Raw genomic sequence first — 230686 nt, 5'->3', positions numbered from 1 at the left:
TGGTATTGTCGCGGGCATGACAGTTTATGCGCAGCATGCCAAACAGAGCGCCCCTTGAACGAGGTTGAAACAAACATAGAAGCGGTAGCCAGGCGTGTTATGGTGCGCTCAATTATTTTGCTTCTTTTTGCACAAGTCGCCGTTCTCAGCCTTTGGTTTTCTGCGGCGTCCGTTTTGCCTGCGCTGGCGGCGGCTAACGGCCTTGAGGTTGCCGACCTTGCCGGGCTTTCTGCTGCCACACAAATCGGCTTTGTAGCTGGGGCGCTTGTTTTGGCGATTTCCGGCTTGCCAGACCGTGTCAGGCCGCAACGTTTGTTTGCTGTTTTTGCTCTTATTGCATCCGCTGCAAACCTTGCATTATTTCTAGTGTCACCAGATGGTTTGTTAGCATTTACTTCACGCCTTGTTGTTGGTTTTGCGCTTGCTGGCGTTTACCCTGTTGGCTTGAAGGTAGCTGTTGGTTGGAGCATCAAGAGACGCGGATTAATTGCAAGCTTACTAGTGGGAGCGCTTGCTCTTGGCTCAGCCTTACCGCATTTGGCTGTCTACTTTGGCGGAGTGGATTGGCGCTTAACATTACTAGTAACGAGTGTTGCCGGTATGATAGGTGGCATTGCAATTTTGTTTTGTGACGTTGGGCCATATCATCAGCAAGCAGCAAAGTTTGACCCGCGTGCAATAATGGCTGCATGGCAGATCAAACCGGTTCGCTATGCTTTCCTTGGCTACTTCGGTCATATGTGGGAGTTGTACGCTTTTTGGGCGTGGGTTGGCGTTGTCGCAGGTGTTGCTGCGACAGGCCATGTTGAAAACCCTCAAGCTTTTGGTTCATTGATTGCGTTTTGGGCTATTGGGCTCGGTGCTGTTGTGTGTGTGCCATCAGGTCTGCTTGCTGACAGATTTGGTAAAGCGCGCATTGCAAATATAGCAATGATAATCAGTGCAGCTAGCGGCATATGTGCAGCTTTAGCTTTTGAGTATTCGCTTATTCTATTTGTGATGGCATTGATTATCTGGGGTATGAGCATCATACCGGACTCGCCTCAATTTTCTGCGCTTGTGGCTGATCATGCGCCGCCTGACAGGATAGGAAGCCTGATGACATTGCAAACGGCACTTGGCTTTGCGCTAACGTCTATAACTGTTCAGTTTACGCCACAATTTGTAGAGGCTTTTAGCTGGCCAATGGCATTTCTCGTTCTGGCGCTAGGGCCCTTGTTTGGCATCTTTTCAATGCGATATTTCAAGCAAAATAAAGACTTAATACAGTGATTTTGGCCTACCCCAATAAAGCCAAACAGAAATAGTCATTTTCATCTATCCATGTTTGCTTAAGACGCCAGCCGTTATTTTGAGCAAGCGCTTCAAACCGCTTAAGCGTAAATTTACGCGAATTTTCAGTATGAATTGTCTCGCCCTTTCGAAAGGAAAAGGTTTGGTTACCAACGCGAACGGCTTGTTCTATTTGGCTAACCAGATGCATTTCAATACGCGAGTCTGATTGATTCCATCTTGCTTCATGTTTAAAGTTATCAAGATCAAAGCATCCACTTATCTCGCGGTTTATCCGTTGTAGAAGATTAAGGTTAAAGGCGGCCGTTACACCTGCCGCATCATCGTATGCGGGAATAAGAACATCTGTGCTTTTGACCAAATCAATACCGATAAGAAACTGAGCATCGGTACCCAGTCCCTTTTTCGCGCCTGAGAGAAAGTCTGCAATCTCGATATCCGATAAATTTCCTATAGTAGAGCCAGGAAAAAAACCAAGGCGATTGTTGCCTGGCAATGTCGCCTTCACTAACGCTTCTGGTGAGGTAAAGTCTGCAACGATAGGCGTAATATTAATGGTTGGATAGTCTGCTGCCAGATGTGTCATTGCTGATTCAAGAAAGTCTGCCGATATGTCAATCGGGATATAATTTTGAGGCGTAACAAGTGCGCTTAACAGCAAGCGTGTTTTGGTGCCAGCACCGGCACCAAACTCTACAACTGAAGCACCTGGCCCTATTGCCTCGCAAATCTCTCCAATATTAGTTTGCAGAATACCGACCTCGGTGCGCGTTGGATAATATTCAGGGAGCTTGGTAATTTGCTCAAACAGCTCCGATCCGCGTGTGTCATAGAGCCAGTAACAAGGTAGTGTTTTTTGAGGTAACGCCAAACCCGCAAGTACACTCTCTGCGAAAGTGGACGCGGTTGTATTATGTTTTCCGGTTGGTGTGGCAGTATCGATGTTTTCGCCGTACATTAAGCGTCCTCTGCTAGCCGCAATCCTGAGAACTGCCAGCGTTTTTCGGGTTGGAAAAAGTTGCGGTAAGATGCGCGCATATGACCAGCAGGCGTTACACATGATCCACCCTTGAGCACCATTTGACCACTCATGAATTTGCCGTTGTATTCACCGACAGCGCCTGCCGCTGGCTTGAAGCCAGGGTAGGAAACAAATGGACTTGCAGTCCACTCCCATACATCACCAAATAAACCGGTTAACGATTTGTCGGTCGTGCCAGAAACTTGGGGTTTTGGCCGCAAGCGGCCTGTGTCAGCAAAGTTACCAGCTATAGCAGATTGCGTGGCGGCATGTTCCCATTCCGCTTCCCGCGGCAGCCGTTTCCCTGCCCAGGTTGCATATGCATCGGCTTCATAAAAGCTAATGTGTGCGACAGGCGCGCTTCGGTCAATAGGTTGAAATCCGCGTAAAGACATGGACCACCACTCGCCGTCCTGCTGTTCCCAGTATAGAGGTGCCTGCCAGTTTTGAGCGCGAACTGTGGCAATACCGTCTGACAACCAAAGAGATGGTTTTTCATATCCGCCATCCGCCATAAAATCCAGCCACTCCCCGTTTGTGACCGCGCGTGAAGCCAATCGGAACGGATGTAAAAAAGTTTCATGCTTTGGTGTTTCACAGTCAAAGGCAAAGTCTGTATCACCGTGGCCAATTTCTATATTGCCCCCTTCAAAAGATACCCATTTAATCGGCGATATATTATCAGGTGAAACACTCAGTGGCTCGCTCATGCGGAAAGTGGGCCGCATGGGGTTTTGGGCAAAGAGGTGCAGAATATCAGTGAGTATCAGCTCCTGATGTTGCTGTTCATGGTTCAAGCCAAGCTCAACAAGGGCCAGTACATCTGGTGCCACATCCGTTTCAAGAAGAGCCACCATGTTGCTATCAACATATGCGCGGTAGTTGCGAACATCGTCAAGGCTTGGGCGTGTCAACATACCTCTGTCTGGGCGAGAAAAGCGTGCACCGACTTCTTCGTAATAAGAATTAAACAGAAAGCTAAAGTCTGCAGCAAAAAGACGGTAAGACGGTGTATGGGGAATAAGTAAAAACGTTTCAAAAAACCAGCTTGTGTGCGCCAAGTGCCACTTTGCAGGGCTGGCGTCCTCCATGGATTGCACAGTCGCGTCAGCGTCGGATAATGAGGCTGTTAGTAAAAGTGATTGTGCGCGCACGGTTTTATAACGGTTGCGCAGTTCTGTATGCGTATCAGCATTGCGCGCCACCTTTATCATTTTGCTCTCCATGATCATTGAGATCTGCGACTGATAGTTTTTTACCGGTTGTGACAATCATTAAATGCAAACTTAACAATTGAATCTGGTTGCCATAGTTCTTTTTTCGCAAAGAATAATTGCAATTTCGCACCAAAAAACGGCATTTTTTGGTAAGCCATCATATAAGCATGCTCTAGCGACGAGCATAAAGTGCTTCTAGTGTATCTTTGTAAACTTCTTTCACGACATGACGGCGCAACTTTAAGCTTGGTGTCATTTGTTCATTTTCAATTGTGAAAGCTTCTGTTGCGAGGGCAAAGCGACGAATTTTCTCGATGTTGGATAGTCGTTTGTTAATACGGCTCACAGCAGCATCAATCGCTTTATGCAGGTCTTTGTCATCTGATAGTTTTTCAAGCCGCGCTGCAGGCTTGTTATTGGCTTTTGCCCAACCAGCCAGCCATTCAGCATCAGGAACCAATAAAGCGACCATATGCGGACGTTTGTCGCCGTATATCATTGCTTGGGCTATCTCGTCTTCAAGTGCAAGTAAGCCTTCTACGCGTTGCGGCGAAACATTGTCACCTTTATCGTTAACGATAATATCTTTCTTTCGGTCCGTTAGCTCAAGATAGCCATCTTCATCAATCTGCCCAATGTCACCGGTGTGCAGCCATCCGTCCACAACGGTTTTGCTCGTTGCTTTCTCGTTGCGCCAATAACCTTTCATGACCATCTCGCCTTTTAGCAATATCTCGCCGTCATCAGCAACTTTAGCTTCAATGTTTTTGAAAATTTTACCTACGGTATGCATCTTGGTTGCCCAGGGCGGGTTTGCAGAAACCACTGGCCCTGCTTCCGTCTGACCATAACCTTGCAAAAGCGGTAAGCCGAGCGCTGCAAAAAAATAACCAACATCTGGTGATAACGGCGCGCCGCCAGATACAAGGGCTTTCAGGCGACCACCAAATTGCTTTTGCACTTTTTTTCTGACTGTTTTGGACAAAAACCAGTCCTGAAGCTTTTCTAGCAAAGACAAAGACTCGCCGTGTTGTAGGCGTTTCACGCCCAGCGCGATTGCTTTGTCAAACATTCTGGCTTTCATGCCGCCTTCGCTTTGCACTGTGCGGGTTATGCGCGTGCGCAGCATTTCAAACAAACGAGGTACCACCACCATAACTGTTGGTTTGGCTTCGGCCATATTAGCAGCAAGCTTTTCTATGCTTTCTGCGTACCAAATTTCGGCACCAATACATAGCGGCCAACAAAGGCCAGCTGTGTGTTCATAAGCGTGACTTAATGGTAGAAATGAGAGAAAGGCGTTTCCGTCCAGACCAAGCCGTTCAATAATGTCAGAAGCACCATCACAATTATGCAACAATGACCCATGATGCAGCATCACGCCTTTTGGTGCGCCGCCGGTTCCACTTGTATATATCAGGCAGGCTATGTCCTCGCGTTGTACATCTGCACAAGCGGCCTTGAAGCTTTCAATATCGGACGACTGTTCATTAATGACAGTGTTCCAGTCATAAACAGTAACATTAAGTTCCTGCTCAATTGAAAATGGTTCCATGACAATGGTGTGCTGGAGTTCGTCACACTCGTGAGCCGCACGCAAAAAGGTCCGTGCCAAGTTTTTTGTGGAAACAATCGCCGCTACCGCCCCACTGTTTTCAACAATGTGCAGATGATCACGCACGGTGTTGGTAGTGTAGGTTGGTACTGAAATTGCGCCAATGGCCATAATAGCAAAATCCGCAACCATCCATTCAGGCCGGTTCTCACTCACAATGACAACCCGGTCACCTTTGCTAACACCCATTTTCTTCAGCGCTGCACCAAGCTGTGTCACTTTGTCGGCTACTTGTTGCCAGGTCTCGGACTGCCACGCATTATCTTTCTTGGCGAACAACAATGGCTTGTCAGGCATTGCAGTTGTTTGGTCAAAGAACATCTGCGTTAAGCTGTTCCATTGCTTCATTGCCATAGTGTGGCTCCCTTATGGATAACTGTGTATCTATACCCGACGATGAGAATCGTCATTGCGTTCATGCCTGTCAAGTTTCATGGCAAAATTAGTCGTTAACGATTTATCCACAATAAAGTTGTCTAATTACGTGTGAATGCGCTTGCGGGCGCGATGAGGCGGTGCCATAGTCGGCGCGTAAAAGGCTAAAGCCTCGCAGATGATAAGGTGTGATGGCACCTATGTGATGTGTGCAATGAGCATGAATGATAGCGACATAACGAATCAAAAAACGCCTTCTAGTGCTGTGTCAGCACCTGCGGAAGACGACTTTGTATTCAGTGCTACCATTTCCCAGCGCCAGACAGCGACAGCACAGCACGAGCGACGTTTGCACCTGCGTGCTTTTGATTATTGGCATGCCTTGAATGCGGATCGAGAATTTCCTCTTTTTGCGGACCTGACGCCTGAAGGCCTAAGCCCATTTAAAGATAATTGCCTATTGCTCGCTTTTACAGAAGCTGGCGCTAGTGTGCGGTTTTGTGGTGCGCGCGTTAAGATGGTTTTGGGCGGTAATGTGGAAATGGGCACGCTACTGCATTCAATTAAGGGTAATGAATTTGCTGCTGCTTTGGCCGACCGGTTTGTTTCTTATGAGGGGCGAACTCAAGCAGCTGAATTTGAGTTTATAGAACGGTCGATTGAATCGCGCGGTATTATGTTGCCGTTTAGTGCGCACGGCGATGGTGCTCAGTTTGTGATGGTTGTTGTTAACCACCGTGAACGGCTGCCAGAAAAAGCGGGCGATAAGCCTGCTGGCAAAGAGCTTGCCCAAGCCCTTGCGGCGGCGGCGAGTACATGCGCAGAAGTTGGTGCTGCTGTTGTGCATCCAGACAACACAAGCAGGCAAGGTCTTTATGCAGCACTTGCTCAAACGTTTGCATTTCATATAGCTGCGTCTCGTGATCCGGTTTCTTATCGTAGATATCTCAGAACGGAAGGTTTGCGGCAGCAAAAGAGAGCGCCGTTTACACCGGCATTAAAACTAACATTCGGCAAAGATTACGACAAAACCCGCATTACGGAATATGCAGCAGCATTATCTTTTGCTGCGCGCAATGAAATTACGCCAGACGGTTTGGTGAATTTTCTGAATAATGTGCCAGGGGGTATAAAGGGGTGTGTTCAGAACGAACGATCTTTGAAAAAGGGTGGTTCACTTGGGCGATCTGTCGAGCCGGTTGAACAACTAATGGCGCGCTTAAAAACGCACCCGGCAGTAGCACTTAATCAGATTAACCTGCGCAATGACTATAGTTTGGTGCTCGTTCGGCGAAAAGAAGACGGCACCGCAGAAGTGGTGGCGCCTGTTTCTTCAAGCGAGCATCAAATTGTGCGTGCCGCACGTGAAATCTTATCAAAAAGAGATGAACCGTGATTAGTGTTTATCAAAAAATATCATGCATCAAATTAGGGGCATACCGTGAGTAAGCAGAATATTGTCGACCATTTGGCCGCCGCATTCACCAAGATGATTAAGGACACCGAAAAGGGTAGTTCCGCAACTGAATTGAAGGCATTTCTCGACGAGTTATACAGCCTTGCTGCGCCTGATGATTTGTTAATGCGTGAACCTAAAGAATTGTTTTCTATAGGCGTTAATCTCTGGCGTGCATCGGAAAAACGTAAACCGGGAACGGCAATTGTGACCGTTGCTGGCCCGCAAGGTACGGAAGCAGGCGCGGATAATACAACGCGCCATTCAACGATCATGATCATAAACGATGATATGCCGTTTCTCGTTGATTCTGTTACGGGTTGTTTGTCATCTTCAATGCATTACCGCATCCATATGATGCATCATCCGATTATTGACTTGCCGCGAGATAAGGCCGGCAAGCGTTCTTATGTCAAAGGTACAGAGCGTGTCCGCGAAAGCTATATGTATGTAGAAGTTAGCGCACAATCGGACCCCAAAGCACTTGAAAATATCAAGACTACACTTGAAAAAACACTTGAAGATGTACGCGCTGCCGTTGGCGATTGGCGTGCTATGTTGGCAAAGATTGACGAAACCGTTGCTTCATTAACGGTGAACCCACCACCAATTGCTGAAGAGCAAGTAGGGGAAACTATCAATTTCCTTCGTTGGCTGGGATCAGATCATTTTACTTTTCTTGGTTTCCGCGAATACCGCTTTGACGGTGACCCCGCAGCATTTGATTTCAACCATGTTGACGGTACTGCCCTTGGCATTTTGCGTGATCCGGACAGATATGTGCTCCGCGGTAAAGATGGCTTGACACCGATGTCCGCAGAAATACGTCACTTCCTTACGCAACCAGACCCTGTCATCATCACAAAAGCTAATGTGAAATCGACTGTGCACCGTGTATCGCACCTTGATTATATTGGCGTTAAAATATTTGACGGTGAAGGTAATGCTATTGGTGAGCGCCGCTTTGTTGGTTTGTTTACATCGCTTTCATACAGTCAGTTTGCACATGATGTGCCTCTTATCCGTAATAAAGTCGCTAACATCCAAAAGCGCGCACGGCTTGGCCATCAATCATTTGCGGGTAAAGCGCTATCGCATATTTTAGAGAATTTCCCGCGCGATGAGCTATTTCAGGTTGAAGAGGACTGGTTATACGACACCGCGCTTGGTGTGCTGCAGTTAACAGAACGCCCTCGCCCTCGCGCCTTCATTCGTCCTGACCAATTTGGTCGTTTTGTCTCTGCGCTTGTGTATGTGCCGCGCGAAAATTACCATTCTGGCCTGCGCACAGCCATCGCAGATATTCTGTGCGAATCGTACAAAGGTGAGGTGTCGGTTTATTATGCCAAGCTCAGTGAGGAAGCACTGGCCCGGTGGCATTTCATTATACGCACAACCCCGGGTGATGTACCCACCATTGAAGAAGCAGATATTCAGCAACAAATTGTTGAAGCGGCGCAAGGCTGGGATGACAGGCTACATCTAAATCTGATTGCTCACTTAGGTGAAGAACAAGGCAATCGCCTGCACCATGATTACAAGGTGCGTTTCACGGCTGCATATCGGGAATTTTTTACGCCTGCGCAAGCAGCTTACGATGTAATTAAGCTGGAAGAAATTGACGGTGAAGATGATCTTCGTGTCGATTTTTATCATCACCTGGCGGACGGTGAAAACCGTTTCCGGCTAAAAATTTATCATGGCTCCACTCTTATTGCGCTGTCGCGGTGTATGCCTGTGCTCGAGAATATCGGGTTCAGTGTACTGTCCGAGCATTCTTATAAAATGGGCGGCGGTTCTCAAAGCCATATTCATGACTTTTCACTGGAGCTTGAAACGCCTTGCCCATTTGAAATGGATCAGATCAAGCCGTTGGTTGAGCACCTTTTCTTGAAAGTGTGGCGCGGGGCCAGCGAAAATGATGGCTTTAACGAACTTGTTCTAACGTCTGCCATGAACTGGAGCGAGATTGTTGTTCTGCGTGCTTACGGCAAATATTTACGTCAGTTGGGCATGGGTTATACGCCAGACTATATTGCTGATACTATGGTTGAGCATTCCGCGATATCTACGCTGTTGCTGGAGTTGTTTACAGCGCAGTTTGACCCTGAATTTAAAGATAAACGTGATGACTGTGCAGATAAGGTGCGTAGTAAGATTACCGTGGCACTCGAGCGTGTGAAGAGCCTGGATCATGATCGTATTTTGCGTGCTTATGTTAATGTGATCAGTGCAACACAGCGCACTAATTATTATCAGGACGGTGTCGTGGAGCGCGTTGATGAGCGTGCGCTGGCGTTTAAAATACGATCTCGCGATGTTGAGGAAGCGCCGCTGCCTAAGCCGTTTGCTGAAATTTGGGTGTATTCACCGCAAGTGGAAGGTGTTCATTTGCGTGGTGGCCCGATTGCACGCGGTGGTCTGCGGTGGTCTGACCGCCGGGAGGATTTCCGCACCGAGGTTCTTGGGCTTGTAAAAGCGCAGCAGGTTAAAAATGCTGTTATCGTACCGCAAGGCTCGAAAGGTGGGTTTTATCCCAAGCAACTACCAACCTCTGGGGACCGCGATGCTTTCTTGAAAGAAGGTGTGGCGTCATATCGATCTTTTATCACCAGCCTGTTGTCACTGACAGATAACCTGAAAGGCGGTAAAACAATTGCGCCGAAGCAAATTGTGCGCAGAGATGGCAATGACCCATATTTGGTTGTGGCTGCAGACAAAGGTACTGCAACATTTTCTGATATTGCTAACGGCATTTCCGAAGGGCGCGACTTTTGGTTAGGTGATGCGTTTGCATCCGGTGGGTCAGCTGGATATGACCATAAAAAAATGGGTATTACCGCCAAGGGTGGCTGGGTCAGTGTGCAGCGCTTGTTCCGTGAGCGCGGTGTGAATGTCCAAAAAGACGAATTTACCGTTATCGGTGTGGGTGACATGGCGGGTGACGTATTCGGAAACGGTATGTTGCTGTCCAAGAAAATTCGTCTGCAAGCAGCCTTCAACCATATGCACATATTTATTGACCCGAACCCGGGTGACACGGGCAAAGCGTGGACCGAGCGGAAACGCTTGTTCGAAACACCAGGCACGACATGGGATGATTACGACAAAAAGCTGATATCAAAGGGTGGCGGTGTTTTCTCACGCGCGGAAAAATCAATTAAACTATCAGCTGAAATCAAGAAATGGCTTGGTACTGAAGAAAATTCTTTGTCTCCTGTTGCGCTTATCAACCGGATACTTAAAGCTGAAGCTGATCTGCTGTGGTTTGGTGGTATTGGTACATATGTGCGCGCGCCTGATGAAACAGACCTGCAAGTTGGTGACCGTGCCAACGATGCGCTGCGCGTGACCTCAGAAGAGCTGCGCGTCAAAGTAATCGGTGAAGGCGGCAATTTGGGAATGACACAGCGCGCTCGTATTGCTTATGCAAGACTTGGTGGCCGCTTGAACACTGACTTCATTGATAACTCTGCAGGCGTTGATTGCTCCGACAAGGAAGTAAACATCAAAATTCTGCTGACGGACGCCATTGCAAAAGGCAGTTTGAAAAAGGAAGACCGCAACGCATTACTTGAAGTAATGACGGATGAAGTTTCTGATATTGTACTTTCTGACAACTATCTGCAGACACAGGCGATTTCGCTCGCGGAAGCAAGTGCCGCCAATGCACGCCAGTATCATCTAGGCCTTATTCGCGCTTTGGAGCGGACCGGTGGATTGAACCGTGAAATTGAATTTTTGCCGTCTGATGAAGGGTTTTCAGAACTTGCCGCAAATGATGAAGGCCTGACGCGACCTGAAATCGCGACACTGATGGCATATGCCAAGATGTCTTTGTTCGATACGCTGGTGAAAAGTGATCTGATAGATGACCCTGTTCTTCAGCCTGAGCTTGAATGGGGTTTCCCGTCAACGCTGCGAGAGCGGTTTGCTACTGAGTTGAGAGACCACCAGCTACGCCGTGAAATCATTGCAACGGTGCTTGCAAATGAAGTTGTAAACTGGGCGGGTTTAACATTTGTATACGAAGTGAAGGAAGAAACGGGCCTTGGTGTTGAAGATATCGTTGCAGCGTTCGTAATTGTTCGCGAAGTGTTTGGCCTGCAAGAGCAGTGGGAAGCCATTAATGCGTTGGACTATAAAGTGCCAGCGTCTGTACAATACGATATGCACCAATCGGTTTCCGATAGCCTTAAGACACAAGTTTTGTGGATGCTGCGTAACCTTGATCAGCCATTTAACGTGAGCGCACTGGTTGAGCGGTTCAAAACGCCGTTTGAGAAGCTGTTTGGCATCAAACAGGAGGTGTTAAGCACACCAGCGCAGGCCGCTTTTGTTGGGCGCCGTGACACACTGAAAGGTGATGGTGTAGACCACGGCCTTGCAACTTTTGTTGCTGCCTTTGAAGTGCTGGCATCTGGCCCAGACATTATTATGGTTGCCGAAGAATGCGGCAAGCCAGTTGATTATGTTGCCGGTGTACATTTTGCTCTTGGTGATTTGCTGAACTTTGACTGGCTTCGCCAACGCGCAGACCGGATTGCATCAGAGGATCACTGGGAAATGCTGGCAACGCGCGCCATCCTAGAGGATTTGGCTGATCAGCAACGCGACCTTGTTCATAAAGTGTGTTCAAAAGCCGATAAAATGACAGTGAAACAAGCAACTGGTGCATGGAGGAAAGAGCAGGCAACACGACTTATTCGTGCGGACCGACTGGCAGAAGACTTGTTGTCATCTGGCGGGTTGAGCGTCGCCAAGCTGAGTTTTGCTGCGCGGCATTTACGGTCTATTCTGCGGTAAGATAATGCCTGGGGGAGCATATGACGGAGAAAAAAGGCAAGCGCCGACTGGATAAAGATACGCTGAATTTAGTGATTGCCGTGAGTGCAGTGCTGATTTCGGCGGCATCTTTTTATGCGGCCTATGTGCAATCTGAGGCCGCTCAAAAACAGGTGCAGGCGGAAACATGGCCGTATTTGCAAATTAGTCACGGTAATTATGATGAAGAACGGCGGTTAAGGAATGTATATTTCAGAATTATTAACTCTGGGGTAGGTCCTGCAAAAGTAAAGACGGTAAATTTGCGATATAAAGGCGAACCAGTTGGTGGTTTTGGTCAACTTTATAGGCTTTGCTGCATGTCTGAAGAAGAAAAGGTATTGGACAAGGCGAGAGGTATTAGCAACGCGATTACAGGTAATCCCCCTCCATTAATTTTAGTGCCAAATGAAGATTTACTATTTTTCTCTGCCATTGAAAATGAAGAGAATAAAGAAGCGTGGTCACGTCTTGATAAAGCCCGTTTTCAGATAACCGCAGACGCTTGTTATTGCTCTTTGTTGGATGAATGTTTTCAAACCAATTTTGTTAATGATCCCGTGTCAGTGAAGGCCTGCACGCCTGAGCGTGCAGGCGAATAAATGCTATCGAGCTTCAATAAAGCTCCCGTTGTTCCAGTCGTCCAGTGTTTGCATAATCTCTTCACGCGTGTTCATCACAAACGGGCCGTAACGTGCAACGGGCTCATGAAGAGGCGCACCGGCAACCAGAATAAAACGTGTACCTGCATCGCCGGAAACTTGTAATATGTCGCCGGATGTAAGCACAGCAAGTGTGCGCGGTGCGACCGTTTTTCCTTCTATGTCAAACAGTGAAGTGACCCCATAAACAAAGGCAGTGTGATCAGTAGGTAATGGTAGTGAAATTGTGCCGTTGTCTGTTAAGGTAACATCTGCAAATAGTGGTTTGACAGCAATCTCTTTCACTGGCCCTTCTGTGCCCAGTAGCGTGCCAGCCACGACCCGTGCGGTGAAGCCATCACCTCTCAACGTAGGGATCGTGTCATATGCCACGTCTTGGTATCGGGGTGCTTTCATCTTGTCTTTGGCCGGTAGATTTACCCAAAGTTGAAACCCGGCAATGTCTGTCCCGGTTGAAGTTGGCATTTCTGAATGCACAATACCACGCCCAGCTGTCATCCATTGTGCTTCACCAGGGCCAATTTCGCCTTTATTTCCCGCAGTGTCGCGGTGTTGCATACTACCGGACAACATATAGGTAACGGTTTCAAATCCGCGGTGAGGATGTTCAGGAAAACCAACGCCTTTGGCATCGGCTTTAATATCCATTTCATCCAGCAACAAAAAAGGGTCTAGTTTGCTCATCCCTTTTCGCCCTATAGAACGATGAACGGTAACACCCTTTCCTTCCGGAACGGCCTGTGCAGGAAATAGTGTTTGAATTGAACGATGTTTCATCGTGTTTCTCCGAGTTTATTATAACATGGAGAAAAGATAGGCACTGGTGCCTTTCGCTGGTAGTGCGGTAGGTTGCAAACCGGTGTTCGCATGTGTGCAACACCGACTTGCAACCTTGGCCGCTCTAGGATGAGCTCGTTAAGCTTGGGTTGTCTTCCTTAAAACCTTTAATGATTACCGCTAAGGTTAAGGCAAAAAGAGCAAGAATGAGAACAGTGCCGCCAGATGCAATTGCTTGAAATGCCCAGCGTTGACCAAACATATTACCAAGCATAAGCGCACCAACCATAATCCATGAACCCGCAATCATACCCCAGCTTATAATCTGCATTTGCCAGCGGTTGATAGCGATGCGAGCAAGAAACAAGCCTACAAGAATATTAAACATACCCTGTAGGTTGCCGTGTGCGTGGGTCATTGTAATGTGGCTTTTGCGGAAGCCTGCGAAAGCGTAGTTTACGTGCGCGGTCGCAGCGCGTGCTGTTGCTACATCAAGCGGTGTTGCAGCTTCTGTCTGTTCTGTGGTTGATTGACTGTCTGCTGCTTTGCGGGCGGCAGATAAAGCGCCAAACGCTTCACGTAGTTCTGTATTGGCAGCAACCTGCGCTTCTTCTTTTTGCAAACCCCGCATCATATATGGGCCGAGCACGATGCTGATGCAGAACAACAGCAAGCCGGAAATGATGTTTTGTTTAACCATGTTTCTATCCTCACATTATCCGCCTATGCGGTATTTTGTTGTCGTAACTGCGGGCGAAACCGCTTGTTGTGAGGATCAGGCTAGTTAGAGCACTGTAGTTGCCCAACTAAATTGACCTGTATTTTTTATGTACTGTTATTCTGACGTCGCGCGAAGCTTGGTGTTTTGCTACGATTGTATGATGAGGGACACCACACACACATCATACCGGTTTGGCGCATTTGTGTTTGAGCCGAACACGCTTGTTTTGAAGCGCGATGCACAGATTATGTCATTAAAGCATCAGTCTGCTGCGGTGCTTGCCTTGTTGGTTGAAAATGCTGGTGACGTGGTAACACGTGATACAATACGTGAGACGATCTGGCATGACCGCACTATCGAGTTTGACCATGGGATCAACGCCTGCATTCGTGACATTCGGCGAGTTCTTGATGATAGCTCGAAGAATCCTCGCTATATCGAGACCTTGCCCAAGGTTGGTTACAGGTTCATTGGTACAGTGGATGCCCTTGATGGCCAGATCAATGTGTCTCGGCGTTCTATAGCTATTCTTCTCGTGGCTCTTGTTGCTGTTATATTTTCAGTGTTTTGGTTTGTGTCAGACACGGTACCCGAGAGTGTACCGTTGCGGCTTGCCGTTATGCCGTTTCACAGCAGTGTTGAGGGGAAAACGCAGACACCTGTTCTTAAAGAAATGTCTGTGCGTGTTGCATCTCAGATTTCCGAAAAACAGAGCGTTGTTGAGGTTGTGTCAGCAGCAGAGCTGTTCGGTGACCCAGAGCGCGCTTTGGGTATGGGTGATGTGTCGCGGTGGCTAGAGGTGGATTATTTAATTGCGGGCACTATCAGCCGCGATGGAAATGGTAATAATATACTAAGCTTGCGCCTTATCCGAACGGACGGATATGTGCATGTATGGACCCGGTCGCATATCATGCGCAAAGATGATGCATCCAAAACCCTTGATACATTAATTACAGTGCTACTCGCGGATATGCCTGCCGCTATCGAGAATACGAAAGCGGCAGAACCTTAATTATACAGAAGCCGCAACTTACATGCTTTCTCTGCCATGTGGCCTGGTTAGATCCAGCCGAGGGCCAGCAGGAATAACACCGGTTGGGTTAATGGTTTTGTGGCTACCGTAGTAGTGCGTTTTGATATGATCCATATGCACAGTTTCAGCAACACCGCTCTGGCTATAGATGTCTCGGGTGTATGCCCAAAGATTCGGATAGTCCTTGATCATACGGATATTACACTTGAAATGGCCGACATAGACGGGGTCAAAGCGCACTAATGTAGTGAACAGGCGAATGTCAGCTTCGGTTAAACCTTTACCTAGCAAGTAACGCTGTTTGCTGAGTATATCCTCTAGCCAATCAAGCGAATCGAACAGGGGTGTTAGTGCTTCTTCATAGGCTGCCTGTGTGGTGGCAAAGCCAGCTTTGTATACACCGTTATTAACAGTGTCATAAATACGAGCATTAATCTCTTCGATGGCTTTATGCTGTGTCTCGGGCCAATAGTCGCCGGGTTTTGTGCCCAATTCATCAAAAGCCGTATTAAGTATGCGGATGATATCAGCACTTTCATTGTTGACGATTGTGCCCGTTTTTTTGTCCCACAATACAGGCACCGTTACGCGCCCAGTATATTGACTATCTGCCTGTGTATAAATTTGATGCATAAATTCGCTTCCAAACAAGGCATCACCTGTGCTGCCGTCCTGCTCATCAAAGGTCCAGCCATTTTCCAGCATTGTCATGCCGACAACCGATACGCTGATCATGCCCTCAAGTCCCTTAAGTGCACGCATAATCAATGTACGGTGCGCCCACGGGCAAGCATATGAAACATAAAGGTGATAGCGGTCAGCTTCTGCTGTAAAGCCGCCTGAGCCCGTTGGCCCAGCAGAGCCATCGGGTGTAATCCAGTTTCTAAACTGGCTTTCTTTGCGCACAAAGCGCCCGCCAGTTGATTTGGTATCATACCACTGATCAACCCATTTACCGTCAACAAGCAAGCCCATTATTCTTCTCCTGAAGTTATTTGTTTCCTTGCCACAAGAGATAGATAGGGAGAACGGTTTGCACTAGTCAGGGAAAGCACAAACCAGTGTTGCAAATATGCGAACAGGGTATCTTGTCAGATATGTTGATTATTTTCTGTATTGGCAAACCAGTCACTCAGAAAATCAACCAGAATACGAACCTTCAAGGGCAAAAGGCGTCGTTCCGGATAAAGTGCATATAAAGACCTTTCGGGGTGGTCCCAATCATCAAGTAATGTAACAACCTTACCGTTATCCAATGCGTCACGCAGGAAGAAGCGCGGCAATGAAACAACAGCAAGCCCGGCTTTTGCAACAGCCAGCTGCATGACACCTGAGTTTGTTGTCATGGCACCTTTCACGCGTACTGAGTGAGTGCCGTGAGCACCGACAAACTTCCATTGTTCACTGGCGGCCACGTTAGCATAGAAAACACAGTTATGATCTTTCAACTCGTCTGGTGAGCGAGGTGTGCCGTGTTGTTCAATATATGCCGGGCTAGCAACAATATGCCCGCGTATGTTGGTAAGCTTTTTAGCTATCAAACTGGTGTCGTTAAGGTTTTGTGCGATGCGTAAGGCTAGATCATAACCTCCACTAATGACATCAACGCGCTCATCTGACAAATGCAGATCAAATGTTAAACCTGGGTGCAATTTCATGAAGGCTGTAAGCGGTGCGCCTAGATTACTGTCTGCGAAACTGCGCGGCGCGGTAATGCGGAGGTGACCTTCCAAATTATCATTTGTGCCTTTAACGGCTTGTTTGGCGTCTTCGACATCTGCGAGGATGGTCAGGCAGCGCGCGTAGAACTGTTCGCCTGAGTCTGTAGGTGTGACACCGCGTGTCGTGCGTGCCAGCAAGCGTATGCCCAGATCACCCTCTAGTGCTTGAATGCGGCGTGATGCAACAGATTTTGTAATGTGTAGCGCTTTGGCTGCCGCGGTCAGGTTTCCTTCCTCAACCGTCCGACAGAAAGTGCGCATGCCAACAAGATCCATAATTCACCTGCTCATTTGAGGGAACACAAAGGAGGCCATTCTGGGCAAATGTTGCAATTTACACAACAAAAAACCAGCCTATAGGCTGGTTTTAATGTCTTTGGCTTATTGCCAGCGCCGCGCGATGTAAAAACTTGCGAGGCCGCCAAACAACAGCATGAAACCAATAGTTAAATGCCAACCAATAAGTCGGAAATCATATTGAGGCATGGAGGCATACAGTTGGTAGTGCCTGTAACCACCCTCAACCGGCTTGATGTATTCGTTGCCTTGGTGTTGTTCAAGCTTTTGAAAGTCGTATGCAATTCTGTCTTTGAGAGGTTTTACGCTAGGTCTGGCACCAAGCTTGATCAACTCAAACACATTGGTTGGCTCTCCTTCAAGTATCACACCTTCGGAGCGATACATGTAGTCGGCTTTTGCGTCTGCTACCATTGAGATTGACATGCCAAGTACACCGCCAGCTATCACTAGCATCACGAGGCCGGCAATAAGCCAACTGCGCATGAAGCGTTGCTGGTTTTGTTGCCGTTGCAGTACAATAGCACGTACATCCTTAATTTCACGCAGCCTGGTTAGCTCTTGCGACCCAACAGTGCGTGCCATTTCTTCGATGTTTAGGTCAAGGGTGTTTACCAGCTTGTTAAACACCTCTTCGGATGGGTAGCTTTTCCCGGTTTCAAGCTTGGATAGGTATGATTGTTCAATATCTGCCTTCGCTGCGGCCTCGGGCTGGGTCCAGCCTGTGGTCTCCCGTTTCTGCCTTATGTAATCGCCAAACTTCATGTTGGTCTCCTTTGTGCCACTTTATGGATTGTGTGACGGTTAGCTTATTGATAACACAAGCCATTCTTTTGAAGTCTTGCTGGGAATGCCAATTGAATATAGGTGAATATTGCTGTGAAAAGTATGAATAATGGTCATTGATTGAGGGTTTAAGCCTTACGCAATAAAAAACCGACCCTAAGGCCGGCTTTAAAACTGTTTGTTAGTATAAATTGCAAAGCAGATTATTTAGGTGCGATCACCATAATCATTTGCCGCCCTTCCATTTTAGGGCGCGCTTCGATTTTGGCTGTTTCTTCCATTTCTTCTGCCACACGGCTCAGCACTTCCATGCCAAGCTGCTGGTGTGCCATTTCACGGCCACGGAAACGGATGGTCATTTTCACTTTGTCACCGTTCTCGATGAACTGATGTACTTTTTTCAGTTTTGTCTGATAGTCGTGCACATCAATGCCCGGACGCATCTTTATCTCTTTGATGTCTTGCGTCTTTTGGTTTTTACGCGCGAGGTTGGCTTTCTTCTGCTGTTCGTATTTGAACTTTCCGAAGTCGAGAACCTTACATACGGGGGGTTCAGCGTTTGGTGATATTTCTACGAGATCAAGCCCACTATCCTTGGCAATTATCATTGCCTGCTCATGTGATACTACGCCGTGGTTTTCACCTTCTGCACCGATCAATCGCACCTGGTTGGCGCTAATACTATTGTTTACGCGCGGTCCTTCCTGTTTAGGTGGTCCCGCAAAATTCCCTCTACGTATGTCTAGTCTCCTGTGACTGTTTCATCAGATTTGGGGTCGAAGCATGAATATTTCAAGCCTCGATCCTTTGTTACTATACCCGTTAACGCGGCTCTTGCAAAGCCGTGAAACGGTTCGTTTATTATGCTCCAGGCATGCGCCCTTCTTTACTTAGCGCAGATATCGCCTCACTAAGGCCAAGTACAGTTTGGTCTTTAGAACCAATGCGGCGAATACTTACCTGTTCATTTTCTGCCTCGCGCTGACCAACAACCACAATGGCAGGTACTTTAGCATGGCTGTGTTCCCGTACTTTGTAGTTGATCTTTTCGTTTCTGAGATCAAGTGAGGCCCGCATTCCTGCTGCTTCAAGTGCTGCGTGTACACGGATCGCATAATCATCGGCATCCGATGTAATGGGCGTTACCACAGCCTGAGTCGGTGCTAGCCACAAAGGTAGACGGCCTGCGTAATGCTCGATCATGATGCCGAGGAAACGCTCCAATGTACCAAGAATAGCGCGGTGTAGCATGACAGGGCGGTATTTTGTCCCGTCCTCACCAACATATGTTGCGTCCAACCGTTCCGGTAGTACGAAATCAGTCTGCAGTGTTCCGCACTGCCATGTACGACCAATAGCGTCTGACAGGTGAAACTCAAGCTTCGGTCCATAAAACGCACCTTCACCTGGCGCATATTCAAAGTCGATGCCGCGAGAACGCAGCGCTTGCTCTAGCGCAGCCTCAGCTTTGTCCCAAATTTCATCGGTACCTGCACGCACATCAGGGCGCGTTGCCAGCAATACCTTAAACTCAGGGAAGCCAAGGTCGCTGTATACACTTGCCAGCAATTCACAAAAGGCAACACTTTCTTCCGTTACCTGATCTTCGCGGCAGAAAATGTGGCCGTCATCCTGTGTCATTTGGCGAACGCGCATCAAGCCATGCAAAGCTCCGTGTGCTTCGTTGCGGTGACAACAACCAAATTCCGCAAACCGGATTGGCAGATCGCGGTAGCTTTTGATGCCTTGCTTGAACACTTGCACATGTGCAGGGCAGTTCATTGGCTTCAAAGCCATCAACTTTGCAGTACCGGAAATGACGGGTGCGTCTTCTTCAGTGTTTGGTGTTTCATCAGGCACAACAAACATGTTTTCTCGGAACTTGGACCAATGGCCTGATTGCTCCCAAAGCTTGCTGTCCAGAAGTTGTGGTGTTTTGATCTCGCTGTACCCGCTGTCACCAAGGCGACCGCGGATGTATTTCTCAAGCTCCAGCCACACCTTGTAGCCTTGTGGGTGCCAGAAAACTGAACCTTGCGCCTCTTCCTGCAAATGGAACAAGCCCATTTCCTTACCGAGCTTACGGTGGTCTCGTTTTGCGGCTTCTTCAAGTCGGTGCAGGTAGGCGCGCAGTTCTTTTTTGTCGCGCCAGCAAGTGCCGTAAATGCGTGTCAGCATTTCGTTTTTGCTGTCGCCGCGCCAATAAGCTCCAGCAACTTTCATCAGTTTGAAAGCGTCACCAAGTTTGCCGGTAGACGGTAAGTGAGGCCCACGGCACAGGTCTTTCCATTCGCCCTGACGGTAAACTGTGATTGTATCGCTTTCTGGCAAATCCCGAATAATCTCGGCTTTGTACTTTTCACCAATAGATGCGAAATGCTTGATCGCCTCGTCGCGGTCCCACTCTTCACGTGTGATGTCTTCGTTGCGCTTCACAATTTCATGCATGCGCGCTTCAATTACCGCGAGATCTTCCTCGGTGAAGGGCTTGTCGCGTGCAAAATCATAGAAGAAACCATCTTCAATGTTGGGACCAATAGTAACCTGTGTGCCGGGAAACAGTTCCTGCACTGCTTCGGCCATAACGTGTGCACAGTCGTGGCGCAGAATATCCAGTGCTTCTTCCTCATCATTTTTAGTGATGATGGCAACGTCGGCGTCGGCGATGATTTCGCGTGACAAATCCCACACATCACCATTCACACGAATGGCAAGTGCGGCCTTGAGTAATCCCGGTCCAATATCGGATGCCAACGTCGTGCCTGTCACCGGACCATCAAATGTGCGTACGCTGCCGTCGGGCAGACGCAGATTGACCGGGTTTTGGGCACTATTGTTATCGCTCATGGTATCCTCTTGATCCGTGATTAAAATTAATGGAACAAGCGGGTTAGCGGTAGCCTGCGCGCAAGTCAAGCAAAGGCTAGGGTTTTCAGCTATTGAGCCTTAAAAACAGGCCTGTTAGGGTCACCCACAAGCCACAATTCAGCAATACGGGAAGCTATATGACACAGCCGTCATTTTTTGAGAGCACTCACGGCACCAGAATCGCTTATCATAAAACAGAAGGTGCAGGCCCTGGTGTTGTGTTTCTTGGTGGCTTCATGAGTGACATGGAAGGCAGTAAAGCGCTGACACTTGAAGCATATTGCAGGCAAATGGGCCGCTCTTTCCTTCGCTTTGATTACATGGGGCACGGCCAATCGTCTGGTGTGTTTGCAGACGGCACCATTGGTTTGTGGACGCAGGATGCGCTTGCAGTACTTGATGCGCTGACACAAGGACCACAAATTCTGGTGGGCTCATCTATGGGTGGATGGGTGTCTTTATTAGCTGCGAAAGCACGCCGAAGCCGTGTGAAGGCATTGGTTGGCATTGCTGCTGCACCTGATTTTACCACCCGTCACTGGGAAGAGTTATCGGCGGAAGACCGGCAAACAATTTCGCGTACGGGTCGGCTGGAAGTGTATTCTGAATACGGCCCGGACCCGTATATTTTTACCCGCGACCTGTTTGATGATGGTTGGAAGAACCGTGTAAACCACGGCCCTATCCATTTGGACATACCTGTGCGTTTAATCCAGGGCACTGAAGATCCTGATGTGCCTTGGCAAACGGCGATAAGTATTGCGGCTAATCTGACAGGCAATGATACGGAAGTAATTCTGGTGCCGGGAGGTGATCACCGTCTGTCCCGGGATGTGGACTTAAAGCGATTGGTGCGTGTTGTTGATGAACTGGCAAGGGATATTGGTTAATGGCTGGCAAATATTCAAAATTGAACCGTACAGATATTTTCAATTTCTTCGATGTGCTGGCGACCGATGACCCAAACCCCGAAGGTGAGCTTGACTATGTTAACCCGTTCACGCTTCTTATTGCGGTTCTTTTATCGGCGCAGGCGACCGATGTTGGCGTAAACAAAGCAACGAAAAACCTGTGGCCTATTGCGGATACGCCGGAGAAGATGTTGGCGTTGGGTCTTGACGGTGTGAAAGAGCACATCAAAACCATTGGGCTTTTTAACACCAAAGCTAAAAATGTAATGAAATGTTGTGAAGATTTGGTGAGCAAGTTTGGGTCGCAAGTGCCGGAAACGCAAGAAGAGCTCGAGTCGCTTGCGGGTGTGGGCCGCAAAACGGCGCTTGTTGTGCGGAACATTGCATTTGGCCATCCAACGTGCGCGGTGGACACACATATTTTCCGTGTGTCAAATCGCACAGGTCTTGCACCGGGCAAGAATGTGCTGCAGGTAGAACGAGCGCTGGAGAAGGTGATTCCCGAGCCATTTCGTATGCATGCGCATCACTGGTTGATCCTGCATGGACGCTATATTTGCAAGGCCCGCAAGCCTGATTGCGGCAAATGCAAAGTAATTAATATCTGCAAATTTAAAGATAAAGTATTGTAAATATTGATGTTATTACGCCCTGATGATTAGGTATATATTGTTTGATAAGAACGCGGTATCGCCTTCTTTCCGGCCAATTTTCGGCACATTGACAGATCATATTCATCTACATCGGATGCGGGGGCACATATGGGTGGATACGTATTCGTGCGGTGAGGTTGTGAGGTCAACCTGACACCGAAAATGCGCGGGGTTTGTTAAAACAACTTCATCCTTTGATCATCCGCATTATGGAGAATTGAACGATGACTTACGGTAAAAAAGCAATTGTATTAACAGCAACTATACTTGGCATGACAATGGGTGCGGCGGCGCAAGATCAACCGAAACCGGTTGATGAAAATGATAAACTGCTCGACCCAATGACACGCGCTGAAATTCAGTGCATTAACCTCAAAAAAGAAGCAGAAAAAGGTTCTGAGGCGGATAAAAAGGCCGCTGAGAAGAAGTGTATGGATGCGATTGCATGGGCAAAAGAAATGGCAGCTAAGAAACCGGCGCCAAAGCCTGTACCTAATCGCGGCTAAATAAAAAATGACTACATGATCATAATGCTGTAGCTCGTTGGTCATGCGTAAATGCCATAAACCATTTTTAAAAAGGGAGGTTCGCCTCCCTTTTTTTGCACACATGGACATCTCGCTCTACATTACACAAAATTCAATTACTGAAGTCTGTATAAACATGGCTTGTGTCCGGGGGATGTTTTGTGAAACGGTTGGCTCTTATTATTATCGGCGGTATTACCCTTGTTGCTGTTATTGCGGTGGCGCGAACGCTAATGTTGTTGCCTGCCAGAGCTCCTATTGCAATGCAGGAAATTTCAGCCCCACCAGAAGTGCGTGACCGTTACGCGCAAAATCTTGCTGCTGCGATTCGTTTTAAAACAATTAGCACAGGTGACGGTGCAGCGCCGGACCATGCCGCCTTTGCTGGTTTTCACGCCTTTCTTCAAGACACATACCCTGCGGCGCATGTGGCCATGAACAGGGAGGTTGTGGCAGATTACTCTCTTATCTACCGATGGCCTGGTAGCGATGCCACAAAGAAACCTATTGCTTTTACAGCACACATGGATGTGGTGCCTGTGCCGGCATTTGGTCTTGCAGATTGGCAGCACGACCCTTTTGCGGGCATCATTGATGATGACGGCGTGATCTGGGGTCGCGGAGCAATGGATGACAAAGGCATGCTGATCGCCTTGATGGAAACTATAGAGAAACTTGCCCAACAAGGTTTTGTGCCAAACCGCGACGTTTACCTGATGTTTGGCCATGATGAAGAAATTGGTGGCGGTGGTGCCAGCGCAATGGCTGCTTTGCTGAAGGCACGCGGGATACAGTTTTCGTGGCTGATTGATGAAGGCTCTGCCATGGTTGAAGGGGCGGTGCCAGGTGTGGAGAGCACCGTTGCGCTTATATCATTGGGCGAAAAAGGCTCCGTTACATTGAAGCTTTCGGCAGAAGATGAAGGAGGCCATTCAAGTGCGCCTAAACGATTCACAGCAGCAAGCCTTGCGGCGCGTGCAGGGTATCTGGTAACGGACAATCCTTATCCACTGGTGTTGGATGAAAATCTGGAACGCTTTTTAATGTCGGTTGCGCCCGAAATGGATTTTGGTGCGCGTGTTGCCATTGCAAATTTGTGGGCTACACGCCCGTTACTGCGCGACCAGTTAGCGGAAAACCCAACCCTTGCAGCCTTCATGCATACAACAACGGCCTTTACCATGATGCAGTCAGGAACAAAGTCCAATATCTTGCCGCAATACGGTGAGGCTATCGTGAATTACCGCATACATCCGCGTGATACTGTTGCCGGTGTGATTGAGCGCGCCAGGCGGATTATTGATGATCCCCGCGTGGTTGTTGAACAGCTTGGTGGCCGTGATGCTACCAGCATGTCATCCACTGACAGTGAGGGTTACACGATGATCGCAGGAACAATTAAAGATGTGTTTGGCCCTATCCCCACTGCACCGACGCTGACTGTTCAAGCGACTGATGGCCGGTTTTATTATGGTGTATCTGATGATGTATACCGCTTTACGCCTTTTGTGTTTCGTCCCGGTGACCTCAAGCGCATTCACGGCACCAACGAAGCCATGCACCGTGATGATCTGGTACGCCAAGTTGCTTTCTTTGAAGCGCTGATCAGCAAAGCGGCGTCCGTACAATGAATGAAACACATCAATCATTTGAGCTACATCCACAACTGGCGCAAGATTCGGCTCACGTAACGATGCTTTCACTCTGTGAGGTACGCTTAATTAATGATGCAAACTATCCGTGGCTGCTTTTGGTGCCGCAAATAGCGGGTATCCGTGAAATTCATCAATTATCTGACGCTAACCAGCAAACATTGATGCACGAAATAACACACGTTTCGAAATGCTGTGAGGCTGTTACAGGTGCGGATAAAATGAATGTGGCGGCGCTTGGTAATATGGTGCCGCAACTTCATGTACATGTAATCGCACGCTTTGAAACAGACGCGGCGTGGCCGGGGCCGGTGTGGGGCGTTGTACCTGCTATACCCTACGAGCAAAGCCGCCTTGATATGTTTGCTGACAAGATCAAAGCGGCTCTGGATTAGGTATAGACTGATTAAAATGCAGTGCCAATTTTTGTCAGTGCATCTGTGGTGTATTTCTTATCAAACCACACACGACCATCCTTGATGGTGACGGCGACATACTTCATCGCGTTGATATCAAACAGTGGATCGCCATCGACAACGATGATGTCCGCCAGTTTACCCGCCTGAATAGTGCCAAGTTCTTTGCCTTTGCCTAAAATCTCAGCACCTGTTTTTGTAGCTGCGGTGATAACACGCGCCGGTGTCATGCCGCTGTCAACAAGCGCTGCCATTTCGCGCCACATTGCTTCTGTGTGGAAGTTTAACGGGCTGGCGGCATCGGTGCCGACACCCATGTAGGCATTGGCTTCAATAAATTGACGGGCATTGATTTTGGAATGACGAATTTCGTCGGGTGTGTCTTTAAAATATGACAATGCGCGAAAATTCTTAAAGCTGCGCTGCATTTCAGCATAGATATCATCAGGGATATCGGCCTGTAATTCGGGCGTGTCTAAACGGCTTGGGTTATCTGTCGTGGCAGGGTACACCCAGATACGATGCGCAATTGTTTGAATAACAGGTATGCGATCTTCTGTGATTTTGCGGAGTAAGTTTTCAGGGTATGGCGGCATTTTAGCACTACCAACATGCTGCATAACATCAACGCCGGCAGCTATTGCGTCCCACATGGCAGGCACTTTATAAAGGTGAGAATGTACTTTGACACCTTTACTATGTGCAGCCTTAACAATGGCTTTTAGATCATCACGGGTTAGCCCGAGCCATGTTTTGATAACGTCTGAACCGCGCTCAATGAGCTCCAGTGTTTTTTCCGCAGCTTCTTCCGGGCTGCTAATAACAATCTGATAACTGTCCGGTACACCGTCCAGCTTTATGCGCGTAATCCATGGGCCTGAGATGACAAGACGCGGACCTGGAATTTCGCCGCGGCGAATACGGTCGCGCGTTTCGAGGATATCAAACGGGCTACCAAGGTCGACGCCAGTGGTAACGCCGGCTCGCATCATGTGCTTGGCTGCAATAGGCATGACTTCTGGAAGGCGTTCGGTGCCGCGCAGAAACTTGTAATACTCGTCGTAGTCCCCGTGCCCGATAAGGTCGAGGTGAATATGCATATCGATCAGCCCGGGCATAATTGTTTTGCCGCGTGTGTCGATAATGGGTGTGCCGTCAGGTACTGTCACTTCATGTGCTGGGCCAGCGGCAATGATCCGGTTACCCTCAACCAGGACAACAGCGTTGTGAACGGGTGGTGCTTCGTAACCATCAATGAGCATGCCGCCGACAAGGGCGTATGTGCCTGTGTTTTCCTGACTGCTTGTTGTGCCAACGCCCGAGAATGCCATTAAAATTAATGACATTATTTGAACTATCCGAAACATAAATCTATCCCCCTTATGGATCACACCTAGTGATCATATGCCCAAATGGAAGCATAACAACTTATGACGGGTTTGCCATCCTTGGTGCGTTTGGATAATTGTATGCACTTACATAAACCAAACGACCATTTTCCGGCGTATCACCAAAACTTATCCCTGCATCATGATATTGTTGCGGCTTGATAATAAGCAACCGGTTAAACCGCATAGGAATTGTCATTATCTCTTCCCATTTACTGGAGTCATTTGTGTTTGCATTGATAACGCCGTCCAGAAACTCTTCCTGACTTTGAAAGCCTAGTTCAGCAAGTTCGTGAGAGTTATAGGGCGCGCGGTCGGTGCCTGTTTCGATGTGATGGTACAGGTGTGTACCGCCCTGACAATGTTCAGGCAATGTCAGGTAAAGAATAACGGTCCAATGCACATTGTCGATGTGCACGCTATCTGTACCTTTTTCACCTTCCAAAGCAAGGCGAAACCTCTGATGTGAAGATGTCATCACAGGCACAACAGGTTCGCCAATCAGCTCGCATATTTTCTGATCAAAACCATTGATGACTTGCCGAAACTCAGAATCGCGCCCCGGATAAACTTGTGGTGTGTCCAGTTTGGGATAATTCTGAGCAAGTGCAGCATTACGCAGAATATTTGGGTCTTTTAAAAAATCATCTACAACAATGACAGACCTAATCACGGTCATTCTCCCTCATCAGGATCAAATACATTAATTATACGTACAAATATAAACCAGTCTGCCGTTTTCTGGACAGTCGCCAAAACTAATGCCTGCATCGTGGTACTGTTGAGGTTTCAAAATAACAAGGCGATTAAAGCGCATGGGAATTGTAGTTAACTCTTCCCATTTGCTGCGGTCATTGGTGTTTTTATCAATAACATTCTTCATGAAAACGTCTTGATCGGAATATCCCATATCCAGCATCTGCTGCTCGTTAAAAGGGGCGTGATCTGAATTTGTCTCAATGTGTCGGAACAGGTGGGTGCCACCTTTGCAGTGTTCTGGAAGTGTTAGATAAAGAATAACGGTCCAGTTCACAGGGTCTATGTGAACGCCGTCCTTTCCTTCGTCGCCTTCCAAGGCAAGGCGAAACTTTGCATGAGAGGCCGTTAACTCTGGCACGATGGGTTCGCCGATAATTTCGCGGATTTTTTGATCAAAACCATTGATAATCTGTGAATAGCGAGAGTTGCGCCCCGGATAGTTGCGTGATCCTTTCTCAGTTGGGTACTCCTGCTTTAACGCAATATCGCGTAGCGCATGCGGATCGTTCAGGAAGTCATCAACAATGATTAGAGATTTTCTCACAGTATCGTGCCTGTTCGTTTATATGTTTCAGCCGTTCGCGTTGTTGTAAAAGCTCAGATACACCAAACGACCATTTTCAGGGCAATCACCAAAACTGAGACCCGCATCATGCCATTGTTGGGGCCGGAACAGCATCATGCGATTGAAGCGCATAGGCACTGTCATTATTTTTCCCCATTTAGACGGGTCGTTGGAGTCTTTGTTGACAGAGTTATCAAGCACTTCTTGCTGTGTGGTGGCACCGCCGTATTTTGAATATTCGTCTCGGTGGTAGGGCGCGCGGTCTGTACCTGTTTCAATGTGATGAAACAAATGTGTGCCGTCTTGACAATGCTCAGGTAGCGTCAGAAATAAAATTGAAGTCCAGTGCACGTTGTCAATATGAACACTATGCGTTCCTTTATCGCCGTCCAGAGCCAGGCGAAATTTGGCATAAGAGGTACCTTCAACTGGCACAAGTGGTTCGCCCACAATCTCGGATATCTTACGATCTAAGCCATTGATGACCTGTCGGTGTTCTGAATTGCGCCCCGGAAATGGCGGTAATTTGTCATACTCTGGATAGTTTTGCTTCAGAGCAAGGTCGCGCAGGGCATGTGGATCCTTCAGAAAGTCGTCAATAATGATCAATGAAGTTACCATGGTGTATTGTGCTCTATTATATGGATGCTGTCTCTATAACTATGAAAGCGTGGGTGGTTTCCGTCAAGGGTGTGCACGTTCCATAATAACGAGCGTGCCTTTTGGTTCGCCTTCATAAGGAATACGCTTTGTCACGACAAAACCTAGCGACTGGTACAAGCGTTGGGGCTTGATGTTCTGTTCATAAACATCAAGCCATATTTTGGGTACGCTGTTGGCGTCAAAACGTTTGATTAAAGCAACCATGAAGGCACGACCAATGCCGCCGCCGGTTGCTTCAATAATTATCCGCCGCCATTCCAGAGTACCGTCTTCTTCTTCATGTAACAGTGCAAAGCCAAGCCTATTTGCGTTGATATCTTCAGCAATGAAATACTGCATCGTTGAATCATTAAGATTAGCAACATGGCCTGCACGATCATTGCCGTGGACAAACCTGCTTTGAGGCAAGGCTTCCAGTTCAAGAATATAATCGACATCTTCCTGTGTTGCTGACCGAAACTGCTGATACATTGTCGTTGACCCTAATGCCGGAAGTGACGCATGCCGGTAAATACCATGGCAAGACCTGCTTCATTTGCGGCATCGATTACCTCTTGATCACGCATGCTGCCGCCAGGCTGAATAACGGCTGTTGCCCCGGCTTCTGCGGCGGCTAGAAGGCCGTCAGCAAATGGAAAGAAAGCGTCAGAAGCTACAACACTTCCGATTGCAAGGCTTTCACTGTCACCGGCCATTTCAGCAGCTTCACCGGCACGTAGTGCGGCAATGCGGCTGCTATCTCTGCGGTTCATTTGACCGGCACCGACACCAACTGTCATGCCGTCACGCACATATACAATTGCGTTTGATTTTACATGTTTGCCAACCTGAAAAGCAAACAGCATATCTGCCATTTCCTGCGTGCTCGGTTTGCGTTGTGTCACTATCTTCAGGTCTTCTTCCATAATACGTCCCGTATCGCGGTTTTGGACAAGGAAACCACCGGCAACTGTTTTAACCATTTGCGCACTTTGCTGTGGGTCAGCCAGACCGCCTGTTGTTAGTAGGCGCAGGTTTTTCTTGGTGCCAAGAAGGGCAATAGCTTCGTCTGTGGCGTCAGGTGCAATAATAACTTCTGTGAATATCTCAATGATTGCTTCAGCAGTTTGAGCGTCCAGTGTGCCATTTAGCGCCACAATACCGCCAAACGCAGATACAGGATCACATTTGAGCGCTTTCTTGTAAGCGTCCAGAAGAGTTGCACCTTTTGCAACACCGCATGGGTTTGCGTGCTTAATGATGGCCACTGTTGGTGTTGCTGGATCAAATTCGCTAACCAACTCAAAAGCTGCGTCAGTGTCATTTAGGTTGTTGTAAGACAATTCCTTGCCTTGGTGTTGTGTAGCCGTGGCAATACCAGGACGATTTTCACCATTACTGTAAAAAGCTGCGGCTTGGTGTGGGTTTTCACCGTAACGACAGACTTGTTTTTTCTCACCGGCAAAAGGTAGGCGGTCAGGGAAGGTTTCATCGTTCTGGTTTGTAAACCACTGCGCAATTGCAGCATCATAAGACCCTGTTCGAGCATATGCTTTCGCTGCAAGATTGCGGCGCGTATCAAGTGTTGTGCCGCCGTGCTCGGTAATTTCGGTGATAACGGCTGCATAGTCTACCGGGTCCGTTATAATGGTAACAAATCCATGGTTTTTTGCTGCAGAGCGCACCATGGCTGGCCCGCCAATGTCGATATTTTCAATACATGCTTCAAAATCTGCGCCGGATTTAACGGTTGCTTCGAATGGATAAAGGTTAATAGCTACTAGATCGATTGGCCCAATGTCGTGTTCGTTCATTGAAGCAACATGACCAGCGTTATCTCGCAGTGCTAATAATCCGCCATGGATGGTTGGGTGCAGGGTTTTAACGCGGCCATCCATCATTTCAGGGAAGCCGGTGTGTTCTGCAACTTCTTTAACGGGCACACCAGCATCGCGAAGCGTCTTTGCAGATCCACCTGTAGATAGTATTTCTGCCCCGGTATCCGCTAGTGCCTTGCCTAGCTCTATTAGCCCGGTTTTGTCAGATACAGAGAGAAGTGCGCGTTTGATCGAAACAGTTGTCATGAGCTAGATTGCCTCTTAATTGATCTACCGCACATTGCATGTTGCGCGGGGCGTTATATGCCTATTTCTGTGAGTGTCCAATTGATTACTAGCGGCCTTTTGCCATCTGCGGTGCTGGAAATGATAATTTGTTTGCTGGCTTGCGGGTTGTCGGGTTGTGACAAATAAAGACTGTCATCAATTTCTGCGGTTAGGCCTTCCACATCGAATATCCATGTTTTACCGCCTCGCGTTTCAAGCGTAATGCGTCCATCTGGTGCTTTCAGTGCAGACACCCCAGCGTGTAGATGAAACCGCAACGTAACAACTTGCCCTTCAAGTTTCTTAAGTTTTCGGCCAGATAATCTGTCGTGGCCATTAAGCCGCCGGCCATCATTCTTAAGCTTTAAGGTGCGCTCGTGCAAAACACCGAAACGCTTCTCGTAGCCATTATGAATTGTCTTGATGGAGACGCTATTTTCTAACGTTTCGCGGGTTGTTTGTATTTCGCTAACACCGGCACCGAGTGTGCCGTCACTCATAATCTTATTACTGTTTTTATCAGCAATGATCAGTGTGGAGTTTGCAGCTGTCGTACGCGCCATTGTGGCAAGGTCTGCCAATGGGCCCCTTGCTGTTGCTGGGCCCATGTTAACGATGATGCGTTCTTGCCCAGAAGAAAGCTCAAAGGCGCTGGTGGCTGCCGCGGTTTTAAATGACAGATGAGGTGCAGGCGGTGTGCCTGTGTCCACAATTAGTGTTGTGGTGTTTGCAACGACACGCTGAACTCCAGTGTGCAGCGCGTTTTCAATGGCTTTGCCTTTTGCTTCACTTGCCGCAAGGATTGCATCTGTGCCGTGACCACCTTCGGCTGACACGCCGCCGATATGTGCAAAAGTACCGTCTCCGTGCCGCATTGCGCGTACAAACGGTGCTAATCTGTCCAATGTCACTTGTACCCACGGTGGCAAGTCAGCGTTTACATCAATGTAGGTGCTGCGTACTAGAATAAGCATTTGCATTGTACGAATAGCGTCAGATGTGTTGCGACTGGCAGGGCCGCCATCTGGTAGTACGAAGGCCTTAATATGCTTTTCTAGTGCACGTTCACCTTTTACGCGCCAGGCTTCACTGTTTGGCAACAATAATCCGCCTAGAGTTAAGGCAGAAGCGCTATATATCTGGGGTAACCCGACAGGTGCATCGCCTGCAGAGCGCGCTAAATGGCGCAGTTGGCGTGCCATCGCGTACAGAACTTTTGAGCGATATACCAGATCGTCTGATGAAAGGATAAGTGGTGCATGCGCCGCCCAATTGATATAGCGCCTTGCTAATGTTTCCGTTTCCCAAACTTCCGGATGCCAGATATTGCATGAGTTTAACCACCAGGCGGTGATGCTTTCTGCTGTGGAACGCGCTTTCGCTTGATCTGCCACATGTGCCAGATCCTGTAGCCAGTGAAAAGAGTGCGCATATTGTTTGAACGCAGGTGTTGCATTGCTGAGGTCGGCCCAGAATGTTTCATTTAGAGGGTGTTGTTCCCCGTCATAAAGCATGTCGCCGCCGAGGATAGCTGACCCAAGCGTGGCATTGCCCGGCGCAGGATCGTCAGGGCTGCCAAGCAATTGCAGTGGCAAGCGCCCCTTAAGGCGTAATTCGTAAAGTGAGGTGCCATAACCCCATTCGCGCAGTTTTTTTAGACTTAAGCGGATAAAGCGGGACACATAACGACGGCGATTATCCCGGCGCAATGTTGAGCGCGACAAAGGTGCTACCGAGACAAAGCTTGCGATTTTATCGATGGCCGCTGCCATGATTATTTACCTTAGGGCTCAAGAACCAATGGGGTTCACTTAATGTTTTATCTTACTCGTTATCCGCACAGCATTTTGATGTTATCGGCGTATGCGTCAGGTCCGCCTTTGAAAGTAGCGCTGCCTGCGACAAGAACATCGGCGCCAGCATCAATCACGCTGCGCACTGTCGAAGCATTAACGCCGCCATCAACCTGCAGGTCTATATCTAGACCAAGAGTATCGATGCGTTTGCGGATTGCTTCAATTTTGCGAAGCTGGCTTTTGATGAATGACTGGCCACCAAAGCCCGGGTTTACAGACATCACCAAGATAAGGTCAAGATCTTCATAGAGGTAGTCAATTGTTGTCTCGGGCGTTGCTGGGTTCAAGGAAATACCAGCTTTGATACCGTGTGCACGAATAGCTTGCAGCGTGCGGTGCGTGTGCTTTCCTGCTTCCACATGAGCGGTGATAATATCTGCACCCGCATTAGCAAAAGCATCGATGTATGGATCTACCGGGTCAATCATCAGGTGTACGTCGAAAACTTTTTGTGTGTGTGGGCGAAGTGCTTTAACCACATCTGGCCCAATGGTGATGTTAGGAACAAAATGACCGTCCATGACATCAATATGAATGTAGTCGGCGCCAGCCGCATCAACGGCGCGCACTTCCTCGCCCAATTTGGCAAAATCGGCAGACAGGATGCTCGGTGCTATTCTAACAGGTTTTTGCATGGCGATTGCTTATCAGGTTGCTCGTGTTGTCGCAAGCCAGATGGTGGTTATTTGGTGTTGTTTTTTACCGTCTAGGTGCGTGTTAATCGCGCAACAAAAAAGCCATCCATTCCGCCTTGGTCCGCATAGTGAGAAGGCAAGCACAGCAGATCGCCCTCTGTAGTGATTAATTCGACCATATCTCCAACCTCTTCTGCCACTATTGGTATGCGTTTTGCGGACGATTCGGCGTCAAGGAAGCGCGTAATTTGCTCTACCCCCTCGCATGCCTCAAGTGAGCAAACACAGTAAACAAGTGTCCCGCCGACCGGCAGAAGTGAGAAGGCATGGGCTAAAATACGTGATTGCAGGTCTGCAAGCTTGGCCACATCTTGAGGCCCTTTAGTCCATAAAACATCAGGATTACGGCGTAGCGTGCCTGTCGCGCTACAAGGTGCGTCCAACAAGATGTGATCAACGGATTGCTGTGGTTCAAATTTGGCGGCGTCCGCGTTTATAACTGTTGCTTCCAGTTTTGTGCGTGACAGGTTTTCAGTTAATCGCCTCAGTCTGTTTTTGGATCTGTCGATTGATACGACGTTACCACCAGCTGCCGCGAGCTGCATGGTTTTACCGCCCGGTGCGGCGCATAAATCAAGCACATACTTGCCTTTAATGTCTCCAAGCAATTTGGCTGGTATGGCGGCTGCCATGTCTTGCACCCACCACTTGCCATCTTCGTATCCGGGAAGTTTTGGAACATCAGCACTATCGAGGCGCAAACTACCTGTTGGCAGTTTTTTTGCGTTCAATGCTTTCGCCCATTCATCAACATTTTCGTCTGGTTTTAGTGTGATATCAAGCGGCGGTGTTGTGGCCAGCGAACAAGCTATCGCACGCATTGTATCCATGCCGTACGTTGCTTCCCAGCCTTTGTGCAACCACTCCGGTAAATTAGTTTCAGGTGTCGCTGCCAACTGTTCTGTCAGCTTTTCCCGTTCCTTGACTGCGCGCCTGAGAACTGCATTGACCAAACCAGCAAACCCTTTTTCTTTGCCGGACAGGTTCTTGATCATATCAACTGTTTCGTTCACTGCTGCATAATCAGCGGTGCGCATAAGTAGAATTTGGGCAAGGCCAGTGACCAATGCGGCCTCTGTCCATTTGGCTTCAAAGGGAATGCCGCGCTCCACCAAGCTGTTCATAAGTGACCGCAGGCCGCCAAGTTGGCGCAAACTGAGCATTACAAGATTAAATGCAAAGGCACGGTCGCGGGCATTAAGCCCGGCTTCCTGCGCCATCTCATTAAGGGATAAATCAAATGGTCTTGCTTTTAAGGTGACCGCCATAAGGCTGCGCACGGCAACAATGCGTGGTGTGTCTAAAGTTTGCTTCTGGTGTGTATTCATGCGCCCTTTGATCATATTCAGGCGCCTATGAAAAGGCATTACTTGCATTGCAGTTGCTGCACACCGTAGATTGTTTGCAAAAAGTGCGAGGAGATAGACGGTAATGCATCAATCGGTAATGATCCGGAGCCAGTATAATGGCCCGCCCAAATCTGCGAATGGTGGTTACGCTAGCGGCCTTGTTGCGTCAGGTTTACTAGCTGAAGGATACAAAGGGCCGGTTGAGGTGTCGTTGCATGTACCGCCGCCGCTTGATCAACCACTGTCGCTTGTGGTGACGGATGCTGTTTCCGTGCTGATGCAGGATGACGTTAAGATTGGTACTGCCAAACCGACTCGGTTTACGCTTGAAGTTCCGGCGCTTCCCAAAAAACCTGTGCTTATCGGAAAACCAGATAACCCTAGTGGTAAATTTGAGCCGTTTGATATCTGTTTTGTTTGCGGTAATGCACGCAGCCACGGTGATGGTTTGTGCCTGCATGCGGAACAGGTTGAAGGTCATGCAGGCCTTGTTGCAGCAAAGTGGGATGTCCACGCTTCTTTTGTTGGTGAAAATGGTAACGTCTTGCCAGAGTTTATATGGTCAGCGCTTGATTGCCCCGGTTATTTCGCATGCGCATACGGTGAGCCTGCACTGTTAGCACGCTTTGCTGTCGAGGTTTTAGCGCCGCTTTCCGGGGAGGATGGTGCGGCCTATGTTTATGGTTGGTCATTAGATGACCCAAGCGGTGAACATGGCCGAAAGCGAAAATGCGGTACGGCAATTGTGAATGCTGCAGGTGAGATTGTTGCCAAGGCAGAAGCGCTTTGGGTGATCGTTGACCCTGCCAAGATTGCGGCGTGATAGTATGACCAATCTCAGCAATATGGTCATCGGTCTTAAACCTTATGCCAAGCGTAGCATTGTTGCGACCTTTGGTCTTGGTATGTCTAGCGGGTTCCCGTTGACATTTGTGATTTCGCTGATGGGCTTGTGGTTGTCTTACAGTGATGTATCCAAAAGTGATGTTGGTCTTTTTGCCTTGATCACCACATTTTACACATGGAAATTCCTGTGGTCACCGGCAATTGACCGCATGCCGCTTGGTATTATCACACGATACTTTGGACAGCGGCGTGGCTGGCTTTTTACCATTCAGGCACTTATGGCTATTGCGTTGGTGGCTATCTCTCGTTTTGATCCGGCAACCCAGCTGTTCGAGGTGGCTGTTATTGCAGCGATTATTGCCTTCCTGTCAGCTAGTCAGGATATCGTTATTGATGCATACCGTATTGAAATCATTGATGACGAAGAACAGGGACACAGCGCTGCCGTTTATGTTTATGGCTACCGCACGGCTAACTTTCTCGCAGCAATTATGGTGCTTGCCGTAGCGGAGTATTATGGTTGGTCGCTAGCCATACTGACGTTGCCTATCATGCTAATCCCCGGCGCTGTGGGCGCATGGATTGTTGGTGAACCGAAGGCGCGCGAAGCGACGAAATACGTAGAACAAGAAAGTGGTGCGAAGCAATATTCACCAATTGTTGCACGTCTGCGTGAAGCTGTTTATCTGCCTTTTAAGGAGTTTACCCGCCGCGAAAACTGGGGATTGGTGCTGCTGTTTATCTTCCTGTTTAAAGCCGGTGATGCTGTAACAGCTATTATGACCGCACCCTTGTTAACGGAAATGCAGTTCACACCAGGCGACTTGTTATATGCCAATAAAACGGTTGGTTTTATTACATTGATGGTTGGTGTTGGTCTCGGCGCAATACTCTTTAAGCAAATAGGGACATTCAAGTCATTGTTTCTGACTGGCTTGCTGATGATGGCTACCAACTTAGTATTTGCATGGTTGTGGTTGGGCGAAGCAACCTTGTGGCGGCTTGCGGTCACCATTGGGATGGAAAATTTTGCGACAGGCCTTGGTACAACGGTGATTATTGCTTATATGGCAAGCCTCTGTAATGCCAATTTTACAGCGACGCAGTATGCACTTATGTCATCACTTGGTAATCAGGCGCGTACGCTCCTTGGTGCACCAAGCGGATATGTTGCTGAAGCTATTGGCTGGGTTGAATTTTTCATCTATGCCACACTTCTGGCATTGCCAGGTCTTATATTGCTGGTGATTTTATGGAAAAAGAACGTTGGAATGGACACCCAAACGGCGATAAACAAGAGCGATTGAGTAGTCATCACGCGGACGCGATACTTTTGTGATGTCATAAAGCAGTCATTCTGGTGTAATGATTTTGACTTGGAAGGCGACTAAAGGATGGTCTCATGAAAAAATACGCAATGATACGCCCGCGGATTGCTGCTGCTCAGGCCATGGCTGGTGCGCCGTCTTATGTTCGCCAAGGTAGCCTTGAAGTGCGCCTTGCACGGTCGCTTAAAGAAATTAAAAGCGCCCAGAAGTTACGCTACAATATTTTCTACGAAGAAATGCACGCCAAGCCTGATTGGCGTATGCGCATGACCAAACGCGATATCGATAACTATGATATTTTCTGTGATCATCTGCTGGTCATTGATCATGACAGACCAAAAGCCAAGCGCATTGTGGGTACATATCGCTTGTTGCGCCAGGAAGTTGCGACAGCACATGACGGGTTTTATTCATCAGGTGAATATAATCTGGCACCACTTATGACGGACAGTTTTGGCGAGCAGATGGGTGAAGGCCGGCAATTGCTGGAACTTGGTCGATCGTGCGTTCACAAAGATTACCGAGCAAACTCTACAATTAACATGTTGTGGAAAGGTATTGCTGAATACCTGAAAGAGCATAACATCGCTTATATGTTTGGTTGTGCAAGTTTTGAAACCACTGACCCTGCCGAATGCAAAGAAGCAATGGCATATTTGTATCACAACTATTTAGTACCGGATGACTTCAAGGTGCGTGCCCTTGATGGCCAGTTTGTTGAAATGAATACTATCGCTGCTGAGGACCTAAATGTGCGTCAGGCACGTCGTTCTTTACCGCCTTTAATTAAGGGGTATTTGCGTATCGGTTGCTTCATCGGTGACGGTGCAGTGATTGATGAGCAGTTCGGTACAACGGATGTGTTTGTGCTTTTACCGGTTGAGAAGATCGCGAAACGTTATTCCAAGCATTATGATCTAAAAACTGAAGCAAACGATACAGATACAGCGATTACTGCGGTTCAGTAGTTGGATATAAACTGTTCGCTTGATCAGGCTTTTCGAAAAACCACAGATAGATTGTTGGCAGGCATTTGAATGATGTCCGGTGTTTGAAAGCCAGCGTCTTTTGCGCAAGTAATTACGTCTTCCAGGTTTCTGATGCCCCAGTCGGTATTGCGTGATTTAAGTGATAAATCAAAATCAGCATTAGATTGTGAGGTGTGTTCGCCGCTGCGTTTATAAGGCCCGTACAGAAACAAGACACCACCCTGAAGACACTTTGCTGCCTTGGCTATAAGGCTCTCTGTTGCTTGCCATGGGGCAATATGGATGAGATTGACAGCCATGATTGTACATATGTCTGGATTAACGGCCACGTCATTAAATTCGTCGGTGATGACATTAAAATGCTGTGCAGGCAGAATGTTGTTATGGCCAGCATAATCGCGCCACGCATCTATGCTGCGTATATGTTTTTCTTCAATGTCTGTTGGTTGCCAGATTATATTGGGTAAGCGCGGAGCAATGTGCACAGCATGTTGCCCCGTACCACTTGCCACCTCAATAAGCGTGCCGCTTAAGTCGCTAACATGCGTTGCCATTGTGTCACCAAGTACGTCACGGTTGCGTTCAGTTGCTGGTGCAAACAACCGTGCGGCATCCATGCTATTAGCCGTTTCCTGCGGTGCTTTGGGATCGAAAAATTTACTCATTTATTGCGCATCTTCTCTCGGAAGCGAGAGAATAGAAAAATGGGTACAACGATTGTTGCACCAAGCAGTACATAACTTAGGCCAGAACCAGAGAACCAGGCCCAAACAGCAGCAACTTGATTTGCAACCCACCCAAAGACATCGCCTGGGCTCCATTGCATTTGATACATAATGACACCGATGACAAAGCTCCAGAAGGCAAGTTTAATAACAGTGCCAAAAGTTATGGGTTTTGATGCCATGAAATATGCTCTCGTTGGTTAACCTGCACCTGTTATGTTAGGTCGTGCAAAGGCTACTATCAAGGGAGTGTTTAGAAACACTGTGGTAAAGCAGTTTATTGTTGAACACTGAGCAGTTGCTGTACACAGTTCTCTGCATCTGTGGCTAAGCCTTTGCGTGTACGGGCATCTGTGTGTTCTGCCCTGAAATGATCACCATTTGCAGGTTCATAAAATGTAACCTGAAACACACACACATCAGTTTCGTATATCATAATCTGGACGTTTTCATCACGGCGCACCAGTGATGGCTGTCCTAAGTAGTTTTGTACGGATGCAGGTGTTTGTCCGTTGATCATGTCAAAATCAACTATTATCGGCGCGGGTGTTGTGGGTTCAGGCGCGGGGTCTTCTTGTGGCAGGCTAATTGGTGTAGGCGTTTGTGGCTCAACTATTTCGGCCGCCGGCGTGGTCACTGGCGGTGTGCTGCATGCCGAGAGCAGTAACAGGCCGCCAAATAATAACTTATTATGCATCAAATATTTGCCTCTTTAGTGCCTGCATCCGGTATGCCCAACTGGTGTACGATATGGGTCATCATTGCTGCACCGACAATCGGTGCGAGTATGTTGAGAAACGGTACCAGAAACATGCCCGCCATAACAGCACCACCAAGAAATATCTTACCGCTGTATGTAAGGCGCATCCGGTTCATGGTTATTCTGTCCAGATGGCGTGCGGTAACCATTTCATAGTATTCTCGCCCCAGAAGATAACCATTTACAGCCATAAACAGTGCGAGAGTTCCAAGCCCTGATGTCATTAGAAACAAAAGCAGGTACGGGATAAGCGCCAGTAAATTTATGATCAACATCAACAATGTTAATTTAGTCGCACTCCATAATGTTTCGCTAATCGAAACGGGTCTGGTGCCAATGCGGTTTGGATAATATTCCTGTTCAACAGCAGTGGAGATTTTATCTGCCAGCAACCCCATGACCATTGTAACTACACCTGGAAACAAAAGGTACGACCCAACAGCGACAACCGACCAGAAACCTGCACTTGATATCCAATCCCCGAATTCATCAAGCCAATCCCAGCCAAAGCTATAACTTTCAGGCCAATAGAGGTTGAGCGCAAATGTCAAAAGGGCAAGCGTTGCCAGTGCCGAGCCCACAGCTGTCAGGAAAACGCTTCGAAACCTAGGGTGTAAAAGTTGCTGCCAGCTACGATTTATTGCCTGTAAAAGCATTGATTGTCCTCGCCTTTATTACTGCCAATGCTGTGTTGTGAAACATGCTTGGCTATTTATATATCTATTATAGATAAGTAACCTAATACCACTTGCAATCCCTGATGTGATTTCTATGGTGCCTGAATACGCCGACAATATAACCATGGCCTAAAAGGGGACGATATGAGCAAGAAAATTCAGGTTCTATGTATGGGCAATGCAATTGTCGATATTATTGCACGTGTTGATGATGCCTTTCTCTCGCGGCATGAACAAGTAAAAGGGGCCATGCTTCTCATTGATGCTGATACATCTGCTCGCCTGTATGATGATATGCCGCCTGCAATTGAACGTTCGGGGGGGTCTGCTGCAAATACTGCAACTGGTGTTGCCTCTTTTGGTGGCCGTGCCGCATATATCGGTAAAGTACATGATGACCAGTTAGGGCGTGTTTTCCAGCATGATATCCGAGCTGCTGGTGTTGCATTTGAGACAATGCCGGCAAGCGAAGGGGCGCCGACTGCTACAAGTATGATTTTGGTCGCACCTGACGCACAGCGTAACATGAATACCTACCTTGGGGCATGCACCAATATATCGGTGGACGATATTGACCCTGATTACGTTGCAGATGCAGAAATTTTGTATGTAGAAGGGTATCTTTGGGACACGCCTCCCATGAAGGCGGCAGTGTTAAAAGCCATGGATGCAGCAATTGCGGGTGGCACAAAAGTGGCCTTGTCACTATCGGATAGTTTCTGTGTTGATCGTTTTCGTGCTGAGTTTCTTGATTTGGTTAAAACCAAGGTCGACATTGTTTTTGCAAATGATGCAGAGATCATGTCTTTGTTTGAGGTAGATACATTTGAAGCTGCTGTTGCAGCGCTGCGGCCTCATGTTAAAATTGCTGCACTGACGCGTGGTGCTGACGGCTCTGTTATTTTAACACCGGATACGGAAGTAAGCGTGCCAGCGTTTGCAACAGAAGTTGAAGATACCACAGGGGCCGGTGACCTTTATGCATCCGGCGTGTTATACGGGTTAACAAATGGCCATAGCTATGAATTGTGCGCACAGCTTGGCAGTCTTGCTGCTGCAGAAGTTATCGCTCATTTGGGTGCACGTTCTGAAGTTAACTTAGGTGAGCTAGCCAAGAAAGAGCTAGACTTATAGGTCTGGACTGCAGGCAACAAAACACCGGTGCATGTGTGCGCTTCTGTTAATTATCTATGACGCATGTCGCTTCATCGCATTTTCATTGCGACGTATTTACCACCTAGGCAATCAAGGGGTCTGCAATCAACGTGTGTGTACGAAGATGCAATTTGGATAGATCACACGTATATGTGTGATATGATTTTATCAACTTTGTGGGCATTGATGTTGATAAAATGTAAAATGAAGAGACAGCTGGCATGACCGACACTGATCCATTAATTGGACGATCGAAACAAACTGTTCTTATGGATATTGTTTGGTTTCTTGGTTTGCTGGTCGTTTTATCTGCGGCTGCTTATTACTTTGTGATTGAGCATGGTTTGCGCAGATATTACATGGGCATGTTAATTTGGAGCCCGGGTCTTGCTGCATTATTAACCTGTAAAATAAGAAATATTTCATTCAAAACCCTTGGATGGAGCTGGGCGGACACACGTTGGTCTACAGCGTCTTATTTCATTCCCGTTATATACGGATTAATTGCTTATGGTATTGTTTGGGTAAGCGGGTTGGGCGGTTTGATTGATCCGCGGTTTATCAAAGAAGTTGCATATTTTCTCGGATTGTCAGGTTGGTCGGAAACCGGCATCGTTATTTTCGGCATTTTCATGTTTGGTACTGTTGGCATGATCTGGCAGATGGCGACAAGCTTGGGCGAAGAGTTGGGCTGGCGCGGTTTTTTGACAATGCATTTAATGCGCCGCCATTCCTTTGGGTTTACTGTGTTGATCAGCGGTCTTATCTGGGCGTTGTGGCATGCGCCAATTATTTTTCTGACCAAATATAATGCTGGCCCTGTGGCGCTAGAGACTCAGTTTTTTAATTTTACACTCATGTGTGTAGGAATGTCTTCTATCCTTACGTATTTAAGGTTGAAAACAGATAGCGTTTGGCCAACTGTGATACTGCACGCTGCTCACAATATATATATCCTAACCATTATGCAGCCTATGACCGTGCAATATAAACATACTTGGCGGTATGCTAATGAGTTTGGTTTTGTGTTGCCGATAGTTGTGTTGGTGGTTGGGTTGGTTTTCTGGCGCTTGGCAGTACGTGAGAAATTGGATAAGATTATACCAGCAAATGCAGCCTAGCTGCCTGACCTTTACGGACATGTGAGCAAAGTTTTGAAGACACATACTCAATCAAAAAACGACACGAAAGCAGCTGATACGGACGACGCACCATTACCTGTGGAAGAAGATAAAGCTGTAACCAGTAAAGCGGTAATATCAGGTGATCAAAAAGAGTATGGTGGTCGCAGTGGCCCGGAACCAACACGTTACGGTGATTGGGAAAAGAATGGAATCATTTCAGATTTCTAGCTGTACTCTGGTTTCTCTGCGTTAATTGGTTCTGACTGTAGCTAATTTGTTGCAGCGTCCAGAGCGTCTGGATTTTCAGCATCATCTTGTGATGAAATACCGGCTTTCGCTAGGAGGTCTCTGAAATCAAGTAAAGTTTGTTCGGCCTGATTGCGATTTAGACCCTTTATTAATCCATCGGTGAAGCCTGTTTGGCGCATGTAAACACGTACCTGGTGTTCTGCTGCTGTTCGGCATGAACCAGAAGTGAAATACCCGTCTGCAAGCATTGCCAGTATTTTGCGTGATTTTTCCTGCAGGCTGATATTCAATTGATGGATTTTCTTCAGGATCTGCGTGTTGTCCAAAATAATTTGGCAGAACTGGTCAAGCTTTTCTGCAATTTTTCGCCGATGCATTTCTGTCAGTTCTGCGGACATGACACGTTTTTGCAAATGTACGAGGTCAGACATGCGCTTAATCGGGTTTTGGTCAAGTCCGATAAAGATCGATTCGTATTCAGGTCGGGACAAAATAGGTAGAACATAATTCGCGACTGTACGCTTATTGCTGTTGCCTACAGTAACGGCTTCAAGGTCCATCAATTGATTGATCTGTGTAATGGGTTGCTGGTTTTCACTCAGCATTTGCGAAATGGATTGGCTGTTAATCATGCGCCCTGCGCGCGCTTTTACACTTTCCATTACATGATCAAGGGTGTTCAGGTCTTTGTTATGCAGCGTTTCCAGAACATTGCGAAGGTCATGAAGCGCTTTAAGTTGTCCGATAAGGCCATGCTTATTAATTTGTTTCGGCTGCTCGATTTCCTTCTTTAGGCGTTCAACCAATACATGGGCACAGCGTGGCAGTGTGTTCTCCGATAGAAAGCCGTTAAGGCGAAGCACGTCTTCGCTAAAGCGCGGTGAATGTTCATCCTCGCCCATAAGGTTTAACTCGCCGCACTGAAAGTAAGCGAGTTCAATCATGAATGCTCCGCGGTCTTCTTTTTCCCCCATTAGCTGGTAGAGCACTTGTTCATGCTCTAAAAATTCAGCGATCATTTGATCCAGAATTTCCATTACCCAGTCGGGCCTGTTGGCGGTTAGAAATATGATAATACGTCCAAGCTTGTCACTAAGTGTGGCAGCGGGCCGCAGATATTCAACAATGGCACAGGTCAGCAAAAAACGGCAGTTTGATTTACCGTCAAGTGCAGTGATTAGGGGTTTAAGGCGTCCGGTTTCAAGGGAAGGTACCGAATCTTTGGTCGACTTCATAATATCAATTGAAGCGTCAATTACCTTGTAGATTTTGTGCATGCGCTTTTGGATTGATTCTTGTTCGGTATCAAACGAAACGGCAGTTTTCTGCACGGCATTTTGAAGGAGTGTGCCAGCGTTATAAAGGCGGTAATAATGGTCTAGTGAATGCAATAATTCAGTTGGGGTAATGCGCCATTCTGCCAGAGAATTATGCATTAGTTCCCATATTGAGCGACGTCCGTCCGAACTATACAAATCATCGGGTGTTAAACACGGAGAAATGGTACCTGATTGATCATACTTTGATTTGCGCCGGTTACTGCCTCGCGCGTATATTTCAACGGAAGAAAAGTCGTTTTCCGCTTTGTCGAAGGTTTCTTTGACAACGCGGATTCCAGTATACTGACGCGTTTTCCAAAAGCTTTCCGCAAGCTTGGTTGCTGCTTCACGGTCGTCTTTAACTTCAACGATGGTCCAGTTGCTGCCTCGGCGCCCCAGTATCTCATAATGTATGTTGATGCCGTGTGCCAATGCCATCCCCAATTATTCATCTTGCTCACCGCCTCGGTGTAGCGGCTTGATCACTTCAGAGTATTTTCTCTCCATAATCGTTAAGAAACGGTGTTTTTTTAATAAAAATCAATCTATGCAGATATCGCAGCACCCCTTGGGGCGATAGAGCCCAGAAAGATATCGGCGTGAAGTTTATAATCGTTAATGGCAGGTTTTTGGGGTTTGGGCTTTTTATCGCTTTTCTATCCAGCTTTGGTCAAACCTATTTCATTGGCGTGTATAAGCCTGCGATTATTAATGCCTACAGCCTTACTAATAGCGAGTTTGGCTTCTATTATTTGATTATCACGCTTGGCAGTGCCGTTGGGCTAAACCAGCTCGGTCACTTAGTTGATAAAATAGCTCTGGGTACATATGCAGGCACGCTTGTTGTTTTAATGGCTGCAGCATGTTTTTTGGTTTATGCCGCGCCGGTTTTCTGGGTTTTTGTGCCAGCATTGCTGTTGGTGCGATTGCTTGGTCAAGGCCTGCTTACCCACGCCGCAATGACAAGCATGTCTCGTTACTTTGAGCAGAAAAGAGGATTGGCGGTTGCCGTTGCAGGTTTAGGTTTTCCCTTCGGGCAGGCGGTATTGCCGCCGCTGGCAGTTTGGTTGATGGTTTCGTTTTCTTGGCAGCAGACTTGGTTGGTTTTTGCTGGTGGTTTGCTGGTTGTTGCGTTGCCACTTGTTCTTTTATTACTTGGTGGCCATGCCGTGCGGCATCGTGCGTGGCAGACTGATCAAACCGCCAGCTCAGAGGTGGGTACAGTTGATCCGGTAACTCACGCACGGCGCAGAGACGTGCTGCGCGACAAGAGGTTTTATCTGATGCTGCCTGCGCTGATTGCTGGACCGTTTTGGGTTACTGGTGCGTTCTTTTTTGCCAGCGATGTTGCTGCATTTAAGGCATTTGATGTGGCTAGCTATACGGCTTTTTACAGTTTTTATGCATTAGGTTCAGTTGCTGCACCATTTGTTGGCGGCGTACTGGTTGATCGGTACGGTGGACGTAAGCTGCTGGCAATGTATCCGCCAATATTTGGCTTTGGGTTGCTCTTCATACTCCCAAACTGGGGTGGTTTGGGTGTGGCGGGGTTCATGGCATTACTTGGTCTTGGCTCAGGTGTTACATTGCCGATTAATAATGCTGTTTGGGCTGAGCTGTATGGCACGCGTTATCTGGGCGAGATAAAGGCATTGTCTACATCGCTAGTGGTTGTTTCAACGGCGCTGGCGCCGCTCATGCTTGGAGTGTTGCTGGATACAGGCGTTCTCCTGCAACATATAATGCTTGGGGGCAGTTTTTATTGTTTTGCAACCATGTTTCTTGTGTTGCCTGTCACGCGGACACCTAATCAAATTTAGGTGGCACTTTCTAACACACCGCGGTCAACTCTGTTGCTCTCGCATGTAAGCGATAGCTTCATCCATGGACTGGGACAGGGGCACGTCCCTGTATCCAAGTTCTTTGATCGCCTTATCATAGTTCACGGTATAACTTTGGCAGGCAAAATAGGCCTCTTCGGGTGTAATCTGTGGTCGGCGACCTGTCACTTTTGACACCAACCCGAGTATACTTGCAGCTGTTTTAAGCATAAGCGCTGATTTTGGTTTAGGTGGTGCCGGTTTGCCGAGCTTTTCAGCTGCCATGCTCAGGAATTCATGAAAGCTGGAATAAGGGCCGCCAAGGATATAATTTTGCCCAGTTTTTCCTTTTTTATAAGCAGCTAAAATGCCCTCGGCAACAGCACGACCGTTGGCAAAGTTACCGTTGCCAGGCGGTACGGCGGGAAGTGTGCCGTCTTCAATCATCTTGATCATTCGGATCCAGTTTTGGTTATCGTAACGGCCTACAATATCCGTCGGGTTAACGATAACGGCATCCAGCCCGCGATCTACGGCTTCTTTAACTTTACGTTCCGCATAAGATTTTGTGTGAATGTAACCAACCCAGCTGGTTGCGCCCAGTCTTGGTGTGTCATCTGTAATGGTTTCTTTGTGTTCGCCGTAAGCAACAATGGAGGACACATGCACCATACGTTTTACTTGTTTGTCTAACACCACCTGAAGAAGTGCAGACGTGCCGTCTACATTTGCGAGATATTGTTGTTCGGCTTCCTTGGACCATGTGCTTGTGTCTGCTGCGACATGGAATACACAATCAACATCATTAGGTATCGCTGATGCAATTGTCGAGGGATCTCGTAGGCGCATTAATGCAAACTTTACATCATTGCCCAGCAGTTTTTCAGCGTGGGCTATGTCGCGTACACCAGCGATAATATCCCAACCGTCTTCTTTCAGAACATCAATCAGATGCCGACCGACAAAACCTGTTGCACCGGTCACAAATCCTAAAGGCATTTTCACTCCTCATTGATACGAACACTTGCCAAACACAGCTATTGTAGATAGATCACTAACGAATCGCGAGACTAAATATTGAAGGATATTAAAAATGGCGACTGGAAAGACAATCTCATTGAAGAAGAGCCTGTTGGCAGCCAGCCTTTTAGCAACCATTGGATTTGGAACTGTTCATGCTGCAACGCCTCCTGGTGTTGAAGACATGCTTAAATCAGCTGCTGAAGAAAATCGCGCTACCTTTGATATAGTTTTGCGGTTGGCGTTGGATACATGGCCTGATGCACGGTTGGATATTTTGCAAACAGCAAGTGCTGTGCGCAGTGAATGGCTAGAGGCACCTCAAATAGAAGAGATAGCTGTTGCTGAAGCCGCTGCAGTGGAGGCAGAGCGGAAATCTCGTGCGCGAGGTATCCTCTATTATTTGGACCCCTCACTCTGGAACGCACAAGCACAGGTCGGTGCAACAAGCAGCACTGGTGACACGGACGAACAAGCAGTGTCTGCAGGTCTTCAGTTTAATCGCGCATTTGGTGAGCGTTGGGAACATAATCTAAATTTGGATTTTGATTTTGCGCGCAGCAATGGTTTTACAACACGCCGCAGACTTTTGACGCGTTTTGAGACATTGTACAAACCATGGAAGCAGTTTTATGTGCTTAACTATCTGGAAATAGACCTTAACCGCTTTTCCGGATTTGATTACCGAATCCTGGATAATGTCGCTATTGGTGCGCAACTGTTTAAAAATGATCGTCAATCATTGCGCCTTGAAGGCGGACCTGGTGTGCGCCTTAATAAATTTGAGGATACGGGCGCTACAGAAACAGAGTTCCTTGGCCGAATTTCCAGTACATATGACCTGAAACTAACGGACAACATAAACTTTAATGATCGTGCGTCTGTTATCTTTGGTACCGGTTCAATTACGTTTGATAATCGTGCAGCTGTCTCTGCTCAAATTAACACGAGCTTATCTGCCCGTTTGGCATTTCAAGTACAGTACGACTCTGACGCGCCGCTTGGTTCAGCCGCATGGGATACCCTTACACGCGCAACCCTCGTTTACGCGTTTTAGTTTAGCGTCAGAGACCTATAATATGTGCAGCGATACACCGGGTGTGTGGGTGTATTCTATGCTCGGCTAGATAAATACCTTGCCATGTGCCAAGCCGCATGACGCCAGCCATTATTGGAATTGAAAGTGATGTGTCTGTAAGCGCAGTTTTTATGTGCGCAGGCATATCGTCTAATCCTTCAGCGGTATGGCGATATAGGTTGCGGCTTTGCGGAGCAAGCCGGTCCAGTGCATCAATCAGATCATCACGCACATCAGGGTCAGCGTTTTCCTGAATAGTTAATGATGCCGAGGTGTGCTGCACCAGCAAGGTCAATAATCCGTCGTTAATACCGCTTATCGACACAAAAGAAGAAACGGCGCCTGTAATTTCATATAACCCCGTGCCATGTGTGTTGCATGTTATGGTTTCATGTTGCTGGTGCATGTTAGCGTATGGGGATATTTTGTATGACAGCATCTGGTTTGGGCTGATGCAAATCAATGTGAAGCAACCCGTTTTCCATAAAGGCATCGGTCACTTCCATTGCTTCAGCCAAAACAAATTTGCGTACAAATTGTCTTGCTGCGATGCCGCGGTGAAGAAATTCTTTATCAGTGGTGCCGTCGTTTTGTTTGCCGCGAATGATCAACTGGCTGGCTTCCAGGCTGATCGAAACATCGTTGCGTGTGAAACCTGCGACAGCGAGTGTGATGCGAATTAATTCATCACTAATATGCTCAATGTTATATGGGGGGTAGCCATCACCTGCATTCTTGGCAACATTATCCAGCATATGTTCAAGCTGATCAAAGCCAAGTAGAAATGGACTGTTAAATACAGATACACGCGACATAGTTACATCTCCTGATAGAGCATGCTTAGCAGTAGGTAATCGATACAGTCATCGATTAAGGCCTCATATGAGCGCCTCATTGTATTTTGATTGAGAAAGAAACTTATTTCAAGTTTCCTGAAGCAATATAGGTTTTAGTTATAGTGGAAAAACGGCGATTTAGCTTCCCGGTAGATCGCCTTCTTGCTTTTCAGGAGGTCTGATCCAACAGGATGTACCGCGATCTAAAAGTTCGTCACATATTTGTTTGGCTTCAGCAAAGCTTGCCAGCGGCCCCGCATTTAGTCTGAAGTAAAACCCTGATGGCCCGTCCGTTTGTGTTCCAAAATCTACCTCTGACCGCCGTGGTGGAATGTTTGATAGAATGTCGGTATTGCGCTCCAGCAATAGTGACCACCCCTGCATTAGGCGGTTAATTGTGCGGTATGCGCCGATTTGCAATGCCCAGCCTTGCCTTTCGACTAAAGGAGGCACTTCACTAAGGCCGTATTTTTCAGGCGTTGCATTTGCTGTGGATGCATGAGTTTCTTCTTCCTGTTGTGCATCATCCGCGCTCTCGTTCGAAACAGACTCTTGCGGTGGCGAGATTGTTGTCAGACGAACAGCTGCCGCTTCATGCTGGATTGTGTTGTCGAACTGCATGTTGGCAGCTTCTTCTGTTGTCCATTCCGGATTGACGGTACCTGTTACTAGCGCCTGCATGCGCTGCTTTTCCTCGAGACTGGTAAGTGTGCGATAAAAAGTGAATGTTTCATTGATGCTTGCAGGGTCGAGATCAAGGCGAGCCATCGTATAGGCCTGTTCTTCCTTACCAGCTAATAGATATGCCAATGAAAGATTTTGTCTGTCGCGCGCGCTGCTGTTTCCTGTAGCAATGATGGGTTCCAGAATATTAATAGCTGCATCAGGCATGTTGTTAGCGGCTAAAATAAGTGCTTTGTTAGACAGGCTGGTGAGGTCGGTTGCATTATTCAATAGTTGCAATGCACCGGTGCTGTTGCCTGTTGCAGCAAGTGCAACGGCACGACCTGATGTCGGTCTGGGGTCGTTACTCATTGTGCTCTCTGCTGCATTAAACCCTTCAAGAGCAGCATCAAAATTACCTGATGCCAGTGATGCCTTGCCGTAACTATAAAGCATTTCGCCAGATGTGTTTTCGATACCTTGATGTGCGATAAAGTCTGCAAGCAGTTTTTGTGCGGCATTCAAGTTTCCCAACGCTAACAAACTGTTGGCCAAACCGGTAATCGCTTCAGGTGTACGTGTTGTACTGGCAATATGACGGTAAAGCGGAATGGCGGCTTCATGGTCGCCTTTTCGAGCCATATCATTTGCAATTGTTAATAACCCGCCTGGCGTTTGTGCTGTTGGTGAATTTTTTGCAACAGCAACACTTTCTGGTAAACTGCCGCCGTAGGCGCATGCTGTAAGTGCGACGGTGCTGCAACATGTGAAAAGAACTCTAATAAAACGTGAGGTCGTCATAGGATTGCCTGATTGTTTTTATTCTATAAAGTACGGCATGCCTGTGCCGTGTTCATTAGTGATTGTAAGGCAGTCCGGTGAAGGAAGATTTAAATATCAGGCTGTGTTTTAGACGAGTTTGTGTAAAATTTTATCGGAGTTGGCTGCGAAAGAGGACACCTTTGATCGTATTGAAATGATGATTGTTTTGAACATATATAGAGCGGCGTTTTTTGCCCTATTTTTTAGTTTTTCTGTTGTTGCCCAAACCAGCCAACCGATAGAAAACAGTACTGCGGCTGACGAATTATCAGTTAATGATGCGCTTGAAGATATCCGCAACGGTGATATTGAAAAAGGCATGGGCATTCTTGAAAGCCTTGGCCGGCAGGCAAACCCAACAGCATTGTTTCATTTAGCAGAAATGGCTCGTATTGGTATTGGTCGTGATAAATCAATTCCGATAGCGACGATGTATTACCGCATGTCAGGCCAGCTTGGTAACGAAGCGGCTGCATTGAAGTTGGCCAACATTCTTTATTTTGATGGTACGGGAAGCGAGGCTGAGCTCGCCGAGGCAGTATCTGTGTGGCAGACCTATGCGCTGAAGGGTAACCCTGAAGCTGCTTACGTTTTGGGTACATTATATTGGAACGGCGAGGTAGGAAGTGCCCCCGATCCTGTACGTGGATATGGTTTGGTATGGCGCGCTGCTCAAACGGGCTATAACCCTGCTGAACAAGCAGAACTAAGTATGCGTGCACAGATGAACGGTGCGGCGCGTAGTGCCGGTGAGGCGTACGGCAAAGCACTTGAGACTGAAGGCTTTGGTGGTGGTCAGCTAGCACTTGAATTGTTAATTGACGGTTATTCCGGTGATACTGATGGTGAGGGCGGGCAAAATCCTGCTGAAAAACCTGAAGACTGGGCTAAGGTTTGGCGGCTTGAGGTTGGTTTTGCGATGGACGATGCTGGTGCTTCAGAATTGCTTGAGCGTATTCGCCGTGAAGAAGCTGCGACAGTAAAAGATCTATACGGCGAAGTCATTAAATCACCTAACCGCGTTGGCATGTATCGGTTGGTTTTCGGACCAGTTAATACGATGAATGATGCTGTTAGTATGTGTGTCGTTCTCAAGCGTGCTGGCCATGACTGTTTTGCTCAACCCCCTACAGCTGATGACGTGCCGTCAGAGAGTTGATTTTGGCCATCGCTTCTAATTAGCCAATAACCTTAGCTTTGTATGTGGTTGCACGTTAATTTTTGTGACGGCAAATACAGCCCTGTTCTTTGTAAGCTTGCTCCAAATAATCAAAAATTGCTTTCTCCATTATTGATTGTTGGCTCACCCCCATGCTGGCAGCAAGTAATCTTAAATCTTTATCTGTAGATGTGGATAAGCGCACAGATTTATGTTTGCGTCTGATCCTTTTAGTTGGCTTCAGCACAACCTTTTTTCCCACAGATTCATTTATCTTCTTGGCAACCTTAGGTGTTTTTGGTGCTGATTGGGTGGTTACCTCATGTGGGATAAACTGAATGCGATTTGAGGTCTGCAAGGTATCTGGCTTGGCCATTATTGGTCTTGCTGTCCCTTTGCGCGCAAGCAGAGAAGCGTCGAGAGATGCCATCGTCATAAGGTTCTCCTTTCTATGCGTATATTACTGCGCGCCGGCAGCGATGTGATGTGTTTGTATATTGCCCGTTTGGCGGTTGCCAAAGGCGCTGCGCTGTATCTGTGCGCTTTTGAACTGGCTTTTTACAGGCAGCCTTTTAATGCGTGCATCAAGGTATTGCCAAAGCGTTGTCACCTCGCCAGCAGACCGCCCTGATGAGTTTGCTTCCATAACAGTTCGACCATCAATCATGCTGGCAGCAAAATCTTGACGATTATGCAGGATTGTTGGTGCAACAGTGCCGTGCTGTGACAAAGCGATAGCGGCCTCACCGGTCAGGCGGGCACGCGCTGTTGCGCCGTTAACAACAAACACTAGTGGTTTGCCTGCGCGCTCAACTAAATCAACTGTTTTCCCGGCGGCGCGCAAGTCGTGAGGACTTGGGCGTGTTGGAATAATCACGAGATCAGATTTTTGTACAACTGTTTGAATTGAGCGCGTGATGGCGGGCGGTGTGTCAATAAAAACGAGACGAAAGCCCTGGTCTCGTAAAATACTTAAGTCAGTATCGAGCGTTGCCATTGTTGCTTGTGCAAATGCGGGGTCATCGCTTTCGCGTGCATTCCACCAGTCTGACAAACTGCCTTGCGGGTCTGTGTCTATCAGTGCGACAGGTTCGCCGCTTTGACGTGCTGCTTCCACAGCGAGATGGCCCGTGATTGTGGTTTTGCCTGAACCACCTTTTTGCGAGGAAACTGCGATAACACGCATGCCTGAATCTCCTGATAATATGGTGTTAATTCCGTGTCAGATTAAAGTTGTGTACAAACGGAAAATTACACTCACTGTTACAGGCATACGTGAAAATCCATTTAATAAAAATGAACAAGTTGTTGTTAATAAACAGAAAAAAATAGTAAAAAGTTGTAATAATTTTAGTAAATATTTTGAGTTTCTAAAGAAGGTTAATATTTTCACGTGTTGACCATGCGCGCCCTTAGTCAATTAGTTTAGTGATTGGTTATATCCTTGAATACACTATAGATAAGTTATAATATATCATAAAAATATTGGAATATTATGACTCAAATTATAGTTGAGAAATAGCGATGGTATTTGAAACTCAGAGTGGGGCTGATACTATCAAAGCCCTTTCCAAACAAGTAACACGTCGTAATATACTGCAGTGTTTCTTTGCTGCCGGTGCGATGACAATTGTTGCTCCACAATTTCTCAATGCAGCGGCTAAAGGGTATGATACAAAAGATGCTGTTGCAATGGGTCCATTTGTTAGCATTGACCGTAATGGGCAAATTGAAATTGGCGCACCCTCACCTGAGATTGGAACAGGCCTTCATACATCCTTGCCAATGATATTGGCTGAAGAAATGGACGCAGATTGGCAAAAGGTTACTGTCAAGCAGATGGCCTTGTTTATGGTCAGTCGTGATGACGATACGCCAACCTGGCAATATATCAAGCAAGGCGGTGGGGGTAGTGCGACTTTATCGGGAAGCATAGAAATATTAAAGCGGGTTGGAGTAGAGATTAAGGATCGTTTGGTACGTGCTGCAGCAGGAAAGTGGTCGATTTCGCCTGAATTGCTTACCACTAATAACGGTCGTGTCTATGATAATGCTGGTGCGCGCAGCATTGGCTACGGCGAGCTTGTTGAAAGTGCTGCGGCGCTTGGCGCATCTGAGAGTGTGAAGCCCTTTAAGGCCCGCGAAGATTATAATATTCGCGGTAGTGAGCATATACAGAAGAACCTCGATGCACTTGTGCGTGGGCATGCAAAATTTGGCATTGATGCTGAAATACCTAATATGGTCCATTCTGTGATTCAGCGTTGCCCATATGTGGAAGGATACGTGGTATCTTTTGATGACACTGAAGCACGCAAAGTTTCAGGTATTGTTGATATACTTGAATTGCCAAGACCAGACCCTGAAAAGCCTTATACATACTTGGAAGCGGGTGTTGCTGTTGTCGCTACGAATCTATGGTCTGCACTTAAGGCTCGGAATTTATTAAGAATCGAATGGAGGCCTAGTGGGTTGAGTGACGAGTCCACTGTGCGTTACCAGTCTGATTTTTCGAGTAACTTGAATGGTAGTGAATCGATGATAGAGCGGGTTTTGGAGGGGGACTCGTTGGCAGTAATTGCTAAAAGTTCCAAGACTATGACAGCTGAATACACGATGCCTTTATTGTCTCATGCGACCATGGAACCGCAGAATGCGGTTGCGTATTGGAAAGGTGACAGTCTGGATATGATCCTTTCTACGCAATCGCCGGGTAACACTCTAAATGCAGTTCGGCGGTTAACTGGTTTAAGGGTCGAAGATATTCATATTCGTTTGTTGCGGGCAGGAGGGAGTTTTGGCCGACGACTCATGGCTGACGCTGCTTGCGAAGCGGTTGTTCTTTCTCAAAAGATTAAAAGACCAGTAAAAGTTACATGGACGCGTGAGGATGACATGACTCACGATTATTACCGTCCTACAAATAGGCAAAGGGTTACTGTTGGCTTGGACGAATCAAATAAAATTACCGCCTGGAATAACGAATTTGCTTCTGTCACCAGCGATTATCGACAAACCTGGTCGAGGCCTGGCGGTGAGTGGCGTGACGATATTTGGGCCGACCATCCGCCGCGGCACCTTGTGGAAAATTTTCGCCTTTCACATGCGTTGGTGAAATCGCGCATTCCTCGTGGGCCTTGGCGTGGGCCGATGCCCACGAGGAATGCTTTCGTTATTGAAAGCATGCTAAATGAAATTGCTCACACAACTGGTCAAGATTCAATTGCGATTCGCAGAGCACTTTATAGTCCAGCTCGTCCCTTACCCTACAATCATTGGGGGAATCATAATGGTGAGTGGCATACAGGTAATATGTTGGGTGTGTTAGAGGCGGTTGCTACGATGTCAAAGTGGGGACAGGTTTCCGGGGTCAATCAAGGGCGAGGTATTGCTAGTCATTTTACGTTTGGATCCTATTGCGCAGTTGTTGTCGACGTTACATTTGAAAATGGCAACTTGATAATTAATCACGTCTTTGCCGCAGTAGACTGTGGTGAGGCTGTGAATCCAAGCGGTATTAAAGCACAGATAGAAGGGGGTATCATTGACGGGTTTTCCACGGCTTTAAACTTAGAGATTACACTTGTAGATGGCTTACGAGAGCAAAAAAACTTTGATTCATACCAATTGATGAGCATGGCACAATCGCCACCTAAAATAGATGTAGTGATTGTCAACCCTAACGATGGTCGATTAGCAGGGGTGGGTGAAGTAGCCACACCACCAGCCATACCTGCATTGACCGAAGCAATTTTTCAGGCAACTGGCAAACGTATTCGGCAGCTTCCTGTTAGGAACCAGTTAGCTGCCTAGTTGCGGGTAATTAATGACGACCTTTGTCCCACCACCAGAAGGGTGTTAGTTCCTTCTTGACTGGCCATACTTGGTTCAATGTATCACCCTCGTAAAGGTCACCATTTTTCATCACGTGTGTGATGGTGTTTGTATTTTTGATGTCTACAAGCGGGTTAGCGTCCAATATAACCATGTCGGCTAGTTTGCCGGCTTCGATAGATCCAAGGTCTTGGGCAACGCCAATGATTTTTGCACCGTCTATGGTGGCTGCTCGTAATATTTCGGCAGGTGTCATGCCTCCCATACCAAGGCCCCACATTTCCCAGTGATAACCAAGGCCTTGCAATTCACCGTGTCCGCCAACACCCACAAGCCCTCCTGCACGTTGCAGAGTGGCTGCCGCACCAGCGATATGATCAACGGAAAACTCATCATCACGGACCCAGTTATTGCGTCTGCGCGTCATTTCATCGAGTCGGTTATGCGGGTAAAAGCGATTAAGTTTCTTATCATTGTGCACCTCGGTGCGTGTGAAGAAATAATTTACCATCGATACGCCGTTATATTGCACAACCAGTGTCGGCGTGTACGCGGTTTGCGTTTTCGCATAAAGTTCAATCACATCTTTATACATCGGAGCGATTGTCAGTGTGTGCTCATTACCGTGCATTCCGTCAATGGCGTGGGTTACATCCAGTCGCATATCACCGCCGCCTTCGGTGGTTGGCATAAGGCCAAGCTCTTTGGACGCCTTTACAACCCACTGACGCTGTTTACGATTACCGGCAAGGTAAGATTTGATGTTTTTGGTTTTGTAATGGTCTGAGTAGCGCTTCAGATACGCGAGTACCTGTTCGTAGGATTGAAAATCATTGTTACCAAAAATACCAGGCCCTGTCATGAAAGCGCGCTGGCCAAGAGATTGGCCTGTTTCTACCATGTCGCTGTATGTGAAGTAGTCTTTGTAATTTGTCTGTACATCAAGACCAGTAGTTACGCCGTAAGCAAGGTTTGCGACCAGGCTCCAGTTTTGTGGCTCCAGTACGTCTCCGGTGCGGAATTCCCAGTGGGCGTGTGTATCAACAAACCCAGGTATGATGTATTTACCTGACACATTCATAATTTCGGTGTTGTCAGGAATATCAAGCGAACCTTTGTCCCCCATGGCGACAATACGATTATTTCGAACAAGAACATCTTGATTCTCTTGAACGATACTCATGGCATCAGTTGTTGTGCCGGCCATTGAAATGACATTACCGCCTGATAGTAAAATTGTACCTTCCGGAGTGGCGCGATCTGTTGTCACAGTGATCACGCGTCTGGTAACAGCCTCATTGTCTTCTAAAAACTCAGGAGCTTTTTCTGCCTTTTCTTTATTGTCCAAATCTTCTTTGTCGCCCGCTGGCGTCTCTTCTTCCGCAGAGTCTTTGACGTCTTTATCTTCTTTGCGGAAAGGTAGACTGGAAAGTGGGCGCGTATAAACAGAGGAACCAATAGCCCATGTAACTGTCTTGCCCTCGTCTGCCCAATCAAAGAAGTCTGCGCCGGTGCTTGTGATTTGAACGGCCGGCACTATGCCACCTTTTAGTGATGTGCTTGGTGTTTTGCTGCCGCTGGCGGGTACGGGTAATGCCCAGACTTGTTTGTTAACAAATGCGAGTGCAGTTTTACCGTCAGGGCTGATCCGGATATCTTCTGCGGTTGGCGGTTCACCAAACAAGCGATTGCCGCGCGGTGCAGAAACAATCAGATGTTCTTGCCTGTCAGTACCGTCTAGTCGAACGGAAGATAAAACTTTGCCATCATATAGGTAAATGCGTGATGGGTCGTTTGTGAAGTGGGGTGAGCGTGCACCATTTGCAGACATTATTGTGGTTGTGTCACCGCCGCCGGCTGGTAACCAGACAAGATCAAGCGGGATACCTAGGCCCGTAAACTCGCTGAAAGTTTGATGACGTTGATACTCATTGCCACGCATGGCGATAATACGCTTTCCGTCTGGTGAAAATGCAAGGTCGGTATAAAAAGCTGGATGTTCAGTTAAGCGTTCTGGCTTTCCGCGCCCATTTGAGCGCATGCGCCATATATGACCACCATTATCCATCGACCATGTGACATAAGCAATCCACCGCCCATCAGGTGACCATACTGGCTGGTATTCCCATGCGTCGCTTTTTGTCAGGCGCTTTGGCTCTGTGCCGTCTTCGTTGTTGGCGATATAGATTTTTGTAAGTACGGATGATGCGATTTTTTTGCCATCAGGTGAATGTTTGGGGCTATGGATAATTCTTGCTGTTACGGGCCCTTCACTAACTTTGTAGGGTGAGTTTAAATCGGGGCCAATGTCGAGATCAATTGATGCATTGAAGGGGATAATGCGCATGCTGCCGTCAGCGAGATTAACACGTTGTATTTTGCCACCAGTGTGAATAATGAGTGCGCCGCCGTCGGGCGTAAAAGTATAGTTGGGATAAAAATCGCGGCTAGGTAGACGGCCAATTTCCTGTGCATCACGCTGAATAGGCCATACCAACATTTTGTCAGTACCGCTTACTAAATCTTTTACACGAATACCTGTTTCTGTTTCACGCCGCGACAGATAAACAAGAGTACGGCCGTCTGGAGATATGGCTGGGCGTATGCCGCCACCTTCGCCTTGTGTTAGTGTTATAATGTCCCCTGTTTTGGTATCGAATCTTGCGATTTGACCAGCTGGGAAGTTTGCACGGCCTTCTGGTCGCTTGGTGTAATATATATATTGCCCGTCTGGTGAGAAGGTTGCGCCAACGCCGGCCGCTGCATTGTCTTTGTTGTTGCCGGTTAATGTTATGCCGCTGCCACCATCAATATGATGCATGCGAAACTCAACTTTTTGACCGCCGCGTGTCATAACCACATATTGACTGTCAGGAGACCAGGTTGGTGATACCAAGCGTGAATAACTATTTTTGGATAGTTTGCGTGCGCCAGTGCTGTCTCGCTTCATCACCCATAGGTTATCATTACCGTCGCGGTCACTGATGAAGGTGATCCATTGTCCGTCTGGTGATACACGTGGCTGACTATCATAGCCCAAGCCATTTGATATGCGTTTGGCAGTGCCACCGGCTATTGGTATTTCATATAGATCACCCAATAGTTCAAATACGATTGCATTACCATCGGGGGTAACATCAAGAGAGACCCATGTTCCTTCGTCAGTTTCAAAAGCAAGCTTCTCGGTAGACCCTTCGAGGGGAAGGTCAGGTTTTTTTGCTGTACTGTCCTTAAGGCTGAGTGCGGGTATACTCGTTGAGATACTTGCCAGCGCAAATGCAAATGCTGCCGCAAATGTTCGGTATTTTAGTGAAGTAGAATTTGCTGTGCGATTTTTCTTACCGTCAATGGTGTGTTCCATTGAAACCTCCCCCTGATATTGTTGCTTTTCAGCGTATGGTGCTGGGTCTTAGTTTGCACTGACATTCGCATAACCGCCAAGAAGAATAATGATTAATAAAATATGATCCGAAAGTCGTAGTCAGGACTGGTGCGTATTTGTGCCGTCGTACTTTTCATGTGTTTGATTATGTGCTGCTATCATGTTTGATGTATGTTTTGACTAAAGAGCATGAGGAGTTTGTATGACTGCAAATAGTAATTCTGGGCCTGGTTATCAAAAACATCCAGATTACAGGGTGGATATTTTGCCTCTTAAAGATACAGTTCGTTTTTTTGTTGGAAGCAAGGCGATAGCCGAGACACAGAAGGCCTTGATAATAGAAGAAACCGGGATAGCGCCTGTATATTATATTCCTTTATCAGATCTTATATCTGGGTATTTTCTCAAAAACTCACATGAGACCTATTGTCCGTTTAAAGGGGTCGCGCGTTATTGGGATATATGCATAGACGGTAATATTATTGGGCAAGCTGCATGGGGTTATGATAAACCCTATGATGAAGTTGCCATTCTCTCTGATTATGTGGCTTTTTATCGCGATAAAGTAAGCATTGTTGTTGACTAAAGCTATGACTGCGCAGCTCTTTTACATCGGATAGCAATAGCCATGCTGGCTGCTAGTACTGCAAGCCAGGTATATGACACGGCGGGCATTTGCAGAGAGAAGTCGACAAGCGCGTGCAGGCCAAGCTGTATTGTTACTGAGATGCCGAGGGCAATGAAACTACGGTGCTGGGCACCGTACTTAAGTGCGCCGGATAGCGTAAAAATAGGCATTATACAGGCTAATACAAGAATGATGGCTGCTGGTATGCCAGCTGTCAGTGCGATTTCAAGATAGTCGCTATGTGCACGGTCAAAATATACGATAACGTCTGGGCCCCTGTACGCCTGAAACACCTCATCGAATGTGCCAAGGCCAAAGCCTGTAAGCGGACTGTCCATAATAGCATTGATCATATAGGGATATGCTTTGAAGCGCATATCAAGTGTTGCATCTGCTTGTAACCGTTGATCCAGAATTTCGCCGCTCAAGGTGAAAATGCTACCACTCAATACAATAAAGCCAATCACGATTAATCCTGCTTTTAAGGTGCCGCCTCCTTCTTGCTTGTAACGGTTAGGGCTTAGTAAAAGCAAAATGAATACGCCAGCAACGGCAGCACTAAACCCGGCACGTGAACTTGTAAGCAATAACGCACTTGCAGTCAGAAAAATAGCTAGTGGTAACCACCAAGCTTTGACCATCATTGTTTCAAGTATATGACGATAAAGTTCGCGACCTGTGCGACCTTCTGCTAGCTCATCCTGTGCCCAGAAAAAAGCGTAGGCAATAAGGCATTGCAATCCAATGGCAGCGTAGCTTGCAAAACTGTTCCTATTCACAAACGTGCTAGTGAGAGAATTTAGATTTGCCCATTTTTTAAACCAGAGAATCGTATCGTTACCAGAAACATATATGATAAAGCCGTATGCCGCATAAATGGCAATTATAATGCCTATGTTTTTCAGAATGTTTACGGCTTTATCCCTGCGTGAACAAAAAGAAAATACACACAAGAAAAATACCAAATGCGATAGAAAATAGATTGTATTGGAGACGGTCAGGGCAGGGTTAACCGAAATACTCTCTGTAGATGCAAGACCTGCGATTGAAGCCCCAGCTGCAGTATAGAAGTATGCTTGAATAAAACCCCACACTACGAACAGCATTGCTAAGCTTGCTGGCAAGCTAATAGCTAATGGCCAACTGGGCGTTTGGTTGCGGTATGATCGTACAATACAACCACATGCGATAAGGCCAACGACAATAACCCATGTCCATTGCCATGTGGGCCTTGCGCTAGCGAAAGGTAGCGCAGATAAAGCAAGAAGCATGTATATTAAAAACCGCATAGTTTTCCCTACAGCAGCAATTGGCTAAGGCTATTATTTGTACATGGAAGCACAGTGTATTTTATATCCTTAAGTCCATATGCCTCTTGTATCTACAATAATTTTCTCTGCTCGTTTACCTGAAGGTAGGCGTTTAAACTCGAGGTGGTCGACGAGTAAAACTAAAATGTCTGCGCGTTCGACTGCATCCATAAGTGTTGTAAGTTGCAGGCCTGTTTTACTTAATTCTTCTGGCAGGATATCAATATTTGGTTCAACAGCCAAAATGTCACAATCAAGTTCTGATGATAATTGCGTTGTAATATCAAGAGCAGGGCTGGAACGCAGATCATCAATATCAGCTTTAAAAGAAAGCCCCAGGCAGGCAACTGTTGGGTTTTTAAAGCGAGCTGCTGCACGCTTTACTTTATCAACAACTGTTCGAGGTTTACTGTCATTTACTTCCCGTGCGGTGCGGATTAATTTTGCTGTGTCGGGAACAGCATCTACAATAAACCAAGGGTCGACGGCGATACAGTGGCCACCAACCCCTGGACCGGGTTGCAATATATTGACACGTGGATGACGGTTGGCCAATCGGATCAGGTCCCAAACATCTATGTCTAACTTGTCGGAGATAAGCGATAATTCGTTTGCGAATGCAATATTGACATCGCGAAAAGCATTTTCGCTTAATTTAGCCATTTCTGCAGTACGCGCATTTGTAAGGTAGCATTCACCTTTAAGGAAGGTTTCATACAAATCCTGTGCATGTTCTGCGCATTCTTCAGTAATACCACCAATAATGCGGTCATTCTGTACCAGTTCTATCAACACGCGACCGGGCAAAACGCGTTCTGGGCAATGCGCTGCATAGTATGCTGTTCCGGCACCACCGGCAGCTTTGAGGTCTGGACGTGCTTCTTCAAGCCATGCAACCATTTTGTCGGTTGCTCCAGGTGGCACTGTCGACTCGAGCACTATCAAGTTGCCATTTTTAACATAGGGAGCGATGGATTTAATTGCTGCCTCAACGAAACTAAGGTCTGCAGCATGGTTGTCTTTGAACGGTGTGGGGACGGCGATAATAAAAGCATCTGCTTCAGCAGGGGTTGTTTGCGCTTTTAAGTTACCGTTCGAGACAACACCTTGCAGCAAACCATCCAAATCCACCTCTACAATATGAGCTTTGCCGGAGTTAATGGTTTTAACGGCCGCATCATTTACATCAACGCCAGTCACCTGCGTGCCGGTTTTGGCAAAAACGGCCGCTGTTGGCAGGCCAATATAACCAAGCCCAACGACACAAACACTATTAAAGATATGCATTAACTACTACTTTCAAAATTTGTTGGGCGGCGGTGCCGTCACCGTATGGGTTATGTGCTTCTGTCATGGTTTTATAGTGATCGTGGTCATCCAGCAATCGGGTTGTTTCAGTAATAATAGTATCCTGGTTAGTGCCAACAAGCTTGACAGTGCCTGCAGTTACGGCTTCCGGACGTTCTGTGGTGTCGCGCATTACAAGTACGGGCTTGCCAAGGGAAGGTGCCTCTTCTTGCACACCGCCAGAATCGGTCAATATCAGGTAGCTACGGTTCATAAGATACACAAAAGCCGCATAATCTTGCGGTGTAATAAGGTGGATGTTTGGGTGTGCAGAGAGATACTTGTGCACAGGCCCTTTAACATTTGGATTAAGGTGCACGGGGTAGAGAATTTCAACATCATCGCGCTGGGCAATTTTCGCTAGTGCAGCGCATATATTTTCAAAGCCACCGCCAAAACTTTCACGGCGATGACCTGTTACGAGAATGAGTTTCCTATTTGAGTCCAGGAAAGAAAAGTGTTTATCAAATTCAGCAACAGTTCCTTGGTTCCCAAGTATGCGGTCGCGTGCCATGAACAAAGCGTCAACTACGGTATTACCTGTTACCGTAACTTTGTTAGGGTCAATATTCTCTTTAAGAAGATTATCGCGAGAGCCGGTGGTTGGCGCAAAACAATGCGCAGATAAGTTGTCAGTAATCAACCTGTTGGCTTCTTCAGGCCACGGTGAGTAAAGGTTATGTGTGCGCAAACCTGCTTCTACATGCCCTATGGGGATTTGCTGGTAATAGGCTGCCAGAGAGGCTGACATTGTGGTGTTTGTATCGCCGTGAACCATCACGAGATCAGGCTTTTCGGCTTCGAAAACATGTGTGAGCCCAGTTAAAATGCGCGCGGTCACGTCGGCCAGTCCTTGCGCCTCTTTCATGATGTTTAAATCATGATCAACATGGACATCAAAAAAGCCAAGTACTTGGTCAAGCATACCTCTGTGTTGTGCCGTTATGCACACTTTGTTTTCAATGCCTGACGCCGCTTCAAATGCATGCACCACCGGCACCATCTTGATTGCCTCTGGGCGTGTGCCAAAAACCTGAAGAACTCTCATAAATGTATCAACCCTCTATAATGATTAAGACATACACCAGAGACATCGGCACAGGCAATGTCAGGATTTTAATTTCAATGAAAAATGGTGGCGCCGCCGGTAGTTTTAATTAGCTGCTCGGCAAAGACAAATGATTTAGTGTTATGGAAATGGTGGAGCCGAGGGGGATCGAACCCCTGACCTCTACGCTGCCAGCGTAGCGCTCTCCCAGCTGAGCTACGGCCCCGCACCTGAGACTAGGTACTCTTATCAAGTTGCGATCAATACGTGCAAGCCTGAATCTAACTTAACGCATATACGCGGCAAACATAAGCTCACCGCGTATGACAATCGCTAGGTATCTTTATCAGTTAACGATGTATCGACAATTGCGGCAACGTCATCATCATCGTCATCATCAAGGCTGATGCTGTCAACGTCATCGTCGTCATCGTCCAGATCGATCGAGTCGTCTGTCAAATCATCTTCAGTTTCATCCTCAGCCTTCTTTTCTGGCTCAGGTGTAGCAACAATTGGTTGCTTCGTTTTCAGAATCGGTTCCGGAATCCACTCATTGCCACAGGCAATGCAGGTTACAGGATTGTTGTTTCCAAGGTCATAAAAGCGTTCGCCGCATTTTGGGCAGGTTTGCTTAGTACCCCATTCAGGATTAGCCACGTTTCTCTCCTTGCATTTTCATGCGGTTTGCAGCAAAGAATTTGGCGCATCACTTGCCATGATCGTGCGCGCCTGTCAAAGCTTTACTGTGCAAATTTATCACTAAATGGAAACTTCACCTTGACCAACCTTATTTCTAGCCGTGCCAATACCATGAATGGTCAGGCGTCTGTGCCGGGCGACAAGTCCGTTTCGCACCGCTCATTGATGCTGTCAGCTCTTGCTGTAGGTCGCAGTGAAGTGCGCGGCCTTCTCGAAGGAGAAGATGTGCTAGCAACTGCAGCTGCTATGCGTGCTTTTGGCGCAACTGTGAACAGACTGGATGCCGGCCATTACGAGGTTTACGGTATTGGTGTTGGTGGCTTAATGCCTCCGAGTGCTGTTATTGAAATGGGTAACTCAGGTACATCGACGCGGCTTCTGATGGGGTTGATTGCGAGCCACAATATAACAGTGAGGTTAGCTGGTGATGCGTCGTTGTCCGGTCGACCAATGGGGCGTGTTATAACGCCGCTAGAGCAGGTTGGTGCTGTTGTTGAGGCGTGCGAGGGTAAATATTTGCCGCTGACTATAACGGGTACAGCGGATCCTATGCCGCTTGATTACACACCGCCCATGGCGAGCGCTCAAGTGAAATCTGCTGTGATGCTTGCTGGTCTTAACACGCCAGGCCATACCATCGTGCGTGAAAAAACACCGACACGTGATCATACGGAGCGCATGCTATCAGCAATGGGTGCCGATGTTCGAGTTGTGAATGAAGATGGCTACCGTGTTGTAACGCTTGTTGGACAACCAGAACTAAACCCAATTAACATTCATGTGCCGGGAGATATTTCTTCAGCGGCATTTTTGCTTGCTGCTGCTACTATGGTGCCTGGGTCTAATGTAAAGCTGTTAGGTGTAGGCATTAATCCACTACGCACAGGTATCGTTGGCGCATTAAGGGCCATGCGTGCCAATATTTCCATTGAAAATGAACGTATGCTTGGTGGTGAACCTGTTGCAGATATTCATGTGGTATACTCGCCGCTACAATCTGTAAGTGAAATACCTATTGAGCCATCAACCATGATTGATGAGTTTCCAGTATTATTTTGCGCTGCCGCTACAGCAGTTGGTAGCAGTGCGTTTACTGGCTTGTCAGAGCTGCGCGTTAAAGAATCAGACCGCATTGCAGTCATGGCAAAAGGATTATTGGCAAATGGTGTGCATGTTGAGGAGTTGCCAGACGGGTTGGTTGTTCATGGTCAGGGCGGACTTGTGCCTGGTGGCAGTACAGTCCAGACCCACCTAGACCACCGAATCGCCATGAGCTTTGCAGTACTCGGCCAAATGGCTGAAACACCTATTACTATTGATGATGCTAGCCCGATCCAAACAAGTTTTCCGAATTTCATCGAGCTTATGATCAGCTTGGGCGCCGGCCTTTCGCTTGGTTAACTGTTAGTTCAAGCTAAGCTGTATCGCGGTTAAACTGTGCGAAGGTGAACTTATGTTCACCGGGGCCTTCGATGCCGATTTCCTTTGAGCCATAAAAAGTTTCACGCCTTTCCATAAAAACAGCATGCCCATCAAGCGCTTTAATGACAGAATCCAAATCGCTCACTTCGAGGAACATCATGGCAGTTGTGTCGCCGTTTGGCAGCATGTTTTCATCATCATTGCGAATGCTCACAATGCTTTGGAACATGATTTGGGATTTGCCATTTTCCATAATCACGAACCCTAGCGGTGTTGTCGGGTCAGTTGGATCCTCGCTTACTTCGTTCGTCCGGTGAAATCCGATTTTTTCAAAAAATACAGCGCTAGCTTCCACATCATTCACAGGCAACACAGCGGTTATAGTTGTAATGTCGGGTATAATGTTAGTCACAGCAGCCTCTTTAAAGTTTCGTTGCAGGATGTTCTTTGTTTGTTCTCTTTAGTATATTATGTCAAACGAGTCTATCACTTATCAATGCAGGGTATTTATATGAGAGTGTTTTTGGTTAGATTATCTGGCAAACAAGGGCATCTTATGAACAATGAATTGCTGGAAGCACATGTAAAATATTTGCATATACTAAGCGAAGCAGGTCATTTGCGTTTTTGTGGACCATGTCTAGATGATTCTGCGGTCATGATACTATCTGCAAACGACATGGATGCTGTACGTGGATTGGTGGAAAATGATCCCTTCTCAGGAGTAAATTATTACGCTGAAAGAAAAGTGATTGAGGTTCAGGAAGCGACGCCAGGGAATGACTTCTTACTGGGGTGGTCGCAGGACAAAATGGCCATTACAGCGACACCTTCAAACTAAAAATTAAAATAATCTAGCTAATGCCTGTGAGACTTTTTAAAAGACACTAGGTTTGAACTTACAGGTGATTCGCGTTGATTATTGCAATTGATGGCCCTGCTGCGGCAGGTAAAGGCACATTGGCACGCCGTTTAGCTGATTATTTTAACTATGCATATTTAGATACAGGTGGTTTGTATCGCGCTGTAGGGTTGTCGATGTTGCGAGCTGATGTTTCACCAGAAGATGAGGTGGCGGCTAGTAAGGCCTCTCTATCTCTCAATTCTGCACTTTTCACGGATACTGCTTTGCGGGATGAAGCAACCGGTACAGCTGCGTCCAAGGTAGCAGCAATGCCTCAGGTTCGCGCTAACCTGTTGGAGTTTCAGCGTAAATTCTCACAATTACCGCCTGACGGCAAGCGTGGCGCTGTTCTTGATGGGCGTGATATAGGCACAGTTGTATGTCCAAACGCAGACATCAAGTTTTTTGTAACAGCTAACCCGCAAGAGCGTGCGCGCCGTCGCTATACAGAAATTACAGCGCGCGGTGAAACCGCTGATTACAACGAAATATTGGCCGATGTACAGGCACGTGATGCGCGTGATATGGGCAGAAAAGATGCACCATTGGTCGCGGCTGCAGATGCGCACTTGCTAGATACCACCGAATTAGATATAGACGCCGTGTTTTTAAGGGCCGTTGCTCTCATAGAAGAGAAGCAAAAGCCCCAATAACCGAAGATACTGCTGATGCAGCCCCATGCTGGCTTGGAAACAGGATAGCATGCTGGCTTGGTTTTTGTCGTATTTGAGGCTTTCGGACCACAGAAAAAAGCGGAATGGTTCCGCTTTTGAGAAACCCGGAAGAAGACCGTCGGAGCCAACCGACAGGCACGAATAAAAAGAGATTTGAAAGGACACTACATGTCTGAAGCGGCAACTATGCCAGGCCTCTCTGATTTTGAGGCGCTTCTTAATGAAACAATGCCAGCGGACACCGGCTTTGAAGGTCAGGTTGTTAAAGGTACTGTTGTTTCTGTCGAAAATGATTTTGCAATTATCGATATCGGTCTTAAAGCCGAAGGTCGTGTGCCGCTGCGTGAGTTTGCGGCTGCAGGTCAAAAAGCTGAAATCGCTGTTGGCGATGAAGTTGAAGTTTTTGTGGATCGCGTTGAAAACGCCCTCGGTGAAGCCATTCTGTCGCGCGACAAAGCGCGCCGCGAAGAAGCGTGGACTGATCTTGAGAAAGCCTTTGAAGGCGATGCACGTGTAGACGGTGTTATCTTTGGCCGTGTTAAAGGTGGCTTTACAGTTGACCTTAACGGTGCTGTTGCGTTCCTGCCTGGTTCGCAGGTTGATATCCGCCCTATCCGTGATGTAACACCTTTGATGAACATCAAGCAGCCATTCCAGGTGCTGAAGATGGACCGTCGTCGTGGCAACATTGTTGTATCACGCCGTGCTATCCTCGAAGAAGATCGTGCTGGTCAGCGTGCAGAGCTGATGAACCAGATCAAAGAAGGTGATGCAGTTGATGGTGTCGTTAAAAACATCACTGATTACGGTGCCTTTGTTGACCTCGGTGGTATTGACGGCCTGTTGCACGTTACAGACATTTCATGGCGCCGGGTTAACCACCCAAGTGAAGTACTGACGATCGGTGAAACTGTTAAAGTTCAGATTGTGCGTATTAATCCTGAAACACAGCGCATTAGCCTTGGTATGAAGCAACTTGCGGACGATCCGTGGGATGCAATTGAGGCGAAATACCCAATGGGTGCCAAGTTCAGCGGTAAAGTAACCAACATCACTGATTACGGTGCTTTTGTTGAGCTTGAAAACGGTGTTGAAGGCCTTGTTCACGTTAGTGAGATGAGCTGGGTTAAGAAAAATGTTCACCCTGGCAAGATCGTTTCAACAAGCCAAGACGTTGAAGTTATGGTTCTTGAGGTTGATCCTTCCAAGCGTCGTATCTCTCTTGGTCTGAAACAGTGTGGTGAAAACCCATGGGAAGCATTTGCTGCCAAGTACCCACAGAACACAGAGATCGAAGGCGAAGTGAAAAATATCACTGAGTTTGGTCTGTTTATCGGTCTCGAAGGCGATGTGGATGGCATGGTTCACCTGTCTGATCTTGATTGGGACCGTTCTGGCGAAGACGCTATTCAGGACTACAAAAAAGGCGACATGGTAAAAGCTGTTGTTCTTGATGTAGATATGAAGAAAGAGCGTATTAGCCTTGGTATCAAGCAACTTGGCGGCGATCCGTTCACTGATGTTTCAAGCAAGAAACGTGGTGAGCAAGTAACCTGTGTTGTTAAGGTTGTTAACGAAAACGGTATCGAGGTTGAAGTTGGCGACACGGGTGTAACAGCCTTTATCCGTCGCAGTGACCTTGCACGTGATCGCGGTGACCAACGCCCAGAGCGTTTTGCTGAAGGCGACAAAGTTGACGCGATGGTAACTGGCGTTGATAAGTCTAGCCGTAAGCTGAACCTGTCTATTAAGGCACTTGAAGTTGCTGAAGAAAAAGCAGCAGTTGAGCAGTATGGTTCTGCAGATGCTGGTGCAAGCCTTGGTGATATTCTTGGTGCTGCGCTTGAGAAAGCCAAAGAAGACAAATAGTCTTCACACAATAAAATAGTAAAAGGCCGTTCCCGCTTATGGGTGCGGCCTTTTTTATGCGGTCGCAGACAGAACATCACGGGTTTACCCGTGGATATCTATTGGCCGATTCGCAGTAATGGTTGTTTGGCTTATGATAAAGTGATCATCGTATGCTGTGTATTTCAGGTGAGAGAATCACCCTGAAACAGGTTCTGATGTTTCATGCTTTTTCCAGCCCAACGCGTCAAAAACCTATAATTTGACGTCTTTTAGCGCTTACGTTTTGCTAATTTCACACGAAAGTGTAGGTTGATATGCGAAAAAGCCCATAAAACCCCTTTTCATAGAAAGGCTTATCTTGACGATTGCGCTATGTAATGGCACGCTTTCATCAAATATTAAGGGTGACTTTGTTAAGAGTGGGGTCAATTAAGCACCTGACGGGAGGACGTTTATGATCAAGTCCGAGTTGATTGCGAAAATTGCGGAAGCAAATCCGCATTTGTATTACCGCGATGTTGAACGCATTGTTTCAAAGATTTTTGATGAGATAACGACAGCTTTATCCAATGGGGATAGAGTTGAATTGCGTGGTTTTGGCGCATTCTCAGTTAAGGATCGTCCAGCACGAATTGGACGCAATCCAAGGACTGGTGAAAAAGTAGAGGTTGCAGACAAGCGTGTACCCTATTTCAAAACCGGTAAAGATTTACGTGAACGCTTGAATAAGTAATAATATGACTATTTGTAAGCTGAGAGGCTGAACGCGATTGTTCAGCCTTCATTCGTTTCAGCTTTATTTTTGCCTAAGGTTATTACGGCTTAATGTTTACAACATTGTGGATATTTGTGCGGCGATTACTGTGGGGCGTGCTCGCGCTTTTTTTAATCCTGTTCGCGGTGAATAACAGAGAAAGCGTTGTTCTGTCACTGGAGCCGCTTGGCTTTGTTGGTCCTATGCCTCTGTTTGTTTTGCTATTCATCGGCGTGTTTATTGGTCTTATTAGTGCTGCGGGTGTGACGGGTTGGTTACGATTACAAGGATTTGCCCGCCGCCGCAAAGCTGAAAGGCGCGCTGATCATTTGGAAGAGCAAGTTACAGCTTTAAGTGAAGATGCACACCAGCACCGTGCTAATAAAGCACATGCTGCGGCAACAGACGCAGTAAGCATTGGCGATAAATAATAGTCTTGTTATTTGCTAGGCTGTGGCGTTAGAAAGCAGGCGTAGCTGAATTGCGCCAGCCTTGGCCTTCGTGAAAGATATCCCATGACCTCTTTTATTCCACCTCATGAACGTATTTTCTGCGCACTTGATACGGTAGATGTTGGTGAAGCTGTATCTCTGGCAGATAAACTTAGGGGTGTTGTTGGCGGTATTAAGTTAGGTCTGGAATTCTTTTGTGCAAACGGAGCGGATGGTTATAAGCGCGTGCATGAAATGGGGTTACCTATTTTTCTGGATCTGAAATTTCATGATATCCCAAATACTGTTGCAGGAGCCATTCGCGCTGTGGCGCCCCTCGCCCCGCATATTCTCACTATCCATACGCAAGGTGGGCCTGAGATGATGCGCCGTGCATCGGAAACAGCGCGCGAAGAAGCTGGTAAATTAGGCATTTCTCCCCCTGCCGTTGTTGGCGTAACAATTCTGACTAGCCTTGATGAAACTGACTTGGATGCTATTGGGGTTTCTGACAGCGTGCCCGGTCAAGTTGGCCGTTTGGCTGCTCTTGCTACGAAATGTGGCTTGGACGGGATGGTTTGTAGTCCTAAAGAAATTGAATTGGCACGTTCGGTCACCAATGCAGATTTTAAACTGATTGTTCCAGGCATTCGCCCGGCAGGGGCAGCTATCGGCGATCAAAAGCGGGTTATGACACCTATAGAAGCGGTAAACGCTGGTGCGGATGTCCTTGTTATTGGGCGGCCAATTACGCAGGCTGTTGATCCAGCCGCTGCTGCACAGGCGATTGCTACACAACTTAGCCTTTAAACAATGATTGCCGGAATTCTTCGGTTTGGATTTGTCCCTTTAGAAGATTTGCAGCTGCAGTAAACTGTGTGTTGTCGTTCATAGCCACCGACATTGTCATTGCCCCTTGTAGTACGCTAATTGTAAAAGTGGCGAGAGCATCAATGTCTTTCGTCATACCTTTTGGGTTCAAGGCGGTGCGTGCCCAGGCTGACAAATCAGTAAAATATACGTTTACTTCATGTGCTACCTTGTCCGGTAATGTATCTGCTTCAGAGCCCAGTACACAACAAAGGCACACGCTGTCACTGCCTGTAAGGGCTGTTTCATATAGAGTTATCAGTTTTTCAATGGCTTCCACCATTGTGTATGAAGTTGGCTCACCCAAGTAATTAAGAATTTTATCCCTATAGCGGTTAACAACCGCCTCGCCTAAATCAGCTTTCTGGGGGAAGTGATAATGAACGCTTGCGCTTTTAATACCCACTTGCGTTGCAATGTCGCGGAAGCTGATGGCATCAAAACCGCCACGGCGCATGTGCATTTCTGCCACATCAAGGATTTCAATCGCTTTGGGTGCATATGTTGTACTTGTCATAATGTTTATTGTCTATCAGATGATAGGCTCTTGACAAGATATATATTTTAAAGTTAAGAACTTTTCATATACCTACTGATAGGTAAATGAAAAGGATGTAGCATGAAAGTATATGAATATAAGGGTTTTCCTAATCCAGCCCGTGTGCGGTTGGCTTTGGCTGAAAAGGGTTTGGTTGATGATGTTGAGTTCATTCACGTTGATGTGCCAGCAGGTGCAAGCCGTTCGCCAGAGTTTCTAGCAATTAATCCATCAGGTGCAGTGCCTGTGCTGGTTTTAAATGACGGTACAGTTATTTCTGAGTCTGCCGCTATTACTGAATACCTTGATCATTTGAGCGGCGAACCAACGTTGACCGGCTTAAATCCAAAGGAGCGTGGTATAATTCATATGATGCAGCGCAAGGTTGAAGACGGTTTGTTGGAAGCGGTAGCTGCATATTTCCATCATGCAACACCAGGTTTGGGTCCTGAAATGGAAACATATCAAAATGCAGAATGGGGACAGAAGCGCCGTGAAGTAGCAATGAAAACAATACAGTGGATGAATGCTGTACTTGAAGAGCAGGATTATCTCGCGGCAGACCGACTAACAGTTGCCGATATAACGGCGTATGCAGGGTTTGCCTTTGCTGATTTTGCCGAAATTGCCATTCCTGAAGAATGTTCGCATGTAATAGCTTGGCGTAACAGAATATCGTCCCGCGCAACTACAAGCATACTTGCGTAGAACTTAGTTGGTGAGCTTATAATAACTGAAGCTATAAGCCCACCAACATATTGCTTATCTGGAGTTTTGAACAATGGATTTAAATGCTGACTTTTTTGTTCGTGTGGCAATGCACACAGAAGATATTCCCTGGCAAGCGTCACCGATGAAAGGTGTTGATCGCCGCATGTTAGACCGATTGGGTGGTGAGGTTGCGCGTGCCACAACAATTGTTAGGTACGTTCCCGGCAGTCATTTTTCACCGCATGTGCATACTGGCGGAGAAGAGTTTATTGTTCTCGACGGTGTATTTCAGGATGAACACGGGGACTTTCCTGTTGGGTCTTATGTCCGAAACCCACCGACCTCTAAACACAAACCGGGATCTGAACCTGGCTGCACAATCTTTGTTAAGTTGTGGCAGTTTGATATGGAAGACCGCATTCATGTTAACATCAACATGAATAATACTGTTGCCAAAGCATCTAAAGACCGTGTGGGTGTATCGACCATTTCATTATTTCATGATGTCCGCGAACACGTACACATGGAAATGTGGAAGCCTGAAGTTTCAAACATGATAGAAACTCAAGGCGGTGCAGAAGTATTGGTTCTGGATGGTTCTTTTTCTGAATCTGGTGAAATTTTTACGAAGCACAGCTGGCTACGAGTACCTGATAATTACCCTCTTCATCTTGTCGCAGGTAAAGAAGGTGCAAAAATTTGGATCAAAACGGGCCATCTACGACATGTTGCTAGGCCCAGCTCTTAATTATTACGGAAACGTAATGAAAAGAGGCTATCGTAATCCCTTGCGAATCATAAGTTTGAGGCCAGACCACACATCATCAACGGCACATACTTTCACATCAACAAGGCCAAGAGGTAACGCAATTTCTCTAATGACACCTTCGGTCATAGTTGTAGGTACTTTCGATGCTTTCTTTGGCCAGGAAATCCAAACCATGCCATCGCGTGCCATGGCGTTTATCATGGTATGTATCGTGCTTGCAAACACGTCACGCTCGTAAAAAAAGGCATGAGTGAAATCTATATTTGACTTGGAAGCCTCTGTTACACATGTTGGCAATGGGCCTAGAAGCTTGGGAAGGTGTGTTGGTGCGTTAATAAAATGTACCCGCATGCCATCCTTGATGCCCAATTTCTTGATTAGAGGCGTACCTGAATACCCAGCCATATTTACCTCCTTAAAAATGAGCGTGCACCATTATTGGTGCTTAACTTAGCAGTATTATAAAAAGTTTTGTTGCCTGCCAGAAGTAATTGCCTGCGCGGGCAACTCCTTGTAACTTTGCCAAGTAAATTCAGCGAAGAGAAAAATATATGGCTCATGGCACTCATGATTATGAAGATGATCCGCGTAATGCCGAGATAAAAATCAACATTAACGGCGAATTATTTTCCAGAGATAACGCCAGAATATCCGTATTTGATAGCGGGTTCATTTTAGGGGATGGTGTTTGGGAAGGCTTGAGAGTGCATGCAGGTGTCGTTGTATTCTTGGGCAGACATCTAAAGCGGCTTTATGACGGCGCTAAAGCTTTAGATATGGCAATGTCGCTTTCTAAAGAGCAACTGGCTGAGCGTATTTATCAAACTATCGATGCTAATAACATGTCTGAAGGTGGACATATAAGGTTAATGGTAACGCGCGGTGTAAAAGCCACGCCTTATCAAGATCCACGCGTTACAATTGGTGACCCAACCATCGTTATTATCCCTGAGTTCAAGCTGCCGGTGCAGCAGACCCTTGATGAAGGTATAAAGCTGTTCACCGTTCATGTGCGACGCGGGTATCCTGATGTACAAGATCAAAAATTGAACTCGCATTCCAAAATAAATTGTATTCTTGCATGTATTCAAGCCACAAAAGCAGGCGCGGATGAAGCTCTCATGCTGGACCCGCACGGCTTTGTTGCTACCTGTAATTCAACGCATTTCTTTATTGTTAAAAACGGCGAAGTATGGACGTCAACCGGGCAGTTTTGTCTGGGCGGCGTAACGCGGGGTCTTGTGATTGAGGCGGCACGCAGTGCGGGCATACCGGTTTATGAGAAAAACTTTAGTCTGACAGATGTTTACAGCGCGGATGAAGCGTTTGTTACGGGAACATACGCTGGGCTTTCGCCAGTGCGCGAAATTGATGGCCGGATTATTGGCTGCGATTCGCATGGTACACCAAGTATCCTGGGCGGTATGCCTGGCCCAATGGTGAAAAAGCTGCGCGATGCGTACACAGCGCAAATAGACGGCGCAATTGAAGAAGGGCGTTCTGTTTGAGCAAGAAAAACGATATTTGCCGCATTGCGATGTGGTCTGGTCCGCGCAACATTTCCACAGCCTTGATGCGTGCCTTTGAAAACCGGCAAGACTGTACTGTAGTTGATGAGCCTTTCTATGCTTATTATCTGCATGAAACGCAGCTGGAGCACCCGGGGCGTGACAAAGTACTTGCAAGCCAACCCGCTGCTGCACAGGCTGTTATTGATCAATTGATGGCCCCCCTTGAGGGCGGTGTGCACGTTCAGTACCAAAAACAAATGAGCCATCATATTCTGGCTGAAACACCGCTTGGTTGGTTGAGTGGGGTGCATCATTGTTTCTTGCTGCGGGAACCTGCCGCCATGATTGCCAGTTATGTTAAAAGCCGGGCGGAAGTTTGCCTTGATGATATGGGTATTCTTCAACTTGAAAAACTGTATAACTATGTTGCAGATAAAACGGAAGTTACGCCGCTAGTGATCGATAGCGATGACCTGCTTAATAATCCGGCAAATATGCTCTCTGCCATATGTGAACGCATAGGTATTCCTTATACAGAGGCTATGCTGTCATGGCCGGCTGGCCCGCGTGATACAGATGGCGCCTGGGCTCCGTGGTGGTACAAGAACGTTGAAAAATCGACAAAATTTGAAATACGCAAGCCGTTTAACGGTAAGCTTCCAGCAGAATTACAGCGCATCGCAGACGCTGCACAACCAGCTTACGAGCGTCTTTCAGCACATAAGCTGATGGTGAGTTAGATAAGCTGTCTTCATGTGGAATTTACAGGTCATCCTTATTTAACAATTAAGGATATAGAAAGCTGCGGGAAGAGACCGTGGAGCCTGTATACTCAGATCACATTTCTTTAGATAAAAAGTCTGCCAAAAGATCAAATGTCAGACGAATACGCCGGCTGGTATAAAGCTCGCGGTGTGCAGTAAGCCATATGGGGAAAAGCATAGGGTCGCGGTTCGGTAAAACGCGCTCCATATCATGTGTAGTGTCACCTACATTGTTAGACATAACAATAATACCGAGGCCGTTGCGTGCCATCTCCCACGCAACCAAACCACTAGCGGAACCCACGCGGAAATTCTTTTTGCTAAGCTTAAGGCCCATTTGGTTTAATGCATCTATCATACGGGTGTTGTCGCCAAACCCTATGAAGTCATGATCTGATAGGTCATCCTCGGTTTCTGGTCGTCCGTATTTGTCGAGATATTGCTTTGATGCATAAAATGCCCCGGCTCCGTCTCCAATCAGTTTCGCTATCAGGTCAGGTTGTTCAGGTCGAACATGCCTGACAGCGATATCTGCCTCCCGCAATTGCAAATCCCGAATATCATTTGTCGCAACCACATTGATTTCTATGAGAGGCGCTGTTTCACGTAATTGCTTCAAGGCAGGCGGTAGAATATAGGCAGACATTATATCAGACGCAGTAATGTTGACCTTACCTTCGATAGTCTGAGACTGGCCAGATGCCGTAAGAGACATGCGACTGGCAGCCTCGTACATCGCACGAACATGTTCTGACAATTCAATACCGGACGGTGTTAGCACCAGAGACTTACCAATCCGCTCGAATAGAACCACATCCAGCGCTTCCTCCAGCGCACTGACCTGCCTGCCAAGTGTTGGCTGGGTCAAGCCAAGTTGACGAGCTGCAGCGGAAAGTGAGCCTTCCTCGACCGTAGCCAAAAAAGCGCGCGCTTGATTCCAATCAAATGATACGGAGCTCCAATTCATGCATTTTTGTATATCAAATGATGAAATTTAAGCAATTTATATTGGTAATGTGTTTATGTATTCCTAAAGAAAAGGAGAATAAGAATGCAAAATGCGGCAGTTTTTTGGGATAAAGTATCAGAGAAATATGCGAAAGCACCAATCTCTGATGAAGAGGCTTACCTCTATACACTGAATAAAACACGAGGGTATCTGAAAGCAACAGACCATGTTCTGGAAGTAGGCTGTGGGACAGGATCAACGGCACTATTGTTAGCGGAAAATGTCCGTGAGATTACCGCCAGTGATTTATCGGGTAAGATGATAGAAATTGGCCGAGCGCAAGTATTGCGTCAGGGCGTCTCTAACGTGAATTTTATTCAGGCGGATGTGTTGGATGCTGATCTTGTTACAGAGTCATACGACGCCGTTCTAGCCCATAATATGTTGCACCTTCTGGAGGACGCACCGGCAGCTCTTCAAGCGATTAAGGATCACCTCAAGCCTGATGGGCTTTTTATCTCCAAAACTGTTTGTAGTTTTGGGCAAGGTACGCCGATGAAATGGCGCTTATTGAAAATTCTCCTGCCAATAATGCAATTCCTGGGTAAAGCTCCTTATGTGAACTTTATGAAAGCAAAAGACTGGGAAACAATGATAGCAGATGCAGGGTTTAAAATTATTGAAAGTGGTAATTTCCCGAAAAAAGCACTGAGTCGCTACATTGTTGCGCGCAAAACGTAATAAGTCGCATCTCTCGGCTTTATAAAAGTGTGATGGAATGGCTGCCACGTAAAGAAAGCTTGTTTGTTATCAATTCTTCGCTTTTACTTGATGAAAGAGGAGAGTGTGGATGCCTAAACGTGCGATGCGGAAAGCATATCAAGTTGCAGTTCTTTTCATTTTTGTTGTTTTCCCGCCGCTTTCGCAGGCCGAAGATAAAAAGGTGACACTGCTTTTTACTAACGATGTGGAAAGTGCCTATGACCCTATTCCGGCTTTTTGGCTTGATGATCTGGATCGCATCGGCGGCATAGCCGAGATGACAACCCTGATTAATGAAATCCGCACTACTAATCCTCGTACATTTTTATTTGATTCCGGCGATATTTTTACAGGGGCGCTGGCCAAGGAAACGCAAGGTGCGCTCGCTTTCGATCTGATGGCCCTTATGGGGTATGATGCTTTGGGTATTGGCAACCATGAGTTTGAATATGGTGTCGAGGTATTTGGTTGGCAGAAGAACCGCGCGCCTTTTCCGGTCCTAAGCGCCAATATGTTTTACAAGGGCACAGACCATCCTTTTGCACAGGCACACACGATTATAGAACGTGATGGTGTTCGTATTGGTGTCGTTGCTATTATGGGACGTGATGCCGTTTCTGCCATTATTCCGGCGTTCATTGCGCCTCTTGATGTCACTGATGAGGCCGTCGCCGTGCAAAAGTCGGTTGATGCGATCCGTGATGAAGTGGACATCGTGGTTTTGCTCACGCATCAGGGAAAAACTGCGCCAATGCAAACAGATGCAGAAACGGACCCGCGTACCCAGCGTGATATCGATGCAGATATCCGCCTTGCAGGTGCCGTCACCGGTGTTGATGTGATGTTTTCAGGCCATGCAGATGCGGGCACACCAAAACCGGTTATTCATCCCGAAACCGGCACCATCATTATGCAAACATATGGCCAAGCAACACATCTTGGTTTTTTAGAGCTCACACTCGACTCGTCCGGAGCTATTCAAGCCCACGATGGGAAGCTTATTCCCGTGGATGCCAACCGGTATGCCCCAGACCCGGTAGTGCGAGAGAGAATCGCAGCAGCACGTGCCAGATTTCCGGCCTTGTTTGAAGTGATTGGCCGTTCAGACACCTATATGAACCGGAAATATATGGAAGAATCGACGCTCGGGAACTTGTTCGCAGACATTTTCCGAGAGAAGGCAGGCACTGATATTGCTTTCATCCACCCGGGCAGTTTGCGCAAAGATCTGCCCGCGGGTGATATTCGCCGCGTTGATGTTCTAGATGTCTATCCCTTTATTGATCATGTTTTGACAATGGAGTTGAATGGACGCCAGATCCGGGATTTGATTGAGCAATCCCTGACCTTCGAGCGTGGATTGCTGGAAATATCTGGTTTTGAGGTGACCTATGACCTTTCAAAGCCTGAGTATCAGCGGGTTCTATCCATTACGCGTGGTGGCAAACCCATCTTGCCAACGGATATTTTGAGTGCTGGCGCTCCTACAATCATTGCCAACGGTGCCGATTTATTCACTACCTTTACCGAGGCTGAGAAAACCGGCAATGCGGGTTTGATTTCAGAGATTCTGCTCGATTATTTTAGTGCCCAGGAACAGGTTGTTGCACCGTCACTGGGGCGGCAAAAAGACCTGACGCCCAAATAGGTTAAAAATTACGCTGAATCTGCTTGCAAAGCGCAGAAAACCACCCTATACACCCCCATTCGCGAGCGATCCGGCTGATATAAGGGCTGCCGAGGTTGCTCAAACTGATAACTCTTTACGCAATGTGAGGAAGCAAAATGCCCAAAATGAAGACTAAATCGAGCGTTAAAAAACGCTTTAAACTCACTGCCTCTGGTAAAGTTAAATCAGGCCAAGCTGGTAAACAGCACGGCATGATCAAACGTACCAATAAGCAAATCCGTAACCAGCGTGGAACAACTGTAATGAGCGAGCCTGATGCACGTATCATTAAACAGTTTATGCCGTACGGCTAAGTCCCACAGAATCTGAAGGTTAAGGAGAAATAAAATGGCACGAGTTAAACGCGGTGTAACTTCACACGCTCGTCACAAGAAGGTTCTTGAGGAAGCTAAGGGCTACCGGGGCCGTCGTAAGAATACAATCAAGGTTGCACGTCAGGCAGTTGAAAAAGCTGGTCAGTACGCATACCGCGACCGTAAAGCACGCAAACGGAATTTCCGTGCACTTTGGATTCAGCGCATCAATGCTGGTACCCGTGCACTTGGTTTGCCGTATGGTCAGTTCATGCATGGTTTGAAGCTTGCTGGTATCGAGCTTGACCGTAAAGTGTTGAGCGACCTTGCTGTGCGCGAACCATCTGCTTTTGAGGCGATCGTGGATCAGGCTAAGGCCGCCCTCGCCAAATAAAGCTGGTGCAACGCACTAAGTGACATTGAAGGGGGCCTGGCCGTTGGTTAGGCTCCCTTTGTTTGTTTATAGTTTTAATTTTGATCACAAAACCTGAGGAACATCATGCAAGAACAGATTGCATCCTTAAAGGCAGACATTAGTCAGCAAATCTCTGCAGCCGGTGATATGGCCGCGCTGGAAGATGTGCGTGTGGCAACACTTGGTAAAAAAGGCAGTGTATCCGGCCTGATGAAGGGCTTGGGTGGCATGTCGCCAGACGAGCGTAAAGTTGCGGGTCCGCTTTTAAACAGCCTTAAGGTAGACGTGGCAGACGAAATTGCGGCACGTAAATCTGTGTTGGAGGCTGCAGCCCTTGAAGAGCGCCTTGCGAGTGAACGTGTTGATGTTTCATTGCCTGTAATGGCTCATCCTTCCGGCAGCATCCATCCGGTTAGTCAGGTCATGGATGAAATTGCTGAAATTTTTGCAAGCCTTGGTTTTGATGTGGCTGAGGGGCCGGATCTGGAAACAGACTTTCATAATTTTACCGCTCTCAATATTCCTGCCGAACACCCTGCAAGACAGGATCATGACACATTCTATTTGAAGCCGGATGCGAACGGTGATCGCAAAGTGCTGCGCACACACACAAGCCCGGTGCAGATCAGAACGATGCTAAATGAAACGCCGCCTATTCGGATTATTGCACCTGGCCGCACGTACCGTTCCGATTCGGATGCGACCCATACACCGATGTTCCATCAGGTAGAAGGTCTGGTTATTGATAAAGACACGCACCTTGGTCATCTGAAGGGGACGCTTGAAGCATTTCTTAAAGCCTTCTTTGAAGTAGACAATGTGACACTGCGCCTGCGCCCTAGTTATTTCCCGTTTACGGAACCTTCCATGGAAGTGGATGTGCAGTGCAGTTTTGATGGCGGCAATGTTAAAATTGGTGACGGTAACGACTGGCTGGAGATTTTGGGCTCTGGCATGGTTAACCCGCGTGTGCTTGAGCACTGTAACCTTGACCCAACAGTTTATCAGGGCTTTGCATTTGGTTGCGGGATCGATCGTTTGGCGATGCTGAAATACGGCATGAATGATCTACGAGCTTTCTTTGATAGTGATCTGCGGTGGCTACGCCATTACGGTTTTAGAGCACTTGATCTGCCAACACTTGCTGGAGGGTTCAGCCGATGAAATTTGCAGTAAGCTGGCTCAAAGACTATCTGGAAACAGAAGCGAGCCTTGATGACATTGTTAAAACGTTAAACGCTGTCGGCCTCGAGGTTGAGGGTGTTGAAAGTCCTGCTGAAAAGCTTGCGCCGTTTAAAGTTGCTGAAGTTCTAAGCGCTGAAAAACACCCTGACGCTGACAAGCTGAAAGTATGCAAGGTGTCAGATGGCACCACTGAAATGCAGATTGTTTGCGGCGCACCGAATGCACGCACGGGTATCAAGGTTGTGCTCGGTCAACCGGGCGATTATGTGCCAGGCGTAGATTTTACGCTGAAGAAAGCAAAAATCCGCGGTGTCGAATCAAATGGCATGATGTGCTCATACAAAGAGCTTGAACTTGGTGATGATCATGACGGCATTATTGAATTAGATACCGATGCACCTGTTGGCGCGTCGTTTGTCGATTATGCCAAACTTGATGATCCGGTTATAGAGATTGCCATTACGCCAAACCGCCAAGACTGTCTTGGTGTATACGGAATTGCACGCGATCTGGCTGCAGCTGGTCTTGGTGCGCTGAAACCACTTGATACTTCAGTTGTAGAGGGAACATTCGACAGCGATGTCAGCGTGTCCATCGACCTGAGCGCTGATAAAGCGCATGCGTGCCCGTTGTTTATTGGCCGCAAGTTCAGCGGTGTTAAGAATGGCCCAAGCCCGCAGTGGCTTCAGGACCGTTTGCAGGCGATTGGTTTGCGTCCAATCTCGGCGCTAGTTGATATCACAAACTATGTTTCATACGACCTTGGTCGCCCATTGCATGTTTATGATGCTGCCAAGTTAAACGGTAATATTGTTGTCCGCACAGCTAAGCAAGGTGAAACCTTCCTAGCATTAGACGCTAAAGAGTATACCTGTGCTGGCGGTGAAACCGTTATTGCTGATGACAAGGATGTGCTTGGTTTTGCTGGTGTGATTGGCGGCGAAGATAGTGGCTGTACCGAAGAAACAACAGATGTTGTGCTTGAGGTTGCTTTGTTTGATCCTATTCGCACAACGATTACAGGCCGTGAGCAAGGCATTATAACGGATGCCCGTTACCGGTTTGAGCGCGGTGTTGACAGTCAGTTTGCCGAAAGAGGCATGGAAATCGCCAGTCGGATGATTGTTGATCTTTGCGGCGGGACGCCAAGCCGACCTTTCTCAGCGGGTGCAGTGCCTGTATGGGATAAAACTGTTTCTTTCCGACCTGAGCGTGTGCGCACATTGGGCGGCCTTGATCTGTCAGCAGACGAGTGTGTTGTTATCCTTGAAAAACTTGGTTTTCGGGTGGAGGGCAGCGCACCGTTCACTGTACATGTGCCTAGCTGGCGTGTTGATGTTGACGGTGAAGCAGACATTGTTGAAGAAGTGCTACGTATTCATGGATACGACGATATCCCCTCTGTTCAGTTGCCAGTGATAGATCATAAAGCTGGCACCACACTGAGTGCCCGCCAGAAAAAGTCACGTGCCGTAAAGCGTGTGCTTGCCTCAGTAGGGTTGCACGAGACCATGACATGGTCGTTTATGCGCCGTGATCATGCCGTTTTGTTTGAGGGTGGCGATGAAAGCCTTGTGGTTGATAATCCGATCTCAAGTGAACTGGATTGCATGCGTCCAAGTATTTTGCCGAATCTTGTTTCGGCTGTGCAGCGCAACAAAGACCGCGGCGCCTCAGGTTCAGCGCTATTTGAAGTAGGCCCTGCTTACCGTGATGACAGCGAAAAAGGCCAACAGTTGATTGCTGCTGGTGTGCGGGCTGGTGCACGGCATGAGCGCCACTGGGCATCGCCGCAACAATCAGTTGATGTGTTTGATGTTAAGCGTGATGCGCTTGCGGCTCTCGACGCTGCGGGTGCGCCGATATCTAATTTGCAAGTGTTTGCCGAAGCGCCGGGTTATTATCACCCTGGTCGTTCCGGTACACTGCGCTTGGGCCCCAAAAATATACTTGCCGCGTTTGGTGAATTGCATCCGGGTGTATTGCGCAACATGGATATAGATGCTGCTGTGGCTGGTTTTGAAGTAATGCTGGAAAACATTCCGGCTCAAAAGAAAAAAAGTGCCAACAAAGGTGCGCTTAATCTGTCAAACCTACAATCTGTAGAACGTGATTTTGCTTTCCTTCTGTCAACGGACAAAGCTGTTTCTGATTTGATTCGTGCCGTAAAAGGTGCGGACAAAACGCATGTTGAAGCTGTTTCCGTATTTGATGTATACGAAGGAAAAGGTGTACCTGAAGGGCATCGCTCAATTGCGGTTTCTGTTATTTTGAAACCGGTTGGTGAAACATTCTCGGATAAAGACATTGAGCAGCTATCTGAGAAGATTTGTGCTGCAGCGCAGAAAGCCGTGAATGCTGAGCTTCGCAGTTAACCAATAGTTATTAATTTCACGGTACAAGTAATGTTGGCCTGAGCACGGTAAAATACTGCCTGCTCGGGCTGCATATATCTGAGATATTGCACTTATAGTTAGTACAGGGTTCGGCATTGTCGGTAAAAAAGTCAAAAAAAGCATCAGCTAAAATGCCAATGGGGCTGCGCTTGAAGGCGTGGTGGGAAGGTTATGATCCTGATGAGATCAAAGACCGTATCGCTGCGCGTACATCTGTTGAAGAACCAGCACAAGCAGAAGAAACTAAATCCACTGATCAACTGACATCGGATAATATTGATCCGTGGGATGAAGAAACGGTTGATATTGCCCAATACATTTGGGGTAAGGGGTTTTGTGGCCCGGGCGGTCCTGAGTATATTGTAGCGCTTTCCAAACTTCTTGCTCTCAGCCCTGAAATGTCAATGTTGCAGCTGGGCGCCAGTATAGGTGGTCCGGCACGCGTTCTTGCAGACCGTTTTGGTGTCTGGATGACCGGGTATGAAGAATCTGCAACGCTGGTTGAAAAAGGCAATAAGCTGTCGAAGATGAACGGTCTCGAGAGAAAAGCCATTTTGAGCCAATATGATCCGGAAAATGTTGAAAGTTTTGATCGAAAATTTGACCGCGCTCTTTCGAAGGAGGCGCTTTTTACCATTCAGGATAAAAGTAACGTTATTGCTAAGGTGGAAGACAAACTGAAACCGGGTGGTTTGTTTTTAATGACTGAATATGTATTGGGTTCCGATGCTGCATTAGGTAGGGATCGATACAAAGAATGGGTGGTGGGCGAGCGTACGCACCCCTATCCTGTTTTAGCTGATGAACTGGTGGGAATGGTCAAAAAGAATAATTTGCAGGTTCGTGTGTCTGAAGACATCACGGTGCAATATATTGATATGATTACGCAGGCTTGGGCTGGTGCCGACGAAGTGGCGGCTAAACTTGCCAAGCAGGAAGATGGCACCCAGAAAATTCAGATACTGATGCGTGAGGCAGAATTTTGGACGCGGCGTAAGAAACTGCTTGAGCTTGGTGACTTAAAACTATGGCGTATCGTAGCGAACAAAAAATCTGGTGGCCCCTCCATGATGTCTGATTGGTAATAGCATAATTACTATTTTGCCAACTGACGTTTCCGGCCTTTCGTTTGTGTCACAGTGATGCCGGTTAATATTAAAGCTCCCCCTATTACATGCAACAGACCGAGCGTTTCACCAAATATGGTCCAGGCGAGTATAGCGGCGAACACCGGCTGAATAAGCAGCCCAACAGCACCGTATGCTGCCGGCACATGAGCAAGGCCATATATAATCAGGCTTTGCCCCATTACATGGCTGATCAATGCCAAGCCGACAAGTGGTCCCCACCCTGCTAGTGATTCAGGGATAAATGGACCCTCACTTAGTAATGCTGCCGGTAGTAATAAAAGGGCAGTGACAACGGCTGAGCCTAACATCAGTATGTGTGTTGGTACCTGGCTGCGTATTTTGGCTGCCGTGATTAAGTAACCGGTAAGTGCTAAGGCAGTTACAATACCCAGAATGTCGCCAACCAGATAATCAGGACGATAAGTAGCGTTTTGCCCCACCAGAAAACCTGCGCCAACAAGCGCAAGTGTAAGCCCCATCAGAAAACGGCGACTGAAGCGTTCACCAAAAAATAAAAAACCTGCGACAGCTGTCAAAACGGATGCCAAATTTGCCAAAAGCGTAGCATTAGCTACGGATGTTTCGGCAACTGACCAGTGCCAGAAAAACAAATCGGCAGCGAACCAGACACCAACCATTGTTATCTGAATCCAGACTTTCATCGTTATGGGCTTAGGCTGTGTTTTTTGGCGGCCGCGTGCAACAAGCGCTATAACCATAAATGCAGGAATGCTGATCATCACCCGCCAAAAGCCAGCAGATGTTGGTGCAACAGGTGCCAGTCGCATAAATATGGCTGCAAAACCGATGGCCATACCACCTACAAGAATGGCGATAATACCTGAATATGAACTGTGATTGCTCATGTGTTTCTCTTAAGTTTTCGTGGTTCTTGTTCTTAAGATTGTATAATTGACGAAGTGCAATATCATATCCGATACTGACTTAAAATATTTCATCTGCAAGTTAGGTGAATAGTCATAAAAGAGGATCTGTTACATGACTGATGACCTGATTTTTCCCGTAGATGCCAAAACTGCGGCTAATACATTATGTGATGCTGCATCATACAAGCAAATGTATGACAAGTCTGTCGCTGATCCAGATGGTTTTTGGCGCGAGCATGGGCGGCGCATTGACTGGATCAAACCATACACCAAAGTGAAGAACACAAGTTTTTCTGGAGATGTATCTATTCGTTGGTTTGAGGATGGTACACTGAACGCGTGCGTTAACTGTGTTGATCGTCACTTGCCAACAAAGGCAACTGATACAGCTTTGATATGGGAAGGGGATGATCCTGACCAATCTCAAGCTATCACCTATAACGATCTGTATGAAGCTGTGTGCAAGTTGGCTAATGGGATGCGGTCTCTTGGCATCAAGAAAGGTGACCGTGTTACCATCTATATGCCAATGGTGTTAGAGGCTGTGTATGCCATGCTTGCTTGTGCACGGATTGGTGCGGTGCACAGTGTTGTTTTTGGTGGTTTTTCCCCTGACGCGCTTGCCGGGCGAATTCTTGATTGTAAATCTGATTACATCATAACCGCAGATGAAGGTGTGCGCGGCGGCAAAGCAATTCCGCTAAAGGCAAATGTTGATGCGGCGTTGGCGCGTTGCCCTGATGTAAAAAGCGTGATTGTCGTTGAGAGAACAGGCGGCAAGGTCGATTGGGTTAATGGACGTGATGTTTGGTACCATGGCCTTGTTGCGGATCAACCGCATGACTGCCAGCCTGAAGAGATGGCGGCGGAAGACCCGTTATTTATTCTCTATACTTCAGGCTCAACGGGGCAGCCCAAAGGCGTGATGCATACCACTGGCGGTTATATGGTTTGGGCGTCCATGACCCACGAGTATGTGTTTGATTACAAGCAAGGCGAGACATATTGGTGCACTGCTGATGTGGGATGGGTCACTGGACATAGCTATATAGTTTATGGCCCGCTTGCCAACGGCGCGACATCACTCGTATTTGAAGGTGTACCTACTTACCCTGATGCGGGTCGTTTTTGGCAAGTATGCGAAAAGCATAAGGTCAATATATTTTATACAGCACCTACAGCACTGCGCGCACTTATGCGTTTGGGTGACGAACCCGTTAAAGCACATGATCGGTCCTCTATACGATTACTCGGTTCTGTTGGTGAGCCAATCAACCCTGAGGCATGGCTTTGGTATCACCGCGTTGTGGGAGAAGAGCGGTGTCCTATTGTTGATACATGGTGGCAAACCGAAACCGGCGGTGTGATGATTAGCCCGCTTCCGGGCGCAACTGACCTGAAGCCAGGCTCTGCCTCAAAGCCTTTCTTTGGGGTTCAGCCAGCTTTGGTTGATGCTGATGGTCGTTTTCTGGAAGGTGCAACATCTGGCAATTTGGTGATTAAAGATAGCTGGCCCGGGCAAATGCGCACGGTTTACGGTGACCATGAACGATTTATACAAACATATTTTTCTGCTTACGACGGTTTGTATTTTACGGGTGATGGGTGTCGCCGTGATGAAGATGGTTATTATTGGATAACAGGTCGTGTGGACGATGTTATCAATGTGTCAGGACACCGTATTGGTACCGCAGAAATCGAGTCTGCGCTGGTTGCGCACACAGGTGTATCCGAAGCAGCGGTTGTTGGTTATCCGCATGACATAAAAGGGCAAGGGATATACGCTTATGTGACGCCGCCTGAAGGTGTGGAGTTTAGTGAAGGTCTGCGCGCAGAGCTTGTTGCGTGGGTTCGCAAGGAAATTGGTCCTGTTGCCACACCTGATCTCATCCAGTTTGCCCCTGGCTTGCCTAAAACACGCTCAGGTAAAATCATGAGGCGGATTTTACGTAAAATTGCTGAGAATGAATTTGGTAATTTGGGTGATACATCAACTTTGGCAGAACCTGCTGTTGTTGATGATTTGATCGATAATCGCCTCAACAGGTAATATCTTATGATATCATTATATTCTGCAGCCACACCGAACGGCTATAAGGCATCAATCGCGCTTGAAGAGATGGGGCTTGAGTATAAGCTTCATGCTTTTGATTTGGGCGCTAATACTCAAAAAGAAGAATGGTTTCTTGGTATTAATCCCAACGGTCGCATCCCAGCAATTGTTGATCATGATAACAGTGATTTTGCTGTTTTTGAATCGGGTGCCATTTTACTTTATCTCGCAGAGAAAACTGGGGAGCTTATCCCGCATGAAGCGAAGGCGCGGTCTGTTGCGCAGCAATGGTTAATGTTCCAAATGGGCGGTGTTGGGCCAATGCAGGGGCAAGCACATGTTTTCTTTCGGTACTTTCCCGAAAAAATACCAAGCGTCATTGAGCGGTATCAGAATGAAACACGCCGACTGTATAGCGTACTAAATCGTCGTCTCAGTGAAAGCCCGTATCTGGCGGGGGATGCTTTCAGTATTGCTGATATTGCAAATTGGACATGGGTGCGCAGTTATGAGTGGGCCGGTGTTTCGCTGGAAGGATTAGATCATTTGAAGCGTTGGCTTGATGCCATTGCTGAACGTCCGGCTGTGAAGCGTGGCCTGTTGCAGCCTGTTCGCTCCGAACAGCGTGAGAAAGTCGTTAAAGCTGGTCAAAGTATGCTACAGCGTTAACTTGGTTTTGACTTTGATTCAGTTTTGTACAGTTTTATCGTCAATTTATCGGACTAAAGGTGGTTTATATGATGCGGCAACGCTTGACGTTTAGCGTAATTTTAATTTTGTTAACGACATGGTTTCCCGTTGCTGTTTTCGCCCAGCAAGATACAGACGCTGCTATTGAAGCAGCGTTGGCGAACTCTTTTCGCAAAGATAACGACCCAAAACGCGATAGCATGCGTCATCCGGGTGAGTTTTTCCGTTTTTTAGGTATTAAACCTTCAATGACTGTGGCTGAAGTTAATCCCGGCGGTGGCTGGTATAGCCGTATTTTGGCACCTTTCTTACGCCGAAATGGTCTTTATGTGGGTTTGGAACATCACCCTGATCAATATGCAAATTTTACCAACTTTGCAGCATCACTGCGTGCATACCCCAACAAAGTGGACCAGGACCGGGACATGTATGGTGACCGTGCAATCGCTACTTGGATACCTGCACGAAATGGCTTGCCCGTACCAGCCGAATCTGTAGATGCAGTGATTGCGGTGCGTGCATTACATAATTGGGTGCGTGCAAACTTCTTCGATAGTGCCGCGGACCAGGTGTGGCAGATACTGAAGCCTGGCGGTGTTTTTGGTGTGGTGCAACATCGTGCAGATGATGACGCTCAAGGGGATGCGCTTACGACAACAAGAAGTGGTCGCTGGAAGCAGGTGGAGTTGGTGAAGGCTATCGAATCTCATGGTTTTCGCTTGGTCGCGGTATCAGAAATGAATGCCAACGCCAAAGACACAAAAGATTATATTCACGGCGTATGGACGCTACCGCCGCGTTTCGCGCTGGGTGATGAAGACCGCGCTAAATATGCTGCTATTGGTGAGTCAGACCGTATGACACTTAAGTTTGAGAAAGTGGCACGGTAAAACCATTTCAACAACGTGCTTATCTTTTAAATCTTCCCATTGCCGAAAAATGACACGATAGTTTCAGTTGCGAGCTGCAGGTTTTCTGTATGCGAGCGCCCAGACCGTTTGCGAGGCGCGAGGTCATGGTTACCATCTGGTGCGATTGATACCGAAATATTCTTGGGTAATGAAAGTGTTTTCACCAATGCGTTTCCGCCAAAAGGGTCGCGCTCACCTTGCACTATTAATGTGGGAAGCGTGATACTGGGTAGATGATCAGTGCGTAATTTTTCAGGGCGGCCCGGTGGGTGAAATGGATAACCAAGGCATAAAACGCCGTCTATATGGGCATTGCCATTTGCTGCTATCATGCTGGCCATACGCCCACCCATTGATTTGCCGCCTATGATTAGCTTTTTGGGAGTATTCAGGGCGCTTATGGTATTCTCAAATGCTTCTAGCAATATAGGTGCGCGGTCGGGTGGTCGCTTTTTACCAGAAACCCGTCTCTCGGTCATATAAGGAAACTCAAACCTTACTACTTCAAAACCAACACTGCTCAGCCTCTCTACTATATCATTCATAAACGGACTATCCATGGGCGCGCCGGCCCCGTGTGCTAGTAGAAGTGTCGCGATATCGGGCTTTCCCTGTCTTAAAAAGTTCATCAATGTGTCCGATTTTCTTAAAGATTTACGCGGTGTATAGACATGGCTGCCTATCGATATTGTGACTTGCATGTACTGTCGTAGCAAGCCTATCTATGAAGATCACGTGAAGGGTGGTTAATGAAAACAATTTATTTTCTGCGTCATGCCAAATCCGATTGGAGCGATAGTACACTTAGCGATCATGCGCGTCCGCTAAACGCGCGCGGTCGGCGTGCTGCCGCTAAAATGGGTGTGTTAATGCAGCGCCTTGGTGTCGCGCCGGATCTGGTTTTATGCTCCACCGCCGAACGTGCAAAAGAGACCTTGGAGCGCGTTATGTCGGCTGGCGGGTTTGACTGGACTGTGAAGCATGAGCGTGGTTTGTACGGGGCTAGTGCCGATTCTATATTGAGCATTGTTCGTACTCAGGACTGCGAACATGAAAACCTTATGTTTGTAGGCCATAATCCGGGCTTTGAAGATATTATTTTAGGTTTAAGTGGTGCTGAAGAAACGGTAGGTGACTTGTTGCGGATAAAACGTAAGTATCCTACGGCGGCATTTTCAGTCATTGATTTTGATGTTGATACTTTTGCTCAAATTGGTCTGGGTGGTGGTTGCCTGACTCAGTTTATAAAACCTAAAGACAAAACCATAGTTTAGTTTTCGATTCACATTTCCTGTTATAGGATAACGCCTATTGTACTAGCTTATGTGCTGCGAACTTTGCTTATTTGCACACAATTAGCTATAATCACTTGTGTTGCGATTGATAGTGCAGAAGGCGGCCATGACTAAGGCATTATTGTTAACATTATTGATGTTTGTTTCAGCTTCTACTACTGGGGCTTGGGCAGATGTGACCAAAATTATTCTCCATCCATCAGACCTTATTCGGCGCGGCAATGACCATATCAAAAGTGGACATATATCCGAGGCCCGCCAAGCTTATGAAAGAGCATTAAAATCGAATCTTACCAATGCGCAACAAGCTAATGCCCATAATGGGTTATGTATTGCCAACATTCGTGAAGAAATTTGGGAAGACGCTATTATTCACTGTGATAAAGCGATTGACCTTGCCCCGCATAACTGGCGTTATTACAATAATAGAGGTAATGCTTATCTTGGTCTTGGACAGTATCAGGATGCAATGAAGGAATACGAAAAAGGGCTGCAGTTTGCGCCTAAATCGAGAACAATAAGAAAAAATATCGCACTAGCTCAGTCTCGCAGAAACCGCGACTCAGTCGACCAGCATGACAAATAGCGGTGTGATTAACGACAAACAGGATATATTTTTACCGCACATGTGTGTTGGATAAAAATATGACGGAGAATAAATTCGTGCGGGCGTTCATACGTTTTATCGGCCTTTTTGCATTTGTTTTAATAAGTGCCTGTGATGCTGCGGATCGGTTACCTTCTTCGCCGGGCGCACTTGTTGGTACACGTGCTTTTATCAAAATGCATGGTCAGGATGTTATTGCTGAAGTAACCGGCATTGAGGATAAGTTGGTTACAACAGAATTTCGTGACTGGCGCGGCGGACTTATTCGTGAAGTAAGCCTGTACCGCGGGTTGTTTCCTGTTGGCGGTGTTGATCAGGGGCTGCGCTACGAAACAACCATTGATGATAGTGTTCTGGAAGATATTTTTCCGCTGAAAGTTGGCAAAACGACAGGCGTTAAGGGCACGATGTTTTATGTTGAAGGCGGCCAATCAGCCGACTTCTGGACACACATAGAGGTTGTCGGCGAAAAGACCATCGACCTTAAAGGTGGCCCACAGCGAACACTTGTTATCGAAATGGATTGGGAATTTGAATGGAACGGCGTTAAGAGACGCAAGAAAGACACCATTTATTTTGACCCTGAACGTTCTATGGTGCTGAAATCTGTAGTACGCGCAGAAAATTATCAGAATTACTGGGTGGTATTTTCTGTTGAAGAACCTGAGCGTCCGGATGCGCCTGCAAGCCGTCAGCAACAACGCCGTTCTGGTACTGTAATGATCTAGCTATAAAACTGTAGAGTGTTACGCGCTGTATATGCTGCCGCTCCTGATGGTATGCGCTACTGGTCGTAATGTCTGTCCTACACAAGGGCCTCGCACACATATACCGCTTTCCGGATTAAACAGGGCACCATGTGTGCGGCATATAAGATATTTGCCAGAAGCGTCCAAAAAACGATGGCCAAACATATTGAGCGGTGTACCCGCATGAGGGCAATGATTGAGAAAAACACCAACGATATCGCCTGTTTTCTGAATCAGAATGCTCGTACGCAGGTCGCCTTCAGTGTATATTAGTTCCTTGCCACCGTGGTCTGGTAAATGATCTATATCAACAAGATGCGTACCTGTTTCGGGCCCTGCGGGTAACTCCGAAAGTTCAATTGGTTTTATGTTCGGTATTGTCACGCGAAACGAGCCATATTGTATATATGTTGGAACGCCTGTTCGCTTAGGGGCATAACTGATAGCCTGCTTTGACGTACAAGGGCGATTTCAGCAAGAGCGGGTTCGGCTTTTATTGCAGCAAGTGTAACTGGTGAAGCCGCGGTTTCTATTGCGGACAGATCAACCAGGCAAAAGCGTTCGGTTGCGTCCTCTGGGTCAGGGTAAGACGCTCTTGCAACAATGCAAAGTCCTACAACAGCTCGCTCTTTGCCTGAGTGGTAAAAGAAAACTTTATCCCCCACTTCCATGGCGCGCATGTTTTTCTGTGCCTGGAAATTGCGAACACCGTCCCACGGTTCCGAAGTGACGCCTAATTGATCTTGCCACGACCAATCCCCAGGTTCTGATTTAACCAGCCAATAATGCATCGATCTTAGCTTTCTTCACCCCACGCACCAATGGCGCGTTTCCAGGGCTGAATTTCCACACGGTCAAAAAGGCCTGCAGTGGTGTATGGGTCATTGTCAGCGAATAGCTGGACGGCTGCTTCACTTGCTGCATCTATAACGATTAGGCTGCCTAAAGGCTCAGGCTCTTCTCCGCTCGACATTATAGGGCCAGCAATTTTTACACGGTCACCTGCAGATTTCAGATATTCTACATGTGCCGGGCGTGTTGCCATTCGCAGGTCCACACTGTCGGGTTTGTCATGGCATAATATAGCGAATAGCATTTGTGTCTCCTAAGAGTTTTCGTCGGTAAAAGGCCGCGCCAGCAAATTATTCATGATGTCGCGTGCGTGTTTGCCTTCTTTCAAAATACGATACACAGCCTTGGTAATTGGCATATCGAGGTTTTCACGCTCGGCTATTTGATAGACAATCTCAACGGTATGAGCGCCCTCTGCAACAGAATTTCGTTCTGCCATAATATCAGCAAGTGTCTGGCCTTCGCCAATAGCTTTACCCAGCGACATATTGCGAGATTGTGTACTGGAACAAGTTAAAATAAGGTCACCAAGCCCGGATAAACCCATCAAAGTTTCGCGCCGCGCACCGAAAAATGCCCCGAAGCGCATCATTTCAGCAAGGCCGCGTGTAATAACAGCAGCCCGTGCGTTTTCGCCTGTTTCAAGGCCGGCTGCTATTCCTGTAGCGATAGCAAGCACATTTTTGATAGCGCCACCAATTTGGGCACCGATTATATCGTCGCTCAGATATGGTCTGAATGTTGGTAAACCAATGGCATTGACAAGTTCTTGGCCTACTTTCTCGTCTTCAGTTGCAAGTGTTATTGCGCAAGGTAGGCCGCGGGCAACCTCAATCGCAAAAGTTGGCCCAGAAAGGACGCCAACAGGATGTTCTTGTGTCACTTCCTTGATGGCTTGGCTCATGAGCTGACCGGTTTGCACCTCAATACCTTTGGAGCAGATAACGAGCGGCACACCTTTCTTGAGGTGAGGAACCAGCGAAGCGGCCATGCTGCGGAGGTGCTGTGCGGGCGTTACGAGCAAAACTGCGTCACAAACGGCCATATCACTAAGGTTTTGCGTTGCCTTGAGGTTCTTGCTCAATTCGACCTGTGGCAGATAAACAGTATTTACGTGTGTTTCATTGATGGCAGACACCACTTCAGGTTCGCGTGCCCACAGTAGCGTATTACGTCCAGCTTCAACCGCTGCTGCTGCAAGGGCCGTTCCCCATGCGCCTGCACCTAGAACCCCAATGTTTTGCAAAGACCATCTCCTAATGTGTGCATGGTAATTTGCCCTTAGTCCGGCATGACTGCAAGCTTCTTGTCATGATGTTTTATGCTTTAGTGCCCTTTCGCCCTGAACCAATTTTAGGCTTGGCCTCACCGTCAAGGGGCCACCTTGGACGCGGAGAAACATCATGGTCATCAATGTGCGGGTTGTCTAAAAAGCGTTCCATGCCGGCCCATGCTATCATGGCGCCGTTGTCCGTGCACAAAGCAAGTGGCGGCGCATGAAAGGACATATTGTTGTTAGTTGCAACGCCTTCAATCACCCCGCGTAAGTACTGGTTTGCAGCAACGCCGCCAGCAACCACCAGTGGCAGACGCGTTTCGCCTGCTTCTTCCCGGAATATGGTAATGCCGCGCTGCAAGCGATCCTCAATGCAGCGGCCAATCGCCGTTTGAAATGCTGCACATATGTCGGCACGATCATCAACAAACAAACTGCCGCGCTCTGTCACACATGCTTCTGCCGTGCGTCTCACCGCAGTTTTCAAGCCAGAAAAGGAAAAATCGCAGCCCGGTTTGCCCAGTAAAGGCGTTGGCAATGGAAAACGCTGCGGGTTACCGTTTCTTGCTGCCTTTTCAACTGCTGGCCCACCTGGATACGGCAGGCCAAGAAGCTTGGCTGTCTTGTCAAAGGCTTCACCGGCCGCGTCATCAATGGTGCTGCCGAGGCGCGTGTAATCACCAACACCGCGTGCCATCAGGATTTGGCAGTGCCCACCAGACATCAACAATAACAAGTACGGGAAGGCAATATCTTCAACTAGCCGTGGTGTAAGGGCGTGCCCTTCCAGGTGGTTAATTGCGATAAATGGTTTGTTTGCAGCTGCTGCAATTGCTTTGGCTGTCATGACACCGACCATAAGCCCGCCAACCAATCCAGGGCCAGTTGTTGCAGCGATGGCAGAGAGATCATGAATGGCCATGTTGGCATCAGAGAGTGTTTGCTCAATAAGGTTATCAAGGTTTGATATATGTTGCCGCGCTGCGATTTCAGGGACAACGCCGCCGTATTCAGCATGATCATCTATCTGTGACAGGATTTTGTGCGCCAGAATTTTTTTACGTTGATCCACGACTGCCACAGCGGTTTCGTCGCAGCTTGTTTCAATACCAAGAACGAAGCATTGCCTAGATTTGTGCGGTGTATCTACCATGCGCTTCTTACAAGTTCCTCGTCTCTATCATAATGAGCTGCGCCGTAACCGTATTTACGGGTATCCTCTATCGGTGACCACATATTTATCTATATATCTATTGTAATCCGGCCTTTACAGTGATGCTTCTATACGCCAATTAACCAATTGAGAAGGTGATAATTGTATCATCTCACGAAGAAGAGGCTGCGGTGAAAAAGAAACTACGCATTGGTACACGAGGAAGCCCGCTTGCGTTAGCGCAAGCGACAGATGTGCGTGCCCGGTTGATTCAGGCCCATGACAGCCTATTGGCTGATGATATTGAGATCGTGGTGATAAAGACCAGTGGTGACCGCATCCTGGACAAGCATTTGATGACTGCTGGCGGGAAAGGCCTGTTCACCAAGGAAATTGAAGAAGCGTTGTTGGCTGGTAATATTGATTGTGCGGTTCATTCCAGTAAGGATATGCCAACCTCGTTGCCTGAAGGGCTTGAGCTAGCAGTGTTCCTGGAGCGGGAGGACCCGAGAGACGCCTTTATTAGTCAAAAATTTCCAGACTTTATGAGTTTGCCCCAAGGCGCTGTTTTGGGAACAGCTTCACTGCGGCGGCGTGCGCAAGCACTAAGGCTGCGCCCTGACCTGAGTGTTGTTACTTTTCGCGGCAACGTGCAAACACGCCTGCGTAAAATTGAAGACGGTGAGGCTGATGCAACATTTTTAGCTTTGGCGGGGTTAAACCGCTTGAGCATGCCGCACGTAGCAAATGCAAAGCTATCGCTTGATGATTTTTTGCCTGCGCCTGCGCAAGGGGCGGTTACTATTGAGATAAGGTCGGATGATACGGCAATGGCCAACTTGCTGGCACCATTACATCATGCAGCAACGGCATTGGCTGTGATGGCGGAACGTGCTTTTCTGGCACGCTTGGATGGTTCGTGCCGAACACCAGTGGCAGCGTATGCGGCATTGGAAGATGGTGCATTGGTTATGAACGCAATGTTGTTGTCGATTAATGGTCAGCAAACATTTGAGGCAAACGGTAAGGCAAATACATGCAAAGAGGAAGCAGTTGCGCTGGGTTTGGCGTTGGGTGATAAAATAAAGGAAGATGCAGGGTCTGCATTTTTTGAGACGTTAGCTCGAGAAGTAGAGGCGGAATTCGAATGACAACAATACTTGTAACAAGACCGATTGATGAAGCAACATTGACTGCTGAAAAGCTAGAAGCGATGGGGCACAGTGTTATTATTGCGCCGATGTTACAGGTAGAAGCTGTCTCTTTTGAAATTCCTGATGAAAACAGAAGCCTGATTATAACCAGCAAAAACGCTGCCCGATTAGGGTTGGTTAATATTGGCAACAAGGCTCGCCCTATATTTGCTGTGGGCGAAAAAACGGCAGATGAGATACGCGCGCTTGGTTTCACTAATGTCACCGTCGGGCCTGGTACAGCAAGGCAGATGATTCCGATGTTGCTGGAATGCGGTATCAGTGAAAAGCGTAAATACACACACCTATGTGGTAGTAATTTAGCATACAATATTGCAGCAGTTTTGCGCGATGAAGGTTTGGATGCCGATCATACAGTCACATATCAAACACAGCCTGCACGGAGTGTTAGCATTGGTGTGCAGGAAGCGCTTGATGCTGGAGAAATTGACGTAGCCCTCTTTTATTCTCCGCGTACAGCCACCACATTTGAAGAAGTTGTAGCTGATCATGGTCGATCAGATTGGCTGCGACAAATGAAAGCGGTTTGTTTGTCGACGCGCGTAGCAGACAATTTGCTTGGGCCATGGAAGTCTAAAGAATATGCGATTATTCCTACTGAGAAAGCCGTTCTCAGTATTGTGGGCAACTAATACGCACTATTTGCTTATGGAGACATATGCCAGTGACAGCGAAAAAAAATGATGAGGACCGTGTCGAAAACGGTGATGTTATTGATGCTGAAATCATTGCCGAACAAGAAGCCGAAGTACCGAAAGACAATATGAAAGCTGTTGAAGCGACACCGCAGGTCACCAAGGGTGGTAAGGCTGGTTGGATTACCGCGCTTATTTTGCTGGCATTTATAGGCGGTATATTTGCCGCTCCCCACGCCCGAAGAGCTCTTGTTGATGCCGGTATCTTGCAGCCGCGCACCGGTCAGAGTGATGGTTTAGATGCTGAAGCGTATAGGCAAGAGCTTGCCAATCTTGAGCAACAAATTGCTGCTGGGGAACAAAGGTTTGTGCGCCATCAGGAGATGATTGCACAGCTTCTAGAGCGTGCAGATGCTGCTGTGTCTGCACAAACGAAACTTGAACAGGATATCGCCCTTGTTGCTGGCCAGGGCGTAGGGCCTACAAGCGGTCAGGCAACAAACGATGAAATCACTGCGCTGAAAGCTGAAATATCGCGACTAAGCAATGAAACAGCGCGTCTTGCGACATTGGCAGGAACGGCCAGTCCTGAGGTATCTGTGGTCAATGGTCGGTTAGCGCTGGCCCAAGCAGAGACAAGCCAGTTAAAAAGTCAGGTTGCTGCAATGGAAGTTGTTATTGCCGGGCTGCAGGCTGGTGCGCTGGATACGACACCGCGCGGCAGGCTTTTAGTTGTACTTGGGCGTCTCAAGGGACAAGCACAATCCGGACTTTCCTTTGATGCAGAGCTGAATAGCCTCCAGCTTGATCTAGCGTCTCTTCCTGCGCTTGACCAACAACTTGTCGGTGCAGATTTCGCTATTCTTAATAATAATGCAGATGGTGTGTTGAGTTTTCAGGAACTGAGCAAGCGCTTTAATGAAACGGCACGTGGTATAAAGCTGGCGCAAGAAAAAGCAGAAGGTGGCTTCTTGGCAAACCTGTTTACCGTTCGGCGTACTGATGACAATGCAACAGGCATTGACGCTGCACTGCTTGATGCTGAGCGCAGGCTTGTTGTGCGCGATGTTACTGGGGCAATACAAACTTTGTCGGCTCTTGAGGGTGCTGCAAAAGAGGCTGCGGCACAGTGGATCATTGAAGCGCAAGCACATGCTGACACGCTTGCGGCACTTGACCGAACGCTACGCACTATTGCTGGGCGTTCAACTTTTTCCACGACTGGAGACCAAGAGTGATCCGGCTCAGTATTTGGTTTGTTTTTATTCTGGTTTTGGCAGCTTTAGCGGCTTGGCTTGCTGATCATCCTGGCTTGGTCACCATTCAGTTTCAGGCTTTTGCTGTCGACACGAGTTTTGCTGCACTTGTTCTGGCGCTTTCTGGTGTGGCTGCATTGACGGCTCTAATGGTTTGGTTTGTGGGTTGGGTCCGTCGTGATATGCCTATTTGGGGCAGCAACAATATTATCAAACGCCAACGTCGCGGTTTCAAAATTCTTAACCAGTCATTGGTTGCCCTGTCTGCGGGTGATCACAAATTGGCCTTGCAGCTAGTGCAGCAAGCTGAAGTATTATTACCGCCACAGCCTATGGTACATCTTATTGCTGCCGAGGCTGCAACGCGTGATGGTGATCATGCGGCTGCCGCAAAAAGATATGCCGCTTTGGAAAATACAGATGATGGTCGCTTGCTTGGCTTGCGCGGTTTGTTAACGGAGGCAAAACGTACAGGGCGGGATAGCGAGGCTTTGCGAATAGCGCGTGTTGCATTTACTGAAAATCGCAAAAGCCCATGGGTTTTGAAAACGCTGTTCGCACTGGAGGTTGCTGCTGGTAATTGGGCTGAGGCAGAAACGGCTCTTGAGAAAGTAGCACGGGAAAAATTACTGAACGCAGAAACTATTCAACGGCACCGTGGTGCGGTTGCTTACGCGGAGGCAACGGAGTTGAAAATGAAAGGCGATCGACCTGCGGCGACTAAGGCATTAAAACGTGCCCTTAAGTATCGCCCTGGTTTTGCACCGGCTGTTGTTGCGCTCGCACGGCTAGAGATGTCTTCAGGCAATATGTCTAAGGCAAGCAAGATTATAACGGAAGCATGGTCCAAAGCCCCGCATGCAACACTTGCTGCTGCATATAAAGAGTTGGATACTGCTGAAGCCGCGACAGATTGGCTTAAACGTGTGCGCACACTTATTAAAGCACAGCCAGATCATGCAGAATCTCTGTTGCTTTTGGTTGATGGCTTAATGGATGCCGGGGAATATACTGCTGCCAAGCCAGTGTTGGAACGGTTGCTTAAGGAGGCACCATCGCGTGCTGCATGGCAATATCGTTTGGCTTTGGCTCATGTGCTTAAAGAAGACCCTGATCCCATTGAAACAGCGCTTAAGCATGCACCAGAAAGTGCCGCGTGGCGATGCGGCCAGTGTGGACATAAACCGATGGGCTGGGCACCACTGTGTGAAGATTGTGATATGTTTGACAGTCTTGTGTGGTCAAATGAACAAATGGTCACAGGGCCGAGAAAAAGTTTCGACCCCGATGGCACGATTGCCATGCTAACCGACAGTAGCGTTCTGTAACCATGCGTTAAGTTGTTTGAATGTAGTATTGGTATATTATCTCCAATAGGCTGAGCTATAATATATGGCGTACATTATCGAATATGAGCCAAACGGCGTTTATGTAAGATTTAGTGGAAACTGTAGTTTTGCCGAAGTTTTACAGGCCACTCATGACTTTTGGCAAATGCCAGCTTTTGAACGCATGGACTATGAGATATTTGATTATCTTGCTGTTACCGAGCTCGAAATTTCAGAATATGACGCCATTGAAATGGCTGTGCGTGATGAAGTAGCAAGCAAAATCACGCGGCGTAGCAAAATTGTCGTTATTGCTACTTTACCAGCAATTATAGAACAAACAGAAATTTATCAGCATACGATGAAGGATAGAAGCATTGATGTGTTGGTGACAGATAACCTGGTGCATGCACGTGAGTGGATCAATGCTTGATGTATAAGCAAACGATACCATTGTTTCTGTGACAGCAATAATTCTGTTTATTGAGCCATAAATGCTTCGATGTCGGCAATAGTGCGCGGTGCACCAACTGACATATTCACATAGCTGTTTTCTTGCACGAGAATATCGTCTTCGATGCGCACACCAATGCCTTCATATTTCTCAATGTTTTCACGGACCATTGCCTGTGCGGTTTCAGACATTTCTTTAAATACATCGCTGTTAAATACATCGTCTTTGCGAACATATAAACCCGGCTCAACGGTGATTACCATATTAGGGCGCAGCTCCAAGTCGGTCTCCCACGTATCATGCACATCTAGACCAATTGTGTGGCTAAGGCCGTGTAGATAATATAGCTCAACTTGATCTCTTTCGTTTTTCTCAATAAGGCCAAGCGCCAAAAGGTGTTTACCCATCGTTTGATTGGCAATGGCTTCCAGTTCTTGCGCGATAATACCTTGTTTTACACTGGCTATAGCTTGTGTTTGGCCATCCAGAACAGCGTTGTATATTGCAGCTTGTGCTTCACTGAATTTGCCGGAAGCGGGGTAAGTGCGTGTGGTGTCTGCCGCATAATAGTTTAACTCAGCACCGACATCAGTGAGCAGAAGTTGATCTCTTTTAATGATATCATTGTTTTCATCATAATGTAGGACGGTGGCATTATTACCGCTTGCTACAATAGACGGGTAGCTTGGGCAACATGCGCCTTTATCCCTAAAGGTAAATTCAATTGTTGCCTCAACCTGATACTCATGGTTGGCGGTAACTACACGTTTCATGGCTTCTTTTTGTGCCTCAACAGTGATGTCAATAGCATCCTGTAGCTGCTTAAGTTCCCAGGGGCTTTTGATCTCGCGCATATCGTTGATAACGGGTGTTATATTTCGTACAGCGATGTCCGGGAAATTTTGTTTCACTTTTTCGGCGTATACAAGTGCCGGTGTCGAGGTGCTATCAGTGTCGCGGTATCGACCAAGGCTTAGCCAGATTGTTGCTTCTGTATTTCTAACGGCACGGTAAAATGAAGGGAAACGTGCAGGCGCGTAACGGTCAGCATCCCATGCACGACCATTCATTAAGGCTGAAAGAAAATCGGGCATTTCTGCCGCTGATATAACCAGATCAACGCCGGTTGCTTCTTTGATGGTGTCGAAGTCAGAAATGCGCCCAATCCATGTTTCAAAGGTTGGGTCAGCTTCTTGTGCGAAAATTACAGTCGTAACTTTGCTGCCGTCTTTAACAAGGGCAAAGCTTGTTTGGCGTTTGGTTGAGCCAGTAAAATAATTGATCTCATTGCTTTGACGGAAAGGCCATTGAATATCATTGCTACGGTTCTTTTCTTCTCCCGAAAACAGCAGAGTAACCGCGTTGTCAGGCATTGCTGCTGCCAGCGTTTGATACCGTAGGGCAAGTTCGTCTTTTGGGATATTATCTGATGCAGATATGGACCATGCCGTGGTTAAAATTAAAACAACCAATAGACTGAAAATGCGCGACATAAGTGCCTCCCTGACTGCGGACAAAAGACCATATGTGTATAAGGATGTAAATACGGCTTTTGTTTTTAGTGATTTGCAGCCTAACTTGATGTTAGCAGGAAGCGATATGATCAAAATCACTGACAATATACTTATTAATGAGGCTTCGCTTCAGTTTAGCTTCGTGCGGGCCAGCGGGCCTGGTGGTCAGAATGTGAACAAGGTGGCAACTGCGGCACAGCTACGTTTTGATGCGCGAAATTCAGCGGTAATTGATGATGCGATGTTCAGCGGCTTGTTAGTATTGCCGGGCAGCGCATGACTAACACAGGCGAGGTGGTGATTACCGCAAGTCGGTTCCGTACGCAGGCTGAAAACAAAGAAGATGCTGTTGCAAGACTGGTTGATCTGCTGCGCAAGGCTGCGATCAGGCCAAAATACCGTGTTGGCACACGCCCTACACGCGCATCGAAAGAGCGCCGACTGACATCCAAGAAAGTGGTGAGTAACCGCAAGAAAACACGCGGTAAGGTCTCGCGTGATGATTGATTCTATATGATATAGATTGCCTAAACGTGGAAGCTTTCGCCGCAACCACAGCGGCCTTTTTCATTGGGGTTGGTGAATTTGAAACCAGTTGAAAACATGGTGTCTTCCCAGTCCATCTGCGTTCCCAGCAAAAATAATAAGGATTTGCGGTCAACGTAAACCTTCACGCCCTTGTCCTCGACCAGTTCGCATTCGCTGTCTTCTTCGGTGAGATAGTCAACAGTGTAACCCATACCTGAGCAACCATGTGTTTCCGTGCCTAGTTTGATACCGATGGCGTCTTCGTTTTTGGCAAGCAGCGCACGAATATGTTCGGCAGCTTTATCGCTGATTTCAATAGCAGATTTCATCACATATCTCCTTTACAGCAACCCAAGTTCAAGCCGCGCTTCGTCAGACATTTTTGACATGTCCCAAGGTGGCTCCCAAACGAGGTCAACCTCAACACCATTAACACCGTCAACACTTGCGGCTTTCATCTCCACTTCGCCGGGCATGGATTCAGCAACAGGGCAGTGCGGTGTCGTTAGGGTCATCTCGATTCTTACAGAGTAATCATCTGCAACATTTACCGCGTAAATAAGACCAAGTTCATATATATTAACTGGAATTTCCGGGTCGTAAATTTCCTGCAATGCAGAAACAATGTTGCCTTGCAGTTCTTCCGGACTTTCCGGCGCATTACCTGCAGGTTTTGCTTTTGTCTCTGCCGCGTCTGTTTCTTCGTTTTTAGCTTCAAGAAACTTATCAAGAAAATAAGCGCCCTTTTGCGGACTCACCACAGGGCGTTCCGATGTGCGCGGCATATTTTCTGCCGGTATTGAACTTTCAGGTGTGCTTGGTGTTGTTACATCAAGCATGTCTCGTTTGTTATCAGTCATCCGAAAATATCCATTACTTTCGCCAAGCCTTCAATCAGCCTGTCGACATCTTGTTCGTCATTGTATAGCCCAAAACTTGCGCGTGCAGTACCCGGTATATTGAAGCGGTCCATGACAGGTTGAGCACAGTGATGTCCGGCGCGCACGGCAATACCCTGACGGTCTAGGATAGTGCCAATATCATGTGGGTGTGCATGTTCCATCACAAAACTGATAATTGCACTCTTGCCTGGCGCTGTACCAATCATGCGTACGCTATTGGAATTGCGTAATTTATCTTCTGCGTATGCTAGCAAGCGTGCTTCGTGTGCCGCGATACGGTCAAGCCCAATCGCTGTTACGTATTCGAGCGCATGATGAAAGGCAATGCCCCCAGAGATGTTGGGCGTGCCTGCTTCAAACTTGTGCGGTAGGTCATTGTATGTGGTTTTTTCAAATGACACTGTTGAGATCATGTCGCCGCCGCCTTGCCACGGGGGCATGCTGTCCAGCAAAGATTCCTTGCCGTATATGACCCCAATACCTGTTGGACCATAAACCTTGTGTGCAGAAAATGCATAGAAGTCTGCGCCCAGATCCTGCACATCAATCTTCATGTGCGGCGCTGCCTGGCAACCATCAATCAACACTTTTGCGCCTACAGCATGTGCTTTTGCAATGATTTCTTTAACAGGCAGCAACGTGCCAATAGAGTTGGAAATATGTGCAACAGCAACCATTTTGGTGCGTTCACTGAGCAGCCCATCGTACGCTGCCATGTCTACGCTACCGTCATCCAGTAGCGGAATAACCTTGATGATTGCGCCTTTTTCTTCGGCAAGCATTTGCCATGGTACGATGTTGGAGTGATGCTCCAGCTCAGCTAAAATTATTTCATCACCTGAGGCAATGTTTTGACGGCCCCATGTTTGAGCAACTAAATTAATGCCTTCTGTGGCACCGCGCACAAAGATGCATTCACGCGCACGCTCGGCATTGATGAAGGCTCGCACGGTTTCACGCGTGCGTTCATAGGCTTCGGTTGAGTCCTGACTGTATTTATATACGCCGCGATGAATATTAGCGTAATAATGCTCAAACAGTTCTTTTTCTGCGTCAATAACAACGCGTGGTTTTTGTGCGCTGGCCGCCGAGTCCAGAAACGTAAATGGTTTACCGTAAACGGGCTCGTTCAGAATCGGGAAGTCTTTACGCAGCGCAGCTACATCAAGCGGTGCAGGATCTGCGCTCACGGCGAGGTTCAATGATGTTGGCGTCGCATTCATGCAGCGCTCTCCGTTGCACTATTAACACGGGCTTGCATCCATGCACTTATACGGTCGCGTACTGCATCACCTAAATCTTCTCCCGGTATACGCAGCAAAGCGTGGTCGGTGAAAGCCTCGACAAGCATTTGCCGTGCTGTCACGGGATCGATACCGCGTGATGTCAGGTAGAACAATGCTTTTGCATCTAGCTCACCAATTGTTGCGCCGTGGCTACATTTCACGTCATCTGCAAAAATCTCTAGCTCAGGTTTTGCATTTGCTTCTGCTGTTCGGTCAAGCAGCAGCGCTTTGAATGACTGATCTGCAATAGTTTTTTGCGCATCCTTTGCGACGACAATTTTGCCTTGAAAGGCGGTTTTGCCGCGCGCCTCTGCAACCGTGCGGAATATCTGGTCACTGGTTGTGTTTGGCATGCGGTGGTCAACATGTGCGACCATATCGTGGCTTTGCCCTGTAGCGGCTAAAGCGACACCATCAATGTTGGCAGTTGCTTCGTCTACGAGCAAACGCACATGTGCCTCAAATCGCGCAACAAGGCCACCAAGTGAGATATTACATGTATCGTAGCGGCCTTCAGCGCCAACACTCACAAATGTTTTTGCTGTGTGGACGGCATTGCTACCCTCTTCCTGTAGCCGAATATGTTTAAGCACAGCACCTTCGGTTACGCGTGCCTGCATTATTGTATTAACCCAATAAGCACTATCATCACCGATAAAGCGTTCAAGAACGGTAAGTTTTGCGCCTTCTCCAAGTTCAATGAGATGGCGTGTGTGCGTCGCAGCTTCTGCTGCACCAGACATTACGTTTATGATCTCAACGGGTTCGTCGATTTCAACACCTGCTGGAATATTTAAAACCAAACCATCGCGCATCAATGCAGTGTTCAGTGCAGCAATGCCGTCGTTACCATGAACGAGGTCGCTGGCGCGGTCAGGATTTGCCATTAAGTGATTGGCTAGCGGGCGAATAGATGCCGCCTGCCACAAATCACCCAGATCGCTTAAATCTTCGCGGTATTGGCCATTTGTAAATACTAGCCGCGCCGCCGTTTTACAGATTGTTGCAGGTATGGTTGCATCACTGTGTGGCTTTGCTGCCTGTTCAAATATATTCTTGCGCAATGTTTTCAGGTCGCTGTAGCGCCAGTCTTCGCTTCGTGCAGAAGGAAAACCAGTTTCAGCGAATTTTTTAAATGCACGCGTACGTACATCATCCAGGCTTGGTATCATGCCGGTTAATGCTGATAGCTGATTACGGTATGTATCACTTAGAATGTCTGACACGTCAGAATTGCTCCTGTTTCTTGAGAAAAGGTGTTTCGACTGATTACATAGATTGCTCTATGCAACGTCGGCGTAGCCTTTTTCTTCAAGTTCTGCGGCGAGCTCTTTGCCGCCAGACTTAACTATTTTTCCATCAATCATTACATGCACGACATCAGGCTGCACATAATCAAGCAAGCGCTGATAATGGGTGATAAGCAGAATGGCTGTGTCATTGCTCCGTTGTGCATTAATGCCTTCAGCAACAGTTTTCAGCGCGTCAATATCCAACCCTGAATCTGTCTCATCAAGTACAGCAAGTTTGGGGTCCAAAACGGCCATTTGCACCATTTCATTGCGCTTTTTCTCACCGCCTGAGAAACCTACGTTCACGAATCGCTTGAGCATGTCGGCGCTCATTTTAAGGTCTGCTGCTTTCGCGCGTACCAACTTCATAAAATCTGCTGCAGAGATATCTTCTTCGCCGCGGTAACGGCGCACACCGTTTAAAGCAGTACGCATGAAGTTAAGATTGGATACGCCAGGAATTTCAACTGGATATTGAAAACCAAGGAACAGGCCTTCGCCTACGCGCTCGTGTGGTTCCAGTTCAAGGATATCCTTGCCTGCGAAAGTTATGGTGCCTTCTGTAACTTCATAGTCGTCGCGACCGGCGATTGTATTGGCAAGCGTTGACTTGCCTGCACCGTTTAGACCCATAATCGCATGCACTTCGCCTGCGTTGATCTCCAGATCCAAGCCTTTGAGGATTTCTTTGTTGTCCACGCTTACGCGCAGATCTTTTACACTTAACATTGAATTTACTGACATGATGTTTGGCCCATTTATCCCACACTACCTTCAAGAGAAAGACCGAGAAGCTTCTGTGCTTCTACGGCAAACTCCATTGGCAGATGTTGCATTACTTCTTTACAAAATCCGTTCACGATCATGGCGACGGCTTCTTCTTCGTCTAGTCCGCGTGCGCGGCAGTAAAATAGTTGATCTTCCGAAATTTTTGATGTGGTGGCTTCGTGCTCAATTTGAGCGCTCGGGTTTTTCACCTCGATATAAGGTACAGTGTGCGCTCCCGATGTGGACGACACGAGCAACGAGTCGCATTGTGTATAATTTCGCACACCTTCTGCCCCGGGCAATACTTTCACTAACCCGCGGTAACAGTTCTGCGAACGACCAGCCGATATACCTTTTGATATAATCGTGGAACGCGTGTTCGGCGCCATATGGATCATCTTGGTACCGGTATCAGCCTGTTGCAGGTTGTTGGTCACGGCAACAGAGTAAAACTCGCCAACAGACCCTTCGCCAGCGAGAACGCAGCTTGGGTATTTCCATGTTACTGCCGAGCCTGTTTCAACCTGTGTCCAGGAAACTTTAGAGTTTTTACCTTTACACAAGGCGCGTTTGGTCACGAAGTTGTAGATACCGCCTTTACCGTCTTTGTCACCGGGGTACCAGTTTTGAACGGTAGAATATTTAATCTCTGCATCATCAAGCGTGATCAGCTCGACAACCGCGGCATGTAATTGATTTTCGTCCCGCATGGGGGCTGTGCACCCTTCAAGGTAGGATACATATGAACCTTCATCCGCAACAATAAGTGTGCGTTCAAATTGACCAGTGTTTTCCGCGTTAATACGGAAATAGGTTGAAAGTTCCATCGGGCACCGCACACCCTTTGGGATGTATACAAATGTACCGTCTGAAAACACAGCGCAGTTCAGGGCGGCAAAGTAATTATCGCGTTGCGGTACAACGGTACCCAAGTATTTTTTAACCAGGTCGGGATACTCGTGTACAGCTTCCGAAATGGACATGAATATCACGCCGGCTTTCTTCAACTCTTCACGGAACGTGGTAGCAACTGACACACTGTCAAACACAGCATCAACGGCTACCTTGCGTGCACCTTCAACACCGGCGAGCACTTCCTGCTCGCGCAATGGAATACCCAGCTTTTCGTACATACGAAGCAGCTCCGGGTCTACCTCATCCAAACTCTTTGGTTTGTCCTGGCTTTTAGGTGCCGCATAAAAATATATGTCATTATAGTCGATATCTGGATAATTGACTTTGGCCCAGTCAGGTTCTTCCATTTTCAACCAAGCACGATACGCCTTTAGCCGCCACTCAAGCAGCCATTCCGGCTCTTTCTTTTTGGCGGAAATAAACCGCACGATGTCTTCGGACAAGCCTTTGGGGGCCATGTCCATTTCTACATCGGTAACAAACCCGTATTTATATTCGCCGGTTATTTCAGCGACTTGGTCTTGGGTTTCCTGAGTGCCTGCCATAGAGGTGGCTCCTTAATCGTATTAGTTACCAGCGGCTTTGAGCGCACGCGCTTCAAACCGAGCTGCAATTTCATCGCCCGAAACCGGAACGATAAGGGAGGTGAGCTTTACGTCGCTCAAGGCACCGCGAACAGCGCCGTTAATTACTTGCCATTTGGGGCGCATTGCGCAGATATCGACATAGGTGCAATCAATATCTTCTGGTTCGCTGCAATGAGTGAGAGCAATGGGACCATCTATCGCTTCAATAATATCGGCGACTGAAATTTCATCTGATATTCTTGCTAAAGCAAACCCACCCTTAAGGCCGCGATGTGACACCAAAAGGCCACCACGTCCCAGCGCATTCAATATCTTTGATACTGTAGGCAATGGTATATTAGTGCTTGTAGACAAATCTTGCGCACTAATGAGGTTATCGCTACCCGCGATTTCACACATTAGTACAACGCCGTAGTCGGCAAGATTGGTCAATCGTATCATCGGGAGCGGCCCTTTTTCCCCAAGACTTTAATATATGACTAATTCAGTCATGATTACATATGGGAAGTGGTTAGTCTGAGTCAACCATGTAATAGTATGAAGAGTGCGAGAATGTCTTCGAATTCGGCTTCTATGGCCTTTTTTTATACATTTTGCACGCAAATTATGTTGAGGTGCGACAGATTGTGCAAACAGTAGCATTCAAAGCTTGGCCATATTTCTCGCTAGAACCCGACCATGCGTTCGTGTATGGGGTTAAGGCATGATGGAACACAGTTCAAAGTTGTTTGGTAAAGCTTGCTTTATTCGTGCTTTTGAGGGCGCTCTTGCACGTGCGTATGACGCAGGCGAAGTCCCGGGTTTGGTGCATTTATGTACGGGTGCTGAGGTCGCGGAAGTGGCGCTGGCAGATGCACTTGACCCTGCCGTTGACCAGGTCACAGGCTCGCACCGCAGTCACGGCCTTGTACTTGCAATGGGGGCCGATCCGCTGGCTGTTGCAAAGGAAATTTTGGGACGTATTGGTGGCCTGTCTGATGGCTTGGCCGGAACACAGCATTTGATCGCACCTGAGAATGGTTTCCTTACGTCAAATGGTATTGTCGGCGCTCAGGTACCATTAGCAGCTGGTGCGGCACTAACTGCCAAGGTAAAGGGTGCGGGCGGTGTAGGTGTTGCGGTGTTCGGTGATGGAGCCGCTAACCAGGGCGCTGTGTTGGAAAGTATGAATTTGGCAGTCGCACTAGAATTGCCGGTTTTGTTCGTTATGGAAAATAATGGATTTGGGCAATCCACTGCCAGCACGTATGCGAGTGGAAGTACCAGTTTCACACAGCGCGCAGCCAGTTTTGGCTTAGTGGCCATGCAAGCTGATGGTTTCAATCATATAGAGAGCCAGCAAGTTTTTGCGCAGGCAGTGAAGAAAGCCCGCAAGAACACGCCGGTTTTTGTTGAGATCTCGGTACCGCGTCTGGACGGTCATTATTACGGTGATGATATTTCTTATATGCCAGAAGCTCACATGAAAGATACCTATGATGATCCGTTGCATGTCATGCGCCAATTTCTGGAGGAATCGGGTACTTCGGCTTCTGTTCTTGAGTCTATTATGCTGAAACAACAGGCGCGAGCGGTACAGGTTGTGGCTGAGGCTTCATCGGCGATAAAAACTGGACCACTTGAAATCAAGGCGTGGCATCAAAGTTTGGAAGCAGTACGTGGTTAGCTGTCAAACAACCATTAGCGAAGCGATTAACCAGGCGTTGCATGTTGAAATGGCTGCAGATGATAAGGTTATTTGTATTGGTGAAGACATTGCCGGCGGCGCAGGTGTTGATGGCAGCGAAGGTATTGGCGGTGTGTTTGGTGTTACGATGGGCTTAGCGCAAAAGTTTGGCCGAGCGCGCGTTATCGATACACCTATTTCAGAAACCAGCTTTGTTGGCATGGCTATCGGTGCCTCAATGACAGGCTTAAAGCCGGTCGTTGAGATAATGTTTTGTGACTTTATCGGCGTTTGTTTTGATCAAATCCTTAACCAGGCAGCAAAAGTAAGATTCCTCTCAAATGGCCGCATTAACATGCCGCTTGTAATCCGCACCACAATGGGAGCTGGTGATGGCTCAGGCGCAATGCATAGTGCAAGTTTGCATGGCTTGCTTGCAAGTGTGCCGGGTTTAACTGTTGCTTGCCCTTCAAATGCGGCTGATGCTGCAGGTCTGTTGCGTGCCGGGCTGCGTTCACCTGATCCGATGATTTTGCTGGAGCATAAAGGGCTTTACGGCAAATCAAGTGATGCTGTTGATGAATGGCCTGTCGCGGTAATTGGTGAAGGCCGCTTTGTAAGTCGCGGCGACGATATTACGATAGTTGCTGTTGGTGCGATGGTACGCGTTGCTGAAGCGGCCGCGAAGAAGCTCGCCTTGGAAGGTATTAATGTCGAAATAATCGACCCGCGCACAATTAATCCGTTGGATTTGAAAATAATAATTTCCAGTGTTGAAAAAACGGGCCGTCTTATTGTTGTTGATGAAGGGCCGAATTACATTGGCTTTGCAGATGGTGTTATATCTGCTGTTACACAATCTTGTTTTGATGTTCTTAATGCCGCACCACGTTCAATATGTCCGCTTTCCACACCTGTTCCGTATGCGGCAATGGCGGAGGCCGCGTGGTTACCATCGCTTGACCAGATTATCGAGGCTGCAAATACTATGATGAGTGAAAACTATGGCAAATGATACGGGCGGCAATACTGTTAAAGTGTGGGATGGTGGCCTCAGGTTGTTTCATTGGGCTCTCGTCGTCGCATTTTGCCTGTCAACCTATTCTGCATTTCAAAGCAAGTTTGGTATCTACGGTGACATGCATACCTATAGCGGCATATCTATTCTTGTTTTAATTCTGTGGCGATTTTTATGGGGTTTTATCGGTAGTGAGAGCGCGCGATTTTTGCGTTTCTTGCGTGGACCCAAGCAAATTAAAAATTATGTCCAGTCACAAGTGGATGAACAGTATGCAGGACATAACCCGATTGGGGGTGTTTCAGTAATTTTTGCTTTGTTGTTGCTAGGGGCGCAAGCTTTGCTGGGTCTATATGCCTCTGACGGCATGTTGTTTTCAGGGCCGTTTGCCTACCGTATTGAATACGCGGATACTATTACAGATATTCATGAGATAATGGGTTATACCTTGATGGGGTGGGTAGGGCTTCATTTGCTTGCCATTGCGTATCATTATTTAGCGCTGAAGAGTAACTTGGTTAAACCCATGATAACAGGGCGAAAAACGCTAGAAGCTGGTGTTTCTGCACCAACAATAGCATCACCTGCAAAAGCTATTGTTTGTTTCTTGGTTGCAAGTGCGGCGGTCTATTGGTGGGTGCTGAGTTAAGATACTAACCCAGCCGAGAAGAGGTAACAGCTGTAAAAAAAGAGGCACTCAATAGCCTCTTTTTAAAGATGATTATCAAAGTCTGTAGTACGCGCTCTTAGTCTTTATATTTATCGTGGCAGGATTTGCAGTTTCCAGTTGCCTTTTGGAACGCTGCGCCGAACTGACCCATGTCACCGGTTTCGGCAACCTTGGCGAGCGCAGCTGTATCTGCTTCAAAAGTATCCATTTTGCTTGAGAAATCAGCCCAGTTTTCCCATATGGCATCTTTTGCTTCGGTATGGCCGCTCATCCCGCGTGTATCTTTTTCAAATGTCGCTTTTGCCATCGAAGCTGAGCTTGCCATTATTGCAGCGAGCTTTGGCAGGTGGCCTTCATGAGATGCTTCGCCTTTCAAGATTTGGACAATATTTGCGAGGGCATACTTCACATGTTCCATATTATCATGTCGGTACTGCGACTCGGCAAAACGTTTTTGTTTACCGCTTTGTGCCGATACTGTTGTGCTGGCAAAAGATGCACCAACCATGAGTGCGATTAATGCAGTTTTAGAGAGAGTTGAAAAAGTCACGCAGGTCTCCATCGCTGATATGAAAATTATTAGCAACAAGTTTAACGCGCCCGGCGTGATGTTCAAGCGCGTTGATGATCACAAATTGAAAACGAGCAAAAATATACCTGATTCCATCAAAAAGTGATGAAACTTACAGCATGTTTTTCAATTTTGGGGCAGGCCCAATCAATTACATAATAGGTGGGCGTGGATTCGGGCGACGGTCACGGCGTGGTGGTTGCGCCTGATAGGCTTCTGCACAGTGTCGGGCACAATACGGCATACCTGATTCTGACGGTTTGCCGCAAAAATGAAAATCAGCGTCGCCGGGGTGCCCGATTGGCCACTTGCACATGCGGTCTGTCAGCTCAAGCAATGTAACAAGTTTCTTGTCGCTTTTCTTTGCGACAGGCTTTGGTGCAACCTTTTTCTTGGTTTTGTCAGTTTTCACTGGTGAAGGGCGTGACTTCAGCCCAAGACGGTGTGCTTTGCCGATAACGGCGTTACGGGTGACACCTTCGGCCAACTCTTTTGCGATTTGACTGGCGCTTAGCCCGTCATCCCAAAGTTTTTTGAGTTTTTCGATGCGCTCTTCCGTCCAAGCCATAGGTCCGTCCTTTGAATTTTTGTCGTTTTTCGACTTATCACTATATCTGATTCGACGTACGAGTCGAGATTCGCACTTCTTATATCGCTTTGCGCCCCCTCTTGCCAAGACCTCATGTCTCACCATATGAAGGAACTTGTTAAAAGTGATAGAGCTTCGGAGTAATAAACAGTGGTAGACCATTCGGTAATGGAAGAGACGGCAGATATGAATACTGGAAAATACCCGCCTCTGGGTGGTCGCACTATTGGCCGCGTTAACTGGGTTGGCTTGCAAACGCTTTACCTAAAGGAAACCCGGCGCTTCATGAAGGTTTGGGCGCAAACGCTCGCAGCACCTGCCGTTACGACGATTTTGTTCATGGTAATATTCTCGCTGGCGCTGGGCGGCCGTGGTCGCATGGTTGCTGATATGCCGTATGGTCAGTTCCTTGCTCCGGGCCTGATTGTTATGGCGATTTTGCAGAATGCTTTTGCCAATACGTCCTCGTCTATCCTGATTGCCAAGGTGCAAGGCAATATTATTGACACCTTGATGCCGCCTTTGTCTGCCCTGGAGCTTACAATCGGTTTCGTGATGGGTGGTGTTACGCGAGGTATCGTGGTCGGGCTTTCTGTTGGTATGGCTTTCGCTTTTATGCCCGGTATAAGTATGTCAGTTGCTCACCTTTGGGCTGTGCTCTATTTTGCCCTTGCTGCCAGTATGATGCTATCCCTTATGGGCGTGCTTACTGGTGTGTGGGCAGAGAAGTTTGATCATTCTGCTGCTGTTACCAATTTTGTGATTGCGCCGCTTAGTTTATTATCGGGCACGTTTTACTCGGTAGAGCGATTGAGTGAAGGCTGGCAGATATTCTCCAGTATCAATCCATTTTTCTATCTAATTGATGGTTTTCGCTACGGTTTTATTGATCGTGCAGACAGTAGTTTGCTTGTTGGCATCAGTTTTACGCTTGCAATCAATATTGTGCTTATGTTCGCCGTTTATCAGGTTTTCAAAAAAGGATACCGGCTGAAAGCGTAAGCTTAATCTGAAGGTTTTCTTCAATAAGTAAAAAACCATAATTTTGCCGCCTAAAATGCTTCACTAGCATTGACACTTGGCTGGCACAGCGGCATGCTCCTGTGCCAAGAAAGCCGGTGCGTTAAGCGTACCGGCTGACGTGTTTAATTGGGCACAAATATGCCCCGCCACTGCTTTTACTTCAAGGAGACCTGCCGTGATAACGCCTTTGATGCCAACATATGCCCGTAATCCCATTGCGTTTGAGCGCGGTGAAGGCATGTATCTGTATGATACAAACGGCAAGCAGTATCTGGATTTCTATTCCGGTATTGGTGTTATGTGTATGGGACATAGTCACCCAACACTTGTGAAAGCTCTACAAGATCAAGGCGCGAAACTGTGGCACACAGCGAACGGCTTCACTATTCCCGAAGGTGAACGCTTGGCTGAGCGTTTGATTGCCAACTGCTCGGCAGATACGGTTTTCTTTGGTAATTCAGGTGCTGAAGCTATTGAATGCGCCATTAAAATGGTGCGCAAGTATCATCATGACAAAGGCAATGCGGGCAAGTACCGCATCATAACAATGGCATCTGCTTTTCATGGACGTACGCTAGCGGGTATTGCTGCTGCTGGTCAGGAAAAGCTAACCAAAGGATTTGAGCCATTACCGGAAGGTTTTGACGTTGTACCGTTTAATGACATTGACGCAGTTAAAGCGGCGATTGGCCCTGAAACAGGCGGCATCATGGTTGAGCCTGTGCAGGGCGAAGGTGGCATACGACCAATTCCTGTTGAAACAATGCAAGCACTACGCACCATCTGTGATGAGCATGGGCTTCTACTGGCCGTTGACGAAATTCAGTGTGGCATGGGACGTACTGGTAAATTATTTGCCTATGAATGGTCAGGTATTGAGCCAGACATTATTACGGCAGCCAAAGGTATTGGTGGTGGTTTTCCGCTGGGTGCTTGCCTTGCCACTGAAGAAGCGGCCTCTGGCATGATTGTTGGCACGCATGGCTCCACATATGGCGGTAACCCACTTGCTATGGCCGTCGGTAATGCGGTGCTTGATGAAATGTTAAAGCCTGGTTTTCTTGAACATGTCGAAGAAATGGGCAGCATGTTGCACGGTCGTTTGGCAGCGTTGCAGCAGCGTCATAGCGATCTCATCACCGAAGTGCGCGGCCAAGGCCTGATGGCAGGTATTCGTGTGCCAAGCATTCCGACACGCGACATTGTGCTTGATTTGATTGACCGCGGTATGTGTCCAGCGGTTGCAGGAGACATGGTTGTACGCATGCTGCCTCCGTTAATTTTGAACGAAGATCACATTGATGAGGCGATGAATAAACTGGATGCAACATTGACGTACTTCAAAGAAAAAACTGCAGATAGCTAGTTAGATAAATGCTTTTCTGTCAGTAGGGATATGACCCGATGAATGCCGGACTGACCAACCATTTTCTAGACCTCAAAGATATGCCGTCTGAAATTTTATGGCATATTTTGGACATTGCTAAAGTGTGGAAAGATGCGCGCCGCGGTTTACCGTCTGGTGTACTGGATGAAGGCGCGCCGCTTGCCGGTCATACGCTTGCAATGATTTTTGAAAAATCATCAACACGAACGCGTATCAGTTTTGAAATGGCGATGCGTCAATTGGGTGGTACTAGCCTTGTGTTGCAGGGAAACACCATGCAGCTTGGTCGCGGCGAAACAATTGAAGATACGGCAAAGGTTATCAGTGGCTATGTTGATGCGGTTATGGTCCGGGCGGATCACCATAATACAGCTGTCGAGTTGGCTTCAAAGGGCAGTGTGCCGGTAATCAATGCGTTAACTGATCGCTCCCACCCATGCCAATTGATGGCAGACATGTTGACGATTAAGGAACATTTTGGCTCCATTCAGGGCCGAAAAATGGCGTGGATGGGTGACGGCAACAATGTGGCAACATCATTGATGGAAGCTGCGGTTAAATATGATTTTCCCCTGACACTTGCTTGTCCAGGAGAATATAGCCCGAACGCAGAGGTTTTGGCATGGGCGCGTGAACATGGTGGTGATGTGTCAGTTACAATTGACCCATTCGCAGCAACGAAAGGCGCACACGTTGTATTCACCGATACATGGATATCAATGGGTGACGACGACAAAGATGCTCGTATGGATGCACTTGCTCCGTTTCAAGTTAATGATGCTTTGATGCAGTTTGCCGAACCGAATGCCATTTTCTTGCACTGTTTGCCGGCGCACCGCGGTGAAGAGGTGACAGCATCGGTTATTGATGGACCACAATCTTTGGTTTGGGCTGCGGCAGAAAATCGACTTCATGCACAGAAGGCTATTCTTGGTTGGTGCCTGGGTAAGATATAGAACATTAAAATATAGTGCGGAAACGTTTGATCTGTTTTATAGCCTCTGCAAATTAAATATGCCGAGTGTGAAATGACCGATACTGAAAAAACCACCCCTATCGTTACACCTGACCCTGATAGCAGTCGTGACAATGAAGTACGTCCCTTTCAAATTGAAGGTATGGATGTGCGTGGTCGCGCCGTTAGGCTCGGTACAATGGTCGACCAGATATTAAAAGCACATGCGTATCCTGATCCTGTCGCGAAGATATTGGGGGAATTGTTGACGCTTACGGCCATGCTCGGTTCGATTATGAAGTTTGATGGCATTGTGACTGTGCAAACTAAGTCAAGTGGGCCAGTATCGATGATGGTGGCTGATTACGAACGCCGCGAAGACGGTATTGGTCGTTTGCGCGGCTATGCAGACATCGATGCAGATAAGCTTGCTACTTATGGTAAAAATCCGAGCTTTAAGGGAATGATTGGGTCAAAATCAGGTTATCTTGCCCTTACCATTGATCAGGGTGAAGAGATGGAGCGCTATCAGGGCATTGTTGATCTGACAGGGGGCAGTGTTGCGGAAGTGGCGCGCAACTATTTCATGAATTCCGAGCAAACGCCAACCGAGCTGCGCCTGATTTGTGACCGCGATAATGTGACCGGTTTTTGGCGAGCAGGGGGCATTATGGTGCAACACCTAGCGCGCGGTGAAGAAGGTCAGGAACGTATTCTGGATCGTGAGACCCAAGAACAATGGGACCGCGCCAGTATTTTGATGCAAAGTGTCAAAACGGATGAAATGCTCGACCCTCTTCTTGATCTCGATACGTTGCTGTACCGTTTGTATAATGAAGACGGTGTGCGCGTTTTCGATCCGTCACGCGTGATGCATACGTGCCGTTGTTCTCGCGAGCGATTGCAAACTGTGCTCACTCAATTTGATGATACGGAACTATCAGAGATGGTGATTAACGGTTCTATTGATGTGAACTGTCAGTTTTGCAATACCACATACCAGTTTACACCAGATGAAGTGAAAACAGCTGCTGCAAATAACTAGGCTATAGTGAGCATCTCAGTGCTGATGCTCACAAATGATTTCACTGTGTTTTTAGTATAGCGTGCCGCAATTCGGTTTATTAACTTTACCACCAGTGCGGTGGTCAACAACCAGTACACCTTCTTTCATCACGGCGGTAACGCCTGATATAATGGCATTGATATCTGTCAGAGGGTCACCTGAAACGGCTATGAAATCAGCTGTATATCCAACCTTAATGCGACCAAGATCATTATCTTGCCCCAGAAGCATTGCACCATTTAGCGTAGCACTTTTGATGGCTTCAGCATTGCTCATACCTGCGGCGATAAAAGCACGCAGCTCGCATGTATTTTCGCCGAACCCGGTGAGAACAGCATCTGATCCCATCGCAATTGTTACACCAGCATGGTTCGCGCGGCGTACCGTTTCAATGTTGCGACCAACAAAGACACGTAGATTGGCACGCACATTACTGTCATAACCGTATTCTTCGCTATGCTGTGCATAGTAACGATTATGATCAATTGTTGGCACATAAATAATGTCTGCAGCCTTCATCGCTTTAATATGGTTTTCCGTTAGACCAACTGGATGATCAAGTGATGTAACGCCTGCGGTAATAGCCGCATCAACCGCTTCAATGCCGTAGCTATGTACCGTAATGCGTTTGCCGGCTGCTTTTGCCACATCGGCTGCTGCTTTAATTGCAGCTGCTGAATAATAAGCACGGCTGGTCAGGTCATCTGCGCTGCCTGTTGTGCCAAAGATTTTAATCCAATCGGCACCACTTTCTATGCGCTTTTCTGCGGCAGCCTTCAAAAATTCTGGTGTTGTTTTGTCAGTCCCTTCGGGTGAAGGGTCATTGGCAGGATGAATGCCTGGTCCAGAGGTGAAAATACGCGGACCTCTTACGGCGCCTGCATTAATTGCATCACGCAGTTCAAAGTCAATACCACCGCCAGCGTTTAAGTCGCGCACACTCGTGACACCTGTTTCAAGTGTTAGTAATGCATTTCTTTTGGCTGCAGCTACGCGCTGTTCGCGTGTTGTTGCGCCGAGCTCACCCCATGCATTACCTTTTGGTGCTTCAGGTAGCCCATATGTGATGTGCGTATGTGCATCAATCAATCCGGGGAGCGCGATGAGTGAACCCATATCCACAAGATTCCCATTGCTGCTGCGATCAAGATTGTTACCAACCGCTTTGATGATGCCGCTTTCAACAGCGATATCTCGTGCTAACAGAGCTTCGCCAGTACCGTCGATTATTTTAGTGAACCGGTAGATTGTGGTTTCTGCCGAAACCGGCATTGTCACTATTAAAATGCTTAAAATTACCTGTAAAATAAAATTCTGCCGCACTGTATACCTCCCCATAGTCGTCTATCATTGCCCAAGCTTTATTAGACATCATGTCTTTCAGCATCTGTCCAGTATTTCGCAGTAACAATGTGGTAATGTGCAGTTTCGTCGCAGGGAATGGTATATGAGTTCAGCGTGCTTATATAAAGAGCATGATTTTTTGTAATTTTTGCCGAGGAGTAAACTCATGGCAGACAGCAAAGAGAAAAATAATACGACGAAAACAATCGAGCATCATAATCCTGCAGGGTTCGGTGATAGGTTTGCTTACGCTTTTGTGAAAATGCTGCGGTTTGTGGCGGACACCTTTTTTGCCAAGCGTTACGGACACCGTGCGGTTGTGCTAGAAACAGTGGCCGCTGTTCCAGGTATGGTTGGTGGTTTGCTGCAGCACTTGCGCGCACTGCGCCGCATTCGTGATGATGCAGGTTTCATCCGCGAATTACTGGACGAAGCAGAAAATGAGCGGATGCATTTGATGACGTTCGTGCAAATCGCTAACCCAACAATGTTTGAACGGTTTGTGGTTATGTTGACGCAGGCGGTTTTCTATAACGTTTATTTTTTCCTGTACCTGCTGTCACCGAAAATGGCGCACCGTATTGTAGGTTACTTTGAGGAAGAAGCAGTTATTAGCTATACTCAGTATTTGAACGAAATTGACGCTGGCAGACAGGAAAATGTACCTGCACCGCAACTTGCCATCGATTACTGGGGCTTGAAACCAAATGCAACATTACGCGATGTGGTTATTGCTGTGCGTGCGGATGAAGCTGGCCACCGTGATCGCAATCATTTGTTTGCTGATACAATACAAAAAGGTGAACAACCGATCGGCGCAAACCCTGTTGTGGCAACAAAGTAAACTGCTAAAACTGCATCAACGAAAGTCAATAGTATGACAACCGAAACTATGCCGGAAATGGGCTCTGTTCCTGAAGTTATGATCGATACACTGGTGCGCAGGTTTTACGGTGAAATACAAAAGCACCCTGACCTTGGGCCAATATTTAAAAAAGCAATTCCTGGGGATTGGGAACCACATCTTAAAACTATGGTTTCCTTCTGGTCATCTGTGATGAACACAACGGGGCGATACAAGGGACAACCTGTGCCCAAGCATGTTGCGCTTAAGGGTGTTGAACAAGAACATTTTGATCAATGGTTGGCGTTATTTGAGGATACTGCAATTAAAACATGCGGTGCTGATTATGCAGCCATGTTTATGGTGCGTGCGAAGCGCATTGCACAAAGTTTGAAGTTTGCCATGTTTGGTTTACCAAGCCTTCCAAACCGCATTCAGTCACCAAGCGGCTTTGTTACAACAGGCAAAGGTTAGATGAATACCTTTGTGAAAACCCTGCCAGAAGGTGTGCAGCCATACAACAAAACGCCTTTGTTTTCCGAGCTGACAGTTCCCAAAGGGTTGCTGAAGGATCACAATACTAAAAGCGGCGTTTGGGGTGTTATTAATGTTGTATCCGGTAACTTGAGATACACCGTACCATCGCTTGAAAAGCACATTGATCTGTCGGCGGGGGATACGGCTATCGTTGTGCCAGAGCAGCTGCATCATGTAACGCCGCTGGGTGCTGTTTCCTTTTATGTAGAGTTCTGGCGTTAGATAAGTTCAAGCTTGTCAGGCTTGTTAATGTAAGCCGACGCCTTGCCAGCGCTTAACGATGTTTGTGTCTATATCAAACAGGTCCAGCACGCGTGCTACCGTGTGATTGATAATATCATCAACTGTTTCAGGGCGATTATAAAAGCCAGGCATTGGCGGTACAATGAGCGCGCCCATTTGAGCGGCCTCCAACATCAGTTTGCAATGACCAACATGTAGCGGCGTTTCACGCGGCATAACCACAAGCTTGCGGTTTTCTTTCAGGGTTACGTCCGCCGCGCGCGTCAGCAGGTCGTCTGCATAGGAATTGACGATGCCGGATAAATTTTTCATCGCGCATGCAGCCACAATCATACCATCAGTTTTGAAAGAGCCGCTGGCGATACTGGCACCAATATTAGTAATTTTGTGGACTTCATCAGCCAGTGCCTCAACAGCGTCAGCACTGTAGTCAGTTTCCAGTCCGATATTCATACGGCCTGTTTTTGTCATCACAAGGTGTGTTTCAATCCCGTCGATGGCCTTAAGAATTTCGAGCAAACGAATGCCGTATATAACACCGCTTGCTCCTGCTATTCCGACAACTAACCGCACAGTTATCCTCCTTATGAATACTGCTGCAATTGTTTACGATAGTTTAGCCTGTTTGGATACTGCCTTATGTGCTTTTAGTTCGCTGAGAACCTGCTTATCTAGTGGACTGAGCGCCCAAAATTTAATCATTACACAAAATAACCCAATGGCGCTTATGACGGTACCGCCAACAATATAACCGTTTGCTACGGGCACTAAATTTTGTGCTGTGAATAATAGGGCGGTGATGATCAAGGCAAACGTAATTGGGCGCAAATAATGCACCGTAATTACACGGATATTCATATGTTTTTTTAGACTAAATAAGCGCATGGTGTTCAGGCATAACATTGCGACAAAAAAACCTGCGGCTGCACCGGGTGCTCCCCACCAAACCGCAAGCCCTGCAACAGCTATGGCTTCAATGAGCAGTGTCATGGCTACCAGCCGCGGTGGAACACTGGGTTTAGCGTAAATAAGCGGTGTTTCCGTCAGTGCAAAACTGCCGTCAATTAGCTCTGCGAACAACAAGATAACCAGAACAAGGGCACTGGTAAAAAACACGTCATTAAATAGACCTAAAATATGCCCTGCGAACATAGCAAAAGGAACGGTAAGAGCGAGCTGTAGCATAAATACCCACCGGCATATGCCAGCTAGTTTTGCACCAATACGATCCGGCTTCTTTGCATGGTGCAATTTAGCGATGACAGGGGCCATCATTGGCTCAAACAGTTTATGAATTTTATGAGGCACCGTAACGATTTGCTGCGCCATATAGTAAGCACCTGTTATTTGGTGTCCCGCAAGTAATGAGAGAATAAGGATGTCGAGGCGACGAAACATTATAACGCCGATATCAGTGACGCCCGCTTGCCAGCTTCTTTTGATGATTAGATACAGGTTTTTCCTGTTTACAGGCGCTCTCATAAGAGTAGGTAAATCATAAGCATGGTGCAGGCCAAAGCTAATGCCGATTGCTGCCGCTATACATGAAAAACCATATGCAGCAACCAAGCCTGTACCAGTAGCGTTAATACCATAATAGTACAGAAGACTTACAGTCAGGAAGGCCCATGGCTCCATCACACAGCGCGCAATCACTTCCCACCGGATGATGCGTTTAAAACGAATAGCTGTACCGCCTATCTCGGCAAAAGCTATTGCAGGCACCGCAAAATACAATGCAAAAGGCATCGTGATGTCAGGGAAAAGAAAAGGCCACGCAGCGGCGAAAAGTAATGACATAACGCAGGCGACAATGAATGTCGTGATGATCGCTTCTTTAACGGTTGATGTTAAATGTGTTGCTCTATTTGAAGGCTCACTGAGAAAATCAAGTAGCTTGCGCTTAAGGCCTATGACGGCGATTGCTGCTAATATTTCGGTTATAGCCGCCACTTGACCCAGTACACCAAGAGCTGCCGCACCGTATAGTTGGCCTGCAACAATCATCAAGATCAGCCGTGCCAGCATACGCCCGCCGAAGCCACCAAGTGAAGCAAGTGCACCGCGTAGAATGTCCTTGATGTCATCAATAGGGTTCATAACAGTGGCAGCAGCGCTTCTATATTGATCATCGTTTATTCATTAGTATTAAACATGTGCTGTTTTTAATAGCAAATAAGATACAAATGTTTCTTTCGCATAAAGCTATTAAATTACCCGCCTTGCTTGCTCGTTCAAGCGGTCTATATCCATTGAAATTAGAAACCATCTTGCAGAGCATATATACCTATGTGTCTGTGGTGTGATGTTGAGGTCTGTTTTATGTATATTGCCGGTGTATTGATTGTTGCCGCTTTAGTCGTGTTTTGGATAGTCACGCGGTTTTACCTTCGCGGTGTTAGCTTAACTCGTTTTGATGCGCCAATACCGGTTAGTTTTGACGCTGAAAAGCCTTCGGCAGCCATGATTGGTGTTAATAAATACCTGAAAGAAAACTTCACGATGGGCGAGCGCCTGTCTGTCAAGCGCGAGCGTTTTGACCAAGGTGGTTTGGTGAGGGATTTTGGCTGTACTTTTCGTAGCCAGGTTGCTGTGTTTGACGGCGTTGAAGTACCAGGCGAATGGACTTTGGTTGAAGGGTATGCACCGAACAAGCGGTTACTGTATTTGCACGGCGGCGCTTTTACTGTTGGTAGCCCTTTAAGTCACAGACCTATAACTGCTAATCTTGCTAAAAAAACCGGTTGTGCCGTGTTTACACCGGACTACCGCCTGATGCCTGAAAACCCGCGTATGGCGAGCATTGTCGATAGTCGTGCAGCATATCAGTGGTTGGTAGAGAACGGACCTGCATCCTCCGAACCAGCAGAAAAAATTGCTGTTGCTGGTGATTCTGCAGGCGGAAACCTTACACTGTGTTTGTCAAACTGGACGAGAGATAACGGCGTGCGTTTGCCGGATGCTGTCATAGGCATTTCGCCTGCGACGGACACGTCTGCAACCAGCCCAAGTATTCGAACAAACTTCGATACTGACGTGATGCTAAAACCGCTTATTGCGCCGCTTTTAAAGTTGCCACATTGGTTACTGTTATGGGGAAGCTGGAAAGTAAACGGTATTCGGCCTGCCTCAAAATTGATTTCACCGGTGCGAGATAACCTTGCTGGCCTACCACCTACGCTTATACACGCTAGTACAGCAGAAATGTTGTACGATGATGCCAAGCGGTATGTGAACAAAGCAACCGTTCAGGGTTCGCCAGTGAAAATACAAAGTTGGCCTCATATGTGCCATGTCTGGCATATTTTTGATGAAATGCTGCCTGAAGCGAATGTAGCGCTTGATGAGATAGCTGCCTTTATGTGTAAGCACGGCGTTAGTAACGATGTTAGCAAGAGTACTGCCTGATTAAGTTTGCATATAAATTGTGAGCTGTTTTAGCCGGTAACTGATTTTTCACTGTGTATTTTAATACTCTCAATGTTAACTAAAGCGCATGCTTTAATAGAGTGGGGGAGTGCTCGAAAATGCGCGGTATAAAATCACATGGTTTAAATACGATGCTTGTATTGGTGGCATCATGGATGCTGGCTAGTTGTAGCGCTGAAGAAAACACTCAGGAACAAACCGAGCAAAGCGCACTTAAAACCGCACCGCGTCAAGCAGAACCCTCAGCAATTGTTTTGTCTGATGCATATAAAACAGAGATTGCATCCCTTGCCGGTCGTGCCGTTGTTGCAAATGCTTTTGAAGATATTGTTCAACAAGACGCGCAAAATATAAAAGACCTTATTGAACTTACCGAAATTCCTGCACCGCCATTTGAAGAGCAAGTCCGTGCACGGCGATTTGCCGAGATGCTGCGCGCTGCGGGGTTGGTCGATGTATCGATTGATGATGTTGGCAATGTTATTGGTCGCAGACCAGGCTCTGAAGGGGCACGCGTTGTGGCCATAGCCGCACACTTGGATACCGTGTTTCCAGCAGATACCGATGTGACTGTGCGTATCGAGGGGAATACTTACCATGCGCCTGGCATCGGTGACAACACGCGTGGCTTAGTGATGATGCTGAGTTTGCTGCGCACTATGCAGACGCTAAATTTAACCACGCATGATGATATTTTATTTGTTGGTAGCGTTGGTGAAGAAGGTCTTGGTGATCTGAGGGGAGTGAAGCATCTATTTCGCGCAGGTGGACCTCAGATTGATGCCTTCATTGCCATTGATGGTGGTAGTGCAAACCGCTTGATATACGGCGGCGTTGGATCGCATCGTTACCGTGTTACGGTCAATGGTCCGGGTGGGCATTCCTGGGGTGCATTTGGTTTAGCAAATCCTCATCAGGCGTTGGGGCGTATCATTAACAATTTCGTTACTAACGCACCGGATGTTACGAACTTTGGCCCGAAAACCAGCTACAGTATTGGTCGTATTGGTGGTGGCACTTCAATTAACTCAATCCCGTTTAGTTCCTGGATGGAAGTTGATATGCGGTCTGGTAACCAAGAAAAACTGGATGATATTGACGTTGTATTTCAACAGGCCATTCAAGCAGGCTTAATGGAAGAAAATACCGCGCGAAAGAGTGGTCCAGAATTAACTGTCGAAATCAAGCAGGTAGGCAAACGTCCGGCAGGTATGGGTAACCCTAATGCCGCACTGGTGCAGCGCACGATGGCTGCAATGAACGCCCTTGGTATTGAAGCGCGCCCTGCCATTTCTTCAACTGACTCTAATATACCAATTTCACTGGGTATTCCGGCCGTCACCATTAGTAGAGGGGGGCGCGCAGAACGCGCTCATTCACCGGATGAACGCTGGCATAACGAGGACAGCCATGTCGCTATCCAAATTGGATTATTAACGTTGTTGTCCGAGGCGGGCTTTCCAATAACCTGCAATGATTGTGAACCTAAAGCTCCTGAATGAAACTTTTCCATTGTTGCTCTAAGGCGACCATATCATAGCCCATAATTTTTTTCGGATTATCGCCAAAGTAGACTTTTAGGTATTGGTTCAATCCATATGTTTCAATTAAAAATTCGGTGAAAGACCCTTCCTGCAAGTAAGCTAGACGTCTGAGGGTGTTGTCTTTAGTTGTGTTTCGTACATATTCTGCATCAGCTAGAGGCACGAGGTCTCTTTCCTTCATTAATTTGGCGACAGTGATATGCAATCCTTCACCAAAATTTGGGTAAGAGGGGCGCAATCCTAGTTTATGCTGAATAAATACTGCTAATCCATCGTCAAAAAAGCGCCCTCCGAACATTATGTCTTTGTTGTCCCGGTATGCGCTCTTTGCGAAAATATGAGTTAATTCGTGAGTTACCGCCAGACTACAGTTTTTTGTTTCACAACTACCACTGAGCAGGTTTTCTATCCTGCTTTGAGGCAAATAAATCTTGTGCCCTTCCTGATACGGAAATCTGAATTCGTTAGACACAATGATGTTTATTTCTTTGTCTTTATATACCGACCCATAGATTTCTGCATTATTCAAATATGTAATTACTCTTCTTTTGGCATGTTCAATATCTCTGACCAATAGGTTCAATTGTTCCTGGTCTAGATCCTCATTTGCGTCTAGCACTACTCCTGAATTTGGTTGCTGGTTAGTCTCAGCTTCGGCCGAACTAAGACCTAAAACGCTAATAATTAACACCTTCATCATTGCAGAAAATGAGAAAGATGATGTCGTATGGTAATTCATTATTTATACTCCCCAAATATGTACTTACTCCAACGTTGTTATATTGTCTGAGAGCAGACCCTCTCGCATAACGTCAATTTCCTATTAGCCAATAGTAGTTACTGTCAAAACATAAGCCCATACGGGGAATATAATCTCGTAAAAAATGGCCATTCTCCCTGGTAAGCAGCCATTTCTTGTCTCACTTTATGTGTCACATTACACAGATGTTATACATCCAAATTCGCAACGTTCAGGGCGTTTTCCTGAATGAAATTACGGCGCTCTTCTACCACGTCACCCATCAGCTTGGAGAATATCTCGTCAGCGGTATCAGCCTCTGTTACTTTAACTTGCAATAGTGAACGCACTTCCGGGTCCAATGTTGTTTCCCACAATTGACCCGGGTTCATTTCACCCAAGCCTTTATAGCGCTGTGTCGCCTGACCCTTGCGCCCGAATGACAACAATAATGCCAGCATTTCAAGTGGTCCACCAACGGTATACGCATCGTCTTTACGGGTTACGGTGACAGGTTCAGTGAATAGCTCACGTATTTCATCCATGCGTTTATGGAGTTTCCGCGCTTCTTGGCTTTCCATCAACTGTGCATCAATTTTATGCATATCGATTACACCGCGGAGTTCCTGAGCAAAACTATAACCACCGTCTTCGGTTGCTGTGCCGCTCCAGCCGCCCATTTCAAGAGTATGCGCCAGTGCATTCAGTTTTTCTGAAACCGTATCAGCAACCTTTTGCCTTGCAGCATTATCTTCGGTCAGTTTCACATCAAGGCCGTTAAACAGACCAAGCATCTCGATAAGGTTTTTGTTATAGCGTGTTGGGATACTACCAATTATCGCTTTAACCGCGCGTGCTTCTTCTGCCAAATGTTTAATGGCGGGACCAGCGTGTTGGCCACCGGCGCCGTCAGTAACCACAACATCGTTGGTGCCCATATCGAGCAGGTAGTCATCAAGCGCTTTATCGTCTTTCAGATATACCTCAGATTTGCCGCGTCCCACTTTATACAAGGGTGGTTGGGCAATATATAAATGCCCTGCCTCAACAATTTCAGGCATTTGACGATAAAAGAAAGTCAGTAGCAAGGTGCGAATATGTGCACCGTCCACGTCAGCATCGGTCATGATGATGATTTTATGATAGCGCAGTTTTTCCATATTGAAGTCTTCGCGCCCAATACCAGTGCCAAGTGCTGTTATCAGTGTGCCAATTTCATTGGATGCCAACATACGATCAAATCGTGCGCGCTCCACATTCAGGATTTTACCACGCAGTGGTAAGATAGCCTGATTCTTACGGTTTCGGCCCTGTTTGGCTGATCCGCCTGCACTATCGCCCTCCACGATAAATAGTTCGGAAAGCGCCGGGTCACGTTCCTGGCAATCCGCAAGTTTGCCTGGTAGGGACGCAATATCCAATACGCCTTTGCGCCGTGTAAGCTCGCGTGCTTTACGTGCTGCTTCACGCGCAGATGCAGCATCGATGATTTTCATAATCACCGCTTTTGCTTCCGCAGGGTGTTCACCAAACCATTCACCAAGCTTTTCGTTTACGAGCCCTTCTACTGCAGGGCGAATCTCGCTTGAGACCAGCTTGTCTTTGGTTTGGCTGGAAAATTTGGGATCAGGTGCCTTAACGGATACTACCGCGGTTAATCCTTCGCGCGCATCATCACCAGACAGGCTGACTTTTGCTTTTTTCGCCAAACCGCTTTCATTGACATAGGTGTTAATTGTTCTCGTGAGCGATGCCCTAAACGCTGCCAGGTGTGTACCACCATCGCGCTGCGGAATGTTGTTGGTAAAACATAATACATTCTCGTGGTAGCTATCATTCCATTGAAGAGACACCTCGACGCCGACGCCGTCTTTCTCGCCGGTAATGGTGATTGGATCACCTATCTGGCTTGTTTTGTTGCGGTCCAGATATTGAACAAAAGACGTGATACCTCCTTCGTAAAACAGATCCATATCCTCAACGTCGGCATGGCGGTTATCTTTCAGATAGATATGTACACCTGAGTTCAAAAATGCCAGTTCACGATAACGGTGTACAAGTTTATCGAAGTCAAACTCGACAAACTGGAATGTGTCCAGTGACGGCATAAAGGTAACTTCTGTGCCCTTTTTACTGTTTGCATCACCTACAACTACAAGATCATCAACTGGTTCGCCTTTTTCAAAGCGCATAAAGTGTTCTTTGCCATTGCGCCAAATGCGTAGCTCTAACCAGTCAGACAAAGCATTCACAACAGATACACCTACACCATGCAAACCACCGGATACCTTATAGCTATTTTGGTCAAACTTACCGCCTGCGTGCAATTGTGTCATGATAACTTGCGCTGCAGAAACACCTTCTTCCTCGTGAATATCAACGGGAATACCGCGACCGTTATCAGTCACAGAGCAGCTTCCATCAGGATTCAGTGTCATGGTCACCAGATCACAGTGGCCGGCCAATGCTTCGTCGATTGCGTTATCTGACACTTCAAAAACCATATGGTGCAGGCCGGACCCATCTTCGGTGTCACCGATGTACATGCCTGGGCGCTTGCGTACAGCGTCCAGTCCTTTCAAGACCTTAATGGAATCCGCACCGTATTCTTCTTCGTTTTCTGGGAGCGTTTCAGGTGTGTCGGTCATGGTATTCTTCTTTCTCGTCGATCCTAAAGTGATGGTCGCATGTGCGATTCTATTGTAGTGAGGGCTGGACCTTGCCGTCACTAACATCAAAAAATTCAGCTTTGCCTTTCAGGCTCTCAAACAAACTCATATCGGTTCCTGTCAGCCAACATTGGCTGCCCAGTGCACCGAGAATATCAAACAAAGCGCTGCGTCGCTCATTGTCTAAATGCGCTGCGACTTCATCAAGCAGTAATAATGGCGCTTGTCTTTTAAGCGCAGTTTGAAGGTGTGCATTTGCGATGATTAAGCCCACCAATAGCGCTTTTTGTTCGCCTGTTGAACACAGGTCGGCGCGCATTGATTTGGGTTTATGTGTCACAATGAAGTCAGTTTTATGGATACCGGTGCTTGTCCGGCCTGATCTACAGTCAAGGACGCGCTCATGTGCTAAACGCTCACGGTATTGTACTTCAACCTCAACAGGGGCCAAACCATCTGCAAGCAAACCCTCCAGCCAGCCATCAATGGCAAGCATGGCTTTGGGAAATGGTGTTTCTGCGGCATCTTCGATTTGCCCTGCAATCTGGCCAGCAAACTCGAGCCGTGCAACTGCGGCAGCCACACCGTGCTCTGCCATGCGCGCCTCAAGAGCTGATAGCCATACCGCATCTGCATGAACACCTTGATCGCTTAGCAGGCGATTGCGCTCACGCATCGTGCGTTCAAACGCGCCGATTTGTCGGCTATGATCAGGGTATAAACCCATGGTTAAGCGATCAAGAAACTTACGCCGGGATGAAGGGCCTTCGATGAACAGGCGGTCCATTTGCGGCGTAAGCCAACCAATGCTCCAACGTTCGCCGAGGCAATTAGTATTGTTGGCAATCTCACCATCAATTTTAACAATTCGTCTGCTGTGTGGTTTTTTATCGGTACTGTCAGCGTCTGTTGTTGATGCCTCAATACCTGTGCCAACCTTGATATCTTCACAGATATCGTCCTGTTCCAGCGCTAATTGCAGAGCAACAGACCAATTATCTTTGTTGTGGCGGCTGATATCATCAAGGCCTGCACCTCTAAGCCCCCGGCCAGGTGCTGCATAACTAATTGCTTCAAGAATGTTGGTTTTGCCAACGCCGTTTTCCCCAGTTAATACCACCATATTCGAACTGCGTTGCAGCTTGAGGGATAACGTCTTGTATGATCTGTAGTTTGTTAACATGACACGTGAAACCGAGACGCGGGTGTGCCCCTGCAAATCTGGCACTGAAGCAGGTATCGCAGCAGATTCCTGATGTGCAGAGATTGAGGTGCTAATCATTTGTTTATTTGTCTCAGTATTGTCTGTGTTCAATCGCTGGATATTCGATTAGGCCAATTCAAAATATGACCGCCTCGGTCCTTTGGCAGGTTTCATACAGTGCGTTACATAAAGTAACGCACTGTATGAAAGACTAACCATTTACCCTACTAAACACGCATTGGCATCAGAACGTAAAGAGCAGCTTCATCCATCAAGTCTTTGATCACTGTTGGTGATGATGGGTCTGCCAGATACGCTTGGACCATGTCGCCTTCAACTTGCGCCAGAATGTCCATCAAATAACGGCTATTAAAGCCAATTTCAAATGAGTCTGATGTGTAAGACGCCGCTAATTCTTCGCGCGCCGTGCCACTGTCAGGGCTGTTAACAGATAGCTTTAACATATTCTCCGAAAGTGATAGTTTTACTGATCGTGTTTTATCAGAGCTGATCGTTGATACGCGGTCAACAGCCTGAGAGAACAGACGACAATCCATTTCCAGAACTTTGTCGTTACCTACTGGTATAACCCGGCTGTAATCAGGGAAAGTACCATCAATCAGCTTAGACGTTATGATCGCAGAAGCGAAGCTAAAGCGAATTTTGGTGTCGGAAAGCGCGATTGCAACATCGCCTTCATACTCATCGATAAGCTTACGCACCTCTGTAACGGTTTTACGCGGCACAATGATGCCAGGCATGCCAGTTGCGCCATCAGGAACACTTTGCTCGACTTGTGCGAGGCGGTGGCCATCTGTTGCAACGGCCCGCAACGTGTCACCACTTTCGCTGTTCGCGACATGTAGGTAGATACCGTTCAGGTAATAACGTGTTTCCTCGGTCGAGATAGCGAAGCGCGCCTTGTCGATCAGGCGTTTCAGCTCTTCTGCAGCAATAGCAAACCGATGTGGCATGTCGCTTTCGCTCATGATGGGAAAATCTTCCTTGTCGAGACAAGCCAGCGTAAACTTGGAGCGCCCGGCCCGCACAACCAGTCTGTCACCGTCCTCGAGGTTGAGCTCAACTTCAGCGCCGTCAGGTAGCTTACGTGCGATATCGAACAATGTGTGAGCAGGAACTGTTGTTGCTCCGGGTTGAGTAACGCCAGCTTCGGTGCGCTCGATGATTGCAATATCAAGGTCGGTGGCTGTCATGGATATGCCATCACCTTCTGCTTCGATCATGACGTTAGATAGAATGGGAATTGTGTTCCGCCGCTCAACAACTGATTGAACATGTCCTAGAGCTTTAAGAAGGGAATTGCGTTCTATTGTAAATTTCATGAAATTTATCTTCTTGTCTGACCGTGTGTAAATTTAACGGCCTCCTCTCAGTGTCAGAATATGTAGGTGAAACCAGTAAGGTTTCATCGCTTGAACGCTTATGCGCACACTGTCTGACACTCCCCAGAAAAGGCCTGTGTCAACAATAGCGGCTTTCCCTTGAAAACCAAAACAAAAAGCACCGAATCGGTGCTTTTTTTTAATCTTGAAATCTATATTTTCTGCCGAGTCGCAACTGTTCCTAAAAAGGCGGTGTTATTATACTGTTTTAGCCGGTTATCCTTCCAGTAAACGTGTCAGGCGTGTGATGTCTTCGTCAAGTTGACTGTCAGATTTGCATAGGTCATCAATCTTGCGCACGGCATGCATAACCGTAGTGTGGTCTCGCCCGCCAAATCGCCTGCCAATCTCAGGCAGGCTGCGGCTTGTAAGCTGCTTACATAAATACATTGCTGTTTGCCGTGGGCGCGCAATCATGCGGCTGCGGCGCTGTGACAGCATTTCAGAAAGGCGCAGATTATAGTATTCAGCTACTGTGCGCTGTATTTCATCAATGGTTACCTTGCGATCATTGGCGCGAATAAGGTCTTGCAGCACGTCACGTGTCATATCCATTGTGATAGGGCGCCCAACAAGTGTTGCATAGGCCATGACACGATTTAATGCGCCCTCAAGCTCACGAACATTCGAAATGATCCGGCGCGCTAAAAATTCAAGAACATCAACAGGCACATCAACATTTGGTGCACTTTCAGATTTGGATTGGAGAATACCAAGGCGGAGCTCATAATCTGTAGGATGAATATCTGCTACCAGTCCCCAGCCAAGGCGGGAAATAATACGTTCTTCAATGCCCTCAAGGTCTGTTGGTGATCGGTCTGCGGTGATCACAACCTGGCAACGGTTATCAATAAGCGTATTGAAGGTATGGAAAAACTCTTCCTGAGTACTGTTTTTATTGGCGATGAATTGCACATCATCCACCATAAGCAGATTTACGTTGCGAAATTTCTGTTTGAAAGCGTGTGTGTCTTTAAAACGAAGGGCCGAGATAAACTCGAACATAAACTTTTCAGCGGAAACATAAGCAACACGTTTTTCAGGAGTGCGGCGTTTAACTTCCCAAGCAATTGCATGCATCAGATGTGTTTTACCAAGGCCAACCCCGCCATGCAGGAACAGTGGGTTGAAAGATACATCGTCAGATTCTGCAATACGTTTGGCAGCGGCGTATGCCAGCTCGTTTGATTTGCCAACTACAAAGCTTTCAAATGTATACTTTGGATCAAGAGCCGCTTGTTCATCAACATTTTCAACGCCGGATAGTGAAGGTTGGTCGTCAGTTTTGCCTGCGCGCACGACAGTTTGTGAAGGGATTGCAGGTGTAGCGCCTTTGGCAGCCAAACGGATGCTCAAACTTTTGACGCGCGAGTCTTCTGCATAGAAGAAATCTTTGAGGCGTGGGCCATAGTTGCGCTGAATCCAATCGCGGACAAACTTCGTTGGTGCCGTTAATTCCACAGTGCCTCCATCAACACCGCGGTATCCTAACTGACCAATCCATGTTGTATAAGCCTGCTGCCCAAATTCTTTCTTGAATTTGCTGCACACCCGATTCCAAGGAGTTTCTCCTTGCATATCCATGTCTGCTTCAAGCCCCTTTGTTGGCCCCATTCTATCTTCCTCCCAATCCGACATCGGAAAATATTCTCCTTTTCGCCTTCAGGCGGTTATTCGTCGGCTATACATTGCAATCAGCCCCCTGAATACAATGTTACATCGTTCGCAAAAGAAAGCAGCAAGCCACGATACGGCAAAACTCTATACGAGCGCATAAAGGGCGCGGCCCGTCTTCAGCAATATGTTGTTTTCGGTGGCGCTTTTCCAGCATGACTTCATGCCTGAAAAGCTTATGGACGCCCCCCTGTGAGGGAGTTTGATTGCCCATGCGACCCACCGCGGTCAGGCAGTCAGATTACATAGAGCATGGGGATGCAGCAACTGAATCTATCGCTTGACAGAAATCAGTTAAATCTCTCTATGGCGTGAATCGAAAGAGGACACAATATGTGGTTTCTTGCGATCAAGGCACAAGATATGTGCTCTTTTTGTTCGCATTGATGACAATAACAAAAAAGCCGCCCTGTAGAAAAGGCGGCTTTGGAAACATGTTTTGACCGGTAATTGGATACCGAATCGCAATATTTGATTATGCGATTGCTTTAACGTTTTTCGTCAAACGAGAAACTTTACGTGATGCTGTTTTCTTGTGCATAACGCCTTTTGTAACACCGCGCATAATCTCAGGCTGAGCAGCTTTTAATGCGTCTGTTGCTTGTGTTTTATCACCAGCCGTTATTGCTTCTTCAACTTTACGAATGAATGTACGGATACGGCTTACGCGTGCTTTATTTACCGTAGCTTTGCGTTCGTTACCACGAATACGTTTTTTGGCTTGTACAGAGTTTGCCATTTTTTTTACCTTTGTTCAGCGACACCCATCATCAATTCAGTATCGAAGCAGCAGGGTGTAACCGCTTTTCCTGTGTGTTCGTTCAGTCTCAGGCAACATAGGCCGAAACCGATAATAAATTCGAGGTCGCGTCTATAACGCTGTAAAACCTCTGCGTCAATAGCCAAAAGTCTTTTGAGGCCCCGTCTTTCGCTGTTTAGCGATTCTTAAACTGTGGTTGTCGTTTCTCGATAAAGGCTGTCATACCCTCTTTTTGGTCGTCTGTTGCAAAAAGTGAATGGAAAACCCTGCGTTCAAACAGCAAACCTTCGGCAAGTGTTGTTTCAAGTGCACGATTTGTTGCTTCTTTGGCTAGGGATACTGACGGTGTTGATAATTCGGCAATTGTACTGGCAATTTCCATCACTGTGTCTATCAAATCTTCAGTTGGTGCGATTCGGCTTACCAATCCTGCGCGTTCTGCCTCTTCAGCATCCATCATACGCCCTGTCAGCATCATATCCATTGCTTTAGATTTTCCGACAATGCGCGTTAATCGCTGTGAGCCGCCAATGCCCGGTATAATCCCAAGCTTGATCTCTGGTTGGCCAAACTTTGCATTTTCTGCGGCAATGATGAAATCGCATGCCATGGCAATTTCACACCCGCCACCCAGTGCATAACCGGAAACAGCGGCAATAACAGGTGTGCGTACAGTGGCAAACACACGGTTTATTTCAGCAAATAGATCCTCTGCCAAAACATCAGCATAGGTTTTAACGGACATTTCCTTGATGTCAGCACCAGCAGCGAAAGCTTTTTCACTGCCCGTTACAACGACAGCGCCAATATCGGTATCTGCATCCAAGTCCAGTAAAGCATCACCTAGTTCTTTGATAAGCTTGCTGTTTAATGCGTTTAATGCTTCTGGGCGATTAAGAGTTATCAGCCCAACACCTTCTTGTTTATCAAGTAGGATGGTTTCAAAAGTCATTTGAGTGCCTTGTTTTTGACCACGTTGCCTAGACTCCTAATCGGGTCTGGCGCATTTGAAAAGTAAATTATCGCAACTGAGCTGTGTACATCCACATATGGTTATTGAAGCGGTTCAAGGCGCAAGATAAAGATTGCCTCAGAAGTACGTGTATCAGGTGCAGTGAGAGAAAGTTTGCTTTCGTTGCGTGTGCAAGTCAATTCTGTACCGCGCAACACACACTCCCATCCCAGTTCCTTTAACGCGTCACTATAGCGGGAAAATGCGGTTGCCGCCGGAACACTGATGTATAACCCCACCTCGGCTACAGTGCCGCTCGCTGTATCAAAAACAACAGGTTCGCCGTCGATTTTTGATACTATGTTCAGATGTGGAACATCAGGGAAACCGTCAATGAAAGCATCTTCAGCTAATGCTGGGCTCCAAATGCTAACGAACATAGCGCTCATGACAAGCGCTACCGCATACAGCACGCGCCGCATTTGTTGTTTCAAGATCATTATGTCTGACAGTCCGGGCAAAAAAATGATGACCTGTTTGATTGAACGATACGGTGGATAATAGCGTGGCATCCATCAGATGTACATGCCTCACCTTCTCGGCCATATGCTTGAAAGCGATGTTGAAAGTATCCAAGCTCTCCTGAAACTTGTGCATAATCTTTTAACGTCGACCCACCTGCCTCAATTGCTTCCGAAAGAACATCTCGAATGATAGGCACCAGAGAGTGTGCTTCTTCATTTGTAAGGCTGTCTGCTCGCCGTTCAGGGTGAATGCCAGCGCGCCAAAGCACTTCACAAACATATATATTACCAAGGCCAGCCACCAGTTTTTGGTCAAGTAGTGTTGTTTTGATCGGTGATTTACGCCGCGACAACATATCTGTCAGATAATCCGCGTGAAATGCGTTACCAAGTGGTTCCGGGCCGATGTCTTTTATCAGAGGGTGGTCGTTGATTGTATCTCGTTCGCTGAAAACGATAAGCCCGAATCGGCGCGCATCATTGAAAATAATAGAATCGTCATTCTCCGTTAAGAAGGTCAGATGATCATGTTTTTGCCGCGGCGGTATGGTTGTTCCTGATTGATGGATGTTTACCTTCCCTGACATGCCGAGATGCAGAATGGCAACAAGCCCATCTTCACATTCAATCAGAATGTATTTTGATCGTCGCGTCAGCCTTGTTACCCGATTGCCCGAAAACCGTTTGCTAAAGTCAGATGGGATATCCACGCGCAGTTTCGGAACCCAGGCGTGTGCTTCCTTGATAACTTGGCCTTCCATAACAGGCGCCATGCCACGGCGAACGGTCTCGACTTCAGGTAATTCGGGCATATTGTCGCGCTTTCTTCTTGTATTACAAAGTGGCTGGTATCATGCAGCTGTCTCAGCTATGGTCCGGCCTCCATAACCAGAGTTGATCGATACCACATATGGGTATGCTGACAAGGTGATAATGAGCGAATATGCCAGAATCAAATCAACATAACGATAAGACAGAAACGATAGGTGAGCCAAGCAAGCAAACGCACTTTGGCTACAAAACCGTCAATGAAAATGACAAGGCAAACTTGGTAAAAGGTGTCTTCAACTCCGTTGCTGATCAGTATGATGTGATGAACGATGTCATGAGTGTCGGCGTGCACCGATTATGGAAAGATTCGTTGATTGACAGTATCAACCCCCGACCAGGCATGCGTCTGCTTGATGTGGCTGGTGGAACGGGAGATATCGCTTTTCGTTTTCTGGATGCTGCAGCGGGTGGGCACGTAACAGTATGTGATATCAACGCGGAGATGCTGCGTGTAGGCGCTGGACGCGCCGAGAAGAAGGGATATGACGCTGCAACAGAATTTGTGTGCGGCGATGCCATGCAGTTACCGTTCCCTGATCGTTCGATGGATGTATATACAATTGCCTTTGGTATTCGTAACGTAACACGCGTTGAAGACGCACTTGCGGATGCTTACCGCGTGCTTAAGCCGGGCGGTACATTCTACTGTCTTGAGTTCAGCCCAGAGGTCGTACCTGTTTTGCAGCAGGCTTACGATGCTTATAGTTTTAAATTTATTCCGAAAATGGGTGAAGTTGTCGCGAGTGATCGTGATAGTTATCAATATCTTGTCGAATCGATTCGCCGATTCCCTGCGCCTCAAAAATTTGATGCAATGATTAAGGTCGCTGGATTCTCGCGTACGCGGTGGCGCACTATGTCTGCTGGCGTTGTTGCAATCCATTCCGGTACTCGGATTTAAAGGGCGGTACTGTGCAGGTTCTTGGTCACCTTCTTCAATTGTACCTTATGGCAATCGGCTTGCGCCGGTTTGGTGCCATACGCGCGCTGGACCGTATTGAGCTTGTCCCTGCGTGGGGACCGCGCTTACTACGCGCTATCACGTTTTATATCCCGCGTCGTCGTGGGCTACCTGATTCTGACGGAGAGCGTCTGGCAATGGCGCTGGCGAAAATGGGGCCAGCTTACATCAAAGTTGGTCAAACGTTGGCTACGCGTCCAGATTTGGTCGGTCGCCCAATCGCAGAAGGTTTGGCAACACTGCAAGATCGCCTGCCGCCTTTTTCTTACGACAAAGCCAGAGCAACAATTGAAGATGAGCTTGGCCAGAGTATGGACACTTTGTTCGATAGCTTTGAGCAGGAAGCTGTTGCTGCCGCGTCAATTGCGCAAGTTCACCGCGCTATCTTGAAGGACGGAAAAAAAGTAGCTGTTAAGGTCCTGCGCCCTGATATCGAAGAGCGGTTTACCCGTGACCTCAGTCTTTTTGAATGGCTCGCGCGCACAGCTGAAAACAATAGTGTTGAAGCTAGAAGACTGCGTTTAAACCAGGTTGTTGTGAAGGTGCGTGAAACCTCTTTGCGTGAAATGGACTTGCGCCTTGAAGCCGCCGCTGCCGCTGAGCTGGCTGACAATATGAACGGTGAGCCGGGTTACAGATTGCCGACGATTGAATGGGATATGACTGCGCGCCGCGTTATGATGCTTGAATGGGTTGACGGCATCCGTGTGGCGGACCGTGCCGCGCTCGCCGAAGCAGGGCACAATCTTGAAGCGCTTGGTTCCACTGTTATTCAGGTTTTTCTCAAGCAGGCTCTGCGTGATGGTTTCTTTCATGCAGATTTGCATCAAGGTAATCTGATTGTAGAGCCCAACGGCACTATCTGCGCCATTGATTTTGGCATCATGGGTCGATTGACCAAGATGGAGCGCAGGTTTCTGGCTGAAATATTGTTTGGCTTTATACGCCGTGATTATGAGCGCGTGGCTGATGTGCATTTTGATGCGGGTTATGTTCCTCGCGGTGAAAGCCGTGAAGAGTTTGCCCAAGCGATGCGCTCCATTGCTGACCCCATTATGGATTTGCCAGTTGAAGAAATATCAGCAGGCAAGCTGCTTGCGCAGCTTTTTGCAACAACGGAACGTTTCAATATGCAAACGCAGCCACAGCTTCTGTTGTTACAGCGTACAATGGTGATGGCAGAAGGCATGGCGCTGCACCTCTATCCGCGATCAAATATGTGGCAGATATCCGAGCCGGTTATTGAGCATTGGGTGCGCGCTAACTTGTCTCCGGAAATTCAGCTTGCAGATGCACTCAATCAGTTGCCGCGCTTGATTGAACGGTTGCCGTCGCGCATTGAACGCTGGCTTGCCGATGAAGAAGAGCCCACTGGGCCACCACCCTTTGAAGCTGCACCTGTTCAGCGAAACGGTCGTGTCTGGCCGTTTGCCTTTGGCCTTGTTGTCGGGGCGTTATTGCTCAAAATTCTCACCTATTAAGGCCTGTATTCTTTGCAATTCTTATGGCTTCAAATCTGACTAATTTGCATAAAACCTCAATAGTCGTCACACTCACCTCGCCTTAATGGCAGTATCGTTAACATAAGGGGAGAGATGTTATGGATAAGTTAGAACCATATTTTGCCCCGCTAGGGCGTGTGCTTCTGGCGGTGATATTCATTGTTGCAGGCGCGAGCAAGATAGCTAGCGGCGGTGCAGGGATGGTCGAATATATGGAATCGGTAGGCGTGCCGGGTTTTTTATTCTGGCCAGCAGCTATCTTTGAAGTCGCGGCAGGGCTGATGGTACTGGTTGGTTACAAAACCAAGTTGGTTGGTTTTCTGCTGGCTGGTTTCTGTATTATTACAGGTGCGTTGTTCCATTATGTACCGGCTGATCAGACCCAAATGACCATGATGATGAAAAATTTTGCCATGGCCGGCGGTTTTCTAATGCTTGCGCGCTTTGGCGCAGGTGAATTCAGCATGGATAACCGCGCATCTGCCGCGGTATCAGAGTGAAATAGTAGAGTATTGTGCCTGCAATCGTCTGTTCACTTCAGTGAGAGGATGTTTGCAGGCAGCGTCAAAGCCACCTATATGTCATGTTCCAAGAGTTAAGAGGCTTTGCGCACTATGTTAAACGGCAAACGAATATTACTCATTATTGGTGGCGGGGTTGCGGCCTATAAATCGCTTGATCTGGCGAGACGCCTGATGGAGCGAGGAGCAAGTGTACGTGGTGTGCTGACGGCTGGTGGTCAGCAATTTATCACCCCGCTTAGTGTGGCAAGCCTAACTGGTGATGAATGTTATACGGATCTGTTTTCTCTTAAAGATGAAGCAGAGATGGGCCATATCCGCTTGTCACGCGAAGCGGACCTGGTGTTGATTGCACCAGCGACTGCAGATTTGATGGCGAAAATGGCGAACGGTCTTGCCAATGATCTAGCGAGCACGATTTTGTTGGCAACCGACAAGCAGGTTATGATCGCACCTGCCATGAACGCTGAAATGTGGGCTCACAAAGCAACACAGCGCAATATTGAAACATTGAAACGTGACGGCGTTCTAATGGTGGGACCAGAAGCTGGCATGCTCGCATGCGGAGAGGTTGGCCCTGGTCGCTTGGCTGAAGTGCCTGACATGGTCGCGGCTGTTGAGGGCTATTTCTCGGGTGGTGTGCGGCCCCTGTCTGGCAAGAAGATTGTCCTAACCGCTGGCCCAACGCATGAGCCGATAGACCCTGTGCGCTACATTGCCAACCGCTCGTCTGGAAAGCAGGGATTTGCGCTGGCTGGCGCGTTGGCTGAACTGGGGGCGGAAGTTACACTTGTGGCTGGACCAGTCACACTTGAAACCCCTATTGGTGTAGCGCGGGTTGATGTGGAAACAGCGGTTCAGATGGAGTCTGCAGTTAAGAGCGCACTACCTGCAGATGTTGGTGTTTTTGTCGCTGCTGTTGCGGACTGGCGCATGTCAGATGGATGCAAAGGTGAGAAGCTGAAAAAATCCAAGGATGGTATCCCAGCACTTAATTTGTGTGAGAATCCGGACATACTAAAAGGCGTTTCATCCATGACAGACGGCAGACCAGGCCTGGTGGTTGGCTTTGCCGCAGAAACCGAAAATGTTGTTGAGTACGCCAAAGCCAAACGTCTGCGCAAAGGCTGTGATATTATCGTCGCAAATGATGTATCGGACGCTACTGGCATCATGGGTGGCAGCGATAATCAGGTGCATATTATTGACGACAACGAAGTTGAAAGCTGGCCGTCTATGAGCAAAGATGAAGTTGCTAAGGCGCTTGCAAAAATGATTGCCGCAAAGCTTGATAGTTAACTCATTATCCGAAAAGAAAGACACTTCTATGACTTCAGTAACGATCAACGTGAAACGTTTGGATCACGGTGCAGACCTGCCTTTGCCAAAGTATGAAACAGCACAAAGTGCAGGCATGGATTTGTATGCGGCGCTTGCTGATGGTGAGCAAATTACACTCGGTTCGCTTGAGCGTGCAATGATCCCAACTGGCCTTGCGATGGCGTTGCCTGCTGGTTACGAGGCGCAGGTGCGCCCGCGTTCTGGCCTTGCTGCTAAAAATGGTGTGACGGTTCTCAATACGCCCGGCACAATTGATGCTGATTACCGCGGTGAAGTGAAGGTAATTCTTGTGAACCTGTCGAATGAACCGTTCACGATCGAGCGTGGTATGCGTATCGCACAGATGGTCATTGCACCAGTTACGCAAGGCGAATGGGTGGTTGTTGATGATCTGGATGAAACGGCACGTGGTGCAGGTGGTTTTGGTTCAACGGGTACTCGTTAAATAGCATAATGTTGGAGAGAAAAATGAATAGTCCTCGAGTGTGTGTAAAATGTAAAAATACTCGCTTCTATTCAGATAAAGTGGGAATGACGGGCAGTTTTTTTTCTCGATTCTTTAATATCCAGAATAAGCAATTTACAGCTGTCACATGCACTAAATGCCAGCACACGGAATTTTATCGTGGCGAGAGTAGTACACTGGGTAATATCGCAGATTTCTTCGGTAACTAGGATACTTGGGTTTGGAATTCACTGACGAACAGTTAGAGCGCTATAGCCGCCACATCATTCTGCGGGATGTTGGTGGTGCGGGGCAGATGCAACTTCTTGCCGCAAGGGTTCTGGTTGTTGGTGCGGGCGGTCTCGGTGCGCCAATGCTGCAATATCTGGCCGCAGCAGGTGTTGGCACCATTGGTGTCGTTGACGATGATGATGTTGACCTATCTAACCTTCAGCGCCAAATTATTCACACAACAGATACTATTGGCACGCCCAAGGCAGATAGCGCTGCAAGCGCAATTGATGCGCTTAACCCGGATGTGAAAGTACAGTTGCATAAAGTACGACTAGACAATGCCAATGCTGCGCAGATCATTGCAGATTATGATGTTGTTGCAGACGGCACAGATAATTTCAAAACCCGGCATATCATTAGTGACACATGTGTTGCTTTGAAAAAGACGCTGGTGTCAGCTGCGCTCGGGCCATTTGAAGGGCAGCTTGCCACGTTTAAACCACACGCTGGTGAAGGGTTGCCGTGTTACCGGTGTTTTTTGCCGGAAGAACCACCAGAAGATATGCAGCGTACCTGCTCTGATATTGGCATTTTAGGTGCTGTTGCAGGTGTTGTTGGCACAATGCAGGCGTTGGAAGTCATTAAGGAAATTCTGAACATAGGCGATAGCCTAGCGGGTAAGATGTTAATGATTGATGCCTTGAGTATGAGCACACGTGCTATTGGCTTGCCGCAAGACCCGAACTGTTCCGCATGTGCGCAGGGGAATAAAACATGACAGCGAACCGCCGTCCCATGACCTTGATGGTGATCACCAATGATGCAGAGCGTATTCATATGGCCTTGATGACAGGCGCGACAGCGGCAGCGGTTGGCCGACCGGTAACGTACTTTTTCTCCAAAAGCGGTGTGCAGTTCCTGCAGACAGGTGCTTGGGAAACTTTGTTATCACCTGGCGGTATTACTGCGCCGGAGATGGATGCGGCATTGCTGGAAAAAGGTATTGCTGACAGCGACATGCTGATTGATGGTTTGTCTGCGCTTGATGTGCGATTTGTCGCTTGTGAAACTGCGTTGGCAGAACAGGGCGTAGACGTGTCAACACTGGTTCAGCGTCCTGCCGTAGAAATTTCAGGTTTAGCTGATATTCTGGAAAAAGGTGCTGGCGGCGACTTTTTGACTTTTTAACGCTTTAGCTTTTCAAAGCATAATTAACGGCTGCTGCAGCATGAATGGCAGTGGTGTCTAGCAGTGGCAGGTTTGTATGGTCTTGCTTGATAAGCATACCGATTTCCGTGCAGCCAAGAATGACAGCTTCTGCACCTAAGGTTTCCAGTTCTTTGATAACAGCCAGATAATCACTGCGTGATGTATCAAGGATGTTACCCAGACATAGCTCATTATATATGACATCATGGATAAGTGTTCGACCAAGAGCATCCGGTGTTAATACTTTCAGGTCAAATTCCTGTTCTAGTCGTCCTTTATAAAAATCTTTCTCCATGGTGAAAGCGGTGCCAAGTAAGCCCACGGTTGTGAAGCCGTGCCGTTTGATTTCTTCTGCGGTTGCGTCTGCAATATGCAATAGCGGCAAGCCTGATTTTGTCTGAACGATATCAGCAACAATATGCATTGTATTAGTGGCTATGATTATAAAATGTGCTCCGGCAGCCTTTAGTCGCTTACCGGCGTCTGCCAGCAGGTCACCCGCAGCAGCCCAGTCTCCTGCAGTTTGCAGAGCCTCAACCTCATGGAAATCGACACTTACCATCACAATTTTTGCACTATGTAAGCCGCCCAGTTCCTCTGCGACACCTTGATTTATTGCTTCATAATATAGTGCTGTTGATTCCCAGCTCATGCCGCCAATAATGCCAATGGTTTTCATTTTGTTGATCTCGATTGTGGGCTAATCATGCTGTGTGTTTAGTCGTTGATATTTATTTGTGACCAAGTCACGACGTACTATGCGTGCTTGAAGCATTTGTTGCCAGAATGCTTTTGTAAGATCAGGGTTTTCTGCAGCAAACTGGTATGAAAACACCAGATAATAGAGGTTTTCCTGAATAGGCGTTGCATCTCTATAGATGCCTTTATACTGCTCTGGCTCATTCCTTAGAATAGCATCTGCTGCGTTACCGGGAGCGGCCACTGCGTCTACTCTTTTATAAAGAAGCAAACTTAGTAACTCTCGCGTTGTGCTGGTTTCAATAATGTTAAAATTGCGGTTTTTTAAGACACGCCCAATCGAATACCCCAAGGGTGTTGCAATCATCAAGCCTGGATCTAGTAGCTGGTAGCCATCCCATATTGGTTGCTCACCCAAGTGATAAAGATAGTATCCGGAAGATGTTAAATGAAAACTATCGTCGGGCTGTGCGCCTTTCATAGGAAATCTTGCAATGTCTTTTCTGTCTTCACTAAAAGATGCGATAACACTGTCAATACGGCCAGCCTTTAGAAGCGCCAGACAGCGGTTCCAGGAGAATCGAAAGTATTGAACAGTGACACCTAAGTTTTCTGCCATGGTATCTAGCAACTCAATATCTACGCCGGGAAAGGTGAGGGGTTTTTGCGGACCATCACCTGTATAAGCAGGAAAGAGCTCTGTGTCCTGATAGCAAAAACGAAGATTTGTGCCTGTGTGTGTTTTCGATAATGGTGCTGTTTGTGTGACGGCGTCCTGTGCACGAGCTAGATGCAAATCCCACATACTGAGCATTGCTGCCGCCAAAGAGAAGAAAATAGCAGATACTATTTTTTCGATGATAAGCTTAACCCTTTTTCTGTGACTACATTTATCATGGATGACAACATCAATACTTAGAGCGTTTGCGTGCAATTGGATATGTGCCAAGCAGGTTAACATGTTTTGTGTGAAAGCGTAGCTCTTCCATGGCGCGTGCTACATTTTCCATGCCTTCATGTCCTTCAATATCAGCGTAAAATTCGCTTACTTTAAAGCTATCCGATTCGTAGTAACTCTCCAGCTTGGTCATGTTGACACTGTTGGTAGCAAACCCGCCAAGGGCTTTATATAGTGCTGCCGGTATGTTGCGGACCTCAAATGTGAAACTCGTCATTACGCTGTCATTATATGTATCCTGATGTAATGCTTCTTGCGAGAGAACAACAAACCGTGTGGTGTTGTTGCCTTCATCCTGTAAGTCACGTTTGATAATTTTCAGGTCGTACACTTCAGCGGCTAGTTCACTTGCGATACCTGCGATTGTGTTGTCGCCCAAGTCCGCAACATACCGCGCTGAACCAGCTGTGTCGGCAAAGGGTTCGCGTACCAAGCCCATGGCGCGCAGGTTTTTGCGGCATTGTCCCAGCGCTTGTACATGACTTGTTACGCGCTTCAGTGTTGTGTCGTCGGCATTGTGTGTCGCCAGAAGACAATGCCTGATGGTTTCAAAATGTTCACCAATAATAAACAGGCCACTGCCTGGTAGTAGTATGTGAATGTCTGCAACGCGCCCTGCGGTGGAGTTTTCGATTGGTATCATGGCAAGCTTTGCATTGCCTTTTTGCACTGCTGCTAATGCATCCTCAAAACTGGGGCATGGTAAGACATGCATATCAGGATAAACTGCACGGCAAGCCATATGCGAATACGCACCAAGCTCGCCCTGAAATGCGATGGTATTTTCGCTGGTGTCAGATGTATCTTCTGAAGAAAGCATGTCTTGTTGGTTTGGCATGGTGAGTCTCAGTTATGTAAGCCGTGTGCATATATGCGTTTTGCGCACATGATTCGTAGCTGGTTTATTCACGAATCTTGTGCCAATTGGTTGCCGCCAAGTCAACGCAGCATGCCAAAATAGGCTAGTTTGAGGTATGTGCGCTTATATGCCGCGGTAAAAATAAGTGATTTTTAACGTTCTTTCGTTAAAAGCGGTAAATCTCGACTTGAATTTTTAGTACATCAGCGGCTATTGTCGCGCGCAAACGAAGAGGGTGTGTTATCAACATACTTTCATCATCAGTATCCAGCCGGTCCATATTTCGGGTGTGGCCGCCTGCAAGGAGAACGAACAGTGGATTCCTTTGAGTGGAATAAAGTTTTAGCGGCTGTATTTGCATCCGTACTGTTTATCATGGTTATCGGTATTGTTGCCGAGCAGCCGTTTCATCAAGAACATGTAAAGCCAGCCTTTAGCATTGAAGTAGCCACAGCTGATGCTGCTGATGTTGTTGTTGAAGAAGGGCCGAGCTTTGCGGAGTTGATGGCAGGCGCTGATGCAGCACGCGGTGCGCGTCAGTGGGCCAAATGCCGTGCATGCCATACTGTTGAGAAAGATGGCCGCAATGGTACAGGACCAAACCTTTATGGTATCGTTGGTCGTACAATTGCTGCATTGGATGATTTCAATTATTCAAATGCGCTGCGTGGCATCCAGACATCAGTCTGGACATACGAGTCACTTGATGAGTGGCTGCTAAGCCCTAAATCTTTCGCAAACGGCACGTCGATGTCATTTGCAGGTTTACGCAAACCTGAACAGCGTGCTGACCTGATCGCGTATCTCTCAACATTCACTGATGCGCCTGTTCCGCTTCCTGTGGTTGAGGCGGTTGAACAAGTTGAAGACGTAGAATAATAGGTCGTCGCTAAAAACTAATTCAAAGAAGCGGGCTTAGGCTCGCTTTTTTTTGTATATAAATTATGCTCTAGAGGCGTTTAAAGCCGAGGAATGGAGTTTCCGCTCCATCGTCTTCGATCCACTTAATCACATCATCAACTGGATCAACTGTTACAGCCATATTGGTGGCGTTTGGGTGTAGCAGATGAATATTGTCGATCATGAAGCCCACATGACCGGGGAAAAAAGCAAGATCACCGCGCTGGGGTGAGTCAGTAGCGCTCAACCCTTCACCCAGACTTTTGAACTGACTACCACTATCTCGTAAAATTCTGTGGCCACAAGCAGACAGGCTTAGTTGAATTAAGCCAGAGCAATCAATGCCCATTTTCGTGCGGCCACCCCACAAATAAGGCGTGCCAATGAATGTTTCGGCAATGGCAAGCGGATCCGTCGAAAATCCACCCAGCGGCGAAATATGTTTATGATAGATATACCCACCGGTTGCCAGCGCGCCAAAGCGTGGGTTTGTTTTTTGCGCGGGACCAACAGTTATGTAGCTTCCCATGGGTAAGGGCAACATTGGTTCTGATTTAAGATTAGGCTCACGGTAAACATGGCTCATAGGAGCAGATACGCGGTGTGTAGGTGGTGCATGTCCTTCTGCTACAACTTGTTCCGCGACCCAGCCTGTGTACCCGTCAGTGATAGAAGCAATTTTTATCCAGCCATTATCTTGAGATAATATCTCGACAGGTTCCCCGAACAGAAGCTCACTGACGGTCTCTGCGTCCGGTGCAGGTGCACACTTTATTGGTGCCCAAGGCACCGCACACTGGCCGTGGATGTTGACACAATTATATAGAGATGGGTTTGATGAAACTTCGGCGCATGGATCCTGCAACGCAGGAAGACCATATTCTTTTAAGGTTGTCATCACTGCAAGGGTCATATGGTCCTCGATCAAGGTTTGGTTTTGTTTAATCGTCTGGCGGTACGATTTTATCGGCAGCGACAATTTGGTCCGAAAGTTCACTTAGAAATACAGCGCCTTTCACTGTACGTTGAATTAGGATGCTGCGTTTGTCTTTTTCATCCTTCTTACGTTTTATTAAACCCATTCGGCCCATGGTATCAAGTGCGCGCGTGATAACAGGTTTAGATACATTTAGGTCTGCAGCGATGGCGCGTACTGTATGTGGTGGCTCAGTCATATATACCGTTAGCAAGATCGACATTTGACGCGATGTCAGATCAGGGTCGTTAGAGCGCACACAGGCACGATGTGCTTCGCGCCAGACCTTCAGCATTCGCGGATTTGTTTTTTCGCTCACACCTGATTCCCTGTATCCATATGAGTTCAGGGTTTCTGTCTAGCAAACGTTCCTTAAAACTGTCCTAACGTGGCAGCCATTTATATATCTAAATACCGCTTAATCGCAGCATAGGTTGCGCGTACCCCTTGTGCGTCACCACCAACTGGCCTGCCTGCGCGTTTCCTGTCGCTCCAGGCGAATACATCGAAGTGTACCCAAGGGGTGTCTTTTTCTATAAACCTTTGTAGATAAAGTGCGGCAGTTATTGAACCACCAAGCGGGCTATTGCTGATATTACAAATATCTGCAACGCGGCTGTCCAGGCTTTCATCGTATGGGGCCCATAACGGCATCCGCCACAGAGGGTCTGCTGTTGTTTTAGACTCGGTATCCAGGCAATTCCAAACATCGTCGTTGTTGGTGTATGTGGCTGGCAGGTCTGCGCCGAGTGCGACACGCGCTGCCCCTGTCAGGGTTGCAAAATCAATAATGAGCGACGGGTTTTCTTCACAAGCAAGTGCAAGGGCATCGCACAAAACAACGCGGCCTTCAGCATCTGTATTGCCGATTTCAACAGATAAGCCTTTGCGAGTCATGATAATATCGCTTGGGCGGTATGCATCGCCAGCTATGGCATTTTCAACGGCAGGTATGAGAACGCGTAAATTCACATCCAAGTCATTTTCGATGATAAGCTGCGCTAAACCAAGTGCATGTGCGGCACCGCCCATATCTTTCTTCATCAAGCGCATACCTGCACCGGGTTTGATATCAAGCCCGCCGGTGTCGAAACAAACACCTTTGCCAACAATGGTTAGGCGTGGTGCATTTTCATTGCCCCAGCTTAGATCAATCAGTCTGGGTTCGCGGCCCTCAGCGGCGGCACGCCCCACTGCGTGGATGGCCGGGAAGTTTTCATCCAACAGGTCGTCACCAACAATAGTACTTATTGTACCACCGTTGGCTTCAGCCAGCATCTCGGCTGCTTCCTGTAGCTCAGAAGGGCCCATATCTTCAGCTGGGGTGTTAACCAGGTCGCGTACAAGCGCCATTGCATTTGCTGTGCGCAGGGCATTATCGACACTGCCTTGATCCGTCATTATAAGTGTACGCACCTTTGGTGCAGAGTCCGCTGACTTATAGCGATCGAACACATAGTGCGCCATGCACCAACCAAGTGCTGCCGCTTGTTGTATGTTTTGGTCAATATCTGCGGGTAGAACGTATTGCCCTTCCGGTAGTTGATCAACAATCGCAGCGAGCCACCAAATCGAGTTCGAAACAGGCATCTCTGTACCGCAGCCCACATAGACATGAGAAATTGCACCTTCGACGTTTGCAATTATCGCCGATGTGTTGCCTTTTCCGGTAAACCCAGTGGATTGAATCCACGTTTTTTCACGCGTAGGTAAACCCATTAACCATGTATCAAATGATGTGGTTGTTATGGGGGTTATATTAATCGTCGCAGTATCCGACGGTGTGCTGAGGCAGTTTTCCAGTAAAGGCAAAAGGACTTCCTTGGATGGGGGTGTGTTGGTTTCTGGATAATCTTCGAAAAGTAACGAAGATTTATTCCGGAGCGATGGTGACCTTCAGGCCGTCAAGGCTGTCATCTACTTCAATTTGGCAGGAAAGGCGTGATGCGCCGGTTTGGAAGTGATCGCTGTCTTCCAGTAGATACTGCTCATCTTCTTCCATTTCAGGCAGGCGTTCAAAGTCATCGCTATCAACAAAAACATGACAAGTACAGCAACTGCAACAGCCGCCACAGACTGCGGCAAGATCATCAAAATCTGCATTGCGAATGTTTTCCATTAACGACAAACCAACCTCGGCTTCAATAGCTGAGGCTTTGCCGGCGAGGTCAGTGACTGTAATTTTTACCATGAGCAGTGTTCCGCTTGTTTTGTGTTCTAAGAATATTGTTTGTTGGTAATACGCTTCATATGTCTCTGTAGATTGGCTTGACGTCAAGAGGGGAGCGGGCAAAATACGCTAAAATAAAACAAAATATGCTGTCATGAGTGTTATCTCGTAAAAAAAGACCAGCCCTGAGGCTGGCCTGTAGGTTACTTGCATCAGCAAGCAACGAGGGGTTATTGCGTTAAAAACTTACTCAGCGGCTTTGAATTGAGCTGTTTCAGTAGATTCGCCCATAGCAGTTGTTGAAGAGTTGCCGCCAGTAATGGCTTCAGCAACAGCGTCAAAATAACCGGTACCAACTTCACGCTGGTGACGGGTAGCTGTGTAACCTTGGTTTTCGTTGCCGAATTCAGCTTGCTGGAGTTCTGAGTATGCCGCCATACCGCGGTCACGGTAACCAGTTGCCAATTCAAACATGCCATGGTTGAGGCTATGGAAGCCAGCAAGTGTAACAAACTGGTATTTGTAGCCCATCGCACCGAGTTCACGCTGGAACTTGGCAATTGTGTCTTTATCCAGATTTGCCTCCCAGTTGAAGGATGGTGAACAGTTATAAGCCATCATTTTGCCTGGGAATTCTCTTTGGATTGCTTCAGCAAAGCGCTTGGCATCATCAAGGTTAGGTGTTGATGTTTCCCACCAGAGCAAGTCAGCATGCTTGGCAAATGACAGACCGCGTTTGATACAGTGATCAACGCCAGCGTTAAGGTGGTAAAAGCCTTCAGATGTTCGGTTGTCCCGGTCAATGATAAATTCATGGTCACGCTCATCAACGTCAGATGTAATCAATTTTGCTGACTCTGCATCTGTGCGGGCAATAATCAATGACGGCACGCCAGCAATATCAGCAGCCAATCGTGCAGCTTGCAGGTTCTGCTCGTGAGCCTGTGTTGGAATAAGCACCTTACCGCCCAAGTGTCCGCATTTTTTCTCGGCTGCCAATTGATCTTCAAAATGAACACCAGCTGCGCCAGCCTCAATGAATGCTTTCATGATCTCAAAGCTGTTTAGTTTGCCACCAAACCCTGCTTCAGCATCTGCAACAATCGGTGCAAACCAATCGCGCTTTGCACCGCCTTCGGCACACTCGATTTGATCAGCGCGCTGTAGGGTGCGATTGATACGTTTAGCGAGTTCCGGCGCAGCATTTGCTGGGTAAAGACTTTGATCTGGGTACATACTGGATGCAGTATTGCTGTCAGCGGCTACTTGCCACCCTGACAGATAGATCGCCTTCAGGCCTGCACGTACCATTTGCATGGCTTGGTTGCCTGTCATCGCACCAAGCGAGTGTACGTAGTCTTCTGTATGTAACAAGTCCCATAATTTGCGGGATCCACGATCAGCAAGTGTGTGCTGAACTTGAACGGAACCGCGCAAGCGTTCAACATCTTCAACTGTGTAGTTACGTTCGATATATTTGAAACGATCTTTTGGTGTGTTTGGAATTAAATCTTCAAATGTTTTTGTCATGGGAGGTCTCCTTAATAGTAAGTGCGGGCATGTGTCGCCCAATGATTATTGTTAGGGATTATTGAATAAGTGCGTACGCAGGTGTGGTTAGAAACTCTTTGCAGTCAGGCGCAAAAATCAGATCCAGAAAGAGATTGGATGCTTCAGGCAGACGATTTGCTCCGAATTGCTCTTTGCCAAAGTCAGTCTTAAGCAAACGCATTTCGTCTTCAAATAAGGCTCTGACCAGATCAGGTGTGATCGTGCGGCCATCATCCAGTTTGGCACCATGCTTGAGTTGTTGCCAGATTTGTGCGCGGCTAATTTCTGCGGTGGCAGCATCTTCCATCAAATTATATAGTGGAACAGCTCCGCGACCTGTCAGCCATGCGCCAATATATTGAATGCCGACACGAATGTTTTCGCGAATACCGTCCTCGGTTGTTGTTCCAGTGTGCGGCGCCAGTAAATCTTCACGAGTGATGGTTATATCTGTTCGCGTGCGGTGGATCTGGTTTTGCTGCGGCATCAATTTATCGAAAACATCAAGTGCAACAGGTACAAGGGCTGGGTGAGCAACCCATGTGCCATCATGCCCGTTTGATGCTTCGCGGTCCTTATCAGCGCGCACCTTTTCAAATGCAGCCTCGTTGGCGGCCTCGTCACCCTTGATTGGTATTTGTGCTGCCATACCGCCCATTGCATGAGCTCCCCGACGGTGACATGTTTGTATGAGTAAAAGCGAATATGCTTTCAGGAAGGCTGTTCCCATACCAACTTGGCCTCTGTCGGGGAGTAGGTAGTTGGCGTTACCGCCAATACGTTTGATATAGCTGAAGATGTAATCCCAGCGGCCGCAATTCAGGCCAACAATGTGATCTTTCATTGCGTATAGAATTTCATCCATTTCGAAAGCAGCAGGTAGCGTCTCAATGAGGATAGTTGCTTTGAAGCTACCGTGAGGAACGCCGAGCGCTGCTTCTGTGAAAGTGAAAACATCATCCCAAAGCTGTGCTTCTTGATGGCTTTCAATTTTGGGTAGGTAAAAATAAGCGCCAGTGCCGCGCTCTATTAGAGCGCGCGCGTTGTGGAATGCATACAGGCCGAAATCAAATAAGCCTGCGGAAACAGGTTCGCCGTCCAGTTTGGCGTGTGCCTCTAGCATGTGCCAGCCGCGCGGGCGTATTTTCAATACTGCTGTTTTTTCGCCTAACTTATAGTCTTTACCTGTGCGCGGGTCAGTAAAGGCAAGTGAACCACGGGCATAGTCAAACATGTTAACTTGACCCTGTAGCATGTTGTCCAGCGTTGGTGAAGAAGCGTCTTCAAAGTCCGCCATGAAAACATTTGCGCCTGAGTTCAGGGCATTGATCATCATTTTACGATCAACAGGCCCTGTAATTTCAACACGGCGATCTTTCAAATCATCTGGCGTGCCGAGGATGCTCCAGTCGCTGCTGCGAATATATTGTGTCTCACGTAAAAAGTCAGGCAGTTCACCTTTATCAAATCGGGTTTGCCGTTCCATGCGGGCATTCAGCAACGCTTCCCGTCGGTGGCCAAAGTTAGCTTGAAGTGTAGCAACAAATGCTAGTGCATCCTCGCTTAGAATATGTGCAAACTTTGGTGCTGTGGTGCAGGTTAACTCTAGCTGCGAGATTGGCGTTTGTATTTTTGCAGTTGCGGACATTGTGAAACCTCAGTCAAGCGTCGTGATTTGAGATCAGCGACATTTTATTGCGTTATCTGAGGCATGTATTTCACATTTATTGCTATGATAAAAACACTATTGATACAAAAAAAGTCCTATTGTATGTTTTTGTAAATGTCATAATGTCAATTTGTAAAGTTTGTAAAAATGGATAACGCAGCAAAAAAGATATTTGCCGGACCACGTATAAGGCGGCTAAGGCGTGAGCGCGGCTTGTCACAATCACAGATGTCATCTGAGTTAGGGTTTTCCACCAGTTACATCAATTTGGTCGAACGAAATCAACGGCCTGTGTCAGCACAGTTTCTGCTGCGCCTTGCTGAAGTTTACGATATTGAACTTGCAGCGTTTGCTGGTACTGACGAAGCGCGCGCATTTGCTGACCTTAGCGAGATCATGGCCGACCCAATGTTTAAGGGCTTGAGCTTGGCGCGTAGTGATTTGCAGGAAATGGCAGATGCTGCACCGCGTGCGGTGGATGCGTTTGCAATGCTTTATAAAAATTTCCAGCAGGCCAAGCAAAATGCAACAGAGCTATCTAGTCAATTTGCTGAACGTGATGGTATGGAGCTGGATGCCGTATTTCCTGTTGATGAAGTGCGTGACTTTATTCACGAACGCAAAAATTATTTTGCTGAACTTGATGAAGCGGCGGAAAGCCTCCATGAAGAAGTGGGTTTGGCTAGAGACGATGCTTTTATGATCTTGTCAGGCCGCCTAGATGAAGAACATGGCATTCGTGTGCGTATAATGCCGCATGAGGTTATGCCTGACACTTTGCGGCATTTTGATTTGCACCGTCGTCAACTATTGATCAGTGAAATGTTAGATGCCAGTGCGCGTACCTTTCAGCTTGCTGTTCAGCTTGCTCAGCTGGAATTTAGACCGCTCATTAAACGCATTAGCGAAAGCCATAACTTCCAAACCGAAGAAGCACGGCGTCTAGTGCGCATCAGTTTATCCAATTATTTTGCAGGTGCATTGTTGATGCCTTACTCGCGGTTTTTAGGCGACGCAAAAACACTGAAATATGACATTGAACATTTGGGGCGTCGTTACAGCACCAGCTTCGAGCAGGTTTCGCACCGGTTGACAACGTTGCAGCGACCGGGAGAGCGCGGCGTACCTTTCTTTTTTATACGCGTAGACAAAGCAGGTAATATCTCCAAGCGATTTTCTGCAGGGCGTTTTCACTTCTCTCGCTTTGGTGGTACGTGCCCTTTGTGGCAAGTGCACGACACTTTTACTACGCCTGGACGCATTGCAACCCAAATCATTCAGATGCCAGATAGCACAACTTATTTTTCGGTCGCGCGAACCGTTAAGCGTGTTGGCGCGTTATATGGACAGCCGGATCAGCAGTTGGCGATTGGCCTTGGGTGTGACATTGCGTATGCGCGCGAGCTTGTTTACGCCAAAGGCCATAACCTGAGTGAGCCGGAAGCAACACCAGTGGGGCCAAATTGCCGTTTGTGTGAACGACCGGCATGCCCGCAGCGGGCCAACCCGCCGTTAACGCGTAATTTGGTTCTGGATGAGCGATCGCGCGGCGTATCTGCGTATCGCTTCAGTCAGGAGTAGCATCCTGCACATTGGTGTTTCATAAACTGGTTTAATATGAGGCAATACAATGAACACCAAATTTTTCTATATAGTAATGGCAGTAGTTGGCATGGTCGTGCCTTGGTACTTTTTTGGTAGCTTTATCGCGGAAAATGGCCTTTATGCTGGCGATTTCGTTGCGGCAGCAATGATAAACGGTGCTGCCGCAGGTGGTGTGATGGATTTGGTCATTTCATCGGTCATTTTTTGGGTTTGGTCGTATACTGACGCACAGCAAAAGGGTGTTGTTGGTTGGTGGGTGCTTATCCCGCTTAATTTATTTATCGGTCTGTCACTTGCGCTGCCGCTTTATCTAATCATGCGCCATAACACGATGAAAGCAAGCGCTTCAGTAACAGCGTAATGTTTTACTAAGTCTATTACCTGTACCGCTAGTGCGGTGCAGGTATGGTCACCAAACTAAAGCCCTTCTCCCAATCACCTTGTGAAAACGCGATATGGTTGTTGTCTGGTTTCAGGCTCAAAAAATAATGATAAGCTGCGCTGGTTTGTGTGAGTTGTAGCGGCTTCTGACCTTCTTTTAATCCGCCTACGGGCATCATATATATTTGTGAATATCCGTCATCGATTTGACCTGTGTAAATGATGTGGTGGCCGTCCGGTGAGTAAATCGGTGCTGACTGGCTCATGCTATCGTGTGTGAGGCGCTTTAGGTTGTTGCCATCATAGTCCATTTGATAGATATCACGTGGTGCTTTTTCGTCAGGGCGATTTGCAAATAAAATATGTTTGCTATCTGCAGACCAGCTGGCGTTTGATGATTGTCCCGGCAGGTTTTCCGTTAAAACGCGCACGTTATTACCATGCGTGTCAGCAAGATAAATTTTGTTAGTGCGTTCGTCATTGTTAAAGGCCGAGAACATAACCATGGTTCCGTCCGGTGACCAGTTTGCTGCTACTTCATTGTCATCGCTATCATAAAATACACGGTCATCGCTGCCGTCTGCATTCATAATGCGGAGTGATAAAGATGCCATATCAACACCAGATGAATAGATGATTTTGCTACCGTCTGGCGAAAAATTTGGTTCAATATCCCAAGTATCTAGCCGGTTCGTCAAATTAACCTCGGCACCGTTTTGATGGCGCAAAAGTATGTCGGGTAGTTTGTTGTTGCGGTATGTATAGAAAGCTGCAGTTTTGCCGTCCGGTGTAAATGAAAACCCAAAATCCTTGTTTGCTGGCGGCTCTTCTGCAGACGCAAAAGGAATAGCGAGCATAACTGTAGCAGCCACCCCGATAGTTTTGATTCTCTGAACATATGAAAACAACATGTGTATACCTTTTCGAGACAGGTTTCTTTGTAGCTAAGATAATTTGATAAGCGTGTATACGTCTGAATACTATACGACATGTTGTTTTCGCTGATTGAACTGACGTGACAGCAAACCAGCTGAATTTATTCTGTTGTGCATAGGTGTTGCGGCAATCAGTGCTGCAAGTAAGTTATAAATACATTGCTCTTCTGTTAGTATAAACATATAGCGTGATCCATGCTTCATTGGGATTAAAGAGGGGCCGTATTATCATGAGTATTAGCGTTCTGGATTTGTTTAATATTGGGATTGGACCTTCAAGCTCTCATACCGTGGGTCCGATGCGTGCCGCTAAAATATTTGTGGATGATTTGGCAAAAAAAGAAATGCTCTCAGCCGTTACGCGGTTGCAGACACGTCTGTACGGCTCTCTCGGCGCAACAGGGCGTGGTCACGGTTCTGACAGGGCTATTATCCTCGGTTTAATGGGTGAGGTGCCGCGTACAGTTGATGTGGAGCGTATTCCGGATATTGTTAATGAAACATATGCCACCAAAAAGTTAACATTGCCATCCGGCCAGAGTATCCCGTTTGTTGATGGTAAGGATTTGCAACTACTGCCCCGTAAACGCTTGCCTTTCCACCCAAATGGTATGGATTTTACGGCATTTGATGCGCAAGGCAATGTGCTGGAAGAAGCGGTGTTTTATTCCATTGGTGGTGGTTTTATTATCAGTGAAAAAGAAGCGGCCAATGATAGCTTCAACGAACACAAGGTTAAGGTGCCGTATCCTTTTTCAAGCGGTGCTGAGTTGTTGGCCTTGTGCGGTGATAATAGCAAAACCATCAGTCAAATTATGATGGAAAACGAATGCGCGTTTCGGACTGAATCAGAAGTCAGGTCGGCACTTCTGGATATTTGGTCGGTGATGGAAGAATGCGTTGCTCGCGGATGTAGTCAAGGCGGTGAGATGCCTGGCCTTAATGTTAAAAGGCGCGCAGCAAAACTATATAGTCAGCTTGCTCATCGCCCCGAAATGGCGCTGACTGATCCTTTGACCATTATGGATTGGGTCAATTTGTATGCGCTCGCTGTTAACGAAGAAAATGCCGTTGGCGGTCGTGTTGTGACAGCACCGACAAACGGTGCCGCAGGTATTATTCCTGCTGTACTGCATTATTACACACGGTTTGTGCCAGGGGCTAATGATGATGGTGTTGTACGGTTTTTGTTAACCGCTGGTGCTGTTGGTATGTTGTTTAAGTTAAATGCTTCAATTTCCGGCGCTGAGGTTGGATGCCAAGGTGAGGTTGGCTCTGCGTGTTCAATGGCCGCTGCAGGCTTGACTGAAGTGCTTGGAGGCACACCTGCACAGGTAGAAAATGCTGCCGAAATTGGTATGGAGCATAACCTGGGCTTGACGTGCGACCCTGTGGGTGGGCTGGTACAAGTACCTTGTATTGAGCGCAACGCTATGGCGTCAGTAAAAGCGATTAATGCGTCGCGGCTTGCCTTGCGAGGTGATGGTGATCATTTTGTGTCACTTGATAAAGTCATTCGGACTATGCGGATAACCGGCCGTGATATGAAAACAAAATATAAGGAAACGGCAAAAGGTGGTCTTGCTGTAACAGTGCCTATTGCAGCGACAGTGGTTGATTGCTGAGTGTGGCTGACAGAGTTGACTTGAAAGCTCTGCATTTAACGGCAACCTAAAGTTAACATTTTAATTACTTTTCATTCGTATTTATTCCTTGGGGTCAGGACGAGGAATACAGTTATGCGGGGCGACCATCCTATAGTTTCAAATGAAGTTAATCCTTTTGAACAAGCGTTAAATCAAGCAATTGACGCTGTTGTTAGCATTGACGAGCACAACCATATTACATTTTTCAATGCGGCAGCGGAACAGCTGTGGGGCTATACTCATGCTGAAGTGCTGGGCAAAAATGTTAAAATGCTTGTGCCTGCGGAAATTCAATCAAATCACGATTCGTATGTGAATGCTCACAGGGAAACCGGTGAAGATAAGATTGTTGGCACCAGCCGTGAGGTTGAAGTGCCGCGCAAGGATGGCACACGTATTTGGGCAAGCCTAGCGCTATCTAAGGTTGTTGTTGAAGGTAAAACGACATACACAGCATTTGTGAGAGATATCTCTCAGCAAAAACGCGCACAAGAGATTGTGAGCCAAACGCTAGAGCAGGCTATCGATGCGGTGGTTACTATTGATCAGGAAAACCACATTACTTTCTACAACTCGGCTGCCGAAAAGCTTTGGGGCTATAGCCGCGCTGAAGTTATGGGTCAGAATGTTAAAATGTTGGTGCCACAGGCTATTCAGGCTGATCATGACCAATATGTAAATTCTAATCGTAGAACTGGCCAAGACAAGATTGTTGGTAAGTCGCGCGATGTTGAGGTTGAACGCAAGGACGGGTCAAAGTTTTGGGCTAATTTATCACTCTCCAAAGTGAAAGTTGGCACTGAAATTATATATACGGCATTTGTGAAAGACATAACGGAACAGCGCCGGGCACAGGACATTGTAAATCAAACACTCGAACAGGCGCTCGACGCTGTTGTCACAATTGACGAAGAAAATTGTATAACATTTTATAATTCTGCTGCCGAGAAGCTCTGGGGCTACAGCCGCGCTGAAGTTATGGGTCAGAATGTTAAAATGCTTGTACCCAAGGCTATTCAGGCCCCTCATGATAGTTATGTGAATGCCAACCGTGAGACCCATGAAGACAAAATTGTCGGAACAAGCCGCGAAGTAGAGGTTTGGCGCAAGGACGGCACGATGCGATGGGGTAAACTATCTCTTTCGCGTGTAGAGCTGGGTGACAGCACAATATATACGGCGTTCGTTCAGGATGTAACGGAAGAAGTTGAGCAACGATCATATGTCCAGATGTTGTCGTTGGTTGCTAATGAAACCGACAATTCGGTTATCATAACCGACAAGGACGGTTTGATTGAATATGTAAACCCGGGTTTCCAACGTATGACCAATTATACATTTGATGAGGTCAAAGGAAGGAAGCCTGGCGAGGTACTTCAGGGCAAACTGACCAACTATGAAACAGTGAACCGGATAAGAGCTAAACTAGACGCTCGAGAACCTTTTTATGAAGAAGTATTAAATTATACCAAAGAAGGCGAACCATACTGGATTTCGTTGTCCATCAATCCGATTTTTGATGACAGCGGTAATTTGGAGCGCTTCATTTCTGTGCAAGCCAACATCACTGAAACCAAAGTATCAGCGCTTGAATTTACTGCACGGATTGAAGGGATTGAGCGTTCTAACATTGTTTTAGAGTGGGATGCGTACGGTAGTTTTGCCAAAGCAAATGATTTAGGTAATCAGATCATGTCGCAATATGGTTTAGAAGGCGTGCCCTTGAACGCTATTGTTAATGAAGCCGACCACAAAGCGTTGCAGGCAGGCGACTTCATGTCGCGTGAGATCGTTGTTACAGGCAGCAATGACAAGAAGCTTTATTTGTCAGGTAGTTTGCAATCAATCACTGACTATCAGGGTCAACTAAGTTCAATTGTGTTGTATGCTAACGACGTAACCGAGCGCCGCAATGCAATTGAGGAAACCAGTAATCTGATGAGGACTGTTCTTGATCGTATTAACGGTACAGCCAAGTCTATTGAAGGAATTGCGAGACAAACCAATCTTCTTTCACTGAATGCAACGATTGAGGCTGCGCGCGCTGGTGATGCAGGGCGTGGCTTTGCGGTTGTTGCTGGGGAGGTTCGCAACCTTGCAACGGGATCATCTGATTCAGCAACAGAAATTGCTAGCTTGATCGAAGATACACGTACGCAAATCGAGGCCTTGGAAAGCAAGACAGGGTAGTTTTACATTGTTGATCTCTTGCGGTTTTGCGGAGGCATTTAGTCAGGTAACCTGATATTGTTTGATGTGATCATGCTGAAGGACATTCGCCTCTTGCATTCGAATGTCCTTTTCGGCAAAAAATGTGCATGATCAGAACACACAGCACATACCCTGCCATATACACGTTGGTTAAAGAGATTCCGTGCGGCGAGGTAGCCAGTTACAAAATGGTGTCCAGCCTTGTGAAAGGATCAACGGCACGTATTGTTGGTTCTGCTATGGCAGCCGTACCAAGCGATGCGGGTGTTCCGTGGCACAGAGTTATCAACTCTGCGGGAAAAATCAGTGTACGCGAAGGGTCACAGCGGCAACGAGACCGACTTGATGCAGAAGGTGTGGCCTTTACAAAGGGCGGCAAGGTTGATTGGAAGAATCATCGTTGGAACGGCCCCAGCGAAACTTGGCTTGAGAGTGCAGGGCTTGATTTTATCGACTTTCTAACAATACAAAGCAATTGGCCTGGATAAGCCGTTGCTTATCTAACTTTCGACTTCTGATGCGTTTTCGGTGTTTCCGGTTAATACAGCTTCATCTCTCTTTGGAACAGCAATCAAATTGCGGATATCTTCCACAACCAAAACCAAAGCAGGCAGCACGAACATCATCATAAAGCTTGAGAACACTAAGCCTGTTGCCAGACTAACGGCCATGGGAATGAGGAACTGCGCCTGAGGGCTAGACTCTGACAATATTGGCAACAGACCGAGCGCTGTTGTGATTGTCGTTAAGGCAACTGGACGAAACCGGCGTATGGTTGCCCGCACAACAGCTTGCATTGCCGTAGTGTTTGCTGCCGCGCTTTCAATATTAAACCTGTCCACAAGCACTACTGATGAATTCACCACAACACCGGCAAGAGCTACAACGCCGAAAAGCGAAACGAACGACAGATCATACCCAAGCAGCAGGTGCCCAAATACTGCACCAGCCAACCCAAGCGGGATTGAAATGAGAATAATAAGAGGTTGAATGTAGCTTTTTAACTGGGTTGCCACGAGTGCATATATGATAATGATAGCGAGAATAAAGCCTTGCAAAAGCGAAGCAAAATCCTCGCTTTGTTCCCGTGAAGCACCGTCTTGTTGCCAGCGCAAACCTGGATACTCAGCTGTTAGCTCGGGTAAAATTTGATTTTCGATTATGGCATTAACCGTATTGGGTGTTGTCAGGCTTTCGTCAACATCACCAGTTACAGTCAGGACGCGCCGTCCGTTAACACGTTGGATTGATGTTGGGCTGCGACCTTCCTTGATATCTGCCACAATAGATAGAGGCACTCCGCTACCATCCGGTAAGCGAATGCGCAGTGTGTTGAGGGCTGAAAGCTGTTGTCGTGCGGCAAGTGGATAGCGAATAAAAACCTTAATTTCTTCACGCCCACGCTGAATACGTTGCACTTCTTCACCGAAATAGGCTTGGCGCATTTGTCGTGCCAAGTCACTTGGGCTTAGACCTGCAGCTATGCCTGTATCTTTTATAGTAAATTCATATTGTCGCTTGCCAAGATCAAGGCCTGAATCAATTTGCGCAACACCGTCAATAGCACTGAGGCGATCTGCCAGTTTTGTCGCAGCTGCAAACAATTGATCTTCATCGCTGTGTGATAGCTCAAAGCCTATATCGTCGCTTTGCGGCCCAATCGTGGAATTGAATGTCAGCGTTTCAGCACCGGGAACGGCACCAACGGCTGTTTGCCATCGCCGTTGAATTTCAGCGGCGGAAAGAGATCTTTCATCTGTATCGGACAGTTCTACAGAAATTTGTGCCAGATGCGTAGAAACATTGCTGGATGATGTGGAGCCAGGGCCTTGTGCAGATGTATAACTGGCCCCAACAGTTACCGCGATAGCTTCAATTACATCTTCGCCAGTTTCGTTTTGTATATCGGCCTGTACTTGCAGAAGTGCGTTTTCCATCTGTATCGCGGCTTCTTCTGTGGCGGCAAACGGCGCACCTTCGGGTAGGGCCAATCTGGCGGATATTTGTGACCCTTCGATATTCGGAAAGAATACAACTCTTACGAGGCCGTTATTGATCATGGACACGGCAATTACAATGATGGCGATGGCTACTGTTAGTGTAACATAACGGAAGCGACCAGACTGATATGTCAGGCGTTGCACTGTGTTTTCGGCAAACCGGTCCAACCCGCGTGAAATACTGACTTGCAGTTTTCGCAGCAAACCCTTGGACCAGCGTTTTTCATTAGAGAGGTGGGCAGGCAGTATCAAAAATGCCTCTATGAGAGACACGGCGAGGATTGCAATAACTGCGACAGGGATAGGACGCGTAATTTTCGCAAAGGTACCTGTTTGAAACAGCAATGGCGCAAATGCGACCATGGTTGTCAGAACACCGACAAGGACAGGCGCATATATATTGCGCACGCCTTCAAAAGCGGCACGCTTGCCCTTAAAGCCAGCTTGTTGCTCGGAATATATGTTTTCACCAACAACAATGGCGTCATCAACAACAATACCAATAACAACAATAAGGGCAAACAGTGTCACCATGTTCAGTGATATGCCGACGGAGCCAAAAATAAGAAAGCCGCCCAAGAAGCTGATCGGGATGCCCATCGCAACCCAAAAGGCTAGTTTCAAGTCAAGTGTGAGGACAAGCATGAGGAAAACAAGGGCAAAACCAAGCAAGGCGTTGCCAGTAAGAAGGCTAATGCGATCAGCAAGTACGCGCGTTTGATCACGGAATACAGAAACATCAAGACCTTCAGGTAACTTTGTTGCTCCAAGAAATCTCATAACCTCTCGTTTGACAGCTAGAATGTCGGCACTTTCATTGCGCAGGATATCAAGAATGATGGCAGGTTGGCCGTTATATTCGTTGCGTATTTCATCATCTGTAAAACCGTCAATAATGGTCGCTATATCTTTAAGCCGAATGACTTGCCCGTCATTGTTGGAGCGAATGACAATGTCTTTAAATTCATCGCCGATGCGCGCGCGCGCGTCAGTGCGCAATAAGATTTGGCCACCCGAAGACTTGATTGTGCCGGCAGAAAGTTCAAGCGAAGACTGACGAACAGCTGCGGCAACTTCATTGAAAGATAAGCTGTATTGCTGGAGTGTCTCTTCGCTGATTTCAATGCCTATTTCACGCGCTCTCGCGCCGCGCATGGTGACACCGGATACAACATTTAATGTTAACAGATCACGTTCTAGCTGCTCGCTGATACGACGCATTTCTTCTTCGCCAACCTGTCCTGTGAGGACAAGGGACACAACGTTTGAGAGTGACTGTGATACAGTGACTACGGGCTGTTCGGCATTGCCAGGTGGAAAATCAATCAGGCTATCTATTGCTGCCTGTACCTCATCCTTGATTTGGTAAGGGTCGAGGAAGTCTTCCAGCTCCAGCACAACGCTTGCGCGATTTTCGAACGCATAAGAGCGAACCCGCTCCACACCGTTAATACCAAGTACGCTTTCTTCTATGCGGCGGCTTAGTGCATCCTCAACTTCCAGTGGCGTGGCGCCGGGGTAGGCCACAGAAACGGTTATGGTACCAACGTCTACCGTCGGGAAAACTTCTGACCGCATTGTTACAGCTGTCATCAATCCGCCAAAGATAAAAAAGACCATTAGTAAATTGGTCATCACCGAGTTGTTTAGAAACTGTGCGGCAAGCGACATGATCCCGCGCGTGTCAGCAGGTATTTGATGAGATGTTTCGGTAGCCCCTTCTTTAATTTCAGACATTATTTGTCCTCGAAAGGTTGGCTGGCATCAACACGAACAGCGCGTATTTTTACTGGCCGCGTTGCGAAACTCGTCGGTACTTGAGACGTCACAATGCCGTCCTTTACGTCGAAACTTTTCACAACCGCCGTATCATTTGTCAGGTCAACAATAGTCACTGGTACATTTTCAAGCTTGTCGTTGCTCACGCGCCAAACACTGGTCCTTGTTGCAAGCGCAGTGGTCGGTAGTTGAAAAACATCGCCTACTTTATCGCCTTCAATTTTGACGGATACAAATGTGCCGGGTGTTAAATTTTCGACTGGTAAATCAAGTATTAGCGGTAACAGGCGAGTTTGCGGGTCTAACGATGCGCCTATGCTGACAACAGTTGACATAAAGGGCGCTGCTGAACTGTTTGATACCGTGACAGATACCGGCTTGTTAGCTGTGATGTTCAATTGGTCAATGAAATATGGTTCGATAGTTGTGCGTATGCGTAAACTCTCAGGCACGTAGTATGTCCCGAATTGTCCACCCGCGACCACAAATTGCCCTTCTTCAATACCACTCTCCACAATGCGCGCGGTATTTTTTGCAGAGATTTTCGTGCGGTCGAGGTTTGTTTTTGCTTGCCTTACGTTTGCTTTTGCTGCGGCAAGGCGGGCGCGAATTGCAGCAATTTGGGGCTCCTTGGCAACGAGTGCAGGCGCAGGTTGGTCTGGATATACGCGTTGCCAATCTTTAATGAAGTTATCTGCGTCAGCAACCGCCTGAGTGAGATCAGCTTCTGTACTGGCAACTTCAGCTGCGGCACGTTCAAGAGCAATTTCATAGTCAGTTTTATCAAGAGAAAACAATACGTCTCCAGCCGTGATTGTACCGCCGGGCAATAAGTCAGGATGCACGCTAGTGACGCGGCCATTCACTTCTGGGCTGATTGTTACGTTAGCGCGCGCTTCAACTACGCCAGAGATCGTTTGTGATGCTTTATGATTAGTTGGAGAAGGTCTTAATACATCAACCACTAATTGCTCAGCGGCTGATGATAGTGCTGGGCCTTTGGCTGCTTTGAAATTCAGTAAGGCTGTTATTGCCAGCATGCCGCCAACGACAACAAGAACAAAAATAATCTGAAGGAATCCTGCTGCAGTTTCTTTATTTTCTGCTGTACCCAATTTTTTAAACACGCGGTTCATAACCAGCTTTCTATTCTTGATTTTTTGCTTTTTGGAAAAGCAAAGCGCAGTTGCGTAACACAGGTTAATCTTATGTTTTGACCAATGTTTATTCGTAATTAAATAGTGCTTAGTTTAAATTTTCTACGCAAAGGCTAAGAAAAGCACACAGATCGCCCTGAAAAAAGACCTTAGGCATAGTATTCCAAATACCATTCAACGAATTTTTTTATGCCAGTTTCAACGGTTGTGTCTGGTTTGTAGCCTGTTGCCATATAAAGAGTATCTACAGAAGCTGAAGTGTCTGGTACATCGCCAGGCTGTATAGGTTTCATGTGTTTAATGGCTTTTTTGCCGAGACAATCTTCCAGCACCTCAATATAGCGAAGTAACTCAACAGGTTGGCCGTTGCCGATATTATGGATACGCCAAGGAACCTTTGATGTTGCGCTGCCTGGCTCATTGCTGCGCCATTCGGTGTTTGATGTTGCCGGAGCATCCAGCACAGCAACAACGCCGCGCACAATGTCATCAACAAAAGTGAAGTCCCTTATATGATGGCCGTTATTAAATACATTGATGGGCTCGCCGGCCAAGATCGCTTTCGTAAATAGGAACAAAGCCATATCAGGTCGCCCCCATGGACCATAAACTGTGAAGAAGCGAAGACCTGTTGTTGGGATGTCAAACAGACTTGAATAGCTATGCGCCATTAGTTCATTTGCACGTTTTGTTGCACCGTACAATGCAACAGGATGGTCCGCTGGATTTTGTACATCAAATGGCATGTTGGTGTTTGCGCCGTACACGGAGCTGCTGGAAGCATAGACCAGGTGTTTGATACCGTTGTGGCGACAGCCTTCAAGTATTGCTAGAAATCCCGTAATGTTGCTGTCGATGTAATCGAACGGTGCATCAAGCGAATGACGTACGCCAGCTTGAGCGGCCAGATGGACGACACCATCGAACTTCTGTTTGGCAAAAAGAGCTTCCATCGCGGGGCGGTCGCTAACATCAGTTTTGGTGAAGGTGAATTCACCTGTTTTTTCAGCGTGTTTGGATGCTTCAGGGTATTTGGTAACGCCTAGTTCGCCAGTTGCAAATTTTTTAATTTCACTAAGCCGTGCTTCTTTGAGCGACACATCGTAATAATTATTCATATTATCGAGGCCTACAACATTATCACCGCGCGCTAGTAGATAGTGACACACATGACTGCCGATAAAGCCTGCCGCGCCTGTGACCAATACCTTCATGAAGTAAACCTCTTTGAATATGATGCGCCGTCACTTCTCGGCGCTTATTTTTTCTTTGGGAACAATACATTTACCTACGTATCATTCATATACGTCAGTTTGTTTGCAGAATCTAATAGATACATGAAGGTATGTTACAGGTTAGTTGAATGGCGTGTTTGTGCTTTTGCTATGTCTCTGGTATGACAACGCCAAGTATTCGGCACCTTAGTCGTTTCGCTCAGTTCTGTGATGTATTTGTTTATTATGCGACTTTTAAAACAACTTTTCAAAAAAGAGAAACTACCGGCACGCTCTTATTATGTACCGGAAGGTGAGCTTGTCTATGCTATTGGTGATGTGCACGGACGGTTCGATCTACTAGAGCAGCTTATTGGCATGATGGAATCGGATTGGCAGAGCCGCTCTGATATAAGCAAATGTCATGTTGTTTTTCTTGGTGATTATGTGGACCGGGGGTTTCAGTCCAAAGAAGTTATTGAGTGCCTCGTATCAATAGATTTGGATTGGGCTACTGTTGTATGCCTGCAAGGTAATCATGAAGCCATGATGTTTGATTTTATCAAAAACCCTTCCGAGAATGAAGGGTGGCTTCACTTTGGTGGATTGGCGACCCTTGCAAGTTATGGTGTTCGTATTCGGGAAAATGAAATAGGAGACCGTGATTTAGTGCGTGCAGCGTCAGAATTTGATGATGCATTACCGGAGTCGCACAAGAGTTTTATTAAATCGCTGCCCCTCCAGCACCAAATAGGGGATTATTTGTTCGTGCATGCTGGCTTGCGGCCTGAAGTTGCTCTCACCGAGCAAGATACAGCTGATATGCTGTTTATACGCCATGAATTTACCGAGTCAGATTATGACTTTGGTGTGAAGGTTGTGCATGGTCATACAGGCGTTCAAAACCCTACTTTGAAGCACAACCGTATTGCGGTTGACACAACGGCTTATGCCACAGGTCGGCTAACTGCAGCGGTCCTTGTTGATGACAAAGTAGATTTTCTAACTACTTAAAATTGCCGGATAGGTTGTGTGGTAAGTACGCCACAGTAGCCAACATAATATTATAATTAGACTTTTCTTGGTAAATCGCTTATGCATTTATTTAAATTTAGATGTATTTAAGTATTGATATTAATCACGTCGCAATTGAAACAATGTTTCAGGCGTTACCTAAACTTCGAGGTTACGAAAATGAAATTTCGCACTCTATCATCAATGACAGCCATATTAGCATCCATGGGTGTTAGTTATGCTGTGTCTGCACAAAGTTCAGAACAGGTAGTGTCTGTATATGAACGCCAGCGTCCTGACTATTCTGTTAAGGGTGGCCGTTCTGGTAGCTTCTTGTTTAAGCCTACACTTGATGTAGCGGGCAGTTTTGATACGAACATTTTTGCACAAGAATCTAATGAAACTGATGATTTCATTGCGCGCATCAAGCCTGGTTTTGACCTCTCGTCTGATTGGAACAATAACTCGTTATCATTCTTCGGTAATGCAGATTTCGGTCGTTACTTTGATAATACACGTGAGAATTACGAAGACATTTGGCTTGGTGCAAGTGGTCGAATAGATATTTCGCGTGGTACGAGCCTTTCAGCTAATATTGGTTACACGGATCTGCACGAGGATCGTGGTTCTCCTGATGCGCTTGGACAACAAGCTAACCAGACAACATATTCGACGTTTACGGCAGGTGTAGGTTTCTTGCGTGATGAAGCGCTGGTATCATTTGCTGCTAATGCAAAATATGAAGATTCTAACTATGATGATGTTGGTCTTGTTGGTGGTGGTACACTGAACAATGATGACCGGGATCGTCAGCGTTATTCTGGTGATGTACGCATTGGTTACGAAATTGATGAGTTTTATGAGGCATTTCTTCGTGTTTCTGCAAACCGTGTTGAATATGATAATTCGCAGGAAGATGGTGGGCCACAACGTAACTCTGATGGTTATGAAATTGTTGCTGGTGCCGCGTTCGATTTGACAGGAACATCACAAGGTGAAGTTTTTGCTGGATATATCAATCAGGAATACGACTCTGATTCACTCAGCGATATTGGTGATTTCACGTTTGGTGCGTCTTTGCTTTGGAACCCAACAGGCCTAACATCTGTGCGCGGTGCAATTAGCCGGACGGTAACAGAAACCATTGTGGCAGACCTGGACCCAACAGGGGCGCCAGCGCAAGCTTCCGGTATTCTTGGTACGGTGTTTGATTTGCAATTAGAGCATGAACTTCAGCGTAATGTTCTTCTCAAAGGTACAGCAACCTATATCAAGCAGGATTTCCAAAATACTGTACGTGATGATGATCTGTTTAATGCTTCGCTTGGTGCCAGTTATTTGATTAACCGTAACTTCAGCTTTGATGCGACATATACATTCAATTACCGTGATACAACAACGTTGCGTCAAGACTTTAAACGGCATATCTTTATGCTCGGCCTTAAAGCCAAGTGGTAATTGACGGTTACTAGCGCGTTTGGTTGCGCGTAGTAACAAATGGAACGGTGTAGTGAGTTCATGTTAATGCGCAAAACAATAGCTATTTTAGCGGCGGTATTCCTCTTGGGGAATAGCGCCGTTTTCGCTCAAGGTGGCAATACTTCTGGTGATGCGGATTTGCCTGCTGAAGTGCTGCGCTATCAGCTTGGTTCGGGTGACCAAGTGCGCGTTGTTGTTTACGGCGAAGAAGATTTGTCTGGTGAGTTTGAGCTGGATGGAACGGGTATTGTAGCAATGCCGCTTATCGGACCTGTAAACATTGGCGGCAAGGACTTAACTGATGCTGAGTCGTTGATTTCGGAAAAGTTGGCAGATGGCTTTTTGGTAAACCCGCGCGTGAGTATAGAAATACTTAACTATCGCCCTTTCTATATTTTAGGCGAGGTTAACGAACCTGGTAGCTATCCGTATGTCAGTGGTATGACCGTGCTTAATGCCATCGCGCTTGCGTCAGGCTTTACGTACCGTGCGAGCGAAAGTAAGATTGAAGTTACCCGTAAGATTAATGGTGAAGAAAAGAAATTCAGGATTGATATTACCGCAGCAGTATTGCCAGGTGATATTTTGAGAATACCAGAACGTTTTTTCTAAGATTTCCTTTCAGCTATATAGTAAGTGCGCGGTAGATTTTGTGGACACTGAGCAATCAGATATAGTGGTCACGCAGAAAGCGGTAGAACTAAATGTACGATCAAAATTATCCTCGTAAAGGCGAATTAGCCCACGATACTGAACATCATGCGATGGCTCCTGATGAAGATGGTATGATTGACTTGCGTGCCTTGATGCTTGTTCTATTGCGGCGCAAATGGATCATTATTAATACTCTTCTATTTTGTTCTGTTTTCTCTTTGCTTATATTGTTCCAATTAACGCCGCGATACACTGCTTCGGCGATGCTGGCGCTTGAAACACGTCAAAACCAAGTTGTCGATGTGCAATCTGTTTTGTCAGGGGCAGGTACAGACGTTGCAGCGATAAAAACAGAAATTGACGTCATGACTTCGCGGCGATTAGTCGGGAAGGCTGTTGATACATTAGGCCTTGTAAGAGACCCTGAATTTAATAGCGTGTTGAATCCAGAGCGTGGTTTATTGTCGTATTTAAACCCTGTTACGTATCTTCCTGAAAGCTGGCAGCGGTCAATTTTGGGCGATGTTGAGCAAATCAATGAGGCAGAGCGTATTTCAACCGAGCGTGCACGGGTAATTGATGCCGTTACTAGTAGATTATCTGTTTCCAATCCAGCACGTTCATACACAATCTCATTATCCTTCGAGTCAGTTGATGCAAAGAAGGCTGCGCGTATCGCAAATGGTATCGCTAACCTGTACTTAACAGATCAGTTAGAGGCTAAATTTGAAGCTACACAACGGGCAAATGAGTGGCTAAATGAGCGCATTTTTGATTTGCGAGAAAATGTTCGCAGTTCAGAAAATGCAGCGCAGTCATTCCGCGAACAAAACCAATTGATACAAACTGGAAATGCTGGGCTGGTTGCAGACCAACAGTTGGCTCAGTTAAATACACGCCTTATTGACGCGCGCACAGATCTTGCGCGCGTGCAAGCACGCTACAGCCAACTAAGTGATATTTCTGACCCGAATAATGCGGATTACGCGGGTCTTGCCGAAGTGCTTGACTCTGCGCTTATTCAACGCCTACGTGAACAACAATCAGAAGTGTTACGTCGCCGCGCTGAGCTTGCAACGCGGTACGGTCCGCGTCATCCACGTATGATCAATGTGGAAGCCGAAATTTCTGATATCGCTGATAATATCCGTTTGGAAATACGCAAGGTTGTTAACGGTATTCAAAGTGAAGTAAGCGTTGCCGAGGCCAGAGTTCAAGCTCTTGAAACAAGCATGGATAAACTGAAAGTTGAAAATGTTACGGTTAACAGGGCTCAAGTTCAGTTAAGAGAGTTAGAACGTGAGGCAGAGGCCAACCGTGTCTTGCTGGAAACATTCTTGGCGCGTTTCAAGGAAACAACCAATCAACAAGATATTCAACAAGCGGATGCACGCATAATATCGAGCGCAGATGTGCCTGTTGTAGCGTCTTTCCCTAAGAAAAAACTTATCTTTATCTTGGTTATTATGGCGTCTCTCGGTCTTGGGGTTGGGTTAGCATTTCTGCTTGAAACACTCGACAACGGCTTTCGAACGCTCGAGCAAATTAAAGCCGAATTGGGTTTGCGCGGTGTGGGTATTGTGCCGATGCTTGTGGCCAATAAACTCAAAGGTATATCGGTCGAAGACTATCTTATTGAGAAGCCGTCCTCATCCTTTGCTGAAGCGCATAGAAATGTACATGCTTCGCTTCTATATTCAGGCCCGCGTCAAAGTACACCGCAGGTTATTATGCTGACGTCATCTGTCCCGGGTGAAGGAAAGTCAACATTTGCACTATGTTATGCACGCCTTATGGCAAAGTCTGGTCAGAAGGTGCTGTTGATTGAAGCTGACTTGCGGCGCCCTGTTATGCGTGCACGCTTGAATTTATCCGATGATCAAGCTGATTTGGTATCTGTGCTTGAAGGCAAAGAACTCGGTGGACAACAGTTACATAAAGATGAAGCCTCGGGTTTGCATGTTTTAGCGGCAACGCATCACAATGATCCGCAAAAGCTGTTTTCCAGTGATAAATTCACAGGGCTTATTACATGGGCACGTGATAATCATGATCTGGTTGTGCTTGATACACCCCCAGTTATGGCTGTATCAGATTCTATCGTTCTATCGCATCATGTTGATGCAGTTCTATATGCGGTTCAGTGGGAAACAACGCCCAAGAAATCTGTGGAAGCCGGCATTGCTCAGCTAAAAGAAGTGGGTGCACCGCTTGCTGGCGCGGTTGTGACGCAAGTGAATATCAAGCGCCACCAGAGTTATGGATATGGTGACCAAGGATATTATTACGGCAGTAAAAGCGGTTACTATACTAATTGATGAAGGCTGGTAACCCGACTTCAATTGCTGCAAAAATTATAGCGGAACATGACGTTGAGCTTATTTTCTTTATGCAGCGTCGCGGAACGCGCGATGGTTTAAGTGATGCTCTTATAGAGAATCCAAAAGTACCACTCGCAACAGTCCGTGTGCGTTCTGGTACCAGGCAACCCATAGAGATACCATTTGATAGTCCACGCGTAGGTACACGTAGTTATCGTATTGTGTTCGAGGCAAACGCTGTAAGTGATGAGGCTACAACTGTATGGGTTGATGATCTGGCGCTAATTGAGTGGCAAACCCCATTTTATTCAAGCAAAAACGCAGGGGAAGTTACTGTTCCTATTGAAACCTCTCATATTCAAGTGGAAGCTCGGGTGCAGTAGGGTAATGAATTAACAATGCGCTATAGTAATATTTGTCCGGCATCTGCAAGCTCTTCCAACTGAATTTGATCAATACCTAAAAGTGTGATCGTGCCATGAACGCTAATGTTTAAGGTAGTTCCTTCATCGTTGTAGGTTGCGCTTGCCATGATGTTTGATAGAGAAAGGCCATCAATGTCGGATAAATCAAGCTTGTCTTGATCTTCTTTTGAGATACCAAAATCAGAGATTTCATCTCGGCCAAAATATTTACCAAACGAAAAGATATCGCTTCCTTGTCCACCAGTCATAAAATCATTGCCAGAACCACCAATGATCAGGTCATCGCCGCTGCCGCCATCAATTGTGTCGTTTTCATCATAATAATTATTTGATGTATCAGACGAACCTCCATTTAAAATATCATGTCCGCCTAAGCCGTATATCTTATCGTTACCGCGACTTCCTTCTATGATATCTGCAAAGTTTGCTCCGACAGCTAGATCATTACCTGGCCCTGCGTAGATGACGTTGCTATTTGAATGATGCGTTAAATCTGGATCAAATGGCGCTGCGACAACTTCACCTAATTCAAACTTGCCATTATCTTCAACCAAACCATCATGCCACCCGGCGCCAATAATAGTGTCATGACCATAGCCGCCAACCAGAAGGTCATCTCCGTCTTGTTTCAGGTTGTTTATCACATGGTGACTTGCGTGGTGGCCAAAGAAAGACACTGTTTGATTAATGTCGCCGTCAGAGAAACCGCCACCAACAATCAGGTCATTACCGCTGAAACCACGAATGATGTCTCCGCTACCACCTCCGACAATGAATTCATCCCCATTACTACCATTCAGTATGTCCCCCCACTGGGAGCCATTGACAAACCCACTATTGTTCTGAAGGAAAATTTTCAGGATATTGAACCAAATCATTTTATATCTCCTCGTTGTCGTTTTGCTTTTTAAGTTTTCTTTTAAGTACGAGATAGGACGGCGCGTATGCGAATATGGTTCACTAGATGTGTAAAAAACTGGATTTTGGGGTAAGCCCTATGTGCGAGGGCGACGTTGTAGGTTCTTGCATTGAGCGATATTTGACAATCAGACAGCAGGTATAAGATAAATTTGGCGTGTATCTCGTCTGATTGGGTTAGCTGTGATCTGACGGTTTTAAACGGGATTTGCCCATGATGAATGGTAAATCAGTTAAGCACACCTCTGGCTAGCACAGAGTGGTGATTTAAATGTAGTTCTCAAGGAAGGTAAGTGGCGGAGTCGGACGGATTCGAACCCTCGAGGGCGTTGCCACCCAACACGCTTTCCAGGCGTGCGCCTTAAACCACTCGGCCACGACTCCATACCACAAATGTGATTCTCAATTATGCCGAATGGCATGTCTTGAGCGCCCGCACTATAGCTATGTTTGGTTTGATGGCAAGCCTAATGATTGAGGTGCCGTGCCCTCAAGAAAAAGAGTGTCAGCACTCCTATTCTTAAGGGCTATATTGAGGGTTTGCTTATCTATGCACGAATTGTTGCAAGGAAACTTTCAACCTGATGGCGTAAATCAGTTGATTGCTGTGTAAGGATTTGTGCCGCTGACAGCACCTCTGTTGCCGCAGAGCCAGTTGTCGTTGCGCCTTGGTTCACAGCATGAATGTTTGAGGTCACCTCTTCCGTACCTGTTGATACCTCAGATACATTGCGTGCAATTTCTTGCGTAGACGCGTCTTGTTCTTCAACAGCAGATGCAATCGATACAGACGTTGATTCGATATCGCTAATGATATTTTTGATGTCATCCATGGCGTTTACGGCGAGATTGGTTGCTCGTTGCATACCATCAACTTGTTCACTGATTTCCTGGGTCGCCTTGGCCGTTTGGTTGGCCAGTGATTTCACTTCGCTAGCAACAACAGCAAAACCTTTTCCTGCATCGCCGGCCCGGGCGGCTTCAATAGTGGCATTAAGCGCAAGCAGGTTCGTCTGTTCAGCGATATCATTAATTAATTTAACAACGTCACCGATTTTCTGTGCAGCGTCTACAAGTTCAGCAACATCTTTACCGGCATTATCAGTGCGAGATACGGCATCGCGTGCGGCAGCACTAGACTGATTAGTTTGGCCAGTGATTTCTCTTACTGAGCTCGAAAGCTCCTCGGCAGCGCTTGCAACCATTTGTGCATTAGAGCTTGCTTGCTGCGCCGCATTAGACACAACATCTGATTTCTGTGATGTATCGGCTGCCGTGTCTGACAGCCCGCGCGCCGCATTTTCCATCTCGGAAGCTGAATTCGAAACACCTTCAACAACGGCCATGACAGATGCTTCGAATTTATCTGCCAGCTCAAGCATTGCTTGACGGCGTTCCTGTCGCGCTTCTTCAGCACGCTGTTCTTCCACTATGCGGCGTTCTTCTTCTTCTTCGCGTTTTTGTGCTTCAGCTTCTTCTGCACGTTCGCGTTCTTCTTCCTCGCGCTCGCGTTGCTGAGCTTCCATTGCCTGACGTTCAATGGCGTTTTCTTTAAACACTTGTACAGATTTAGCCATATCGCCAACTTCATCGTCGCGGTCCGTATTTGGTATTTCTGCATCCAAGTTGCCGCCTGCAAGTACGATCATTGTATCTGATAATTGGTTAACAGGTCTCACTACGCGGAGCATTACAACCCACAGTGCCAGTCCGCCAATAGCAAGTGATAACACCATCAGTGTTGCTGCAGTGATAACGCTGGAGTTTGCTGTTGATACCGCACGGTCATTGAGTTCTTTGGCAAGACTATCGGCGCGGCGAACCATCATTGAAACGGGTTCGTTAGATTCGCGTGCAAGTGTAATCCATTCGTCCGGGCTCATGCCGTAATCTACGGTTTCCTCACCATCCTCTTCGGCATAGACAGATGTGTCATAAAGGTCGAAACGGGCAGTTTCAAATTCAGTAAAGAATATGTCTTGAATTTTACTTAGCTGCTGGGAAATTTCCGCTGTCGCAGAGGCAGACATAGCAACATATTTTACCTGCTCCCATGCGCCTTGACCAATGCCTGTATATCGTTGGCTTGTGCTTGCTTTAATGTCGCCAATTGGTTCCATTGAAGCAATGTTTTCACTTAAGGAAGCGGCTTCACGGCTAGCATACTCAAGCATCACCCATAATTGCGTTTTCAGCCGATTAACTGTGCTAATGCGGTCATTACCAAAATCATAGTTGGACTCTATTTCACCACGTATTTCTGCGGTCACGTCGATTAGGTCAGTAACAGAGCTTGTCGCTTTGCCAGCGTTGGACACATCGTTATCTGTACCATCATCCTCTAGGTCAGAATCAGTTGTGGCATGTTGTTCGGTGTATGCCGCATATGAGGTTTTCAGTTTGTTAACGGCTTTTTTGAAATCAACAGAAGCCTGACCATGTTTGCTTTCATTATCAGTTTTGAAGTCAAACTCAGGTAAATTTGCGAGCCCTAGAACAATATTGTCATAAGCATCAGCGACAACATTCCTGTTAATTTCAATTTGTGTAATCTGCTGGCTTGGCACTGATGTTTTGTAGCCGTAACTTAGGCTGGTAAAAAGCCGTTCATCTGCTAGTGCAAGTTTGAATTGCACCATATTATCGACCAAATCATTGAGCTCAAGCGCGCGATTGGCTTTATTTTTTGCATCTAATGCTTGAAAAACCTGAGAAGCACTAAGGACAATAACTACAATCATCAATAAAGTTGTTACGGCGAGCAGCAAATTCCTGATGCTAAACAGTCGCATTTTTGCTGTGTCTTCTTGTGTAGTCATTGTTAAATGTTCCCCTATCGTGCCGTCATTTGAGAATCGCATAAAATTTACCAAAAGATTTATCGCATAGGGCGGTTAACGAATCTTAAAAGCGCTGAAGAAACTGCGGAATGTTTTAATTTTTTTTGATGGTCTGAGCACCGTCCACAGTTAAATGGAGCGACAAAACTGTTTAAATACAGCTGGTTGGTTGTATTTATGAAGCTAAAGAGCGTTTGGTGCGCTTTTTCTCTTTTGTTTCGGATAAAGAATGATAAATGGGCAAGATACGCGTAAGTATACGTCAATTGGACATGTCGAATGAAAATTGAAGCCTACGATGTAGTGGTGTTGGGTGCGGGTGCCGCTGGTTTAATGTGCGCATCCACCGCTGCGGCGCGTGGTAAAACTGTTTTGTTGATTGAACGAAACAAGAAACCGGGTGCAAAGATCCTGATTTCAGGTGGCGGAAGATGTAATTTCACCAATGAAGCTGTTACGGCTTCGGCGTATATCTCCGAGAATCCTCATTTTGCCAAGTCAGCACTTAGTCGTTATACGCAGTGGGATTTTATGAATCTTATCGCATCGTATGGTTTGACATGGCATGAAAAAACATTAGGGCAGCTTTTTTGCGATCAAGGCGCTAAAGCGATTTTGCAGGTTTTGCTGGATGAGTGCGCCAAGGTTGGTGTTTCAGTGAGTTTAGAAACCGAAGTTTCAAATGTTGAAAAAACAGACCGGGGGTTTTTGCTTTCAGTAGGTCAGAAGGCGATAGAGGCACATCAGCTTGTTGTTGCTACAGGCGGTGCTTCCATTCCCAAGATGGGGGCAACCGATTTTGGCTATAAGCTTGCGCGGCAATTTGGTTTGCGCATTGTTGAGCCGCGTCCTGCGCTTGTACCACTTACCTTCGGCGAGAGCGATGTTCAGGCAATGAAAGAATTGGCAGGCGTTGCAGTGGATACGCATGTTGCCGTTGCCGATAATAAAGAACATCCATCATTTCGTGAAAACAGCTTGTTTACACACCGTGGCCTCAGTGGTCCGGCGATTTTGCAGGTATCCTCATACTGGTGCCCGAGTGATGTAATTAAGGTCAATTTATTACCTGATGAAACTGATGTGAAGTCTTGGTTGATATCAGCAAGAGATACATATGCATCATCTACACTAAAAACGGTGTTGTCAGAAAAGCTACCAAGTCGCTTAGCGGAGCAGGTCACGAGTGATTGGCCTGGGAAAATGGCGGAATTATCGAACGCGAGCCTGGACAATGTGGCAAGACGCGTTGGAGATTGGCGTTTGAAACCAGTGGGTACTGAAGGTTTTGGCAAAGCGGAGGTAACCAAGGGCGGTGTTGCCACTGACGCTTTGTCATCAAAAACTATGGAAGTTAAAAAAGTGCCGGGGCTTTACTTTATTGGTGAATGCGTCGATGTCACTGGTTGGTTAGGTGGCTATAACTTTCAGTGGGCGTGGGCTAGCGGACATGCTGCTGGCCAGGCCGTTTGATCTGCAATTGTTAGTAAATGCTGCCGTACTGATTATATTGGTTTGGCTTTTTTTATTGAGGATGAAATGATGCGAACCTGTTCGAACGATGTAACGCATTACGTTGACATAGTATTTCCCGGTGAAACAAATCACCATGATACTTTGTTTGGTGGTACAGCGCTTTCTCATATGGATAAGGTTGCATTTGTTGCTGCGACCCGTTTTGGACGGCGTAGTTTTGTCACAGCATCGTGCGAGCGCATTGACTTCAATGAGGCTGCCGCTAGAGGAAACATCATTGATTTTGCAGCAAAAGTTGTACGTGCGGGTACACGTTCGCTTTCGGTTGAAGTTGATATGTTCGCTGAAGACCTGCTTAGTGGAGAAAAAGTACATTGCACAACTGGTGCCTTCAACATGGTATCACCAGACAAGCAGGCGGCAGCATTACCTTCACTTGATAAGGCTGTGGTAACCGAGTCGTCGGATGATATTTTATGTCGCTGTATCGAAATGGTGTTTGCTGATCAAACCAATCATTATGGAACGTTATTTGGCGGCAACGCTTTGGCTATGATGGGGAAAGCAGCTTTCATAACAGCAACACGCTACGCCCGAAAAGTTTTTGTTATGGCAGGGTGTCAAAGAACAGACTTTGTAGCATCAGCCAATGAAGGCGAGATAATAGACTTGTCTGGTCGTGTTAAATATAAGGGCAGAACCTCGCTAGTGTGCGAGGTGACGATCCATGCGGAAGATCTTTACTCTGGTGATCGCCGCTTGTGCGGTAAAAGCGATTTTATCATGGTGGCCGTTGATAGTGATAACAGACCTATCACTATCTAGCGGTTTGTTATCTTGCTGTCGTTCTATGTGGCAAGGCTTCAATTTCCGGCTAATGGGTCCCCGTCAACAATAATGGGCTTGTTCGAGGTTTCGCTACCGGCACCTTCGGCAAATTTTTTCAACATAAGATCAGGGCCAGCCAAAATAAGGAGGCCAAGTTGATCTGAACCTGACCATTTTACCTCAACAGCAAATTCACCGAGTTCATCAATTTCTAGAAGCAGTCGTTCACCGAGTTCAAGCGAAGCATCGGTTGATATGAGTGTACCTGCCAGCGAAACATCGCGCACCTTGCATGTGAACTCTTTATCGTCGTCTGTGGTCAGGCGGCCTGTCCATAAAACCGGAAGCCTGTCATCACCTCTTTTGTTGTCCGCTGTATTTTCAGTCACGTGCTTAATTCCTTTGAAGTGATTTTCGATTCAGTAAAGGCTAGCGGATTTTTATCTTGTGTAAAAGCAGCATATAATGGCATTTGACTGTAAAAGTGAATTTGAGAGCTGCAAAGCTGGTTTTGATGGCAAGGTATAGGGTGTTGATGTGAAAGTTTCAGATCGTATTCGCTCCATTTTTTTCAACATTGTTTTTTACCCCTTTACTCTAATTTTTTGCGGATTGGTGGTTGCACCACTTTGTTTTGCAAAGACGGATGCACCTGTGCGCCGAGGTGTTTACTGGTTCTCTGCGGGTTCTGTGTGGATTGCACGCATTTTTGCAGGTATTCGCCATGAACATAGATTTACTGAGCGTTTACCTAAAGATGGTGCACTTATCATTGCCGCGGCGCACCAAAGCAATATGGATCCCATGCTGACATATTTACTACGTAGTGATGTGACCGCGCTGGCGAAAAAAGAGCTGTTTTCCTTGCCTTTTATTGGCTCTATTTTGACCAAGATTAAAGTCATAAAAATTGACCGTAAGTCCAAAACTGCACACAAAGGAATGCAGTCTGTCGCAGACCATATGCGTGAATATGAAAGACCTTTGATTGTTTATCCGCAAGCGACACGCGTTGCGATCGGAACATCCAAGCGGCTGAAAAGCGGTGCATATTATCTGTATAAAGATGCAGGCCTGAAAGTGTATCCGGTTGCGACAAATACGGGTGTTTTTTGGACGCGTGGGTTTTGGCATCGGGCTGGTACCGCAGTTTTTCAGATTGGCGAACCCCTCCCTGAAGGTTTGTCAAAAGAAGACTTTATGAAGCGCATCCACGAAGAAGTCGTAGTTAAAAGTAATGATTTGATCCGTGATGCAGGATACGGGCACCTTTTACAGGATGATGCCGACGCATTGCGTCATTCGATATAGTTTTTATTATCATTTTACGATTTCAGATAAGTTTTCTCCCGAAAACGTGAAGAAAATCTCGTCTGCTCAGGGCTTGTAGTTACATCTTTCGTGCTTAAACTAAGAGTAGCGAGGAGACAGCCCATGCCGCAGCTCGAAGAAAGCCCATCTACAATTGAAACAATTGCTGACAGATTGCGTACGCACCATCAGCAATATAATGACCTATCAGGTATCTCGCTTAAGAAGATTGGTGGCTTGTTGAAGCAAACAGTCGCGGTACTGTTTCCTCATCATGCGGCGGCAGACGAGCTTAGTGCAACACTGGAAGAACGTCTCACAGCGCTTGAAGACGCATTTCATGATTTGGTTGAACCACTTTGCCGAAATCAGGAAGACATTGATTGCACTGTGTTGCTGGTCAAAGGGTTTATGTCTGATCTTGTGAAGATTGCGGACGCATGCCACGCGGATGCACGCGCCCTAATGCAGGGAGACCCTGCTGCGCAGTCTATTGAAGAAGTTATCCTTTGTTATCCCGGTTTTTTTGCTGTGGTTGCTTACCGCATTGCGCATGCCTTGTCGGACCGAAGCGTGCCGTTACTGCCGCGCATGATCACAGAATATGCGCACCAAAAAACCGGCATTGATATTCACCCTGGCGCTCAAATTGGCCGGTCTTTGTTTATTGATCACGGCACTGGTGTAGTGATTGGGCAAACAACAGTTATCGGTGATAATGTTAAAATTTACCAAGGGGTAACACTTGGCGCCCTTCGTGTTGATCGGGAACACCGTGCCAAAAAACGCCATCCCACCATTGAAGACAATGTTGTGATCTATGCGGGTGCAACTATCCTTGGCGGTGACACTATTATCGGTAAAAATTCAGTTATTGGCGGCAATGTCTGGATAACACGCTCGATTCCGGCATGGTCACGCGTTATGTTCAAGCCTGCTGATACAGACGAAATCGTGCCCATACAAGCACGCCAACAAGCACTGCTGAGAAAATAGAATAAAAAAACGTACATCTTGGCGGATGGCGTTGCGGTCGTTAGAATGCGTTAGACGCAATAGTGTCGTCTGTTTTCAACACAGGCATGACATCAACATAGAAAGAATATCTCCATGAAAGCATCCTCAATTTTGGAAACCATTGGTGGTACACCGCATGTGCGTTTGGCGCGTATGTTCCCGGACCATGAAGTATGGATCAAGCAGGAGCGCACAAACCCTGGCGGTTCGATCAAGGACCGTATTGCGCTAGCGATGGTAAACACTGCTGAAGATGATGGTTCATTGAAGCCGGACGGTGTCATTATCGAGCCGACATCGGGTAATACTGGTATAGGCCTTGCCATGGTTGCTGCAGTTAAGGGTTACAGGCTAATTCTTGTAATGCCTGAATCAATGTCGATTGAACGTCGCCGTATCATGTTGGCATATGGTGCTGAATTTGTTTTAACACCGCGTGAACTCGGCATGAAGGGCGCTCTGGCAAAAGCAACGGAATTAGTTGAAAATACTGAAGGTGCATGGATGCCGCAGCAGTTCGACAACCCAGCAAATGCTGCTGTTCATAGGGAGACAACCGGACCGGAAATTCTTGCTGATTTTTCTGAAAACGGCGGTCTTGATTATATGATAACAGGCGTTGGTACAGGTGGTCACATTACCGGATGTGCAGAAGTGCTTAAGAAGGCGTGGCCTTCTTTTAAGGTTTTGGCTGTAGAGCCTACTCTATCGCCGGTACTGTCAGGCGGCGCGCCCGGGCCACACCCTATTCAAGGTATTGGCGCAGGCTTTATGCCAGGTGTTATGGATATGTCACTAGTTGACGGTGTAATACAGGTTGATGCGGAGCCAGCTAAAGAAATGGCACGCCGTGCCGCACGCGAAGAAGCAATGCTGATTGGTATATCTTCGGGTGCAACGCTTGCTGCAATCGCTCAGCATCTTGAAGGGTCGCCTAAAGGCATGCGCGTGTTGGGTTTCTGTTACGATACCGGAGAGAGGTATCTTTCAGTACCGGATTTCCTGCCTGAGTAATATACCATAACATTAATGAACAATGAGTGGCAGGGCTTCGATGAAGTGCTGCCATTTTTCATAGTGGCAAACCGCTAGTTTATTGTTTCACAATGCCGGAACACTTGGAATTACGATAAGTAGGTAATATTGATTATTCTTCGTCTTCGTCTATCTCAGACTGAACTGCGCCAGTTTCCAGGCGCACGATAAGTGCGATATGGTCACCGCGTATTGCCAGTTCTTTGTATGAACCACGTGGCAGAGGAATGCCTTGGTCAATACAATGGTTCAAAACGGCAGGCCCTAGTTCTCGCGATTCGAAAACTATTTCTGCCGAACCATCAGCTGGTTGTATTACCGCGGTTACTTCACCCTCGCTATCAAGCCGTGCGAAGATATTTTTCAGAGGGACATCAGCATTTGTCCCGTTTGTTTCCATAACAGGACGCAAGGCTAGAAACAGCTCTTCGTCAGAAAATACAATGCTACGCGATTCCAAAATCATGGGACTGGCGTGCTCCTTAATGCTTTAACACTAACTAATTTAAGCAGAATTCCAAGAAATGCAAAGAGGTTTTGTTTTACGATGTAGTAGCAGCCTTGTTTGCTGCCACTCGTTCTCGCCATGCACGAATAACAGCGTTGGCAACTGTGGCAAGCGGAATAGCGAAGAAAACACCCCACAATCCCCATATGCCGCCAAAAACCAGAATGGCCAGTATGATGGCATTTGGGTGTAGTTTGACGACTTCTGAAAACAATAATGGTGCAAGAACGTTACCATCTAGAGCTTGCAACACCAAATACACGATGACAGCACCAAGAGTTTCACTGGTTAAACCCCATTGAAAAACAGCAACAAACGCGACAGGCAGCGTCACAACAGCTGCACCAAAATATGGAATGACAACGCTTAGGCCTGTCGCGACCGCCAGTAAAGTTGCGTAGCGCAAGCCAATAAGCTGGTAAGCAATGAAAGCTGCAATAGCAACAATCAGAATTTCGTATACCTTACCGCGGGCATAATCACCGGCGCGTTCTACCACTTCACGCCAGACTTGATGCACCATTGTGCGGTCTGTTGGCAAAAAGCCGCTGATCCAGCTCAGAATTTCTTCCTTATCTTTAAGAAAGAAGAACACCATGACCGGTACAAGCACTGTGTACACGACAATCGAAATCGCGCCGGTAATACCAGACAGTGAGTATTGTAATAGTTGAGGGCCAAGATTGGCGACCTCGTTACCAAGGTTTGAAAACCAGGAGCGCACCTGATCTTCTGAAATCAGGTCAGGAAAACGGTCCTGCATGCTCAACAATGCCTGCTGAAGGCTGCTAACGATGGCAGGGGTGTCATTTATAAACTGCGTCACCTGATTGAAAAGAGGCGGTACGACAGCAAGCAATAGTGTGAGCGAGAGTAAGATAAATCCGATGTATACGCTGAGAAAAGCTACAAGCGGGCGTGCGCCTCTGCGTGTGAGCCAATCAATCGGACCGTCTAGCAGAAACGCGATAACAAGCGCAGCTATTGCTGGCGCAAGCATGCGACCAAAGAAAGTAACCAGTATAATAAGACTGAACAGAATGCCGACGAGCAGTACAAATTGCGCATCTGAAAATGTGCGCCTGAACCAGTCCGTTACCATGTTCATGTCAGTTCCTCTAGTCGTGTTGGCTGTGTATAGTTGATTATAATAGCATGCTTAAATCATGACTAATACTGGTGAATAAGGCATTTGTGTGGGCTATCCGGTTGAGACACCGCCATCAACAATGAAGTTTGCACCGGTTACATTTGCGGCCTCGTCACTTGCAAGGTAAAGCACTGTTTTTGCAACATCTGCAGGATCTGCCGGCCCTGAATGCGGCAAACCGCCTGCAAATTTACTCATGTCGCCGTCTATGTCAGCAAGTGCGCGCTCAAACATCGGTGTTTGCATTGGACCGGGGGACACGCAGTTAATACGAATGCCAATATCGCTGTAATCTAATGCGGCGCTTTTGCTCATGCCGACAACTGCATGTTTGCTCATGCCGTATGGCGCCATCCACGGCGCGCCTGATTTAGATAGTATTGATGCAATATTGATAATTGAACCTGCTTTGGCATTAATCATGGGGGCTAGCTCATATTGCATTGCATGCCAAACGCCCATGACGTTTGTGCGCCATACATCTTCAATGATTTCGGGCGCGTGGTCAGTAAACAGTGCTGCAGGGTGGCTTATACCAGCACTATTAACGGCAATATCTATAGTGGACCGCTTGGTAACAACATGATCGATAAATGATCTCATATCATCTGCAAGCCTAACGTCATTTCGCTTAAATATTGCACAGCCTTTGAGGGGCAATGTTTCGTTTTCAACACGCTCGCCGCCGATTGCGTCCAGTCCGCAGAAGAAAACATGCGCACCCTCAGCCGTAAAAGCTTTTACAACCGCTTCACCCAAGCCGGATGTGCCGCCTGTCACTACTACTGTTTTATTTTCAAATCGCACGGTGTTTCCTCAACGCTGCTATGGCTCATCATATAAGCAAAAGCCAGGCAAAAAACGAGCGTAAATATATGCAGTCTTCAGCTGCAGAGACTGCAAAAAAGCATACAGTTGAAAAAAGACTAAAGCTTTAGTGGCTATGATCGTGCTTAAGGATAAAGCGCGGTACGAGCGTTGCAAAAAAATTACGTGCGCCTGTGTGAACAAGAATTGGTACAAGTGCTCCAAGCCATAAAACAAACAGCGCGCTGATGTTCTCAGGCATTGGTAGTGCAACAGGTAAAATATTATCAATCAAGGTTACACCGAACCACAATACCAAGGTCCATGGCGCTGTTTGTTGTAGGCGCCGGTATGCTGAAGCAAGGTCAGCGTTCATTTTGCCGTATATGGCAAATCCGGCCATCAGCAAAAGCGCGATCGGCGCAATCAGTGTGCCAACAGATGCCATATAGTCAAACATATGTCCCATAGTATGGGCATGGTAACCCGCTGCCTGCAGTGTTGGACCATGGTCGTAATAGTGGGATGCGATTAGCCCGGCGACAAATAAAATGCCCAGGCCGGTCCCAATACGGTGGAATGTTATTGTGGACGCTTGCGGTGCATGTTCATGATCGCCGATCGGGTGCAAGACAACGTGCAGCAATGATCCTGCCGCAAATGCTTGCCAGTATCCAGCTAGCGGCACATCATACCACTCGCCTGCAAAGATAACCATCAAGTAGGCCACAACTGTCATAACACCCATGGCTGCAAGTACAGAAATGCCGCCAATAGTTGTTAAAACAGGACGCAGAAGCCACCATACGGCGATGGCAACACCTACTCGGTGCAGTAACACTCCGGTTGCGAGAAATGAGCCATGAACACTGTCTTTAGCGACAGCGAGCAATGCACCGTCACTTGCTGCGTGGATAATAAGTGCAAGTGTCGCAACAAGCATAACAATACGGTGTGTGATCTCTTCTGTTTTATGGAACAAAAATTCTGATGCCCACGGCAGAATAAAACCAGTAAAAGCGACCAATAGGCCCCAACCACCGACACGCTCGAGCGATTCGGGTAATAAGGTCAGTGTAACAAGGCCAAGAACTGTCATTAAAACAAAACCGTCAATACCGCCTTTAAGGGCAGGCATACGGCTAACTAACCGCGCCAACAAGGGTGCAGCAAGCAGTACAAGAACCGACAATGCGAGTACAATGTCCAAAACGTTTGTGCTCTATCTTTCTTTGTCCATAGACAGGTTATAATATCACAATATGTGCGTTTAAGGCAAATTTACAAGTAGCACAAGGTTTGTTCCAATGATTTGGTACGAACACGGGGCATTGATTGCATAATCGATATTTATATGTATGTGCCGGCGAGTATTATCGGCGTTGCTCCCATGCCGAGTTTGAAGCGTGCAATGCCTGCTTGTGGTCCGGTGTCCAGCCCGCCCAGATCAAGCCATTGGATACCACGCTCCATGAGTGTCTGTGCACCTGAATATAGAACCTGATTTTGCGCATTAATGGTGCGCGCGCGTTCACCCGCCCATCCAATGTGATATGTTGCGCTATTGCCGTGTATTAAGAATAATGCGCCTGCAATTTTGTTGCCGTTTTCAATTGCTGTTACGGAGATGATATTTGGATCTTTTGCATTCAGCAGTTTTCCCGCTTCAGCATAAGCTTCGATAAAACCTGTGGGTAGCGCGAGATAATTTCTGTTCTGGCGTTGGTCCTTTTCTCTCTCAAGCAGCCAATTGTAATGTTTGGCTTTTGCACCGCCTATACTGATCGACAGGTTTTCTTTCTCGGCTTTTTTTAGTTGATTACGCCAATTGCCATCCAGCTTTTGGCGGAACGCATTTTCCGTTTGCCCGAGGTCAAGCCATACAGTGCTGGCACCTGTCATAATGCGGTGAAAACCTGCACTACGTAATAGCTTTTTGTTTAGAGCGTCATCATGCAACTCAGGCATGATGCTCAGGAAGTTCCAGCGCCAATTTGAAAACTGTTTTTTTAGAAATTTTAATGTTTCAATCTTTAGCGACTCAGGTGCGGCGTCATCATGCCACAAAGGGCCGCGCAGTGCTGATGTTACATGAACAAAGCGCATAAAGGTGCGATGAAGAAAATAACCTTTCAGCACAGGCTCACTATCCTGTTTAACAATAATTTCTTCAATGTTTGCACCGAAAGCCTGCATCGCTGCGGCATAAAATGCGTGTTGCTGCAGCGGTAGTGGCTTGTTCGAGTTTACAGGAGTGAGCTGATGATTTGCCGCTAATAGAAACGGCTGCCGTTCAATTTGAAAACTTGGTGAGGACATATCTCGCATCATTTTACGCAGAAAATATATGATGCCTTGCATCAATTCTGTCTGTTGTTACCATTGGCTTATGGCATTTGGACGAGAAAAACTGGAAACAGTCAAGGGGCATCGTATTGCGCCGCCGCGCCTCACACTTGGTGCGGCATGGGCAGCAGTGAAATACTTCCTGCTACCCATGATTATTGTGCTTGGGTCTATTGACCTCGCGCTATATCTCTTTTTCAGAGATGTTCTGGATAGTTGTTACGGGCTTCTTTGCCTGCTTTAGCTATCGACAGACACCAATTCCACGATGAAGATCAGTGTTGCATACGGCGGGATACCGCTAGGCGTGCCGCGCTCACCATAGCCCAAGTCATATGGCAGGAAGAATTCGTATTTACCGCCTTCTTTCATCAACTGAACACCTTCGGTCCAACCTTTGATCACACCGTTTAGCGGGAATTGAATTGTTTCCCCGCGTTTATAGCTCGAATCAAATTCTTCGCCGTTTGTAAGTTTACCTGAATAGTGAACAGTTACATTTGAAGTTGCTGTTGGTGATTGGCCTGTACCTTCTTCGATGACACGGTACTGCAAACCAGAATCGGTTACCTTGATGTCATCATTTTTCAGATTTTCTGCTAGATAATCAAGCTGTGACTGGCGAAATGCTTGTTGTTGAGCTTCAGCTTCGGCCTGTTGTTCTTTTGCAAGTTCTTCAGCTTCTTGCTGGTTCATAACGTTCAATAGTTCAAGCTCGAAAACAAGTGTACTATTACCGGGAATAACACCGCCACCAGCACCATCAGCACCGTAAGCAATTTCAGACGGGATGGTTACTTCCCATTTATCACCAACCTGCATAAGGGTTAGGGCTTCGGTGAAGCCGGGAATCAAACGACCGGCAGGGAAAGTAGCTGGTTCGCCGCGCGCAATGCTCGAGTCAAACTCACGACCGTCAATGAAACGTCCCGCATAATGGACAGTTACAAAATCTTCAACCGTTGGCGAAGCGCCGTCGCCTTTATTGATGACGAGGTACTGAAGGCCAGAATCGGTAACGACAACACCGTCCTTTGCCTTATTGGTTTCCAGATAAGACAGATTGTCTTGTGTATATTTGTCGGTCATCGATTCAGTTTCTTTCACATTAGGTGTTTCTGTGGGTGTTACAGCCGTGCCTTCGATAGTTTGCCCATCTTCTGTTTTGTTTTCTTCGGCTGGTTTGTCGCTACAAGCGGCAAGCAGTAATGTGCCCATCAGCGCAGCGGTGCGAATATAAAGTTTCATAAGGCCTGTCCTCGTTGATATTGGCCGGGACACTAACCGCTGCCGCGTGTCAGGGAAAGTGAAAAACCTATGATGAACCCTTCGAATCGCTAGTTTTTAGTAAATATTGTCGTTAGAAATAGCTTTTGATGACAAGAGGCAGCATTTACATGAGTCAATCAGACGAATCTATCCGAAAAGAAATTCTGACGCAGATAGCAAATGCCCGCAGTGTAGCGCCGCGTGAAATTGCTATTGCTCTGGCAGAAAAGGACACTGATTGGCGTACTTATTTGCCGCGTATTCGCAGCATGGCAACACTGCTTAGCCACGAAAACCAGCTTGTTTTTGTGCGTAAGAAAAAAGTTGTATCCCCTGAAGGGTTGCGCGGCGTATATCGGTTGGCGATACCCGACCAATACGCACGGGATGAATAATGACGGATAGTAAAGAGCCGTTACTGGATCAAAGTGTTCTGGACAGTTTGCTTGGCAGTGTTGAGCCGGCGGCAATGCCAGTGTTGATGCAATCGCTCGAGCGAGAAATTGGTGATTCTGAAGCCGGCATTCTTGAAACTGCAGGCAAGCTGGATTGGGCGCTGCTTGAGGTGAAAGCGCATGCACTTAAAAGCGCAACAGCCAGTTTTGGTGCAATGCGTCTTAGTGCGCTGTTACTTCTAATGGAAGAAAATGCCCGGGAAACACAGGATGCAGTGGTTCTTTCGCAGCAATGTTCAGATTTAACGGCGCTTGTTTGTGAAACGAGAGAAGTGTTTGGTTGGTCTAAATGATCGGGATACTGCGTTAAAAGCGAGTCGTTTGACCAATCTCGGCACGTACTTCAGCAAGCCCCCATGCTTTTTCGCTGCTGGTGGCCAAGATCGTAGGATGACATGCGATAAACTTTGCAGCATCCATTTTGGTCTTGTTAAGCATTTTATCTCGTTCGGCAACTTTCAGTTTATCAAGTTTGGTTAGAACGAGTTGATAGTTCACTGCTGCTTCGTCCAGCATTGTCATAATTTCGCGGTCATTTTCTTTAAGGCCATGCCTGCTGTCTATAAGCAGCATGATACGTCGCAGGTTAGGGCGGCCACGTAAGTATGTTTTTACAAGCCGCGTCCATGCCTGTACACGCTTGCGCTCAATTTTGGCATAGCCATAACCAGGCAGATCAACCAGATAGGCAGGCTGATCCGTTTCTGAGCCCATTTCAAAGTAATTCAGCTCCTGCGTGCGCCCTGGTGTGTTTGATGTGCGCGCCAGTGTCTTGCGGCCAGTAAGCGCATTCACAAGGCTGGACTTGCCAACGTTTGATCGTCCGGCAAACGCAACCTCAGGCCTGTCTGCAGCAGGTAGTGTTTCCAGTGACACGGCGCCCATAACAAAAGTAACAGGCCCGGCAAACAAAAGCCTACCGCGCTCCAGGTCATCTTTGTCATACAGGTCTTCAGACACAGGCTTTTCCTAAGTTAAGCACATCAAGTAGAAGTGCGTGCTTCTTCACGGCGCATGATGAGCCATTGCTGTCCAATCGACAGGATGTTGTTCCACGTCCAGTATAGAACGAGGCCTGCGCTGAACTGCGCCATGACAAAGGTGAATATAAGCGGCAGCATGTTCATGATTTTTTGCTGCATCGGGTCCATGGTTGCTTGCTGCGGATTAAGTTTCTGCATCAGATACATGGAGACACCCATCATAATAGGCAGAATGCCAATAGCAATTACGCTAGGCGGGTCCCATGGTATCAAACCAAACGCATTTAGCGGTGTCAGTGGGTCTGCAACTGACAAATCCTTGATCCAACCAACAAAGGGTTGGTGACGCATTTCAATGGTGACATAAAGCACTTTATATAAGGCAAAGAATATAAACATTTGCGGAATAAGCGGCAAGCACCCGGCCATTGGGTTGATACCTTCATTTTTATAAAGGGCCATCATCTCTTGCTGCATTTTGGCTTTGTCGTCGCCGTGGCGTTCTTGCAGTGCTTTAATCTTTGGTTGTGCCTTTTTCATATGGCTCATGGATACATATGATTTGTTGGCAAGTGGGAACAGGAACAGTTTCAGGATCACTGTCATTAACAAGATCGCAACACCGAAATTACCAGTTAACAGGAAGAGGTAATGGATGGCTGCAAAAATTGGCTTGGTAAGGAACCAGAACCAGCCCCAGTCAATTGTGCGATCAAACAGATTGATATTATATTGCTCAGCATAATCATCAATGGCGCCAACAATTTTTGCCCCGGCATAAAGCTGGCTGGTTGATGTTGATTGACCGCCAGCAGGTGCAACCTGCCAGTTTTCTGCATACTCAACGCGGTACGTCACGCCGTTATTGTCCACCCGGCGGATCATGCGAGCGCGGTTAAGGGCAGTGTTTTGATCCGGAATCATTGTGGTCATCCAGAACTTGTCTGTAATGCCCATCCAGCCGCCGACACTACTGAGTGTCTCAAAATCACCGTCATCTTCGAGGTCGCCGTAGTCAATTTCTTCAAGAGTGCCGTTAAACACACCGATCGGTCCTTCATGAAGAATGTAGAGGCCATCAGTTTTTGGTTCGCCTTGGCGGTCAATCGCACCGTATGGGGCAACCTCAATTGGGCTTCCACTATTATTGATGACAGACTGTCGAACAGAAAACATAAACTGTTCGTCAACGCTGATATCAAGATTGAATATCACATTCTCCGGGTTGGTCCACGACAGTGTAACAGGTGTTTCTGGTGTCAGCGTGTTGCCAGATGAACTCCAGACGGTTGCATCATTAGGTGTGAAAGACGCGTCTTTGCCTTTGGCGAACCAACCGTATCTAACAAAGTATGATTTCTGTTCCTCAAGGGGGACAAGCAAACGAATGCTGGGCGAATCAGCATCTTGACTGACGCGATGGTTTTTCAATAGCAAATCATCAAGCCTTGCACCGCGTAGTGAAATAGAGCCGCTTAGCTCGGATGTTTCGAGAGCAATAGAACCGGCATCTTCGTATGTCACGGTTGCAGGCGTGTTTTGAACGATGGATGGCTGCGTTATGGACGGCGCATCCGCACGTGGTGCAATTGTGTCTTCTGCCAATGCACGTTGTTGTTGCTCATATTGGCGCTGCGCTTCAAGCTTTGGCCCTGCATAAAGGTACTGATAGCTCATCAAAATAAACAGCGACAGCACTGCAAACAAAATAAAGTTTTTATTTTCACCCATGAGATCAAATACCCTGACACTATACTCGGCGACAATCGCTCGTTTCGATAGCTTTGTTAATTGTTAGTCTTCTTTAATTAATAGTCTGGCGACACCTGCTTGTCGGCTTTTGGTGCATCGTTCTTAATTGTGTTGCTGCCTTTTGGCACAGGATCATATCCAAATCCACCCCAAGGATGGCACTTTGCTATCCGTTTTGCTGCAAGCCAGCCTCCTTTTAGGCCTCCATGCAGCGAAATCGCCTCAAGGGTATAATGGCTGCAGGTAGGCTGAAAACGACATCGCGGCCCTAAAAGTGGTGAAATAACAAGCTGATAAAACCGTACAAAAGCGGAAAGTAAGACCGCAAGCAGTGATTTGCTTCGGTCTTTTTTTAACTTTTGTTCTTCAGTGTTTTCCGCCAACGCGGTTTCCTTCGGATGTTACGCAGCATGTGGTTTTATGGTTCTAACTACTCTTTTGGCGTTTGTTCGATTTCTTTAAGTCGGTACCCGAGGCCAATTTGGCAAGTGCCCACGTCATATCAGCACACATTTTTTTAAATGGGTAGTGCACGGCAGTATTGCGTCCAATTAATACGAACGACCAACCATTGGGGGCATGTTCAGGAAAGCTGGCTCTTGCTGCTTCTTTTAGTCGCCGCCTTGCTTTAGAGCGCATGACAGCATTCCCTACTTTTTTGGAGACGGTGAATCCGACTTTTGCGGGTGTTGAATCGTCTGATTGATGCGTTGTTCCATGATCAGCTTGCAAAATAAAGCTGGGCGTAACCCATTTGCGGCCGGTATTTGCAACGCTAAGGTATTCAGGGCGTTGTGTGATTCGGCCGATTTTGCTTGTTGCCAAAGTTTTTGGTTTGCTGACCATTCAATTGCATTCCATACAAAAAGCCGACCGGAGCATATCACGGTCGGCGTTCTGTATTTTCAAGCAGAGAATCAGTCTCTGCATAAAGGCGGGCTTGTCTTATGCAGACAGGCGTTTACGACCGCGTGCGCGGCGTGCAGCCAAAATCTTGCGACCACCAACAGTTGCTTTGCGTGCACGAAAACCGTGACGGCGCTTGCGAACGAGCTCACTTGGTTGGAATGTGCGTTTCACTTTATTTACTCCAGCTATGCGCCGCTTTTCTAATGCTCAGCTTCGGAAATCTGTATATCCGCAGCGATCAAAGGTGCTTTCACACGGGCGCTTCAAATTCGAACGCGGTGTATACCGACTAGTTACGAGCAAGTCAACTGTCCAAAACAGATAGTTTTGTCTGGTTTTTTGCTCAGTGATGCAACTTGTTTTACCAGATATGAAAATTGGTATCAAATGCAACCATTCCTTATGGTTAAGCTTGGCAAATCGTGAAATTTAAAATCAAAGCAGTGCCTTGATTATTGTTTACTTGCTTTTCGCTCAGGAATAGTTTTGAACACTGAGTTATGCCAGATCATTACAGACCCATTACGGCTAGTCTCCGGTCACGTCTACTGTTCCTCACAGTTATATTTGTGATGGTGATTTCCGGCTTTGTTTATCTGCCGTCCATTGCAAACTTTCGTCAGGACTTTTTGCAAACGCGTCTGGCAAATGCGCAAATTGCTGCGCTCGCTCTCGAAGAGCGCGGTGATGCACCCGTTAGCCCGATGCTGGAAGAGCGTCTTTTAAACGAAGCAGGCGTTATTGCTGTTATCATGCGCGGTGAAGACAAAAGCTTGTTACTTGGGTTTAACGTTATGCCTGAGGAAGTGGACGAATCGTACGATTTACGTAACCCGTCACTCGGTATGCTTATTATTGATGCGTACCAGACACTCAATTTTGGTGGCACACGGGTTATTCGTGTTGTAGGGCGAGCCAAGTCACCGCAAATTCGCTGGTTAGAGATCACTATTGATGAGGCAGACCTTTATAGTGAACTAACGAAATATTCGAATAATGCGCTCATACTTGCAATCATTGTCTCACTCTTTACTGGCATATTGGTGTATTTGGCGTTGCACTGGATGTTGGTGCGCCCGATGCGCCGTATAAAAGACAGCATTGTTTCCTTCCGGCGCCGCCCTGAAGTGGTAAAAAAGATTCGCTATTCTAAAGGCCGCTCGGATGAAATTGGTCTGGTGCAGCGTGAATTAACCCGTATGCAGGATGAAGTACGTCAGGCTTTGAAACAAAAAAGCAACCTGGCGGCGTTGGGCGAAGCTGTAGCGAAAATCAATCACGATTTGCGCAATGTTCTGACAACGGCGCAGCTTGCATCTGACGTGTTGCAAAATGTTGACCACCCACGCGTGCAAAAGGTTTCCCGCCGTTTGATGACAGCAGTAAGCCGGGCTATTGCGCTTTGTGAGGCGACAATCAGGCATGGTAAGGCTGAAGAAGCACCGCTTGAGAAAAGCGAAGTGTGTTTGCGTGATCTGGTTTTTGATGTTGGGTCATCGCTTGGTTTGCTGGATGGTGGTACTTTCCGTTTCGAGTGTAATATCGATGAAGATTTTATGATCTATGTTGATCCCGAGCAATATCACCGGGTATTGCTTAATTTGTGCCGCAATGCTGGTGAGGTACAAGGGCCAGATGGGTGGATTGAGGTGACGGCAACAAAAGATGAAGCCCAAACCAGTCATATTCATGTTTGTGACCATGGGCCCGGTATTCCTGAAACGGTGAGACCTCATTTGTTTAAGGCATTTTCATCCAGCAAGGCAGGCGGTACAGGTCTTGGGCTTGCTGCAGCACGTGATATCGTTTTAGCGCATGGTGGCCAAATCGGTCTGGAAAGCACAGGACCTGAGGGGACATGCTTTATGATGTGCCTGCCTGACCGTGATGAAGACGAGTAGGCTAAAAGTAGGATCATAAAATGACACGTTATGAAGCGATGCCTGGACCAACTGATTCGCTGACGGATATTGCAGGTCTGCAAGTTGGCAATGCTCATGATGAAAAGGTGCGCAGCGGGGTTACAGTTGTTTTGCCAGATACACCTGTGACGATGGGCGTGGATGTACGTGGTGGCGGGCCAGGTACGCGTGATACGGAAGCGCTTGACCCCACATGTCTGGTAGAGAAAATGCATGGTCTTGTGTTGTCGGGTGGGTCCGTGTTTGGTCTTGCCGCAGCTGACGGTGTTGCTAGTTTTTTGTCACATAAAGGTATCGGATTGCCTATTAGCCCGGCGGCTGTGCCAGTGGTGCCAGCTGCTATATTGTTTGATCTGCGTAATGGCGGTGACAAGAACTGGGGGACGGAGCCACCATACCGTGCTCTTGGTATAGCTGCTGCAGAAGATGCGTCTGACACAATGACAGCTGGCCGCACGGGGGCGGGTTACGGTGCTACAGCTGGTGCTTATAGTGGCGGCCTTGGAACAGCGAGTCTTGTTTTGCCAAATGGTCTCATGGTTGCTGCTATCGTTGCAGTGAACAGCTTTGGCGGCCCGGTAGTGCGCACTGCTGCTGAGCACGGTGTCGTCGAGATGCCTAAGATGGGTATTTCGGGCACCAATACCACTATCGCGGCTGTTGCAACCAATGCCCCTCTTAACAAGGCCGAATGTACACGTTTTGCGATGATGGCTCAGGACGGGCTTGCGCGGGCTCTAAGGCCTATCCATACACCGTTTGATGGGGATACGGTTTTTGCTTTGTCTACAGCAGATTGTGAAACAGATCTGGAAGCGGGCACTTTGATGGCGCTACTGGGTACGCTTGGCTCTGATTGTATCGTAAGAGCCATTGAAAAAGCGATTGCTGCCACCAATTAAGTTAACGCTTTCCTCTTGCGCTAATCTTTATGATGAGTTGTTCATGGTGTCCGGCTTGATACGGTTAAGCCTTTGGCGTTCAGCTATTACGATTTGATCAAAAGCTTTTTTGGCTTCATGTGCGTTGCTTACTGGTGACGTGGCATTGAGAGAAGCGCTGTATATGATTTCGTTGAGGGTGCTAACCGTTTGGCTAAACCGTGTAAGCGCTAATTGCGCTTCCAACCATAGGTGTGTGCCATTAACATTAGTTTCACGCACTGACGCTTCATAAGTTGATAAAGCTTTGTTGTAAGCCTCCTGAGCCGTGTTGATAGCGACGGTGATATCAGCAAGGCGTGCTTGGGCATCTGCTGCTGAGGCAAGTGCTGGCTCTGGTTTTGGTTTAGGTGCGTTTGAGATGCTAGCCTGTTCCACCACACGTACGCGCTCTGATGCATCCGGAATTTTATCTGACAGATTCGGCCAGTCACCAGACATGCTGCACGCTGAGATACACGCCGTTAAAGCGGCAATAAGAAGCAAACGTGTTGGCTGTTCAATCATTACATAATATCTCAAAGTCATTGGTTTATCGGGATTTGTGCTGCCTGAATTGCAGGCAAGCTAGCGACCTTTTATGGCATAAACAAGAAAAAGCGATTTCCCACTTGCAATCGTCAGGCAATCTGATTAGGTTCCGCCGCACGCCGCAAGATATTGTATCATATGCAATGCGGCGCATGTTTTGGCGAATGCACCGGTAGCTCAGCTGGATAGAGCACTAGACTACGAATCTAGGGGCCGGGGGTTCGAATCCTCCCCGGTGCGCCATTATCAAATTTCTGCTGCAGGCTCTATCAAAAGCGCGATATCGAATACCCGCTATAAAACATTCATAACTAGCTAATAGTCTCGATAAAGTGACGGAGTATATATGCTTCGAAGGGTCATAAACTCGTTGAACATTTAGCGATGCATAAAGATTATATCTTCCGATTAATGTATCTGACACTGGAAAGAAAATGGCTACTACCTTGCATCTGAATTTGCTAAAAGAGGCTAATGGCATCATTGAATAATTATAAATGTGATTGACTGTAATAATTACTAATAGATTTCTGATATGGTTGTTATCGAGATAAACTTCGAGCGTTATCCTGGTGCTGTGTATATATTTTGATGTAAGTGACCACACTTGGTAATGTTAGTTGATTGAAAGACTTTTAAAATAAGAAGGCTATAAAATTGTATCGTTTGTTTATTCTTCCTATTGCCTCGCTTATCTTTATTTTTACATCTCCCTCACTAAGTAGTGAGACAAACGACCAACCTAACATTATTTTTATATTGGTTGATGATCTTGGATGGGGAGATGTTGGATATCATGGCGGAGATATATATACACCCAACATCGATTCAATTGCTCAAAAAAGTATCAAACTTGAAAGACATTATGTACACCCATATTGCCTACCTACGCGTCTGGCTTTTTTTACGGGTGATTATCCGGGACGTACCAATAATTCCAAACCAGTAGATCAGTTTACCGGTAATCTGCCAGAGAGATCATTACCGAGATCATTGTCCAGCTTAGGCTATGAAACGTTCATTGTTGGAAAATGGCATTTAGGTAATGATAAATCTAGGGGGCCATTGCAGTATGGTTTTTCTCATTCATATGGTGCGTTTGATGCTCACGCTGATCCCTACTTTCATGATACGGCTAGTGGTCAACACGTTTGGCATCGAAACGATATCATCACCAAGGAAGAGGGACATGCAACCGATTTACTGACTGACGAGGCTTTGCGAGTTGTCACAGGTAAGCGACATAACCCGTACTTCCTTTATTTAGCATATACCGCTCCTCATTGGCCGCTTGATGCTCCCCAAAACTGGAAAGAATTTTATGCGCAAACGAACATTAAAAATGCTGATTATGCAAGCATGGTCAGCCATTTGGATGAAAATATTGGTCGACTTTTCGTTCGTATTCAAGAAACTCAAAATGAGAGAGATACAATTGTTATATTCTCTTCGGACAATGGCGCTGAGGCACGAAGTGCCTATACCGACAATGTTTACGACGGTGTATATGGAAAGCGGTATGGGGTTCAAACAGCGTTTGGTAGTAATGGCCTTCTTAAGGGCGCAAAAGGTTCTGTTTATGAGGGTGGTGTGCGTGTTCCGGCATTTGTGTGGTGGGAAGGATTGGAAAAACCTCGCACAATCAATACACCTTTACAAATAGAAGACTGGTTTCCAACAATCTTGGATATCGCGGGTGCTTCTATCCAATATCATGGACCGGGAAAAAACATTCGCGATATTCTAACCGGGGTAGTAAGTAGTAGTTGGAATAGAGAATTTTATACGCGATCTACTTGGCCACATCCAATGTGGGCACTGCGTGATGGTCCATTGAAGATGGTCGTCTCACTCAAACCCAACAAACCCTGGCTTCAATCGTTGGCTAAAGCTGTATTGCCAAAATCCCAAGAATGGCGGATAAATAAATGGTTTGGCAACTACGATATTGCGGATTCCTCTCGCCTGAAATTTGAATTTTATAATGTTCAGCTGGACCCTTCCGAGGAAAATGATATTTCTGAAGCTGTCTCTTATGACCAGAAACAAAAGTTTATAACAAAATTGAATGCATATAGATCAGGTGACACAAACCTAAATACGGAATTATGTATTCCCGCACCTCCGGTCCCCTGATTTTGGGGTAACATGATGGCTAGCTAACAATTCGGGTGATGTTAGATTGGCCGCGTTATTGAGGTGTTATTGTAACCAAACCTTATTGCGCTAGGCGATAGCTGTTGAAGGCTTAAGCCATGGTAAATGCGCCACTTCCCTTTTAAAGGTTAGTCATCACTGGACATGATAAGTTTGCAGATCCATTTTGATACACATCAATAATGCGGCGGTGGTGGTTCATCGCCACCAGCGCCTTGCCATTCACCCAACTCAACAATGCGACCCTCAAGGCGTTCAATAGTACGTTGCAACTGTTCAATGGTTTGCCATTGCTTTGTAACTGTCTCATTGAGGCTATCAATTGTGTCTTGCTGGAAGGCATATTTTACTTCCAGATCATCGACGCGGTTTATAACGTGGTCATCGGGCATACAGTCTTTTCTCATCTTATATTAAGGGAAGGCATCAATTCTATTTTTGCGTTGTGATGTTGACGCAGATCAGGACTTTTTCAACCTTAGCCTTTGCATCAAATAATGGCATGTAAAGCGCAATTGCTTCCAGATGGAGGCGTTCGGGTGCAAACGCAGGCGAGGTAGTTAATACCGCACTTTTAGTTTCCAGAACACGTGCACAGGCTTGATAAATGCGCGATATGGCTTGCGTGTTTTTCATCTCGCGCACATCTTTACCGGCTAATTCCCCGTAGAAGTTAGCAACATATCCACCGATAAGACGTACCCGCAGAGCCCAGTCATTGTCTGCATGTTCAACATCAAGAATTACCAAATGTTCAAGGTAACGTTTCATTTCTACAGGATTGATGTCCTGTCGCATTATTTTATGTGTAGGGCCACCTTTTTCGCGCCACATGGACATGAAGAAATCGACCATTTTGTTTCGGCCATCAATGGCCTCACCTGTTAGTAGCTGGAAATCGCCAAAGGAAATCTGTTGTGCCGTTACCTGATTTTTGCCATTCAGCATCTGTACCTCTTTAGGTGCTCTCACATCTTCATTAATAGCAAATGACGGGCGAGAATACCATGAGGATATATTTTAATATATAATAGTCGAATCAGTTTCGAATCAGTATTTTGATTCGTTTTGATTCGTTTTATTATTGCTTCCACCAAGTATATCGCGCAAACCAAGGGCTGCAAAAATAGATAGATTCAGTACCTGTGATAACGCCCCGCTTGCTACAAACAGACCGGCAAGTATCGCCTGAGATGCATCTACATACGAAAGCAGTGTCAGACCGACCCCTGCAAAAAGCAGGTCAGCATTGGGCAGGAAAGGGATGCGGGTCAATACATATTGTGCGGTGAGAAATAGTAACCACACATCTAGGCTCACGTAAGGCATCACCACAGTCCACTGGCCTACTTGCAAGGCTACAACAGCTATCAAGCGTGTTAAGTGAATGCCAAACACAGCACGTAGATCATCTGCCTCAGCATAAAATATTTTACCTCGCAACATAACTGCGAGCGGAAACAACACAGCGCTTAGTCCGAATGCGATAGCGACATACCTTGAATAAGATGGGTCTGCGCCTGTAATGAGTTCTAGCTGCCCTGTTGCGAAAAACAATGTTAAGAGTATGAGGGTCAAGGCATTGGATGAAAGCGCTGATAAAATGTTACTATCTTTGACAGTAGCCAGCGTACGGCGCTTGCTTTGGTTAAGGTTTTTACTGCCCCACAATGCTATGTATGCCTCGCCAGAGTAGCTGACAAATGCATAGTTGTAGATACGCATGCGTAAAAAGACATCGAACCGCAGGTTAACCGCTTTCCCCCACATGCGCCGATAGACGGTCCATTCAGCGACCGGGAACGCAAAATACATCATGATAAAAAAGACATAAAACCACGGCGTGGAAGGCAGGGACTGTGTAACTTCCTGCCAGCCAATATCTGTAATGCGTATGGCAAGATAGTAGCAAACCGCCAGTATGAAGACTGCTTGCAGGGCACGACCTGTTGCATGTGCTAGCGGATGAGCGGTGATTGATACCGCTTTTTCTTTCAATGATGAAAGTGTCATGCCAATGATTTAGTCAACTTGCGAGGCAATGAAAAGCAGTCATTACTCAGCAGCAGAAACCGTGGGCCGCATGCTACGCTTGACGTGCCCACTTTCTGTCGTGCCAGCGTATGCTGTCATAACATCTGAATACTGCTCGAAAAGTCTGCTCAGTACAGCGTCCCAAGTGTAATCTTGGGCGCGGTGAAGGCTGGCTGCAGCCATTTGTGCTTTTAGTGTGGGGGTTTCGATAATATTTTGCAGGTGGTCTGCGAAAATAGCAGGCTCAAGTTTTTCTGCCAGAAAACCGTTTTCATTGTGGCTTACCAGCGAACGGCTACCGGTGGCATTTGCGCAAACGGCAGGTAACCCGCAAGCCATTGCTTCAAGTGTAACGTTGCCAAACGTTTCGGTTATGCTGGCGTTGAAGAATATGTCTGAACTGGCATAGGCACGCGCTAAAGCGTCTCCGTTAAGATAGCCGGTAAAAATTGCGTCAGGTAATCTGTTGGTGAATCTTTCGCGCTCCGGACCATCGCCTACAATAAGTGCCTTAAATTTGATGCCACGTTTTGCGAGCAGGTCCAGCGTGTCTGCAAAAACACCAAGGCCTTTTTCCAATACTAATCGCCCAACAAAGGCAATAACGGCCTCACTATCAGCGATATCTAGCTTTCGTCGCCATTCGATATCGCGCCGCTTGGGATTGAACAGCTCTGTGTCAACACCGCGGCTCCATATGCCAATATTGTGTGCCATGTTCTGGGCCTGAAGTTCTTCAGCCATGCACGGGGAAGGGACATATATCTGTTCGCAGCGGTGGTAAAATCGGCGCATATATGCGGTCACATGTTTCTCGAGCCACGCCATTTTATAATAACGCGGGTATGTATCAAAACGAGTGTGGAACGATGCAACTGCAGGTACATTGTTTTCTTCAGCCCACTTCAGTGCGCCGCGCCCAAGAATGTCTGGGGCAGCGAGGTGGATCATGTCGGGTGCAAAGTCGATCAATTTCTGGCGGATACGCTTGGGTAAACCTAAGGCAATACGATATTCCCCGCGTCCAGGCAGTGGCACGGAAGGAACAGAAACAAGCGTCCCTTGATGTTGGAAAGCTGCTTTTTCTGCCGTGGGGGCAAAAACCAAAACTTCGATGCCACGCTTTTCCAGATATCCAACAAGTTTATTGAGCGCGCGTACGGGACCATCCATGACATAGTTGTAGTTGCCTGAAAACAGTGCAATCCGACGCGGTTTATACTGTGCTACATCGTAGGGCATATCGTTCCTCAATCACAGCATCTGCTGTTTTATACAGTGCTATCCCTCGGCACTGAGTCGTATGTTTACGAGTCTTATTTGCTCGCTCAATTTTATTTATCAATGCTGATACAAGCTGTTTTTGACATTTTGATGGCTAAATTGAGCCCAAAAGTCATTTCAACTTTACATTACTATTATTTATACACGCATTTCGGGAATAATGCACTCTTTGGGTACAGTTTTAAGTGTTGTGTATTTTGCGGCTTGACCAGCAATACTTATATGCTTATTAATATTGATAACGGTTCTTAATATTAAGTGAGCAAGCCACGATCATGTATGTATGTTTGTGTAACGGTTATACCGATAGTGAAATTAAAACAGCAGTACGAGAAAACGGTGTGAAGTCTGCTGATGAAGCATATGTTTCGCTAGGAAACGGATTTTGCTGCGGCGCTTGCCGTGATTGCGCCGTTGATATTGTGAACAAGGAGCTGCCACACCAGCGTGTGCTTGCTGCTGAATAGATAGAGTTATAGCCGAATCAAAAAAGCCCTGCATTTTGCAGGGCTTTTTGTTTGTGTGGTAATCGACATGCTTTAGTCGGCGGAAGCAGACTGTAACTGGACGTAATTTTGCAGCCCCATACGTTCTACGAGAGACAGCTGTGTTTCAAGCCAGTCAACATGTTCTTCTTCTGATTCCAGAATGCTGGACAACAAGTCACGTGAAACATAATCACGAACGCTTTCGCTATGCTCAATGGCATCTCTAAGGTCTTTGTGTGCGATATGCTCCATTTTCAGGTCGCATTGCAGAATTTCTTCGACATTTTCGCCGATCATCAATTTACCCAGGTCTTGCAAGTTTGGCAGACCCTCGAGAAACAAAATACGCTCAATCAACTGGTCGGCATGTTTCATTTCGTCGATTGATTCTTCGTATTCTTTATCACCAAGTTTCGTCATGCCCCAGTCCTTGAGCATACGAGAATGGAGGAAATATTGATTGATTGCCGTAAGTTCATTTTTCAGAATCACGTTCAAATGGGCAATAACCTTCTTGTCGCCTTTCATGGCAATCTCCTGTCGAAAATAAACAAAACTACGGTGCGAATTTGACCTCACTATAGCAAGCTGAGGGAGTGGCTGCAAATTGTTTCGGTTGTTGCTAATCCCTATTAATATAAGGTTTTTTCGGGATTTTCATGCAATTGAAAGTGCGTTGCAACTGCATGAAAAATCATGAGTGTTTCACTGCAATATGTGCACTTGAGAAAGCTATAAGATATGCGACATTTTTGCGTATCATGCTTAGGCGTTTTACAAGTATGATCAGCTTGCTTATAAGGCCGCTTGAAAGTTACCCATGGCTTGAAAACCGTTTATTGTTGAGAGACACTTACGATGGCAAATACCGCCTCCACATACCTTGTTGCTGCACTTTATAAATTTGTTGCATTGGAAAACTTTGCTGAGTACCAGCAGCCGATTCAGAATGTATGCACGGAAAACGATGTTAAGGGCACGATCCTCCTTGCCGGTGAAGGCATTAATGGCACCATTGCGGGTCCAGAGGAAGGTTTGCGGACTGTTCTGGCTTATCTGCGCTCTATTCCGGCTTTTGAAGGGCTTGATCATAAGGAATCGTGGGCGAGCGAGCCACCTTTTCCGCGCATGAAGGTTCGGTTGAAAAAAGAGATTGTAACCATGGGTGTGCCCGGCATAGACCCTAATCAAGTGGTTGGTACCTACGTTAAACCGCAAGACTGGAATGCGTTGATCTCTGACCCTGATGTGGTTGTGGTTGATACGCGTAATGATTACGAAGTGGCTATTGGCACATTTAACAGGGCGATTGATCCGGAGACAAAGTCTTTTCGGGAGTTTCCTGATTGGGTCAAAAACACGGATACACTTAAAGGCCAAAAGAAGGTTGCCATGTTTTGCACGGGTGGCATCCGGTGCGAAAAATCAACGGCATATCTAAAAGAACAAGGTTTTGACGAAGTGTATCATCTTCAAGGTGGTATTCTGAAGTATCTGGAAGAAGTGCCCGAGGAAGAAAGTCTATGGCACGGTGAATGTTTCGTCTTTGATGATCGGGTGTCTGTTGGCCACGGGTTGAGGGAAGGGCCGTATGACATGTGTCATGCATGCCGCCGCCCTATCAGCGAAGAAGACAAACAATCTTCTGATTATACACAAGGTATTTCTTGTCCGCATTGTTATGACGAGACAAGCGAGGAGCAGAAAACGCGCTTCGCGGAACGCCAAAAGCAAATTGCGCTGGCGAAAGAGCGAGGTGAATTACATATCGGCGTTAGCGCACCGCCGCGCCTGAAAACAACCGATGAGTAAAACCAAAGGAAACGCAGTACAGGCTTCGGGATACATTGAAGGCAGATAGTTTTGATTGTTGATAAACCAGTTTTATATAGTTTCAGACGCTGTCCATATGCGATGCGGGCACGAATGGCTATTGCTGTTGCCGATCAAAAAGTGCTGCTGCGGGAAGTTGTTCTCAGAGACAAGCCTGCCTCAATGCTTGAAGTGTCCGGCAAGGGAACAGTTCCCGTTCTGGTGTTGCAGGATGGTATGATCATTGATGAAAGCCTTGATGTAATGACATGGGCCTTGCAAAGGCATGACCCTGAAGAGTGGTTGCGGCCAGAGGTGGGCACATTCACTGACATGCAAAGCCTTATTGCCGAATGCGATGGCCCGTTTAAGCATCACCTTGATCGTTTTAAATATACTACACGTTATGAAGATGTTGATCCTGATGTACACCGCACTGAGGCTGGTAAATTTCTGAGCGGCCTTGATCGGCGATTGGCAGGAAGCAAGTATTTGTATGGCGGCAAGCGCAGCGTGGCTGATATTGCTATTTTCCCCTTTGTTCGTCAGTTTGCTGGTGCGGCCGGTTCTTGGTTTTGTAATGACAAGTTTCCAAATTTGACGCCATGGCTTGAAGGTCATGTCACCTCCGACTTCTTCAAAAGTATCATGAAAAAGTATCCGCAGTGGCAGCAAGGTGATGTTGAACCTGTTTTTCCGGAATAATCTCGGTTCTTCGTATCAAAACATATACCTGAAATGAGAAATCCCGCGCCGTATAGGGGCGCGGTCAACTCTTCTTCATTTAGGGAGTAATGTCGTGACTAGGGCGTTTAATGTCGATTGCCTTTCATTCTTTGCTATGTGGTGAGGGCATGTAATGATACGCCCTTGCGATTAGAGGTGCGATGCTTGCGGTAAGCTGATCAGTCGCCGCTTAAATAACGAACTAAAGGAAAATCAATGGCTTCAGGTAAAACAACAGTGAAATGGGTAGATGGTATGACGTTTTTGGGCGAATCGCCTTCTGGTCATTCAGTTGTTATGGATGCTGGTGCTGAAAGTGGTGGCAACGACAAGGGTATCCGCCCCATGGAAATGCTGCTTTTGGGCATGGGTGGTTGTTCCAGCATTGATGTGATGATGATCCTGAAGAAAGCCCGACAGGATGTTGCCAATTGCTGGGTTGAGCTGGAGGGAGAACGCGCGGACGATCACCCGAAGTATTTCAATAAAATCCACGCCAAGTTCTTTGTGAAGGGCAATAACATTGACCCCAAGCATGTTGAACGCGCCATTCAGCTTTCTATGGACAAATATTGCTCCGCCTCAGTGCAAATGGGCGCACTTGCCGCGATCACAACAGACTTTGAAGTGATCGAAGCTTAGCTAGGTTATTTTGCGATTATAGCGGTTGCTGCTTCCAGCCAAGCCTTGGCGGCGCCTTCCACCAGTGGGCTGATTTTGGCCCACACGTCTGCGTGGTAGGCATTTAACCATGTGAGTTCACTGTCTGTAAGTAGGCTTGTATCTACAAGTGAGCGCTCGATCGGTGCATGGGTCAAGGTCTCGAACCCCATCATGTGACGACCGGGCTCGCCGGCGTCTTTGCCTTCAAGCGCCTTTACCAGCACAAGGTTTTCAATGCGAATACCGTATTCGCCGGCTTTATAGTAGCCAGGCTCGTTCGACAGGATCATGCCTGGCTCAAGTGGCACATCAGATGATCCCTTGGCGATACGCTGCGGGCCTTCGTGTACGGCGAGAAACGCACCAACACCGTGGCCTGTGCCGTGGTCATAATCAAGCCCTGCATCCCATAGCGGTCGGCGGGCAATGGCGTCCAGCGCTGCGCCTGATGTACCCTTCGGAAACTTGGTTGTTGATAGGGCAATATGCCCTTTTAAAACGCGTGTGAAATTCTCGCGCATTTCCTGTGTGGGTGTGCCAACCGGAATGGTGCGTGTGATGTCTGTTGTGCCATCGAAATACTGGCCGCCGCTGTCGACCAGATACAGACTGTTCATATCCAGTGTGCGGTTGCTGTTTTCATCAACGCGGTAATGACAGTGTGCGCCGTTTGGACCGGATGCGGAGATGGTATCAAAACTGTTGTCTTGCAACAGTGCGCGTTTTTGCCTGAATGACCATAATTTGGCGACAGCTTTAAGTTCGTCAACATTGCCAGTGTCAGCTTCAACGGAAAGCCAATGCAGGAACTCGGTAATGGCCGCGCCGTCGCGGATGTGTGCATCGCGGCTGCCTTGTTGTTCGGTTGAGTTTTTAACGGCCTTCGGCAAAATGCATGGGTCTTGGCCCTCAACAAGAGTTGCACCGCTTTTTGTCAGCGTATCAAAAATCTTTGCGTTGTTTGTCGCACGGTCTACTAGTATTGATGCGCCTTCGGTACCTAGGTTTGCCAAATGGCCATAGAAGTTTTCACGTGGTTCGATGCTCACGTGGTTACCAAGCTTGGTACGCAGTGTTTCATCAACTTTGCGCGCATCAATAAAAAGCGTGGCGCTCTCGTCCTTGCGCATTACGGCAAAGGCATGTGCAACTGGTGTATTATCCACATCTGCTGCACGTACGTTGAAGGCCCACGCAACACTATCCAGCATACTGATGACGGCAGCATCCGCTCCCTCAGCCTCAAGTGACTGTGCAACATCAGCGCGTTTTTCTGCAGCGCTACGACCTGCATATTGATCATCCAGCACATATGCCGGTGACAACGGTGCCTCGGGTTGATCCTGCCAAACAGAATCGATTGGATTTGTGTCGGTTGCTACAAGTGTTAATCCGGCTTTTTTAAGGGCAGCTTCTGCGGTTTCTACCCATGCTACTGTCGCAAGTTCCGGGTCATATCCAATTTTCCCGTTTTTTGGTGCATTGTCAGCAACCCATTTCAGCAAAGAGTATTCCTGGAAATGATGGTGCGCAAACACATCACCGTCAACTTGATCAGCGACTTGCAGTGTATAGCGCCCGTCAACAAAAATGGCACCTTTGCCCATCAGTACTACGGCGTTGCCGGCGCTGCCTTCAAATCCTGTGACCCATGAGAGGCGCTGTGCATAACTGCCAACATATTCACTCATATGCTCATCAGTTAACGGTATGATGAAACCATCAAGGTTTCTGCTGGACAGTTCTGTGCGCAAGGCTTTTACGTGAGCGGGATTTGTTGTCATGTGAGCTTTCCGTTTACTGATCTGATGGAGGCTTGTGAATTATTTCTCCGTATGTTGCAGGCGCGCACGTGAATTGCAAGAGCCACCTGTCAATTGTTGTGCTTTACAGGACGTGTTCAAGCTTTTACCTGTTGGTCGGAAAACAAACAAAGAGATACGGCGTACTATGTGTGCGCTGTTCTGATATTTGGGACAAGTATGTCAAAAGCACCTAAAGATATCACACCGCCAATTGCCAAGTGTGTAACGCATCGTTTTAGTCATCATGGTGACACGGTTGAGGATCCATACCATTGGCTGAAAGACCCTGGATACCCTGAGGTTACCAACGGGGATGTTTTGGCATATCTTAATGCTGAGAATAGTTATTACGATTCCGTAACGAAAAAAGATAATGCGGCAACAGAAACCATATTCAACGAGATAAAGGGCCGGTTGAAAGAGGATGAAGAAGGTGTGCCTTGGCAGGACGGGCCTTATGATCTTAGGTGGGCTTTTAAAACCGGAACGCAGTATCGTTGCTGGTACTACCGTCCGCGTTGCGCAACAGCTTTTGATGATAAGCCATGGCGTATATTGCTGGATGAAAATCAAGCGGCAGAAGGGCTGGATTTTTTCAAGCTCGGTGCGCTTAGTATCAGCCCTGACGGTCGGTATCTGGCAACAAGCGCAGACATCAATGGGTCTGAGCGTTTTACGATAACCATAAAAGACCTGAACACTGGTGAAGTGTTGGTTGATGGTATTGAAGAGACGTCCGGAGAAGTGGTGTGGGCCGCTGATAGTAATAGGTTTTACTATGTTAAGGTCTCTCTAGAATGGAGACCCTACCTTGTGATAGGTCAGTCATTAAGTGGCAAAACATCAAATGTTTATGAAGAGCAGGATAACAGCTTCTTTGTCCACATAAGTGCAACTACGTCAAAGGAATACCTGATTATTCGTAGTGCTGATCACGTAACAGCAGAAAACCATATACTTTCACTGTCTAATGCGAACGATAAACCAAACTGCATATGCCCGCGGCGGATAAAACATGATTATAGTATCGACCATGCCGGTGATCGTTTTATGGTTCGGTCCAATAAAAACCATATCAATTACAGCGTCTTTACGTGCAGCAAGAGCACGGATGAAAATAGTTGGGTAGAACAACTAAAAGGAGATAACCACCGGTATTTAAGAGGGTTGCAAGCGTTTGATACGTTTACGGCGGTTGAAGACCGTATTGATGGTTTGGACCAGATCACGCTTCTCTTTAATGACGGATCGCATGTCAATATACCAATGCAAGAACCAGTTTATGAAGTTGGCTTAGACAATAATCCTGAAGCTAATCAACAGTTCATTCGCCTTGGTTTCTCCAGCTTGCTGACACCGCCTACAGTTATGGATGTTCCAGTTTCGGTTGCTGGAAACACCAGCAAGCCAATAGTGCGCAAGGTGCAAGACATCCCTTCTGGCTATGATAGCACCAAATATAAATCAGAGCGGCTCATGGTGCCCGCGCGCGATGGTACATTGGTGCCGGTAAGTTTGGTGTATGCCGCAGATTGGCAAAAAAATGAAGGAAAGCCCGTTCATCTATACGGGTACGGTGCATATGGCATTGGCATGAGCCCGGGTTTTTCTGCTGCGCGGTTGTCGTTGCTTGATCGTGGTTTCGCCTATGCAATTGCGCATATTCGTGGCGGCGATGAATTAGGCCAAGGATGGTATGAAGCCGGTAAGCTTGAAATGCGCACCAACACCTTTAATGACTTTGTTGATGTTGCCCGCCATCTAACAAACGAAGGTTATGCCTCGTCTGGTGGTATCAGTATTTCTGGTGGCAGTGCTGGTGGTGAATTAATGGGTGCGGTTCTTAATCAGGCGCCTACGCTTTTCAAGGCGGCGGTATTGCATGTGCCTTTTGTCGATGTGCTCAATACAATGCTTGATGCTGAATTGCCGTTAACACCTATTGAATGGCCTGAATGGGGAAACCCGATTGAAGATGCTGCAGCATATAACAATATTAAAAGCTATTGTCCGTACACCAACATTGAAGCAAAGGCGTATCCACCGATGCTCGTCACAGGCGGATTAAATGACCCGCGCGTAACATATTGGGAGCCTGCGAAATGGACCGCAAAAATGCGAGCGACAAAAAGCGATGATAACCTGCTTATCATGAGGATAAATATGGGTGCAGGGCATGGTGGCAAGTCAGGTCGTTTTGAACGTTACCGGGAAGTTGCAGAGGAATATATGTTCTTGTTGAATTGCTTCAATACCGCGCCTTAGCTAGTTGCGTTTTTGTATAGATGCGCAAGGGTTGGTGCAAAATTGGCAATGTCATAACCAGCAACCCCGGCACTATTGATAATTGTTTCAACAGGCGCACTGCCTGTATAGGCTTGTGAAAGCGCCCATAGCGTGCACGAGCGTGTGCCTGATCGACAAAAAGCCAGTACTTTAGCATCCTTGTTTTCGTCAGTGTCTTTAAGCGCGTATGATAATTGCTCAATCGCATCCAGTGTTAATTCGCCGCCCACAACAGGAATGTGTGCCCACTTTATTCCTTTTGCTTCTGCAACAGCCGCCAGCGATGCATTTGTGGGCTGACTGCCTTCTTCTCCGTCCGGACGGTTGTTAATAATGAGCGTGTAGCCTTGATCAACTGCATCTGCAATATCATCAGCGCTGATTTGGGGTGCAACAGACAGTGTGGGTGTGACAGGACGAAAATCGCTCATATAAAGCTCCTTGCTTTGATGAACACAGTGTCAGACATCACGGCGCTAATGTCAAAGGGGTGCGTTGGAATAATAGTGCCACGCCAATAAAGCTACGGCGCTGCGATATGGACGCCATCGCTCACCAATGGCCTGCGTTTCTTTCTCTGTTGGGCGGTCGTCCAGTCCTATGATGCGCCCAACGCCAACACGCACAGCCAAATCACCCACTGGCCAAACATCTGTCCGCCCCAATGAGAACATCATGTACATATGTGCGCTCCAGACACCTAACCCCTTAACAGCGGTAATGGCTGCAATGGCATCATCATCGGACATGTCTGGTAGTGCAGTTATATCGAGAATACCATTTTCGGTGGTTTCGCAAAGGGACCTGACATAAGCAATTTTCTGCCTTGATAAACCAGCATTTCGTAAGGCTTCATCGTTGACACTATTGAATTTGAGAGGTTGTGGGTCGCCGCCCACTAGGTCATTAACGCGCTCAGAAATGGTGGCAGCTGCTTTCACAGATAGTTGTTGGCCAATAATAACACGCAAAAAAACAGCAAATGATTGCTCATTAACCCGTTCATTTGGGTATCCAACATGTTTGATGGCAGCGGCTATATGGCTATCTGCTGTAGCAAGTGTGTCTAATTGTTTTTTTATATCAGAGTTTCTGAGCTGGAAGTTCATTCTGTGCCCTCGGTTTAAAGCTGACAGATAATATAATCTGCCTGGCATCTTTGCTATCACGCAGCCCCAATTACACCAACAAAACTACACATTGATGTCCGGTTTTAGCGATTATTCTAATACGCACTGAAGGTACCCGCGACGCCCCATGCCACCAGCATCAGGAGCAACGAAATTGCAGACGCACTTAACAGGATAAGGTGCAATTTCACCACAGGCTCTATAAGCCCTTGAGGTAATTTATCTTTGCGGGAAAAGGATACCGTAAACATAGGCACTGTGAGAACTGCCATCAGGCCGATATTCAAGGCAACACGCCACGAACTTATCAACCATGCCTTGTCTTGCTCATACAAGACATGTGGCCACGCAGTTAATTCCATATATAGCCCCAGTGAAACTAATGCCGTACCCATGATCGTGAATACAGCCATATTACGCCACGCGCGATCTTTCATGGTAAAACGATAAATGCCGCCTGAGGCAAGAGTGAGTAATATCCATGGCAATAGCTGCTCGAAGGCAGATGCCACACCCAATATATCAATACGTCGATATGGATCGTTATTCTTAATTACGTACCCACCCAGCTTGAACGGGCTGAAAATTAAGGCGTCTTTACTATCATGAAACGGATCAGCAGATTCGTACATGTACGGTCCGGTTGTTCGGTAAATACGAGTTGTGCCATCTGTTGCGGTTAAGTGTATGCCTGAACTGTCGAACCCGCCGATTGTAAACCAATCAGACGTCATTTGGTCAAGACGCTCCCTCAGCCACGCTGGTGCTGTGTCTGCCCGTATGTAACGACCAGACAATGTGCTGGGTGATGGCGGTAGTGCAAGTGTTTGGCTTGGTGTAACTGGAGGGAAAAGGTTTGTAGCCACTCGCTCGCTCACAGTTTTTGCAAGGTGACTTGCGCATGTTTGTTTGGAATCCAAGCTCACAGCCAGAAACGCAGAGCCCTCTCGGGGGAATGCTGTGAATGCCGTATTGTCACCGCACCAGCTGTTCAAGCTTGACAGTATCGTTCTGCCTCCGAAACGGTGTGCACTGAAACCAATCATAGAAATGTTTGCGTTCGGGTGGAGGCGGTGTCCACTCGCCTCATCATGCCATGCGTTATACCGGCTACGCGGCACATACGTCTTGTCGTTGATGGTAGAGTTGCTCACTAACAATTGAGCGAGTGTTGTTGCAGCCTCTTCACTAAATGACACGAGCACGGGCATATGCTTGCCTGAAAGTTTAGCATACTGAATGGTTGCATCCGAAGGTGATAAACCAAAGGGGATGGTGAAATGTTGTTTCACCAAAAAAGGAAACGGCCTTGCAACAGCTGCTTCAAGAGTGTGGACAAGCACGGCCCATCCCACCGGGTCATGTGCACTAAGTTGATCAGCACTACGCTGTTTTATAATAAACTTTTTAAGGTGATGTGCCTTTATTAAATCTGGCTTTGGACCACTTTGCAGGACCGAAGGAGGTGTTGCAAAACCGGCTGTTTCTTGCAGAAGGTGGCGAACCGTTACTGCTCGTTCAAACGGATTAGCCTCAACAATTTCAGGGATAATACCGGACACTGGAGTGTCGAGCTCAACGGCGCCTTCAGCAATTAGTCGCTGCGTGATAGCGGCCACCAATAGCTTGGTTAACCCTGCAGACTTGATTTGTTGGTTTGCATTATCTCCCGGTCGCAATACAGAGATGTTTGGACCATTGATCATGATGATGCGACTTTTTGGTCCGAGATCGTTCACCATTGCTTCAACTGTTGCTGGATTTAGTGCAATTGACTGTGCATAAACACCTGTAGGCAATGCGTAACAGGCAATCATAAAGGATATGACAGCCAATAGCTTGGTGTGTATGTGCCGTGCCTTCATATTCAAATATTTAAGCCGAGTGATAACACAGTCCTTTATTATTCGTTGCGACACAGTAAAGTCTTCGCTTATCAAGTCACATGTAGACTATTGAAAGCAATATAAGCATCAAGGGGAAAAGGCATGAACGAGGCAAAATTTGTTGAACATGTCGATTTTATTCGACGAGAACCTGACGAAATGTTGGCGCGCTCTGCCGACTTTCTGGATTTGATGAAATGCCGCCGGACAGTACGGGAATTTTCTGATACGCCGGTACCGCGTGCTGTTATTGAAAATGCAATCTTGACCGCAGGGCGGGCGCCTTCGGGCGCCAACAAGCAACCTTGGCACTTTGCTGCTATTTCCAGCCCTGAGCTGAAAACACGCATGCGCGCCGCCGCTGAAGAAGAAGAGCAAGAATTTTACGGAGGACGTGCAACAGAGTCGTGGCTTCAGGACCTGCAGCCCTTTGGTACTGACGAACATAAACCATTCCTCGAGGTTGCGCCTTGGTTGATTGCTGTTTTCCGTCGTTCTTATGACGTGGATGAAACCACAGGTGAGCGCCTGAAAAATTACTATGTTCATGAAAGTGCCGGTTTGGCTGCTGGTTTTCTGATCGCGGCACTGCATAATGCAGGCTTGGCAACGCTTACGCATACGCCGTCCCCGATGGGTTTTCTCAATGAATTATGTGACAGGCCGAAACATGAACATGCAACAATGTTGATTGTAGCAGGTTATCCTGCAGACAATGTTACTGTGCCGGATATTGATAAAAAGCCACTCGAAGATATTTCAAGCTGGCTTTAAGGTTTAAGCCTAAAACTGGCGTGTGATACCAAACCCAACAATAAACTGTGTTGGTGAACCAGTGGCTCCGCTCACGAGCGGACTGTCTTTTGCATCGCCAAACAATCGTCCAACAGATACGAGGCTAAGCACACGTACTCGTTCGTTCAACCGGTATGCACCAACAAGGTTGCCTGATAATTCTGAAAAACCGCTTGATGCTGTAAATACAGGCAACCCAGCCTCTGATTGCTCTGCGTCTTGTGCTGTAACACCAAATTGGCGTTGGGTAGACTTGCGGGTTAACCAGCGCCCACGTACACCAGCAATAGCAACAAAGTTGCCGGTTTTGTAAAAGCCATGCCCAGCGGTAAATCGAACTGAACCACCCAGATCTTCAGAAGTAGCATGGCGATAGTCGATCGAAACCAAACCGCTTTTTGTCTGGTATCTGGCAAAAGCGCCAACTTCAAACGTGGTATCAATTTCTCGCAGACCACGTAGGATGCGGTTTCGGCTTTCTGGACGTCCAAATCTGAGATTTAACAAAGGGCCAGCTTCAAAGGGGCCATTCTTAAGAGCGGCATATGTCAACAGGCTGCCGTTTAGGCGCCAGCGCTCTTTGTAGCGAATATCAATGATGGGGATGACACGCAGGCGGTAATTATCTGAGCCGATATAGTCCGGTGTTAAACCAATACCGATACCAAGCTTTGTATTAAAACCACTTTCTCGTAGATCACCGGGCCAGATCAGATCAATGCCTTGCTGCATAAATTCCACAGCCGCATCAAAACGGTCGCCAATATTGAATTGAGCATGTGCAGCGGGAGCAGCCGTCAACAACATAGTGATAGCTATAGCAAAGATGTTCAACAAACGGCGCACAGTCATTAAATAGAACTGTGTTTTGTTCGCAATTTTTTCAAAAAACCAATATCCCATTTCTAATATTTGTCTCCTGAAAGTGGTAAAAGCAAGGCAATAAATTCATTAATGACCAAGTTTTTTTTCGTCTAGTTTAGCTGAATCAGCTAGATTATTTATAGATCGTTTTGCAAGGTGAATGAAACGTATCAATTGCAGCACAAGCGATACAAACACGCCGATCAGCATGCCTTCCATCAGTCCTTGAAAGCCTCTGTCCATCGGAAATGCCAAATAATAACTGGTTGGCAGCATAACAAAAATAAAGGCAAACCCCTGGAGATAAGTTGGCCACCATGTCTCTTTGTATCCGCGCAGAACCATAGACGCCACCATCTGTGCAGCATCGAAAATCATGCCTGATATATAGACGAGAGCGAACGGTATGAGCATGTCTATAATGCGTAAATCGGAAGTGAATATGCCCAGCATAGGTTTTGTGAAGGCATAAATTAAAATAGCAAGAAAGCCACATACAAGGATTGTCATGATAATGCCGGCAACGGCGGCTAGTGCAGCGTCAGGCCCGTCATTACGAGATAATGCAATGCCAACCCTGACGGTAGTTGCCACGCCTATGCCGATTGCTATCATGAGCGGAATACCAAGCACTTGATAAACAACGCCGAAAGCTGCCAGTGGCACAGTGCCAATCCAGCCAGCAAATATGGCGAGAGCGGAGAAGGCAATCACTTCAGCCGCCAGTGATGTACCAGAGGCATAACCCATTTGGCGTTGGTCTCTCCATTCAACAAGCTTTTGAAGATGGGGTTCGCGTACTCTGAATTTTCTAAGGGAAGCTGCATTCCACACATACATCATGGCAGTAATGGCCATGAACCAGCGTACACCAGTTGATGCCCAGGCGGAACCTTCAGCACCTAATTCTGGTGCGCCGAAATGACCAAAGATAAGCATATAGTTCAGGAACACATTGACGATGTTAGCGCCGATGGTTAGTTGGAAGCCGATGTGTGGGCGCTTGATGCCTTCCAAAAACATTGTGCAGTTCACGAACAATAAATGTCCAGGCAGACCAAGTGCCAGTATACGGACCAAGTCACCGCTAACAGCAGCATTTTCCGGCGTCTGACCAAGTTGCAAAAGCCAAAACTCTGCCGGCCAGCAGGCGGCAACAATAATACCGCCGACCAAAAGGGAAAACGGCAAGTTACGCCGCCAAACTTTGCCTGCGCCTTTAAAGTCCGCGCCGCCGTATGCGTTTGTTGCATATATAATGATGCCAGATAGCAGGCCAAGGCCTATCACAAGCGCAAACATAATCACTGATTGGTTTGCCAGATTGAGCCAGGCTAAATGTTGGGTGGCGTAGTGGCCAACCATAGCAGTATCCACCATGGCTAGACCCATAAGACCAATGCGCATCATAACAGCAGGCGCTGCCAAGCGCACAAGCTCTCGCGTGTGTCGCTTTAACCGGGCAGTTATCCATTGACGGTCAAACATTGTTGACGCCTGCTGCATTGCTTTATGCCTTTATGATTACACACCGCACCTTGAATGGGTGGCGGTTCATGCTGTGCTTTATTACTGATAATACAGCTATGCGTGTTTTATTCGACTGGCAACTGATTATTGAATGTATGCAACATAAATAAACAAATGAAAACTTACCGGCCACAAAAATTGATAAAGTCCGAGAGTTGATAAGGTTTACTTTTCCTCGTAGGGTCGCTGAAAATATTATTCTGGGAGAATACGATCGTGTCTAAGTTTGGGAAAATACGCAATGTTGTGGCTGGCGCCGCAATCTTGGCTTCTACTTCTATTGCTGCCATTGAAGCAAATGCGAAAGACTATTTCGTTACCGCGGATGCGATGATTGATGTTGTTGACGGCAAGCGTATAGAACGCCCTGCCATTCTTGTGCGTCACGGCCGTATCTCTGCAATCGGAACACAAGGCCAACTTGAAGCACCTCAGGGTATTGAGGTTGTTAACCTTGAAGGTCAAACATTAATGCCTGGCTTGATGGATATGCATGTTCATCTTTCTAGTGATGCCGAAGCGCCATTTTATGCAGGCCTTGGGCAGTCAATTCCACGCCAAACTGTCGTTGCCGTGAAAAATGCGCGCCGCACACTGATGGCAGGCTTTACGACAGTTCGTAATGTTGGCGCTGGGGGCTACTCGGTTATTGGTGTTCGGGACGGCATTAACGCCGGTGATATTATTGGCCCGCGCATTTATGCAGCAGGTCATTCCGTTGGTATTACAGGCGGGCACTGTGACAACAACTTCCTGCCTCCTGAAATGAAACTTTCAAGCGGTGGTGCAGCCGATGGTCCTTGGGCTGTGCGTGCTAAAGTGCGGGAAAACATTAAGTACGGTGCGAACGCTATCAAGGTTTGTGCCACTGGTGGTGTTTTCTCAAAAGGTACCAAGGTCGGTGTCCAGCAAATGACCCTTGAGGAGCTTAAAGCTGCTGTTGAAGAAGCACATCTGCGTGGTTTGACAATTGCGGCGCATGCACATGGCACAGACGGTATTAAGGCCGCAATCGTTGCCGGGGTAGACTCGATTGAACACGCAAGCTTTGCTGATGATGAAGCAATCAATTTGGCAAAGAAGTTCGGCACATACTTCTCAATGGATATTTATAATACTGAGTACACATTGGCATTTGGTGAAGCCAACGGCGTACCGGAAGAAAACATCAATAAAGAAAAACAAGTGTCTGCCGCGCAGCGTGATAGCTTTAATCGCGCCGTTAAAGCAGGCGTGAAAATGGTATTTGGCTCAGATGCCGCAATTTATCCTCACGGTGATAATGGTAAGCAACTGTCACGTATGGTTCAGTTTGGTATGACACCTCTGCAGGCTCTTCAGGCAGCCACCATCAACGCAGCTACGCTGCTCAAGCAGGAAAATGATCTTGGTGTAATCCGCGAAGGTTATATCGCTGACATCATTGCTGTTACAGGCAATCCTCTTGATGACGTTGCTGTTGCAGAGCATGTTAGTTTTGTGATGAAAGACGGCGAAATCTACAAGCGTTAAAGGAAACACCTATGTCAGAGCAGAAATTGCTTTCAAAACGCGGTTTCATGAAAGGCGTTGGTGGCTTTGCAGCTGTCGGCGCTCTATCTTCAACACTTGAGCAGTCGGTAACAGCGCAAGATGCAGGCTTGGCGAGCATAACTGGTGACGTTACGCCCATCACAGTTGCTGAGCGCCGCGCACGTGTTGAAAAGGCACAAAAGTTGATGCGAGAACACGGGCTCGGCGCTGTGCTGCTGGAGCCTGGGTCGGCTATGCTGTATTTCACAGGTATCCGTTGGCGACGGAGTGAGCGCCTTACAGCGGTTGTTATCCCAGCTGAAGGTGACATTGCGGTTGTGACGCCGTTTTTTGAAGAACCTAGCGTGCGCGAATCAATGTCATTTGGTGATGATGTGCGCACATGGCATGAGCATGAAAGCCCGTTTGAGCAAGTCACTTCTATTCTCAAGGATCGCGGTGTAGCTAATCGGCCTCTTGGTCTTGAAGAAACGGTTCGATATTTTGTCGTTGAAGGTCTGCGCGAGGTTAGCGCAGACATTGCTATTGCGGGTGCTCGTCCTGTGACGGAAGGCTGCCGGATGGTAAAGTCCAGCCATGAACTGGTGTTGATGCATAAAGCGAATGAAGTGACGCTACGCGCATATAATCATGTTTGGAACACGCTGGAAACGGGTATGACACCTGCAGACATTACCGCACTGATGCGGCGTGCACAGGCGCAGCTTGGCGGCAGTGGTATATGGGGTATGGCTTTGTTGGCTGAAGCTAGCGCTTACCCTCATGGCACAGGCCAGCCGCAGGTTCTCAAAGAGGGCGATATTGTGTTAATGGATTGCGGGTGTAACGTGCATGGCTATCAATCCGACATTTCGCGTACTTTTGTTTTTGGTGAAGCCACACGGCGTCAACGTGAGGTTTGGCAGACAGTTAGGCAAGGGCAGCAAGTTGCATTTGATGCAGCGCGTATTGGCACCTTTGCCGGCACAGTTGATGACGCGGTTCGTGCCTACTATGAAACACTTGGGTACGGTCCCGGGTACAAAACGCCCGGCCTTAGTCATCGTACGGGTCACGGTATTGGTATGGATGGTCATGAGCGTGTAAATTTTGTGCACGGAGAGCAGACTAGGCTTGCTAGTGGCATGTGTTTTTCAAATGAACCAGGCATCTATATATACGGCGAATTTGGCGTGCGACTTGAAGATTGTATCCATATGACAGATGCTGGACCTGTTTGGTTTACAAAGCCACCAAACTCTATTGACGAGCCTGTTGGCACGATTGGCCCGAAGCCGGTATAATCTTGCCTTAAGTCTTTATGGGCAAGTTAAAATAAGTGTGCAAAGGGTTTCAAGCGTACTAAGGTCAGGCCTGTGCCTATTGGAGCAAAATGATCGATATAGATAAAACTCCTGAAATTGAAGGCGAATTCTCTATTGAGTTGGCACGCGAAAGGTGTGTCGAGAACAAGCGGTTTGCTGAAGTTTTGGCATATTTTGATAAGAAAACAGACGGGTTACGCTTGCCGCGCCGCGCCGATCTAAATCCATCAGATTTAAAGCCTTATTTGCCCGAGGTTTCGCTATTTGATTTGATCTACAATGCACATAATGAAGTTGAAGATGTGTATCTGAGGCTTTTGGGGACACGCCTTGATGATTTTTACGGCGCGCACACCAACAAGAAAATATCCGAGAGTTTGCATCCTTATGTTTTTAAAAGAATACTCCAGTCTTCTCGTTACTGTGTAGATGTGCGTGAGCCTATCGTTGTAACGGCTGATGCATTGTCACCTAACAAAGACTTTGTAACGGTCACAATTTTGTATGTTCCTTTTTCAACGGATGGCCAGCTTATCGACCAAGTATTTGTCTACAATCAAGTCAGCCTGAAAAGCCAATCGGGCAACTAAATAATCATCGTGACTTAAGCTGTTTGCCTTCCCTGTCAGCGCCGTCTAAGGTCTGAAACCATGAAGAAGATTACACTTATCTATGCGCACCCATCACCGCACAAATCCCGCTACAATCGTAGTTTGATGATGATGGCGTGTGGCTTGCCTTATGTAGAAGTGCGTGATCTATATGAACTGTATCCATCTATGTTAATTGATGAGCAGGCTGAGCAAAACGCACTGCGCGATGCAGACGCGTTGGTATTTCAGTTTCCAATATATTGGTTTAGCGCTCCTTCAATTATTAAAGAGTGGCAAGATGCCGTACTGCAAAATGGTTTCGCTTACGGTGATGGCGGCAATGTTTTGGCGGGTAAGAAGTTTATGATTGCCGCATCTACAGGCGGATCGCAATCTGCCTATAACGATGAGCAAAGTCACGGTGCACCTGTTGCTGACTATTTGAAGCCAATTGAGATGACAGCGCGTTATTGCGGTATGGATGTTGTTGATGCCTTTGTAACACATGAGGCGCGCAGCCTTGATTATCAGGACATAAAAGGTTTTTCGGCAGCGTATTGTAAGGCTTTGTCAGCATTGATTGGGGAGACGTGTCCCGATGGATGATCACAGTTTTCTAAATAGTGCGTTTTTATATTTGGCAGCTGCTGTCATTGCTGTACCTGTTTTTAAGCGGCTCGGTCTAGGGTCCGTTCTTGGTTATCTGGCAGCCGGCATGGTCATTGGGCCGTGGGGAGTTGCCTTCATCCGGGACGTTGATGCTATCCTGAGGTTTTCGGAGTTTGGCGTTGTATTGTTAATGTTCCTTATTGGGCTGGAGCTTAATCCCAAAAAACTATGGAACATGCACCGGCAATTGATCGGCTTTGGTAGTCTTCAAGTTGTTGTCTCCATTATTCTTATCAGTCTGCTTGCCATAATTGGTGGTGCAGCTCTTAGTATTGCGGTGCTCGCAGGGCTTGCTCTTGCGCTTTCGTCTACACCTATAGCGTTGCAAACGCTTGAAGAGCGGCGATTGTTGAAATCGGAGATCGGTAAGGTTTCATTTTCGATCCTGTTATTTCAGGATATATCGATTATCCCAATTTTGGCGATTTTGCCGGTTATCGCTTTCAACAATGGTCCGTTTGTTTTTGATCTGTTGATTGCTGCGAAAGTCATTGCTGTCATTGCCTTTTTTATCTTTTCGAGCCGTTTTCTGATCCGACCTCTTTTCCGCATTATCGCGTCCACCGGCCAACGTGAAGTGTTCACAAGCTTTGCATTGATGCTGGTTGTGGGCAGTGGTTTGCTTGTTGAGTTTGTTGGTATCTCAATGGCACTTGGCACTTTTCTCGCTGGTGTATTGCTTGCTGATTCTGAATACCGGCATGAGTTGGAGTTAAACATCGAGCCTTTTAAAGGGCTGTTAATGGGCTTGTTTTTCATTGCCGTTGGCATGTCCGTAGACTTGTCACTTTTCATGGCAGACCCATTGTGGATTATAGGGTTGGTTCTTGTTCTAATTGTCGCAAAGTCATTGATTTTGATGGTACTTGGACACTTTGCAGGCTTTGTTTGGCATGAAAAAATACTATTTGCTCTTTTGCTGTCGCCTGCTGGTGAATTTGCGTTTGTTCTGATTTCGGTGATGAGTGCCACAACACTTATGCCTGATGCGCTGGCTAAAACCTTATTGGTTGTGGCGTCTTTTTCCATGTTGCTGGCACCATTGTTGATGTTTGTGTACGACTTTATTTTACGACGCTCAGCTAATGTTGATGCACGTGAGACAGACGTTATTGCAAATGAAGGACACGTTATAATTGCCGGATTTGGCCGGTTTGGACAGATTGTTGGACGTTTAATGCTTTCGCTGCAGGTACCTGTGACGGTTGTTGATAATAACCCCACGCATATCGAGACATTGAGTAAATTTGGCTTCCAGATTTTTTACGGTGACATCACACGATATGACCTGTTGGAGGCTGCCGGAGCCAAGGATGCCCGGCTGGTTGTCCTTGCGATGGATGACCCTGCTGCTGTGCAGGAAGCTGCCAAAGTTCTTAAAGCTTATTATCCTAAATTAACAGTTCTAGCGCGAGCAAAGAACCGCGGGAATGTGGTTGAACTTAAGGAACTGGGTGTCGCGCATGTGCGCCGTGAAACTTTTTCCTCTGCGCTGGAAATTGGAGAAATGGCACTACGCGAACTTGGGTATCCGGCTCATTTTGCTAACAGGGTCGCAGGTCGCTTCAGGCGCTATGATGAATATGCTGTAGACGAAATTGCCAAGTACCGAGGCGATGAAGCTGCGGTTATCGATTATGCTAAAAAAGCGCGTAAGCAATTGGAAGAATTAATGAGCCACGATGCTCAGTCGCTCAAGAATGATGATACATGGTGATGTGGGAAAGCATGCATCTTTGTCAGTATAGGAATAGATAATGCGTACACTAAAGGTGACAGTCACAAAAAATGGTGACGTATTTTTAAATGGGACATTTGATGTATCAGGAGAAGACTACCCTGTAGTGGAAGGTTTATTGAATGAAATTAACATGACGCGTGAACAGGCGGCGTCAATGTTGAGCGGGTATATGCATGCACGTGATGCTGGCAATATTACAGATGAAATGGGTAAGCTTGCTATGGTCGCAACGGTTTATATGCTGGCGGCTGGCGAGACAGATATTATTATTCCGCTTGAAGCAAGTGTAGACACATCATAACGGCGTCATACTTTATTTAAAACGGGAGGGGCGCTTCAAAGGTGACAGGTTCTTGCTTAGTTGGGTGATGAATGGTCAGCTTGTGTGCATGCAGTTGCAGCCTGTTTGCCATACCAGTCGTTATGGCATCACCATAAAGATGATCACCAACTATGACGTGGCCGAGCGCTAGCATGTGTACCCGTAATTGATGAGACCTGCCGGTTTCAGGTGTTAGTTCAACTCGACTGATGGCCGTGTTGTTCTTTTGCTCTAGGTCCAGCACGCGCCAGTGCGTTATAGCATTTTTGCCGTTTTCATGGTCGACCATTTGTTTCGGCCTGTTGGGCCAATCACAGATCAAAGGCAAGTCCACGGTGCCTTCGAGTGACGGCATTTCCCCGACAACGCGCGCGACATAGGTTTTGTGCGTTTTACGCTTCTCAAATTGCTGGCCTAACGACCGTTGAGCATTGCGGTTGCGTGCCATAATGAAAACGCCAGATGTTTCCATATCAAGCCGGTGTACTAGTAGAGGATCGTCATAGGTTGCACATGCTCTAGCTTCCAGACAGTCGTTATGTTCTTCAAGCTTGCCAGGGACAGACAGCAGACCACTTTGTTTGTTCAAAACCAACAGGTCGCTGTCAGTATATAGTACATCAATGAAAGGGTGTTGTGGTGGATCGTATGATTGCATCACATGATCGCGCTGTGTGGTGAATATAGCCATTGTTGAAGTTGTCCCTTTTTCTGGGTCACACATAACGTAGCTGCCAAGCTTATGCAAAAGCTTGTTTAAGTTCGGGTTCCTGAAATTCGAAGCCTGCTGATAGTGCTTTGGCGGGCAGTACTTTTTGGCCATTGAGCAACAGGTCTGCCATATCTCCTAGTATCAGACGCATTGGTGCTGCGGGCATTCTCAGGAAACGTGGGCGGTTAACGTGCGCTGCAAGTGCGTCACTGAACTCAGTTTGATTAACAGGAGCAGGCGCGGTGCCGTTAACGGGGCCGCTTATAGTCTGGTCTTTGGCAACAAACAGAATAAGGCGAACAATATCATTAAGGCTGATCCAGCTCATCCATTGTTGACCATCACCAAGCTTCGCGCCCATACACAGTTTTGATGACAGCAAAAGCGGTGGGAGCATGCCGCCTGATTTATCCATTACCAGTCCGGTTCTAAGATATGCTAGGCGAACCCCTGTTTGCTTAATTGGTGCTGCTGCTTTCTCCCATTGATCACACAATTGAGCCATCTCGTCCGTGCCGGGCGGGCCATTCTCTGTAAATTCGGTTTCAAGTGACATGCCGTAATAGCCAATTGCGCTACCGCTAATCATGACACTTGGCTTGTTTTCCATACGTTCAATAAGTGTGACCAGTGCTGAGGTGGTGCCAAGGCGGCTATCAAAGAAAGCTTGCTTGCGTTTCGCTGTCCATAATCCACTGAAAAGTGGTTCTCCGGCAAGGTTAACGATGCAATCAAATGATATATCAGAGGGCAGCGCGGTAAGGTCTGATATCAAGTTTACCTTATCAGGCATGTGGTTCGCGGCTTTTGCAGTGTTGCGTGTCAGCACCGTTACATGCATGCCGCTGTTGACAAGTGATGCGCTTAAGGCTTTGCCAATAAATCCGGTCCCTCCGGTGATGAGCCATTTTTGTTGGTGAACTGCAGTCAAGTTTGTTGCTCCCGGTTTTACCTCTCTGGAATATTACTTTCTACGCAACATTCTGATTGTCTGATCAGATTTATCTTTTTAGCAGCAACAAAAAAGCCCCGGCAATTGCCGGGGCTTTTCGTTAGTTACTCAGTAAAGAGTAGCTAAATAATTAGTCAACCAGCTTCAGGTTAGCAGCTGAAGAGCGACCGCGACGATCAGGCTCGATGTCGTAAGTTACTTTTTGGTTGTCGCTCAGGCCAGAAAGACCAGCAGCTTCAACAGCAGAAATGTGTACGAACACATCGTTGCCGCCTTCGTCAGGTTGAATGAAGCCGAAACCTTTGGTGGCGTTAAACCATTTTACAGTACCATTAGCCATTTTCTTTAGTTCCTTTTGCGCGATGTCGGATGAGGTGCGTATGTTCGCGCAAAAGCCAAATCAGATCAGTCGCAGGGTTATATATAATTGATTCAAACATTGAACCAGTCACCTGCCAGTAGTATGCCGATTGCGAATCGGCGTCTTGCAGTAGCCAAACTGGTATCAGTCTTTTGTTACAATTGCAAAAAATCTTGATGAAAACGTTCTGTTTTTTAAAGAAAATGGCCAAAACAGAACGTTTATTCGGGTCAAAATAACATTTATGAGAGGCAAGTGTGTCTCTGTTGCATCATGTATTTGAGGCAAGAAGACCATATGACACTGTATTGCCACCTATAAAGGATTCGAGATTCAACACAATTGTCAGGCATTATTCTTTTAACTTAACCGTGAATTTTATCTCTGTTTGACCATCAGGAATTGCAAGGGATGTTGTGCCAACAGCCGTCCATGCAGGGTGTGGCTGGTTCATCAGTTCTTTCCTTACAGACAGGATGGTTGCCATTTGCCTTGGTAAGTCGGTGTGAAAGCTTGTCATGTCCACAATGTCATCAAGTGTTGCGCCGCCTTCAGCGAGGATTTTTTCTAACATTTCAAAAGTCGCCTTGATGCCGTTTGCGTAGCGTTCTTCATAGGTGCCTTCTCCCATGAGGCGAACAATCATGCCCGAGACATAGATTGTGTCTCCAACTTTCAATGCCGGAGCAAAACCGTATTCTTCGTATATATTTTGCCAATTATCGGGGATAAGGGGCACAGCGCCCTGCCTGCTTCCTTGTGCAAACACCGTTGAGCTAATGAGTGCACCGAGTACACCTGCTAAGAATATCTTTTTCATTGTTGGTCTTTCTGATTAAAGGTTGTTGTCACGCATCCAGATATTTATTGCCTTGCCAATACCGTCTGGGTTGAACTCCTGCATATAATGCCCGCCTGGGCCCATATTATGGACAGTGAGGTCTTCGTAATTGCGGCGCATCCATTCCACGTCCCAGCGCTGAATGAGGAAGCCTTCACTTAAATGCAAAAGCAGCTTGGGCATGTTTTTTTGCTTAAGCAGGTACATGCTGTAGTTTTTCATCATATCAAGTGTGTATTGGGGCGCTTTGTCACCAATGGCGACATCGCGTGGGAATTGCAGCATAGGCCGACGGTTTTTACCTTCGCTGAAAGGTTCGCGGTATGCATTTTTTTCATCTTCAGTCAGCAGGTCTTCAAAGCTGGGTAGTACCAAACGCTCCAGAAAGAAATTGTCTTCTAGAATCATCTTTTCACCGACACCAGGGGTTCTGATTTGTCCTATCAGGTTGGCAAAACCTTCTATAACAGTGGGGGCTTCACCGGAGAGTTTTGGTTTAACACGCCCGTAAGGCACTTCAGGAGGTGCCGTGATAACGCCAGCTTCCATAAAGGCGATTGCTTTGATGCGTTCTGGGTTTTTGGCGGCGAAGTCAAAACCGAGCATGGAACCCCAATCATGAACAACCAGTGTGATGTCATCCAGTGCGAGCGTGTCCATAAACCCTTGTAGATAACGTGCGTGATCGGTTGCGCGGTATTCAATGTCAGGTTTGTCTGACTTTCCAAACCCGATTAAGTCGAGTGCAATAACGCGGTGCTCATTTTCAACATGTGGAATTACATTGCGCCATAGATAAGACCAGGTTGGTTGACCATGGATCATGACAACGATGGAGCCCTCGCCGCCGGTGTCGACATAATGCATTTTGGAGCCGAGAACTTCTACATAATTGGACTTATAAGGAAAATCATGGCGCGCTAATTCACTATCTTCCACTTGTGCTGATACTGGCCCTATTGTGATAAGGCTGGTGATTATCGTTAATATTTGGGTAGATTTTTTTATCATATTATCTCTTCTTCGCTGTTGATGCGCATTAGTTTTTCGTCTTGGCATTATTAGTCAACGTGTGTTATTGCAAGTGAATGAGCGATTTTGCACATATGGACTATATTTGGGCAGAAATGCCAATATTGCTGGCGCTTTCCCGATTTCGAACGTTGGAAGCGGCAGCTGAACAATTAAATGTGAACCGCACAACGATTAGTCGGCGCCTGAAAGGTTTTGAAGAAAAGCTTGGCGTTAAGCTTTTTGTTCGCGCTGATGGAACGTATAATTTAACCGCTATAGGGCGAGAACTTCTTGTTGCAGCAGAAACCGCTGAAGCCTCACTGACGTCAGCAGAACAGCTGTTGTTTCGAGGCGATGCAAATTCTGGCGGACCTATTCGTATTACAATGCCTCCCCATATCGCGCCTTTTACCGCAAAAATGTTTACCGATATGGTGCGAAAACGGCCTGAATATACATTTGATATTGTCGCAACCTATAAACTGGAGGAAATTGAAGCACGAGAGGCTGACATTGCACTGCGTATCCTGCGAAAGCCGCCTGACTATCCGTTGTCGGGTCAGATGCTCAGAACATTGAGAGGGGCAGTATATGAAAGTTGTGCATACGATAGAACCGATGCCGTTCACGTAATGCGGCATGGTGAAGTACCTGTTTCACCCGACATGAAGCAAGCACTTGGTGGTATCTCAACTGTTCATACGGATGATATTTGGGCAAAGCAGGAATTGATTGCAGCAGGCGGTATAGGGCGCTTGCCAATTTTTATGGGTGATAATGATGCAAGGCTTAAACGTGCTTCAGATATATTGCCTGATGCTGGTTGGCGTTTGTGGATGATAACGCATGAAGTTTTTAAAACATCGCCGCGCCTCAAGGCAATTATGGATGATATCGCGCAGTATTTTTCTGAACTGGATGCGCGCTAGAGTTTTAGTTACTTTGTAAAAATAAGCTGCGTACTCGAATGGGTTTTGAATTTAAAAACTGTTCAGACATTGGCGCACATCATCTACCTTTACAGGCTTGGTCAAGAAGGCATCTATACCAGACTGTTGGCTTAGTTTACGTGCTTCATCCATTGCATCAGCAGATAGGGCAACAATTGGGATACGGGTGCCTTTTTCTTCATCAGACCTGATAGCGCGGGCAAGGGCAAATCCATCCATGCGCGGCATACGCAGGTCAGTCAGAATTAAGTCGTGCGTTTTACGGTCAAATAATTCAAGTGCATTGAGGCCATCATCTGCGGTGTCCCATTGATAACCAAGTGATTTAAGAATTTTGCCAATGACTAGTTGATTGACCTTGTTGTCTTCAACAACAAGAATACGTTTTAATTGATTGCCTTCGGTTTCCAAGGATTGTTCATTGGTAAGTGTGGGTGTGTCTTCGTCTGCAACAGCAATTTGAAGTGGAATATCCAGCACAAATTCTGAACCTTTACCAACAGAACTATCAACTTTGATCTCACCATCCAGTAATTCTGCCAACCGTTTACATATACTAAGGCCAAGACCTGTTCCACCGTACTGCCGTGCTGTTGTCGAGTCTGCCTGTTCAAAAGGTTGGAACAGGCGTTCTATGACTTCCGGCGCTATACCAACGCCTGTATCTTTTACAGAAATACGAATGAGTGGTTCGTTTTTGCTGTTAGGAGTAACAAGCGATGCATTTACGTTTACGTGACCGCTTTCTGTAAATTTTAAGGCATTACCAAGCAAGTTAAAGAGAATTTGTCGTATACGGTTTTCGTCACTATGGATGTGTTTTGGCACATCTGGATCAACCTGAACCTTTAGTGTCAAACCTTTTTGTTCAAAAGCAGCAGTTAATAGATTTGCAACACCCTGTATGACCGATGCCAATTCAAAATCGGCCGTTGCGATTTCCAGTTTACCTGCCTCAATCTTGGATAAGTCCAGGATGTCATTTAATATAGTCAGTAATGTCTCTGCGGACTGATTGATGACCTGCACAAGTTCACGCTGTTCCTTGTTAAGGTTACTGCCTTCCAATATCTCACCGACGGAAATTATACCGTTCATAGGAGAACGGATTTCGTGGCTCATCATCGCTAGGAAGTTACTTTTTGATTGTGCGGCAGCTTCTGCTTTTCTGCGTGCTTCTTCCAGGGTGTGTTCAACCTGAACCTGTTTTGTTACATCAACAATAACGATTTGCCTTGCAGGTGTGCCGTGCCATTCAACTGAACTGCTGGCCAAGTCAAACCATTGTACTATCCTGCTTGTTCCTTTTACTGCATGGCGAGACACATGAATGGTATCGCCTGCTTTTGATGGTAATAAAAGCTTATCTGGAATACCTGCATGTCCGAGTTTGTAGTCAAAAGGTATGCCAGGGTTTATTTGATCCCACACTGATATATAAGCTTCGTTAAAATACAGTATTTCTGTTTCCGTTGCGATGCACATAGCCTGAGGTGAAAGCCTTATGACAGACTGTAGTTGTTGTGCGTTGGCTTGTAGCTGTTGTTGGCGGCCATCAATCTCTTGAATGAAATACTGTACGGCTTCGCCGATATCGGTGACTTCATCGTTTCCGTCGGTTGGGACTGGTTTCTCTCCGCCAGAAGCGCGGTTAGTTACTGCCTCTCGTAGAGAGAGTAGTCTTTGTATTACCTGCCGCCCAATGAAAACATAACTTAATGCAGCTACGACAATGGCAAAAATAGCACCGATCAGAAACAACGTAACTTGTTGTTTCACTTTTGCCGCTAATTGGTCGCTTGCGGTTTGGGCTTGGGCGCTATTGCTGGCAGCCAGATCTTCCGTTTTGCGCAGTAACTCGGCAACGAGTACCTGCATTTGCCGGGCAAGAGCTTGTGAGCGGGCCGTTGTGCCGTTAAGCGCTTTTTGAACCTCAAATAAGCCGCCATCGCTTGTGTAATTTGTAACGAACCCTTCAAGCTGTTCTTGTGCTTTAATTCTGGAAGCTGGTGCAAGTGTTTCAATGTTTCTCTCTAAGGTGCGCATTTGCCTGTTTGAGGCTCTTATGATGCGATTTTGGTCCCGCGCACTGTTTTGACCGGATACTTGTCCGGCACTGATGACCAATTGCCTGAATTGTCCAAACCAGGACAGATAGGCAGGGTCTACAGATTCGGCATCGTCACCCTCAGGTGTTTGTAGATCATTTAATACCCATTGCCCGATTGTGTCGGTCACTGCTCTTGCGCGATCTGCCAGCATTATCCGTTCGTCGATCAGTTTGTTTAAATCTTCTGTCGTGTTGGACAAAATGTCGATAATTGTGGCCAACTCTTCGGATTCTGCAATGTTATTATTATTGTTGCTCAGAGAAGACCTGATGATACCAAGGCTAGCAACGGTTTCTGTATAAGCGATTCGCCTGCTGGCCTGAATGTCGCTGTTCATCAGGCTTTCTGTTCCATGTACCACTTCTTCTAACGAGGCTGTTAGCGTAATTGTATTATTAAGTGCAGGCAGTGTTTGCTGAGAGAAGAGGCTGATTTGGTCACTGAAGTCTCGAAGAGAACGATAAGAAAATGTCGCAATAGCCAAAACCGTAATAAGCAATACGGTAATAACGCCGTTGATGCGAAAACTGAGGCCAAACTTATGTTTGGAATGTGTTGCTGTCTTGGTCATTAATTTGGTGTCAAACCTTCTACAGCTGTATTCTTAAGTCTGCCATCAGTGCGCATGCCAAGTATTTTCATTTCAGCAGCATAGTCAGCTACAATCCGCCAGATAAATCGATTGGTGCCTTTTTCAGTAATACGTTCTGCATTTTCCAGCTTGGTGAAACCATCATTTCCGCGCGCCATAAAATCAGAGACAGCTACGCGGTAGAAACGGTTATCGTTTAGCTTTTCACCGTTCATTTCAATACTAGTAATGCGGTTGTCTGCTGGAAGGTTAGCGTCATAGACCACCCTAATGTCGCTGAAGTGGATAAAACAACCGTCAAGGCGCAGTCCACAATCAATACCTTGCTCTATTATTTCTTTGATAATAGAGCCTTCCAGACTTAATAGAACTACACGATTTTCAAATGGTAATTCACGTTGAATATCACCGCGGTTAACCTGTTGCCCGGTGTGATAGTTCGTATTGCCCCGAATGGAGCCTCCATTGATAATTGCAGCATCTGCACCTGTTGCGTCTTGCATTGCATCAGTGACAATGTTGGCAAAAGGATTTTCACTGGAACGAACGTTATCTCTGTATGTGTTAAAACCGTGCTTCAATGTGGCGAGCGTTGAACCAAGCAGATGATCAAGCCGCGTTTGATAGGATTTGACTTGTGCATCAACAGCAGGTTCAGGGCTGTATGTGCTGATATCTGTAAAGGAAACATCTGTTTTTAATATGCTTGTGCCGTTTGGTCCTACCTCTTGCCATAAATCAAGCACAATCAGGTTATTGTCTAAAGCTCCATCGCTGTGTTTTTGACCTTGATTATCTACAGAGTATGGATTGTCAAAATTGTGCGCATAAAAAATGACATCCACTAAGGCTTCTTCTTGCAGGTAGCTAAGGTCATCGAAGTCTGTGTCTGCCAGTAATATGATGGCATTTGAGCCTTCTTCTCTTAATTGAGCTGATTTTGTGGTTACCACTTGTTTAGTTTCAAGAGCTCTGATTTGCCGTGCTCCGTATTCTGTGACGGCTGACGCAGATGTCAAAACAATGAAGCCGATGGTCATTTGCTCTGCATCAATGATGAAATCGCTATCAGCTATTGCAATGGGCTTATCGGTTTGCACATCGATAAGGTTGGACGTGACAATAGGGAAAGTTGCTGCATGGGCGTTTACAACAAAGTGATCAAACCCATATGAAAATTCTTTTTTTCCAATAGCCATGAAAGCTGGTTCTAGGGCATTCAATAGGTCGACCATATGTGCACCAGCATCCATAGAGCCAAGAACGGACGGACCAAGCGATGCGCCGCCGTCAATAAAATAACTTTCAGGTACTTCCTGGCTTTTTGCCTTGATAGCGCTTGCTAACTCGGCGAGGCCGGGTGCATCGGCCGCTTGTCGAATTTCAGGAAAAGAAGAGAAATATAAAAGGCGCGTTTTAGCAGAAGTGTCATCAGCGACTACTTGAAATACGGAAAGCAAGCTCCCGAAAATTACGGCAAAAAATCCTGTAGCCACTTTCACGCTAAGTATCCTAATGAAACGCCCCCAAACGTATAAAACAAGCTAATCGTTTAAACCTTAATGTTTGTTTAATTATGAAAACTATAACCCTTATTTGCAACCATTAACCAAGAGTTGCAAATTGTGGGCTGAACACGGGATGAAATTCTGAAAACGCTATCCAGATAGCTTGTTTATACACCCTGATAATGTGAGTAAATCACATAGGGTCCCACGGCATGAGTGCATAAAGAACCGTATTCTATAGAGGTCTAGGGAGGTATTAAGGTGTTGTGTCGTTGGTGTGCTCAGAAAACATCCATTTTAATCCATTACGAAAAGAGCCAGTAACAGCAGAAAAGTGATTTTCGCCTTCGAGGGTCTTGGTGTTGAATATCCACGGTTTAGTGCTTTTTGCCTGCCAAGCGTTAACCCATATATTTGCGGGTACCTTGAACCGTTCCTCGTCGTTCTCGGCCAGCGAGACAAACAACATACTGTTGCTGCTTTCTTCTACCGGGGTGAAGTTGAGAAAAAATGGAAGATTCCGGTGCAATGCCGGATTACTGGCAATATGCCCCCAAAACAGATCAGGCTTGGTTAAGGCTGTGTACAAAACAAACTGACCGCCAAGTGATTGGCCAAAGATAATACGCCGCGCAGTATCAATCCGGTATTTCTCTTCCATTTTTGGTAAAAGCTCTGTCGTCAGGAAGGTTTGGAATTTGGGCGCGCCGCCCCAATAACGTCGTTCTGGGGACGCAGCTGTATAATCTGTGCTACGGAAGTTACCGCCTTCAAGAGTGTTGGAGCCATATGAGATGCCTATCACGATCATGTTGGGCACATCCCCTGCGAAAGACAAATAGTTATAATACCCGCCAAGAATGGGGAATGTTGCGCCGCCATCCAACAGGTAAACAACTGGGTATTTTGCCTCTGTTTCGTGGTAGCCAGCCGGCAACCTGATATAAACATGGAAATCACGCCCAAGCGTTTCAGAAGAAACTTGGTCATACTCAGGCTGATTAAGCCCGTGCATAAAAGTGATAGGTGCGCCGTCTGTATCTTGCGCGCTTGAAGGCAGCGTTGTTGCACCAAGGATAATAGGCAACGTCAAAAAGCGAAAGAAAAAGCTGATTAATACGCGCGGTGACATGATCTGTTCTTCCCAGAATTATACAATGTTATAGTGTATCAACTGGGGCGCTGCATGAAAAGCTTAACTAAACCAATTTTATACCTGCGGTTCTGTTTACAGTGGCGGACAGATGTCACCTGAATAGCAAAACAGGCGTTTTTGATCGTTCAATTTGTGCCATGGTTGTGCTGCCAAATATCATGCGGCGAATGGCAGAATGACCGTAAGCGCCCATTACAAGTAAGTTGATATTATTGTCTGCAATGTAGCTGGAAACGGCATCATCAATACTGTGAGCATTTTTGAGTGTAGCGGTTACGTCGAAGCCGGCTGTAATCAATTTAGCTTTCGCATTTGATAGTGCGGTTTTTGCTGCTTCTGTCTCAGTAGCGACGGTTAACAGGTGGCATGTAGCGCCTTGCAGCAGTTTATTTTTGCAAACATACGCCAGCGCTTTATTGCTGTTTGCACTGTTGTCATAAGCAATGAGAAACTGATCAACAGGTTTGGTGCTTTTAGTTGCAATCAGAAGCGGTTTGCTAACGGCGCGCGTTACGCGTTCAAGGTTTGAGCCCAGATGTCCTGACTTAGTGGCAGTTTCGCCGCGCTTACCGATAACAATTAACTCAACATCTGTTTCCAATTCAGCAACAGTGTCTGCCAATGTACCGCGCCGGTGTACAATGTCTGGTGTTTCTCGGTGTAATTCTGTGAATAATGCGCTTGCTTGCTCAAACATAAGCTGACCTTTTTTCTGGTCAAGTTTGGCGCGTTCCGCATCTAACTGTACCAATGTATCCATCAGGTCTGTTTTTGCACCCAGACCAATTTGGCCGCTCAGGTCATCGTGTGATGCATGGTCGGCATGCGCAGGAACCACGTGCAGTAATATCGCCTTTTTACCTGTTTGTTTGGCGGCCCAAGCGCTGAGTTTACATACGCTTGGCATATGCGCTGATCCGTCTATACACGCAAGGATGGTTGTCATGGCTTTTCCTTTAATTCAAATCCGTCTATGCCGCGGCATTTTAATGGTCAGTTACCAGATCAACAGCGCCCGGTTTGTCGTATATACCTAAACGATCAACGATGGTTGCGCTGGCTTCATTAAGACCGAGAATGTTGACATCGGCTCCTTCGCGTCGAAACTTAAGTACGACTTTATCAAGTGCCCCAACCGCAGACAAATCCCAGAAATGTGCTTGCGTCAGGTCAATTGTTACCGTTTCAACCACTTCTTTAAAGTCAAATGCATTGCTGAACTGTGATGCAGACGCAAAAAATACTTGGCCAGTTATCTGGTATGTGCGGGTGTTGCTGTTTGTATCCAGCTCAGATTTAACGTGCAAAAAGTGTGCTACCTTACGGGCAAAGAACAAGGCGCTCATAAGGACACCGACAAACACACCTTGTGCCAAGTCATGCGTGACAACAACGACAGCAACCGTTGCAATCATCACGAGGCTGGAAGATTTAGGGTGTGTTCTCAAACTTGTCACGGACGTCCAGCTAAATGTGCCGATAGATACCATAATCATTACGGCGACGAGCGCAGCCATTGGAATTTGTTGGACCCATTCGCTCAGAACAAGAATGAGAAACAACAAGAAGCTACCGGCAAAGAAAGTTGAAAGCCTGCCGCGTCCGCCGGATTTCACGTTAATGATCGATTGCCCAATCATGGCGCAGCCTGCCATACCGCCAAAGAAGCCCGCTATGATGTTGGCAATGCCTTGGCCTTTACATTCTCTGTTTTTGTCGCTTGGTGTATCTGTCAGGTCATCTACAATAACGGCGGTCATTAGCGACTCTAGCAAGCCAACAGCCATCAACGTCACGGAATACGGAAAGATGATGGCAAGTGTTTCAAATGTTAACGGAATGTCCGGGATCAAAAACAACGGCAATGTGTCTGGCAAATCTCCCATGTTACCAACAGTGCGTATATCAAGGCCCACATACATGCTGAATACAGTTAATACGACAATAGCTACCAGCGGCGATGGTACTGCTTTTGTCACATAAGGAAACAGGTAAATAATGGCCAGACCCGCAGCAACCATTGCGTACATTTGCCAGCCAGCGCCAACAAACTCGGGCAACTGTGCCATGAATATCAATATGGCAAGCGCGTTCACGAAACCGGTCATAACGGATTTTGAGACAAATCGCAGCAAAGCGCCCAGCTTTAGATAACCTGCAATAATTTGTAAAACGCCAGTTAATACACTCGCTGCCAGCAAGTATTGTAAGCCATGGTCTTTAACTAGTGTCACCATCACCAGTGCCATCGCCCCTGTAGCAGCAGAGATCATACCAGGTCTGCCACCGACAACTGCAATCACAACTGCAATACAGAAAGACGCATAAAGCCCGACTTTTGGATCAACACCTGCAATGATCGAGAATGCGATTGCTTCAGGTATTAAGGCCAGTGCAACCACCATACCGGCGAGAAGATCACTACGCACGTTGCCAAACCATTCGGTTTGCAGTTGAGATAAAGACATGACGTACCTTGTTCTTTGTACTTATTGGCCGCATACGGTGCGACGCTATGGTTATGGAAAGAGTAAACCCCGCATCATGGGCGGGGTTTTAAGGAATAATCAGTGTGCTAGCACATAACACATATGATTGCTTTCCAGAATGGGCTTGCGCGGTCTATATGCCTGAAGAGCGGTTGGTTCAAGTGATTTTGTCAAAGTAAGCAGCAAGGATTGATTACTTGCGTAAACTGTGGCGCGCAAAATAACTCCAGTCTGAGGTGCTGTTGCCTTGTGTTATTGCCTGCTCAAAGTGTTCAAGAATGCCGGTGAGCAAATGAAGGTTTGAATTGTCTTCATTTGCGCCGCGGAAATATGTCATGTCTTTGTGCGCTAGATGAGTTTGAAACAGAGCTTCAGTTTCATCAGGGTTTAAAATTGCCGTGCCAAACATTTCCATGACAGGGCTTCCTGCTGGCCCGCTCATGAGAATATCGAGTAGCGTTTTTGGTTTGAGGCCTTGAGCTTCGATTGCTGTGAATGCCTCGGATAGTCCGGCAATAACCGTTGCAATATAGTAATTGACTGCGAGCTTATATGCTGCAGCAGTTTTAGGTTCATTGCCTAAGTAGGCTGTGTTGGCTCCAATTTTTCGCAGTAGTGGTATCAAAGTTTGAGCCGTTTTCTGATCTCCGGCTACCATAAAGCCTGCCTTGCCTGCGCGAATAATGTCTGGGCGCCCCATCACTGGGCAGTTGATGAATGTAATGCCAGCATTGCGTGCTATCGCA

The 230686-nt window shown here is 47.0% G+C and carries 224 protein-coding genes, 3 tRNA genes and 1 pseudogene (2 of these 228 only partly in view); 108 read left to right on the top strand and 120 right to left on the bottom strand.

All coding sequences use genetic code 11. From position 1 onward, the window contains the following. Nucleotides 1-58, top strand: partial view of a hypothetical protein gene (locus OEU88_RS01670; protein WP_262693364.1) — the final stretch only. Its footprint begins 818 nt before the window's first position; only the last 58 of its 876 coding nucleotides appear in the window; its start codon lies beyond the left edge, outside the window; it ends in the stop codon at nucleotides 56-58. Further along, the gene (locus tag OEU88_RS01665; RefSeq protein ID WP_262693363.1) at nucleotides 55-1272 is read left to right on the top strand and encodes an MFS transporter; all 1218 of its coding nucleotides are present in this window, start codon (nucleotides 55-57) and stop codon (nucleotides 1270-1272) included. Before OEU88_RS01670 ends, OEU88_RS01665 begins: the two co-directional genes overlap by 4 nt. Nucleotides 1273-1279: 7 nt before the next feature. Here OEU88_RS01665 and egtD read toward each other — a convergent pair whose 3' ends face one another. The 3 genes from egtD to OEU88_RS01650 all read right to left on the bottom strand — a co-directional run bounded on the left by egtD (nucleotide 1280) and on the right by OEU88_RS01650 (nucleotide 5500). Continuing rightward, nucleotides 1280-2251 (bottom strand): L-histidine N(alpha)-methyltransferase, encoded by a 972-nt coding sequence (egtD, locus tag OEU88_RS01660; protein ID WP_262693362.1) that lies wholly within the window; start codon nucleotides 2249-2251, stop codon nucleotides 1280-1282. Continuing rightward, entirely contained in the window at nucleotides 2251-3540 is a 1290-nt protein-coding gene (gene egtB / locus OEU88_RS01655; RefSeq protein ID WP_394805218.1) for an ergothioneine biosynthesis protein EgtB, read from the bottom strand. The genes egtD and egtB overlap by 1 nt, the downstream gene beginning before the upstream one ends. A gap of 163 nt (nucleotides 3541-3703) precedes the next feature. Continuing rightward, nucleotides 3704-5500 (bottom strand): AMP-dependent synthetase/ligase, encoded by a 1797-nt coding sequence (locus tag OEU88_RS01650; protein ID WP_262693360.1) that lies wholly within the window; start codon nucleotides 5498-5500, stop codon nucleotides 3704-3706. A gap of 235 nt (nucleotides 5501-5735) precedes the next feature. Between OEU88_RS01650 and OEU88_RS01645 the strand changes: the two genes are divergently transcribed. Genes OEU88_RS01645 through OEU88_RS01635 form a run of 3 tightly spaced genes read left to right on the top strand, consistent with a single transcriptional unit; the run spans nucleotide 5736 to nucleotide 12403 of the window. Then, nucleotides 5736-6917: a PAS domain-containing protein gene (locus OEU88_RS01645; protein ID WP_262693359.1), complete on the top strand. Its 1182-nt coding sequence runs from the start codon at nucleotides 5736-5738 to the stop codon at nucleotides 6915-6917. Nucleotides 6918-6962: 45 nt separating this feature from the next. Further along, nucleotides 6963-11783 carry an NAD-glutamate dehydrogenase gene (locus OEU88_RS01640; RefSeq protein WP_262693358.1) on the top strand — a complete coding sequence of 1607 codons (4821 nt, stop codon included), beginning with the start codon at nucleotides 6963-6965 and terminating at the stop codon, nucleotides 11781-11783. 20 nt (nucleotides 11784-11803) lie between these two features. After that, on the top strand, nucleotides 11804-12403 hold the full coding sequence (locus OEU88_RS01635; RefSeq protein WP_262693357.1) for a hypothetical protein: 600 nt from the start codon (nucleotides 11804-11806) through the stop codon (nucleotides 12401-12403). Between the two features lie 3 nt (nucleotides 12404-12406). Here OEU88_RS01635 and OEU88_RS01630 read toward each other — a convergent pair whose 3' ends face one another. Beyond that, nucleotides 12407-13240 (bottom strand): pirin family protein, encoded by an 834-nt coding sequence (locus OEU88_RS01630; RefSeq protein WP_262693356.1) that lies wholly within the window; start codon nucleotides 13238-13240, stop codon nucleotides 12407-12409. Between the two features lie 124 nt (nucleotides 13241-13364). Further along, a complete protein-coding gene (locus OEU88_RS01625) occupies nucleotides 13365-13940 on the bottom strand; it encodes a hypothetical protein (RefSeq protein ID WP_262693355.1) in 576 nt (191 codons plus the stop codon). Between the two features lie 223 nt (nucleotides 13941-14163). Here OEU88_RS01625 and OEU88_RS01620 point away from each other — a divergent pair, with 223 nt between their 5' ends. After that, a complete protein-coding gene (locus tag OEU88_RS01620; RefSeq protein ID WP_262693354.1) occupies nucleotides 14164-14976 on the top strand; it encodes a winged helix-turn-helix domain-containing protein in 813 nt (270 codons plus the stop codon). A gap of 18 nt (nucleotides 14977-14994) precedes the next feature. On the opposite strand, the gene OEU88_RS01615 is transcribed toward OEU88_RS01620, so the two are convergent. The 5 genes from OEU88_RS01615 to thrS form a co-directional block, all read right to left on the bottom strand. Then, nucleotides 14995-15972 carry a glutathione S-transferase family protein gene (locus OEU88_RS01615; RefSeq protein ID WP_262693353.1) on the bottom strand — a complete coding sequence of 326 codons (978 nt, stop codon included), beginning with the start codon at nucleotides 15970-15972 and terminating at the stop codon, nucleotides 14995-14997. A 116-nt stretch (nucleotides 15973-16088) separates the two neighbouring features. Next, nucleotides 16089-16994, bottom strand: a complete 906-nt coding sequence (locus OEU88_RS01610) for a LysR family transcriptional regulator (RefSeq protein ID WP_262693352.1) — start codon at nucleotides 16992-16994, stop codon at nucleotides 16089-16091. A gap of 105 nt (nucleotides 16995-17099) precedes the next feature. Beyond that, nucleotides 17100-17780, bottom strand: a complete 681-nt coding sequence (locus OEU88_RS01605) for a helix-turn-helix domain-containing protein (RefSeq protein ID WP_262693351.1) — start codon at nucleotides 17778-17780, stop codon at nucleotides 17100-17102. Between the two features lie 224 nt (nucleotides 17781-18004). Next, nucleotides 18005-18541 (bottom strand): translation initiation factor IF-3, encoded by a 537-nt coding sequence (infC, locus tag OEU88_RS01600; protein WP_262694173.1) that lies wholly within the window; start codon nucleotides 18539-18541, stop codon nucleotides 18005-18007. Between the two features lie 121 nt (nucleotides 18542-18662). Beyond that, nucleotides 18663-20648 (bottom strand): threonine--tRNA ligase, encoded by a 1986-nt coding sequence (thrS, locus tag OEU88_RS01595; RefSeq protein WP_262693350.1) that lies wholly within the window; start codon nucleotides 20646-20648, stop codon nucleotides 18663-18665. A gap of 158 nt (nucleotides 20649-20806) precedes the next feature. On the opposite strand from thrS, the gene OEU88_RS01590 reads away from it, so the two are divergent. From OEU88_RS01590 to OEU88_RS01570, 5 genes are all read left to right on the top strand, one after another. Beyond that, on the top strand, nucleotides 20807-21559 hold the full coding sequence (locus tag OEU88_RS01590; protein WP_262693349.1) for an alpha/beta fold hydrolase: 753 nt from the start codon (nucleotides 20807-20809) through the stop codon (nucleotides 21557-21559). Further along, on the top strand, nucleotides 21559-22212 hold the full coding sequence (nth, locus tag OEU88_RS01585; RefSeq protein ID WP_262693348.1) for an endonuclease III: 654 nt from the start codon (nucleotides 21559-21561) through the stop codon (nucleotides 22210-22212). The genes OEU88_RS01590 and nth overlap by 1 nt, the downstream gene beginning before the upstream one ends. Before the next feature lie 245 nt (nucleotides 22213-22457). Continuing rightward, nucleotides 22458-22739 carry a hypothetical protein gene (locus OEU88_RS01580; RefSeq protein WP_262693347.1) on the top strand — a complete coding sequence of 94 codons (282 nt, stop codon included), beginning with the start codon at nucleotides 22458-22460 and terminating at the stop codon, nucleotides 22737-22739. 182 nt (nucleotides 22740-22921) lie between these two features. Beyond that, complete coding sequence (locus OEU88_RS01575) at nucleotides 22922-24391, top strand: M20/M25/M40 family metallo-hydrolase (protein ID WP_262693346.1); 1470 nt, start codon at nucleotides 22922-22924, stop codon at nucleotides 24389-24391. Then, a complete protein-coding gene (locus OEU88_RS01570; protein ID WP_262693345.1) occupies nucleotides 24388-24807 on the top strand; it encodes an HIT domain-containing protein in 420 nt (139 codons plus the stop codon). The genes OEU88_RS01575 and OEU88_RS01570 overlap by 4 nt, the downstream gene beginning before the upstream one ends. Before the next feature lie 11 nt (nucleotides 24808-24818). Here the strand turns inward: OEU88_RS01570 and OEU88_RS01565 are convergent, their stop codons facing one another. The 9 genes from OEU88_RS01565 to OEU88_RS01525 all read right to left on the bottom strand — a co-directional run bounded on the left by OEU88_RS01565 (nucleotide 24819) and on the right by OEU88_RS01525 (nucleotide 34181). Beyond that, nucleotides 24819-26195, bottom strand: coding sequence for an amidohydrolase family protein (locus OEU88_RS01565; protein ID WP_262693344.1), 1377 nt, complete (start codon nucleotides 26193-26195; stop codon nucleotides 24819-24821). Between the two features lie 61 nt (nucleotides 26196-26256). After that, complete coding sequence (locus OEU88_RS01560; RefSeq protein WP_262693343.1) at nucleotides 26257-26889, bottom strand: DUF6445 family protein; 633 nt, start codon at nucleotides 26887-26889, stop codon at nucleotides 26257-26259. A 30-nt stretch (nucleotides 26890-26919) separates the two neighbouring features. Next, nucleotides 26920-27519: a DUF6445 family protein gene (locus OEU88_RS01555; protein ID WP_262693342.1), complete on the bottom strand. Its 600-nt coding sequence runs from the start codon at nucleotides 27517-27519 to the stop codon at nucleotides 26920-26922. Nucleotides 27520-27546: 27 nt separating this feature from the next. Continuing rightward, nucleotides 27547-28161: a DUF6445 family protein gene (locus OEU88_RS01550; protein WP_262693341.1), complete on the bottom strand. Its 615-nt coding sequence runs from the start codon at nucleotides 28159-28161 to the stop codon at nucleotides 27547-27549. A 63-nt stretch (nucleotides 28162-28224) separates the two neighbouring features. After that, the gene (locus OEU88_RS01545; protein WP_262693340.1) at nucleotides 28225-28674 is read right to left on the bottom strand and encodes a GNAT family N-acetyltransferase; all 450 of its coding nucleotides are present in this window, start codon (nucleotides 28672-28674) and stop codon (nucleotides 28225-28227) included. A gap of 11 nt (nucleotides 28675-28685) precedes the next feature. After that, on the bottom strand, nucleotides 28686-30266 hold the full coding sequence (gene purH / locus OEU88_RS01540; protein ID WP_262693339.1) for a bifunctional phosphoribosylaminoimidazolecarboxamide formyltransferase/IMP cyclohydrolase: 1581 nt from the start codon (nucleotides 30264-30266) through the stop codon (nucleotides 28686-28688). A gap of 53 nt (nucleotides 30267-30319) precedes the next feature. Beyond that, nucleotides 30320-32059, bottom strand: coding sequence for a heparinase II/III family protein (locus OEU88_RS01535; protein ID WP_262693338.1), 1740 nt, complete (start codon nucleotides 32057-32059; stop codon nucleotides 30320-30322). Nucleotides 32060-32118: 59 nt separating this feature from the next. Then, on the bottom strand, nucleotides 32119-32778 hold the full coding sequence (gene rpe / locus OEU88_RS01530) for a ribulose-phosphate 3-epimerase (protein WP_262693337.1): 660 nt from the start codon (nucleotides 32776-32778) through the stop codon (nucleotides 32119-32121). Nucleotides 32779-32849: 71 nt separating this feature from the next. Next, entirely contained in the window at nucleotides 32850-34181 is a 1332-nt protein-coding gene (locus tag OEU88_RS01525) for an RsmB/NOP family class I SAM-dependent RNA methyltransferase (RefSeq protein ID WP_262693336.1), read from the bottom strand. A gap of 88 nt (nucleotides 34182-34269) precedes the next feature. Between OEU88_RS01525 and OEU88_RS01520 the strand changes: the two genes are divergently transcribed. The 3 genes from OEU88_RS01520 to OEU88_RS01510 all read left to right on the top strand — a co-directional run bounded on the left by OEU88_RS01520 (nucleotide 34270) and on the right by OEU88_RS01510 (nucleotide 37329). Next, a complete protein-coding gene (locus OEU88_RS01520) occupies nucleotides 34270-35010 on the top strand; it encodes a hypothetical protein (RefSeq protein WP_262693335.1) in 741 nt (246 codons plus the stop codon). Nucleotides 35011-35014: 4 nt separating this feature from the next. Further along, the gene (locus tag OEU88_RS01515) at nucleotides 35015-36340 is read left to right on the top strand and encodes an AmpG family muropeptide MFS transporter (protein WP_262693334.1); all 1326 of its coding nucleotides are present in this window, start codon (nucleotides 35015-35017) and stop codon (nucleotides 36338-36340) included. Nucleotides 36341-36435: 95 nt separating this feature from the next. Continuing rightward, nucleotides 36436-37329: a GNAT family N-acetyltransferase gene (locus OEU88_RS01510; RefSeq protein ID WP_262693333.1), complete on the top strand. Its 894-nt coding sequence runs from the start codon at nucleotides 36436-36438 to the stop codon at nucleotides 37327-37329. A gap of 23 nt (nucleotides 37330-37352) precedes the next feature. On the opposite strand, the gene OEU88_RS01505 is transcribed toward OEU88_RS01510, so the two are convergent. From OEU88_RS01505 to OEU88_RS01490, 4 genes are all read right to left on the bottom strand, one after another. Then, a complete protein-coding gene (locus tag OEU88_RS01505) occupies nucleotides 37353-38015 on the bottom strand; it encodes a class I SAM-dependent methyltransferase (protein ID WP_262693332.1) in 663 nt (220 codons plus the stop codon). Continuing rightward, nucleotides 38012-38257, bottom strand: a complete 246-nt coding sequence (locus tag OEU88_RS01500) for a DUF6460 domain-containing protein (RefSeq protein WP_262693331.1) — start codon at nucleotides 38255-38257, stop codon at nucleotides 38012-38014. The genes OEU88_RS01505 and OEU88_RS01500 overlap by 4 nt, the downstream gene beginning before the upstream one ends. A gap of 95 nt (nucleotides 38258-38352) precedes the next feature. Beyond that, complete coding sequence (locus OEU88_RS01495; protein WP_262693330.1) at nucleotides 38353-38772, bottom strand: hypothetical protein; 420 nt, start codon at nucleotides 38770-38772, stop codon at nucleotides 38353-38355. Beyond that, on the bottom strand, nucleotides 38772-39491 hold the full coding sequence (locus OEU88_RS01490) for an EI24 domain-containing protein (RefSeq protein ID WP_262693329.1): 720 nt from the start codon (nucleotides 39489-39491) through the stop codon (nucleotides 38772-38774). The genes OEU88_RS01495 and OEU88_RS01490 overlap by 1 nt, the downstream gene beginning before the upstream one ends. Before the next feature lie 165 nt (nucleotides 39492-39656). On the opposite strand from OEU88_RS01490, the gene OEU88_RS01485 reads away from it, so the two are divergent. From OEU88_RS01485 to OEU88_RS01475, 3 genes are all read left to right on the top strand, one after another. Further along, nucleotides 39657-40646, top strand: a complete 990-nt coding sequence (locus OEU88_RS01485) for an adenosine kinase (RefSeq protein WP_262693328.1) — start codon at nucleotides 39657-39659, stop codon at nucleotides 40644-40646. A gap of 242 nt (nucleotides 40647-40888) precedes the next feature. Next, on the top strand, nucleotides 40889-41788 hold the full coding sequence (locus OEU88_RS01480) for a CPBP family intramembrane glutamic endopeptidase (RefSeq protein ID WP_262693327.1): 900 nt from the start codon (nucleotides 40889-40891) through the stop codon (nucleotides 41786-41788). 33 nt (nucleotides 41789-41821) lie between these two features. Next, nucleotides 41822-42019 carry a DUF1674 domain-containing protein gene (locus OEU88_RS01475; RefSeq protein WP_262693326.1) on the top strand — a complete coding sequence of 66 codons (198 nt, stop codon included), beginning with the start codon at nucleotides 41822-41824 and terminating at the stop codon, nucleotides 42017-42019. 41 nt (nucleotides 42020-42060) lie between these two features. On the opposite strand, the gene OEU88_RS01470 is transcribed toward OEU88_RS01475, so the two are convergent. Beyond that, nucleotides 42061-43797: a hypothetical protein gene (locus OEU88_RS01470; protein WP_262693325.1), complete on the bottom strand. Its 1737-nt coding sequence runs from the start codon at nucleotides 43795-43797 to the stop codon at nucleotides 42061-42063. Nucleotides 43798-43958: 161 nt separating this feature from the next. Here OEU88_RS01470 and OEU88_RS01465 point away from each other — a divergent pair, with 161 nt between their 5' ends. After that, on the top strand, nucleotides 43959-45179 hold the full coding sequence (locus tag OEU88_RS01465; protein ID WP_262693324.1) for an MFS transporter: 1221 nt from the start codon (nucleotides 43959-43961) through the stop codon (nucleotides 45177-45179). Nucleotides 45180-45203: 24 nt separating this feature from the next. Here the strand turns inward: OEU88_RS01465 and OEU88_RS01460 are convergent, their stop codons facing one another. Beyond that, nucleotides 45204-46178 carry an NAD-dependent epimerase/dehydratase family protein gene (locus OEU88_RS01460; RefSeq protein ID WP_262693323.1) on the bottom strand — a complete coding sequence of 325 codons (975 nt, stop codon included), beginning with the start codon at nucleotides 46176-46178 and terminating at the stop codon, nucleotides 45204-45206. 94 nt (nucleotides 46179-46272) lie between these two features. Here OEU88_RS01460 and OEU88_RS01455 point away from each other — a divergent pair, with 94 nt between their 5' ends. Beyond that, a complete protein-coding gene (locus OEU88_RS01455; protein WP_262693322.1) occupies nucleotides 46273-47256 on the top strand; it encodes a DUF481 domain-containing protein in 984 nt (327 codons plus the stop codon). Between the two features lie 7 nt (nucleotides 47257-47263). On the opposite strand, the gene OEU88_RS01450 is transcribed toward OEU88_RS01455, so the two are convergent. The 3 genes from OEU88_RS01450 to OEU88_RS01440 all read right to left on the bottom strand — a co-directional run bounded on the left by OEU88_RS01450 (nucleotide 47264) and on the right by OEU88_RS01440 (nucleotide 49577). Then, a complete protein-coding gene (locus OEU88_RS01450; protein WP_262693321.1) occupies nucleotides 47264-47683 on the bottom strand; it encodes a secondary thiamine-phosphate synthase enzyme YjbQ in 420 nt (139 codons plus the stop codon). A gap of 1 nt (nucleotide 47684) precedes the next feature. Then, nucleotides 47685-48092 (bottom strand): Hsp20 family protein, encoded by a 408-nt coding sequence (locus tag OEU88_RS01445; protein WP_262693320.1) that lies wholly within the window; start codon nucleotides 48090-48092, stop codon nucleotides 47685-47687. A gap of 159 nt (nucleotides 48093-48251) precedes the next feature. Then, the gene (locus OEU88_RS01440; RefSeq protein ID WP_262693319.1) at nucleotides 48252-49577 is read right to left on the bottom strand and encodes a tetratricopeptide repeat protein; all 1326 of its coding nucleotides are present in this window, start codon (nucleotides 49575-49577) and stop codon (nucleotides 48252-48254) included. A 139-nt stretch (nucleotides 49578-49716) separates the two neighbouring features. On the opposite strand from OEU88_RS01440, the gene OEU88_RS01435 reads away from it, so the two are divergent. Continuing rightward, nucleotides 49717-50757 (top strand): tetratricopeptide repeat protein, encoded by a 1041-nt coding sequence (locus OEU88_RS01435; RefSeq protein WP_262693318.1) that lies wholly within the window; start codon nucleotides 49717-49719, stop codon nucleotides 50755-50757. A 55-nt stretch (nucleotides 50758-50812) separates the two neighbouring features. Here OEU88_RS01435 and OEU88_RS01430 read toward each other — a convergent pair whose 3' ends face one another. Further along, nucleotides 50813-51193 carry a ribbon-helix-helix domain-containing protein gene (locus OEU88_RS01430; RefSeq protein ID WP_262693317.1) on the bottom strand — a complete coding sequence of 127 codons (381 nt, stop codon included), beginning with the start codon at nucleotides 51191-51193 and terminating at the stop codon, nucleotides 50813-50815. Nucleotides 51194-51217: 24 nt separating this feature from the next. Beyond that, the gene (locus tag OEU88_RS01425) at nucleotides 51218-51943 is read right to left on the bottom strand and encodes a ParA family protein (RefSeq protein WP_262693316.1); all 726 of its coding nucleotides are present in this window, start codon (nucleotides 51941-51943) and stop codon (nucleotides 51218-51220) included. 338 nt (nucleotides 51944-52281) lie between these two features. Between OEU88_RS01425 and OEU88_RS01420 the strand changes: the two genes are divergently transcribed. After that, entirely contained in the window at nucleotides 52282-54570 is a 2289-nt protein-coding gene (locus OEU88_RS01420; protein WP_262693315.1) for a xanthine dehydrogenase family protein molybdopterin-binding subunit, read from the top strand. 10 nt (nucleotides 54571-54580) lie between these two features. Here the strand turns inward: OEU88_RS01420 and OEU88_RS01415 are convergent, their stop codons facing one another. Then, nucleotides 54581-57952: an amidohydrolase family protein gene (locus OEU88_RS01415; RefSeq protein ID WP_262693314.1), complete on the bottom strand. Its 3372-nt coding sequence runs from the start codon at nucleotides 57950-57952 to the stop codon at nucleotides 54581-54583. Nucleotides 57953-58175: 223 nt separating this feature from the next. Between OEU88_RS01415 and OEU88_RS01410 the strand changes: the two genes are divergently transcribed. Beyond that, nucleotides 58176-58559, top strand: coding sequence for a DUF427 domain-containing protein (locus tag OEU88_RS01410; protein WP_262693313.1), 384 nt, complete (start codon nucleotides 58176-58178; stop codon nucleotides 58557-58559). Nucleotides 58560-58561: 2 nt separating this feature from the next. Here OEU88_RS01410 and OEU88_RS01405 read toward each other — a convergent pair whose 3' ends face one another. The 5 genes from OEU88_RS01405 to OEU88_RS01385 form a co-directional block, all read right to left on the bottom strand. Next, nucleotides 58562-59890, bottom strand: coding sequence for an O-antigen ligase family protein (locus OEU88_RS01405; RefSeq protein WP_262693312.1), 1329 nt, complete (start codon nucleotides 59888-59890; stop codon nucleotides 58562-58564). Between the two features lie 69 nt (nucleotides 59891-59959). Further along, nucleotides 59960-61192, bottom strand: a complete 1233-nt coding sequence (wecC, locus tag OEU88_RS01400) for a UDP-N-acetyl-D-mannosamine dehydrogenase (protein ID WP_262694172.1) — start codon at nucleotides 61190-61192, stop codon at nucleotides 59960-59962. Further along, nucleotides 61185-62306: a non-hydrolyzing UDP-N-acetylglucosamine 2-epimerase gene (wecB, locus tag OEU88_RS01395; protein WP_262693311.1), complete on the bottom strand. Its 1122-nt coding sequence runs from the start codon at nucleotides 62304-62306 to the stop codon at nucleotides 61185-61187. The genes wecC and wecB overlap by 8 nt, the downstream gene beginning before the upstream one ends. A gap of 150 nt (nucleotides 62307-62456) precedes the next feature. Next, nucleotides 62457-62532, bottom strand: a tRNA-Ala gene (locus OEU88_RS01390). Nucleotides 62533-62639: 107 nt separating this feature from the next. Next, entirely contained in the window at nucleotides 62640-62963 is a 324-nt protein-coding gene (locus OEU88_RS01385) for a TIGR02300 family protein (RefSeq protein ID WP_262693310.1), read from the bottom strand. Nucleotides 62964-63116: 153 nt separating this feature from the next. Between OEU88_RS01385 and aroA the strand changes: the two genes are divergently transcribed. Next, complete coding sequence (gene aroA / locus OEU88_RS01380; RefSeq protein ID WP_394805217.1) at nucleotides 63117-64406, top strand: 3-phosphoshikimate 1-carboxyvinyltransferase; 1290 nt, start codon at nucleotides 63117-63119, stop codon at nucleotides 64404-64406. A gap of 13 nt (nucleotides 64407-64419) precedes the next feature. Here the strand turns inward: aroA and OEU88_RS01375 are convergent, their stop codons facing one another. Further along, complete coding sequence (locus OEU88_RS01375; protein WP_262693308.1) at nucleotides 64420-64839, bottom strand: VOC family protein; 420 nt, start codon at nucleotides 64837-64839, stop codon at nucleotides 64420-64422. 144 nt (nucleotides 64840-64983) lie between these two features. Between OEU88_RS01375 and OEU88_RS01370 the strand changes: the two genes are divergently transcribed. The 6 genes from OEU88_RS01370 (at nucleotide 64984) to pyrF (ending at nucleotide 69851) form a co-directional block, all read left to right on the top strand. Beyond that, nucleotides 64984-65268: a YciI family protein gene (locus OEU88_RS01370; protein WP_262693307.1), complete on the top strand. Its 285-nt coding sequence runs from the start codon at nucleotides 64984-64986 to the stop codon at nucleotides 65266-65268. Nucleotides 65269-65342: 74 nt separating this feature from the next. Continuing rightward, nucleotides 65343-65984 (top strand): (d)CMP kinase, encoded by a 642-nt coding sequence (cmk, locus tag OEU88_RS01365; RefSeq protein ID WP_262693306.1) that lies wholly within the window; start codon nucleotides 65343-65345, stop codon nucleotides 65982-65984. Nucleotides 65985-66173: 189 nt separating this feature from the next. Further along, nucleotides 66174-67874, top strand: coding sequence for a 30S ribosomal protein S1 (rpsA, locus tag OEU88_RS01360; RefSeq protein ID WP_262693305.1), 1701 nt, complete (start codon nucleotides 66174-66176; stop codon nucleotides 67872-67874). Between the two features lie 436 nt (nucleotides 67875-68310). Further along, nucleotides 68311-68589, top strand: coding sequence for an integration host factor subunit beta (locus tag OEU88_RS01355; protein WP_262693304.1), 279 nt, complete (start codon nucleotides 68311-68313; stop codon nucleotides 68587-68589). A gap of 92 nt (nucleotides 68590-68681) precedes the next feature. Then, nucleotides 68682-69041 (top strand): hypothetical protein, encoded by a 360-nt coding sequence (locus OEU88_RS01350; protein WP_262693303.1) that lies wholly within the window; start codon nucleotides 68682-68684, stop codon nucleotides 69039-69041. A gap of 84 nt (nucleotides 69042-69125) precedes the next feature. After that, nucleotides 69126-69851, top strand: a complete 726-nt coding sequence (gene pyrF, locus OEU88_RS01345) for an orotidine-5'-phosphate decarboxylase (protein ID WP_262693302.1) — start codon at nucleotides 69126-69128, stop codon at nucleotides 69849-69851. On the opposite strand, the gene OEU88_RS01340 is transcribed toward pyrF, so the two are convergent. Then, a complete protein-coding gene (locus OEU88_RS01340) occupies nucleotides 69841-70428 on the bottom strand; it encodes a TetR/AcrR family transcriptional regulator (protein ID WP_262693301.1) in 588 nt (195 codons plus the stop codon). The genes pyrF and OEU88_RS01340 overlap by 11 nt on opposite strands. A gap of 102 nt (nucleotides 70429-70530) precedes the next feature. On the opposite strand from OEU88_RS01340, the gene OEU88_RS01335 reads away from it, so the two are divergent. Beyond that, complete coding sequence (locus tag OEU88_RS01335; RefSeq protein WP_262693300.1) at nucleotides 70531-71157, top strand: glutathione S-transferase family protein; 627 nt, start codon at nucleotides 70531-70533, stop codon at nucleotides 71155-71157. A 73-nt stretch (nucleotides 71158-71230) separates the two neighbouring features. Beyond that, nucleotides 71231-71908, top strand: coding sequence for a cupin domain-containing protein (locus tag OEU88_RS01330; RefSeq protein WP_262693299.1), 678 nt, complete (start codon nucleotides 71231-71233; stop codon nucleotides 71906-71908). 27 nt (nucleotides 71909-71935) lie between these two features. Here OEU88_RS01330 and OEU88_RS01325 read toward each other — a convergent pair whose 3' ends face one another. Next, nucleotides 71936-72334, bottom strand: a complete 399-nt coding sequence (locus OEU88_RS01325) for a DUF3052 domain-containing protein (protein WP_262693298.1) — start codon at nucleotides 72332-72334, stop codon at nucleotides 71936-71938. Nucleotides 72335-72480: 146 nt separating this feature from the next. Between OEU88_RS01325 and OEU88_RS01320 the strand changes: the two genes are divergently transcribed. Continuing rightward, the gene (locus OEU88_RS01320) at nucleotides 72481-73437 is read left to right on the top strand and encodes an aminotransferase class IV (RefSeq protein WP_262693297.1); all 957 of its coding nucleotides are present in this window, start codon (nucleotides 72481-72483) and stop codon (nucleotides 73435-73437) included. Next, complete coding sequence (locus OEU88_RS01315; RefSeq protein WP_262693296.1) at nucleotides 73434-74180, top strand: sulfotransferase-like domain-containing protein; 747 nt, start codon at nucleotides 73434-73436, stop codon at nucleotides 74178-74180. The genes OEU88_RS01320 and OEU88_RS01315 overlap by 4 nt, the downstream gene beginning before the upstream one ends. A gap of 97 nt (nucleotides 74181-74277) precedes the next feature. Here the strand turns inward: OEU88_RS01315 and OEU88_RS01310 are convergent, their stop codons facing one another. Further along, the gene (locus OEU88_RS01310; protein ID WP_262693295.1) at nucleotides 74278-75171 is read right to left on the bottom strand and encodes a LysR family transcriptional regulator; all 894 of its coding nucleotides are present in this window, start codon (nucleotides 75169-75171) and stop codon (nucleotides 74278-74280) included. An 84-nt stretch (nucleotides 75172-75255) separates the two neighbouring features. On the opposite strand from OEU88_RS01310, the gene OEU88_RS01305 reads away from it, so the two are divergent. The 7 genes from OEU88_RS01305 to OEU88_RS01275 all read left to right on the top strand — a co-directional run bounded on the left by OEU88_RS01305 (nucleotide 75256) and on the right by OEU88_RS01275 (nucleotide 82979). After that, a complete protein-coding gene (locus OEU88_RS01305) occupies nucleotides 75256-75894 on the top strand; it encodes a class I SAM-dependent methyltransferase (protein WP_262693294.1) in 639 nt (212 codons plus the stop codon). Nucleotides 75895-76003: 109 nt separating this feature from the next. Further along, entirely contained in the window at nucleotides 76004-77563 is a 1560-nt protein-coding gene (locus tag OEU88_RS01300) for a bifunctional metallophosphatase/5'-nucleotidase (RefSeq protein WP_262693293.1), read from the top strand. Between the two features lie 137 nt (nucleotides 77564-77700). Further along, the gene (gene rpmI / locus OEU88_RS01295; protein ID WP_262693292.1) at nucleotides 77701-77898 is read left to right on the top strand and encodes a 50S ribosomal protein L35; all 198 of its coding nucleotides are present in this window, start codon (nucleotides 77701-77703) and stop codon (nucleotides 77896-77898) included. A 34-nt stretch (nucleotides 77899-77932) separates the two neighbouring features. Continuing rightward, nucleotides 77933-78292, top strand: coding sequence for a 50S ribosomal protein L20 (gene rplT, locus OEU88_RS01290; RefSeq protein WP_262693290.1), 360 nt, complete (start codon nucleotides 77933-77935; stop codon nucleotides 78290-78292). A gap of 105 nt (nucleotides 78293-78397) precedes the next feature. Next, complete coding sequence (pheS, locus tag OEU88_RS01285; protein WP_262693288.1) at nucleotides 78398-79477, top strand: phenylalanine--tRNA ligase subunit alpha; 1080 nt, start codon at nucleotides 78398-78400, stop codon at nucleotides 79475-79477. Next, nucleotides 79474-81873, top strand: coding sequence for a phenylalanine--tRNA ligase subunit beta (gene pheT / locus OEU88_RS01280; protein WP_262693286.1), 2400 nt, complete (start codon nucleotides 79474-79476; stop codon nucleotides 81871-81873). Before pheS ends, pheT begins: the two co-directional genes overlap by 4 nt. A gap of 116 nt (nucleotides 81874-81989) precedes the next feature. Next, nucleotides 81990-82979: a methyltransferase domain-containing protein gene (locus tag OEU88_RS01275; RefSeq protein WP_262693285.1), complete on the top strand. Its 990-nt coding sequence runs from the start codon at nucleotides 81990-81992 to the stop codon at nucleotides 82977-82979. 11 nt (nucleotides 82980-82990) lie between these two features. On the opposite strand, the gene OEU88_RS01270 is transcribed toward OEU88_RS01275, so the two are convergent. Then, complete coding sequence (locus OEU88_RS01270; RefSeq protein WP_262693284.1) at nucleotides 82991-83890, bottom strand: DMT family transporter; 900 nt, start codon at nucleotides 83888-83890, stop codon at nucleotides 82991-82993. A gap of 133 nt (nucleotides 83891-84023) precedes the next feature. Between OEU88_RS01270 and acs the strand changes: the two genes are divergently transcribed. From acs to OEU88_RS01255, 3 genes are all read left to right on the top strand, one after another. Then, a complete protein-coding gene (gene acs, locus OEU88_RS01265; RefSeq protein WP_262693283.1) occupies nucleotides 84024-85961 on the top strand; it encodes an acetate--CoA ligase in 1938 nt (645 codons plus the stop codon). 6 nt (nucleotides 85962-85967) lie between these two features. Further along, a complete protein-coding gene (locus OEU88_RS01260) occupies nucleotides 85968-86633 on the top strand; it encodes a glutathione S-transferase family protein (RefSeq protein ID WP_262693282.1) in 666 nt (221 codons plus the stop codon). Nucleotides 86634-86701: 68 nt separating this feature from the next. Further along, nucleotides 86702-87544, top strand: a complete 843-nt coding sequence (locus OEU88_RS01255; RefSeq protein WP_262693281.1) for a class I SAM-dependent methyltransferase — start codon at nucleotides 86702-86704, stop codon at nucleotides 87542-87544. Nucleotides 87545-87570: 26 nt separating this feature from the next. Here the strand turns inward: OEU88_RS01255 and OEU88_RS01250 are convergent, their stop codons facing one another. Continuing rightward, nucleotides 87571-88194, bottom strand: coding sequence for an alpha/beta family hydrolase (locus OEU88_RS01250; RefSeq protein WP_262693280.1), 624 nt, complete (start codon nucleotides 88192-88194; stop codon nucleotides 87571-87573). 120 nt (nucleotides 88195-88314) lie between these two features. Here OEU88_RS01250 and OEU88_RS01245 point away from each other — a divergent pair, with 120 nt between their 5' ends. The 3 genes from OEU88_RS01245 (at nucleotide 88315) to OEU88_RS01235 (ending at nucleotide 90195) form a co-directional block, all read left to right on the top strand. Then, a complete protein-coding gene (locus tag OEU88_RS01245; protein WP_262693279.1) occupies nucleotides 88315-88839 on the top strand; it encodes a SixA phosphatase family protein in 525 nt (174 codons plus the stop codon). Between the two features lie 127 nt (nucleotides 88840-88966). Beyond that, nucleotides 88967-89446: a tetratricopeptide repeat protein gene (locus OEU88_RS01240; RefSeq protein WP_262693278.1), complete on the top strand. Its 480-nt coding sequence runs from the start codon at nucleotides 88967-88969 to the stop codon at nucleotides 89444-89446. Nucleotides 89447-89505: 59 nt separating this feature from the next. Continuing rightward, nucleotides 89506-90195, top strand: coding sequence for a hypothetical protein (locus OEU88_RS01235; protein WP_262693277.1), 690 nt, complete (start codon nucleotides 89506-89508; stop codon nucleotides 90193-90195). Nucleotides 90196-90213: 18 nt separating this feature from the next. On the opposite strand, the gene OEU88_RS01230 is transcribed toward OEU88_RS01235, so the two are convergent. From OEU88_RS01230 to tsaD, 5 genes are all read right to left on the bottom strand, one after another. After that, complete coding sequence (locus OEU88_RS01230; RefSeq protein WP_262693276.1) at nucleotides 90214-90600, bottom strand: Rieske (2Fe-2S) protein; 387 nt, start codon at nucleotides 90598-90600, stop codon at nucleotides 90214-90216. Then, nucleotides 90597-91007, bottom strand: coding sequence for an EVE domain-containing protein (locus OEU88_RS01225; protein ID WP_262693275.1), 411 nt, complete (start codon nucleotides 91005-91007; stop codon nucleotides 90597-90599). The genes OEU88_RS01230 and OEU88_RS01225 overlap by 4 nt, the downstream gene beginning before the upstream one ends. A gap of 5 nt (nucleotides 91008-91012) precedes the next feature. Further along, nucleotides 91013-91312 (bottom strand): YciI family protein, encoded by a 300-nt coding sequence (locus OEU88_RS01220; protein ID WP_262693274.1) that lies wholly within the window; start codon nucleotides 91310-91312, stop codon nucleotides 91013-91015. Nucleotides 91313-91321: 9 nt separating this feature from the next. After that, nucleotides 91322-92314, bottom strand: a complete 993-nt coding sequence (locus tag OEU88_RS01215) for an NAD(P)H-dependent glycerol-3-phosphate dehydrogenase (RefSeq protein WP_262693273.1) — start codon at nucleotides 92312-92314, stop codon at nucleotides 91322-91324. A gap of 73 nt (nucleotides 92315-92387) precedes the next feature. Continuing rightward, entirely contained in the window at nucleotides 92388-93497 is a 1110-nt protein-coding gene (gene tsaD, locus OEU88_RS01210) for a tRNA (adenosine(37)-N6)-threonylcarbamoyltransferase complex transferase subunit TsaD (RefSeq protein ID WP_262693272.1), read from the bottom strand. 191 nt (nucleotides 93498-93688) lie between these two features. Here tsaD and hemC point away from each other — a divergent pair, with 191 nt between their 5' ends. The 5 genes from hemC (at nucleotide 93689) to OEU88_RS01185 (ending at nucleotide 98363) form a co-directional block, all read left to right on the top strand. Continuing rightward, a complete protein-coding gene (hemC, locus tag OEU88_RS01205; RefSeq protein WP_262693271.1) occupies nucleotides 93689-94648 on the top strand; it encodes a hydroxymethylbilane synthase in 960 nt (319 codons plus the stop codon). Beyond that, the gene (locus tag OEU88_RS01200; RefSeq protein WP_262693270.1) at nucleotides 94645-95343 is read left to right on the top strand and encodes a uroporphyrinogen-III synthase; all 699 of its coding nucleotides are present in this window, start codon (nucleotides 94645-94647) and stop codon (nucleotides 95341-95343) included. The genes hemC and OEU88_RS01200 overlap by 4 nt, the downstream gene beginning before the upstream one ends. A gap of 32 nt (nucleotides 95344-95375) precedes the next feature. Then, the gene (locus OEU88_RS01195) at nucleotides 95376-96584 is read left to right on the top strand and encodes a COG4223 family protein (protein ID WP_262693269.1); all 1209 of its coding nucleotides are present in this window, start codon (nucleotides 95376-95378) and stop codon (nucleotides 96582-96584) included. After that, a complete protein-coding gene (locus OEU88_RS01190) occupies nucleotides 96581-97930 on the top strand; it encodes a heme biosynthesis protein HemY (protein WP_262693268.1) in 1350 nt (449 codons plus the stop codon). Before OEU88_RS01195 ends, OEU88_RS01190 begins: the two co-directional genes overlap by 4 nt. A gap of 64 nt (nucleotides 97931-97994) precedes the next feature. Then, nucleotides 97995-98363, top strand: a complete 369-nt coding sequence (locus OEU88_RS01185) for a hypothetical protein (protein ID WP_262693267.1) — start codon at nucleotides 97995-97997, stop codon at nucleotides 98361-98363. A gap of 47 nt (nucleotides 98364-98410) precedes the next feature. On the opposite strand, the gene OEU88_RS01180 is transcribed toward OEU88_RS01185, so the two are convergent. Next, nucleotides 98411-99877 carry an aminopeptidase P family protein gene (locus tag OEU88_RS01180; protein ID WP_262693266.1) on the bottom strand — a complete coding sequence of 489 codons (1467 nt, stop codon included), beginning with the start codon at nucleotides 99875-99877 and terminating at the stop codon, nucleotides 98411-98413. Nucleotides 99878-99983: 106 nt separating this feature from the next. Between OEU88_RS01180 and arfB the strand changes: the two are divergent. Continuing rightward, nucleotides 99984-100405 (top strand): annotated as a pseudogene (arfB, locus tag OEU88_RS17650) (alternative ribosome rescue aminoacyl-tRNA hydrolase ArfB). 20 nt (nucleotides 100406-100425) lie between these two features. On the opposite strand, the gene OEU88_RS01165 reads toward arfB, so the two are convergent. From OEU88_RS01165 to OEU88_RS01135, 7 genes are read right to left on the bottom strand one after another with little or no spacing between them, the layout of a single operon-like run. Then, complete coding sequence (locus tag OEU88_RS01165; RefSeq protein ID WP_262693262.1) at nucleotides 100426-100755, bottom strand: HesB/IscA family protein; 330 nt, start codon at nucleotides 100753-100755, stop codon at nucleotides 100426-100428. Between the two features lie 12 nt (nucleotides 100756-100767). After that, entirely contained in the window at nucleotides 100768-101286 is a 519-nt protein-coding gene (locus OEU88_RS01160; RefSeq protein ID WP_262693261.1) for an SUF system Fe-S cluster assembly protein, read from the bottom strand. After that, on the bottom strand, nucleotides 101283-102551 hold the full coding sequence (locus tag OEU88_RS01155) for a cysteine desulfurase (RefSeq protein ID WP_262693260.1): 1269 nt from the start codon (nucleotides 102549-102551) through the stop codon (nucleotides 101283-101285). The genes OEU88_RS01160 and OEU88_RS01155 overlap by 4 nt, the downstream gene beginning before the upstream one ends. Beyond that, nucleotides 102548-103840: a Fe-S cluster assembly protein SufD gene (sufD, locus tag OEU88_RS01150; protein ID WP_262693259.1), complete on the bottom strand. Its 1293-nt coding sequence runs from the start codon at nucleotides 103838-103840 to the stop codon at nucleotides 102548-102550. Before sufD ends, OEU88_RS01155 begins: the two co-directional genes overlap by 4 nt. A gap of 57 nt (nucleotides 103841-103897) precedes the next feature. Continuing rightward, on the bottom strand, nucleotides 103898-104635 hold the full coding sequence (gene sufC / locus OEU88_RS01145; RefSeq protein WP_394805216.1) for a Fe-S cluster assembly ATPase SufC: 738 nt from the start codon (nucleotides 104633-104635) through the stop codon (nucleotides 103898-103900). A gap of 29 nt (nucleotides 104636-104664) precedes the next feature. Then, on the bottom strand, nucleotides 104665-106134 hold the full coding sequence (gene sufB, locus OEU88_RS01140; protein WP_262693256.1) for a Fe-S cluster assembly protein SufB: 1470 nt from the start codon (nucleotides 106132-106134) through the stop codon (nucleotides 104665-104667). 21 nt (nucleotides 106135-106155) lie between these two features. Continuing rightward, on the bottom strand, nucleotides 106156-106617 hold the full coding sequence (locus OEU88_RS01135) for an SUF system Fe-S cluster assembly regulator (protein ID WP_262693255.1): 462 nt from the start codon (nucleotides 106615-106617) through the stop codon (nucleotides 106156-106158). A gap of 262 nt (nucleotides 106618-106879) precedes the next feature. Here OEU88_RS01135 and OEU88_RS01130 point away from each other — a divergent pair, with 262 nt between their 5' ends. The 3 genes from OEU88_RS01130 to OEU88_RS01120 are packed head-to-tail and all read left to right on the top strand — an operon-like array spanning nucleotide 106880 to nucleotide 109509. After that, nucleotides 106880-107842 (top strand): thiamine pyrophosphate-dependent dehydrogenase E1 component subunit alpha, encoded by a 963-nt coding sequence (locus tag OEU88_RS01130; RefSeq protein ID WP_262693254.1) that lies wholly within the window; start codon nucleotides 106880-106882, stop codon nucleotides 107840-107842. Continuing rightward, nucleotides 107835-108857, top strand: coding sequence for an alpha-ketoacid dehydrogenase subunit beta (locus tag OEU88_RS01125; protein ID WP_262693253.1), 1023 nt, complete (start codon nucleotides 107835-107837; stop codon nucleotides 108855-108857). Before OEU88_RS01130 ends, OEU88_RS01125 begins: the two co-directional genes overlap by 8 nt. Beyond that, a complete protein-coding gene (locus OEU88_RS01120; protein ID WP_262693252.1) occupies nucleotides 108847-109509 on the top strand; it encodes a cytochrome b/b6 domain-containing protein in 663 nt (220 codons plus the stop codon). Before OEU88_RS01125 ends, OEU88_RS01120 begins: the two co-directional genes overlap by 11 nt. A 97-nt stretch (nucleotides 109510-109606) precedes the next feature. Here OEU88_RS01120 and OEU88_RS01115 read toward each other — a convergent pair whose 3' ends face one another. Both OEU88_RS01115 and OEU88_RS01110 read right to left on the bottom strand, forming a co-directional pair. Beyond that, on the bottom strand, nucleotides 109607-110080 hold the full coding sequence (locus tag OEU88_RS01115; RefSeq protein WP_262693251.1) for a c-type cytochrome: 474 nt from the start codon (nucleotides 110078-110080) through the stop codon (nucleotides 109607-109609). Nucleotides 110081-110252: 172 nt separating this feature from the next. Further along, nucleotides 110253-110669, bottom strand: coding sequence for a GcrA family cell cycle regulator (locus tag OEU88_RS01110; protein WP_262693250.1), 417 nt, complete (start codon nucleotides 110667-110669; stop codon nucleotides 110253-110255). A 171-nt stretch (nucleotides 110670-110840) separates the two neighbouring features. Here OEU88_RS01110 and OEU88_RS01105 point away from each other — a divergent pair, with 171 nt between their 5' ends. The 4 genes from OEU88_RS01105 to OEU88_RS01090 all read left to right on the top strand — a co-directional run bounded on the left by OEU88_RS01105 (nucleotide 110841) and on the right by OEU88_RS01090 (nucleotide 115100). Further along, complete coding sequence (locus OEU88_RS01105; RefSeq protein WP_262693249.1) at nucleotides 110841-111692, top strand: ABC transporter permease; 852 nt, start codon at nucleotides 110841-110843, stop codon at nucleotides 111690-111692. A 196-nt stretch (nucleotides 111693-111888) separates the two neighbouring features. Continuing rightward, nucleotides 111889-113079 carry an aspartate aminotransferase family protein gene (locus tag OEU88_RS01100; RefSeq protein ID WP_262693248.1) on the top strand — a complete coding sequence of 397 codons (1191 nt, stop codon included), beginning with the start codon at nucleotides 111889-111891 and terminating at the stop codon, nucleotides 113077-113079. Nucleotides 113080-113129: 50 nt separating this feature from the next. Further along, entirely contained in the window at nucleotides 113130-114056 is a 927-nt protein-coding gene (gene argF, locus OEU88_RS01095) for an ornithine carbamoyltransferase (protein WP_394805215.1), read from the top strand. Between the two features lie 72 nt (nucleotides 114057-114128). Continuing rightward, the gene (locus tag OEU88_RS01090; protein ID WP_262693246.1) at nucleotides 114129-115100 is read left to right on the top strand and encodes an Hsp33 family molecular chaperone HslO; all 972 of its coding nucleotides are present in this window, start codon (nucleotides 114129-114131) and stop codon (nucleotides 115098-115100) included. A gap of 51 nt (nucleotides 115101-115151) precedes the next feature. Here OEU88_RS01090 and OEU88_RS01085 read toward each other — a convergent pair whose 3' ends face one another. Next, nucleotides 115152-116444 carry an amidohydrolase family protein gene (locus tag OEU88_RS01085; protein ID WP_262693245.1) on the bottom strand — a complete coding sequence of 431 codons (1293 nt, stop codon included), beginning with the start codon at nucleotides 116442-116444 and terminating at the stop codon, nucleotides 115152-115154. 187 nt (nucleotides 116445-116631) lie between these two features. On the opposite strand from OEU88_RS01085, the gene OEU88_RS01080 reads away from it, so the two are divergent. Genes OEU88_RS01080 through OEU88_RS01070 form a run of 3 tightly spaced genes read left to right on the top strand, consistent with a single transcriptional unit; the run spans nucleotide 116632 to nucleotide 118068 of the window. Further along, nucleotides 116632-117309 carry an alternative oxidase gene (locus tag OEU88_RS01080; RefSeq protein ID WP_262693244.1) on the top strand — a complete coding sequence of 226 codons (678 nt, stop codon included), beginning with the start codon at nucleotides 116632-116634 and terminating at the stop codon, nucleotides 117307-117309. Between the two features lie 33 nt (nucleotides 117310-117342). After that, nucleotides 117343-117783 (top strand): group III truncated hemoglobin, encoded by a 441-nt coding sequence (locus tag OEU88_RS01075; RefSeq protein WP_262693243.1) that lies wholly within the window; start codon nucleotides 117343-117345, stop codon nucleotides 117781-117783. Further along, nucleotides 117784-118068, top strand: a complete 285-nt coding sequence (locus OEU88_RS01070) for a DUF1971 domain-containing protein (RefSeq protein WP_262693242.1) — start codon at nucleotides 117784-117786, stop codon at nucleotides 118066-118068. Between the two features lie 24 nt (nucleotides 118069-118092). Here the strand turns inward: OEU88_RS01070 and OEU88_RS01065 are convergent, their stop codons facing one another. Both OEU88_RS01065 and OEU88_RS01060 read right to left on the bottom strand, forming a co-directional pair. Beyond that, nucleotides 118093-118662 carry a UbiX family flavin prenyltransferase gene (locus OEU88_RS01065; RefSeq protein ID WP_262693241.1) on the bottom strand — a complete coding sequence of 190 codons (570 nt, stop codon included), beginning with the start codon at nucleotides 118660-118662 and terminating at the stop codon, nucleotides 118093-118095. Between the two features lie 33 nt (nucleotides 118663-118695). Next, a complete protein-coding gene (locus tag OEU88_RS01060) occupies nucleotides 118696-120189 on the bottom strand; it encodes a lipopolysaccharide biosynthesis protein (RefSeq protein ID WP_262693240.1) in 1494 nt (497 codons plus the stop codon). Nucleotides 120190-120411: 222 nt separating this feature from the next. Here OEU88_RS01060 and OEU88_RS01055 point away from each other — a divergent pair, with 222 nt between their 5' ends. Together OEU88_RS01055 and OEU88_RS01050 are read left to right on the top strand one after the other, a co-directional pair. Then, nucleotides 120412-121497: an alpha/beta hydrolase gene (locus OEU88_RS01055; protein ID WP_262693239.1), complete on the top strand. Its 1086-nt coding sequence runs from the start codon at nucleotides 120412-120414 to the stop codon at nucleotides 121495-121497. 119 nt (nucleotides 121498-121616) lie between these two features. Then, on the top strand, nucleotides 121617-123020 hold the full coding sequence (locus OEU88_RS01050) for a M20/M25/M40 family metallo-hydrolase (RefSeq protein WP_262693238.1): 1404 nt from the start codon (nucleotides 121617-121619) through the stop codon (nucleotides 123018-123020). Here OEU88_RS01050 and OEU88_RS01045 read toward each other — a convergent pair. From OEU88_RS01045 to mutM, 9 genes are all read right to left on the bottom strand, one after another. Continuing rightward, the gene (locus tag OEU88_RS01045; protein ID WP_262693237.1) at nucleotides 123004-123801 is read right to left on the bottom strand and encodes a hypothetical protein; all 798 of its coding nucleotides are present in this window, start codon (nucleotides 123799-123801) and stop codon (nucleotides 123004-123006) included. The genes OEU88_RS01050 and OEU88_RS01045 overlap by 17 nt on opposite strands. 209 nt (nucleotides 123802-124010) lie before the next feature. Further along, nucleotides 124011-126449 (bottom strand): DNA topoisomerase (ATP-hydrolyzing) subunit B, encoded by a 2439-nt coding sequence (gyrB, locus tag OEU88_RS01040; RefSeq protein WP_262693236.1) that lies wholly within the window; start codon nucleotides 126447-126449, stop codon nucleotides 124011-124013. A gap of 49 nt (nucleotides 126450-126498) precedes the next feature. Continuing rightward, nucleotides 126499-127752, bottom strand: a complete 1254-nt coding sequence (gene recF / locus OEU88_RS01035) for a DNA replication/repair protein RecF (RefSeq protein ID WP_262693235.1) — start codon at nucleotides 127750-127752, stop codon at nucleotides 126499-126501. Nucleotides 127753-127901: 149 nt separating this feature from the next. Continuing rightward, on the bottom strand, nucleotides 127902-129017 hold the full coding sequence (dnaN, locus tag OEU88_RS01030; RefSeq protein WP_262693234.1) for a DNA polymerase III subunit beta: 1116 nt from the start codon (nucleotides 129015-129017) through the stop codon (nucleotides 127902-127904). 276 nt (nucleotides 129018-129293) lie between these two features. Beyond that, nucleotides 129294-130715 (bottom strand): chromosomal replication initiator protein DnaA, encoded by a 1422-nt coding sequence (dnaA, locus tag OEU88_RS01025; protein WP_262693233.1) that lies wholly within the window; start codon nucleotides 130713-130715, stop codon nucleotides 129294-129296. A 511-nt stretch (nucleotides 130716-131226) separates the two neighbouring features. Beyond that, nucleotides 131227-131490, bottom strand: a complete 264-nt coding sequence (rpsT, locus tag OEU88_RS01020) for a 30S ribosomal protein S20 (protein WP_262693232.1) — start codon at nucleotides 131488-131490, stop codon at nucleotides 131227-131229. A 196-nt stretch (nucleotides 131491-131686) separates the two neighbouring features. After that, a complete protein-coding gene (locus OEU88_RS01015) occupies nucleotides 131687-132463 on the bottom strand; it encodes an enoyl-CoA hydratase (RefSeq protein ID WP_262693231.1) in 777 nt (258 codons plus the stop codon). A 101-nt stretch (nucleotides 132464-132564) separates the two neighbouring features. After that, on the bottom strand, nucleotides 132565-132963 hold the full coding sequence (locus tag OEU88_RS01010) for a hypothetical protein (RefSeq protein ID WP_262693230.1): 399 nt from the start codon (nucleotides 132961-132963) through the stop codon (nucleotides 132565-132567). Beyond that, nucleotides 132963-133799, bottom strand: coding sequence for a bifunctional DNA-formamidopyrimidine glycosylase/DNA-(apurinic or apyrimidinic site) lyase (gene mutM / locus OEU88_RS01005; protein WP_262693229.1), 837 nt, complete (start codon nucleotides 133797-133799; stop codon nucleotides 132963-132965). Before mutM ends, OEU88_RS01010 begins: the two co-directional genes overlap by 1 nt. Before the next feature lie 131 nt (nucleotides 133800-133930). Between mutM and ubiE the strand changes: the two genes are divergently transcribed. The 8 genes from ubiE (at nucleotide 133931) to OEU88_RS00970 (ending at nucleotide 140010) form a co-directional block, all read left to right on the top strand. Then, nucleotides 133931-134719 (top strand): bifunctional demethylmenaquinone methyltransferase/2-methoxy-6-polyprenyl-1,4-benzoquinol methylase UbiE, encoded by a 789-nt coding sequence (ubiE, locus tag OEU88_RS01000; protein WP_262693228.1) that lies wholly within the window; start codon nucleotides 133931-133933, stop codon nucleotides 134717-134719. An 11-nt stretch (nucleotides 134720-134730) separates the two neighbouring features. Then, nucleotides 134731-136260, top strand: a complete 1530-nt coding sequence (gene ubiB, locus OEU88_RS00995; RefSeq protein ID WP_262693227.1) for a 2-polyprenylphenol 6-hydroxylase — start codon at nucleotides 134731-134733, stop codon at nucleotides 136258-136260. A gap of 119 nt (nucleotides 136261-136379) precedes the next feature. Continuing rightward, nucleotides 136380-136781 carry a DoxX family protein gene (locus OEU88_RS00990; RefSeq protein WP_262693226.1) on the top strand — a complete coding sequence of 134 codons (402 nt, stop codon included), beginning with the start codon at nucleotides 136380-136382 and terminating at the stop codon, nucleotides 136779-136781. Nucleotides 136782-136895: 114 nt separating this feature from the next. After that, nucleotides 136896-138101: a bifunctional phosphopantothenoylcysteine decarboxylase/phosphopantothenate--cysteine ligase CoaBC gene (gene coaBC, locus OEU88_RS00985; protein WP_262693225.1), complete on the top strand. Its 1206-nt coding sequence runs from the start codon at nucleotides 136896-136898 to the stop codon at nucleotides 138099-138101. Between the two features lie 28 nt (nucleotides 138102-138129). Then, nucleotides 138130-138588, top strand: coding sequence for a dUTP diphosphatase (gene dut, locus OEU88_RS00980; RefSeq protein WP_262693224.1), 459 nt, complete (start codon nucleotides 138130-138132; stop codon nucleotides 138586-138588). 8 nt (nucleotides 138589-138596) lie between these two features. Further along, the gene (locus OEU88_RS17645) at nucleotides 138597-138818 is read left to right on the top strand and encodes a zinc ribbon domain-containing protein (protein WP_394805201.1); all 222 of its coding nucleotides are present in this window, start codon (nucleotides 138597-138599) and stop codon (nucleotides 138816-138818) included. An 11-nt stretch (nucleotides 138819-138829) separates the two neighbouring features. Beyond that, a complete protein-coding gene (locus OEU88_RS00975; RefSeq protein WP_262693223.1) occupies nucleotides 138830-139600 on the top strand; it encodes a HesA/MoeB/ThiF family protein in 771 nt (256 codons plus the stop codon). Then, on the top strand, nucleotides 139597-140010 hold the full coding sequence (locus tag OEU88_RS00970) for a DsrE family protein (RefSeq protein WP_262693222.1): 414 nt from the start codon (nucleotides 139597-139599) through the stop codon (nucleotides 140008-140010). The genes OEU88_RS00975 and OEU88_RS00970 overlap by 4 nt, the downstream gene beginning before the upstream one ends. Before the next feature lie 4 nt (nucleotides 140011-140014). Here the strand turns inward: OEU88_RS00970 and OEU88_RS00965 are convergent, their stop codons facing one another. From OEU88_RS00965 to OEU88_RS00955, 3 genes are all read right to left on the bottom strand, one after another. Next, a complete protein-coding gene (locus OEU88_RS00965) occupies nucleotides 140015-140710 on the bottom strand; it encodes an aspartate/glutamate racemase family protein (protein WP_262693221.1) in 696 nt (231 codons plus the stop codon). Nucleotides 140711-140731: 21 nt separating this feature from the next. Continuing rightward, nucleotides 140732-141544, bottom strand: a complete 813-nt coding sequence (locus tag OEU88_RS00960; RefSeq protein WP_262693220.1) for a substrate-binding periplasmic protein — start codon at nucleotides 141542-141544, stop codon at nucleotides 140732-140734. Nucleotides 141545-141638: 94 nt separating this feature from the next. Beyond that, nucleotides 141639-142526, bottom strand: coding sequence for a prephenate dehydratase (locus tag OEU88_RS00955; RefSeq protein WP_262693219.1), 888 nt, complete (start codon nucleotides 142524-142526; stop codon nucleotides 141639-141641). 336 nt (nucleotides 142527-142862) lie between these two features. Between OEU88_RS00955 and OEU88_RS00950 the strand changes: the two genes are divergently transcribed. Further along, complete coding sequence (locus OEU88_RS00950) at nucleotides 142863-143426, top strand: c-type cytochrome (RefSeq protein ID WP_262693218.1); 564 nt, start codon at nucleotides 142863-142865, stop codon at nucleotides 143424-143426. A 70-nt stretch (nucleotides 143427-143496) separates the two neighbouring features. Here OEU88_RS00950 and OEU88_RS00945 read toward each other — a convergent pair whose 3' ends face one another. From OEU88_RS00945 to aceB, 6 genes are all read right to left on the bottom strand, one after another. Further along, nucleotides 143497-144360, bottom strand: a complete 864-nt coding sequence (locus tag OEU88_RS00945) for a C40 family peptidase (protein WP_262693217.1) — start codon at nucleotides 144358-144360, stop codon at nucleotides 143497-143499. Between the two features lie 28 nt (nucleotides 144361-144388). Further along, on the bottom strand, nucleotides 144389-144742 hold the full coding sequence (locus OEU88_RS00940) for a MarR family winged helix-turn-helix transcriptional regulator (RefSeq protein WP_262693216.1): 354 nt from the start codon (nucleotides 144740-144742) through the stop codon (nucleotides 144389-144391). A gap of 80 nt (nucleotides 144743-144822) precedes the next feature. Further along, a complete protein-coding gene (locus tag OEU88_RS00935) occupies nucleotides 144823-146235 on the bottom strand; it encodes a leucyl aminopeptidase family protein (protein ID WP_262693215.1) in 1413 nt (470 codons plus the stop codon). Nucleotides 146236-146296: 61 nt separating this feature from the next. Continuing rightward, complete coding sequence (locus OEU88_RS00930) at nucleotides 146297-146614, bottom strand: 2Fe-2S iron-sulfur cluster-binding protein (protein ID WP_262693214.1); 318 nt, start codon at nucleotides 146612-146614, stop codon at nucleotides 146297-146299. 225 nt (nucleotides 146615-146839) lie between these two features. Continuing rightward, nucleotides 146840-148123, bottom strand: coding sequence for an isocitrate lyase (gene aceA / locus OEU88_RS00925; protein ID WP_262693213.1), 1284 nt, complete (start codon nucleotides 148121-148123; stop codon nucleotides 146840-146842). A 58-nt stretch (nucleotides 148124-148181) separates the two neighbouring features. Then, nucleotides 148182-149792, bottom strand: coding sequence for a malate synthase A (gene aceB / locus OEU88_RS00920; protein WP_262693212.1), 1611 nt, complete (start codon nucleotides 149790-149792; stop codon nucleotides 148182-148184). Nucleotides 149793-149960: 168 nt separating this feature from the next. Between aceB and OEU88_RS00915 the strand changes: the two genes are divergently transcribed. Together OEU88_RS00915 and OEU88_RS00910 are read left to right on the top strand one after the other, a co-directional pair. Further along, on the top strand, nucleotides 149961-151394 hold the full coding sequence (locus tag OEU88_RS00915; RefSeq protein ID WP_262693211.1) for a helix-turn-helix domain-containing protein: 1434 nt from the start codon (nucleotides 149961-149963) through the stop codon (nucleotides 151392-151394). Between the two features lie 49 nt (nucleotides 151395-151443). Then, the gene (locus OEU88_RS00910; RefSeq protein WP_262693210.1) at nucleotides 151444-151779 is read left to right on the top strand and encodes a DUF2834 domain-containing protein; all 336 of its coding nucleotides are present in this window, start codon (nucleotides 151444-151446) and stop codon (nucleotides 151777-151779) included. 28 nt (nucleotides 151780-151807) lie between these two features. Here OEU88_RS00910 and OEU88_RS00905 read toward each other — a convergent pair whose 3' ends face one another. Continuing rightward, the gene (locus OEU88_RS00905) at nucleotides 151808-152710 is read right to left on the bottom strand and encodes a TolB family protein (protein ID WP_262693209.1); all 903 of its coding nucleotides are present in this window, start codon (nucleotides 152708-152710) and stop codon (nucleotides 151808-151810) included. A 254-nt stretch (nucleotides 152711-152964) separates the two neighbouring features. On the opposite strand from OEU88_RS00905, the gene OEU88_RS00900 reads away from it, so the two are divergent. The 3 genes from OEU88_RS00900 to OEU88_RS00885 all read left to right on the top strand — a co-directional run bounded on the left by OEU88_RS00900 (nucleotide 152965) and on the right by OEU88_RS00885 (nucleotide 157079). Next, nucleotides 152965-154359, top strand: a complete 1395-nt coding sequence (locus tag OEU88_RS00900) for an L-serine ammonia-lyase (protein ID WP_262693208.1) — start codon at nucleotides 152965-152967, stop codon at nucleotides 154357-154359. A gap of 114 nt (nucleotides 154360-154473) precedes the next feature. After that, on the top strand, nucleotides 154474-156570 hold the full coding sequence (locus OEU88_RS00895; protein ID WP_317279120.1) for a PAS domain S-box protein: 2097 nt from the start codon (nucleotides 154474-154476) through the stop codon (nucleotides 156568-156570). Between the two features lie 128 nt (nucleotides 156571-156698). Further along, complete coding sequence (locus tag OEU88_RS00885) at nucleotides 156699-157079, top strand: MGMT family protein (RefSeq protein WP_262693207.1); 381 nt, start codon at nucleotides 156699-156701, stop codon at nucleotides 157077-157079. Nucleotides 157080-157091: 12 nt separating this feature from the next. Here the strand turns inward: OEU88_RS00885 and OEU88_RS00880 are convergent, their stop codons facing one another. The 3 genes from OEU88_RS00880 to OEU88_RS00870 all read right to left on the bottom strand — a co-directional run bounded on the left by OEU88_RS00880 (nucleotide 157092) and on the right by OEU88_RS00870 (nucleotide 162741). Next, nucleotides 157092-160328, bottom strand: a complete 3237-nt coding sequence (locus OEU88_RS00880) for an efflux RND transporter permease subunit (protein WP_262693206.1) — start codon at nucleotides 160326-160328, stop codon at nucleotides 157092-157094. Beyond that, nucleotides 160328-161506, bottom strand: a complete 1179-nt coding sequence (locus OEU88_RS00875; RefSeq protein WP_262693205.1) for an efflux RND transporter periplasmic adaptor subunit — start codon at nucleotides 161504-161506, stop codon at nucleotides 160328-160330. Before OEU88_RS00875 ends, OEU88_RS00880 begins: the two co-directional genes overlap by 1 nt. Nucleotides 161507-161676: 170 nt before the next feature. Continuing rightward, the gene (locus tag OEU88_RS00870) at nucleotides 161677-162741 is read right to left on the bottom strand and encodes an NAD-dependent epimerase (protein WP_262693204.1); all 1065 of its coding nucleotides are present in this window, start codon (nucleotides 162739-162741) and stop codon (nucleotides 161677-161679) included. Between the two features lie 246 nt (nucleotides 162742-162987). On the opposite strand from OEU88_RS00870, the gene OEU88_RS00865 reads away from it, so the two are divergent. The 5 genes from OEU88_RS00865 to OEU88_RS00845 all read left to right on the top strand — a co-directional run bounded on the left by OEU88_RS00865 (nucleotide 162988) and on the right by OEU88_RS00845 (nucleotide 168592). Further along, nucleotides 162988-163755, top strand: a complete 768-nt coding sequence (locus OEU88_RS00865; RefSeq protein ID WP_262693203.1) for a metallophosphoesterase family protein — start codon at nucleotides 162988-162990, stop codon at nucleotides 163753-163755. A gap of 180 nt (nucleotides 163756-163935) precedes the next feature. After that, a complete protein-coding gene (locus tag OEU88_RS00860) occupies nucleotides 163936-165213 on the top strand; it encodes an outer membrane beta-barrel protein (RefSeq protein ID WP_262693202.1) in 1278 nt (425 codons plus the stop codon). Nucleotides 165214-165279: 66 nt separating this feature from the next. Further along, nucleotides 165280-165846, top strand: a complete 567-nt coding sequence (locus OEU88_RS00855; RefSeq protein ID WP_262693201.1) for a polysaccharide biosynthesis/export family protein — start codon at nucleotides 165280-165282, stop codon at nucleotides 165844-165846. A gap of 92 nt (nucleotides 165847-165938) precedes the next feature. After that, nucleotides 165939-168206 (top strand): GumC family protein, encoded by a 2268-nt coding sequence (locus OEU88_RS00850; protein WP_262693200.1) that lies wholly within the window; start codon nucleotides 165939-165941, stop codon nucleotides 168204-168206. Then, nucleotides 168203-168592: a hypothetical protein gene (locus OEU88_RS00845; protein ID WP_262693199.1), complete on the top strand. Its 390-nt coding sequence runs from the start codon at nucleotides 168203-168205 to the stop codon at nucleotides 168590-168592. The genes OEU88_RS00850 and OEU88_RS00845 overlap by 4 nt, the downstream gene beginning before the upstream one ends. A 20-nt stretch (nucleotides 168593-168612) precedes the next feature. On the opposite strand, the gene OEU88_RS00840 is transcribed toward OEU88_RS00845, so the two are convergent. From OEU88_RS00840 to OEU88_RS00830, 3 genes are all read right to left on the bottom strand, one after another. After that, the gene (locus OEU88_RS00840; protein WP_262693198.1) at nucleotides 168613-169512 is read right to left on the bottom strand and encodes a calcium-binding protein; all 900 of its coding nucleotides are present in this window, start codon (nucleotides 169510-169512) and stop codon (nucleotides 168613-168615) included. 334 nt (nucleotides 169513-169846) lie between these two features. Further along, a tRNA-Ser gene (locus OEU88_RS00835) sits at nucleotides 169847-169936 on the bottom strand. A gap of 164 nt (nucleotides 169937-170100) precedes the next feature. Continuing rightward, complete coding sequence (locus tag OEU88_RS00830; RefSeq protein ID WP_262693197.1) at nucleotides 170101-172371, bottom strand: methyl-accepting chemotaxis protein; 2271 nt, start codon at nucleotides 172369-172371, stop codon at nucleotides 170101-170103. A gap of 300 nt (nucleotides 172372-172671) precedes the next feature. Here OEU88_RS00830 and OEU88_RS00825 point away from each other — a divergent pair, with 300 nt between their 5' ends. Both OEU88_RS00825 and OEU88_RS00820 read left to right on the top strand, forming a co-directional pair. Continuing rightward, entirely contained in the window at nucleotides 172672-173865 is a 1194-nt protein-coding gene (locus tag OEU88_RS00825) for a BaiN/RdsA family NAD(P)/FAD-dependent oxidoreductase (RefSeq protein ID WP_262693196.1), read from the top strand. Nucleotides 173866-173931: 66 nt separating this feature from the next. After that, nucleotides 173932-174693: an acyl-CoA thioesterase gene (locus tag OEU88_RS00820; RefSeq protein ID WP_262693195.1), complete on the top strand. Its 762-nt coding sequence runs from the start codon at nucleotides 173932-173934 to the stop codon at nucleotides 174691-174693. Nucleotides 174694-174731: 38 nt separating this feature from the next. On the opposite strand, the gene OEU88_RS00815 is transcribed toward OEU88_RS00820, so the two are convergent. Then, the gene (locus OEU88_RS00815) at nucleotides 174732-175085 is read right to left on the bottom strand and encodes a PilZ domain-containing protein (RefSeq protein ID WP_262693194.1); all 354 of its coding nucleotides are present in this window, start codon (nucleotides 175083-175085) and stop codon (nucleotides 174732-174734) included. Between the two features lie 148 nt (nucleotides 175086-175233). Here OEU88_RS00815 and OEU88_RS00810 point away from each other — a divergent pair, with 148 nt between their 5' ends. From OEU88_RS00810 to cysK, 3 genes are all read left to right on the top strand, one after another. Next, nucleotides 175234-176007 carry a lysophospholipid acyltransferase family protein gene (locus OEU88_RS00810; protein ID WP_262693193.1) on the top strand — a complete coding sequence of 258 codons (774 nt, stop codon included), beginning with the start codon at nucleotides 175234-175236 and terminating at the stop codon, nucleotides 176005-176007. A 123-nt stretch (nucleotides 176008-176130) separates the two neighbouring features. Beyond that, nucleotides 176131-177003, top strand: coding sequence for a serine O-acetyltransferase EpsC (gene epsC, locus OEU88_RS00805; RefSeq protein WP_262693192.1), 873 nt, complete (start codon nucleotides 176131-176133; stop codon nucleotides 177001-177003). 114 nt (nucleotides 177004-177117) lie between these two features. Continuing rightward, nucleotides 177118-178038 (top strand): cysteine synthase A, encoded by a 921-nt coding sequence (cysK, locus tag OEU88_RS00800; protein ID WP_262693191.1) that lies wholly within the window; start codon nucleotides 177118-177120, stop codon nucleotides 178036-178038. 133 nt (nucleotides 178039-178171) lie between these two features. Here the strand turns inward: cysK and OEU88_RS00795 are convergent, their stop codons facing one another. The 5 genes from OEU88_RS00795 to OEU88_RS00775 all read right to left on the bottom strand — a co-directional run bounded on the left by OEU88_RS00795 (nucleotide 178172) and on the right by OEU88_RS00775 (nucleotide 182843). Further along, complete coding sequence (locus OEU88_RS00795; protein WP_262693190.1) at nucleotides 178172-178525, bottom strand: hypothetical protein; 354 nt, start codon at nucleotides 178523-178525, stop codon at nucleotides 178172-178174. Nucleotides 178526-178601: 76 nt separating this feature from the next. Then, nucleotides 178602-179675, bottom strand: coding sequence for an AI-2E family transporter (locus OEU88_RS00790; protein ID WP_262693189.1), 1074 nt, complete (start codon nucleotides 179673-179675; stop codon nucleotides 178602-178604). Nucleotides 179676-179768: 93 nt separating this feature from the next. Beyond that, nucleotides 179769-180524: an SDR family NAD(P)-dependent oxidoreductase gene (locus OEU88_RS00785; RefSeq protein WP_262693188.1), complete on the bottom strand. Its 756-nt coding sequence runs from the start codon at nucleotides 180522-180524 to the stop codon at nucleotides 179769-179771. A gap of 127 nt (nucleotides 180525-180651) precedes the next feature. Further along, nucleotides 180652-181734, bottom strand: a complete 1083-nt coding sequence (locus tag OEU88_RS00780) for a ZIP family metal transporter (protein WP_262693187.1) — start codon at nucleotides 181732-181734, stop codon at nucleotides 180652-180654. A gap of 140 nt (nucleotides 181735-181874) precedes the next feature. Then, the gene (locus OEU88_RS00775; protein WP_262693186.1) at nucleotides 181875-182843 is read right to left on the bottom strand and encodes a GNAT family N-acetyltransferase; all 969 of its coding nucleotides are present in this window, start codon (nucleotides 182841-182843) and stop codon (nucleotides 181875-181877) included. A gap of 70 nt (nucleotides 182844-182913) precedes the next feature. Between OEU88_RS00775 and OEU88_RS00770 the strand changes: the two genes are divergently transcribed. Next, entirely contained in the window at nucleotides 182914-183114 is a 201-nt protein-coding gene (locus tag OEU88_RS00770; RefSeq protein ID WP_262693185.1) for a hypothetical protein, read from the top strand. Here OEU88_RS00770 and OEU88_RS17605 read toward each other — a convergent pair. Continuing rightward, nucleotides 183111-184118: an FKBP-type peptidyl-prolyl cis-trans isomerase gene (locus OEU88_RS17605; RefSeq protein WP_317279119.1), complete on the bottom strand. Its 1008-nt coding sequence runs from the start codon at nucleotides 184116-184118 to the stop codon at nucleotides 183111-183113. The genes OEU88_RS00770 and OEU88_RS17605 overlap by 4 nt on opposite strands. Before the next feature lie 149 nt (nucleotides 184119-184267). On the opposite strand from OEU88_RS17605, the gene OEU88_RS00755 reads away from it, so the two are divergent. Both OEU88_RS00755 and OEU88_RS00750 read left to right on the top strand, forming a co-directional pair. Then, complete coding sequence (locus OEU88_RS00755) at nucleotides 184268-184534, top strand: DUF3253 domain-containing protein (RefSeq protein WP_262693184.1); 267 nt, start codon at nucleotides 184268-184270, stop codon at nucleotides 184532-184534. After that, nucleotides 184534-184887 (top strand): Hpt domain-containing protein, encoded by a 354-nt coding sequence (locus OEU88_RS00750; protein WP_262693183.1) that lies wholly within the window; start codon nucleotides 184534-184536, stop codon nucleotides 184885-184887. Before OEU88_RS00755 ends, OEU88_RS00750 begins: the two co-directional genes overlap by 1 nt. A gap of 13 nt (nucleotides 184888-184900) precedes the next feature. Here OEU88_RS00750 and yihA read toward each other — a convergent pair whose 3' ends face one another. The 5 genes from yihA to rpmH all read right to left on the bottom strand — a co-directional run bounded on the left by yihA (nucleotide 184901) and on the right by rpmH (nucleotide 188409). Beyond that, the gene (yihA, locus tag OEU88_RS00745; protein ID WP_262693182.1) at nucleotides 184901-185554 is read right to left on the bottom strand and encodes a ribosome biogenesis GTP-binding protein YihA/YsxC; all 654 of its coding nucleotides are present in this window, start codon (nucleotides 185552-185554) and stop codon (nucleotides 184901-184903) included. Between the two features lie 23 nt (nucleotides 185555-185577). After that, nucleotides 185578-187308: a membrane protein insertase YidC gene (yidC, locus tag OEU88_RS00740; RefSeq protein ID WP_262693181.1), complete on the bottom strand. Its 1731-nt coding sequence runs from the start codon at nucleotides 187306-187308 to the stop codon at nucleotides 185578-185580. Between the two features lie 77 nt (nucleotides 187309-187385). Further along, nucleotides 187386-187661 (bottom strand): membrane protein insertion efficiency factor YidD, encoded by a 276-nt coding sequence (gene yidD / locus OEU88_RS00735; protein WP_262694170.1) that lies wholly within the window; start codon nucleotides 187659-187661, stop codon nucleotides 187386-187388. A 94-nt stretch (nucleotides 187662-187755) separates the two neighbouring features. Continuing rightward, nucleotides 187756-188175 carry a ribonuclease P protein component gene (gene rnpA / locus OEU88_RS00730; protein ID WP_262693180.1) on the bottom strand — a complete coding sequence of 140 codons (420 nt, stop codon included), beginning with the start codon at nucleotides 188173-188175 and terminating at the stop codon, nucleotides 187756-187758. Nucleotides 188176-188274: 99 nt separating this feature from the next. Beyond that, nucleotides 188275-188409 (bottom strand): 50S ribosomal protein L34, encoded by a 135-nt coding sequence (gene rpmH / locus OEU88_RS00725; protein WP_262693179.1) that lies wholly within the window; start codon nucleotides 188407-188409, stop codon nucleotides 188275-188277. Nucleotides 188410-188810: 401 nt separating this feature from the next. Between rpmH and OEU88_RS00720 the strand changes: the two genes are divergently transcribed. Then, nucleotides 188811-190139: a sensor histidine kinase gene (locus tag OEU88_RS00720; protein WP_262694169.1), complete on the top strand. Its 1329-nt coding sequence runs from the start codon at nucleotides 188811-188813 to the stop codon at nucleotides 190137-190139. Between the two features lie 20 nt (nucleotides 190140-190159). After that, nucleotides 190160-191062, top strand: a complete 903-nt coding sequence (locus OEU88_RS00715) for a P1 family peptidase (RefSeq protein WP_262693178.1) — start codon at nucleotides 190160-190162, stop codon at nucleotides 191060-191062. Between the two features lie 27 nt (nucleotides 191063-191089). Here OEU88_RS00715 and OEU88_RS00710 read toward each other — a convergent pair whose 3' ends face one another. After that, a complete protein-coding gene (locus tag OEU88_RS00710) occupies nucleotides 191090-191608 on the bottom strand; it encodes a hypothetical protein (protein ID WP_262693177.1) in 519 nt (172 codons plus the stop codon). A gap of 190 nt (nucleotides 191609-191798) precedes the next feature. Here OEU88_RS00710 and OEU88_RS00705 point away from each other — a divergent pair. After that, nucleotides 191799-191875: transfer RNA gene (locus OEU88_RS00705), tRNA-Arg, on the top strand. Between the two features lie 414 nt (nucleotides 191876-192289). After that, nucleotides 192290-193768, top strand: a complete 1479-nt coding sequence (locus OEU88_RS00700) for a sulfatase-like hydrolase/transferase (protein WP_262693176.1) — start codon at nucleotides 192290-192292, stop codon at nucleotides 193766-193768. Between the two features lie 197 nt (nucleotides 193769-193965). Here the strand turns inward: OEU88_RS00700 and OEU88_RS00695 are convergent, their stop codons facing one another. The 4 genes from OEU88_RS00695 to OEU88_RS00680 all read right to left on the bottom strand — a co-directional run bounded on the left by OEU88_RS00695 (nucleotide 193966) and on the right by OEU88_RS00680 (nucleotide 197065). Further along, a complete protein-coding gene (locus tag OEU88_RS00695; RefSeq protein ID WP_262693175.1) occupies nucleotides 193966-194181 on the bottom strand; it encodes a SlyX family protein in 216 nt (71 codons plus the stop codon). 40 nt (nucleotides 194182-194221) lie between these two features. Further along, complete coding sequence (locus OEU88_RS00690; RefSeq protein ID WP_262693174.1) at nucleotides 194222-194737, bottom strand: PAS domain-containing protein; 516 nt, start codon at nucleotides 194735-194737, stop codon at nucleotides 194222-194224. A 102-nt stretch (nucleotides 194738-194839) separates the two neighbouring features. Continuing rightward, entirely contained in the window at nucleotides 194840-195802 is a 963-nt protein-coding gene (locus OEU88_RS00685; RefSeq protein ID WP_262693173.1) for a hypothetical protein, read from the bottom strand. A 42-nt stretch (nucleotides 195803-195844) separates the two neighbouring features. After that, nucleotides 195845-197065: a glycosyltransferase family 4 protein gene (locus OEU88_RS00680; RefSeq protein ID WP_262693172.1), complete on the bottom strand. Its 1221-nt coding sequence runs from the start codon at nucleotides 197063-197065 to the stop codon at nucleotides 195845-195847. Nucleotides 197066-197382: 317 nt separating this feature from the next. On the opposite strand from OEU88_RS00680, the gene OEU88_RS00675 reads away from it, so the two are divergent. Next, nucleotides 197383-197574, top strand: coding sequence for a (2Fe-2S)-binding protein (locus OEU88_RS00675; protein WP_262693171.1), 192 nt, complete (start codon nucleotides 197383-197385; stop codon nucleotides 197572-197574). 72 nt (nucleotides 197575-197646) lie between these two features. On the opposite strand, the gene bfr is transcribed toward OEU88_RS00675, so the two are convergent. After that, nucleotides 197647-198123, bottom strand: a complete 477-nt coding sequence (bfr, locus tag OEU88_RS00670; protein ID WP_262693170.1) for a bacterioferritin — start codon at nucleotides 198121-198123, stop codon at nucleotides 197647-197649. Between the two features lie 330 nt (nucleotides 198124-198453). Here bfr and trhO point away from each other — a divergent pair, with 330 nt between their 5' ends. The 3 genes from trhO to OEU88_RS00655 all read left to right on the top strand — a co-directional run bounded on the left by trhO (nucleotide 198454) and on the right by OEU88_RS00655 (nucleotide 200775). After that, nucleotides 198454-199407 (top strand): oxygen-dependent tRNA uridine(34) hydroxylase TrhO, encoded by a 954-nt coding sequence (gene trhO, locus OEU88_RS00665; protein ID WP_262693169.1) that lies wholly within the window; start codon nucleotides 198454-198456, stop codon nucleotides 199405-199407. A gap of 51 nt (nucleotides 199408-199458) precedes the next feature. After that, on the top strand, nucleotides 199459-200112 hold the full coding sequence (locus OEU88_RS00660) for a glutathione S-transferase (protein WP_262693168.1): 654 nt from the start codon (nucleotides 199459-199461) through the stop codon (nucleotides 200110-200112). Nucleotides 200113-200349: 237 nt separating this feature from the next. Beyond that, complete coding sequence (locus OEU88_RS00655) at nucleotides 200350-200775, top strand: OsmC family protein (RefSeq protein ID WP_262693167.1); 426 nt, start codon at nucleotides 200350-200352, stop codon at nucleotides 200773-200775. Nucleotides 200776-200780: 5 nt separating this feature from the next. Here OEU88_RS00655 and OEU88_RS00650 read toward each other — a convergent pair whose 3' ends face one another. Further along, a complete protein-coding gene (locus tag OEU88_RS00650) occupies nucleotides 200781-202580 on the bottom strand; it encodes an aminopeptidase P family protein (RefSeq protein WP_262693166.1) in 1800 nt (599 codons plus the stop codon). Between the two features lie 198 nt (nucleotides 202581-202778). Between OEU88_RS00650 and OEU88_RS00645 the strand changes: the two genes are divergently transcribed. After that, a complete protein-coding gene (locus OEU88_RS00645) occupies nucleotides 202779-204866 on the top strand; it encodes a S9 family peptidase (protein ID WP_262693165.1) in 2088 nt (695 codons plus the stop codon). Here the strand turns inward: OEU88_RS00645 and OEU88_RS00640 are convergent. The 3 genes from OEU88_RS00640 to OEU88_RS00630 all read right to left on the bottom strand — a co-directional run bounded on the left by OEU88_RS00640 (nucleotide 204863) and on the right by OEU88_RS00630 (nucleotide 207882). Further along, entirely contained in the window at nucleotides 204863-205318 is a 456-nt protein-coding gene (locus tag OEU88_RS00640; protein WP_262693164.1) for a TIGR01244 family sulfur transferase, read from the bottom strand. The two genes, OEU88_RS00645 and OEU88_RS00640, sit on opposite strands and share 4 nt — an antisense overlap. A 51-nt stretch (nucleotides 205319-205369) precedes the next feature. Next, nucleotides 205370-205996 carry a DNA-3-methyladenine glycosylase family protein gene (locus OEU88_RS00635; protein WP_262693163.1) on the bottom strand — a complete coding sequence of 209 codons (627 nt, stop codon included), beginning with the start codon at nucleotides 205994-205996 and terminating at the stop codon, nucleotides 205370-205372. A gap of 116 nt (nucleotides 205997-206112) precedes the next feature. Continuing rightward, the gene (locus OEU88_RS00630; RefSeq protein ID WP_262693162.1) at nucleotides 206113-207882 is read right to left on the bottom strand and encodes a serine hydrolase; all 1770 of its coding nucleotides are present in this window, start codon (nucleotides 207880-207882) and stop codon (nucleotides 206113-206115) included. Nucleotides 207883-208005: 123 nt separating this feature from the next. Here OEU88_RS00630 and OEU88_RS00625 point away from each other — a divergent pair, with 123 nt between their 5' ends. After that, complete coding sequence (locus tag OEU88_RS00625) at nucleotides 208006-208677, top strand: nitroreductase family protein (RefSeq protein WP_262693161.1); 672 nt, start codon at nucleotides 208006-208008, stop codon at nucleotides 208675-208677. Between the two features lie 9 nt (nucleotides 208678-208686). Here OEU88_RS00625 and OEU88_RS00620 read toward each other — a convergent pair whose 3' ends face one another. Both OEU88_RS00620 and OEU88_RS00615 read right to left on the bottom strand, forming a co-directional pair. Next, nucleotides 208687-209601, bottom strand: coding sequence for a MipA/OmpV family protein (locus tag OEU88_RS00620; protein ID WP_262693160.1), 915 nt, complete (start codon nucleotides 209599-209601; stop codon nucleotides 208687-208689). Nucleotides 209602-209649: 48 nt separating this feature from the next. Then, nucleotides 209650-211050, bottom strand: a complete 1401-nt coding sequence (locus tag OEU88_RS00615; RefSeq protein WP_262693159.1) for an MATE family efflux transporter — start codon at nucleotides 211048-211050, stop codon at nucleotides 209650-209652. Nucleotides 211051-211308: 258 nt separating this feature from the next. On the opposite strand from OEU88_RS00615, the gene OEU88_RS00610 reads away from it, so the two are divergent. From OEU88_RS00610 to OEU88_RS00585, 6 genes are all read left to right on the top strand, one after another. Beyond that, on the top strand, nucleotides 211309-212604 hold the full coding sequence (locus OEU88_RS00610; protein WP_262693158.1) for a Xaa-Pro dipeptidase: 1296 nt from the start codon (nucleotides 211309-211311) through the stop codon (nucleotides 212602-212604). Nucleotides 212605-212615: 11 nt separating this feature from the next. Next, nucleotides 212616-213908, top strand: a complete 1293-nt coding sequence (locus OEU88_RS00605) for a M24 family metallopeptidase (RefSeq protein WP_262693157.1) — start codon at nucleotides 212616-212618, stop codon at nucleotides 213906-213908. A gap of 89 nt (nucleotides 213909-213997) precedes the next feature. Further along, the gene (locus OEU88_RS00600) at nucleotides 213998-214519 is read left to right on the top strand and encodes a PAS domain-containing protein (protein WP_262693156.1); all 522 of its coding nucleotides are present in this window, start codon (nucleotides 213998-214000) and stop codon (nucleotides 214517-214519) included. 60 nt (nucleotides 214520-214579) lie between these two features. Beyond that, a complete protein-coding gene (locus tag OEU88_RS00595) occupies nucleotides 214580-215128 on the top strand; it encodes an NAD(P)H-dependent oxidoreductase (RefSeq protein WP_262693155.1) in 549 nt (182 codons plus the stop codon). Beyond that, nucleotides 215121-216908, top strand: coding sequence for a monovalent cation:proton antiporter-2 (CPA2) family protein (locus OEU88_RS00590; protein WP_262693154.1), 1788 nt, complete (start codon nucleotides 215121-215123; stop codon nucleotides 216906-216908). The genes OEU88_RS00595 and OEU88_RS00590 overlap by 8 nt, the downstream gene beginning before the upstream one ends. A gap of 40 nt (nucleotides 216909-216948) precedes the next feature. Next, on the top strand, nucleotides 216949-217233 hold the full coding sequence (locus OEU88_RS00585; protein WP_262693153.1) for a hypothetical protein: 285 nt from the start codon (nucleotides 216949-216951) through the stop codon (nucleotides 217231-217233). Nucleotides 217234-217249: 16 nt separating this feature from the next. On the opposite strand, the gene OEU88_RS00580 is transcribed toward OEU88_RS00585, so the two are convergent. The 5 genes from OEU88_RS00580 to OEU88_RS00560 all read right to left on the bottom strand — a co-directional run bounded on the left by OEU88_RS00580 (nucleotide 217250) and on the right by OEU88_RS00560 (nucleotide 221131). Then, complete coding sequence (locus OEU88_RS00580) at nucleotides 217250-217945, bottom strand: pseudouridine synthase (RefSeq protein WP_262693152.1); 696 nt, start codon at nucleotides 217943-217945, stop codon at nucleotides 217250-217252. A gap of 49 nt (nucleotides 217946-217994) precedes the next feature. After that, nucleotides 217995-218897 carry a TIGR01777 family oxidoreductase gene (locus OEU88_RS00575; protein ID WP_262693151.1) on the bottom strand — a complete coding sequence of 301 codons (903 nt, stop codon included), beginning with the start codon at nucleotides 218895-218897 and terminating at the stop codon, nucleotides 217995-217997. Nucleotides 218898-219048: 151 nt separating this feature from the next. Further along, on the bottom strand, nucleotides 219049-219258 hold the full coding sequence (locus tag OEU88_RS00570) for a cold-shock protein (protein ID WP_262693150.1): 210 nt from the start codon (nucleotides 219256-219258) through the stop codon (nucleotides 219049-219051). A 373-nt stretch (nucleotides 219259-219631) separates the two neighbouring features. After that, nucleotides 219632-220099 (bottom strand): Rid family hydrolase, encoded by a 468-nt coding sequence (locus OEU88_RS00565; RefSeq protein ID WP_262693149.1) that lies wholly within the window; start codon nucleotides 220097-220099, stop codon nucleotides 219632-219634. A gap of 15 nt (nucleotides 220100-220114) precedes the next feature. Further along, nucleotides 220115-221131 carry a haloalkane dehalogenase gene (locus OEU88_RS00560; RefSeq protein WP_262693148.1) on the bottom strand — a complete coding sequence of 339 codons (1017 nt, stop codon included), beginning with the start codon at nucleotides 221129-221131 and terminating at the stop codon, nucleotides 220115-220117. A gap of 77 nt (nucleotides 221132-221208) precedes the next feature. On the opposite strand from OEU88_RS00560, the gene OEU88_RS00555 reads away from it, so the two are divergent. Next, nucleotides 221209-222063 carry a LysR family transcriptional regulator gene (locus tag OEU88_RS00555; RefSeq protein WP_262693147.1) on the top strand — a complete coding sequence of 285 codons (855 nt, stop codon included), beginning with the start codon at nucleotides 221209-221211 and terminating at the stop codon, nucleotides 222061-222063. Nucleotides 222064-222114: 51 nt separating this feature from the next. Here OEU88_RS00555 and OEU88_RS00550 read toward each other — a convergent pair whose 3' ends face one another. The 6 genes from OEU88_RS00550 to OEU88_RS00525 form a co-directional block, all read right to left on the bottom strand. Continuing rightward, complete coding sequence (locus OEU88_RS00550) at nucleotides 222115-224766, bottom strand: ATP-binding protein (RefSeq protein WP_262693146.1); 2652 nt, start codon at nucleotides 224764-224766, stop codon at nucleotides 222115-222117. Beyond that, nucleotides 224766-226289: a bifunctional metallophosphatase/5'-nucleotidase gene (locus OEU88_RS00545; RefSeq protein WP_262693145.1), complete on the bottom strand. Its 1524-nt coding sequence runs from the start codon at nucleotides 226287-226289 to the stop codon at nucleotides 224766-224768. Before OEU88_RS00545 ends, OEU88_RS00550 begins: the two co-directional genes overlap by 1 nt. Nucleotides 226290-226551: 262 nt before the next feature. After that, entirely contained in the window at nucleotides 226552-227427 is an 876-nt protein-coding gene (locus OEU88_RS00540; RefSeq protein WP_262693144.1) for an alpha/beta hydrolase, read from the bottom strand. Nucleotides 227428-227542: 115 nt separating this feature from the next. Next, nucleotides 227543-228397 (bottom strand): universal stress protein, encoded by an 855-nt coding sequence (locus OEU88_RS00535; protein WP_262693143.1) that lies wholly within the window; start codon nucleotides 228395-228397, stop codon nucleotides 227543-227545. A 40-nt stretch (nucleotides 228398-228437) separates the two neighbouring features. Beyond that, the gene (locus OEU88_RS00530) at nucleotides 228438-229919 is read right to left on the bottom strand and encodes a SulP family inorganic anion transporter (protein WP_262693142.1); all 1482 of its coding nucleotides are present in this window, start codon (nucleotides 229917-229919) and stop codon (nucleotides 228438-228440) included. Between the two features lie 214 nt (nucleotides 229920-230133). After that, nucleotides 230134-230686: the 3' portion of an NAD(P)-dependent oxidoreductase gene (locus tag OEU88_RS00525; protein WP_262693141.1), read on the bottom strand. 317 nt of this gene lie beyond the right edge of the window; 553 of the gene's 870 nt are visible here — the last part of the coding sequence; its start codon lies off the right edge, out of view — the gene reads right to left on this strand; it ends in the stop codon at nucleotides 230134-230136.

It is taken from the genome of Kordiimonas aquimaris, assembly GCF_025574485.1.
GTDB classification, from domain to species: domain Bacteria; phylum Pseudomonadota; class Alphaproteobacteria; order Sphingomonadales; family Kordiimonadaceae; genus Kordiimonas; species Kordiimonas aquimaris.
The sequence above is the reverse complement of the archived record's forward strand: the minus strand, read 5'-3'. Positions and strand labels throughout refer to the sequence as shown.

Coding starts and splice junctions, on each gene's coding strand:
- OEU88_RS00770 (WP_262693185.1), top strand. CDS start 182,914: ATGGCATTTGGACGAGAAAAACTGGAAACAGTCAAGGGGCATCGTATT.
- OEU88_RS01165 (WP_262693262.1), bottom strand. CDS start 100,755: ATGAAATCTGCTATTGAAATCAGCGATAAAGCTGCCGAACATATTCGT.
- nth (WP_262693348.1), top strand. CDS start 21,559: ATGGCTGGCAAATATTCAAAATTGAACCGTACAGATATTTTCAATTTC.
- OEU88_RS00820 (WP_262693195.1), top strand. CDS start 173,932: ATGATGCGAACCTGTTCGAACGATGTAACGCATTACGTTGACATAGTA.
- OEU88_RS00580 (WP_262693152.1), bottom strand. CDS start 217,945: ATGGCTATATTCACCACACAGCGCGATCATGTGATGCAATCATACGAT.
- OEU88_RS01155 (WP_262693260.1), bottom strand. CDS start 102,551: ATGAATGCGACGCCAACATCATTGAACCTCGCCGTGAGCGCAGATCCT.
- OEU88_RS01240 (WP_262693278.1), top strand. CDS start 88,967: ATGACTAAGGCATTATTGTTAACATTATTGATGTTTGTTTCAGCTTCT.
- OEU88_RS01520 (WP_262693335.1), top strand. CDS start 34,270: ATGCATCAATCGGTAATGATCCGGAGCCAGTATAATGGCCCGCCCAAA.
- OEU88_RS01415 (WP_262693314.1), bottom strand. CDS start 57,952: ATGGAACACACCATTGACGGTAAGAAAAATCGCACAGCAAATTCTACT.
- rpsT (WP_262693232.1), bottom strand. CDS start 131,490: ATGGCAAACTCTGTACAAGCCAAAAAACGTATTCGTGGTAACGAACGC.
- purH (WP_262693339.1), bottom strand. CDS start 30,266: ATGACAACTGTTTCGATCAAACGCGCACTTCTCTCTGTATCTGACAAA.
- rpsA (WP_262693305.1), top strand. CDS start 66,174: ATGTCTGAAGCGGCAACTATGCCAGGCCTCTCTGATTTTGAGGCGCTT.
- pheS (WP_262693288.1), top strand. CDS start 78,398: ATGCAAGAACAGATTGCATCCTTAAAGGCAGACATTAGTCAGCAAATC.
- OEU88_RS01355 (WP_262693304.1), top strand. CDS start 68,311: ATGATCAAGTCCGAGTTGATTGCGAAAATTGCGGAAGCAAATCCGCAT.
- OEU88_RS00585 (WP_262693153.1), top strand. CDS start 216,949: ATGCGTACACTAAAGGTGACAGTCACAAAAAATGGTGACGTATTTTTA.
- OEU88_RS00960 (WP_262693220.1), bottom strand. CDS start 141,544: ATGCTCAGTATGTGGGATTTGCATCTAGCTCGTGCACAGGACGCCGTC.
- egtB (WP_394805218.1), bottom strand. CDS start 3,540: ATGGAGAGCAAAATGATAAAGGTGGCGCGCAATGCTGATACGCATACA.
- OEU88_RS00645 (WP_262693165.1), top strand. CDS start 202,779: ATGTCAAAAGCACCTAAAGATATCACACCGCCAATTGCCAAGTGTGTA.
- OEU88_RS00710 (WP_262693177.1), bottom strand. CDS start 191,608: ATGATTGAACAGCCAACACGTTTGCTTCTTATTGCCGCTTTAACGGCG.
- OEU88_RS01300 (WP_262693293.1), top strand. CDS start 76,004: ATGCCTAAACGTGCGATGCGGAAAGCATATCAAGTTGCAGTTCTTTTC.
- OEU88_RS00595 (WP_262693155.1), top strand. CDS start 214,580: ATGAAGAAGATTACACTTATCTATGCGCACCCATCACCGCACAAATCC.
- OEU88_RS01220 (WP_262693274.1), bottom strand. CDS start 91,312: ATGCTATTCGCTATATTATGCCATGACAAACCCGACAGTGTGGACCTG.
- OEU88_RS00535 (WP_262693143.1), bottom strand. CDS start 228,397: ATGACAACCATCCTTGCGTGTATAGACGGATCAGCGCATATGCCAAGC.
- OEU88_RS01090 (WP_262693246.1), top strand. CDS start 114,129: ATGACCGATACTGAAAAAACCACCCCTATCGTTACACCTGACCCTGAT.
- OEU88_RS01410 (WP_262693313.1), top strand. CDS start 58,176: ATGACTGCAAATAGTAATTCTGGGCCTGGTTATCAAAAACATCCAGAT.
- OEU88_RS17645 (WP_394805201.1), top strand. CDS start 138,597: ATGTTGGAGAGAAAAATGAATAGTCCTCGAGTGTGTGTAAAATGTAAA.
- OEU88_RS01405 (WP_262693312.1), bottom strand. CDS start 59,890: ATGCGGTTTTTAATATACATGCTTCTTGCTTTATCTGCGCTACCTTTC.
- OEU88_RS01070 (WP_262693242.1), top strand. CDS start 117,784: ATGAATACCTTTGTGAAAACCCTGCCAGAAGGTGTGCAGCCATACAAC.
- OEU88_RS00915 (WP_262693211.1), top strand. CDS start 149,961: ATGGATAACGCAGCAAAAAAGATATTTGCCGGACCACGTATAAGGCGG.
- OEU88_RS01455 (WP_262693322.1), top strand. CDS start 46,273: ATGGCGACTGGAAAGACAATCTCATTGAAGAAGAGCCTGTTGGCAGCC.
- tsaD (WP_262693272.1), bottom strand. CDS start 93,497: ATGGTAGATACACCGCACAAATCTAGGCAATGCTTCGTTCTTGGTATT.
- OEU88_RS00750 (WP_262693183.1), top strand. CDS start 184,534: ATGACGGATAGTAAAGAGCCGTTACTGGATCAAAGTGTTCTGGACAGT.
- OEU88_RS00565 (WP_262693149.1), bottom strand. CDS start 220,099: ATGAAAAAGATATTCTTAGCAGGTGTACTCGGTGCACTCATTAGCTCA.
- OEU88_RS00620 (WP_262693160.1), bottom strand. CDS start 209,601: ATGGGATATTGGTTTTTTGAAAAAATTGCGAACAAAACACAGTTCTAT.
- aceB (WP_262693212.1), bottom strand. CDS start 149,792: ATGTCCGCAACTGCAAAAATACAAACGCCAATCTCGCAGCTAGAGTTA.
- OEU88_RS00615 (WP_262693159.1), bottom strand. CDS start 211,050: ATGTTTGACCGTCAATGGATAACTGCCCGGTTAAAGCGACACACGCGA.
- OEU88_RS01495 (WP_262693330.1), bottom strand. CDS start 38,772: ATGCATAATAAGTTATTATTTGGCGGCCTGTTACTGCTCTCGGCATGC.
- OEU88_RS01565 (WP_262693344.1), bottom strand. CDS start 26,195: ATGTTTCGGATAGTTCAAATAATGTCATTAATTTTAATGGCATTCTCG.
- OEU88_RS00720 (WP_262694169.1), top strand. CDS start 188,811: ATGGTGATTTCCGGCTTTGTTTATCTGCCGTCCATTGCAAACTTTCGT.
- OEU88_RS01335 (WP_262693300.1), top strand. CDS start 70,531: ATGAAAGTATATGAATATAAGGGTTTTCCTAATCCAGCCCGTGTGCGG.
- OEU88_RS01305 (WP_262693294.1), top strand. CDS start 75,256: ATGCAAAATGCGGCAGTTTTTTGGGATAAAGTATCAGAGAAATATGCG.
- gyrB (WP_262693236.1), bottom strand. CDS start 126,449: ATGACCGACACACCTGAAACGCTCCCAGAAAACGAAGAAGAATACGGT.
- OEU88_RS00970 (WP_262693222.1), top strand. CDS start 139,597: ATGACAGCGAACCGCCGTCCCATGACCTTGATGGTGATCACCAATGAT.
- OEU88_RS01615 (WP_262693353.1), bottom strand. CDS start 15,972: ATGGGCTTGCTTGTTGACGGTAAATGGGTTGATCAGTGGTATGATACC.
- thrS (WP_262693350.1), bottom strand. CDS start 20,648: ATGAGCGATAACAATAGTGCCCAAAACCCGGTCAATCTGCGTCTGCCC.
- OEU88_RS00795 (WP_262693190.1), bottom strand. CDS start 178,525: ATGATTTTGGAATCGCGTAGCATTGTATTTTCTGACGAAGAGCTGTTT.
- trhO (WP_262693169.1), top strand. CDS start 198,454: ATGGCAAATACCGCCTCCACATACCTTGTTGCTGCACTTTATAAATTT.
- dnaA (WP_262693233.1), bottom strand. CDS start 130,715: ATGTCGGATTGGGAGGAAGATAGAATGGGGCCAACAAAGGGGCTTGAA.
- OEU88_RS01045 (WP_262693237.1), bottom strand. CDS start 123,801: ATGAATTACCATACGACATCATCTTTCTCATTTTCTGCAATGATGAAG.
- OEU88_RS01470 (WP_262693325.1), bottom strand. CDS start 43,797: ATGGCATTGGCACACGGCATCAACATACATTATGAGATACTGGGGCGC.
- rpmI (WP_262693292.1), top strand. CDS start 77,701: ATGCCCAAAATGAAGACTAAATCGAGCGTTAAAAAACGCTTTAAACTC.
- OEU88_RS01515 (WP_262693334.1), top strand. CDS start 35,015: ATGACCAATCTCAGCAATATGGTCATCGGTCTTAAACCTTATGCCAAG.
- OEU88_RS00695 (WP_262693175.1), bottom strand. CDS start 194,181: ATGCCCGATGACCACGTTATAAACCGCGTCGATGATCTGGAAGTAAAA.
- OEU88_RS00680 (WP_262693172.1), bottom strand. CDS start 197,065: ATGCCCTACGATGTAGCACAGTATAAACCGCGTCGGATTGCACTGTTT.
- OEU88_RS00630 (WP_262693162.1), bottom strand. CDS start 207,882: ATGAAGGCACGGCACATACACACCAAGCTATTGGCTGTCATATCCTTT.
- OEU88_RS01650 (WP_262693360.1), bottom strand. CDS start 5,500: ATGGCAATGAAGCAATGGAACAGCTTAACGCAGATGTTCTTTGACCAA.
- OEU88_RS01225 (WP_262693275.1), bottom strand. CDS start 91,007: ATGCATTATTGGCTGGTTAAATCAGAACCTGGGGATTGGTCGTGGCAA.
- OEU88_RS00930 (WP_262693214.1), bottom strand. CDS start 146,614: ATGGTAAAAATTACAGTCACTGACCTCGCCGGCAAAGCCTCAGCTATT.
- OEU88_RS00675 (WP_262693171.1), top strand. CDS start 197,383: ATGTATGTATGTTTGTGTAACGGTTATACCGATAGTGAAATTAAAACA.
- acs (WP_262693283.1), top strand. CDS start 84,024: ATGACTGATGACCTGATTTTTCCCGTAGATGCCAAAACTGCGGCTAAT.
- OEU88_RS00830 (WP_262693197.1), bottom strand. CDS start 172,371: ATGACTACACAAGAAGACACAGCAAAAATGCGACTGTTTAGCATCAGG.
- OEU88_RS01330 (WP_262693299.1), top strand. CDS start 71,231: ATGGATTTAAATGCTGACTTTTTTGTTCGTGTGGCAATGCACACAGAA.
- OEU88_RS00635 (WP_262693163.1), bottom strand. CDS start 205,996: ATGAACTTCCAGCTCAGAAACTCTGATATAAAAAAACAATTAGACACA.
- OEU88_RS01270 (WP_262693284.1), bottom strand. CDS start 83,890: ATGAGCAATCACAGTTCATATTCAGGTATTATCGCCATTCTTGTAGGT.
- OEU88_RS01135 (WP_262693255.1), bottom strand. CDS start 106,617: ATGATACGATTGACCAATCTTGCCGACTACGGCGTTGTACTAATGTGT.
- pyrF (WP_262693302.1), top strand. CDS start 69,126: ATGACCTCTTTTATTCCACCTCATGAACGTATTTTCTGCGCACTTGAT.
- OEU88_RS00840 (WP_262693198.1), bottom strand. CDS start 169,512: ATGATTTGGTTCAATATCCTGAAAATTTTCCTTCAGAACAATAGTGGG.
- pheT (WP_262693286.1), top strand. CDS start 79,474: ATGAAATTTGCAGTAAGCTGGCTCAAAGACTATCTGGAAACAGAAGCG.
- OEU88_RS01550 (WP_262693341.1), bottom strand. CDS start 28,161: ATGGTAACTTCATTGATCATTATTGACGACTTTCTGAAGGATCCACAT.
- OEU88_RS00895 (WP_317279120.1), top strand. CDS start 154,474: ATGCGGGGCGACCATCCTATAGTTTCAAATGAAGTTAATCCTTTTGAA.
- OEU88_RS00900 (WP_262693208.1), top strand. CDS start 152,965: ATGAGTATTAGCGTTCTGGATTTGTTTAATATTGGGATTGGACCTTCA.
- OEU88_RS01325 (WP_262693298.1), bottom strand. CDS start 72,334: ATGGCTGGGTATTCAGGTACGCCTCTAATCAAGAAATTGGGCATCAAG.
- OEU88_RS01500 (WP_262693331.1), bottom strand. CDS start 38,257: ATGGCATCAAAACCCATAACTTTTGGCACTGTTATTAAACTTGCCTTC.
- sufB (WP_262693256.1), bottom strand. CDS start 106,134: ATGGCAGGCACTCAGGAAACCCAAGACCAAGTCGCTGAAATAACCGGC.
- aceA (WP_262693213.1), bottom strand. CDS start 148,123: ATGACAAAAACATTTGAAGATTTAATTCCAAACACACCAAAAGATCGT.
- ubiE (WP_262693228.1), top strand. CDS start 133,931: ATGCCAGAATCAAATCAACATAACGATAAGACAGAAACGATAGGTGAG.
- OEU88_RS00755 (WP_262693184.1), top strand. CDS start 184,268: ATGAGTCAATCAGACGAATCTATCCGAAAAGAAATTCTGACGCAGATA.
- OEU88_RS01480 (WP_262693327.1), top strand. CDS start 40,889: ATGACCGACACTGATCCATTAATTGGACGATCGAAACAAACTGTTCTT.
- OEU88_RS01160 (WP_262693261.1), bottom strand. CDS start 101,286: ATGACTGATAACAAACGAGACATGCTTGATGTAACAACACCAAGCACA.
- OEU88_RS01570 (WP_262693345.1), top strand. CDS start 24,388: ATGAATGAAACACATCAATCATTTGAGCTACATCCACAACTGGCGCAA.
- OEU88_RS00990 (WP_262693226.1), top strand. CDS start 136,380: ATGGATAAGTTAGAACCATATTTTGCCCCGCTAGGGCGTGTGCTTCTG.
- OEU88_RS00530 (WP_262693142.1), bottom strand. CDS start 229,919: ATGTCTTTATCTCAACTGCAAACCGAATGGTTTGGCAACGTGCGTAGT.
- aroA (WP_394805217.1), top strand. CDS start 63,117: ATGAATGGTCAGGCGTCTGTGCCGGGCGACAAGTCCGTTTCGCACCGC.
- OEU88_RS01260 (WP_262693282.1), top strand. CDS start 85,968: ATGATATCATTATATTCTGCAGCCACACCGAACGGCTATAAGGCATCA.
- dnaN (WP_262693234.1), bottom strand. CDS start 129,017: ATGAAATTTACAATAGAACGCAATTCCCTTCTTAAAGCTCTAGGACAT.
- OEU88_RS01440 (WP_262693319.1), bottom strand. CDS start 49,577: ATGACGACCTCACGTTTTATTAGAGTTCTTTTCACATGTTGCAGCACC.
- coaBC (WP_262693225.1), top strand. CDS start 136,896: ATGTTAAACGGCAAACGAATATTACTCATTATTGGTGGCGGGGTTGCG.
- OEU88_RS01425 (WP_262693316.1), bottom strand. CDS start 51,943: ATGCGTGTTATCGCAGTTTCCTCGCAAAAAGGTGGTTCAGGCAAAACC.
- rplT (WP_262693290.1), top strand. CDS start 77,933: ATGGCACGAGTTAAACGCGGTGTAACTTCACACGCTCGTCACAAGAAG.
- OEU88_RS01050 (WP_262693238.1), top strand. CDS start 121,617: ATGCGCGGTATAAAATCACATGGTTTAAATACGATGCTTGTATTGGTG.
- mutM (WP_262693229.1), bottom strand. CDS start 133,799: ATGCCCGAATTACCTGAAGTCGAGACCGTTCGCCGTGGCATGGCGCCT.
- OEU88_RS00910 (WP_262693210.1), top strand. CDS start 151,444: ATGAACACCAAATTTTTCTATATAGTAATGGCAGTAGTTGGCATGGTC.
- OEU88_RS00945 (WP_262693217.1), bottom strand. CDS start 144,360: ATGACCCTTGCAGTGATGACAACCTTAAAAGAATATGGTCTTCCTGCG.
- OEU88_RS00555 (WP_262693147.1), top strand. CDS start 221,209: ATGAGCGATTTTGCACATATGGACTATATTTGGGCAGAAATGCCAATA.
- OEU88_RS00905 (WP_262693209.1), bottom strand. CDS start 152,710: ATGTTGTTTTCATATGTTCAGAGAATCAAAACTATCGGGGTGGCTGCT.
- OEU88_RS00875 (WP_262693205.1), bottom strand. CDS start 161,506: ATGAACCGCGTGTTTAAAAAATTGGGTACAGCAGAAAATAAAGAAACT.
- rnpA (WP_262693180.1), bottom strand. CDS start 188,175: ATGGTCAGCAAACCAAAAACTTTGGCAACAAGCAAAATCGGCCGAATC.
- OEU88_RS01235 (WP_262693277.1), top strand. CDS start 89,506: ATGACGGAGAATAAATTCGTGCGGGCGTTCATACGTTTTATCGGCCTT.
- OEU88_RS00605 (WP_262693157.1), top strand. CDS start 212,616: ATGTCAGAGCAGAAATTGCTTTCAAAACGCGGTTTCATGAAAGGCGTT.
- OEU88_RS00590 (WP_262693154.1), top strand. CDS start 215,121: ATGGATGATCACAGTTTTCTAAATAGTGCGTTTTTATATTTGGCAGCT.
- OEU88_RS01535 (WP_262693338.1), bottom strand. CDS start 32,059: ATGGCAGCGGCCATCGATAAAATCGCAAGCTTTGTCTCGGTAGCACCT.
- OEU88_RS01250 (WP_262693280.1), bottom strand. CDS start 88,194: ATGAACTTTTTAAGACAGGGAAAGCCCGATATCGCGACACTTCTACTA.
- OEU88_RS01370 (WP_262693307.1), top strand. CDS start 64,984: ATGAACAATGAATTGCTGGAAGCACATGTAAAATATTTGCATATACTA.
- OEU88_RS01445 (WP_262693320.1), bottom strand. CDS start 48,092: ATGTCGCGTGTATCTGTATTTAACAGTCCATTTCTACTTGGCTTTGAT.
- OEU88_RS17605 (WP_317279119.1), bottom strand. CDS start 184,118: ATGAAACTTTATATTCGCACCGCTGCGCTGATGGGCACATTACTGCTT.
- OEU88_RS01255 (WP_262693281.1), top strand. CDS start 86,702: ATGATGCGGCAACGCTTGACGTTTAGCGTAATTTTAATTTTGTTAACG.
- OEU88_RS00650 (WP_262693166.1), bottom strand. CDS start 202,580: ATGACAACAAATCCCGCTCACGTAAAAGCCTTGCGCACAGAACTGTCC.
- epsC (WP_262693192.1), top strand. CDS start 176,131: ATGCCGCAGCTCGAAGAAAGCCCATCTACAATTGAAACAATTGCTGAC.
- OEU88_RS01430 (WP_262693317.1), bottom strand. CDS start 51,193: ATGACGATGGCATCTCTCGACGCTTCTCTGCTTGCGCGCAAAGGGACA.
- OEU88_RS01200 (WP_262693270.1), top strand. CDS start 94,645: ATGACAACAATACTTGTAACAAGACCGATTGATGAAGCAACATTGACT.
- bfr (WP_262693170.1), bottom strand. CDS start 198,123: ATGAAAGGCGACAAGAAGGTTATTGCCCATTTGAACGTGATTCTGAAA.
- OEU88_RS01350 (WP_262693303.1), top strand. CDS start 68,682: ATGTTTACAACATTGTGGATATTTGTGCGGCGATTACTGTGGGGCGTG.
- wecB (WP_262693311.1), bottom strand. CDS start 62,306: ATGAGAGTTCTTCAGGTTTTTGGCACACGCCCAGAGGCAATCAAGATG.
- OEU88_RS01610 (WP_262693352.1), bottom strand. CDS start 16,994: ATGGATCTTGTTGGCATGCGCACTTTCTGTCGGACGGTTGAGGAAGGA.
- OEU88_RS00570 (WP_262693150.1), bottom strand. CDS start 219,258: ATGGCTAATGGTACTGTAAAATGGTTTAACGCCACCAAAGGTTTCGGC.
- OEU88_RS01485 (WP_262693328.1), top strand. CDS start 39,657: ATGAGCAAGAAAATTCAGGTTCTATGTATGGGCAATGCAATTGTCGAT.
- OEU88_RS01420 (WP_262693315.1), top strand. CDS start 52,282: ATGGTATTTGAAACTCAGAGTGGGGCTGATACTATCAAAGCCCTTTCC.
- OEU88_RS00850 (WP_262693200.1), top strand. CDS start 165,939: ATGTACGATCAAAATTATCCTCGTAAAGGCGAATTAGCCCACGATACT.
- OEU88_RS01060 (WP_262693240.1), bottom strand. CDS start 120,189: ATGAACCCTATTGATGACATCAAGGACATTCTACGCGGTGCACTTGCT.
- OEU88_RS01180 (WP_262693266.1), bottom strand. CDS start 99,877: ATGTCGCGCATTTTCAGTCTATTGGTTGTTTTAATTTTAACCACGGCA.
- OEU88_RS00550 (WP_262693146.1), bottom strand. CDS start 224,766: ATGACCAAGACAGCAACACATTCCAAACATAAGTTTGGCCTCAGTTTT.
- dut (WP_262693224.1), top strand. CDS start 138,130: ATGACTTCAGTAACGATCAACGTGAAACGTTTGGATCACGGTGCAGAC.
- yidC (WP_262693181.1), bottom strand. CDS start 187,308: ATGGGTGAAAATAAAAACTTTATTTTGTTTGCAGTGCTGTCGCTGTTT.
- OEU88_RS00965 (WP_262693221.1), bottom strand. CDS start 140,710: ATGAAAACCATTGGCATTATTGGCGGCATGAGCTGGGAATCAACAGCA.
- OEU88_RS01450 (WP_262693321.1), bottom strand. CDS start 47,683: ATGCACCAGCAACATGAAACCATAACATGCAACACACATGGCACGGGG.
- OEU88_RS01080 (WP_262693244.1), top strand. CDS start 116,632: ATGGCAGACAGCAAAGAGAAAAATAATACGACGAAAACAATCGAGCAT.
- OEU88_RS00540 (WP_262693144.1), bottom strand. CDS start 227,427: ATGTCACCGCGCGTATTAATCAGCTTTTTCTTTCGCTTTTTGACGTTG.
- OEU88_RS01120 (WP_262693252.1), top strand. CDS start 108,847: ATGGCAAATGATACGGGCGGCAATACTGTTAAAGTGTGGGATGGTGGC.
- OEU88_RS01010 (WP_262693230.1), bottom strand. CDS start 132,963: ATGATCTTGAAACAACAAATGCGGCGCGTGCTGTATGCGGTAGCGCTT.
- OEU88_RS00655 (WP_262693167.1), top strand. CDS start 200,350: ATGGCTTCAGGTAAAACAACAGTGAAATGGGTAGATGGTATGACGTTT.
- OEU88_RS01525 (WP_262693336.1), bottom strand. CDS start 34,181: ATGATCAAAGGGCGCATGAATACACACCAGAAGCAAACTTTAGACACA.
- OEU88_RS00600 (WP_262693156.1), top strand. CDS start 213,998: ATGATCGATATAGATAAAACTCCTGAAATTGAAGGCGAATTCTCTATT.
- OEU88_RS00955 (WP_262693219.1), bottom strand. CDS start 142,526: ATGCCAAACCAACAAGACATGCTTTCTTCAGAAGATACATCTGACACC.
- OEU88_RS01625 (WP_262693355.1), bottom strand. CDS start 13,940: ATGGTTAAACAAAACATCATTTCCGGCTTGCTGTTGTTCTGCATCAGC.
- OEU88_RS01580 (WP_262693347.1), top strand. CDS start 22,458: ATGACTTACGGTAAAAAAGCAATTGTATTAACAGCAACTATACTTGGC.
- OEU88_RS01110 (WP_262693250.1), bottom strand. CDS start 110,669: ATGGCTTGGACGGAAGAGCGCATCGAAAAACTCAAAAAACTTTGGGAT.
- OEU88_RS01340 (WP_262693301.1), bottom strand. CDS start 70,428: ATGACAAGTACAACATATGCACCCAAAGCGATTGAAATCCTTGATGTG.
- OEU88_RS01075 (WP_262693243.1), top strand. CDS start 117,343: ATGACAACCGAAACTATGCCGGAAATGGGCTCTGTTCCTGAAGTTATG.
- OEU88_RS00790 (WP_262693189.1), bottom strand. CDS start 179,675: ATGAACATGGTAACGGACTGGTTCAGGCGCACATTTTCAGATGCGCAA.
- OEU88_RS00775 (WP_262693186.1), bottom strand. CDS start 182,843: ATGTCCTCACCAAGTTTTCAAATTGAACGGCAGCCGTTTCTATTAGCG.
- OEU88_RS00860 (WP_262693202.1), top strand. CDS start 163,936: ATGAAATTTCGCACTCTATCATCAATGACAGCCATATTAGCATCCATG.
- OEU88_RS01320 (WP_262693297.1), top strand. CDS start 72,481: ATGGCTCATGGCACTCATGATTATGAAGATGATCCGCGTAATGCCGAG.
- OEU88_RS00865 (WP_262693203.1), top strand. CDS start 162,988: ATGCGACTTTTAAAACAACTTTTCAAAAAAGAGAAACTACCGGCACGC.
- OEU88_RS00690 (WP_262693174.1), bottom strand. CDS start 194,737: ATGCTGAATGGCAAAAATCAGGTAACGGCACAACAGATTTCCTTTGGC.
- OEU88_RS01490 (WP_262693329.1), bottom strand. CDS start 39,491: ATGCTTTTACAGGCAATAAATCGTAGCTGGCAGCAACTTTTACACCCT.
- sufC (WP_394805216.1), bottom strand. CDS start 104,635: ATGTTAAGTGTAAAAGATCTGCGCGTAAGCGTGGACAACAAAGAAATC.
- OEU88_RS01505 (WP_262693332.1), bottom strand. CDS start 38,015: ATGAGTAAATTTTTCGATCCCAAAGCACCGCAGGAAACGGCTAATAGC.
- OEU88_RS01245 (WP_262693279.1), top strand. CDS start 88,315: ATGAAAACAATTTATTTTCTGCGTCATGCCAAATCCGATTGGAGCGAT.
- recF (WP_262693235.1), bottom strand. CDS start 127,752: ATGATTAGCACCTCAATCTCTGCACATCAGGAATCTGCTGCGATACCT.
- OEU88_RS01130 (WP_262693254.1), top strand. CDS start 106,880: ATGATGGAACACAGTTCAAAGTTGTTTGGTAAAGCTTGCTTTATTCGT.
- OEU88_RS01015 (WP_262693231.1), bottom strand. CDS start 132,463: ATGACTTTTGAAACCATCCTACTTGATAAACAAGAAGGTGTTGGGCTG.
- OEU88_RS01605 (WP_262693351.1), bottom strand. CDS start 17,780: ATGAAGTTTGGCGATTACATAAGGCAGAAACGGGAGACCACAGGCTGG.
- OEU88_RS00870 (WP_262693204.1), bottom strand. CDS start 162,741: ATGAAGGTATTGGTCACAGGCGCGGCAGGCTTTATCGGCAGTCATGTG.
- OEU88_RS01630 (WP_262693356.1), bottom strand. CDS start 13,240: ATGAAACATCGTTCAATTCAAACACTATTTCCTGCACAGGCCGTTCCG.
- OEU88_RS01645 (WP_262693359.1), top strand. CDS start 5,736: ATGAGCATGAATGATAGCGACATAACGAATCAAAAAACGCCTTCTAGT.
- OEU88_RS01310 (WP_262693295.1), bottom strand. CDS start 75,171: ATGAATTGGAGCTCCGTATCATTTGATTGGAATCAAGCGCGCGCTTTT.
- OEU88_RS00685 (WP_262693173.1), bottom strand. CDS start 195,802: ATGACACTTTCATCATTGAAAGAAAAAGCGGTATCAATCACCGCTCAT.
- OEU88_RS01510 (WP_262693333.1), top strand. CDS start 36,436: ATGAAAAAATACGCAATGATACGCCCGCGGATTGCTGCTGCTCAGGCC.
- OEU88_RS00560 (WP_262693148.1), bottom strand. CDS start 221,131: ATGATAAAAAAATCTACCCAAATATTAACGATAATCACCAGCCTTATC.
- OEU88_RS01635 (WP_262693357.1), top strand. CDS start 11,804: ATGACGGAGAAAAAAGGCAAGCGCCGACTGGATAAAGATACGCTGAAT.
- rpe (WP_262693337.1), bottom strand. CDS start 32,778: ATGCAAAAACCTGTTAGAATAGCACCGAGCATCCTGTCTGCCGATTTT.
- OEU88_RS01460 (WP_262693323.1), bottom strand. CDS start 46,178: ATGCCTTTAGGATTTGTGACCGGTGCAACAGGTTTTGTCGGTCGGCAT.
- OEU88_RS00640 (WP_262693164.1), bottom strand. CDS start 205,318: ATGAGCGATTTTCGTCCTGTCACACCCACACTGTCTGTTGCACCCCAA.
- OEU88_RS00885 (WP_262693207.1), top strand. CDS start 156,699: ATGATCAGAACACACAGCACATACCCTGCCATATACACGTTGGTTAAA.
- cysK (WP_262693191.1), top strand. CDS start 177,118: ATGAAAGCATCCTCAATTTTGGAAACCATTGGTGGTACACCGCATGTG.
- OEU88_RS00880 (WP_262693206.1), bottom strand. CDS start 160,328: ATGTCTGAAATTAAAGAAGGGGCTACCGAAACATCTCATCAAATACCT.
- OEU88_RS00855 (WP_262693201.1), top strand. CDS start 165,280: ATGCGCAAAACAATAGCTATTTTAGCGGCGGTATTCCTCTTGGGGAAT.
- OEU88_RS01590 (WP_262693349.1), top strand. CDS start 20,807: ATGACACAGCCGTCATTTTTTGAGAGCACTCACGGCACCAGAATCGCT.
- OEU88_RS00625 (WP_262693161.1), top strand. CDS start 208,006: ATGAACGAGGCAAAATTTGTTGAACATGTCGATTTTATTCGACGAGAA.
- egtD (WP_262693362.1), bottom strand. CDS start 2,251: ATGTACGGCGAAAACATCGATACTGCCACACCAACCGGAAAACATAAT.
- OEU88_RS01055 (WP_262693239.1), top strand. CDS start 120,412: ATGTATATTGCCGGTGTATTGATTGTTGCCGCTTTAGTCGTGTTTTGG.
- OEU88_RS00825 (WP_262693196.1), top strand. CDS start 172,672: ATGAAAATTGAAGCCTACGATGTAGTGGTGTTGGGTGCGGGTGCCGCT.
- OEU88_RS01185 (WP_262693267.1), top strand. CDS start 97,995: ATGGCGTACATTATCGAATATGAGCCAAACGGCGTTTATGTAAGATTT.
- OEU88_RS00715 (WP_262693178.1), top strand. CDS start 190,160: ATGACACGTTATGAAGCGATGCCTGGACCAACTGATTCGCTGACGGAT.
- OEU88_RS01545 (WP_262693340.1), bottom strand. CDS start 28,674: ATGTATCAGCAGTTTCGGTCAGCAACACAGGAAGATGTCGATTATATT.